This is a genomic window from Streptomyces mobaraensis, from assembly GCF_020099395.1.
Classification (GTDB): Bacteria; Actinomycetota; Actinomycetes; order Streptomycetales; family Streptomycetaceae; genus Streptomyces.
Genome location: NZ_CP083590.1, coordinates 6,563,277 through 6,790,322, shown reverse-complemented (window position 1 = coordinate 6,790,322; position 227,046 = coordinate 6,563,277). Strand labels below are relative to the sequence as shown.

Below are 227,046 nucleotides of genomic sequence, written 5' to 3'. Positions count from 1 at the left end.
GGTGTGCCTGTGGAGCGACAACAACTACATCAGAGGCAATCCGGGGGGCGGGACCGACTACGGGGCCGTGGGTTCGGACAGTGACGTCTCGGACATGGGCAAGTTCAAGTTCGAGAGCAAGCTCTGGCGTTGGAAGGGCATGCAGGACGAAGCCTCCTCGGTCGTGAACAACACCGGGAGCAGTATCTGCTTCTACGAGCACAACGGCTACAGCGGCCTGGAGTTCAAGATCGGCCCCGGGGAGAAGTGGGCCTCCGTCCCGTCGTGGATCAACGACAAGATCAGCTCCTTCAAGCACTGCTGACCCTGCCGACCGGAAAGAGGGAACTCATGTTCGCGAAAAGCAAGATGACGAGATTCGCCCTGGGCGCCGCCGCCGCGGCCGGGCTGCTCCTGGCCACGGCGCCCTCCGCGAGCGCCGCCACTGCCTTCAACATCGGCCACGGGGCCGGTTCGTGCCCGAGCGGTTACGTCTGCCTGTGGTCGGAAGGCAACTTCATCCAGGGCGGGTTCGTCTACGACCACAAGTTCGGCTCCTTCGCGTCGAACCAGAACATCGGCGACATGGGAAAGCTGGCGCGCACCGAATCCGGGGACAAGGGCATGCAGGACGTCGCGTCGTCGGTGGTGAACAACACGGGGAGCAGCATCTGCTTCTACGAGCACAACGGATACGGCGGCCTGCAGTTCAAAATCGGCCCCCACGAGCAGTGGCCCTCCGTCCCCTCCTGGATCAACGACAAGATCAGCTCGTTCAAGTACTGCTGACGTGACGGAGAACCCGGCGCGGCCGCTCGCGAGCGGCCGCCGCGGTCACCGGCCGGAGAAGGCCCCCTCGATTTCGCGGCGGGACGAGACCCCCAGCTTGGCGAAGACCTTGCGGAGGTGCCATTCGACCGTGCGGGGGCTGAGGAACAGCTGCGCGCCGATCTCCGCGTTCGGGTGCCCGGCGGCCGCGAGCCGGGCTATCCGGGACTCCTGCGGGGTCAGGACCGGTGTGCCGGGGGTCCGCTTGCGGACGGTCTCGCCCGTGGCGATCAGCTCCCGCCGGGCCCGCTCGGCGTACGCCTCCATGCCGATGGCGGAGGCCGCCTCGTGCGCCGCGCGCAGCTCGGTACGGGCCTCGGCCCGGCGGTTCCGGCGGCGCAGCCATTCGCCGAACAGCAGCCGGGCCCGGGCCTCCAGTACGTCGAGCCCGCCCCGGCCGAAGTGGTCGGCGGCCTCGCGGTAGCGGTCCTCGGCCCGCCCCGGGTCCCCGGCCAGGGCGTCGGCGACCGCCAGCGCGCCGAGGGCCCACGGCGTGCCGGCCCGGCCCCAGTCGGCCAGCCGCTCGCGCGCCCGGGCCGCCACGTCCGGCCGGCCGGCCCGGGTCGCGGCCTCGACCAGCTCGGCGCACGTCCAGTGGTGCACGACGAGGTCCTGGTACTCCCCGCCCCGGAGCGCCGCTTCCACGGCGAGCGGATAGTCGCCCAGGCCGTTGTGGAGCACGGCCCGCGCGCACGCCGCCATGCCGGTGAGCCGGCCCAGGCCGCGCCGTTCGCCCTCCCTTTCCATCGCCTCGATCAGTTCCAGGGCCGGCCGCTTCCGTCCCTGGTACGCGCCGAGCAGGGCCTTGGAGACCATGCTCGTCGCCGCGCCGACCGGTTCCTCGACGGCCTCGGCCTCGACCAGCAGGTCCCGGGCCTCGGCGAAGCGCCCCACGTAGACCAGCGAGGCCGCCCGGTAGGGCAGCGCCGTCGAGAGGACCGACAGCGTGCCCGTCGTCCGGGCGAAGCGGACCGCCCGGCCGGTGATGTCCAGCCAGGACCGGAGGTCGCCCAGCTCCACGGCCGCGTTGGCGGCCGGCCACAGGACGGCCAGGTCGGCGCCGTCGGTGAGGGAGCGCAACGCCCGTCCCAGCAGCGGGAAGGAGGCGGCCGGGCCGTCCGTGGTCCACGTGACCAGGGCCCGCAGGAAGACCCCCGCCGTCTCATCGCCGGGCGGCAGGCCGCGAGCCGCCTCGGCGGCGCGCCGCAGCCCGCTCCCGTCGTACCGGCCGGCCCAGATGGCCGCGCCGAACGCGGCGAGGTACGTCTCCCGCGCGGCGGCCGGGTCGAGGTCCCTGAGCCGGTCCGCCGCGTCGAGCAGCGGCTGCACCGAGCCGAACCCCGGGTTGGCCGCCGACGACGCCTTGGCCCGCAGCCGGCCGGCGTGGGCCGCCCGCAGCGCGTCCAGCGACCCCAGTTCGGCGGCGGCGAGCAGGTCGGGCACCCGGTGCGGTACGCCCGCGGCGAGGTGGGCCGCCGCGGCCGCCAGCGCGCGCCGCGCCCGCTGCTCCGGGTCGGGGCTGAGCGCGGCGGCGCGTTCCAGGAAGGACGCGGCGGCCGCCCGTCCGCCGCGCGCGAGGGCCCGGTCGGCGGAGCGCTCCAGCGCGGCGGCGACCTCCTCGTCCGGCCCGACCGCGGCGTGGGCCCGGTGCCAGGCCCGCCGGTCGGGGTCACGCCCGGCGTCGGTGGCCTCGGCCAGCGCTCCGTGCGCCGCACGCAGCGCGGCGGCGTCCGCGCCGCGCCAGACGGCCGAACGCACCAGCGGGTGGCGGAACCGCACCGGGGCTCCGAGGGCGATCAGGCCCGCCGCCTCGGCCGGCGCCGCGGCCTCGAACCCGATGCCGAGCAGGCGCAGCGCGTGCCACAACACCGCCGCGTCACCGACCGGTTCGACCGCCGCGACCAGCAACAGGGCGCGGGTGTCGGCCGGCAGCGCGTCGACGCGCCGTCGCAGGCCGTCCTCGACCCGGGTCGCCAGCGGGCCGGCACCGGGTCCTCCGAAGCCGAACGCCAGCTCGGCCGGTGACAGGTCCCGGGGCAACTCCAGGAGGGCGAGCGGGTTCCCGCCCGTCTCGGCGACGATCCGGTCCCGCACACGGGCGTCGACCGGCCCGGGGAGCACGCTGTCCAGCAGGGCCCGCGCGTCGGCGTCGGCCAGCCCGCGCAGGGCGAGGGCCGGCAGACCGGCGAGGGCCTCTTCCTTCTGCCCGTCGGTCTGCCCGCCGGTCTGCCCGCCGGTCTGCCCGTCGGTGATCCGCTCGGCGAACACCAGCGCCACCGATTCGGCGTCCAGCCGGCGCGCGACGAACGCCAGGATCCGCTGGGACATCAGGTCCAGGCACTGCGCGTCGTCGACGAGGCACACCAGCGGGGACTCCGCCGCGGCCTCGGCGAAGAGGCCGAGGACCGCGAGCCCGACCAGCAGCATCTCGGGCGGGTTCCCGGCGCTCAGGCCGAACGCGACGCGCAGCGCGTCCCGTTGGACCGGAGGCAGCCGGTCGAGGTGCGACAGCAGCGGGGCACAGAGGCGTTGCAGGGCCGAGTAGGCGAACTCGCTCTCGGCCTCGACGCCGGCCGCGTACACGGTCCGCAACGGCGCGGCCTGCTCGGCGAGGTGGTCGAGCAGCGCCGACTTGCCGACGCCGGCCTCGCCGCGCAGCACCAGGACCCGGCTGCGCCCGTCGCGAACGTCGCGCAGCAGGCGGTCCAGCGCCTCCAGCTCCGGCTTCCGCCCGAGCAGCCGGCGTTTCGCGTGGTGCGGCATATGACCTCCGGATGTGTCGCTCCCGGAGGAGTTTCCCCCATCCTACGAACATCCGACCGCGCTGACCTGCATGGATTCGGTCATCGACCGCCGGGCTCGGCGCCCGGCGCCCGGCCCTGGACCGGGGGCGGGCGTCAGACCCGCGCGGCCTCCTCGGACCGGCTCAGCGCGTCGCGCAGGGCCGCCCTGGTCGTGATGCCCAGCTTCGGGAAGGCGCGGTACAGGTGCGAGCCGACGGTACGCGGCGACAGGTGCATCCGCTCGCCGATCTCCTTGTTCGTCAGGCCGCTCGCGGCGAGGTCGGCGATGCGGCGTTCCTGCCAGGTGAGCGGGGGCGGGTCGGGTGTGGGGGTGGGGGTGAGCGTGAGGGTGGGTGTGGGGGGCGGGGTGCCGGCCGGGCGCGGTACGGGCCGGGCCCTCTCCGGACCGGCCGCCGCCGGACCGTTCCTCGCCGGACCGGCCGCCACCGGGTGCGCCGCCCCGGGTTCGCAGTTCCCCCGACGGAACCGCTCCAGCGCCCGCCGCGCGGCGCGGCGTTGGTCCGGTGTGGCCATCCGCACGACGGCGGCCCGCACCAACGGGTGCCGGAAGACGTAGTCGCCGCCGGCCACCCCCACGTCCAGCAGCCCGACGGCCACCGCCGCGTCGGCGTCGCGCATGACGTAGCGCGTGCCGGGGGTGGCGTCGGCGCCGTCGAGCGCGCCCATCAGCAGTTCGGCCCGCACCCGCGCGTCGAGGGCCTCGACGCGGGCGCCGAACAGCCGCCGCAGCCGCGGGGACAGCGGGACGCCATGCTGCCCGAAGAGCCGGTCGCCGCCTTCGCCACCCTCACCGCCTTCACCGCCGCCACCGACGTCCGCGGGCAGCTCCAGCAGGGCCAGCGGGTTGCCCCGGGCCTGCCGGAGGACGACGCGGCGGAGGCGTCGGTCCAGGTCCGGGTACGCGTGGTCCAGCAGGCGTGCCGCGTCCTCGTCGGCGAGGGCGGCGACCGGCAGTTCGGGCAGCGCGGCGGTGTCGAGCCGCGACCTGATGTCGCCGCGGACCGCGGCCAGCAGCTTCACGGGACTGCCGGCCAGACGTCGGCCCACGAAGCCGAGGACGTCGGCGCTGGCGTCGTCCAGCCACTGCCCGTCGTCGAGGGCCAGCAGGAGCGGCCGCCGGGGGAACGGCCGCGACAGCAGGCGGAGTACGGCGATGCCGAGCGCCATGACCGACGGCCGGTCGCCCCGCGTCCCGCCGAACACGGCGTCCAGCTCCGCCCGGGCCCCCTCGTCCGGGCACGCGCCGCCGCCGGCGAGCAGCGGATGGAGGAGCTGATGCAGCCCGGCGTAGGGCAGCGCGGACTCCGCCTCGACGCCGGCGGCCCGGACGACGACGTACCCCTCCCGCTCCGCCACCGCCGCGGCGTGGCCCAACAGCGCGCTCCTGCCGACTCCCGCCTCCCCCCGCAGGACGAGGGCCCGGCCCATGCCGGACTTCACGAACGCCCCGAGCTCCGCCTGTTCGCCCTCGCGGCCCACCATCGCCGTGGTGATCGGTCTCATGCCCGTCCTGTCTCTTCCCGGTATCGCTCTCGCGTGCCTCGCGTGCGTGGGGCGGCGCGAGGCCGGCGACGACGACAGCGGATGCGCGCCACGCGCCGGACGCCGCCCGGCGCCCGCCGTTCACGATCCCGGAACGAGGGCCTCCTCGAACCCGTGCCGAACCCTGGCCGACACCCGGGCCCGGGGCACCAGTGCCCGGCACCGCCCGGGAGCGGCCGGGGCGACGACCGCGAGAGCAGCAACCGTAAAAGGCGTTCAGGGGCGGATACCGGCTCCGAACCCCGTCCACCGCAGCTCGGCCGGAAGGTGGCCCATGTCGTTGTACAGCAGGACCGCCGGTGCCGTGCCGTCGCGGTACTCGATCACGGTGAGTGATGCGTTCCCGCAGTTCAGGCCGAGCCATCGCACCGGCGGCGCGTCCAGGGCGTCCCGGACCAGCCAGGCCACCTGGTAGGCGTGCGTGATGAGGACTTCGTGCGTCTCGGTCGCGGCGGGGCACGCGAACCTGGCGGTCAGGGCGTCGGCGCGGCGGCGCCCGTCCTCGGCTTCCTCGGCGGCGTAGCCGTCGAAGAACGCCGCCCACGACGGCGGTACGTCGGCCGGGACGTATGGGATGTGATCGACCAGTTCCGGTGCCTCCCGCACGACGGCGCCCGGCAGAGCGGCAGCCACGATCCGCGCGCAGTGCGCGGCCCTGGGCAGCGGTGAGTGCCGGACCGAGTCGATCGGAAGGCCGGCCAGACGCTCGCCGACCAGCTCCGACTGCCGTTTGCCGACGTCGGTCAGTGTGCCGAAGGGGTCGGCCGCCCCGTGTCGTACCAGGTACACGTGCCGGGTCGCCATGGTGGATCTCCTGTCGGGAGGGGGGTCGCTTCAGCGGTCGCGCAGGGCCCTGTGGGCCGCGTCGAGGCGTTGGGTCTCGTCGCGGGCGGCGGAGTGGTCGCCCGACGCGTCGTCGGCCCAGGCGAGCAGTCGGTGGACGTGTGCGTCGGCGGCGTCGGTGACGACGCGGGGGCTGCCGAGGGCCACGTCGCCGCTGGTCCCGTCCACGGTGATGAGCGTCCCCTCCGGGAGGGTGCGGCCGGCGGCCGTCACGGAGGCGCCGTCGACGGTGAGGCCGGGTACGCCCACGACGGCGGGCTTGCCCATGGCCCGGGCGACGACGGCGGCATGGCTGGCGGGCCCGCCGCGCGCGGTGACGATCCCGGTGGCGGCGGCGAGGCCGTGCATGTCGTTCGGGGAGGTCTCCGGGCGTACCAGGACGACCGGACCGGTGCGGGCCATGCGTACCGCGTCGTCCGCCGTGGTCGCGATGCGGCCGGTGGCGACACCGGGGCAGGCGCCGGTTCCCCGGGCGAGGACGTCGGCCTCCCCGGCGGACGCGATGCGCGGTGTGCGCACGTGCCGGAGATGGAGCGGTGACACCCTGAGCAGTGCTTCCTCCCGCCCGATGAGTCCCTGGTCGACGAGTTCGGTGGCCACGCGGACCGCGGCACCCCCCACGAACCGGCCGGGCCGGACCTGCAGGAGCCACAGTTCGCCGGACTGGTAGGTGAACTCGACGTAGCAGGCGTCGCGGTAGTGCCCTTCGATCCGGCGCAGGGCGTCGAGCAGCCCTGCCCACACCTCCGGCTCCCGCTCGGCGAGTTCGCGCAGGGGCCGGGTCGTCGACCTCCCGGAGACGACCTCTTCTCCCTGACGCCCGAACAGGACTTCGCCGAACGGGACGTTCTCGCCGGTGGCGGGGTCGCGGCTGAACGCGACTCCGGTGCCGCTGCGGGCGTCGCGGTTGCCGAACACCATGTGCTGGACGATCACGGCTGTGCCCAGGTCGTGCGGGATGCCGTTCACCTCGCGGTAGGTGCGCGCGCGGGGTGTGTCCCAGGACGAGAAGACGGCCTCGACGGCCTGTGTGAGCTGGTGGTTGGCGTCGTCCGGGACGGATCGGCCGCTTCGTCGCCGAACGAGTTTCTCGACCGCCTCGACCGACCGGATCAGGGAGGCCTCCTCGTTCTCGGTCCGCCGCCCGGGACGTTCCGCGGGGGCGGCCGGGGCGGTGTCCACGTTCGTGGTGGCGGAGGCGAAGCTCGTCAGGAAGTTCAGCCGGGAGGCGAGGGCGAACGGCCGGTCGGCGGTCTCGGCGGCCAGGCCCTCGGTGGCCGCCGCCGTGAGGCCGAGGTTGAGGATCGTACTCATCATGCCGGGCATGGACACACTGGCCCCGGAACGGACGGACACCGCCAGCGGCTTGTGCGGTCCCCCGAAGGCACGCCCGGTGGAGCGTTCGAGGTCCGCCATGGCCGTCGCGAGCTCGTCGCCGAGCCCTTCGGGAAGGCGCCCGTCCCGCAGGAAGGCGCGGCAGCCTTCCGTGGTGATGACGAACCCGGCCGGCACCGGCAGTGCGAGACGGTGCAGGACGACCAGGCCGAGCGCCTTGCCTCCCACGGTCTCCGCCGTCTCCTCGGACCGGGCGGAGAGCGCGCGAATCCACCTCATCGATGGAGTCCGAGTGTGGCCAGCAGGTCCTCGTGGAGTTCCGCCCACACGACGTGGTACGACGCGGTGCCGTCGGCCACGTACTCCGACCGGCCGGCGGCGGCGCGTTCGAGGGCCTCGGTGAGCCGGACGCGGTAGCGGCCGAACCGGGGCAGGGCCGCGGCCAGTTCGGCGCAGACGGCGTCGGCGCGGCGGTCCAGGTCGGCGAACCGGGCGAGCACCCGGGAGTCGTAACCGGGATCGCTGTGGTCGTTGACGCACATGACGCCGTCGACGGAGCGGAGTTGCCAGGCCGTGCAGAGGTCGAGCAGCTCGGGGTTGAGGACGAGGAACCGCTCGTACGCCGCCGTCACCCGCTCGCGGGCCCGGGCCGACTCCAGTTCGCGGGTGATCCGCTCGGCATCCGCCGCGCGGCCGGCGTCCGTGAGGCTCCACCCCGGTATCGCGCCGGAAAAGCGCGTGACCAGACCCTCGGCCCCGAGATCGATGAGCTCGGACTCGGCATCGGAGGCGTCGAGCCCCGTGATCGCGTGGAGCCGGGCGAGGGTGATGGTGCCGGCGCAGCGCAGGGCGTGCAGCACGAGCAGGCCGGTATCCGTCGCGCGGGCTTCGGGCCAGGTCATGGGGTGTTCCTCCCGGGTGTGTGGTGCGGGTGGTTGTGGAGGTGGACCGGTCCTCGGCCGGCTCGCGGGTACGCCGCTCGGACGCGACCGGCCTCACGCCTCGCCTCCGATGGTCACACATTCCAGATATCACCATCATCTGGATGCCGGGCGTATCATGACACACCAGAAGCCGAGGAAGGGGCACGATGGCGAGACTGACCCGCGCACAGCAACAGGAGCGGACCCGCGCGGCGGTGCTGGTCGCGGCACGGCAGGAGTTCGCCGAACGCGGCTTCGCCGAGGCCAGGATCGACCGCATCGCCGAGCGGGCCGAACTGACCAGGGGGGCGGTCTACTCCAACTTCACCGGCAAGCGCGCGCTCTACCTCGCGGTATTGGTCGACGCCGTCGAACGGGCCCGGGACGCCGCCGAACCCCCGGCCGCGTCCCCTGACTCCGTCGGACAGGCGCTCGGCTCGTTCGCCCGGGTATGGCTCGAAAGACTCCCCTTCCTCGGCGACACCCCGGGGAGCGGCCACCTCCAGCTGCGCTCGCTGTCCGGAGTGCTGGACACCGAGCCGGCCCGGGCCGCGCTCGCGGAACTCGTCCGGTTCGAGGCGCTGTTGCTCGCGCTGGCACTCGAGCCGCGTTCCGCCGTACGCGCCGGCACCGTGCGCCCCGCCGGACTGGCCCTGACCCTGCTCCACGGCGCGGCCGGCCTCGCGGAGAACGCCCCCGGCGTCGGCGACCCCTTCGACCTGGCGCGCGCGGCCGAACATCTCGGGGATATCGCCCTCGGCGACACCCCGGAGCCGCCGCACCTGCCCTACATCACTCCGGCGCGCTCGACCGCGACCCCATGGACGCCGCCGGGCGGCCTGCGCGACGAGATCACCGACGGGCCGGTCGACCTCGGCGCCGACGGAGTGGTCGCCGTGCTGGGCGTGGGGCGCCTGTCCGCGGCCGAGGACGTGATGCGCTCGGCGCGGCCGGACGACGAGGTGACGATCGTCGTCGTCACCAGCGACCCCGCCGAGACCGGCCGACTGGCCCGGCTCCGGATCGTGGACCTCGTCGGCTGCCTGCGCCGAGTGTTCCCGCCCGACCGGCTGCCCCGGGCCCGCGTCGTGCTCGACGACACCGGCACGGTCCCGGCAGCCCTCGGCCACCCCTCACCCGACGACCGCACCGAGCTCGCCGTCCGGATCCGCGACGGCCTGATCACCGGCCACGCCACCGGCCCCGGCGCGGGCCACGCCGCGGCCCGCCACCACTCCCCCGACCCCGGGCCGGGCTCGACGCGGAACTCTGCCCGGTGGCCGCGTCGGTGAGCACGTGGACTCCGACCGTCACGGCACAACGAGGGCCTCGAACGCATCCCCGGCCGGATCGTCAGGAGGCAGCGGCAAGACCAGTGCGCCGCTGTCAACAGCATCATGACCAGTGAGCCCATCGCTCGCGAAACGCCCCATAGCGCATGAAACCCTGTGGCCAATCCCCAGGTCGGATCTCAATCCGATGGCCGGCCCCGGCATCACGACGGTTTCATCAGGGGAGCAGTAATGCCTTGACAGCGCGCCGTTCATCCATGGCCTGATAGCCCTCGGCGACCTGGTCGAGGGGGAGGACGAGGTCGAACACCTTGCCCGGGTTGATGCGGCCGTCGAGGACCCGCTCGATCAGGTGAGGCAAGAAGCGGCGTACTGGGGCCGGGCCCCCGCGCAGGGCAACGTGTGAGTCGAACAATTCCCTGCCGTCGATCTGCACACCGTGCGGAACACCGACGAATGCGGCGTTCCCGCCGGGGCGAGTGGAACGAATGGCCTGCCGCATCGACTCGGCTGTGCCGACACACTCGAGCACCGCGTCGGCACCAACGCCCCCGGTGAGTCCCTTGATTTGTGCCACGCCCATGTCTCCGCGATCGGCCACCACATCGGTGGCGCCGAATGCGAGAGCCAGCCTCTGACGGGAGGCATGACGGCTCATGATGATGATCCGCTCGGCACCAAGCTCTCCGGCGGCGATCACAGCCGACTGGCCTACCGCACCATCACCCACAACGGCGACGGTGTCGCCGGGCTTGATCCGAGCGGCCACCGCTGCGTACCAGCCGGTGCCCATGACATCGGAGAGGGTGAGCAAGCTGGGGATATGTTCTTCGTCCGGCTGTCCGTCGAGCGCCACCAGGGTGCCATCGGCCAGCGGGACACGGACGTACTCCGCCTGACAGCCGCTGATGAACTCGCGATCGAGGCAGGACGACTGGTACCCCGCCCGGCAGTGAGGGCAGGTGTTGTCAGAAGCGAAGAACGATCCGATGACGAACTGGCCGGGCTTGACGCTGCTGACCTCACTGCCGGTTTCCTCGACGATGCCGACGTATTCGTGGCCGATCAAGCGCGGCTCGTCGACGGCACTGACGCCGCGGTACGCCCACAGGTCGGTTCCACACACGCACGTGGCGACGGTGCGGATCACCGCGTCGGTTCGCTTGAGGATTTTCGGATCGGGAAGCCTCTCCAGCCGGACGTCGCCGGAGGCATGGATGAGCGTGGCTCGCATAGGCGTCGTTCTCCTTGCACTGCGCGGTCAGGAGGAGGCTTTGCCGGACATCACCGGCGAGTCGATCGGCCTCGGTGACGAATTCGATCTGGCGGCACTGCCTGGCTGGCGTCGCACTGGGCTGATGGGCCCCCGGGCGGGCAAGGTCTCGTCAGCGCTCGTCATGGCCCACCCCCTTGGTCCCCGAAGCGATCGGGCTGATGGTGTCGCCGATGTCGCCCAGGACCAGGGTTGACTGATCGCCCGGTTCCACCGAGTAGAACTTCTCATTGAGAATTCCCGACACGTGGCCGACGTGGACTGTCAACGAAACGCCCCACTGTTCTGCGTATCGTGACAGCGCGAGTGCTCCCTCCGCAGTCGCGTGGCAGGTGAAAACGTCCACCACAGCGCCCGGCCGGGTGGCCAGATGCATCATCGCCATCAGGGTCGCCCCGCTGGCCACGACGCCATCGACGATCACCAGCCGGTCGCATCGAGCGGGGAGCCGGCGGTCGACTCCGACGACCAGACCGCCGGCCGTGGGCATGCGCTTGGCCTGTGGTGTCCACCCTTGGTGGTGGGTCAGCACGCCAAGCAGTTCGGCCAGGATCCGCCCCTCGCGCTCCGGTGCGATGACGACTGCTCCTGGTACGGAGGCGGCATCCCTCACCTGCGTGGGCAACATGTCGTAGATATCGAGCAGGGCACGGAGATAATTGCGGCGGTCCGCCTCTTGCCGCTCGGGAAGGTTGGCGATCTCCGTCACAACGGCCATCCGATCGATCACGGCAGGGTGCTCGTCAGAGGCCACACGCACGCTGCTCGGCAACTCGCCCGGCGCGTGCAGGGACTTCAGCGTGTGTGAGTCGAAATGCAGCAGATGACTGAAGCAAGCACCGTACTCCCGTTCGTACTTCTCCACAGTACGCCGAGTGTCAGGGGAGATAGCGTCTCGTAGCACTCTGCGGGCGCTTTTCATCGGCTGCCTCGATTCGGGAGGAACGTCAGCGGGAGCGAATCGAACCCCCATAGGAGATTCGAGCGCAGTCGGCGGACCGGGCCGGTGATCTCAGCCGTCCGGACCCGCCGCGTGAGTTCGTCGAACATGACGGTCAGTTCGAGCTTGGCGAGCGCAGAACCGATGCAGTAGTGGTTTCCCACGATGAAACCCAGGTGACGGTTCGGGGAGCGCAGGATGTCGAAGCGTTCCGGGTCGGTGAAGACCTCCTCGTCGCGATTGGCCGACGGCAGCCACGCCACGACATGATCACCCGCACGAATCGGCTGACCACCCAGGTCCACGTCCCTCCTGGCGGTGCGGAGAGCATGCATGACGGGGGAGGTGTACCGGATGATCTCCTGGATCGCGGAGGGCATCAGGCCGGGATCCTCCCGGAGCATGCGCCACTGGTCCGGATTGCCGACAAAGGCCAGCAACCCGCCCACGATGGCGTGCCGTGTCGTCTCGTTCCCGCCGGATATCAGGGCATCGCAGTTGTAGAAGATCTCTTGCTCGGTCAGGGGAGATCCGTCGATCTCACCGCACACCAAGGCACTCATGAGATCGTCCTGCGGACGCTTCCTCCGCTCCTCGGCCAACTCCTGGAAGTAGCAGAGAATCTCGGTGTGGGCCTGTACCTTTCCGGCCTCGTCCGTTTCGTCGAGTGCGGTGGAGCTCCAGGCGAAACGGGTACGTTCGACCATGAAGTCCCAGTCGGCCTCGGGGACCCCCATCATGTCGCAGATCACCGAAACCGGTAGCTTCTGTGCGACTCGAGTGAATTCGCACCGCTCCTCGGCCATCGCGTTCTCAATGGCCTTCGCGGCCGTCTTCCGCATGTTGGCTTCGAGCCGGTCGACCATTTTGGGCGTGAACGCCGAACTGATGACCTTCCGGATCTTGTCGTGCCGCGGCGGGTCGGTGACATTGAGCATCTTTCCCGCCGCCGCAGCCAGCACTTTCGGATTGGAGTCCAGCCTCATGCCGTTCTCGGAGCTGAACACTTGGGGATCCGTGAGCATGTCCGTGCAGAGGCGATGCGTCATCACGGCCCAGAAGTACTCACCGTTCGGTCGCTCGTTCCGGTACACCGGGTGCTCGGCGCGCAGTCGCGCCCACACCGGCTCCGGGTCCGATTCCTGGTACAGAAGTGGATCCGACAGATCGACGTTCATCCATCACTCCGGATATCGGTGTTCGGACAGTCGTCAGAAGCGCTGAGAAAACAGGGTCCATTCACCGGCCGTGCGGCAGTACGAACGAGCTCATGAATCACCCGCTCCTTCCTCGGCCCACCGTGTGACCGCGACGGCGAGACTCGCGATGGTCGGGTGCTCGAAGAGCACACGGACCGGAACGCTGACGTTCAACTGCGCGCGAATCCGGGAAATCAGACCAGCGGCAATCAGAGAGTGGCCCCCCAGTTGAAAGAAGTCGGCGTCCACACTGATCTTCCGCTGACCGAGAAGCTCTTCCCAGATGGCTGTCAGCGCCGTCTCGGCCGGCGTACGCGGAGCGATGTACGCGACGTCGGTTTCGGCGCCGGCCTCCCGAGACATGAGGGCGCCGCGGTCGATCTTCCCACTGGGCGTCACCGGCATTTCCGCAAGGAAGCGAACCCCTGCGGGAATCATATACCACGGTAGTTTTCGGCGAAGAAAGCCGAGCAACTCCTGGTCGGACAGGCCGGCGTGCTGGTTCACGACCGCATGAAGGCTTAGCGAGGGGTTGTCCGGGGTACTGTCGTCCAGCACGACGACGCATTGCCGGACGGCAGGGTGTTCGCCGGCCACCGCCTCGATCTCGCCCAACTCGATCCGGTATCCGCGGATTTTCACCTGGTGATCGCGGCGGCCGACGAACTCGATAAGGCCGTCAGCGCCCGTCCGCGCCAGGTCCCCGGTGCGGTACAAACGTTTTCCCCGCGCTGCCGAGAACGGATCGGCCACAAAGCTTTCCGCCGTCATTCCCGGTGCGTCGAGGTACCCGATGGCAACGCCTTCCCCTCCCAGGTACAACTCCCCCACCACGCCCGTCGGCACGGGAGTCATATCGTCGTCGAGCACATGGCACCGCACGTTCTCGATGGGATGCCCGATGGGAACGGAGGAGGACCGGTCCGAGTTCCAGTCGGCCCCCGGTTCGAAGACGGTCGATGTGATGGTCGCCTCGGTCGGCCCATAGACGTTGCACCAGCGGATCCGCTCGCCAATCCGCTTCTTCCAGGTCAGCAGAGCCTGGCGCGTCACCTTCTCCCCTGCCACGATCACCAGGCGGAGTGAGGATTCTGATGCCAGTCGGATCAAGCAGTCCTCCTCCCGTACCCAGCTGTGCCAGAAGGCGGTGGGGACACTCATAAAGGTCGTCCCGGTATCGATCACTTGCTGGGTGAGAGCGCGAAAGGTCTGCCGAAGCGGGTCGCTGCCGAGCACGAGGGCGGCGCCGTGCAGGAGAGGCGGGAAGATTTCCTCAGCAGCGGCGTCAAAACTGATCGGCCTGCACTGCAGCACCCGGTCACCCGGCCCGAACCGGAAATGACGGTTCACCGCGAAACTGTGATTCACCAGCGAGCGGTGCCCGACCAGGACGCCTTTCGGCCTTCCGGTGGAACCGGAGCTGTAGATGACGTAGGCGGTGTCCGCTCCGGATGCGAAGGGCATCGGTTCGACGGGTAAGGTGTCGATGTGTGCCTGGACTTCGTCGAGATCGACGATCTCACCCTGGTATGAGGGGAAGAGGGGACCGAGGCTCCTCTGCGTCAGCAGGACTTCCGCCCCGCTGTGCTCGAGCATGTACTGCAATCGCTCGACAGGATACTCAGGGTCGAGCGGGACGTAGGCGGCTCCAGCCTGCATAATGGCGAACAGGGCGGCGATCATTCTTGGGGACCGTTCCACACAGACCCCGATGTGAGCCCCTGCCCCGATCCCGCGTCGCGACAGAAACCGGGTGAGCCGCTGGGATCTCCTGTGCAGCTTGCGATAGGAGATGCACTGATCCTGCCAGATCAGAGCCGGCGCTTCCGGTGTGCGCGCCACCTGCTCGGCGAACAGCTGGTGGAGGCGCGCCCCGGCTTCACCCAGGGGCCCCCGAGGACGGATGTCCGTCCAATGTTCCGCCACGTAGTCGAGGCAATCCCGGCGGGTCGAGGCCGAGTATGCGACGCGCCAGCCCGGCGGGAGGCCGAGCCGGGCCGGCCATAACGAGTACTGCCCTGCGTCGTTGACGAGAACGGTCCTTGCCTCGTCCGCATCATGCATGGAATCGCTCACAGTTCCCCGTCTCCTGACCTACGGTGGATGCGGCGCTACGGCCGTTCATCTGCTGCCCGCACGATGTCGATCATCAAGCGCGTGTCCATCAGCGCTTCGTGCGCGCTGGTGAGGGGATGCAGTCCCGGCGAGGTGACGCAGTCGTGGAAATGCGCGAGCTGTGCTCTGAACGCCTCCTCGTAGGACCCCGTGATGACCTCTTCCAGAGCCGCTCCCCTCCCAGCACCCGTGTCCGCTGCCGGCTCGTCCCGCCAGATCCGCACGGTCGACGGTGCGTTGGGCAGGAAAGGGTTGGAGATGTCCAGCGTCACCGTACGGTCCGAGCCCCATACGGTGAGACTCTCCTCGAACCGGTGGATCGAGGTGGACGAACCCTGGAAGACGCACTGAAACCCGTCGGCGTACCGGAGTGAGGCGGTGAGCGTCTTGCCGTCCGGCGAGCAGTGCGCCTTTATGGAGTCGGGCATGGCGGGGTAAGCAGCTCGATAGACGTTCACGTCATGACTCCACACCCCGAACATGTCCATATAGGCTTCCAGTGCTCCGGACGAGGTGCTGCCGAACTCCAGGTCGACCCGGCGGCGTCGCTCATCCTGTCGTCCCGTGGGGGAAGAGCCATCGGCGCGCTTGATCCGGGTGAGTTCGGGGATGATCCAGTTTCCGTACTCGGGTCCTACCACGATGTGGATTCTCGCCATGGTGGGTCGCACGATCCGCGCGATTTCTTCGAGGCCGCGGCGGACACCGCTGTCGTACCGCTTCATGTAGCCCACCATGACCTTGGACCCCGTACGGTGGGCCGCGGCGATCACTTCCTCGATTTCCGCGATGGTGTGACCGAGGGGTTTCTCGGTGAACACGTGCTTGCCACGCTCCAGCGCGGCAAGCACCGGATCCCTGTGGTCGGGCGTGAGGACGACGACGGCATCCAACCCGGGTGTCTTCGCCAGCATGTCCTCGACGGCGGCGTAGACGTTCGGGACCCGGAAGTGTTCGGCCACCGACTGTGCCAGGTCGAATGAGCGGTCGCAGAGCGCCACGATGTCGAAGCGGTCGACCAATGCCCTCAGGTAAGGGAGGTGCACCAGCTGCGCGATCATCCCGCAGCCCACTACCCCCACACGGACACGGAACATGTCGTCCTCCTCAGACTGATCCTCGTACCGGCGGTTGGCGTCGCACCACGTGCCACAGGACGTCGATGACCCCCTCCAGGTCGCTCTTCGGGGAGACGTACCAGGCCGCGTCCCGCACGTACTGGGGCACAGCGGTGTCCGCCACGAATGCGCATCCGACGCCAGGTACCCCGGGGACCCAGTCGGCGAGCGAATTCCCCACCATGAGAGTTCTCTCCATCGGGTCGCGCGCGGCCAGTTCGGCCAGCGCCACGCGTTTGCCCAGCTCCACACGCGCATAGGGGTGAATTCCGGCATATGAGCCATCCGGACCGACGCCGACCGAGATATCGCAGTGGTTCTCGGCACACCACTCGGTCACGCGCTGCCGCACGTCGCGGATGAAATCGGGGGCGCCGAAGACGCTGGCGGACGCCCGGCGGTTCGCCCCGAAGGCCCACTCACGGCCGAACGGTGGCCGGCCCCCGAACTCGGGTGCCGCCACATCGCCGACTCGGGCCAGCCCGTGGGCGACGGCCGTTCTTGTCACTTCAGCGCGAAGGTCCGGCAATGCCGGGAATGGGGTGATGACACGCACCGCTCCGCCGACCGCGACCACGTTGCCGTTCTCGGCGATCACCGGGAACTCGGGTGCCGTGCCCAGGCCGATACGCACACCGAACTCCCAGAGCTGTTCGAGTGGCGAGTCCGAGCACAGGCCGACGGCGACGCCCAGCGACGTCAGTCGTCGCACGAGACCTCGGAAGCACCGCAGGGAGAAGGCTTCCGGAGGAACGCCTGGCTCGGAGGGCACCAAAGTGCCGTTGACGTCGAGGAACACCACGGCGAACGGCTCGTGGTCGCGCCCTGTCATAGGGGGGCCGACCCTGCCGGCGTGCCCATGCTCCGCTCCTCGAGCCCCGTGATCAAGCCGCACCAACCGTCCATCCGCGTCATGAGTTCCCGCAGAACCGAACGGACGGGCGCGCTGGGCTCCGTCATCTCCAGCGACAACAGCAGTCGGCGCACGTCAGGTTGCAGGTCGGCCACCCGGACAGTACGGCGCATCAATTGATCGACACGCGCGAAGAAGCGCACATTGGCCTCCAGCATGAGGATGGCGAAGTCCCGGTCGGACTCGGCGGGGCTGCCGAGTCGTTCCGAGGTTCTGACGAAAGGGAGCCAATAAGGCGCGCGGCCCCACGTTCCGTCCGGCAGCCGGACCACAAGTCCTGACAGACCGAACAGGAAGTTCCTCGGGTCGATCAGTTCCATGGTGGGTGTACCCCGCCCGTTCCCGGTGGCCCGGTATTGGAGCACGGGATTGACGGTGGCGCCCAGGATGCCGGACCGGGTCGAATCGCCCAGACGAATTCCGGGGATGACGCACCGGACTCGTCTTCCCGCGGTCTGGAGCAGGCGGATGACGTCGGTGACGGTTCCACCGGTTGCCATGTCGTCCTCGATGAGGGTGTAGCCCTGGCCGGCCGGGTCGCCGGGGAGCGAAGCGATCTGTTCGCAGATGGGAGCGGCACCGGGCCGTGGCACCAGCCCGACCTGCTTGCGGCCGCCGAGCAGGAACCCTCGGGACACACGCAACGGCCAGACCGCCCGTTCGATGAGTGGATCGAGGCTCACCAGCGGTCCGCGCGGGACCCGGCGGCGGACCGCCAGCTCAAGACAGCGCGCGTCGACCAGATGGAACAGGAGACCACCGGGGTGTGGCAGCACGTTCCGCAGTGCGTTTCTCATGTCACGCTGGAAGGCGCGGTAGATCTCCGCGATGGCGAGTTCCGAGCCACTCGGTGACAGCGAGCCACCCCTGGCCGGCGGGTGACTCATTCTCCGGACGCAGTAGAGGGTGTCGTCACGCATCACCACGACGAACGCGCCCGTGGCGGGAACATCGATGCAGGTCGTCCCATCGGCGGTCGGGTCGGGGCGTACGAGATGGTGATCGGAGGCGACGCGTATCAACGCGCGCTCCGGCCCCGGCCCAGGAACAGCCTGCCGCGGGTGATCTCCCGTTCCCCGTCGAGCACTACCTCGAGAGGCATGGGGTGGAGGTGGAACAGGGCCAGCGCCGCCTGCAGGCCGTAAGCGCCGACGTTCGGCACCGTCACCACGTCTCCGATGGCCACCTCAGGAAGTCGAGCATTCCTGGTCCAGACGTCCAGCGGGTGACAGAGCGGACCGGCGACGATGGTTTCTTCGGATCCGTCCCCGCCGGTGAGGGCGTGGGGCTCCTGATCGCACTGGAACTGCGGCTCGATCTGTGCTTCTTTACCGAGCCCTGACATCCCTCCGAGGTGATGGACGCCGGAGTCCAGGACAACGACGCGCCGCCCGTGGGAGTGCTTCACGTCCAGCACACTGGTCAGCAGCCGACCGCAACTCGCCGAAAGATACCGGCCCGACTCGAAAACGACCCGCCGCTCACCTTCCTGCCAGCCGGAAAGTTCTTCCTTGAGCAGAGCGTCGAGCCGGCTCTTCAGTGCGTCGAACCGCGGCAGCTCGCCATGGACGGCGTACGGTGCGCCGAAGCCTCCGCCGAGATCGACCATGTGGAGCCGACGACCGAGTGCCGTCTCGACCTGCCGCACGACATCGAGCCCGTAGCGGAACATCGCGAGCAGTGTTGTCACCTGGGTTAGGTTGCTGCCCATGTAGAGGTGCATGCCCATCAGATCCGCGTACTCCCGGCTCTCGAAGAGCCAGGGTCGTTCCAGTACCCAGGACAGATCGACGCCGAACTGGGAGGGACCGCCGGTCATCGCGAGCCCGGCCCCCGCCGGTGGAACGGGCGGGTTGACCCGTAACAGCGCACAGACACGCGTGCCTTCGGCCCGGCCCAGTCGGTCGAGCTGGTCCAGGGCATGCGGAGAATCGACGGAGAACTGCCTGACACCCGCCTTGAGAGCACGGATTACCGCCCCGTCGCTTTTGCCGGGGCCTGTGTAGAGGATGCCGTCGGCAGCGAAGCCGGCTTGGACGGCGGCCCGCAGTTCACCGGAGGAACTGACCTCGGCCTGACAGCCGAGCGCTGCCAGTTGGCCGAGAACGGCGGGATGTGCGTTGGCCTTGAGGGAGTAGAGCAGCCCGGCGGAGTCGGGCAGTGAACCCACGAGCCGGCGGTGGGCGTCCCTCACGGCGGCCAGGTCGTAAAGGTAGGCCGGTGTTTCCCATCGGGTTTCGGATAACGCCGGTTTCGTCACTGCTTCCCCGACCTCGACGTCCATAAACCATGGGCTCCTCACGAGTGGAGCGGGCGCATATTTTGACGTATTTCATGGGACACCTGCCGAGGTGGAAAGATCAAGGCCCATGGAGCGCCGGTAGGCGCTTTCGGTCACATCCGTGGCTACGGCGCAACCAAGGCTCTCATGATCGCATGACCACGGGTGAGCGCTACGGAACCACTGGCCAGAAGCGAGTACGGTGATCCACACATCCATCCTCCGGGACTGCACCGAAATCGGGCCGGCACGCAGCAGATTGGCTCGTTACCGGCGGGAGGGAAACCGACCCATTGCCACTGGTTGAAGGTTCGTCTAGAGTCTCTCCTCACCCGTTGTCCGATGATGTTCAATACCCTCGGATTCCGGTCACGCGAAACAAGCCATCGATAGTGTCTGACAGAACGGATCGGGGTGCGAAAATGCATGAGCACATCGAGCAGGTCGGCACAAAACTGGTTTACTCCGATGATCGCGTCAGGGTGTGGGTCCTGGAGTTGGAGGCAGGAGAGCAGACGATTGTCCACCAGCATCCCTGCGATTACGTCTACGTCGTCACGGAAAGCGGCCGGGCGGAGACGGTGAATCACGACGGCACCAGTTACGTCGGAGACGATAAAGTAGGCGACGCCGTCTACCACGAAGCGGGGCAGCCACATCTTCTGCGGAATATCGGGGACACTCACTACTCGAACATCATCGTAGAGCTACTGGCCACTGGCAAATAAGGCTTCCTCATGTCGGCTGTCACGGCATACGAGGCACTGGTCGGGGCGGGCGTGGAGATCGTTTACGCGGTACCCGACTCACTCCTGGCACCACTGTGCCGGGAGGCGTCGATGCGCCACGAGATCCGTTACATGCAGGTCAACGATGAGGCCACGGCGGTCGGTCTGGCGGCCGGCGCCCGGCTGGCCGGCGCTCGCCCGTTGGTGGTGATGGAGAACTCGGGGCTGCGCCGGGCATGCGAGACCCTGGCTCGCCTGACCATGAGCCATCGACTGCACACCGCACTGCTCATATCCCGGCGCGGGGCCTTCGGCGAACCTAACTGGTGGGGGATACCGCACGAGGAGACGATGCATCAGCACACGGCGATGCTGTCACTCGTGACAGCGGAAGTCGATTCGTGCGGTGAGCTGGCCGAGTGCCTTCGCAAGGCCTACGCCACACTCGATACAGGACAGCGGAGCGTGGCACTGGTGGCGAACGCCGGCTTGACTGCGGAATTGAGGAGTGCGTAATAGACACCGCAGAATTCCTCGAAGCCCTGTACGACAGGCTCCCCACGGACTCGGTGTCGGTCGCACCACTCGGCCGGACAAGCGAGGTGATGTATGCGCTTCGCCCCGCCGACACCCTCTTCACCGACACCATGGGCGATGTCACCGCCATTTCCCTGGGAATGGCCATGGCGGCGGCTCCACTGTCCGTGGTCGGCATCGATACGGACGGCAGCTTTCTGATGAATCTGTCCGTTCTCATGGCATTGGGCGACCAATTGCCGCGTCTTCCCAACTACACTCTGGCTATTGTCGACAACCGCCTGTACGAGTCCGGTGGTGGTTTGCCCAGCCGTAAGGCGGCGCTGGACTGGGGTTCACTCTTCGGCGCCGTCGGACTGAAGTCGATCCTCATCGAAACTCCGCACCGGATACCGGATGTGCTGCCACTTCCCGGCACGGTCCTCATCGCTGCGGTCCACAATCCGGCACCCGCACCGGACGCGCTGAAAACAATCGACGGAGTCGAGTCTTCGTACCAGGTGGAGAGAGTGCTGGCCGAACGTACCGGTGGAACGCCTAGGCGCCCTGCACTCAAACCGTGAATCTCACCGATCGAGTTGATGGAGCACCCGGTGAAATATCTCCTGCGCAGCAACGACGCGGCATGCTACTGCTTGGATTCCGCCGCCTCCCCGACTCGGGTCTTCGTCTGTTCGACCGCAGCGTCGCGTGACCTGCTCACCGACCCGGCCGTATCAGGCCACCGGTACCGTTCGCTGCTCGGCACCGCGGTCTCGACCGCGCTCGACCTGGTCGCGGAGACCGATCCGACGGTGGCCGAAGCCCTGGCATCCGATGCGGCGACGGTCGTCAACATCCTGCGCGGCGGGCTCAGTTTCGGAGTCGAGAACGCGCTGTCGCACCGCTTCGGCTCTCCCGCGGCGGTGAGCTTCGTCGGTACCGACAGAGGTGCCTGTCGCCCGCTCGACATCTCGTACGAGCGCTGGGAATTCGCGGAGCGACCGCTGTTGGTGCTCGGGGACATCATCGGCACCGGGGCGACGGTGGAGAAGGTACTCCGAGTGGCACGGGATACGGCGCGCGACCGCGGGGAGGAGATCAGCGGCTACCTGGTGCTGACCGTCGGGTCCCGGCAAGGCGTGACCCGTCTACGGAACTTCTTCGCCGAACTGTCCGCGCGGGGTGACCGATTCAGTGCGGCCGTCGTGGCCCTTGAGGCACTCTTCGAGCTGCCCGACCGCACCGGCCTCGGGCAGGCATTCCCTCAGCTGCCCTTCGACTTCCTGAGGTCTCCCCAGCGGTCGTCTCCGGATTTCGAACTACACCGTCTGGGTCGCCGGGACAGTCTCTTTGAGAAGTGCGCCATCTACGACGGAGGCGTGCGCGCCTATACGCCCGGTGAGCACCGGCTGTTCCGGACGGAGTGGTGGACGGAGATTCAACGGCGGGGGTCCGACGCCGGGCTCTCCCTGCTCGACCTGGGACGGACCACCGCCGGTCTCGATCAGTACGCCCGGCCCTTCGACGACTGGCTGGGGGAGATCGCCTGGGCGGCGCCGGAGAACGTGCGGCACCTCGGCGTCGACCACGCCGACCTCCATGCGCTGGGACGACAAGCACGCGAGTACGCGGAGACGACGCCCATCGGAGCTTACGCCGCCGCACGCCTGGGAAACGGAGAACCGCCGCGCTGAGGACGGTCGGCTTCCCCTCTCATCTCCCGCACTCACTTTTGAGAATTCGCCGGAGCTGACCCCGGCGGAGCCGGCGACAGAGTTCGCCGGACAGACCGAGAACGGAGAACACATGACGATCGCCGAGTGGCTCCAGGAAAACGTCACCACGGACAAGCGGGCTCTGGACTGGTACACAGAACCCGAGTGCGAGCCTCGCATCGTACGCGCCTACAAGGAGTTGCTGAGCGGCTACGAGGTCGATACATCAAAGATCCTCAAGACGACCGTCCTGGTCAAGGGTGACCACCAGGGCGTCGTCCGGGTACGCGACATCAACTACTACTCGATCTGCGCACACCATTTCCTGCCCTTCTACGGCAAGGTCGACATCACCTACGTCCCCGGAGACCGGATCCTGGGGCTGGGCAAGTTCCCGCGCCTGGTACAGGCATTCAGCAAGCGGTTCCAGATCCAGGAGCACCTGGTGAAGGACATAGCCGAGGAGATCATGTCCTCGGGCGGGGCACGTGCCGTGCGTGTGGAGTCGAGCGGACGGCACATGTGCATGTGCAGCCGCGGTCCGTCCGACCAGACCGTCATCACCGACACGACGTATGTGACCGGTGACACCGAGCTGTTGACGGCGTACGGTCAGCAGCGCTGACGCGTCGAGTGGTGGGAGGGTGCCGACGTCTTCCCCCCTCCCACCACACGACCAGCCAGCCGCCGTAGGCATACCTGTCGGCCGGTCCACTCCCGGGAGAGAGAACCATGCGCGAGAACACCGTTGCGTCCCGCGAAAGCGACGGTTCCCCGTGGCCGACTGTCATGATCACCTGGCTTTCAGGGGTCGTCGCCGCCTTCGGGCTGGGTGCCCTCTCCCCGCTCGGGTCCGAGATCCGACAGGACATGAACCTCTCCCTTGGCCAGTTCACTTGGGCGACCTCCAGCATCACCGCGGTGAGCGCCGTACTCGGGGTCCCCGCCGGTTGGTGGATCAGCCGACTCGACGCCCGAAAGGCCGTGGCCGGCGGTCTCGCCCTCACCGCACTGTCCGTGGTCGCGACGGCCTTCACGGCGAACTGGCCGCTGCTGCTGGGGGCACGCACCGCGCAGGGCCTCGGGTACCTCTTGGTTTTCGTAGGGGGGCCCATCATGCTGACGCGGTTGGCCGAAGGGCGGGTCCAGGCCACCGCTCTGGCGTTGTGGGGAACATGCGTCCCCACCGGACTCGCCCTGGCCACCGCGCTGGGAGGGGCAGTCAGCGGGGTGGTCGGCTGGCGCGGCTGGATCGGCGGGACCGCGCTCGTCCCGCTCGCACTGGCGGTCGCGGTTCGTGCCCTGCGTCCTGTCGCCACCCGCGCGCCGACGACGGCCGACGACGCCCCGGGAGGGCCGTCCCCCCTCACCACCTGGGTCCCCCCGGTCTTCTTCGCGCTGAGCTTCGCGTGCGTCTGCCTGGCCGGTGTCGCCATCGTTGTCTTGCTGCCCACCTTCCTGACGGAGGAACGCGGCGCCTCCACCGCCGCCGCCGGCAGCGTCGCCGCCGTCGTCTCCCTCGGCAGCGTGCTCGGCAGCGCGCTGAGCGGGTTGCTGCTGCGCCGGGGAATCGGGCTGCTCGCGATCGCACCGGTGCTGGTGGTGCTCCCTGTCTCGGCGCTACTGGTCTTCGCGTCGCACCTCCCCCTGGTGGCCGTCATGGTCCTGGCCTGCGTCGGTATGGTGTCCAACGGGGTGATGATCTCCGTAATGTTCGCCTCGGTGCCGCGCATCGCCGGCGCCCGCCGGCGGGCCGATATCACCAATGGCTTGGTGGCCCAGTTCGGCAGCCTCGGCACACTGGTCGGGCCGCCTGCTTTCAGCCTGGCCGTGGACCTCGCCGGGTGGCTCGGCGCCGGCCTGGCCGCGCTCGCCTTCACAGCAGTCGGCGCCGCCCTGCTACTTGCGCTGTCGTTGCCCGCTGTGCGCGATTCCGCCCGGCTTCAAAGGCGCTATGAGGAGGCGAATCCAGCCTCCAGCCGAGCGACTGTACCTCAAGGGCGGACCAGCGGAGGGGACCTCACGTCATGACGCGCGCGACGCCCACCATCCGCGAGCCCCGTGTGGTCCTCTTCGACCTGGACGACACCCTGGTCGTGACCGCGAAGGTCAAATGGGCCCATCACAAGGCGGTCGCCCGGCGGTTCTACGATATCGAGCTGACGGACGCCGAGTTGCGGCTGCACTGGGGCCGGCCGTTCGACGCGATGATCCGTGCCCTTTACCGTGACAGCGACACCCTGGAAAGGATGCGTGAGGCGAACCTCTCTCTGGAGGAGGACTTCCTCAAACAACCCCTCCCCGGTGCCGTCGACGTCATTCACGAGCTGTGGCGGAGGGGCATCGAAGTCGGTGTCGTCACGTCCACGAATCGGTCCTCGGCGCTCCGGGACATCGAGCGGATCGGGCTGCGGACAGACCGGCTCACCCTGTTGCAGGGAGCGGATGACAGTCGGTTCCACAAGCCGGACCCCCGAGTGTTCGACTCCGTGCTGGCGACGCTCGGCGAAAGGGGAGTCGGCGTCGACGACATCTGGTACGTGGGTGACGCTCTGATCGACCACACGGCGGCCACAGGGGCCAAGCTGCGCTTCGTCGGGGTCTCCACCGGCTTCTGTACCCGGGAGACCTTCGCGCGAGCCGGCGCCGAGCACATCCTCGACGACATACGGCAGCTTCCGACCCTGCTGCCCTGATCGGGCAGGGCAATTCATCCATTGTCGAGAAAGAGCACATGAACATCGAGACGCTGAGACCGGAGCCGGACACCTACGCGGAGTACTGCGTGCTGTGCCGAGGCGGCCCCGTCGAATGGATCACGGTCGGAGGCAGGAGAGAGGTCCGCTGTGCCGACTGTGGTGAGCGAAGTGCCCGGGCCATCGTCATCGATCCCGATATCTCCTGGTGGTCCGCCGACGACGGCGAGTACTGGCACGAGACCGCGGCGGTCTTCGTGCGCGACGCGTCGGACAGGTTCTTGCTTTTCCAACGAACGTCCTTCCCCTACGCGTTGACGGTCCCGGCCGGCCATGTGGCGCGGGGCGAGGACCCTGCCCACGCCGCGGCCCGCGAACTGCGGGAGGAAGTCGGCCTGATCGCCGGTGGCGGACTCCGGTTCGTCGCCAGGCTTCCGATCCCCGGGGACTCCTGCCGACGCGGCTCGGACGCACATGTCTGGCACGTGTACCTGCTGACGGCGCCGGACAGGGGCGGTATCACCGTCAACGAGGAAGGTGAGGCACCCCGTTGGCTGACGTCACGCGAAGCCCTGTCCGCCGACCTGACCTACGCCGTGCGGCAGGTCATCACCACGTATATGAAGGAACTGTGCGACGGCTGAGGGAGGATGAAGGCGGTATTCTCCTGGACCGGCCGAGTACAGGAGGACTGGCGCATGACAGCGGTCATCGACAAAGTGGCATGGGTGCACACCGAGAACGGCATGGTGCTGAGCACGCGCTCCCACGGCAAAGACGCGTACTACCTGCCCGGAGGAAAACGGGAACAGGGAGAGAGTGACCTCGACACGCTGTGCCGGGAGATCAGGGAGGAACTCTCCGTCGCCGTCGTGCGGAACTCGGCGGCCCTCCTGGGGGTCTTCGAAGCCCAGGCACACGGGCACCTGCCGGGCGTGGCCGTACGCATGACGTGCTATACCGCCGCGTACGAGGGAGTGCTCGCTCCGGCCAGCGAGATCGCCGAGATGGTGTGGCTCACCCACGGCGACAAGCACCGTACGTCCCCCGTAGACCAGATCATTTTTGACCGCCTGCTGGCCGACGGACTACTGCGCTGACCCGACGGGCGTACCTACCGCCTGCTCCAGGCGGTCGACCTCCTCACTCAGCTGACGCTGCAGACCCTCTAGTGGGGCGAGCAGGGCGCGATCTCCCACGAGGCACAGGTTCAACCGCCCGCATAGAGAGTGGGCCGCGATGAACAGGCCGACTCCATGGCAGACACTGCCCAGGGGGTAGATCGACTCGAGTCGGCATCCGGCGAAGTACATCGGCTGCGGGGAGCCGGTGATGTTCGACACCACGATGTTGTACGGGGGGCGTGTCGCGCCTGCCAGGCCCAGCGCGTTCTGCGCGACGAACGGCCAGGTGAACAGGGCTCCGTAGAGCCCGGTGGCGCCCCTCGCCAACTCGCCGAGCTCTCGCTTGGCGAGGGCGCTGGACCGAGCCACGGTTCGGAGCCGTTCCAGCGGGTCCTCGACATCGGTGCCGAGGCTCATGACCGTCATGGCGAAGGAGTTGGCGGTGGTCGTGTCGCCCGCCGCCCTCGTCGAGACAGGTGTCCCTGCGGTCAGGGAACGAACCGGAAGCGCCCGAGCCGCCGCCAGGCACCGCCGGAGGGCGCCACCGCACACGGACAGCAAGACATCGTTGATCGTCGCGTCGGCAGCCTTCGCCATCATCCGGAACCGGTCGAGGTCGTAGCTCCGGGTGATCACCAGGCGCTGTCGCCCGACAGCGGCGTTCAGCGGAGAGCGTGGGATCATGAACGGCACCGCCCGGGCATGGTCAGTCATGTCGCGGGCGCCTCGCACCATGGTGCCGGCGGCTTTGCCAATCCCTAGCGCGCTGACCGCCAGTCGCCGTACTGTCGTTCCGCTGGCCCCAGCGGTGCCGTCGACGGGACCCCCGCCGCTCCACAGCGGGTGCGGCTCCTCGTCCTGTGGATCGGTGCTGAGCATTCTCCGTAGGCGCTGTTGGACTCCGAGCCCGTCCATGAGCGCGTGATGCACCTTGAAGTACAGGGCGAATCGGTGGTTCGCCAAGCCCTCGATCACATAGCACTCCCATAGAGGGCGCGTGGGGTCGAGCGGGCGGGAGTGCAACCGTGAGACGAGGTCCGTCAGCTCGCGCTCGCCCCCGGGCGCGGGAAGCGCGGAGCGACGCAGGTGATACGTCCGGTCGACGTTCTCCGGAGCGAGTTCCTCCCAGGTGCCGTCAAAGGCCCACCGCCGCGCATGGCGTGACCGGAAGGTGAAGGGAGCCGCGACGGGAGCATCGTTGATCCGCTGGAACAGGCGCTGCGTGTACCGCCCGGGCTCGGCACCGGCGGGCAGTCCGAAGGTGGCCAGGAGCGCCACATGCTGGGGAGTGGTGGCGGACTCCAACGCGAGAAAGACCCGGTCGGACATCCTGATCCTGGCCACAGCACCCCACCTCTCCGTCCGGAAGCAGTTTGATGGTCGCGACACCGATGAACAAGTGAGCAAAGTCAGCCACACGCTCGTCGGTTTCCGCAGTTGCCGTGCCCTCGCTGCCGCAGCCGGCCGGCACGCACGGTGCGAGCCACCTCAGTCGGCTTCCGCCTGCTATCGCTCTTGGCTACCGTGCGTCTATTACGCTCAGTGACAAGCTGCGGGAACTGACGACCGATCAGCAGAGTCAGCACGAGGTCAGCATCAGTATCGTCACAGACCGCGGACAACCGCCAGGGTCCGTCAAGATCAACCACTCCTGTCACCACGCCTGGCCTGCGGAAATACAGGTCAGCGACCTCATCACCCGTCACCGGAGGAGCTCCCCGTGAAAATGCTGATCAACGTCCCCGAGTCCGTCGTCCCCGACGCCCTGCGGGGTATGGCCGCCGTGCATCCCGAACTGGTCGTGGATGTGGAGGGGCGGGTCGTGCGGCGGCGGGAGGCTCCGGTGGCGGGGAAGGTGGGGCTGGTGTCGGGGGGTGGGTCGGGGCATGAGCCGTTGCATGGGGGGTTCGTGGGGCTGGGGATGCTGGATGCCGCGTGCCCCGGGGAGATTTTCACGAGTCCCGTGCCTGACCAGATGGTGCGGGCGGCGGCTGCCGTGGACAGTGGGGCGGGCGTGCTGTTCGTCGTGAAGAACTACACCGGTGACGTCCTGAACTTCAACATGGCCGCCGAGCTCGCCGAGGACGAGGGGATCCAGGTGGCCAGCGTGCTCGTCAACGACGATGTCGCGGTGACCGACAGCACGCACACGGCCGGTCGCCGGGGGACGGGGGCCACGCTGTTCGTGGAGAGGATCGCGGGGGCGGTGGCGGAGGCGGGGGCGCCGCTGGCGCGGGTGGAGGCGGTCGCGCGGCGGGTGAACGAGGCGTCGCGGAGCTTCGGCGTCGCGCTGTCGGCCTGTTCGACGCCGAGCAAGGGCGGTCCCACCTTCGATCTGCCGGCCGGTGAGCTGGAGCTCGGGGTCGGCATCCACGGGGAGCCGGGCCGGGAGCGCCGGGCGATGATGACGTCCGGAGAGGTCGCGGACTACGCCGTGCACGCGGTGCTGGACGATCTCCATCCCACCGGTCCGGTGCTCGCGCTCGTCAATGGGGCCGGCGGGACGCCGCTGCTGGAGCTGTACGGCTTCGCGGCGGAGGTGCACCGCGTGCTGCGCGAGCGCGGGGTGCCCGTCGCCCGGACGCTGGTCGGGAACTACGTCACCTCCCTGGACATGGCCGGCGCCTCCGTGACGCTCTGCCAGGTCGACGACGAGATGCTGCGGTGGTGGGACGCGCCGGTGCGGACGCCCGCCCTGCGCTGGGGATGCTGATCCCCCCTCAGGTCAGGCGTCGGCGGCCGGTTCCGCTCCGTACCACACCGTGGTGACGTTGCAGAACTCGCGGATGCCCTGCCCCGACAGCTCACGGCCGTAGCCCGAGCGCTTGACGCCGCCGAAGGGGAAGGCCGGGTGGGAGGCGGTCATGCCGTTGAAGAAGACGCCGCCCGCCTCCAGGTCGCGGACGAAGCGCCGCTGTTCGCCCTCGTCCCGGGTCCAGACGTTGGAACTGAGGCCGAACGGCGAGTCGTTGGCCACCGTCACCGCCTCGTCGAGGTCCGCGACGCGGTAGACGGTGGCGACCGGGCCGAACGCCTCCTCGCGGTGGATGCGCATCTCCGGGGTGACGTCCGAGAGCACGGTCGGCTCGTAGAACCAGCCGCCGGCCAGCTTCCCGGGCAGGGCGGGCCGGCCGCCGCCGCACCGGGGCACCGCGCCCTGCCGCACCGCGTCGTCGACGAGTTCCTCGACGTCGGCGCGGCCCTGCTCGGTGGCGAGCGGGCCGACGTCGGTGGCCTCGTCCAGGGGGTCGCCGACGGTCAGACCGTCCATACGGGCGGTGAAGCGCTCCAGGAACGTCTCGTAGACGTCCGTGTGGACGATGAAGCGCTTGGCGGCGATGCAGGACTGGCCGTTGTTCTGGACGCGGGCCGTCACCGCCGTCCGGACGGCGCGGGCCAGGTCGGCGGAGGGCATCACCACGTACGGGTCGCTGCCGCCCAGTTCCAGGACCGTCTTCTTGATCTCGTCCCCGGCGACGGACGCGACCGAACGGCCCGCCGGCTCGCTGCCGGTGAGGGTGGCGGCGGCCACCCGGGGATCGCGCAGGACGGACTCGACGGCGCCGGAGCCGATGAGCAGCGTCTGGAAGCAGCCCTCGGGATAGCCGGCCCGGCGGAAGAGGTCCTCCAGGTACAGGGCCGTCTGCGGCACGTTGGACGCGTGCTTGAGCAGCCCGACGTTGCCGGCCATCAGCGCGGGGGCGGCGAACCGGACGACCTGCCACAGCGGGAAGTTCCACGGCATGACGGCCAGCACCGGGCCCAGCGGGCGGTGGTGGACGCGGACGGCCGACGCGCCCGAGTCGGCGACCGCGTCGGCCGGCGGGTGCTCATCCGCGAGCAGCGCCTCGGCGTGCTCGGCGTACCAGCGCATGGCCTTCACGCACTTGGCCGCCTCCGCGCGGGCGGCGGCGAGCGGCTTGCCCATTTCGAGGGTCATGGTGCGGGCGATGTCGTCCCCGTCCTCCTCCAGGAGGTCGGCGGCGCGGCGGAGCAGCCGGGCCCGCTCGGCGAAGTCCCGGGTCCGGTGGTGCCGGAACGCGGCGGCCGCGGCGGCCACCCGGCGCTCGATCCCGTCCGGGGCCAGGGCCTCGAACGTCTTGAGGGTCTCGCCGGTCGCGGGGTTCACCGTGGCGATGGGCATGGGCGTCCTTCCTCAGCGGCGGCTCGGTGACCCGGCGACGGCACCTGGCGCCTCGCGCGGCACGGGCCCGGCGGCCCGTCCCCGCCCGTCCGTACGCCGGGGCGGCACCGGCGCGGTGCCGGGTCTCCTCGTCTCGACCTTGCGGCGCTCCGCCTGCCCGCGCAAGGCGGCCGTACGCACGGGGCGGGCCGCTCACGGGCCGGACGGCCCGGCGTCGGGACCGGACCGCCCCGGCATCGGGACCGGGCGCGTTCCCGCCCCCTCCCCCCGGCCCCGCACGCCGGAACGGCCGCTCCGCCCCGGCCGCGCGAGGCGGGCGGGAGGAGCGGCCGTGCGGTACGACGCGTGGCGGGTGCCGACGGCGGTCCCCTGCGGGCCCCCGGGCCACGCGGGCCGGTAAGGGGCCCGTCCGGCACCGAGTCACCGCCGGCTGCCAAGCCGCCAAGCCGGCATCGCGGTCACCGCCGGCAGCCAAGCCGGCAAGCTGCCCAGCCGGCGGCCCCGCCTCACCGCCGGCGGCCAAGACGCCGCGGCGCCCGAGCGCCGCCGAGCGCCGCTCAGCGCGGCGGCTTCTCCCGCGCCTCGTCCGCCGCCCGGCCCGGGCCCGGCAGGCGGGTCCGGCCGAGGAAGCCCGCCTCCCAGCGGCCGACGCTCTCCGCCGTCGGCCCGGCCGGGCCGGAGCTCGCCTCCGCGGCCATCGCGCCGCTCCGCTCGGGCAGGCCGGACGGGATGACGGTGCCCTCCATCGCGGAGACCTCCGGGCGGTCCGGGAGGAGCCGGGTGCGGTAGAGGAGGGTGACGGCGAGGGCGGAGGAGAGGCCGAAGGCGACGCAGCCGATCCAAGGCAGCCACGGGCACTCGTACTGTTTGCCGATGTCCATCGTCCAGCCGACGACGGCGTTGCCGCCGGCGGCGGTCAGCCCGGCGAAGACGTAGAACAGCCCGAAGTAGGTGCCGGCGAGCGTCTCGCGGCCGAACCGGGGGATCATCTCCAGGACCGCCGGGTGGGCGACCATCGTGCCGACGAACAGCAGCAGCGAACCGATCAGCATGACGAGCATCCGCGGCACGACCTCCCGCAGCCCGTCGGGGGGTCCGTCGGCGCAGATCAGCAGTGGGGGGGACGAAGCCGAGGCCCATGAGGACGAGGCCGCCGCCGACCCACCGGCTGCCGCCGCCGTGCCGTTCCAGGGCGCGGGTGATGGGCATCTGGAAGAGGTTGACGGCGGCACCGGCCCCGAGCAGTACGCCGGCCGCGCCCTCCCAGCCGGACGCCTGTTTCGCCCCGGCGGGCAGCAGCAGGCAGAGCTGGTTCTCCACGGTGAACATGCCGGTGGTGGCGAGGGAGAACAGCAGGAAGCGGCGGTTGCCGAAGACCTCCAGCCAGTCGCCGAGGACGGTGCTCCGGTCGGCGGCGGGGGCCGGCCGCTCCGGGATGACCATGGCCTGCGCGACGGTGAGCAGCGCGTAGACGCCGGCGGCGGCGACGGCGCAGATCCGGAAGTCGGCGCGGATCAGCACGCTGCCGAGGAGCAGCCCGATCAGCGAGCCGATGGTCGCGTAGACGTTGAGCAGGGCGAACGCCTCCGCCTTGCGGTCCCCCGCCTCCAGGGCGACGTAGGCCCGGGCGGACGGGTAGAAGAGGCCGGCGGCCAGTCCGTTGAGCAGTGAGGCCCCGAGGACGACCGGCAGCGTGGTGCCGAAGGCGAAGAGGGAGAAGCCCAGGGTGCGCAGGGCGCATCCGGTGATGATGACGGCGCGCGGGCCCAGCCGGTCGGCGGCGGAGCCGCCGAGGAGGAACAGGCCCTGCTGGCCGAGGTTGCGCACGCCGAGCACCAGGCCGACGAGCGCGTCGGACATTCCGAGTTCCTGACCCAGATATGCCGCGAGAAATGGCACCAGGATATAGAACCCGATGTCGATGCCAAACTGGTTGATCAGTAGCAGTCGCAATGCGAGAGGAAACTCGCGAGTGACCCGAAAAGCTTTCATGCGCGTCCCTGCATTCAGCTCGAACAGGCGAGAAGAATCTCCCTGAAGCGAGGTGGGCATGGGGGCCCGGAGGGTTTTGACAGTGCGCAAAGCGATAGGGACGGCTGCCGTCCTGACCTCGTGCTTCGTCCTGATCCACCGTGGTGATCAGAGGCCGCGGCACCCCCGCCGTCCGGTTCGTCAGAATGCCCTTCCCGCGGGTTGTCACCCGGCGGGAAAAGCCGCACTCACTGACGTGGGATCGAGCGGTCGATCATATGCTTTTGCGGTGCATCCTCAACGACTCCCGACTGCGCTCGGAAGAATACGCACCCCACACGTTAGCAAAGCAAACGGATCCCGGATAGAGCGGATGCCGGGGACTTCAAGTGACACGCCCGAGGAGTGGCCGAATTTGTTTCCGCCTTTTCCTTCGAACGCTGGAACTCGCGTACTGTGAACTGGCTCCCGACGGCCGGGGCCTCAGGCGGCGGCGGGCCCGGGGGCCCGGCGGACGTCACACGACGGGGGCATTCAGATTCGCGGAACGCCGGGAGGGGTCCGGAGGAGGCGTGTCTCAGACGGATGCGGGTCGCCCGCCGGCGAGGCCGAGCCGGTCGCGGATCACCCGCACGGCGGCCTCCGCGTCGTCCACCGTGACCGTGAACGAGCGCCCGTCGCCCAGCCGGAGCACGAAGCCCTCGCCGCGGCGCACGACGACCGCCGTCCCCTGCTCCGGCCGCCAGCGGTAGCCCCAGCCGCCCCACTGGCGGGGGGTCACCCGGGGCGCGAACGCGGCGTCGACCACCTGGGCGAGGGGGATACGGGTCCGGGGCAGCCCGATGTGGCCGCAGCGGACCTCCAGTGTCTCCTTGTCGACCCGCACCGCCACGTGCACGAACGCGACCGTGCCGTAGAGCATCAGCAGTCCGGCGGCGACGCAGCCGACGACGGACATCACCAGCGGGATGATCCCGGAGGTCCAGGGGTGCGCGACGGCCAGGTCGATGCCCAGCGCCATGCAGGCGGCTCCGGCGGCGGCCAGCAGCCACTGCACGCGGTTGGTGGCGCGGCCCGTCCAGACGGCGGACTCGCTGTCGTCGTGCCCCTTCGGGGCCTCCGGCTGGTCCCTCATACCAGGCAGCGTACCGAGGTTCCGGCCCGGCGGCAGGGGTCTCCACGGGGACGGCCCGGACGCGTACCGGTCTCCGCCCCCTTCCGAGGTGCTCCCCGCCCTTACGGGCGTCCCGCCCCCACCGTCGTCAGGGAACGGGCCTCCGGGTAGCTCAGCGAGGCCGCGTCGAGGACCCCTTCGCGTCCCCCGAGCAGCACCGTCAGGCGGCCCGTCGGTTCCGCGTCCGGCGCCGGGGCGGCGCCGATCCGGCGCAGCGCCTGGGCGGCCACCGCGCCGGCCGAGTCGTACAGGACCAGCGGCGGTCCGGCGGGCGCCTGGACGGCGGCCCGGATGCGCTCGGCGACCAGCTCGTAGTGGGTGCAGCCGAGGACGACGGCGCGGACGTCGCGCGGGGTACGGGCCGCCGCCGAGGCGATGGCGGCGTCGATGGCGGCGTCGTCGGCCCACTGGATCGCGTCGGCGAGCCCGGGGCACGCCACCTCGGTGACCTCGACGCCGGCCGCGAACTCGCGGATGAGGCCGCGCTGGTAGGGGCTGCCGGTGGTGGCCGGGGTGGCCCAGATGGCGAACGGGCCGCCGCCCGCCGCGGCCGGCTTGATCGCGGGGACCGTGCCGATCACCGGAAGGCCCGGCTCCAGTTCGGCCCGGACGGCCGCCAGCGCGTGGACCGAGGCGGTGTTGCAGGCGATGATCAGGGCGTCCGGCCGCTGCGCCGCGGCGGCGCGTGCGCAGCCCAGGGCGCGTTCGGTGACGTCCTGCGGGGTGCGGGGACCCCAGGGCATGCTGCCGGGGTCCGAGGAGAGGACCAGATCGGCGTCGGGCCGCAACCGGTGCACGGCGGCCGCCGCCGCGAGGAGGCCGTTGCCGGAGTCCATGAGCGCGATCTTCACCCGGTCACTTTAATGGATGGGCCGCACACGGGTTAATGGGCGGACGGCGGAGAGGGCCGGGGAGCCCCGCTCGCCGCCCGTTTCGACCGGACTTTTCCCGTCCCTTCTCCGATCGCCCGCGCTCCGGGCGCCCCCGCCCCGGAGCGCGTCGGGCAGACTGCGGCGGGTGAACGCGCTGACATGGATCTCCGTCGGTTCCCTGGCCGCGTGGCTGTGGCTGCTGCTGGGCCAGGGCTTCTTCTGGCGCACGGACGTGCGCCTGCCACATCGCACACCGCCGGACCTCCGGCCGCCGGACGACTGGCCGTCCGTGGCGATCGTGGTGCCCGCCCGGGACGAGGCGGAGGTGCTCCCGGAGAGCCTGCCGTCGCTGCTGGCCCAGGACTACCCGGGCCGGGCCGAGGTGTTCCTGGTCGACGACGGCAGCACGGACGGCACCGGCGACCTGGCCCGGTCGCTGGCCGCCGAGCGCGGCGGACTGCCGCTGACCGTGGACTCCCCCGGCGAACCCGGGCCCGGGTGGACCGGCAAGCTGTGGGCGGTACGGCACGGCATGGCGCTGGCCCGCGCCCGTACCGACGCCGAGTACCTGCTGCTGACGGACGCCGACATCGCGCACGCGCCCGGCAGCCTGCGCGAACTCGTCGCGGCGGCCCGCGCGGCCGACCTCGACCTGGTATCGCAGATGGCCCGGCTGCGGGTGGTCACCCCGTGGGAGCGGCTGATCGTCCCGGCCTTCGTGTACTTCTTCTCGCAGCTCTACCCGTTCCGCTGGGTCAACCAGCCCGGCGGCCGGACCGCCGCCGCGGCCGGCGGCTGCGTCCTGCTGCGCCGGGAGGCGGCGGAGCGGGCGCGGATCCCGGACGCCATCCGCCACGCGGTCATCGACGACGTGACGCTGGCCCGCGCGGTCAAGCGCACCGGCGGCCGGATCTGGCTGGGCCTCGCCGAGCGGGTGGACAGCATCCGCCCCTACCCCCGGCTGGGGCAGTTGTGGCGGATGGTGTCCCGCAGCGCTTATGCGCAACTCCTGTACCAGCCGCTGCTGCTGCTCGCCACGGTGGCGGGCCTGGCCGTGGTCTACCTCGCCCCGCCGGCGGCCGTGGCGGCCGGCGCCGCCGCCGGGAACCTGCCGCTGCTGGCCTGCGGGGCGGCGGCGTGGGCGGTGATGACGGGCACGTACCTACCGATGCTGCGCTACTACCGGCAGCCGGTGTGGCTCGCGCCGCTGCTCCCGTTCACCGCCGCGCTGTACCTGCTGATGACGGTCGACTCGGCGGTCCAGCACTACCGGGGCCGGGGCGCGGCCTGGAAGGGGCGGACGTACGCCCGCCCCGAGGCCGCACCCTGAGGCCGCGCCCTGAGGCCGCGCCCTGAGTCCTCCCGGCGCCTCCGCGCCCGGCCGGCGTCACTTCCGTCCGGCCGGCGTCACTTCCGTCCGGGCGTCCAGTTCATCCCCCAGCCGTACGCGCGGTCCAGCGTGCGCTGCGGGCTGACGCCCCGGTCGGGGACCAGGTAACGGGCCTCGCGCTGAACGACGAGGTCGCCGCCGTTGTTGGTGATGAGGGCCAGCGCGCAGACGTTGGACGGCACGGTGCACTCGTCGAGCGAGAAGTCGATGGGCGCGCCGTGCTGCGGCTGGAGGGTGACCGTGGCATGGAGGCCCGCGAAGCTGCTGGCCCCCTGGTAGATCGTGACGAAGACGAGGATGCGCCGGAAGTCACGGCTGTGGTCGAGGTTGATGGTGAGGTTCTCGCCCTGCGCCGCGGCGCCGGTGCGGTCGTCGCCGTCGAGGTGGATGTAGGGCGGGCGCTGGAGCGAGCCGAAGGAGTTGCCGAGGGCCTGCACCACGCCCTTCGTCCCGTCGTTGAGCTCGAAGAGGCAGCCGAGGTCGAGGTCCAGGTCGCCCTGGAGCGCCCGGGTGAGACGGCGGCCCCAGCCACCGCCCTTCGCCGGTTCCTGCTGCCGCATCTGCCAGTTGAGGTTGACGCGCAGCGCGCCGGAGGTGCCGCCCTGCTTGGTGAGCGAGACGGACGGGGCCTGCTTGGTGAGCGTGACCTTGCTCAGGCTCACGGGCCGGGCGGCGGGGGTCGCGGGGGGCACCGGGGCCGCGGCGGGAGGAGCCGGAGCGGCCACCGGAGCCGGCGCCGCCGCGGGGGCCGGGGGCGCGACGGGAGCGGGCCCGGGATCGTCCACCGAGATGCCGAAGTCCGTCGCCAGGCCGGCGAGCCCTCTGTCGTACCCCTGGCCGACCGCCCGGAACTTCCACTCCCCCTGCCGCCGGTAGAGCTCGCCGAGCACGAAGGCCGTCTCGACCGTCGCGTCCTCGCTGTCGAAGCGCGCCAGCTCCGCGCCGCCCGCCGCGTCGAAGACCCGCACGTACAGCCCCGGCACCTGCCCGAACGTGCCGCCGTCGGCGGAGGCCGCGACCACCACGGTCTCCACCTCCGGCTCGACGGAGGCCAGGTCGACGGCCAGGGTGTCGGTCACCGCGCCGGCCGCCGGCACCTTGCCCTCGTGCCGTACCGCGCCGGAGGTGTGCACGGCCTGGTTGTAGAAGACGAAGTCCGCGTCGGAGCGGACCCGGCCCCCGGCGAGGAGCAGCGCGGAGGCGTCCACGTCCGGTACGCCGGGGCCGGTCCGCCAGCCCAGTTCTATCCGCACCGCCGGCGCCGGAATCCGGACGTTGGTGCCCTTCAGCATCCCCATCTGCCACCCCTGTAGAGCGATTCCCGGACGAGCCCCTGGTCAGGCCCTGAACGATCCGGTTGCTTACACGGGTCCAACGTACCGTGGCCCCCGAATTCTCCGTCTTCGCCCCGATTGGTCGTCGGCACCGCAGGGGCCTCCGGAACCAACCCGGGTACCTGACTCCCCAACCGGCACACCGTGGGCTTAACTTAAGGGCTATGACCTCCCCCCGCAGTGCCTACGGCAGCGGCTACTACTCCGCGTCGTCGTTCCCGGACACCCCCATCTACGACAGTCTCGTCGCCGAGCGGGGCACCCCGCAGATCGCCCCGATCCGGGTGTCGGCCCCCTTCGACGGCGGCAGCAATCTGCCCGCGCTGCCGTCCGGCCCCTCCGGCCACGGCCCGGGCCCGGCGCCGGCGGCGCACCCGGTGCAGTCGCTGCAGAGCGGGTACGCCCAGCAGCCCCCGCAGTACGGGCAGGGCGGCCCGCAGTCGGCCGGGCTCCAGCAGGCGCCCGCGCCGTACATCCCGCAGCAGGCGTCGGCGCCGCGCGGCTACCCCGGGCCGCAGCAGTACCAGCAGCCGCAGGCCGGGCCCGCCGGCCCGGCGGGGTACGACGCGATGCGCCCGGTGGCGCCCCGCCCGGCACCCGGCCCGTCCGGCCAGCCCGGCCAGCCCGGGGGGTATGAAGGTCCGTACCAGCGCCCGTACTCGGGCCCGGGGAGCTACTGACCGACGGCGACGGGTGACCGGGGGGCCGGGCGGCCGGATGACCGGATGGCCGGTGGCTGGATGGGGGGCCGGGGGCCGCACCCGCCCGAAACCCGCGGGTGCGCACCGGATCCGGCCGGGCAGGATGGCCCCATGGCTGCGCCTTCCGATCCTTCGGGTCCCTCCGGTTCGTCCGGTACTTCAGGTTCATCCGGTCCGTCGCCCTCGCTCCTGTCGCTCCACGTCCACCCGGTGAAGTCGATGGCGGGGGGCTCCCCCGGGTGGGCAGCCGTGGAGCCATGGGGGCTCGCCGGGGACCGGCGGTGGATGGTGACCGCGCCGGACGGCCGGTTCCTCACCCAACGGCAGCTCCCCCGGCTCGCGTTGGGGGCGGCACGCGGGCTGCCCGGGGGCGGGGTGCGGATCTCCGGCCCGGGGGCCGCACCCCTGGACGTACCGGTACCCGATCCCGGGCGGCGGGGCACGGTCACCGTGGAGGTGTTCCGGGACAAGGTCGAGGCGGTGCCCGCGGGCCCCGAGGCCGACGCCTGGCTGACCGCCTTCCTGGGCGTCGAGGCCCGGCTCGTGCACATGGACGACCCGGCGGTCCGGCGCCCGGTCGACCCCCGGTACGGACGCCCGGAGGACCGGGTCGGCTTCGCCGACGGCTTCCCGCTGCTGCTCACCTCCGCCGCGTCGCTCGCGGCGCTCAACTCGCTGATCGCCGGAGGCGAGCACCCGGACGAGGGCCCGCTGCCGATGGACCGCTTCCGCCCGAACGTGGTGGTCGGCGGCACCGGCGCGTGGGAGGAGGACGGCTGGCGCCGGGTACGGCTGGGCGACGTGACCTTCCGGGTCGTCAAACCCTGCGGGCGCTGCGTCGTCACCACCACCGACCAGCGCACGGCCGCGCGCGGCCGGGAGCCGCTGCACACCCTGGCCCGCCACCGGCGCGGTGCGACCGGGCTCGTCTTCGGGCAGAACCTCGTCCCGGAGCATCCCGGAGTGCTGCGGGTCGGGGATCCGTTCGAGGTCCTCGACCGCATTGCCTGATCGCCTGGTTCGTCCGGATCACCTGGTCACTTGATGCCGGGAACCGCCTTCATCACCACGGCTTCCATAAGGTCCGGTAGGAAGACCGGCCTGAAGGACCGTCCGGAAGACCGTTCCGCGCGCCGGCGCGCCCCCGTGCGCCCCGGCGCGTCAACGTGCGGCCCCCGGACCTCCACCGGGAGTGATTCCGCCCTCCGCGACGCCCTTTCCCGCATGCGCCGCCTCTTGTGAGGTAATGAGACGCAGGGGGGTGAGCTTCATGAACGCGACGTCCCGGATGCGGTCCTGGACCCTGCGGTCCGCCCGGCGGTCCGCCTGGCGCTGGCGGCGGAACCCGCTGCGCCGTCCCACCGATGTCCTGGAGAGCTGGGTCGGGCTGGCGGCGGTGGTCCTGATGCTCGTCGTCGGCCCGCTGGCGGGGCTGCTGGCGGGTTCGTCCGCCCACGCGGTGCTCCGGCAGACGGCCCGTGAACAGCAGTCGCACCGGCACCTGGTGAGCGCGGTCGCGCTCCGCCCGGAGCCGGTGCGCGCCGCCGCGGGCGACCGCGAGGGCTCGCCGGGGCGGGACGGCTACCACCGGATCCTGGCCCGCTGGCCGGGCCCGGACGGCGGGCCGCGCACCGGCCTCGTACCGCTCCGGGGCGCGGAGATACCCGGCCGGCGGTTCCCGCTCTGGACGGACGACCGGGGCCGGCTCGCGGGCCGCCCGCTGGACGGCACCACGGCGTCCCTCCACGCCGTGCTCGCCGGCGTCGGGGCCGGTGTGGCCGCGGCGGGCGCGGTGCACGGGCTGCGCCGCCTGGTCATGTGGCGGATCGTCCGGCGGCGGTACGAGCGGTGGGACCGCGCGTGGGAGCGGGCCGGGCACACCTGGGGCCGGGCCGGCGCGGGGAGCTGAGCGCCGGCGCGGGGAGGCGAGCTGTACCCCGCCGCGGAGCCGGGCGGTGCCACGGGACGAGCCGAGCGGTGCCGCGCGGACCCGGGCGGCGCCGTCAGGCGGTCAACTCCCGTGCCCGGCGCACGCTACGGTGGACCGGCCGGTACGCATCGGTCCCGGGCGGCTCATCCGTCCCGGGCGGCAGACGCACGAGGTGGGGGCGCGACAGCACCATGGCACAGGGCTCGGTCCAGGTGACGCACGGCGGCCCGTCGCGCTGGCGGCGGCGCACCGGGGAGTACGTATCGCTCGCGGCGGCCCTGGAGGCGGCGGCGGACGGGGACGTGCTGTCCGTCGCCCCCGGCACCTACCGGGAGAACCTGGTGGTCACCCGCGCGGTCACCCTCAGGGGCGCGGACGGGGTGCCCGGTTCGGTGCGGATCGCTCCGCCGGAGGGCGTGGCGCTCACCGTCCGGGCGGCGGCCGCGCTGCGGGACCTCCAGGTGGAGGGGCAGGACGCGGCGGTGCCCGCGCTGCTGGTGGACGGGGGCGCGCCGGAGCTCACCGGGCTGCGGGTGGTGACGCGTTCGTCGGTGGGCATCGAGGTGCGCGGGGGCGCGCGGCCGACCGTGCGCCACTGCACGGTCGACAACGCGGCGGGCGTCGGCGTGGCGGTGCTGGACCGGGCCGGCGGGGTCTTCGAGGAGTGCGAGGTGCTGGCGGCCGGGCAGTCGGGCGTCGCCGTGCACGACGGCGGCGGCCCGCGCCTGGAGCGCTGCCGCGTGCACCACGCGCGGGGCGCCGGGCTGTCGGTGACGGGCGAGGCCAGCACGCTGGAGGCGATCGGCTGCGAGGTGTACGAGATCCGGGGCGCCGGCGTGCGGATGGCGGAGCGGGCGGCCGGCCGGCTGTCCGACTGCCGGGTGCACCGGGTGGCGGGCGACGGGGTGACGCTGGACACCGGCGCCGTCCTGGCGGTCGACGACTGCGACATCCACGACGTTCCGGAGAACGCGGTGGATCTGCGGGCGCGTTCGGTGCTGACCATGGCCCGGTCGACGGTGCGCCGGTTCGGGCGGAACGGACTGTCGGTCTGGGACCCGGGCACCCGCGCGGAGGCCGTCGGGTGCGAGCTCCAGGACAGTACGGGCGACTATCCGGCGGTGTGGGTGAGCGACGGCGCCACGGCCGTCCTCGCCTCCTGCCGGGTGCACGACGTGCCGGACGCGCTGTTCGTGCTGGACCGCGGTTCGTGCGCGGAGGTCACCGACAGCGATCTGTCACGGATCCGCGGGACGGCGGTGTCGGTGAGCGGCGGGGCGACCGCGCGGCTCGACGACTGCCGGATCCGGGAGGCGACGACCGGCGCCTGGTTCCGCGACCACGGCAGCGGCGGCACGCTGACGGGCTGTGCCGTCGACGCGACGGCCACGGGGGTGATCGTCACCAAGGGCGCGGACCCCACCTTCGAGGACTGCGCGGTGAGTTCGCCGCTGGAGGCGGGGTTCTACGTGTCGGCCGAGGGCCGGGGCACGTTCCGGCACTGCCGGGTGACGGGCAGCGGCGGCTACGGCTTCCACGTCATCGACGGCTGCCGGGCGACGCTGACCCGCTGCCACACGGAGCGCTGCGCGCGCGGCGGTTACGAGTTCGCGGACGGCGGGGGCGGGCACGGGCACGCGGAGGGCGGCGGTCCGGGGCCGCTGAGCGAGGGCTGCACGAGCGACGAGCCGATGCCGGTCCGCGTCCCCGGCCCGACGGTCCCGGCGGTCCCGGCGGTCCCGGCGATGGCGGAACGCTCGCGGCCGGCACCCGCTTCCGTATCGCCCCCGGCCCCCCTTCCCGTACCGCGCCGGGAAGAAGAGGGCTCGGCGCGCCCGTCGGCGACGGTCCTCGGCGAACTGGACGCGCTGGTGGGCCTGGAGAGCGTCAAGAAGGAGGTCCGGGCGCTCACCGACATGATCGAGGTGGGCCGCCGCCGGCAGGAGGCGGGGCTCAAAGCCGCCTCCGTCCGCCGCCACCTGGTCTTCACCGGCTCCCCCGGCACCGGCAAGACGACGGTGGCGCGGCTGTACGGCGAGATCCTGGCCTCGCTCGGCGTCCTGGAGCGCGGCCACCTGGTGGAGGTCTCCCGGGTGGACCTGGTGGGCGAGCACATCGGCTCCACGGCCATCCGCACCCAGGAGGCGTTCGAACGCGCCCGGGGCGGCGTCCTGTTCATCGACGAGGCGTACGCGCTGGCCCCCGAGGACTCGGGCCGCGACTTCGGCCGGGAAGCCATCGACACGCTGGTGAAGCTGATGGAGGACCACCGGGAGGCGGTGGTGGTGATCGTCGCCGGCTACACGGCCGAGATGGAGCGCTTCCTCAGCGTCAACCCCGGGGTGGCGTCCCGCTTCTCCCGCACGATCACGTTCGGCGACTACGCCCCCGAGGAGCTGCTGCGGATCGTCGAACAGCAGGCGGAGGAGCACGAGTACCGCATCGGCGAGGGCGCGGCCGAGGCCCTGCTCCAGTACTTCCGCTCGGTCCCCCGCGGCCCGGCCTTCGGCAACGGCCGCACGGCCCGCCAGACTTTCGAGGCCATGGTCGAACGGCACGCGGGGCGGGTGGCCCAGCTGACGCATCCGAGCAAGGACGACTTGACGCTGCTGTACGCGGAGGATCTGCCGGGGGTGCCGTAGGCGCGGGGCGAACGGCGCCGCCGGAACGGCTGCGTCGGGGCGGCTGCGTCGGGGCGGCCCCGGTGGAACCGGCTGACCGGAACAGCCCGCCGGAACCGGCTCGGACGGCCCGCGCGAGCGGGCTCAGAAGAAGTCCGGTATCTCCACGCGGGTCAGGAAGCGGCCGGGCCAGGAGTACAGCGCGCCACCGAAGGTGAGGTTGCGGGTGTAGACGCCTTCCAGGAGGAGCGCCAGGCCGATGTCCAGGGCGTCGTGGGCGCCCTGGGCGTCGCCGGTGAGGGTGTGCGGGTACCGCCTCGCCACCCGTCCCGCGGAGGCGACGGTGACGACGGCGCCGTCCCGCCGCAGTTCGTGCCGACGGCCGCGGAGCGCCCGGTAGCGGTACGCGCGCCCGGCGACCTCGATCCGCAGGGCGCGGCCACCCGCCGAGACCGCGAAATGGCGGCGCCTCGACCGGGCCGCCCACCCGTCGGCGGTCAGCTCCATGCGCGCCAGGCGCGGGCGGCCCCGGAAGCCGACGCCGGTGAAGCTCATCGGAGGGATCCCCCGCCCCGACACCCAGGTGGTCAGGGTCTCCCGGGTGAGGTCCTCCTCCGCGGGGCAGACCAGCTCCACGGGACCGGAGCCGGGCACGGTCCCGGACCAGGTGTGGGAGGTCCGCTTCCGGAGGCGACCGCGGCCGGAACCCGCGTGGGCGAGCGTGAAACGGACGTCGTGCATGGGCGGGCCTTTCGGGCAATCGGGGCGTACGACACTACCTCTCAGCGGTTTCCGGCCCCGCTGTCACCCCTGCCCCCCTGCCCCTCTGCCCCCCTGCCACCCCTGTCGCCGCTCCCGCCGCTCCCGCCGCCGGAACGCCGTCGCCGGAACGCCTCCGCCGGAATCCCTTCGCCGTATGGACGGCGGACGCCCTACGCTGCGCCGCATGGGCACCGACATCTACGGCGGCATAGAGATCCGCAACCCGAACGCCGACGAGGACTGGTACACCAGGCCGCCCTGGGAGCGTGCCGTCGACCTGTACCCGCTCTACTCCGGGCGCGACTACGCGGCCTTCGGCTGCCTCTTCGGCGTCCGCGACCTGGTGGGCTGGGAGCCGGTCGCCGCCGGCAGGGGGCTGCCGCCGGACGTGTCGCCGGAGCTGAGGAAGGAGTTCGACGAGGCCGCCGGCCTCGATGCGGCGGTGCACGGCCCGACCTGGGTGACCTGGGCGGAGCTGGCGCGGATCGACCTGGACGCGGCCCCGGCGGACATCCGCGGCGCCCTCGTCCTCCGGGACGACCGCACGCCGGCACTGGAGGAACGCCGCTGGGTCACCGACGACTGGCCGCCGGACGTCCTGGACCGGCTGGGCCCCGGCCCGGCGGCGGACGGCCCCGCCGCCACGCCGTTCGGCGAGTGGCGGGCGGGCACGACGCGGGTGAGCTACCGGAGGTTCACCCGCCGGGACGCGATCGGCCCCGGGACCGGCTGGGAGCACGTCTTCGCCGTGATGGGGGCGCTCGCCGGCCGCTTCGGCGACGAGCACGTCCGGCTGGTCGTGTACTTCGACTGACGGCCGGACGACCCCCGGGCCCGGCCTCCGGGACGTCGGCCGGCGTCAGATCCGTGAACGACGCCAGACCCCCTGAACGACGTCAGACCTGTGAGCGGTCAAGACACAGCCCTCGGGCCCTTCGAAGGAGAACACCGGCTGGAAAGGACTGTCGTCGGCTGGGGTGAGGGCAGTCACCCCGGCCGGGGTGAGCTGCTCGTGCACGGCGTGCGCGTCGGGGGCGGAGAACCACAGGGCGGCGCCCGGGCCGAACCGCCCGGCATCCGGACCGGTGAGACGCTGAACGAGGATCAGCGCGACGGGTGTCCGTCTCCGAGACCACCCTCGGCGCCTTCGCTACGCGCGGCCGGGCGCAGGGCCCCTCACCCGGCCGGCTCGGCGGCGAAGGCGCGGCGGTAGGCGCGGGGGCTGACGCCCGTGGTGCGGCGGAAGCGGTCGCGGAAGGCCGTCGGCGAGCCGAACCCGACCTCGGCGCCGATGTGTTCGACGGGCCGGCGGGTGGTCTCCAGGAGCTGCTGGGCCCGGCGGATCCGGGCGCGGTGCAGCCACTGCAGCGGCGTCGTGCCGGTCTGCTCGCGGAAGCGGCGGGTGAGCGTGCGGGGGCTGACGCCGGCCCGGGCGGCGATGTCGTCCACGGTGAGCGGGCGGGCGAGGTTCTCGCCCAGCCAGCGGAGCAGCGGCTCCAGCGCGGAGCCGGCCGGAACGGGTATGTGGTCGTGGGCGATGAACTGCGCCTGGCCGCCCTCCCGTTCGAGGGGCGTCACGGAGAGCCGGGCGGCGTCGGCGGCCACCGCGGAGCCGTGGTCGCGGCGGACCATGTGCAGGCACATGTCCAGCCCGGCCGCCGCGCCGGCCGAGGTGAGGATCCGGCCGTTGTCGACGTAGAGGACGTCCGGGTCGACGTCGACCCGCGGGTGGTCGGCGGCGAGCCGTGCGGCGGCCAGCCAGTGGGTGGTCGCCCGCAGCCCGTCCAGCAGTCCGGCGGCGGCGAGGGCGAAGGCGCCGGAGCAGATCGACGCGATGCGCGGGCCGCCCTCGTCGGCGGCGGCCCGGCGCAGCGCGGCGCGGACGGCGGGAGTGAGGGGCGCGGCCGGGTCGGCGGTACCGGGTACGACGACGGTGTCCGCGCCGCGCAGCCCGTCCAGCCCCCAGGGCGCCCGCAGGGTGAAGGCCCCCGAGCCGACGTCGACTTCGTCCTGCTCGGCACAGACCCGGACCGCGTAACCGGGGCTCCCGTCGGACAGCCGGACGCGGCCGAAGGTGTCCACGGCGGTGGAGAGGTCGAACGGGATCACGCGCGGGAGGGCGAGGACGGCGACCGTGTGCATACACGGACGGTACCTCCGCTTTCCCCGGGTGCCGCGGCGGGGACGGCCACCGGGCGCGGGACGGGGGCGGGCCGCCGGACGGCGGGACGGGGACGGCTGCCGGACGGCGGGACGGGGACGGCTGCCCGGCGGCGGTATTCCGTCGGAACCTGTCGGCAATGCCCCTGTGGCCTGCCGGCCGGCCTTTCTACCGTGTGATCAGTACGGCCGGGGGCGGCGGCGATCCCCCGCGTCCGCCGTCCGCGGCCGTACCTCCCGCTCGCACCCCGCCCACCACGGAAGGCGCCCCATGCCCTACCTGCAATACATCGCGCCCGTCGGCATCGGCCTCCTCTACGCGCTGGCGATGTCCCTCGTCGGCGAGAAACACCGGCTGCGCCTCAACGCCGTGATGGTGGCCGGGGCGGGTGCGGCCTATCTCGGCGGTGGCGGGATGGGCGGCTGGGAGTTCGTGTTCACCGCGGTGGCCACGTACGTCGCGTACCGCGCCCTGGACTCCTGGACGTTCGTCGGCATCGGCTGGCTGCTGCACACCGCGTGGGACATCGTGCACCACCTCAAGGGCAGCCCCCTGCTGCCGTTCGCGCACGGCTCCTCGCTGGGGTGCGCGATATGCGACCCGGTCATCGCCCTGTGGTGCCTGCGCGGCGGCCCTTCCCCGCGCGAACTGCTGCGCGGCGGACGGCGCGGGACGCTCGGCGAACCGGCGGCGTGACGCGCACGGGAGGGGGAGGCCGCGGCGTCCGGGCTCCGACGTGGACCGCCGGGCTCCTGCGTGAACCGTCAGAACAGGCCCTCGGGCCCGTCCCGTTCCGGCGCGCGGACCGCCGCCGTGGTCCGCGCGCCGGGCGGCGCGGCCGCGAGCTCCCAGCCCGCCAGCCGCCGCGTGTCGACGAGCACGGGGCGGCCGTCCGTCGTCTCCAGGTACACGTCCGGCCCCGCCACGGCGACGACGTGCCCGACGACGGCGCACCCGGGTGCGAAATCGACGATGCCGTGGCGGGGGCCGACGCGGTCCAGGTGGAAGACGTCGTCGTGGTGGACGGGCGCGCAGGGCAGCACCTCCAGCGACTCCGGCAGGCCGGGGAGGGCGCGGGCGCGCTCGTGGAGCGCGGCGAGTTCGGCGGCCCGCTCGTCCCGCGGGGCCAGGGGATGGCGGGCGGCACGCTTGGCCGCGTAGGGAAAGCGGTCGGGGACGCCCAGCGCGGCACCGAGGACGGCCTCCGTCCGCCGGGCGGCCATCAGCGGGCCGCGGCCGAGCAAGGCGTAGGAGAGGGCGGCCTGTTCGAGGAGGCGGACGCCCTGGCGTCCGGTCGCCGTGATGCCGGCCTTGACCAGGCCGGGGGCGAACCAGGCCAGGTAGACGTCGTACGGGCGCGGGTCGTCGGCGATCGTGTCGGCCGCGACGGAGTGGGACCGGTCCAGCCGGGCGCACTCCGCGCACTGGGCGGACACCGCGCCGGCCGGCACCTCGGCACCGGCGGGACACGGGGTGTACCGCCCGGCGCGCCGGACGCCGACGCAGTGCCGCCGCTCACCGGCGACGAAGCCGAGCGGGCGGCCCGCGGGCAGCGGGGAGCGGCGTTCGCCGTGCCCGGGGTGGAGCCACAGCAGGGCCGGACCGTCCACGCTCCAGCGGGGGCCGGCGCAGAGCCAGCCGGGGGGTGCCATCGCTGTCGTCGTCCTTCGGGGGGTACGGGGATTCCGTCGTTCCACCCTGCCACGGCTGCGGGGCGTGGAGCGATTGAGGACAGCGCGCGCAGCGCGCTTCGGGGGTGCGGGGGCGGAGCCCCCGCAAGAAACGGTGAAAGGGCGGGACCGGGGCACCCCACCCACCCCCTCAGACGCGCCGCGTCCACCGCCGAGTAGCCCCACTGATCAGCGCCGACATCGCGGCCAACCCGGCGACAGTCGTCAGCGCCGCGGGCAACGAGAACCGATCCGCGAGAAGCCCGATGGCCGGCGGCCCCAGCAGCATGCCGCCGTACCCGAACGTCGACGCCGCGGCAACCCCGCCGGGCCCGGTCAGCTCCCCGGCCCGCCCGATGGCGACGGGGAAGATGTTGGCAAGCCCCAGCCCCGTCAGGGCGAAGCCGACGAAGACCGCCCACAGCGCCGGGGTGAGGGAGGCGAGAAGCATGCCGACGGCGGCCGTGGCGCCGCCGAAGACGAGGGTCCGGGTCTGGCCGAGCCGTTCGAGCATGGCGGTGCCGGACAGCCGCCCCACGGTCATGGCCAGCGCGAACACGGAGTAGCCGATGGCCGCGGTGCCCGCTCCGGCGCCGACGTCCTGCCGGAGGTGCAGAGCGCCCCAGTCGGCGAGCGCCCCCTCGCCGTACGAGGAGCACAGCGCGATCAGCCCGAAGACGACGACGAGCCCGCGCCCGCGCACGGGCGTCTTGGGACGCTGCGGCGCGCCACCGGAACCGGAAACGGAATTGGAAACGGAACTGGAACCGGAAGCGGAACCCGAAACGGACCCGGAAGCGGACCCGGAAACGACCGTCTCGGGCAGCCGAGGCGCCGGATGGGCGAGCAGCACCCGCCCGGCGACGACGGTGACGACGAGTCCCACGGCGGTCAGCATCAGGAGGTGATGGGTCACCGGAAGCCGTCCGGCGACCAGCCCCCCGAGACCGGCGCCGAGCATGCCGCCGACGCTGTAGGCGGCGTGGAAGCTGGGCATCACCGGCCGGCGCAGCGCCGTGACGAGGTCGACGGCCGCGCTGTTCATGGCGACGTTGATGCCGCCGTAGGCGGCGCCGAAGACGAGGAGGACGAGCCCTAGGGCGGGCGCGGAGCGGGCGAAGGGCGGCAGGGCGATGCCGAGGGCCAGCACGGCGGCCGTGGCCACGGTGACCGGGTGGCTGCCGAAGCGCCGGCACAGCCGTCCGGTGAGCATCATGACGGCGACGGCACCGGCCGAGACGCCCAGCAGGGCGAGGCCGAGCGCGCCGGCGGAGGCGCCGGTACGCTCCTTGATCGACGGGATGCGCACCACCCAGCCGGCGAAGAGGAAGCCGTCGAGGGCGAAGAAGACGGTGAGGGCGGTCCGGAGGCGGCTCAGCGACGGATCGGCCGGGGTGACACGCTGTTCCCCCCGAAGGGCCGTCCGTATTTTGTTTAGCGTCGGCACAAAGTCAGAATAGGGGTGTGACCCAGACTCGGACAACACGTTTGGAGCGCGGCCGGGCCGCCCTCGGCCCCGCCCTGGAGCTCGTCCACACCGGGCGCGCCCCCACCCGCGCCGTGCTCACCGCCGAACTCGGCGTGACCCGCGCGACCGCGGGCGCCGTCGCCGCGGAGCTGGAGGCGCTCGGACTGATCCGGGTGGACGCCCGCCCGACGGCGTCCACCGGGTCGCAGGGCCGCCCCTCGCACCGGCTGTCCGTCGCGCCCGACGGTCCCGTGGTCCTGGCGGCGCAGATCCACGCGGACGGCTTCCGGGCCGCGCTCGTCGGCCTCGGCGGCCGGATGGTCGCCACGGCGCCCGGCTGTATGACGGTCCCCGCCGACCCCGCGCACATCATCGACGCCGTCGTGGAGGCGGGCGCCGGGCTGCTGCGCGAGACGGGCCGGCACTGCCTGGGCGCGGGACTCGCCGTCCCGTCGGCGGTGGCCGAGCCGGAGGGCACCGCCCTCAACCCGCTGCACCTCTCCTGGCCCGCCGGGGCACCGGTCCGCACGCTGTTCGCCGAGGCCCTGGCCAAGGCGGGCGTCCTCGGCCCGGGCGGCGTCCCCGTCACCGGTATGGCCGGCAACGACGTCAACCTCGCCGCCCTGGCCGAACACCGCCACGGCGCCGGCCGCGGCGCCCGTCACCTGCTGTGCGTGGCCACCGGCCACCGCGGCGTCGGCGGCGCGCTGGTGCTCGACGGGCGCCTGCACAGCGGGAGTTCGGGACTGGCCCTGGAGGTCGGGCACCTGACGGTCAACCCGGCCGGGCTGCCCTGCCACTGCGGCAGCCGCGGCTGTCTGGACGTCGAGGCCGACCCGGCGGCCTTCCTCACCGCCGCCGGACGGACGCCGGGCCCGGACAGCTCCCTCCTCCACCAGGCCACCGAACTGCTCCGGACCGCGTACGACGACCCGTCCGTACGCGAGGCCGCCGAACTGATCGCCGACCGCCTCGGCCTGGGCCTCGCCGGCCTCGTCAACATCCTCAACCCCGACCGCATCGTCCTGGGCGGCCTCCACCGCGAACTCCTCGCCGCCGACCCCGACCGCCTCCGCGCCGTCGTCGCCGACCGCAGCCTGTGGGGCCGCAGCGGCAGCGTCCCCATCCTCCCCGTCACCCTCGACCACAGCAGCCTCATCGGCGCGGCGGAGGCGGCGTGGCAGCCGGTACTGGACGATCCGCTGGGAGTGCTGGGCTGAGACGGGCGGGGGCGCGGGCGCAGGGGGGGCGCTGAGCCTGGCGGGGCGCTGAGTTCGGCGGGGCGCTGGGTCCAGCAGGATGCTGAGTCCGGCGAGACGCTGAGTCCGGGGGACGCGACCGTTCCCGAGCGCACCGCGTCGCCCGCGAGGCCCTCCGGGAGGACGGGCAGCCGGCCGACGACGGCCGCGTGACGACGGCCGCGTGACAACGGCCGCGTGACAACGGCCGGGACGGTTCCGGGCCTGGTCGGTGCGCAAGCGGCGTTGGCGGCCGCGCTCATGGCGACGAGGGGTGCCCTCGTCCAGGGACGGTGCGGGGTGGGGGGCGCGGGGCCGGGCGTGTGCACCGCGGTCGGAGGATCTGGCGTGCCGCCTGTGCCAGCCGAGCGCGTCGCAGCGGCCACGGCTGGCTACGACAGGCGCGAACTCCCGCGCGGGACAGCACTGTCGGTCGCCGCCGCGCGGGATCGGGTGGGACCCGGCCGCCCTGGTGGGGTGCGGGCCGCCGAAGGGTTCACCGGGACACCGAGGGACGAGGCCGCCCAAGGGCCGAGCCCGTGGAGCGACCGGCTCGGTGCGGCCCCGTGGCCAGACGGCACCAGGCCGGGCAGGTTGCCGACGGCGAGCCCCGCGCGACGGCACGCGCACTCGCGCGCACCGCCGAGTCCGCGGACCGGGCCGGCAGACCGGACCGTGCGGGCGTGAACTACCGACCGCGCTCGGCGAGGTCGTCGACCGATCCTGCCGGGCGACCTTCCCCCGCTGACGAGCGACGGACGGAGGAGACCGGCCGCTGTCGTTCGTGCACGCGATCCGGCGCCGGTGAGGATGCCGTGGCCGTCGGCGCCGCCGGACGGTGCGCCGCGAACCCGCGTACGCGCTCCGTCCCGTACGACCGGGTCGGCCGCCCGGCCCCCCGGACCGGGCAAACAGGGCGGAGCGAGCCGGGCCGGGCGAGCTCGTCGGTGAGGGCCGGCCACCCGGCCGGGTACCGGGCCGGATGCCCGGCCCTCACCGCCCCCGGTCAGGACGTCTTCTGTAGCAGCCAAGCGTTCGGCGTAAAGGAGGAGTTGACGAAGACCACGCAGCCGCCGCTGTAGTACGTCTGGACCTTGGTCCAGCCCTTCGGCGGTTGCGCGGACGCGCAGGCGTTGACCTGGGTGCCGACGGGGAGCCCGTCCAGCTGCTTGATCATCTTGATGTTCGAGCCGCTCATCACGCGGCAGGAGGCGCTCGTGCCCCAGTTCACGTCGACCCAGCCGTCCGGGGTCATCGAGTCGGCGCACACCGTACGGGTCTCGCCCGGCGACGCCTGGGCGGGGCTCGCCGCGACGGAGGCGACGAGCATCGCGCCGAAAAATGCCAGACCCGCGGTGCGGAGGCGTCTCATGGGGTGTCTCCCAAGCGTGAAGAGTGCACTGATGAGCGATCAGTGTCGGTCACGGCATTCAATGGCCTGGTGAAGGGCTTGAGGAGAGCGTTTTCGGCCAGGAAAGGCACCGCGAAGAAGCCACTGTGCCGGACGGGCGCGGCCCCGCGCGGCACAGCGTCGGCCCCCGGCCGCGCGGTGCCCTGACGGGGCCGGTGCCGGGCGGGTGGGGCCCGGTGTTCAGTTCCCCGTCGGCGCCGGGGCGTCCGCCGGCCCGGCCGGAGGCTCGGGTTCGAGGACGAAGACCGGGATTACGCGGTCGGTCTTCTCCTGGTACTCGGCGTACGGCGGATACGCGGCGACCGCCCGCCGCCACCACTGGTCCTTCTCGTCCCCGGTGATCTCACGGGCCGTCATGCTCCGGAGTTCGGGACCGTCCTGGAGGTCCACCCGTGGGTCGGCCTTGAGGTTGAAGTACCAGACCGGATGGTGCGGGAAACCGCCCTTCGAGGCCACCGCCGCGTACCGCCCCTCGTGCTCCACGCGCATCAGCGGAACCTTGCGGATCTTGCCGCTCTTCGCGCCGCGCATCGTGACGATGACGACCGGCAGGCCCGTGTCCCAGAGCGTTGTGCCCTGGGTGCCTCCCGAGCTCTCGTACAGCTCGACCTGTTCGCGGATCCACTGCGCCGGACTCGGCTCGTACTCGCCCTCAAGAGGCATCGTATTCACCCCAGTGTCGTGCACGGATGGTGTCGGGACAGTCCACCAGAAGCCTCGCGCGAGGGGGAGACCGCCGACCGCCGACCGCCGTTCCCGCTCCGGCGACGGCCGCACGGGGGACGGCGGGGTTCCGGTGTCGCACCCGGCTTCGCGTCCCGCGGGCCAGGGCATCACCGCCCCTCCCCGGCGGCGGGTCGGAGGAGACGGGACACGGGCCGGCCGTGACCGGGCCCTTGACGGTTCCGCGGACGGCGGGCGGAGCGGGGCGCCCGTACGCGCGTGGGTGCTGTTCCTCGAAGCCCAGCTGTGCCATTCCTCGGAGCCCGGCTGTGTCATTCCCCGGAGTCCGGCTGTGCCGTTCCTCGGGGCCCGGCCGGGAAGCGCGCCCCGGAGCGCGCGGCCCAACGGATCCCGCCGGCCGCGCCCGCTCGCACCCGATCGCGCCGTTATTCCACCGACCGCACCGACCGCACCGTTACCCCGCCACCCGCACCCGCGCCCGACCCCGACCCCGACCCCGCGCGCCGATACGCCGGCTAATGCGCCCGCGCCACCGCCGGCACGGCCCCCGCGCCCGCCGGGTGCAGGGCCGCCGGCTCGGTGAAGGCCGCGGTGCCGAGGGAGGTAAGGGAGGCCGTGGCTCGTTCGAAGGTGACCGCCGGCTCGGCGCCGCGGTCGCGCCAGGGGTCGGCGCCGGCGGCGGAGGCCGGTACGAGCAGGGTGAACCACACGGCCTTCCCGCCGTCGTGGTGCGGCTGCACGCCCCAACCGGCGCTCAGCGCCGCGACCAGGGCGAGGCCGCGCCCGTGGGTGCTGGTCTCGTCCGGAGCGCCGACGCGGGGCAGCCGGGGGTCGTGGTCGCGCACGGAGACGGTGAGCCGGTCGAGCATGAGGGTGATCTCGACCGTGCACCGCTTGTCCGGTTCCGCGTGCTGGTGGACGTTGGTGAGGAGCTCGGTGACGCCGAGCGCGGCGGGATCGATGAGCGGATCGAGATGCCAGTAGCGCAACTGCGCAGAGACGATTCTGCGCACCTGCCGGATCCGCTGCGGCAGGGCCTGGAGCTCGACGGTGCAGTGCTTGTTCACTCGGCTGATCACGGCTGCGACTCCCTGAAGAAGTAGGGCTAGCCTGATGCAGATGCGTGGCGCGGTGCGCGCCCGTCCCGGTCCGGCGGGCGGGCCGGACCGCACGACGGAACCGATCCGGAACGCGACCGTCGATGAACCCTCAGTGATGCTGTACGCCTCAAGGGTCGACCTTCGCCGTCCCGGGCGCAACTCGTGCGCCCCCACCGTGCACCCGTGCCGCCCCCTGTTCGCGCGCTCACTCGGGCCCGTCGCCGCGCGCGGCCTCCACCGCCTCCAGGAACCGGCGGACCGCCGCCTCCGGGTCCTGGCCCGACTCCCCGAGGTCGAGCACGTACCGGTTGCCGTTGAGCGTGGCCCGGGCCCGGTCCCGGGCGGCGAACCAGGTTTTCCGGGCCTGGACGGCGTCCACCGGAGCGCTGTCGATCTCGACCCCGTAGCTGGTCAGGAGCTCCAGGCGACCGTTGTGGATCTTCACCTGTCCGGCGCGGGTGAGCGAGCGGAGCGATTTCTCGATCCGTACCCCTGTCGCCTTGAACTCCGGTTCCGCCACGGTGCACCGCCCCTCGGCCGATGGTTGTCTGCTGCGCAGTGTGCCCGCGAGCCGACGCCCGCACCAGGGGCCGATTTTCGTTCTCGTCCGCGAGCCCCGGGGCGCGCCCCGGGGCTCGCGGGCCGGGAGCGGACACCGGACGGACGACGCCCGGCCCCCCACCGCCGTACCACCTGCGCGAACCGCCCGACGAGCGACGCGGCACAGGGCGGACGCGCCCGGCGGCGCTCCGGCGGCTCCCGGCGCGGGGAACGGACCGCGCGGCCGGGCCCGTGCGACGAGCCGCCGGGGCCGCGCCCCACGACGCGCCGCAACCCGCACGCCCCCGGACCCCCCACCCGGCAATCGACTGCCACCCCCGGGACCCGACCGTCCGCGCCTCGGCCGCCCGCGCCCGAGCACCGCCCGCGCCTCAGGACCGTCCAGCCGGCAGCCGGTCCGCCGCGGAGACCAGCCGCCGCGCCACCGGATGCGTCCGGACGATCTCCGCGAGCGTGGTCGCGCCCTGGGTGACGCGGGCGAACGCGCGCCAGGCGGGCCCGAATCCGGTGACCGCCGCGTGGAAGACGCCCGGCTTGCGGGAGTACAGGGCGAGGATCCGGCGGCCGACGCCCATCTCGACGCCCAGCCCGGCCTTGACGGCGAACGCGTAGTTGAGCGCCTGGCGGCGGGCGTCGACGGCGTCCTGCGCCTCGGCGACGCGCACGGCCCACTCCCCCGCCAGCCGGCCGGAGCGCAGCGCGAAGGAGATGCCCTCGCGCGTCCAGGGCTCCAGCAGCCCGGCGGCGTCGCCGCAGACGACGACGCGGCCGCGGGAGAGCGGGGAGTCGTCGGAGCGGCAGCGGGTGAGGTGGCCGGACGAGATGCTCGGCTCGAAGCCGGACAGTCCGAGGCGGGCGATGAAGTCCTCCAGGTACCGCTTGGTGGCGGCGCCCTCGCCACGCGCGCAGATCACGCCCACCGTAAGGGTGTCTCCCTTGGGGAAGACCCAGCCGTAACTGCCGGGGACCGGGCCCCAGTCGAGCTGTACCCGGCCGGCCCAGTCCTCGGCGACCGACGGCGGGACGGGGATCTCGGCCTCCAGGCCGAGGTCGACCTGGTCGAGCTTCACCCCGACGTGTGCTCCTATGCGGCCGGCGCTGCCGTCGGCGCCGACGACCGCGCGGGCCAGGACGGTCGAGCCGTCACCGAGCACGACGGCGACGGTGCGCCGGTCGGGCACGGCGGGGCCGTGCTGCTCGACGCGGACGACGGTCACGCCGGTGCGCACCTCGGCGCCGGCCGCCTTCGCCGCCTCGACCAGGCCGGCGTCGAACTCGGCCCGGTTGACGAGCCCGAAGAGCATCTTCTTCGACCGGCGGGTGCGGGTGAGCTTGCCGTCGAGGGAGAAGGTGACGGCGTGCACGCGGTCGCGCAGCGGCAGTTCGAAGCCGGGCGGCAGCGCGTCGCGGGACGGGCCGATGATGCCACCGCCGCAGGTCTTGTAGCGGGGCAGCTCGGCCTTCTCCAGGAGCAGGACGCGGCGTCCCGCGCCGGCCGCCGCGTGCGCCGCCGAGGCTCCGGCGGGCCCGGCGCCGACCACGACGACGTCCCACACCGGCTCGGCGCCCGTGGACCCGCCGTCCGCGGCCACGTCCTCCGCGGGCCCGCCGTGCGCGTCCACGTCCTCCGCGGCCACGTCCGCCCCGGCCACGTCACCCGTGGACGCGTCGCCCGCCGCCACGTCGTCCGCATCCGCCGGCACGTCGTCGCGGCCCGTCTCCCGGGCTGTGTTGTCGCTGCTCACCTGTGCTTCCGCTCCCGCTCGTCCGCCGCCGCCGGCCGTGCCGGCCGTACCGCCCGCATCCTACGGCCCGGCCGCGGGCCGCCCCGCCCCGGGAAGCGCCCCCGGCCCACCCGAGAGGCCATCGAGACGCCATAAGGCGCCATGAAAGGATCGGGGCCGTCATTCCCCCCGTACACCACTCAACGTGGTGCTCCCGAGGAGCGTTCCATGGACACCGTTCCGGCCCCCCGGCCCGACTCCGCCGCGCTCGCCGCGACCGTCGCCTCCCTCCAGCCCCGCGCCCGCACCGAACTGGCCGAGCTGGTCGCCTTCCGGTCGGTCGCGGACGAGGCGCAGTTCCCGAAGAGCGAGTGCGAGGCGGCGGCGAACTGGGTGGCCGGGGCGCTGCGCGCCGAGGGCTTCGAGGACGTCGCGCTGCTGGACACCCCGGACGGCACCCAGTCCGTCTACGGCTACCTGCCGGGCCCGGAGGGCGCCCCGACCGTCCTCCTCTACGCGCACTACGACGTGCAGCCGCCGCTGGACGAGGACGCGTGGCTGTCCCCGCCGTTCGAGCTGACGGAGCGCGACGGCCGCTGGTACGGGCGCGGCGCGGCCGACTGCAAGGGCGGCTTCATCATGCACCTGTCGGCGCTGCGCGCCCTCAAGGAGCACGGCGGGGTGCCGGTGGGCGTCAAGATGATCGTCGAGGGCTCGGAGGAGCAGGGCACGGGCGGCCTCCAGCGGTACGCCGAGGCGCACCCGGAGCTGCTGGCCGCCGACACCATCGTCATCGGCGACGCCGGCAACTTCCGGCTCGGCCTGCCGACCGTGACCGCCACCCTGCGCGGCATGATGCTGGTGCGGGTGGAGGTGCAGACGCTGGGCGGCAACCTGCACTCCGGCATGTTCGGCGGCGCCGCCCCCGACGCCCTCGCCGCGCTGATCCGCACCCTCGACTCGCTGCGCGCGCCCGACGGTTCGACCGTCATCCACGGCCTGGAGCCGGAGGGCACCTGGGACGGCCTGCAGTACCCGGAGGAGGACTTCCGCGCCGACGCCAAGGTCCTGGACGGCGTCGACCTGATCGGCTCCGGCACGGTCGCGGACCGCCTGTGGGCCCGCCCCGCCGTCACCGTCCTCGGCATCGACTGCCCGCCCGTCGTCGGCGCCACCCCGTCCGTCCACGCCCGCGCGGCGGCCCTGATCAGCCTGCGCGTCCCTCCGGGCGTCAACGCCGCCGACACGGCCAAGCTCCTCCGCGCCCACCTGGAGTCCCAGGTCCCGTGGAACGCCCGGGTGACCACGGAACTGGTCGGCCAGGGCGAGCCGTTCGCCGCCGACACCGCCAGCCCGGCGTACGTGTCGATGGCCGAGGCGATGCGCGTCGCCTACCCGGGCCAGGAGATGCAGACCGCCGGCATGGGCGGCTCCATCCCCCTCTGCAACACCCTCGCCGCCCTCTACCCCGACACCGAGATCCTCCTCATCGGCCTCAGCGAGCCGGAGGCCCAGATCCACGCGGTGAACGAGAGCGTGTCCCCGGAGGAACTGGAGCGGATGTCCCTGACGGAGGCGCTGTTCCTGCTGAACTACGCGGAGTCGAAGCGGTAACGACTGCCGCAGCGCTCGACTGCAGCCGCCCCGGGGCCCCTACCCCCGGAGCGGCTCCTCCAGCAGACCGTCGGGATCCTCCCGCAGATCCGGCGGCATTTCCTCCCGACGGATCCCCCGAAGCCGCCCCAGGCTCCCGGGCCGCGCGCACGCCCTGGCCCCAGCTCGAAAAGACAGTGCAACCGCGCCTCAAGCACAGCCAAATCCGTCTCCGCGACCGCACATAGGACCAGGACGGCAACCAACGTCCGCCCGTCCTCCGCCGAGTACCCGCCCACCCAGTCGGCGGCCTGATCGGCCCCCTGTTGCCGCTGCCAGGCGTCCGGCGAACAGGTACACCGGATCATCTCCCCAAACCAACGACTTTCCAGGCCCATCCCGCTCCTCGTGAAGCCCGGCTACTCGTAACGCACAAAATCCGGCACTCCTTCGACCGCCCTCATGTCGTCGAATGCCCGAAAACTAACCCCTTCGGGCACGCGCGCTCGCGAAACCTTGATCCCCCGCAGACAGGCCCCGCACCAGAAGAGCACATACCCGATACGACTCTCGGGGTCAGCGACATACCGCACACTCAATCGCCTTCGACCGCAATCCGGACACGGCGTTTCACCGACGCCATCGCTTCCTTTAGCGTCGAACAGAGCCTTCAACCATACTTCTCGATCCGGCATAATTCGATCCCCCACATCCAATATCGATCCTGATGCAGGGCGCCTGACCCGGCTCGCACAAACGGACCGCCGGCATAGATGCCCCCACCTCGCTCCTGGCATCCGTGAAGGCATAGAGCCAGGAAAAGAGCGATGAGCCGGAAGCCGCATTCCTCAGTCGCCAGGGAGTTGGCCGCAGTGGGGCGGTATCTGGGGTACGAGCCAGGGCACATCGGGGACATACTCGATGATTACCGGCAGGTTACGCGGCGGGCTCGGGCCGTGATCGAGGACCGGTTTTGTGGGGGGGGTAGAGGGACCCCGAACCACCTACCGATTCGGTGTCCGCTAGCCCTGAAGTTCCCCGTGGTTACCGACGCCGGCACCGACAGGGGGCCGCAGAAACGGATCACCCCTCGCGCCCCTGACCATGGCAAAAATCCGGCACCTCCTGGGAGTTTGCGCTGCCGATGCACCGTGCCACTCGCGATCCCGCAACAGCAACGCGCCGAGATGGCACCACTTCTGACGCCGCCACCAGGCCACCTCCAGACATTGCCACTACAAGCGCCGGAGCTCCGATCACGAACTCCCGCTACATGACGGCTCATCAGCTCACCATCCCCAGAAACAAGCTACTGGACAGCAGAGATAGCGAAATGCAACTGGACTAAGCGCCAGCGCCTCCACCGACTCTAACCTGTGGCTGTGTCGTCCGAAAATGGGCTCTGGATCTCGCCCCACTGGAAGACGTACTTCCCCGCCGACTGGTCGAAGACTGCGCTCACCCCTAGGTCTGCGAGACCGAATTCCTCACGAAGCCATCCATCCATCGCCAGAGCTGCAACCTCAGATTGGTAGTCGCTGAGCGGGAAGGTCAAGGAGACGATCTGAATCGTCAAGCCGCCTGGATGCTCGGAAGACAGAGCAGGAGCATGCAGGGACAACGAAAAGGCCAGCCATGCCGCGTCCTTCCAGTTCACCCCCTCCCGTGGGAGCGACAGATGGACCGCCTTGTAGATCTGCAGTCCATACGAAGGGCGACTGCCCGAAACAACAGCGTCCGCTTCCAAATTGGCCGCGAGACCGCCAAATCCTGCTGCACACTTCCGGTACCTGAAGATTCTACTCATGGTTGGATCCTAGCTCACAAAATTGAGTAGATGGAAGACGGATTTATTGAAGTAATGCTCGCGCCCCAGTCCAGTGAAGCCTCTTATGTACTGGTAATCGTGCGGCTCGCCAGCACCGTAGAGACGGCTGTAGCGATCCATAAATGCCTCAGCGTCAGCCGGACTCATGTCCGTGACTATGGCTTTCTTCATGGAGTCGAGATCGTTTTTGTGCACTCGGAAGGTGAGGACTTCCACATCTCCCCCTCGGCTCCGTATTCGTTCCGCGTACCGTTCGGCCTCCTCTCTCGCCCCCCAGGAATAGACACCGGGGCCATACTGGCCTCTCGTGTCATCCATGGGCCATGGATTGCCATCACCTCGAAGACGTTGGGCGTCCGAGGGCCCCTGAACGGTATGGAGCGCGCGCCCAAGGTCGTGACGTAATCCACCGCCGCCTCACCGGGCCGGACCGCCACCCCGCACGCATCGGCCCGAGCCATCACGAACCGCGCCAACGCCGCCTCATCACAGAACGCATGGATCCACCCCATACCCTCGTACGACGCCGTCCACAATCCACCGTGCTCGTCAAGCGGCACGACGACCGCCGCCCGCCGGAAGGCCCCCACGACCTCCGCCGGCTCAACTTCACCCAAATACAACGCCGTTAATTCTTCACGCAATGTCAGCACACCAGTTCCTCCCGACGCAGGGCAATACCGTGTGTTCTCACGAGAGCACATGGAGTATCTCTTTCCCTTTGGCCCTTTGGCTGCAGGACATGTGCCATCGAGCCGGCGAGCCGACGAGCGTGTGAGCGGGCACACGTTCTCCGCGTCGCTGTCACATCCGTGCCGTGCGGCGCGTCAGTGTTCCGGTCGGGCAATCAGGCGGCGCGCGGGATGAGAGGGCGCCTCCGCGAGCAGAGCGGCGAGGAATGGACAGCGCGAACGACACCACGAAGGACACCGAGTTCCTGGCGCGGCGGTTCGAGGAGCACCGGTCGCATTTGCGGGCGGTCGCCTATCGGATGCTGGGGTCACTCGCCGAGGCCGACGACGCGGTGCAGGAAGCGTGGTTGCGGCTGAGCCGGGTGGACGCCGGCGAGGTGGCGAACCTCGGCGGGTGGCTGACGACGGTCGTCGGGCGCGTCTGCCTCGACATGCTGCGCAGCCGTACCGCGCGGCGCGAGGAGCCGATGGAGGAGCGGCTGCGGCTACCCGATCCGGTGGTCAGCGCGGCGGACGGGGTGGATCCGGAGCAGGAGGCGCTGCTCGCGGACTCGCTGGGGCTGGCCTTGCTGGTGGTGCTGGAGTCGTTGGCGCCGGCGGAGCGGCTCGCCTTCGTCCTGCACGACATGTTCGCCGTGCCCTTCGACGAGATCGGGCCGGTCGTCGGCCGTACCCCGGCCGCCGCGCGGCAGCTCGCCAGCCGCGCCCGCCGGCGGGTGCAGGGCTCGGCCCCCGCCCCGGACCCGGATCTCGGCCGGCAGCGCCGGGTCGTCGACGCGTTCCTGGCCGCCGCGCGCGGCGGCGACCTCGACGCGCTCGTGGACCTGCTGGACCCGGACGTCGTCGCCCGGTCGGACGGCGGCGCCGCGCGGACGTTCAACGTCGTACGCGGTGCGGAGGCCGTGGCCCGGCAGGCGTCGCGGTTCGCGCGGGTCGCCGAGGCGGCGCGCCCGGCGCTCGTCAACGGCGCGGCCGGGGTCGTCGCGACGGCGGGCGGGACGCCGTTCTCGGTCATGGCCTTCACCGTCGTGGCCGACCGGATCGTCGCCCTCGACATCCTCACCGACCCGGAGCGCCTGGCCGCGCTGGATCTCGCGGTGCTTGATCACTGAGGGCGAGCCGGGGTGCCGTCGTGCCCCCTCCGGCGCACGGGTCCGGCGGGTTCGCCCGGCGAGACGAGTCCCGTCTCGTACGCGAGGACGACGGCCTGGGCCCGGTCGCGCAGGGTGAGCTTGGCGAAGATGCGGGCCACATGGGTCTTCACCGTCGCCTCGCTGAGTGTCAGGGTCCGGGCCAGTTCGCCGTTGGACAGGCCCCGGCCCATGAGCGTCAGCACCTCGCGCTCCCGCTGCGTCAGCGCGGCCAGGTCGCGGTGGACGGCCGGGGTTCCGGGCGTCGGGGCTCCGGGCCCGGGGGTTCCGGGCCTCGGGGCTCCGGGCCTGAGGACGCCGGGCCCGGGCTGCTGGGGGTGCCTCTCGGGATCGTCGCGCACCGGCTGCTGGTGGACCACGTCGGACAGGTCGCGTTCCCGGAGTCCATGAAGGACGTGTGGCACGCGCCGCAGTTGGCCCTCCTGGTTCTGGCGGGGGTCGGGATCGCCGTCCTCGGCGCGCTGGTCCCGGCACGCTCGGCGGCACGGCTGACGATCGCCAAGGTGCTGCACAACGAGTAGGCGCGCCAGGGGCCCGAGCCGTCGGGGCGGCCGGCCGCCGTCGCCCTGGCGGGGGCCGCCACGGGCGCCGGTAGCCTGCGCGAATGAAACCTATGGGGTGGACGGAACGAGCTATCGCGGTGGTCGTCGGCTCGGCGGTGGGGGACGCGTTGGGCGGTCCCTTCGAGTTCGGGCCCCCGGGCGCGTTCTCCGCCCGGTTCCCGGAACCGGGGTGCGGGGGCGAGATGGCGGGCGGCGGTGGCTGGGAGCCGGGCGAGGCCACGGACGACACGCAAATGGCCGTTCTCGTTGGGGAGTCGCTGGTGCAGCGGGGCGGACTCGACCTGCCGGACATCTTCGCCCGCTTCCGGCGGTGGGCGGCGGCCGATCCCAAGGACATCGGGTTGCAGACCGAGGACGTCCTCACCAACGGCATGCCGTGGGATCTGGCCGCCGCGGCCCATTTCCGGGTCAACCTGCGGGCGGCCGGCAACGGTTCCCTGATGCGGGCCTCGACCTCCGCGGTCCACTTCGCCGCGGCCGGCCGGGCGGCCACGATGGACGCCGCCCGGCGCATCGCCGCGCTGACGCACGGAGACCGCGCCGCCTGGGAGGGCACGGCCGTGTTCCACGAACTCGTCCGCCTCGGCCTGGAGGGCGCCGATCCCCTCCGCGCCCTCCCCGACGTCCTGGACCTCGTCCACCCCGACCACCGCCCGCGGTACGCCGCGGTCCTCGCTCCCGACTGGCACCCTGACCGGGCGACCGAGTTCAACGGTGCCGTCTGGCCCTGCCTGGGCTCAGCGGTCTGGGCTCTCCGCACCACCGCGAGCTTCGAGGACGCCCTCCGCGCGGCGATCGACATCGGCGGTGACACGGACACCGTCGCCGCGGTCACCGGGGGACTCGCGGGCGCGTGGTACGGGCCGGACGCGATCCCCGAGCGCTGGACCGCGCCCTTGCACGTCCCCCTGCCGGGCTTCGGCGGACGGGTGCTGCGCCTGGCCGACCTGGTCGATCTGGCCCGGCGCCTCGTCGCCGGTGGAACGGACGCGAACGGGGGGGGCTCGTGGAGCGGACGGGGTGAGTGGGTGACGCTGCCGGGTAAGCCGAAGACCGGCCGCTGATGCCGCTGATCGAAGGAGGGACCACGGCTGCGTCAGGGAAGCCGCGGCCACCCGGTCACGCGTCCAGGTACCGGTATCCGGTGTCGGCCGGTGCGGTGTGGAGCCGGCCGTCGCGGACCTGCCATTCGGTCATGCCCTCGACCTCGTGGCTGACCAGGAACAGGCCCTGGACGAGGTCTCCGTCGTCGTCGGAGGCGGGGAGCCCGGCGATCTCTCCGATCTGGTCGGTGAACCAGCCCAGGGCCGACTCACGGATGTCGGCGCCGTAGAAGACGTAATGGGCCCAACTGCCGTGCTGACGACGAGGTGAGCCCCATCCGTGGCTGTAATGGTCGTCGTCGTAGGCGGCGATGATCTCCTGGACGGCGGCGCGTTGCGTCGCGTCGCACTCCAGCCACCCCCTTATCGATACGTAGATGCCCATGGGTGTCGCCTTCGTTCTCGGGGGCGGGGTCCAGGCACTGGGGAGTTCTCATGGTGGGGGCGGCGGAGCTGGCCGTGGTTCGCCCGGCCGCCCCGCCCACTCCGCCACGGCGTCGACCCCCGCCGCGCGCAGCCGCCTCGCCAGGAGTTCCGTCTCGGGGAGGGTCCCCGGCCAGTCACCGTCCCGTACGCGGCGCGACAGCGCCTTCGCGCCTGCCAGGTCGACGCCCAGCGTGGCCCGGAGGACCCGCATGATCACGGCGGGCGTCGGCGGCGGGGTGTGGACGCGCAGCGTCGCCGGCCCGTGCTCGGCGAGCATCCGGTCCCGTAGTTCGCCCGGCAACTCCCCGCCGCACGCGGCGAACGCCGATCCGCAGGCCGTGCAGGTCGATTCCACGTCCCACCGCAGGCGGCCGTCCGGCAGCAGTGTCTGGACGCCGTGGTGGTCCGTCGCCGCGCCGCAGTCGGGGCACGTCGCCGGGCAGGTGACGGTTTCCGAGACGGTGATCCGCTGTTCCGTCGGCGTTCCCGGCGGCGTGCGGCGTGCCCCGTCGCCGGGCCCGGCGGTCGTCATGGGCGCGCCGCCCGTCGGAGCGCGGAACGCACCGCACGCCCGCGCCCGCACCCGCACCCCGTCGCCGTCTCACCCAACCGGCACCCCCGCCTCCAGGTTGAGCGGGCATCCGCGTTCGCGGGCGCGGAGGGCCCAGCGGAGGCGGCGGTGGCGGACGGGGGGCAGGAGGGCACTCGCCTCGTCCTCGGTGACGAAGCGCCAGCCGCGCAGTTCGGCGCCCGGGAGCAGCAGGCGGCGGGCCTCGGCCTCGGTGAGCCGGCCGCCGTCGAAGAGGAAGCGGAGGCCGCCGAAGCCGGGGGGCCGGGGTGGTTCCCAGTCCACGACCAACAGCTTGGGGACGTCCGGCAGTTCGATGCCGATCTCCTCGGCGACCTCGCGCATGCCGGCCCGCGCCGGCGCCTCGCCCGGTTCGACGATGCCGCCGGGGAACTCCCAGCCGGGTTTGTAGGTGGGGTCGACGAGCAGCACGCGGTCGTGTTCGTCGAAGAGGAGCACCCCGGCGGCCAGTGTCTCGGCCTTCGGTTCGGGCGTCTCGACGATCTGGCACGGCCCGGCGGAGCCGTCGCGGACCGCCCGGGCGACGCGTTCGGCCGCCTCGCGCGGGGTGAGCCGTCCGGTGTCGACGACGAACGCGTCGTCCGACAGCCAGGTCAGCGCCTCCTGGTAGGCGTCGACGTGGTCCCGGGCCCACTGCCGGACGGACTCGCTGCCGGCCGGGTCGCCGGGGAACTCCACCCGGCCGTCGATCCGTTTGCGCAGTATCGTTTCATCACAGTCGAGCAGGATGTGCCGCACGGGTATCCGGCGGGCGGCGAGCGTCCCGAATATCTCGTCCCGGTACTCCTGCCGCAGCAGCGTCATGGGGACGACGAGCACCCCGCCCACCTCCGCGAGCAGCGCCGCCGCGGTGTCGGCGACCAGGCGGCGCCAGATGGGCAGGTCCTGGTAGTCGTCGACCTCGGCCAGCCGCTCCGGCGGCAGGAGATGCCGCAGTCCCCCGCCGACGATCTCGGGGTCGTAGAGGTGGCTTTCCGGCATGAGCCCGGTCAGTTCCCTCGCGGTGCTGGTCTTTCCCGTACTGAAAGCGCCGTTCAGCCAGACGATCACGGTTCCCCCTCCTCCGAGCGGCCCCCTTGCGATGCCCGGAACACCTTGCCACGGAAGGACGGACGAGCGGGATGGGGCCCTCGGTTCACCGGCGCACCCGTCGTACGGTTCATGCCGTCCGGGAACCCCATGGGCCTCATACGCTCCCAAGTCTCTCAGGGGTCCCGGGACTTTCCCGCCGTTCACGAGCAAGCGGACACCGGCCGCGAGAATCAGCAGCGAGCACCGAACCGTACGGCTTCCCACGCGGCCCCGGGCGAAACCCCCCGCCCCACCACTCCTACGACACCGGCTCCCCCGGCCGTCACCGCCTCATCCCCACACCCCCACCGCCTCCGCCGCGGCCGCCGCCGCGCCCACCACTCCCGCGTCGCCGCCGAGCAGGGCCGGTACGACCTCGACCCCGGCGGCGAAGGACAGCGTCGCGTACGCGCGCAGATGCCGGCGCAGCGGGGCGAACAGGACGTCCCCCGCGCCCGCGACGCCGCCGCCCACGACCGCGACCTCGATCTCCGTGAGAGTCGCCGTCGCGGCGATGCCGGCCGCGAGCGCCCGGGCGGCACGGTCGAACGACGCGACGGCGAGGGGGTCGCCGGCGCGGGCCGCCGCGGCGACGCCCGCCGCGCCCGCGTCCCCGTCCGGCCCGGGCCGCCAGCCGGACTCGGCGGCCCGGCGGGCGATGTTCGGCCCGCTGGCGATGCGTTCGACGCAGCCCCGGCCGCCGCACGGGCAGGGGTCGCCGTCCAGATCCACACTGATGTGACCGATGTGGCCGGCGTTGCCCGTCGGCCCAGGATGCAGCCGCCCGCCCAGCACCAGACCGCCCCCCACCCCCGTGGACACCACCATGCACAGGGCGTTCGCCCGGCCCCGCGCCGCGCCGCGCCAGTGTTCGGCGGCGGTCATCGCGACCCCGTCGCCGACGAGGACGACGGGCAGCCCGCCGACCCGCCGTCCCACCTCCGCCACCAGTGGAAATCCGCGCCAGCCCGGCACGTTGACCGGGCTGACCGTGCCGCGCGAGGCGTCCACGGGCCCGGCGCTGCCGATGCCCACCGCGCGCACCCGCCGCCAGTCGGCGGGCGCGGCGAGCTCGTCCAGCACCTCCGCCACCGCGCCCATCACCGCCGCCGCGTCGCCCTCGGCGGGGGTCCGGCGCCGGGAGCGGACGAGGAGCCGCCCCTCGGCGTCCACCAGCGCGCCCGCGATCTTGGTGCCGCCGATGTCGAGAGCGGCGACGAGCGCGCCCGGGGCGGTGGGCCTGGCGGACGACGAGGGTACGGCGGACGACGGCGTGGCGGACGGCATGGGGAACGGTCGCTCCTGCTCCACTCGCGGCGCGGCCGGCCCCGGGTGGCCGGCCGTCGCTTTCCCGCCAGTCTCGGCCACTGTTGACAACGTTGTCCAGGCCCTATGCTCGTTCGACGCACACACCGCGCACAGTACTTGACACCACCCGACAGCACGCGACAGCGCCCAACGGTCATGGAGGACACGCCAGGTGCCCCACACCGCCCACGACCCCCGCCCCCGCTACGGGACCCGGCCGACCATGAAGGACGTGGCGACGCGCGCCGGCGTGGGACTGAAGACGGTGTCCCGGGTGGTGAACGGCGAGCCGGGCGTGACCGCCGAGACCGAACGCCGCGTCAGGGACGCCATCACCGCCCTCGGTTTCCGCCGCAACGACAGCGCCCGCGTACTGCGCAAGGGCCGTACGTCGTCCGTCGGACTCGTCCTGGAGGACCTGGCGGACCCGTTCTACGCCCCGCTCAACCGCGCCGTCGAGGAGGTGGCCCGCGACCACGGCGCGCTGCTCATCAACGGCTCCAGCGCCGAGGACCCCGAGCGGGAGCGCGAACTCGCCCTCGCCCTCTGCGCCCGCCGCGTCGACGGCCTCGTCGTCATCCCGGCCGGCGACGACCACCGTTATCTGGAACCGGAGATGGCGGCGGGCGTGGCCACGGTCTTCGTCGACCGTCCCGCCGGGCTGATATCCGCCGACACCGTCCTCTCCGACCACGCGGGCGGCGCCCGCGAGGGCGTGGCGCACCTGATCGCCCACGGCCACCGCCGGATCGGCTTCATCGGCGACCAACCGCGCATCCACACCGCGACCGAGCGGCTGCGCGGATACCGGGCCGCGATGAACGCCGCCGCGCTGCCGGTGCACGACGGCTGGATCTCGCTCGGCCCGACGGCACCGGACCGGGTACGCGGCGAGGTGCTGCGCATGCTGTCCGGCCCGGCGCCGGTCACCGCCCTCTTCACCGGCAACAACCGGGTGACCGCCACCGCCGTCCGCGTGCTGTCCGAACTCCCGCGCGGCGTCGCCCTCGTCGGCTTCGACGACCTCGAACTGGCCGACCTGCTCTCCCCCGGCGTCACGGTCATCGCCCAGGACCCCGCCCGCCTCGGCCGCACCGCCGCCGAGCTCCTCTTCCAGCGCCTCGACGGCTACGCGGCGGACGCCCGCCGCGTCGAACTGCCGACGCGCCTGATCGCCCGCGGATCGGGCGAACTGCCGCCCGTAGACGGCTGACCAGGGTTCTCGGCCCCCGTGGCCGGGCCGTCCGGCCTCCTCGGGGCGTTTCCCTGATCCGGTGACGGAGAACGGAGAACGGAGAACAAGGGTGCTGTGGGGCTGCTGCGCCGGCCTCGTTGAGTACCGTGGTGGCCGCTTGAACCATTACGTATATCGAGAGGCCGACGCCATGCCCACCGCCAGATTCTTCTTCGACGCGGGATCAGGCGCGGTCCTGTGGGCGGCCCCGGAAGACCGGGAGGTGTGGGGGTACCCGATCGATCTGGACCGTCTGCCGATCGGTCACGAGCTCCGCGACAGCCTGAGCAGGCTGATAGCTCGCTACGATACGTCGTTGAACTGGGGTTACCCCCCGCACCCGGGGCCATGGCGGGAAGCGGAGTGCCACGAGTTCAACGAGGCGGTACGCCAAGCCCTTGGCCGCCTTCGCACCGAACTCGGCCCGGCATGGCGGATTCACGACGAGTTCCACGCACTGCACGAGGACCCGGACCTCGACCGCTACCTGGCCGACCCGGCCGGATTCGTCCGCTCCTGATCTCGCCGTCGCCGGCGGCGCGCTCGTCACGACGGCGTCGTCGGCCGCGTCCGCCGACGCTGTGCACGGCGAAACCGGCAGAAGGCGGTCACTGTGCAGAGGCGAACAGGGCGCTTGGTCACCGCGCCGTACGGTCCCTCCGGCCGGTCAGCGCCACCCCACCCCTTGTCCTGCCCCACCCCGCCCCGCCCCGCGCGGTGAACGTTCTCCGTCCGGCCGTGTGCTGCCGCACGGCGGCGCCCATGGTCCACGGGCGCTTCCCGGCGCGCCACAGGAGGCGCTAGCGGTTAGTCTTCCATAACGGTTTCACCTCCGTATTTGCTAGTGTGAGCGCATGACCGCGCCCCCCGGACGCCGTGAGCGCAAGAAGGCGGCGACCCGCCAGAAGATCGCCGACGCCGCCCTCCGGCTCTTCCTGGAGCGCGGGTACGACGCGGTGGGCATCCGGGACGTGGCCGCCGAGGCCGACGTGGCCGTCACCACCCTCTTCTCCCACTTCGCCTCGAAAGAGGCCCTGGTGTTCGAGCAGGACGCCGACTTCGAGCACCGCCTCGCGAGGGCGGTCACCGACCGGGCCCCGCACGAGCCGCTGATCCCCGCGCTGCGCCGGGAGATCCAGGCCCTGGTACGGCACTGCACGGCGGACAGCGCCGCTCCGGTCTGGCGCATGATCGACGCGTCGCCCGCCCTGCGGGAGTACGAGGAGTCGATGCGGCTCCGCCACGCGGAGTCGCTGGCGGCGGCCATCGCCGCCGAGCCCGGCCTGTCGCGGACCCCGACGGCCTGCCGGGCGGTCGCGAGGTTCGCGATCGACGCCTACTCGCTGGCCCGCGAGGCGGCCGATCCGGAGGCCGCGGTGGACGAGGTCTTCCGGATGATCGAGGCGGCCTGGGAGGCGGCACGTTTGGAGGACGGAATCGGCGCCGACGAAGAGACCGCGCGGCCCCGAGTGGCGGCGGAGGGCGCGTGACGGCCATCGGCCCACCCCGCTGAACCCCACGGGACCACCGGGACCGCCGGGATCACCGGGACCGCCAGGATCACCGGGACCGCCAGGATCAGTGCGGACACCCGGCCGCCTTGCCTCCCGGCCAGGACCAGCCCGGTGACGGCACACCCCGGCAGACGGAATCGACCGCCGGAACCGACGGACGAACCCCACCAACGGGCCCCGGCTCAACTCACCGGCCGGCTCCCCGCGCCCGTACCGCATCCGCATCCGCCGACGCAGGGTCCCCCGACGCCGCGTCCCCCGACGCCGCGTCCTCCGACACCAGCCGGTCGGCCAGCCGACCCCACGACAGCAGGCCCCCCACCGCGATCACCCCGGCGACCAGCGGCCAGGGAACGTGCCGCCCCGCCCCGTACTCCAGGGTGTCGACGTAGCGCCCCGCCGCGAAGAACCAGGCGAGGCTGCCGCCGACGACGAGCAGGTGGTTGTCCTTCTCGCGCAGCAGCCGCATGCCCGCCCACAGCAGCAGGGGCATGGCCAGGACCAGCCCCACGGCGAACGTGGCGAGCCACAGCTCCGTACCCGCCCAGGCGTAGTCCGGATCGGCATGCTCCTCGGCGCGCGCGGCGGCGAAACCGGTGGCGAGGAGGGTGTGGCAGGCCAGGACGGCGAGGGCGGTGACCGCGGCCCCCTTCAGGGGCCTGGCCCAGTGGAACGTGCGCATGGGCCCATGGTTTCCGCCGGGAACGCCGAACGCCTGAGTATCCGTACTCAGGCGTTCGGGGTCTCAAGCCCGCCGCGGCGGACGTCAGGCGACGGTGCCGCTCTCCTTGATGACGACGGCGGCCTTCAGGGCGCCGCTGTGGGAGCCCAGCGCCTCGATCTGCTTCACGAGCTCCTGCCCCTCGACGACCTCGCCGAAGACGACGTGCTTGCCGTCCAGCCACGGGGTGACGACGGTCGTCACGAAGAACTGGGAACCGTTGGTGTTCGGGCCGCGGTTGGCCATCGACAGCAGGAACGGCCGGTCGTGCTTGAGCGTGAAGTTCTCGTCGGCGAAGGACTTGCCGAAGATGCTCTTGCCGCCGGTGCCGTTGCCGTCGGTGAAGTCGCCGCCCTGGAGCATGAAGTCCGGGATGACGCGGTGGAAGGCCGAACCGGCGTAGCCGTAGCCGTTCTGGCCGGTGGCGAGCTCGCGGAAGTTGCGGGCGGTCTCCGGGACGACGTCGTCGAAGAGCCGGAAGACGATGCGGCCGGCGTCCTTGCCGTCAATGGTGATGTCGAAAAAAACATTGTGCATGGCCACATCCTCACATCCTTCGGCACGTCGCCCAATCCGGCCCCGGCGCGAGGGCCCGAGATGCACCGGGGTGAGGGGCGCGTCAGGCTGGAGGGAGGCCGGATCCCGGCCTGCCGGCACACCCCCGAGGCGTGTCGTCTCCATGGAGAGAAAGGTGACGTCATGGCGGTGCACGCAATGGTGCTCGAACGGGAACTCGCGCAAGAAGTGGATCTCGCACTGGACGTCGTCGAGGCGATGACTCCCACGGAGTCGCCCGTCGGAGACGCGCCGTCCTTCATGCCGATGTCCGCTCTGGGCCTCCTCCCCAAGCTTCTGGGGCCGGAGGAGCCGAAGGACCCGGCGTAGCGGGGAGGCCGTCATTCCCGCGAACGTTCCCGCGAGCGTCGACCTGTCCTCGGCCACGGACGAGCTGGCGGCAGCGGTCCGCCTGGCCCTGACAGACCACGGGCGGCAGCCACTGGCCTGGTTCCTGGCATCCGCTCCACGGACGGACACGGCCCTGGCGGCCGTCCGGGTGCTGGGGTGCGACGCCCTGGCACCCGCGCTGTCGCGCGGCACGCCGGTGGCGCCGGACGAGGGCGAGACGGTCCGCGAAGCCCTGCGGAGGCTTCCCGTGGACGGCCGGCAGCCCGTCGAGCTGCGCATGATCTCCGCCGCCGTGAACGATCTGACCTCGTCGGAGCCGGTGCCCTCCCGGGCCGCCCACGAGGCGCACGCGGAATGGGCACGGCGCGTCGACGGGAGCGACTGGCGCGCTCTGTCGCTCAGCGCGGCCTGGCTCGCCCCCATGGCGTGGCCCGCCACCAGTACGCTCCTGGCCCCCTGTGCCGCGCGGTGGGCCCAGGGCGTGGGCAGGGGGCTGACGCGGGCCCTGCTCCGGCGCGACTTCGCCTTCGCGGCCCGTCTGACCCGCTGGGCCGCTCTCGCCTGGCGGGAGGGCGGCGACGTAGGACTCGACCTGCCCGCCGCCGTCGAGTACGTGGAATGGTGCGGTGCCGGCGGACCGGTGACCGCGCTGCACACCGCCGTCTCCCGGCATCTGCTCTCGTCCGGGGAGGCCGCGTGAGTACGACGATGAGGCGTGTGGAGAGCGCGGGGCTGCTGGTGGACATGGCCGACGGTGCCATGACGTGGCTGCGGGAGAACCACGCGTACTGCGCCCTGCCTGCCGACGTCAGCCCGCACCTCGCCCACCACATGAGTGAGTACAAAGCGCTCGCCGAGATGGCCCTGGCCGCGCAGGTGACGTCCGAAGCCCTGCCCACGCCGCGGAACCGTGACCGCGCGCGCGACATCCTGGACCACTGCTGGCGGCAGTTGGGCCAGGGCGATCTGCTCTACGAACGCCAGTTGCGCCACTTGTCGCTCCCTGACCCGGTCGAGATCTACGCACACTTCGTCCAGGCCGGCTACCGCCACAGCGGGCTCGAACAGCTGCTGCGGCGCGTCCACCGGCTCACGGCCTTCCAGGCCGCCGAGCTGTACCCGAACCGCCGTCTCGCCGTCGCCAACGCGCAACGCCTGGCGGGGCTTCCGCACCCGCACCCCGGCGAGTGGGGCGAACCAGCCGCCCGCACCTGGCTGGGAAGCACCCCTGAGCCGTGGGCCATCGACTGGAACGACGCCTACTGCCTCACCCACACCGTCTACCACCTCGCCGACTGGGGCCGGCGCCCCCTCGCCCTCCCCCCGCACGTGATCGGCTACTTGACCAGGTGGCTGCCGGTCTGGCTCGACGTATGGTGCGAAGCGCAGGAGTGGGACCTGGTCGCGGAGCTCCTCTTCGTCGACGTCTGCGTTCCCGAGCCGGAACTTCCCGCCGCCCAGTGGGAGGCGCTGGCCGCCGCCCAGGAGGTCTCCGGCCGCGTGCCGCCCAGAGGAAAGAGGCCGGGCACCGGCATAACGCCCGGGCCCACGTCCGATCCGTCGGGAACCGGTCCCGCGGCGCCCGACGCGACGGCATCCGGCCTGGAGGGATCCGGCCCTGCGGCGCCCGACGCGACGGCATCCGGCCCGGCGGCGCCCGATCCGGCGGCATCCGGCCCGGTGGGGTCCGATCCGGCGGCATCCGGCCCGGTGGGATCCGATCCGACGGCCGACTTCCGCCGCCACCAGCACACCACCTGCGTCACGGCCATGGCCGCCGCCCGCGCCGCCCACGCCGCCCACGCCGCTCGTGCCACCCGGGCCGATGCGCCTGCCTGATCCGCTGCGCAAGGGTGGTGCGAACCCTGAGGATCCCGCGGCACTGCTGCGCGCCATCATCGGCGAAGCGGGCCGCAACATGGCAGCCGCGGTGGCGGTCGGCCGCGGCGGCTACGGCTACACCCTCTGCACCGGGTTCACGACCCTCACACCACGCGCTCCCCTCACTCAGGACGCACCGTTCGAGGTCGGTTCCGTCAGCAAGATGTTCACCGCGCTGCTGTTCGCCGTCCTGGTCGAAGAAGGGAGGCTGAGCCTGTACGAGCCCCTGGCCGGCCACGTCCCGCCCGGCGCCATGCCCCCGGGCCCCGCGGCCCGGCGGATCACCGCCCTGCACCTGGCCACCCACTCCTCCGGGCTGCCCCATCTGACCCCGCGCATGCTGCTCAAGGTACGGCCCAGTGACATCACCAACCCCTACCTCCGCTACCGCGACCGGGACCTCCTCACGGACCTGTCCCGGGCCCGCCTCAAGTTTCCCCCCGGCACCTCAAGGCACTATTCCAACTTCGGGTTCGCACTCCTGGGCCACATGCTGGAGCACGCCACCCGGCAGAGCTACGCCGACCTCATCGCCGAGAAGATCGCCGGCCCCCTGCGCCTCACGCACACCACCGCCCGCAGCGATCTCGAACAGACCGAGGGCTACTGGCACGGCCACCTCATGCCCCCGCTGCGCACCCCCGGCTTCTCAGGCGCCGGAGCCATCCGTTCCAGCGCCCGTGACCTCACCCGCTTCCTCACACACCACATCGCCCCCGACCCCGGCCTCCCCCCTCCCCTGTACCGCGCCCTGCGGGTCGTCACCCACACGGATTCCCCCCAGGCGACCACCCTCGGCTGGCTCAGCAGAACGACCGCTCTCGGAGATCTCTATTTCCAGCCCGGAAGCACCCGGGCGGCAACGGCCTTCATCGGTTTCAGCCCCTCGCGCCACACCACCGTCGCGGCCCTCGTCAGCAGCGGCTGGACCCTGCGCAACTCCCTGATCCAGAACGCCTACCTCCTCCTGCGCCACTACGCCGCCAACCCCCTCGCCCACGCCGCGCCCTCCTGATCGTCAGCGGCCCGGTCCGGCCGCCCCCGATCCGGCCGCCGCCACCTCGATTCCGTCGAGGAGGACGGCGAGGCCGGCCGCGAAGACGGCGTCGGTCTCGCGCTCCCAGGCGTCCGCCGGATCCCCGTCCTCCGCAGGCGTCTCCTGGGAGGAGGCGAGCCGCGTCGACAGCGGGAAGCGGTCGGCGAAGTCGGGGGCGAGCTCGTGCAGGAGCGTCACGCGGGTGCCCCACCAGTCCTGGTCCGGGACGCCGGTCACGGCCGCCGCCCGGCGCGCCTCCGCCGTCGTCCGCGCCGAGCCGTGCACGAAGTGAAACAGCGAACTCACCACCGCCCGCAGGGTTCCAGCCTCCAGCCCGGTCCCCGACAGGGCGCGGAGCAGCGCCTCCAGTACGGCCTGCTCGTGCGGGCCGAGCACCGGGCGCGCGTACGAGACCTGGAGCACCCACGGGTGCCGCAGGCAGAACGCCCTGAGGTCCGCAGCCCACACCGTCACCGCCGCCCGCCAATCCCCGTCCATCGCCCGATCGGTGGGGAACTCGGCGTGCACCCGGTCGTACATGAGGTCGAGCAGTTCCGCCTTGCCGGGCACGTAGGTGTACAGCGCCATCGACGAACACCCCAGCCGCTCCCCCACCGTGCGCATCGACAGCCCCGCCGCCGATGCCGCCTCGTCGGCCACCGCGATCGCCGCCTCCACGATGACGTCGACGCTCAGCCCGGGCTTGGGGCCCGGCGCTCTGCGCGCGGGCCGCTCGCCCGGCCGGCCGCCCCAGAGCAGCGTCATGGACGCGGTCGGGTCGCCCTGTCCCGCGATGATGCTCACCCTTGATCTCCTTACGCCTTACGCTATTGTCGCCCGCCGAACACCTTACGCCCTACGGAATCGGCCGCCACCGGCCGGAACAGGGAGACAGCCATGATCGAAGCGAGGCTCCACGACGGAAGCGCCCTCCCGGTGGAGGTCCACGGAACCGGGCCCGTGACCGTCCTGCTCCCCGTCGACCCGCGCCCCGCCGACGGCGCGCGCGCCGAGGAGCTGCGGCGCTGGGGCGTCGACCCGGACCTGGGCCCGTCCCTCGTACGCGGCCTCACCGACGCCGGGTTCCGCGTCGCCGCCTTCGCCTACGAGCACCACCTCATGGCCCACCCCAGGCCGGACGCCCTCACCCCGGACACCGTCACCGCCGACCTCCTGGCCGTCGCCGACGCGGCCGGCGCCGGCCGCTTCGCCTACTACGGCTACTCCTGGCTGGCGCTCAGCGGTCTCCAACTCGCCCTGCGCACCGAACGCCTCGCGGCCTTGGCCATGGGCGGCTTCCCGCCGCTCGGCGGCCCCTACGCCGAGATGCTGCGCGTCACGCGGGCCGCGCACGCGATGGCGGCTTCCGCCGCCGGGAGCCGGGAGACCCCGGGCGGTGCCACGGCCCCCGACGACTACGACTGGTCGTCCGTGGAAGTGTCCGCCACCGAGGCGCAGACGCGGCAGTTCGTGACGCTGTACGAGGCGCTGCGCGGCTTCGACGAACGAGCGGCGCTGGCACGGCTGCGCTGCCCGCGCCTGTGCTTCGCCGGCTCCGCCGACACGATTCCGTACGGCGAGGGGTGGGGTGGCGTCACCGTCGACATCGGCGGCGCGGTCGCGGCCGGCCGCGCGGAACTGGCGTCCGCCGGCTGGACGGTCCGCCTCCTCGACGGCCTCGACCACACGCAGGCGATGCAGCCGGCGCACGTCCTGCCGGTGCTGCTTCCCTGGCTCACGGCTTCACGCTCCACCCTGGACGGCGCCGCACGTCCACCGAGGTGAGGGCGTTTCGACGTCAACCGGCCGTCACTCGGCTTCTGTTTCCGCCTCGGACGTCCCACCCCGCCCCCTAAGCTCGGCCGCGCCACAGCTCACCGCCGGGGGTTCTCACCATGTCCGATCCGGAACGGCTCGACCCGTCTCGGGGCGTCATCGCGCGCTACGCGGCACGGTTGCGGGAGTTGCGCATCGAGCGCGGCTTGACCCGGGCGGAGGTCGCGGACCGGGTCTTCCTGTCGTACAGCGCGATCGCGAAGTTCGAGTCGGGCACTCGCTTTCCCCTTGAGGACGTGGCCCAGTTGCTGGACGAGGTCCTGGGCGCGGACGGGGCGCTGTTCGACTTGTGGGGCAGTGTCAGCGACACTCCGCATGCCCGCTGGGCTTCGCGGCTGGAGAAGCTGGAAGCGGGTTCTCGCGAGATCCGTCACCTCGCGGGCGGCGTCCCGGCACTGCTCCAGACTGAGGCGTACATCCGGTCGATCCTGGGCCGGGGCATGGAGCTTTTCGGCGGCAACCTGGAGGAAAAGGTCCAGTTCCGCCTGCGCAGATGCGATGTCCTGCACAGCGCAGACCCGCCCGCGCTGTCCACGGTGGTCTCGGAGGCGGCACTCCGTATGGTCGTCGAATCCCCCAGGGTCATGCGGGAGCAGTTGCGCCACCTGCTACGGATGTCCGAGCGACCGTACGTCAGCCTCCGCATCATCCCTTTCACCAGCCAGGTCTTTTCCTACATCGGTCAGGCGACCCTGTTGTTCCCCAGGGTCGGCAAACCGACGCTGTACACCGTCGCTTTCGAGCAAGGCGTCTTCTCTACGAAGCCGTCAGAGGTCGCATGGCATGCCTCGCTGTACGATCACATCTACAACGGCGCGCTTTCGGAAGAAACTTCAAGGGCCTTCATCTCCAAGGTGATCGAGGACGAATACCATGGCTGATCCGCGATCCGACCTGACCACCACCACGTGGCGCAAGAGCTCCTACAGCGGCGCCCAGGGCGAGATGTGCCTGGAGATCGCCGACCGGCACTCCGGCCTGATACCCGTCCGCGACAGCAAAACCCCCACCGGCCCCACCCTCACCCTCCCCGCCCCCGCCTGGTCCGCCTTCGTGACCGCGCTCACCGCCGAAGGCGGCCTCGTCCCCCGGTAGCGGGCGGGAGTCGGCCCCGCCCGCGCCTCACTTCCACTCGATCAAGACAGCACCGTCTCCGCCGTCATGACCGTGCTTGCCCTCGGCCCCGGGCAGTCCCGGTGCTCCCGGATCGCCGTACCACTTCGGCGATCCGCCGTTGCCTCCGTGCCCTCCGGCGCCGCCCGCCCCGCCCTCGCCTCCGCCGCCGCCCCGGCCGAAGGCGTGGCCACCATACTCAAGTGCCTCGCCGCCGACTCCTCCTCCACCCTGGTTGCGGGGGTAGTAATGAACCGCCCCACCACTGCCTCGCATGGAGCCGTTACTCGAAGAGCCCGCGTAGCCACTGGAGCCGACTTGCCCATCAGTGCCCGCACCACTGGCCAGGCCGTATCTCAGATAGATGTGGGCCGCCCCCGACTTGTCGGTGCAGGAGCCGTCCCTGACGCCGGACACGCCTCCGCCCCCCTTGCTGTGCGCCGGGCCCGCCGTACCCCCACGGCCTCCGTACCCACCGTTGTTCCCGTGTGAACCACCGATGCCACCGCCTGCAACGGCGTCGTTCGGAGACGCTCCCTTCCCTCCCCGGCCTCCGTAGACCTCGATGGGGCTGCCGAAAGCGATGAACCTGATCACGGTATTCTCGCCGGACTCACCCGGAGATCCCGGGTCGTTGCCGTGCCCGGCACCACCGCTGTAACCGCCACCGGCGCCCGCTGTCCCGGGCCGACCGAGAGGAGTGCCGGTGCCGCCCTCTCCGTGCTTTCCAACCTGGACAAAGAACTTGTCCCCCTTCTTCAGAGGGACGTGGCAACTGATCACGCCGCCACCGGCTCCTCCGCCACCACCCCCGCCACCACCACCGGCGCCTCCTGCACCACCCCCACCACCGGCGAGATCCGTGATACCGGGAATGTTCTGGCCGTTGTTGCCGCCCCCGCCACCACCTCCGCCCTGACCACCGGCGCCGCCGCCGCCACCTCCGCCGGCCCCCCAGGCGGTGATGGTCATGGACGTCACACCCTGCGGAACCGTCACCGTGACCGAACCCGGCGTCGTCAACAACTTGGGTTTGGGCACGGCGTTCGCCGGGCTCACCGGCAGTGCGGCGAGCCCCACCGAAGCGGCCAGCAACAACCCTGCCCGCGTACGGCTGTCCAACCTCATGTACGCCATCCCTCCCCGCGGTCTCGACCGCGAGAACAGAGCCAACGACTGTGGATCCCAGGGCGCCCGACGACGGGTCGCCCGAGGCCGTAAACGACTATCGCCCGCCTCTCCCGCTGGTCAAAACAGCCGACGGGAATCCGCCCGCCGGAATCGGCTGTCCCGCCGCACGCCGCACACCCGTCCGGCGCGACGAAGACGAAGAGCGCGGGACGAAGTGGCACATAGCTCCACCTCAAACACCAACTCATGCCCCGTGTAGGGCACATGCGCGACCTACTCGCCCGTCCGCCACCCGAACAGGCGCCACGTCAAAGCAATCGACGCGCACCACCCGACCGGAACGCCGCCGCCGGCGCGGGTGTTCTTCGGGCCGCTGCCGTCGCACCCGCTCGACTCCCGTGAGGCTCAGCCGAGTTCGTCGCCTGGCCCGGGACACATCGATCGCGCTCCCGAGCGGTCCGGTCACGCCCAGCGTCGTCAATGCCCGGGTCCGCACCGAAGTCGGCGGCGCGCAGGGCCGTCACCCGTCGCACCAGTCCTCGGTGACCCACGAGCAGCGACGTCGGCTCGGAGTCGAACAGAGAGCAGCCCGGCCGACGGCCCGCCCTGGCACGGGAGCACGCCCCGCAGGCTCCGGAACGGGCCACGATGTGGAAGCCCCCGTCGACCCACGAACGGGACCACTCACCCGACGGAGCATCCCACCCGTCCCCGCACCGCCCGTTCGCGCCGCTCCGGTTCTTCCGGCAGCCGGACGTGGACGGTATCCGCCGGTACGTCCGCGAGACCTCGGCGGTCGGTGGGAGCCGGCGGCGCCCCGCCACGCCGGAGGGCTCCGTTCGGCGCACTACCGCCGCACCCGGCCCGCGTCGCCGCGCCGTGATCGGCGCCGAACGGCACCCATGGCGGGCCCGGTCGGCGGCCCCTCGCCGGAACGCGAACGCCGACATGCGCCCGGGGCCGGCGCGGAGGCCGGCCGCCGGGTGGCCGGTTCGTGGGCGCCTACCGTGGCAGCATCCATGGGTGACCGATACCCAGTCGCGCACCCCCGTCGCGGCCGACGGCCGGCTGGGGGCGGCCCTGGCGCATCCGGGGTTCGCCGATCCGGCCTACCTGCGGCGCCGGCAGGCGATCGCCGCGCGCGCTCGCGACCACCGGGTCGGGGACCCGTCACCGCCGATGGCCTACACCCGGGCCGAGCACCGGACCTGGCGCAGGGTCCACCGTGCGGTGTGGGAGGCGCAGGCCGAGCACGCCTGCCGGGTGGCCCTGGAGGCCAGGGAGGAGGCCCCGATCCCGGCCGACGAGATCCCGCAGCACGCGGAGGTCGGCGCGCGGCTCCGGGCCCTGACGGGTTTCGACTTCACCCTGGCCGGCGGTGTGGTCGCCAACAAGCGGTTCCTCGGGTCGATGGCCCGCGGGTACTTCCACGCCGTGCAGTTCGTGCGTCACCCGGCGGTGCCGTTGTACACGCCGGAACCCGATGTCATCCACGACATCCTCGGCCACGGCATCCACCTCGCCCACCCGGGGTTCGCGGACCTCTACCGGCTGGTCGGGCAGGCGGCGACGCGGATCGAGAACCCGGACGTGCTGCAGATGATCAGTGACGTGTACTGGTTCACCCTGGAGTACGGCGTCCTGGAGGAGCGCGGCCGGCCCAGGGCCTACGGCGCGGCCCTGCTCTCCTCCTACGGCGAGATGCGGCAGCTCCACCGCTGCCTCGTCCGCCCGCTCGACATCGGCGCCGTGCTCGCCACCGGCTACACCATCACCGGTTACCAGCCGGTGCTCTTCAGCGCCCGCGGCCTGAACGAGGTCACCGAGACCCTGGCCGCCTTCCTGGACGGTCTCGACGACGACAGCGCACTGCTCGGCCGGTACCGTCCGCCTCGGGACTGCACCGGGGCTCCGCGTTCGGGTACGTTCCGGTGACGGAACCTGTCGGCAGGCAGCCGTCGCGGACAGCGGAAAGGTGAGCGGATGACCCAGCCCGCCCCGGTCGAAGCACTCACGGCGTGGAATGGCCACGCCCTCGGCGAGGAGGAGTGGCTGCTTCCGCTGCCGCCCGACTTCCCGCACGCGCCCGACGGTCACCCCAGCGACACGGGACCCGCGGAAGCAGCCCTGGCGGGTCTGGCCGCGCGGGTCACGCAACGCCTGCGTGCCGGGCGCGGGTTCGTCGTGATCCGCGGCTTTCCGGTGGCCGGCCGCACCGACCGGGAGCGCGCCGCGACGTGCCGGCGACTCGCGGCCTCCCTGGGCGCGGTGCGGCCGGAGGACCCCGGCGATCTCGTCACCGTGACCGGCGGCGCCGGGCTGGGCAAGACCGACCTCGCCCTGGCCCTGCACACCGACCGCACTCCGGCACCCCACCCCCCGAGGGTGCTGGGGCTGCTGTGCGTGCGCCCGGCGGCACACGGCGGGGAGACCCTGCTGGCCAGCGGGCACACCGTGCACAACAGGCTGCTCGCCGAGAGCCCTTGGGCTCTGCCCCGCCTCTACCAGGATTTCCACTTCGGCCGGGGAGCCGGCTTCGACCGGCACCGCCCGGTCTTCCGGCGGCATGGTGCCGACCTGCGCGTGCACTACAACCGGCGCGGAATCGAACGCGCCCACCACGCAGCGGGCGCGCCCCTGAGCCCCGACGACCGGGCGGCCCTCGACGCCGTCGACCGGATCCTGTCCGACCCGCGCACCGTCCTGCGCGTTCCCCTGCGCCGGGGAGACCTGCTCTGGCTGGACAACGCCGTCGTGCTGCACGGCCGTACCGCCTTCACCGACTCGCCCGACCCGCACGCCCGTAGGTGCCTGGTCCGCGTGTGGGTGGACTGCGACGCGCCTCCCGCCACGCCCGGGTCCGCTCCGACGCACTGAGCGCCGTCCCCGCCCCGGGCATCCGGTGCGACGCGGTCGGGTCCCCGCGGAAGACGCCCCGGAGGAGGTGCCTCCGGGAACCTCCCGCCGGCGAAACCACGGCGTAACGAAGGCCCCGTACCGTCGGAGGGGTGAGCGCACGAACGAACGACCACCAGGCGGACGGTCCGGACACCCGTATCCGGCCCGGTGTCGAGGACGACCTCGACGAGCTGACCCGGATCTACAACCACTACGTCGTCGAGACGCCGATCACCTTCGACATCGAGCCGTTCACCGTGGACCGGCGGCGGGCCTGGCTGCTGGAACACCCGGACTCCGGGCCGCACCGGCTGCTCGTGGCCGAGCAGGGCGGGAAGCTGCTCGGGTACGCCACCAGCAGCGCCTTCCGGGCGAAGCACGCCTACGCGACGTCCGTGGAGACCACGGTGTACGTGGCGCCGGAGCACGTGGGGCACGGTGTCGGCGGGCTGCTGTACTCCGCCCTCTTCGAGGTGCTGGAGCGGGAGGACGTGCACATGGCACTCGCGGGCATCACCGTGCCCAACGACGCGTCCCGCCGCCTCCACGAGCGCTTCGGCTTCCGTCCCGCCGGGGTGTACGAGCAGGTGGGCCGCAAGTTCGGCAAGTACTGGGACGTGGCCTGGTTCCAGCGGCGGGTTTCGCGGGAGGGGTGACCGCGGGAGGTCACTCCGCGCGGCCCGCCAGGGCGTCGAGTTCCGGGCGGGTGAGGCCCGTCAGCCGGGCGATCTCCGCCGGGTCGGCCGCGCCGCAGTCGACCGCGCGGAGGAGGTGGCCGGCGAGGGAGCGGGCCGTGGCGGGTTCGTCCAGGACGGCACCGCCGTCGGCCGTCCCGCCGCGCGCGTACGCGGCCAGCCGGGCCGCCGCCGTCTCCAGGCCCTCGCGGTAGAAGCCGTACACCGCCGCGTACCGCGTCGGCAGGTGGGCGGGGTGCATGTCCCAGCCCTGGTGGTAGGCACGGGCCAACGCCCGCCGGACCAGGGCGTGGTGGTGGCGCCAGGCCGCGTGCACCCGCTCGCGCGGGCCCACCGGGAGGACGTTCGTCGAGCCGTCGGAGAGGCGGACGCCCGTGCCCGCCACCGCGACCTGCATGACGGCCTTGGCGTGGTCGGCGGCCGGGTGGTCGGGGGCCTGGTGGGCGGGGGCGATCCCGCAGGCGGCGCTGTAGTCGAAGGTGCCGTAGTGCAGGGCGCTCACCCGGCCCTCCCCCGCGTCCAGCAGCCGCGCGACCGTCGCCCGGCCGTCCGGGCCCAGGACGGCCTGGGTGGTCTCGATCTGGACCTCGAAGCGGATCCGGCCCGCCTCCAGGCCGTGCGCTTTCTCGAACTCCCCCGCCACCTCCGCCATCGCCGTGACCTGCTCGGCGTGGCTGACCTTGGGGAGGGTGAGGACGAGCCCGGCGGGCAGCCCTCCCCTCGCCATGAGGCCCGTGAGGAAGACGTCGAGGGTGCGGACGCCCCGGTCCCGTACCGCCGCCTCCATGGACTTGGCGCGGATGCCGGTGAACGGCGGCGCGCTGCCGTCCGCGACCGACGCGGCCGTCAACTCGGCCGCCCGCGCCGCCGCTTCGTCCTCCTCGGCGTCGGAGCGGCGGCCGTAGCCGTCCTCGAAGTCGACGCGCAGGTCCTCCACCGGCTCCCGGGCCAGCTTGGCCCGGACGCGGTCGTGGACGGCGGTGGCGTCCGGTACGCCGAGCGCTTCCGCCAGCGCCTCCGCGTCCGGCGCGTGCGCGTCGAGGGCCGCCAGCGCGCGTTCGCCCCAGGTACGGACCGTGTCCGCCGCGAAGGCGTCCGCCGGGACGTAGACCGTGTGCACGGGCTGCCGGGTGCCCGGGTCGCCGGGGTAGCGGCGCGCGAGGTCCGCGTCCACGCCGGCGAGCCGGGCCGTGAGCCGGTCCGTCAGCGTGCTGTCGAAGGTCGTCGTCACGCTCCGGTGCACCGGGCCACCGTCCTTCGGAACGCAGGGAGTTCAACAGTTCGTTGAAGCTAGCCGTGTCCCCGTCCGGCGGTCAACACCCCGGGAAACGCGACGGGCCCCCGCACGCCGCCGCGCGCGGGAGCCCTGTCACGAACCCCGGGGGGATCAGCCCTTGCGGGCCTTGATCTCGTCCGTCAGCTGCGGGACGACCTCGAAGAGGTCGCCGACGACGCCGTAGTCGACCAGCTCGAAGATCGGCGCCTCCTCGTCCTTGTTGATGGCGACGATCGTCTTCGAGGTCTGCATGCCGGCCCGGTGCTGGATGGCACCGGAGATGCCCGCCGCGATGTAGAGCTGCGGGGAGACCGACTTGCCGGTCTGGCCGACCTGGTTGGTGTGCGGGTACCAGCCGGCGTCCACCGCGGCGCGGGAGGCGCCGACGGCGCCGCCGAGCGAGTCCGCCAGGGCCTCGATCAGCGGGAAGTTCTCGGCGCCGTTGACGCCGCGGCCGCCGGAGACCACGATCGCGGCCTCGGTCAGCTCGGGGCGGCCGGTCGACTCGCGCGGGGTGCGGGAGACGACCTTGGTGCCGGTGGCCAGCTCGCCGAAGGTGACGGAGAGCCGCTCGACCGTGCCCGCGGCCGGGGCGGCCTCGGGAGCGGCGGAGTTGGGCTTGACGGTGATGACCGGGGTGCCCTTGGTGACGCGGGACTTGGTGGAGTACGAGGCCGCGAAGACGGACTGCGTGGCCACCGGGCCCTCGTCGCCGGCCTCCAGGTCGACGGCGTCGGTGATGAGGCCGCCGCCGACGCGGAGCGCGAGGCGGGCCGCGATCTCCTTGCCCTCGGCGGAGGACGGGACGAGCACGGCGGCCGGGTTGACGGCCTCGTACGCGGCCTGGAGGGCGTCCACCTTGGGGACGACCAGGTAGTCGGCGAACTCGGCGGCGTCGGCGGTCAGCACCTTGACGGCGCCGTGCTCGCCGAGCACCTTCGCGGCCTCGTCGGCACCGGCGCCGAGGTGGACGGCGACGGGCTCGCCGATGCGGCGGGCGAGGGTGAGCAGTTCGAGGGTGGGCTTGCGGACGGCGCCGTCCACGTGGTCTACGTAGACGAGGACTTCAGCCATGGCGTTGCTCTCCTGCGGGAAGTGTGAGGGCGGTTGCGGGGTTCCGGGCTCGGACGGGCTGGTGGCCCGCTCAGACGAACTTCTGGCCCGCGAGGAACTCGGCGAGCTGCTTGCCGCCCTCGCCCTCGTCCTTGACGATCGTGCCGGCCGTGCGGGCCGGGCGCTCGGCGGCGCTGTCGACCGTGGTCCAGGCGCCGTCGAGGCCGACCTCGTCCGCCTCGATGCCCAGGTCGGACAGGTCCAGCGACTCCACCGGCTTCTTCTTCGCGGCCATGATGCCCTTGAAGGAGGGGTAACGCGCCTCGCCCGACTGGTCGGTGACGGAGACGACGGCCGGGAGGGCGGCCTCCAGCTGCTCGGTGGCGGCGTCGCCGTCGCGGCGGCCGGTCACCTTGCCGTCCTCGACCGCGACCTGGGAGAGCAGGGAGACCTGCGGGACGCCCAGGCGCTCGGCGAGGAGGGCCGGGAGGACGCCCATGCCGCCGTCGGTGGAGGCCATGCCGCAGACCACCAGGTCGTAGCCGACGTGCTCGACGGCCTTGGCGAGCACCAGCGAGGTGCCCATGACGTCGGTGCCGTGCAGGTCGTCGTCCTCGACGTGGACGGCCTTGTGCGCCCCCATGGACAGCGCCTTGCGCAGCGCGTCCTTGGCGTCCTCGGGGCCGACGGTGAGCACGGTGATCTCCGCGTCATCGGCCTCGTCGGCGATCTGCAGCGCCTGCTCGACCGCGTACTCGTCGAGCTCCGAGAGCAGGCCGTCCACGTCGTCGCGGTCGACGGTCAGGTCCTCGGCGAAGTGCCGGTCGCCGGTGGCGTCGGGCACGTACTTCACACAGACAACGATCCTCAAGCTCACGCCGGCTCTCCTACTGCATCGTCTCTTCAAAGCTGCCTTGGCAGGCAGCATAGGCGCCTCGGGGGGCGGACCCCGGGCGGGGCTGGTGATGCCCGCACCGGAATGTTACTCGTCAGTACATCGAGCGTATTACCCGAGCGCAAGGCCGTTGACCTGTGATGTGCCCAACGCGCGGGGCAGGGACGTCTCAGTCCCGCAAACCGTTGAAGCGTCCCTGGTGGTAGAGCAGGGGACGGCCCGTTCCGGCGGCCTCGCCCGTCACCGCCTCGGCGAGGACGAGGCAGTGGTCACCGGCGGGCACCCGGGCCACCACCCGGCACACCAGCCACGCCAGCACGCCCTCCAGAAGGGGCACCTCCTCCGGCCCGGCGCGCCACCGGGTGGGCGCGGCGAAGCGGTCGGCGCCGCTGCGGGCGAAGACGGCGGCCAGCTCCCGCTGGTGCTCGCCGAGTATGTGCACGCCGACGTGCTCGGCCTCGGCCAGGACGGGCCAGCTGGACGAGCCGGTGCCGACGCCGAACGAGACGATCGGGGGCTCGGCGGCCACGGAGGTGAGGGACGTCGCGGTGAATCCGACGGGGCGGTCGCCCTGTGCGGTGATCACGGCCACGCCGGCGGCGTGCCGGCGGAAGACCGAGCGCAGCAGCTCGGGGCCGGCGGCGCGGAGGGTGCTGAGGTCGGGCGAGACCGACATGGGCTGTCCCCTTCATGTCGAACAAGTCGAGCTGATCGAGCCGGAGTGGTGCGGTCGCGGATACTCACGGGCTCGGACAGCGCGCGCCGGCTGCCACCGGTACGTCCACGTACGTGTCTAACTGCGAGAGAAGTCCAGGCCACATGGCGTCACCTTGGCGAGGCGCGGCGAGCGGCGTCAAGGGCCGCCGGGCGGATGGGACTCGGATCACGATCATCCACGGAGGGGCGGCGCCGACGCGCGTCAGACGGATTCCACGGCCGCCCCGAGCGCCGCGATGACGTGCGCCCTGCGCGGTTCGCCCTCGGCGCGGCGCACGACGCGGCCGGCGGCGTCGAGGACGAGGACGGTCGGCGTCGCGGTGACGTCCAGGGATCTGACGAGCCCGAGCCGCGCCTCGGCGTCGATCTCGACGTGGGCGACACCCTCGACCATGCCCGCGACGTCGGCGAGGACCCGCCGGGTGGCCCGGCAGGGCTGGCAGAACGCGCTGGAGAACTGCACGAGGGTGGCCCGCTCGCCCAGCTCCGCGCCGAGCGCGGCGGCGTCCAGCCGCGGCGCGCCGGCCTCTTTCCGTTCCCGCACGTTCGTCCTTCCGTCTCACACCTGGCGCGGGTCCGGATACCCGCGTCGTCCCCTTCGACGCCGTCGCCCCGCGGCGGCGTTCCGTCCCTCCGTCCAGCACCGCCCGCGAGGGAGGAATTCCCGCCGGAATCCTCGCCACCTCTCCGCCCAATCCGGCAAATCGGGCGACGTGATGAGGATCTCCCGGCCGAGAACCGCCCCCGGCTGGCTTGCGGGCCGGACATTCGGGCACGATCTGCCGGAAGCCGCCACCCTACGGCTGCGTAACTTCAGCGGGAGCATCCTCCCCAGGCCCCCGAAGGACATGACCGATATGGCAGAGCTCGTGTACCCCCCGGTGATCGGCGTCGCCCGCACCCTGTTCAAGGCCGCCGACCTGCGCCTCGACGTCCAGGGCACCGAGCACGTGCCACAGCGCGGCGGGGCCGTGCTGGTGAGCAACCACATCGGCTACCTCGACTTCGTCTTCTGCGGGCTCGCCGCCCGCCCGGCGAAGCGGCTGGTGCGCTTCATGGCGAAGGAGGCGGTCTTCCGGCACAAGGTGTCGGGGCCGCTGATGCGGGCGATGAAGCACATCCCCGTCGACCGCTCGGCGGGGCTCGACGCCTACAAGCACGCGCTGTCGGCGCTGCGCTCGGGGGAGATCGTCGGGGTGTTCCCGGAGGCGACGATCTCCCCCTCGTTCACGTTGAAGAACTTCAAGTCGGGTGCGGCGCGGCTGGCGCAGGAGGCCGGTGTTCCGCTGCTGCCGATGGCCCTGTGGGGCACCCAGCGCCTGTGGACCAAGGGACGCAAGCGGAACCTGGGGCGCAGCCATATACCGGTGGCGATCCGGGTGGGGGCACCCGTCGAGGCGGCCCCGGACGAGCCGGCGGAGAAGGTCACCGAGCGGCTGCGGGCCCGGGTGCAGGAACTGCTGGAGGCGGCGCAGCGGGCGTACCCGGTGCGGCCGAAGGGGCCGGACGACACGTGGTGGGTGCCGGCGCACCTGGGCGGGACGGCGCCGACGCCGGCGCAGGTGGCGGCGCTGGAAGGCGTCTGACGGCGGGAGGGCTTGTCGTCGGACGCCGGGCTTGCCGACGATCACGGACTTGCTAAGGTAAGGCTTACCTTTCAGGGGCCTGCCCCTGGGGTGAGCCGTGCCGATCCGTCCGGTGAGGGGTGCCCTTGACGACCGCGACCGCTCCTCAGCGCGCAGTACCGGACACACACGACCCGCGGGGCCTCCACGAGGAGACCTACGCCGGACTGGCCGACGCCCTCGGACCGCTGCTCCGGCTGCGGGTCGCCCCCGCCGGCCCCGTCGACGGCCTGACCGCGGACCGGCTCGTACGGGACCCCGCCGCGCGCGAACACCTCCGCGAGCTGGCCGGCGCCCGGATGCGGGACGCCGGCGGCCGCGATCCCCGGCCCGACGTCGCCGCCATGGACGCGCTGCACCTGTACGCCTTCCACGCCGCCGTGGCCATGAGCGGCCCCTGGTTCCTGGAACGGCGGGTGCCCCTGTTCACGCCGGGCGGCATCGGCTGCGACCCGGCGGCGGCGACGCTGTCCGTCCTCCCCTCGGCACTCCTCTGCCTGCCGGACGACCCGGCGGCCGGGCGGCCCGGGGTCCGGGTCGTCTCGGACGAGGAACGGCTGGCCGCGGCGCTGCGCGAGGCGGTGGCCCGGCATCTCGCCCCGGTGCTGGAGGCGTTCCGTCCGCTGCTGCGCAGGGGCCCGCGCGCGGTCTGGGGCCTGGCGACCGACGAACTGGCGGAGAGCGTCTGGTACGTGGGCCGGGCCACCGGCGACGAGGGCCGGGCGGCGCGCGCGGCCGACGCGCTGCTGCCGGGGGGTACGCCGCCCTACGTGGGCGCCGCGGGCTTCCGCCCCTGCGGCGGCGACGCGGGGGCCGCGGCGGGGGCCGGCACGGACCACACGCGCACCCGGGTCAACTGCTGCCTCTGGTACACCGTCACCCCCGACCGGCTCTGCGGCACCTGCCCGCGCCGTACGGACGTCTGACGCCCCGCCCCGGCCGCCGCCGGGCGCTCCTCCCGCGGGGAACGCCCGGCTGACGAGCCGTCAGGCCCGCGCGGCGTCCACCCCGTACGTCCGGGCGACGTCGTCGAGGACCGCGTCGGCCCCGTAGACGCCGACGGCCATCATCCACGTCGTGTCGTCGACCTCGTGGACCTTCCCGCCGAGCCGCTTCCACAGCGGGTTGGCCTGGAACTTCTCCTTGCTCTTCACCGCCGCGCCCTTGGGGTCGGGGTAGGCGGTCACGAAGATGTCGTCGGCGTCGACCTTCTTGATCTGCTCCTCGGAGATGTCGGCGTTGAAGCCGGTGCCCTTGGCGTCCGCGGGCTTGCCGAAGCCGAGGTCCTTGACCACGCCGCCGATGTAGGTGTCCTCCTTGTACAGGCGCGTCGGCCCGTCCACGAACCGGACGACGGAGACCGACGGGTTGCTCCCCCGCTTCTTGCGGACCGCGTCGCCGATGGCCTTGGCGCGCTTCTCGTAGGCGGCGAGCCGCTCGTCCGCCCGCTTCTCCTGGCCGAGCGCCTTGCCCACCAGCCTGAGGTTGTCCTTCCACGTGGCGCCGGTGTCCTGGGTGAAGACGGTGGGCGCGATGCGCGAGAGCTGCTTGTACAGCTTCTCGTGGCGGACCTTGGCGGACAGGATCAGATCCGGCTTGAGCGCCATGATCTTCTCCAGGCTGGGCTCCTCCAGCGTGCCCACGGGCTTGGCGTCGCCCGCGTGGGCGGCGGCGTCCTTGCCGAAGTAGCCGGGCAGCTTCTCGTCGGGCGCGGAGAAGGTCGTGTAGCCCACGACGTCGCCGCCCAGGGCGAGCGTGGCGTCGACGAAGGTCATGTCGAGCGCGACGACGCGGCGCGGGGCCTTCTTCAGCTCGGTCTTCCCCATGGCGTGTTCGACGGTGCGCGGAAACGCGCCGGCCGAGGCGGCGGTGTCGGTGCCGCCCTTGTCGTCGTCCTTGTCGGAACCGCCGCAGGCGGTGGTGACGAGCAGGCCCGCGGCGACCGCGACGGCTCCCACGGTACGGGTGAAACGGCTGAGCCAACGGGCTCTCATCGGACGGGTGTCCCTTCTCTGTTCGGCACTTCTCTGTTCAGCGCTTCTTGTTCGGCACTGCGTTCGGCCTGGTGTGCCTCTAAGGATAGGCTCGCCTAAATGGCCGAAATTCGCCGTGGAGGGGAATGTGACAGAAGCGCCACCCGCGCCGCCCGGAAAACGAGGGGGACTACATCAGGTCGCGTCCGGCAAGGCGGCGCAACGGCGTTGGTGGACCTGCGCCCTCGTGGCGGCACTCGCCGTCGCCGTCCTGCTGAGCCTCGGACTGGGCGCCGAACCGCTCACGCCCGCCCAGGTCTGGCACGGGCTGTGGCACTCCTCCGGCACCGAAGGTGACGTGATCGTCCGTTCGTTGCGCCTGCCGCGCACCGTGACCGCGCTGGTCGCCGGCCTCGCCCTGGGAGCCGCCGGCGCCCTGATGCAGGGCCACACCCGCAACCCGATCGCCGACCCGGTGGTGCTGGGCATCAGCGCGGGTGCGGGCATGGGCGTCGTCTCGTCCCTCTTCGTCCTGGGCGTCACGAGCCTGTACGGGTACGTGTGGTTCGGCTTCCTCGGGGCCGCGCTCGCCGGTGCCTCGGTGTACGCGGCGGGGACCCTCGCCCGCGGCGGCGCCACTCCCGTCACCCTCGCCCTCGCCGGAGCCGCCACGCACGCGCTGTTCACCGCGCTCACCGCCGGGATGGTGCTCCTCGACCGGCAGGCCCTGGAGACCTACCGCTTCTGGACCGTCGGCTCGGTCAGCGGCCGGCCCCTCGAACTGACCGTGGAGGCACTGCCGTTCGTCGCGGCCGGCCTGCTGCTCGCCGCCCTGAACGCCTCGGGGCTCAACGCCCTCTCCCTGGGCGAGGACGTGGCCCGCATGCTCGGCGTACGGATCGGGCTGACCCGGGCCACCGGCATGGCGGCGATCACCCTGCTGACCGGCGCGGCGGTCGCCGTGTGCGGCCCGATCGGCTTCGTCGGCCTGGTCGGCACCCACGTCGCCCGGCGCCTCTCCGGCCCCGACTACCGCTGGATCATCGTCCAGGCGGCCCTCGTCGGCGCCGTCCTCATGCTCTCCGCCGACGTGCTCGGCCGGCTGGTCGCCCGGCCCGGGGAGCTCCAGGTGGGCATCATGCTGGCGCTCGTCGGCGCGCCCGTCTTCATCCACCTCGTGCGCGGCCGGAAGGCGGTGGGGACATGAGCGCCCCGGACACGGTACCCACACCGGCCGTCCCCGGCCGGACCCCGCTGCGCGCCGGCCCGGTCTCGGCGGTGTGGCGGCCCCGCACGGTGCTGGTGCCCCTGCTGATCCTCGCCGCCCTCTTCCTCGCGGTCCTGGTGGACTGCGGCCGGGGCGACATCGCCATCCCGGTGGACCGGGTGGCCGGGGTGCTGTTCGGCGGCGGCGACGAGGCCGACCGCATGGTGGTGACGGAGCTGCGGCTGCCGCGCGCGGTCACCGGCGCCCTGGCCGGCGCCTCACTGGCCCTGGCCGGCGCCATCCTGCAGGGCCTCGCCCGCAACCCGCTGGCCAGCCCCGACATCCTGGGCGTCACGGCCGGTTCGGGCGTGGGCGCCGTGGCCGTCATCGTCTTCGGCGGCTCCTACGGCGGCGTCGGCGGAACCATGGCGAGCGTGGGCATGCCCGCCGCCGCCATGGCGGGCGGCGTCCTCGCGGCGGCCGCCGTCTACCTGCTCGCCGTCCGCCGCGGCCTGACCGGACACCGGGTGCTGCTGGTGGGCGTCGGCATCGACGCCGTACTGACCAGCGCCCTGTCCTGGCTGCTGCTCAAGGCGGACATCGTGGACGCCGGACGGGCCCTGCTGTGGCTCAACGGCAGCCTCAACGGCGCCTCCTGGGACACCCTGCGGCCCACCCTGTGGACGCTCGCCGTCCTGCTGCCCGTGGCCCTGCTGCTCTCCTTCCCCTTCGGCGCGCTCGCCTTCGACGACGACACCGCGCGCGGCCTCGGCGTCCGGATGACCCCCACCCGGGTCGCCCTGCTGCTGACGGCCGTCCTGCTCACGGCCGGGGCGACCGCCGCCACCGGGCCCGTCGCCTTCGTGGCCCTGGCCTGCCCGCAGCTCGCCCTGCGGCTGCTGCGCACGGGCACGCCGCCGCTGCTCGCCTCCGCGCTGACCGGAGCGGCCGTGACCGTCTGGGCGGACGTCCTCGGCCGCACCGCGTTCGGGAGCGTGGAACTCCCGGTGGGCGTCCTCACCGCCGCGCTGGGCGCCCCCTACCTGCTGTACCTGCTGATCCGGAGCGGAAGGGCCCGCACGTCATGACCGAGACCACCCGCACCCCGTCCGGCCCACCCACAACGGCCGCCGCCGGCCCGGCGGTACGGCTGCGCGCCGAGGGCCTGACGCTCGCGTACGGCGACCGGCCGGTCGTCCGCGACCTCGACCTCGACATCCCCGAGGGCACGGTCACGGCCGTCGTCGGCCCCAACGGCTGCGGCAAGTCCACGCTGCTGCGGGCCTTCGGCCGGCTGATGAAGCCCGCGTCCGGGAGCGTGCTGCTGGACGGCCGGCCGATCCACCGCGTCCCGACGCGCGAGGTCGCCGGGCTGGTCGGGCTGCTCCCGCAGTCGCCGGTGGCACCGGAGGGGCTGAGCGTCGCCGACCTGGTGGCCCGCGGCCGGCATCCGCACCAGACCTGGTACCGGCGCTGGTCCTCGGACGACGAGGCCGCCGTCGAGGAGGCGCTGCGCGCCACCGGCACCTACGACCTGGCGGAGCGGACGCTGGACGAGCTGTCCGGCGGCCAGCGGCAGCGTGCCTGGATCGCGATGGCCCTGGCCCAGCGGACGGAGCTGCTGCTGCTCGACGAGCCGACCAACCACCTCGACCTGGCGCACCAGATCGAGGTCCTGGACCTGGTCCGCGACCTGCACCGGACGACGGGCCGCACGGTCGTCGTGGTGCTCCACGACCTGTCCCTCGCCGCCCGCTACGCGGACCGGCTGGTGGCCATGAAGGAGGGCCGGGTGGCCGCCCTGGGCACCCCGGCCGAGGTGCTCACCGAGGAACTGGTGGAGGACGTGTTCGGGGTCCGCGCCCGGGTCCGCCACGACGAGGAGGCCGGGGCACCCGTCGTGATCCCGCTGGGCCGCTACCGGCCGTCCGCCGCCGGGGAGTGAGAACGGCGGAGGCCCCGCACCGGCCCTCCGGGCCTTCGGTGCGGGGCCTCCGTCATGCGCGGGAGCGGCCGGGGGTCACCCCCGTGCCATCTCCTCCTTGACGAGCGCGACGAACGCGTCCACGTCGTCCTCCGTGGTGTCGAAGGCGCACATCCAGCGGACGTCGCCCGCCGCCTCGTCCCAGAAGTAGAAGCGGTACCGCTTCCGCAGCCGCTCGCTCACCTCGCGCGGCAGGCGCGCGAAGACCGCGTTCGACTCGACGGGGTGCAGCACCTCGACGCCGTCGACGGCCCGGACGCCCTCGGCGAGGCGGGCGGCCATCGCGTTGGCGTGCGACGCGCTCCGCAGCCAGAGGTCGCCGGCCAGCAGCGCCTCGAACTGCACCGAGACGAAGCGCATCTTGGAGGCGAGCTGCATCGACAGCTTGCGCAGGTGCTTCATCGCCTTGACCGCGCCCGGATTCAGCACGACGACGCACTCGCCGAACAGCAGGCCGTTCTTGGTGCCGCCGAAGGAGAGCAGGTCGACGCCGGCGTCCGTGGTGAAGGCGCGCAGCGGAACGCCCAGCGTGGCCGCGGCGTTGGCGGCGCGCGAGCCGTCCAGGTGGACCTTCATGCCCCGCTCGTGGGCGTGGTCGCAGATCTCCCGGATCTCCTCGGGGGTGTAGCAGGTCCCGAGTTCGGTGGTCTGGGCGATCGAGACGACCTGCGGCTGCGCGCGGTGCTCGTCGTCCCAGCCCCACGCCTCGCGGTCGATCAGCTCGGGCGTGAGCTTGCCGTGCGGGGAGGGCACGGTGAGCAGCTTCAGCCCGCCGACGCGCTCGGGCGCGCCGCACTCGTCGACGTTGATGTGGGCCGAGGCGGCGCAGATCACCGCGCCCCACCGCTCCGTCACCGCCTGGAGGGCGACGACGTTGGCGCCCGTGCCGTTGAAGACGGGGAACGCCTCGGCGGTGGGCCCGAAGTGGGAGCGGAACACCTCTTGGAGGTGCTCGGTGTACCGGTCCTCCCCGTACGCGATCTGGTGGCCGCCGTTGGCGAGGGCGAGGGCCGCGAGGACCTCCGGGTGCGCGCCGGCGTAGTTGTCACTGGCGAAGCCGCGGACCCGGGGGTCGTGCCGGCGTATCGCGTCGGTCTCGCTCACGTGCGGGTCGCTCACGTGTGGGGCGTCAGCCACAGACGGGTTCCGTTCACTTCCGAGGCGGGCTTCTCCCAGACGCCGACGATGGCCTCGGCGAGGTCCTTGACGTCGGTGAAGCCCGCGAACTTGGCGTTGGGGCGCTCGGCACGCATGGCGTCGTGCACCAGGGCCTTGATGATCACGATGGTGGCGGCGGCCGCCGGTCCGTCGTCCCCGCCCGCCTTGCGGAACGCGTCCCCGAGGGCGAGCGTCCACGCCTCGGCGGCGGACTTGGCGGCGGCGTACGCGGCGTTGCCCGCGGTGGGCTTGCTCGCCCCGGCCGCGCTGACCAGCACATACCGGCCGTTGCCGCTGCGGCTGAGGGCACCCTCGAAGGCCAGCGAGGTGTGCTGGACCGTACGGATGAGCAGCTTCTCCAGCAGCTCCCAGTCGGCGGGGTCGGTCTCGGCGAAGGTGGCCGAGCCGCGCCAGCCGCCCACCAGGTGGACCAGGCCGTCGACGCGCCCGAACTCCTTCTCCGTGCGGTCGGCCCAGGCGCGGGTGGCGTCCAGGTCGAGGAGGTCGACGGTGTCGCCGATGACGGTGGCGCCGCCGTGGGCGTAGCGGGCCGCGTCCACCGCCTCGGCGAGGCGGGCCGCGTCCGCGTCGGCGGCGACGACCGTCGCCCCCGCCTCGGCCAGCCGCAGCAGGGCCGCGCGGCCGGCCGGGCCGGCCGCTCCCGCCACCGCCACGACGGCGCCGTCCAGCCGGCCGTCGCCGTTGGTCGGAGTGCTCATGGTCTTCGCCTCCTCGTTCCCCGCGAGGTTCCCCGCGCTGTTCTCCGTGGTCCCCGCGCTGTTCCCGGTGCTCACGCGGCCACCTTCGCCACGCTCGCCGCGGTGATCCCCTTGGTCGAGGCGATCACGGTACGCAGCTTCTTGGCAAGGGCCTCGTAGAACATGCTGAGCGGGAACTCGTCCGGAAGCACGTCGTCCACGAGCTTGCGCGGCGGCAGGCTGAGGTCCAGGGCGTCGGGGCCCTTGGCCCAGGTGGAGCCGGGGTGCGGGGCCAGGTACGTGGAGACGAGCTCGTAGGCGGCGAGCCAGTGGACGAGCTTGGGGCGGTCGATGCCGTCGCGGTAGAGCTTCTCGATCTCGCCGCACAGCTGGTTCGTGACCCGGGAAGCGCGGTCCCAGTCGATGTGGAGGGTGTTGTCCGTCCAGCGTACGACGTCGTTCCGGTGCAGGTAGGCGAAGAGGAGCTGGCCGCCGAGGCCGTCGTAGTTGCGGACGCGCTCGCCGGTGACCGGGAAGCGGAACATCCGGTCGAAGAGCACGGCGTACTGCACGTCGCGGCCCTGGGCGTAGCCGTCGGCCTCCAGCTTCACGGCCTCCTTGAAGGCGGTGAGGTCGCAGCGCAGCTCCTCCAGGCCGTACATCCAGAACGGCTGCCGCTGCTTGATCATGAAGGGGTCGAACGGCAGGTCGCCGTGGCTGTGCGTCCGGTCGTGGATCATGTCCCAGAGGACGAACGCCTGCTGGCAGCGCTCCTGGTCGTCCAGCATGGCGGCGATGTCGTCCGGGAGCTCCAGGCCGAGGATGTCCACGGCCGCCTCGGTCACCCGGCGGAAGCGGGCGGCCTCGCGGTCGCAGAAGATGCCGCCCCAGGTGAAGCGGTCGGGGGCCTCGCGGACGGCGATGGTCTCCGGGAAGAGGACCGCGGAGTTGGTGTCGTAGCCCGCCGTGAAGTCCTCGAAGGTGATGCCGAGGAAGAGGGGGTTGTCGTAGCGGGTGCGCTCCAGCTCCGAGAGCCACTCGGGCCACACCAGGCGCAGGACGACGGCCTCCAGGTTGCGGTCCGGGTTGCCGTTCTGGGTGTACATGGGGAAGACGACCAGGTGCTGCCGGCCGTCGACGCGCCGCTCGGCGGGGCGGAAGGCGAGCAGCGCGTCCAGGAAGTCCGGCACGGCGAAGCCGGCGTCCGCCCATTTCCGCAGGTCGGAGACGAGGGCGGCGTGGTACTCGGCGTCGTGCGGGAGGAGCGGGGAGAGCTGCTCGACGGCGGCGACGACGCGCTCGACCTCGGCCCGTACGAGCTCGCCCGGCGGGGCGCCGTCGGCTTCCAGGTCGATCGAGCCGTCGGCGGACTGCCACGGCCTGATCGTCTCGACGGCGTCCTTGAGCTGTGACCAGGCGGGGTGCCCGGTGACGCTCTCCACGGACGCCTCGGACGATTCGTCGGCGGCTATCGCCCTCGACGCGAGAATTTCCGTCATGACAACCCCTTCCCTGGAGAACCTGGCGTTAAGACACCGTATCCATGCGTGGTTCTCCTCCTCAAGGGGTGCTGCTGCAAATTATCCTGCGGCCCCCGGGGGGCCGCCGTCGTTTTTCCTGTCGGAGGCTGCCGAAAGCGAGAGACATGCGAGAGCCGCCGGATGCGGAGCGTCCGCGTCCGGCAGCCGTCCGTCACGGAAGGCGTGCTACGGAAGTTCCTTCACCAGCAGCTCGAACTCCAGGTCCGCGCGGCGCGGTATGCCGAAGCGCTCGTCGCCGTACGGGAAGGGGACCATCTTCCCGGTCCGCCGGTAGCCCCGCCGCTCGTACCAGGCGATCAGCTCCTCGCGCTGCCGGATCACCGTCATGTGCATCTCGCGGACCCCCCACTCCGCCCGCGCCACCCGCTCGGCCTCGGCGAGCATCACCCTGCCGAGCCCCGCGCCCTGGAGGGCCGGCAGGACCGCGAACATGCCGAAGTAGGCGTGATCACCGCGGTGTTCGATGTGGCAGCAGGCGATGGGGCCCGCGGGGTTCTCGGCGCCTTCAGGATGCTCGGGACCCTCGGGGTGCTCGGCCAGCAGCACCCGGCTGCCCTCGGCGGTCAGCACGGCCGTGACGCCCTCCTCGTCGGTGCGCTGGCCGTCCAGGAGGTCCGCCTCCGTGGTCCAGCCCGCACGGCTGGCGTCACCGCGGTAGGCGGACTCGATCAGGGGGACGAGCGCGGGGGCGTCGGCCGCGGTCGCGGCGCGGATCACCGGCCGGTCCTGGCCGGGGCGGGCGGTCTCCATGGTCTCCATGGCGTTCCGGGGGTCCTTTCCTGGTTCCGGTGCGATCACTCCCGAGACTAACCGCAAGGCCGGTGCGTACAGTCGGACGGCATGGTGCACGTACTGAGCGGCAGGGTGTTGCTGAGGCCGACCGATCCGGAGCGCTCGCGGGCGTTCTACGGCGGAGCGCTGGGCCTCGCGGTCTACCGGGAGTTCGGCACGGGCGAGGAGCGCGGCACCGTCTACTTCCTGGGCGGCGGCTTCCTGGAGCTCTCCGGCCGCGCGGAGGCGCCGCCGGCGCCGGGGCTGGAGCTGTGGCTCCAGGTCGCCGACGTCGCGGCGGCGCACGACGAACTCCGGGAGCGCGGCGTGCGGATCCTGCGGCCGCCGGAGCGGATGCCCTGGGGACTGATCGAGATGTGGATCGCCGATCCCGACGGGGTGCGCATCGCGGTGGTGGAGGTGCCGGAGGGGCATCCGCTGCGGTACCGGCCGGGCATCTGACGCCCACCGCACCGGAGTTCGGCCGACCCGGCCTTCCGGCCCGGGGGCGCGCCGATACCCCCCGCGCCCCCACCCTGCGCCCGTGCGCTCCCGTACGACCCCCTCGGCGCGGGCATTCTGCCCAGGGGGAGCGCACGTCGGGGAGGTGTGGGGTGCACGGACCACCGCTGGTCGGGTGGCTGCTGGTGGTCGTGGGCACCACGGCGGGCGTGTACTGCCTGCACCGGGCCCGGTCCGGCGCGGCGGGGGAGCGCCGGGCCGCCCGGGGCGACGCGGTGATGGGGCTGGGCATGGCGGCCATGGCGGCCCCGGTGTCGGCGCCGACGGGCCGGCCGTGGGGGGCGGTGGCGTTCGCGGCGCTGTTCGCCGCGGCGGGGGTGCACGCGCTGGTGGCGGCCCGGCGCGGAGCCGACGCCCACCGACTGCACCACGCGGCAGGGGCGTTCGCGATGGTGTACATGGCGCTCGCCATGGCGGGGGCTCCGGCGGGCGATCACGGCGGCGGCCATGGCGACGGCCATCCTCCCGCCGGCACACCGCTGTTGACGGGGCTGCTCCTGGTCTACTTCGCGGTGTACGTGGTGCGGACGCTCGCCGCGATCGTCCCAGTACCGGCGGCGAGGGCGGCTCCGCCCGGCACGTCGCCGGGGATGACCGCGCCGCCGTTGGCGCGCGCCCGGCTGGAACTGACCGGCGTCTGCCGGGTTTCCATGGGAATAGGGATGTTGGCGATGCTGCTGACGATGTGAGTGATCCACGGGACGCTCGGGACGTCCGGATCAAGCCCTCGGCCAAAAGGCGTAGGTCCTGCCACTGCACGCGGACGTGTAGGTCCACTACTGTTCTGCTCCAGCACTGGACCCACAGGACTCCACGCCGCCGTGGACGAATCCGAGGGAAGGCACACCCATGCTCGTCCCGCTCGCGCTGTTGGCCCTCGGCGCGCTGCTCGCCTCGCTCGCCCCCCGTTTCCTCGCCCGCGCGGACTGGCCCGACCGCGAGCCGGTGCTGGCCCTGTGGGTGTGGCAGTGCGTGGTGGCCGCCGTCCTGCTGTGCTGCGCGCTCGCCATGGCCCTGAGCGCCGCGGCGGCCTGGGAGGCCGTGCGCGGCAATGTGTTCGCCCCCGCGCCGAGCGGTGTCGTCGAGGCGTACGCCCTGGGCGGCTACGGCTCGCTGGCCGCGCCCATGGCCGTCGTGCTCGCCTGCGGGGCGGTCTGGACGGCCGCCATGCTCACCCGCGAGATCCGCGGCGCCCGCGCCCGGCGCCGACGGCGCCGAGCCGACCTCCTCGTCCGCTCGCCGCGCCTGCCCGGCGAGGAGCCGGGCGGCGAGCGGCTGGTGCTGCTGGAGTCCGACCGGCCCGACGCGTGGCTGCTGCGCGGCGGTCCCGCCCCGCAGCTGGTCATCACCACCGGCGCGCTCCGCCGGCTCGACGACTCCCAGCTCGACGCGCTCCTCGCCCATGAGCAGGGCCACGTCCGGGCCCGCCACGACTGGCTGCTCCACTGCTCCTCCGCGCTCGCCAACGGCTTCCCCCAGGTACCCGTCTTCGCCGCCTTCCGCGACCGGGTCCACCACCTGGTGGAACTGGCCGCGGACGACGTCGCGTCGCGCCGGTTCGGGCGCCTGACGACGGCGCTCGCCCTCGTCGAACTCAACGAGGACCGGGGGGTGTTCGACCCCTGCTCGGCCCACACCGCCCAGGTGCCCCGCCGGGTGGACCGGCTACTGGCACCGGGGCCTCGGCTGAGCCCGGCTCACCGGCTTCGGCTGACCGCCACGGCGGCGCTCGTGCCGTTCGTGCCGGTGCTCGTCACCTTCGTGCCGGGGCTGCGGGCGCTGGGGTAGCGCCTGCGGCGGGCTGGTGCCCCGGCCCCTCCCTTTCACCGTTTCCCGCGGCGGCAAGCCCCCGCACCCCCGAAACCGCGCTCCGCGCGGTTGTCCTCAAACGCCGGACGGGCTGGTAGTCACCGGTCCGCTCCGGGGAAGCCGGTCACCATAAGACCGGTCACCATTCGATGAGAACGGCGCCGTCATGGCCGTCTTTGCCTTGGGTGCCAGCCTGGCCCGGAGAGCCCGCGTTGCCGTCCTCGACGTCCTGATTGTGCTTGGACTGGCCGCTGCCGCCATCGCCCCCGCTCCCTCCGTGGCCTCCGCGGCCGCCACTGCCGCCGTGCCCCCCGCTGCCGTAGCGCCGACCGTGTGCGCCGCCCCCGCCGCCGCCCCCGGCACCGCTCGAACCACCGGAGAACGCCGACCCTCCATAGCCGCCGTCCTTGCCGTTACCACCGAAAGTGCCCCGGCCCCCGGCCCTTCCGCCGCTTCCGCTCCCGCCGTCCACGACCTCGACGGGAAGGGCGGTCTTCCCCTGGGGGGTCTTGCAGACGAACCCCTCCTCCGCCTGGAACCGGCCGCCGGCCCCTCCCAGCCCGCCGACCGTCTCACTGCCGCCCTTGCCGGGGGAGCCGTTGCTGTACTCACCGTTGTAGCCGCCCTCACCGCCTCCCCCGCGGACACCGCCCTTGCCCGGCCCGCCGTCCGCCCCTGCCGGTGCGGAGGCGAGCACGTGCCGGTTCCCGTCCCGCACCAAGGACGTGAAGATGTCCACGACGTCGGAGGGGGCCCGGCCGTCGCCGCCGGCGCCACCGCTGCTCCCGTTGGTGCCGCCGCCGAAGGTACTGCCGCCTCCCCTCCCCGGCCCGCCGGCACTGCCACCCGTCCCTTCCCGACCACTGAAGCGGCCGTATCCCGGCCGGACGTACAGTTTCCTGCCGCCCTTCAGCCCGTCGAGGTGGCACTTGATGAAGCCGCCCGCGCTGCCGCCACCGCCGCCCCCGCCGCCCCCACCGCCGGCACCTCCTCCGCCGCCGCCTCCGCCGGACGTGGTTCCCGGCTTTCCGCCGCCGCCACCGCCACCGCCCCCACCGCCGCCGGCCCCACTGCCACCCGCGCCGCCACCGCCCCAGACCGAGATGGTGACCGCCGTGACGCCCTTGGGCACCGTCCAGGCCTCGGCGATGCCATATGCCTTGTCGAACAGCTTCCGGCCGTGCTGGGGGGCGGCGGCCCGGGCGGGAGTGGCGGCTTGACCGCCGAGGAGGCTGGTGGCGAGGAGGCCGGCGAGCAGGGCGCAGGCGTGCGCAACGGTCCGGGGGCGGGAGGCGGACGGGACGCGCCGGGCCCGTCCGTGCTCCCTTTCCCGGTGCTGGTCCAGGGGATTGTTCATGGTGACTCCTGTCGTGACCGGCGAGGACACCCCGCCGGGGCCACGAGAGGTACCGGTGTGATGAGCGGACGGTCAAAACGGCCGACCGGAATTCAGCGCCTCGCGCCCAAACTCCTGTCGCGCACCCGCACATCCGTCTCACCACGGTCGGCAGGAAGGCCCACGCCAGTCACCGGAAACCGCCGCGAAACCGCTCGCCGGCGTGAACTCCGTCCACCGGGGCTGACCACTTCCACTGATCGGCTGCCCGGCCGTCACCGCCTTGACCTTGGGGGCGCGGGGCTCAGCAGGCCGCCGTCAATTCCCCGATCCGCTCCGGGAAATCCGGCTGCGGCAGCGGCAGATCGACCTCCTCGACGAAGCCGAGCGCGTCCGGCACATACGCGATCACCGCCGTCGCCGCGGGCGAGAACCCCTCCCCCTCCCGCAGCCCGTCCAGCATCTGCAGCGCCATGTTGAGATCGTTGCGGTCGATCTCCTCCGGAGTCTCCGGCATCAGCGCCTCCAGCCCCGCCTGCCGACGCCAGAGCTCCGCCTCCCGCCGCTCACCGAGCGCCATGTGGTGCAGGTACAGGCAGCACGCGGCGCCGGTGTCGTCGGCGCCGGCGCCGAACTGCCACCAGAAGCGGGCGCTGTCCTCGCGGTCGGCGAGCTGGAGGACGCAGCCGAGGACGAGGGCGCCCTCGGGTTCGAGGAGGCGGTCGGCGAGGAGGGCGCCGAGCTTGTGGAGATCGTGGGCGACGACGGTCTTGCAGAGGCTGCGGAGCCGGCGGTAGAAGGCGCGGTGGGGCAGGTAGTTGCGGTGGGCGGCGCGGACGGCGGCGGTGCGCGCCGGTTCCATCTGGTCGTCGAAGTACAGGGCGCCGTGCCACATGCGCTCGGTGAGCCGGACGGCGAGCCGGGCCTCGGCACGGTCGACCTCCGCGCTCGGGTAGGGGCGCGGGTCGAGCCGGGCCTTGGCCAGCACGTGGTCGAGTGTTCCGGTCACCGGTGCTCCTCTTCTCTCTCCAGTCCGAGCGCGTCGTGCAGGCGGTGGCGGGCGTGCCGGGCGGTGGAGCGCACCCCGCCCTCGGTGATGCCCATGATGTCGGCGGTCTCCCGGACGCTGTAGCCGAGGCAGTAGTGCAGGACGATGACGTCGTGCTGGCGCGCCGGCAGGGCGCAGATCGCCTTGTAGACGGACAGGCTCTGCTCCAGTTCGCCGATGGGGTCGACGGCGTGCCGCAGGGCGCTGGTCTCGAAGGCCGCGGTGTCGATGACGGTGGGGCGGCGGCCGCGCGCGCGGGCGCAGTCGATGGTCCGGTGTCTGACCACGGCCCAGGCGTACGCGTTGGGGTTCTCGGTTCTGAGGACCTCGGCCCAGGTGAAGTACAGGTCCTCGAAGGCCTGGTCGACGGCCTCCTCCGCGTCGTGGCGGTTGCCGAGGTAGAGCTCGGCCCAGTGCACGTAGGCGGCGCGGTAGAGCTGGTGGAACGCCCGGTAGTCGGCGGGCAGTCCGGTCACGGGAAACGTACTCGCTCGGGAGGGTGCCGTCACCTCTCGCCTCCCCGCCGCCCGCGGGGGCCGCGGCGCAGTTCGCTGATGCCGATGCGGACACCGGCGGCGGCGGCGCGGCGCAGCAGGGCGAGGGCGTCACTGCCGAAGACGCGTGCGAAGACCGCCGCGTTCAACAGGTCGGCCGTGTGATGTGGGTTCACGGAACTGGTGGTCCCTCCGGTCGTTTTGATCATGTACCGGGCCCGGCGGGCCGCTGCCGAGTCCGCCGTGCCGCACGGGGAGGCGTCGCGGTGGCGCGCTCTCTTCCCCTTCGCCGGTAATGGCGTTCCACAGGGGGGGTTTCGTGCATCGGACCAACGTAAAGTCTTACGGAAGGTTTCGCTCCGGTTACCCTCCGCCAGCTGTCGGAGGTGACAAAAATCGAAAGTATGCGGGATTGGATCGTCCGGATGCCTCTCGGGAAGCGGCCGTCCTGAGTAGGGTGGGGTTCACGGCCGGTGAGCGTCCGACCACGCGCCGGGTCCGGATGCCGTCCGGCTCGGGCGAGTTGCGCGACTCCGGTGCGGTGCGGATCCGGTGCGGTGCGTCCCGGCGGGACGCGTCCCGATGGTGCGACAGGGTGGCAGGTGAGCATGGTCGCTGGCTCGTTCGAAGGTCGGTACGTATGGCATCCGGCCGCCGACGACCACGAGTTGGCCCAGGCGTGCGTCGAGGTGCAGGCGGGCCGGTACCACAGCGCCCACGCGGTCCTGCAGGACGTCCGGGACGACTTCGCGACGCGGGCGCACCGATCGCTCGTCCTCGCCTCCATGGCGGCCGACTCGGACTTCGCGGAGCGCTGGCTGGCCGAGGAACCGGGCCCGGACTCCGCCCTGTTGTGGGCCCGGGTGGCGATGTTGCGGGCGTTGCGGATGGCCGACATCCGGGACCGCAGGACCGCGTCCCTGCTCCGGATCGCCGAGGCGGCCTGCGACCAGGCCGCGCAGATGGCACCCAAGGACCCCACCCCCTGGGTGGCCCGGCTGGCGCTGGCCCGCACCGGGCGGGTCCGCGACCCCGCTCCCCCGGGGATGCTCACCGCGCCGTCCGGCCCGTGGTCGCTGTTCTCCCGGGCCCTGGCGCTGGACCCGTGGAACCGGGAGGCGCACCACCGCTTCCTCTCCTTCTACTTCGCCCGGCACGGCGGCTCGGCGAGCGCCCGCTGGGACGTGGCCGAGTTCCTGGCCAACCGCGCCCCCGCCAACTCCCCGCTGCGGCTGCTGCCGTTGGTGACGCTGGTGGAGGACTACGACCCGCGCGCCGACCCGTTCGCGGACCGCGCCTGGGGCCAGCACCGCTGGCGGACGCTCGCGCTGGAGGTCTACGCGCGGTGGCTGCCCGAGGTGCCCGGGTACCGGTTCACGCCCGTCCTCGACCTCGCCTACCTGGCGCACGCGCTCTCCATGGCGGGCTGCCTCGACGAGGCCCGCACGGTCTTCACCACCATGGGCCCGTACGCGTCCCGCATGCCGTGGAGCGTCTTCGGCAGCCCGGAGGAACAGCTCAGCAAGGCCCGCCGGCGGTGCGGACTGCCGGCGCCCGGCTCGCCCTGACGGGCTGCCGGGCCGCGATTTCGCGCCATCTCAGTACCGCCCGCACCGCCCGCACCATCGGACGTCGCGTGAGCCGCCCGGCGTCCGGCCCCGTCCCCCGTCCCCTCGCAGAAAGCCGCTGTCCGTGTCGGAGTCCCTCTCCCCCGCTCACGCCCGAGCCCACCGGCAGGCCGCCCACGTCGCGATGGACGACGACGCGACGCTGCACGCCATGGGCTACCCGCGCAAACTCACGCGCAGGTTCCGGGCGTTCGACAATTTCGCCATCTCCTTCACCATCATCAACATCCTCTCCGGGATCTTCTCCTCCTTCGGCTTCGGAATGAACGCCGGCGGCCCCCGGATCCTGGTCTTCGGCTGGATCGGCGTCTCGGTCATGGTGCTGTTCGTCGGCGCCTCGATGGCCGAGATCGCCTCCGCCTACCCGACCAGCGGCGCGCTCTACTTCTCCGCGGGCAAGCTCGCCAAGCGGCACAAGGGCGCCTGGTCCTGGTACACGGGCTGGCTCAACTTCATCGGGCAGGTCGGCGGCACCGCCGCCACCGACTTCGCCGCCGCCACCTTCATCCAGTCGTTCGTCGCCCTGCAATGGCCGTCGTACGAGCCGACGGCCCAGCAGACCGTCGGCATCACCGCCGTCATCCTGCTGATCCAGGCGCTGGCCAACACCTACACCGTGCGGCTGGTCGCCATCGTCAACCGGATCTCCGTGTGGTGGCTGCTGATCGGCCTGGTCGTCATCGTCACCTGCCTGATCACCGTGCCGTCCGAGCACCAGTCGGCCTCGTTCGCCACCCACTTCGTCAACAACACCGGCTTCTCCAACGCGGTCTACGCCGGAATGCTGGGCCTGCTGGTGACCAGTTGGACGTTCACCGGGTTCGACGGCAGCTTCCACATGTCGGAGGAGACCGTCCGGGCCACGGTGAACGCGCCCCGCGGCATCATCCGGGCCATCGCCTGCTCCGCCCTCACCGGCCTCGTCCTGGTGCTCGCCCTGGTGTACGCCGTCCGCGACTACGCCTCCGAGGCCGCCGCCTCCGCCCCGCCGGTGCAGATCCTCATCGACGCGCTCGGGCTGACCACGGCCAAGCTGCTCCTGCTGCTCGTCATCGGCGCGATGCTCTTCTGCGGGCTCGCCAACATGACCAGCAACACCCGGCAGATCTTCGCCTTCTCGCGCGACGGCGCGATGCCCGGCTCCCGGCTGTGGCACTCCGTCTCGGACCGCACCCGCACGCCCGTCAAGGCCGTGTGGCTGGCGGCGGCCTGCGCCCTGGTGCTCGTCATCCCCGGCTGGTGGTCGCACGTCGCGTTCACGGCCGTCGTCAGCGTCAACGTCGTGGGCCTCTTCCTCGCCTACGGCGTGCCCATCTTCCTGCGGCTGCGGCTGAAGGACTTCGAGCCCGGCCCGTGGCACCTCGGCCGGTTCGGACGGCCGGTGGCCTTCGTCGCCGTCGCCTGGATCGTGATCAGTAACCTGCTCTTCATGCTGCCGCAGGCGTCCCCGATCACCGCCGAGTCCTTCAACTACGCGCCGATCGCGCTGGGTGTGGTCCTGCTGATCGCCACGGTGTGGTGGTTCGCGTCCGCGCGGCGGCGCTTCAAGGGGCCGGTCAGCTACGGCAGTCCGGACGAGGTGGCGGCGATGGACCTCATCTGACGCCCGCACCACCCGACGCACACACCGGAAGGAACTCCAGCACCATGCACCCCATCGACGCAGCCGAACTCACCGTCACCACCGCCTCGGCCGAGGACTGGCGGCAGGTCGTGGCGTGGGCCACCGAGGAGGGGTGGAACCCCGGCCACGGCGACGCCGACCGCTTCCTCCCCACCGACCCGGAGGGCTTCTTCACCGGCCGGCTCGACGGACGGATCGTCACCGCCATATCGGTCGTCAACCACGGTCCGGACTACGCCTTCCTGGGCTTCTACCTGGTGGCCCCGGACCAGCGCGGCCGCGGTCTCGGCCTGGCCACCTGGCGCGCGGCCTTCCCGCACGCGGGCACCCGGACGGTAGGCCTCGACGCGGTGCCGGAGCAGGAGGAGACGTACAAGCGCTCCGGTTTCGTCCCCGCCTACCGCACCCTGCGCTGGACCGGCCGCCCGGCCAGGAGCGGCACCACGGCGGCCGGCGTCCACCCCGTCACCCCGGACCGCCTCGACGCCGTCGCCGCCTATGACCGGGGCTTCTTCCCCGCCGAGCGGCGCGCCTTCCTCGCCCGCTGGCTCGACGGCCCCGGCCGCGTCGCCCGGGTGCTGCTGCGCGACGGCCGGGTCACCGGCTACGGCCTGATCCGCCCCTCCCAGGACGGCCACCGCGTCGGCCCCCTCTTCGCCGACACCCGCGAGGACGCCGAGGCCCTCTTCGACGCCCTCACCGCGCACCTCGGCCCCGACGAGGAGGTCTGCCTCGACATGCCCGAACCGAACACGGTGGCCACCGCCCTCGCCGAGGGCCGCGGCCTGACCACGGACTGGCACTCCATCCGGATGTACGCGGGCCCGGTCCCGGGAACGCCGGCGGAGCGGGCGTTCGCGGTGACGAGCCTGGAGCTGGGGTAGGGCGCACGCGGAGGAACGGACCGGCCGGCCCTCCCGGGGGAGGGCCGGCCGGCACCCCGGGGATCAGTACCCGCGCTCCGCGGTGACGTCGACGGTGTGCGCCTTGCCCTTGACCTTCAGCAGCACCCGGATCTGATGGCCCGTGTAGTAGTTGGACTGGGCGTAGTGAGGCTTCCAGTCGCACGGCTGGAAGCCGCTGCCGGCCAGGACCTGGTTGAGCGTCATGTCCTTGATCTGGACCTGGGCCTTGCCACCGTCGCCGTTGTTCCAGCACTGGAGCTTGACCCGGGCCGTGTTGGCGGGCCGGGGCATGGTGTAGTTCTGCGACTGCCACTGCTTGCCGTGCGCGTTGAGGTAGTCGGCCGAGATCTTCGCCGGGCCCCAGACGTGCACAAAGGTGGTCTTCAGCGCCGCGTCCCCGTCGGCGCCGGCGGGCGCGGCCATGGACGGGGTCGCGGTGAGGACGCCGCCGAGGACGGCGGTCGCGGCCGTCAGGACGACGCGCTTGCGTACGTGGGTCATTCGGGTTCCTTCCCCCGTGGTGCGGGACGGCGACGCGGAGGGGTCCCGCACCGCCTGTTGACACCACCGACTCTGGCGGCCGGCCTCGCCGACCCGCCAGGGACTGCCGGGAAAGCGGGTGTTCATGGGACGTCCCAGCCCGTGACCTGCGCTGTCGCCGCGTCCCATGAGGCGGAAGTGGGACGGCGGAGTACACGCCGACGAGCCGCACTAACGTTCCGTCCATGGAATGGACGAGTCTTGCCGGAACGGCGCTGGGCGCGGTCATCGCGACCGCCTCGGGCGCCCTGTTGGAACGCCGGCGCTGGCGGCGCGAGCGCGGGGAGCGCGACGTGGCGGTGCGGCGCGCGCTGTACGCCGAGTACCTGGCGGGGCTGGCGGAGGCACGCTCCGCCGGGGCCGTCCTGGCGCGGAACACGGCCATGGACCCGGCGGACCGGTTCACCACCGCCCGGGAGGCGTTCGCGCCCTGCATCCGGCTGCGGTACCAGATGGCCATCACCGCCCCCTCCGACGTCGTCCGGGCGTCCGACGAGGCGTTCCGCCGCCTCCGCGACTTCCGGGACCGCGTCATCGAGGGCGCGGGCGAGACCGACTCCGCGTACGTGGACGGCAAATTCGCCTACAACGAGGCGTTGTCGGCGCTCCAGGAGCTGATGCGGCAGGATCTCGTCGACGAAGGCACCGGCCCGCGCCGGTGAGACATCCGCCGCCGCGAGCCGAGAGAGGTCGCCCGTGACAGCCGCCCCCGACAGCGAACCCGCCCTCTGGACCACGGCCCGCCGGTCCGCCGCCGCTCTGGACGCCGCCAACGGCACGGGTGCGCACGAGACCGCGCTGCGGCTGCTCAAGCTCGGCGAGGAGGTGGGCGAGGTGGTCCAGGCGTACCTCGGCATGACGGGCCAGAACCCGCGCAAGGGCGTCACCCACGACCGGTCGGACGTGGCCGCGGAACTCTGCGACGTCATCATCACCGCGGCCACCGCCCTCCACCTCTTCGCCGACGATCCGGCCGGCGCGCTGGAGGAACACGCGCGGCGGGTGGGGCGGCGGGTGGCGGAGTGGGCCCCGAGCAGCCCGTCCGAGGGAGCTTGAGGACGACCGCGGGGAGCGCGGTTCCGGGGGCGCCCCCGAGAATCGGTGAATCCCGGTCTCTGCGAGTTCGACAGCGCGGACGCGGAGACTGCCGTAGGCGGCCCACGCGATCCGGCGGTGCGGACTGGTGCCTCCCGTCCGGCCGGACGTTCCAGTCGTCGCGGCACACGGTGCACACGCCCGTGCGGAGGACGGTCGGGGCAGGTCCCTATACGGTGCTGGTGGCCTATGGTTCCAGACCGGATCCTTTCCACTCTACTTAGTCGAGTAGGTGCCGATATCTGGCGTTGCTCCGCTGCGCGGCGTGGCCCAGCTTCGCTGTCCACCGTCGGCACGTGACGTCCACGAAGATTGCTACGGACTTCGGGTCCGCGTTCCGCCAACTGGTGAACCCGTTGAGCCATTCCAGCGCGTCAGCCGGGGCGCATCCGGACTCCATGAGGCGTACGGCTGTACATGCCGGATCCACCCATGCGGGTCCTGCCACCGGCATGGCCCAGTCCACGACATAGGCGGCGCCGTCGTGGTCGGCGATAAGGATGTTGTGCGGGTTGGTGTCCGTGTGGAGCAAGGCGCTTCCAGTCAGCAATTCGGCCTCGCCAGGCAGCAGATACGACGCGAATCGGTCGGCCAGGGACGGTACGGGCACGGCGGAACCGCTGAACGCTTGCATGCGCTCCAGAGCGCGTGTCACTGCCGGTAGATCGCTCGTTCCCGGGCTCAGGTCGGCGTGCCGACCCGCAACGTACGTGAACGCCAGGCAGCCCCATCCCGCACTGCGGAAGGAGTGCTGGATCGCTGGACTGACACTCCGCACCGTTGAGTTGACGCGCGCTTCGCAGTCGAGTGCCGCGACGGCTTTGGCTTGGTCGTCGCGGACGCCCTTGAGGAACAGGTGTCCGCCGCGTTCCGTGGTGAGCACGAGCGCCACGGTGCAGTTGAGTCCGTCGGCAACGATCTCCGACGCAAGTACCCGCCCCGTGTGTGCTTCCACTGTGTTGTGCAGGGCGGCGGGGAGTGCGTCCCAGCCGACTCGTTCGATCACTGATTCTCCCTTGTGCGCGGGGAAGGGGCACCGCGTGGGCACCCCTTCCCACTCTCGGCGTTACTACTGTGTTGCGCCGCACTTACGGCAGCGCGTGGCGCCGCTCCACTGCACCCAATCGTGGTCGCAGTCGTCGTTGCGCAGCGTGTGCCACATGCGAACCTCCTGTGTGTCGATTCAGTGCACTTGCCGATCCGTCCGGCCGGTCTTGATCAGTGACGGCCGGCCGGGCGTGATGCCCCGCCTGCCGTGCCGGAAGGTGCCGTGGGGGAACACGATCGGATGTGTCGGCGTGGCAGACGGGAGTCTGAGAGGACTACACGTCCCAGGTCTGTCCGTGTTACTGAACCAGGTGCAGCGCGAGGAGAGCCCGTGTGGCGCCGATCATGTCCGGGTCGGCGGTGCAGGTGGCCAGCTCCCCGATGCGCTTTCACGCCTCGCAAGCGCCACATCCGGAGACGGACTCCGGCATCGGGGCGGACGGGGCCATCCACGGCGGAGCGGCCGGCGGGGGCGGTGCGGTCGTCTTGGGCGACTCCGGCGGTGTAGGAACGAGCCGATCGGATCGGGGCCCGGCCCAGTGCCGGAGGATCACGTACGGCACCGACCGGTGCCGCTTGCCGCTCACTTGGGTCCCCAGTGCGCCGTGTACTCGCGCAGCCCTCGGGCGACCCGCCACACCGATGCACGGTGGGCGGGGCGGCTGACGGACTGATGGTTTGAGGGCTGTCCGCCATGCTTCGGATGGCACGGTCGAAGGGAAAGGGGCGGGACCGGGGCACAGCCCGCCGCAGGCGCCCACCCGTTCACCCCGCCTCCGCCCGGAACGGCACACACCCCTTCGCCGACACCCCACCATGCGCGCCGAGAAACGCGAGCACGTCGCAGAACGACCGCCCCAGCACGTCGTCGTGGCCGGCGCCCGCGTACATCCGCTCGGTGACCGAAGGCGACCCGAGCGCACGGAGGTTCCGGGCGACCTGAGCCGTCCAGGCGGCGGGCACGTCCTGGTCGGCGCCGCCCTGGACCATCAGGACGGGGGCGTGGACGGCCGCCCGGTCGGGGTTGCCGTAGGCGGCCATCCTGCCGCCCACGACCGCCAGTTGGGCGCGGTCGAGCGGCAGCGCCCGCTCGGTGGTGGTCCGGGCGAGGGCGGGGTGCGGAGCGGTCAGGCACTCCTCGAAGACCTGGCGCGCGGTCCGGGTGGCGGACGGGCCGAGCAGCCGGGCCAGGTCGACGCCGGGGTCGGTCGCGCTCAGTCCGGCCAGCGAGTAGAGGGCGAATGCCAGACTGCCGGGCTGGTGGGCGGCGATGACGCCGGGCAGCATCGCGTCGAGATGGCTAGCCGGGGCGACGGCGACCGCGCCCCCGAACCGGGTCCCGGGCGCCCGCCCGGCCGCGCGGGCGGCGAAGAGGGCGGCCTGCCCGCCCTGGGAGTGCCCGACGGCGAACCACGTCGGCGCGAGGTCCGGGAGCAGCCGGTGCGCCGCGGTGACGCTGTCGACGACGGCGTTGCCCTCGTCCGGCCCGACCAGGTAGGTGTGCGGGCCGGGCGTCCCGAGCCCCGGGTAGTCCGTGGCCACCACCGCGTAGCCGGCGCGCAGGAAGGCGCCCGCCTCCTGGGCGTAGACGTTGAATCCGAGGTTCGCCGCCTGCGACGGCGCGCACGCGTCCGCGATGCCGGTGGTGCCGTGCGCCCAGGCGAGGACGGGCCGGCCGCCCGGCGGCGGGGCGCCCCCGGGGACGAGGAGGGTGCTGCTCACGGCGATGTCCTTGCCGTGGGCGTCGGTGGAGTGGTGGAGGACGGTCCAGCGTTCCGCCGCCCCGGTCCGGGGGTCCGGGCCGTGCCGGGTGGCGGCGACCGGGGTGCCGGGCGGGGCCGGGGGCAGGGGCTGCGGCACCCGGTAGGTGTGCCCGTCGACCCGGACCGCGGCCGGGGGCTCCCCGGCACCCGCGGCCCCGGCCGGAGCGGAGCCGTCCGCCGAGCAGCCCGCCGCGGCGAGGGCGACGGCGGTGGCGGTGGCGGTGGCGGTGGCGATGGCGGCCACCGCCGACGGCCAGGCGGGCCGGCGCCGCCGCGGGCGGCCGCCGCGCTCGGATATGCCCCCGGGGCTGGTCGTCCTCACGGCGTGCGCTCCCTCCACTTGGGCCACTTGGGCCACTTGGGCGACGGATCCGGGCCCGGCGTCCCCTCCGCCCGGGCGGCCCGCAGAAGGCGTCGTCCGGACGGACGGCCGCTCGGGCCTGACGGGCGCCCGCCGCTCCGGCCCGGGTGGGGCCTGGTGCGGCGGGCGGCGTACGCGTCGCGGTTGTCGGGGCGGTCGGGCCTCGGCTCCGGCTCCCGCCGCGGCCGGACTCCGCCGTCGATCGGCACGACCCGGCTCCGGCTGCTCAGTCCTCCTCCGGGGCGTTGATGCGGTCGGGCGTCATGCGGCCGCTTCCCCAGTTGTGCGAGGCGTGGGCCGGGTGGCTGGTGAACTTCGAGATGTGGACGAGGTCGTCCGCGAGCCGTGATGTCTCCGGGTTGCCCTTCAGCGCCTGGATGGTTTCCTTGGGGACGCTCGCGGCCGCGTCGATGGCGTCCGAGACGGGATCCGTAGCCATGATCAACTCCAGAGGGGGGTGGACAACGGTTCTCCCACCGTCCGGTACACCGCCCTCGTCCGCATGCAGGCTGCGCCGAACGGGTGACTCCGGTCCGGCCGGCCGGCCGGACCGGCGCCGTCCCGCCGAGACCTCGATGACACCCCCGGCAGGCGTGCCGGTCGACGGTGATCGGTCTCGACGGCCCTCTCCGCGCCGCGACCACGCGCGTTCTCGGGTCGCGCCCCGCCCGGGGCTTCCGAGCCCCCCGGCCGCCTGGCAGGCTGCCGCCATGACCGTGACGGGTGTGCTCTTCGACTTCTCCGGAACCCTCTTCCGCATCGAGTCCCCCACCGCCTGGCTGCGCCACGCCGCCGCCCGCCGCGGCCTGCCCCTGGACGACGGTGAGCTCACCCGCCTTGCCGCCGCCCTGGCCGCAGCCGGCGCCCAGCCCGGTGGCCCGCCGCCGGCGGCCGTTCCCCCGCACCTCACGGACGCATGGGCGCACCGCGACCGCTCCGCCGCCGAACACCGCACCGCCTACCTGGGGCTGGCGCGCGAAGTCGCGCTCCCGGACGAGGGGTTGTACGAGGCGCTGTACGCGCGCCACATGGAGCCCGACGCGTGGCTGCCGTACCCCGACGCGCCCGGCGTCCTCGCCTCGCTGCGGGAGCGCGGCATACCGGTCGCCGTCGTGAGCAACATCGGCTGGGACCCGCGGCCGGTGTTCCGCGCGCACGGCCTGCACGCGTACGTGGACGCGTACGTGCTCTCGTACGCGCACGGCGTGCAGAAGCCGGACGCCCGCCTCTTCCGCACCGCCTGCCGGGCGATCGGGCGGCGGCCCGAGGACGTCCTGATGGTCGGCGACAGCGCGGCGGCCGACGGCGGCGCGACGGCGATCGGCTGCGCGGTGCGGCTCGTCGAGCACCGGCCGGTGGCCGAACGCCCGGACGCCCTGCGGCGGGTGCTGGCCGAGGCCGCGGCCTGAGGGATCAGTCCGCGGCCTCTTCCTCCCGGCGCGCCCACGACCGCAGCGCCGCCCGGTCCGCGAACCGGGCGACGTTGCGGTCGATCCCGCCGGACGTGCCGTACTGGTGGAACGTCCACGGGAATTGCACGCCCGGCCGGCCCGCGGCGTGGTCGGGGTCGGCGATCCACAGCCCGTCCCCGGCGCGGCTGGTGGTGTCCCGGTGGAACCAGAAGTCCCGGTTGCAGTAGAGGACGACCCGGTGCCCCGGTGCCCGCGCGGCCACCCGGGCGAGCCAGCGGTCCTTATCCGCGCAGGAGACGCCGGACTCCTCCCAGTCGAGGGCGAGGACGTCCCCCGCTCTCAGCGCGATCTTGCCCAGGAACCGGTCCGCCTGCGCGGACATCGATCCCGGTGTGACGTAGTGGTAGTACCCCACCACCAGCCCGGCCGCCCGGGCGCGGTCCCGCTGCGCCACCCACTTGGGGTTGGTGTAGGACATGCCTTCGGTGACCTTGACGAAGGCGAAGTCCTGGCCGGCGACGGAGTAGTTCTCGCTCTGGTAGCTGCTGACGTCGACACCGTGGATCATGACGGGCTCCTAGCGTGACAAGTACACGTCACGTGAGTGCCCCGCCGGCCGCCCTGTCAACAGCACGGATCGGCCACGAACCGGTACCGGTTGGGACGGGCTGGCCTCAGACGGAACCGTACGCCTCAGGCGGCACCGCCCGTCTCAGGCCGCGGCGCCGAACCACCGGGACAGGCGCTCCCGCAGCTCCCGCAGGTCGTCGCCGGCCCAGGCGACATGGCCGTCCGGACGCAGCAGGACCGCCGGCGCGTCCAGCTCCTCGCTGACGTCGACGACGTGGTCGACGCGGTCCGCCCAGCCCTCCGCCGAGAGGAGGCCGGTCTGGTCGAGGAGGAGGCCGCGGCCGCCGCGCATCAGCTCGTAGAGGCGGCCGTTCTCCTTCAGGGGGATGTCGCGCAGCCGGCGGCCGAGCAGGTCGCGGCCCTCGCCGAGGTGCCCCTCGCCGACGTGGTCCTGGCCGAAGTCGTAGCGGACCCCGACCCCGGTGATCATCGCGGTCACGTGCCGGTTGACCTCCTCGAAGTCCAACAGTTCGGCGAAGAGTTCGCGCAGGGCGACGGCCCCCGGGCCGGTCCCGAGCAGGGTGATCTGCGCGCGGGTGTTGGCCACGACGCGGGCGCCCACCGGGTGCCGTTCGGCGTGGTAGGTGTCCAGCAGGCCCTCGGGCGCCCAGCCGGCGACCTCGGCGGCCAGCTTCCAGCCGAGGTTGAACGCGTCCTGCACACCGAGGTTGAGGCCCTGGCCACCGGTCGGCGGGTGGATGTGCGCGGCGTCGCCGGCCAGCAGCACCCGGCCCGCCCGGTAGCGCTCGGCCTGCCGGGTGGCGTCGCCGAAGCGGGAGAGCCAGCGCGGCGAGTGCACGCCGAAGTCGGTGCCCGCGACCTCCCGCAGCCGCTCCTTGAACTCCTCCAGCGTCGGCGGCTGGATCCGCTCCTCCGACACGCTCGCGGCGGGCACGATGACGCGGAACGTCCCATCCCCGTTGGGGACCGTCCCGAACCGCAGCTGCGTCTTCCGGACCTCCGCGACGACGGCGGCGACCTGCTCGGGGTCGTCGGCGATCTCCATGTCGCCCAGCATCGTCTCGACCGTCGCGGGCTCGCCGGGGAAACCGATGCCGGCCAGCTTGCGCACGGTGCTGCGGCCGCCGTCGCAGCCGACGAGGTAGCGGGAGCGCAGCCGGGTTCCGTCGGCGAGTTCGACGGTCACCCCGTCCTCGTCCTGCTCCAATCCGACGACCTCCTGGCCTCGCCGGATCTCGGTGCCGAGCTCCCGCGCGTGCTCCTCCAGCAGCCGCTCGGTGACCGGCTGCAGGGTCGAGAGGCCGTACGGGTGGCCCGTGTCCAGGCCCTTGGGCCACGGCTTGGCGATGCCGCCGAAGAGGCCGCCGACCTGAAACTTCTCACTGACCGTCAGAAACCGCTCCAGCAGGCCGCGCTGATCCATCAGCTCGACGCTGCGCGTGTGCAGGCCGCGCCCCCGGGACTCCTTGGTCGGCTCGGCCAGCCGCTCCAGCACGACCACGTCCACACCGTGCAGCCGCAGCTCGCCGGCCAGCATCAGACCGGTCGGACCGCCACCGACCACGATTACGTCGAACATCCCCACGCCCACTTCCACGAGATCACTGTGCACCCGGCCACGGAAGGACGTGATTCCGCCGTTTCCGCAGCTCTTCGGGGTTCGGCTGGAGATTCTGCGGTGTGACCGGGGCCTTGCCGCAAGGCCCCCTGTGCGCTATAAGTTGAGAGTGGCGAGGAGAGGTCTCCTCGCCTTCGTCATTCCGCGGCCTGCCTCAGGTGACGGCTCACATCGCCGGCCAGGTGGATACGGACCCGGCGCTCCGCGAAGCGCCACCGCCCGTCATGCCGCTCGAAGCGGTCGTGGTACCGGCCGGCGGCGATGGGCCGCAACGGCAGGCCGGGCGGCGCCTGCAGCACGGTGACATACGAGCGCGCGACCGCCGTGCCCGCCCGCTCGTCGACCTCGACGGCGATGTTGGTGACGGCGTGCTGGGTGCGCGGCGTTCCGTCGGCGTGGACGATCACCGTGTCCCGGAACATCCTCTCGATGGCTTCCCGGCCGCTGACCGGCTCACCGCTGCCGAGGAAGACCGCGTCGGCGAGGAGGTGGCCGAGCCCCGCGAAATCCCCGTCGTCGACGAGCTCGGCGTACCGTGCGATCAGGTTCTCGACGGCCCGGTGGCTCGGTACCGGATCGGCGGGCCCGAGGGTGGACGCGGTGGACATGGATCTCCTCCTCCGATGGACAGCGGGGCGTCCCGTAGCCTGCCACGCCCGGTGGAGGCGAACGCGCGGCGGGCGAACGGACGGCGGGGCGAACGGACGGGCTATCCAGCGGGCGCGTCCTCGGGGAGGCTGGCAACCGTGCACGCCGAGGCGCCGCCGTCAGCGAAGGAGAGTCACCGTGACCCGCACGCCCGCAGCCGCACGCGGCGCCGCCGCCTGGCGCCGGTCCAGTCACAGCGATCCCGGCCGGGGCGAGTGCGTCGAGGCGTCCGACCGTTTCGCCGACAGGGTGCTCATCCGGGACAGCAAGAACCCGGGCCGGGCGATCCTGATCTTCCCTCTCGCCTGCTGGCGCGCCTTCACCGCGGCCCTGTCCCGGCCCGAACACCTCCGGGACGACGGGGAGTTCCCGTGGACGGATGACAACTGACGCCCGCCACAGGGGCTCAAACCGCCGCCGGGCAGGCGTCCTTGAGCACCGGGAAGGTCTCCGCGAAGGTCTCCCGGACGGCTTCCAGCGCGGCGAGGCGGTCGGCGTCGGTCATATGGGCCGGCCCGTAGGTGACGACGGGCGGCAGCACCTCGTAGCCGACGAACTCCAGCATCCCGCGCCGGATGTGGTACAGGAAATCGTCCATCGCCCCGAACGAGCCACCCCGGGCGAAGGACTCCGCCGTGCCGCCGGTGGTCACGAGGACCATGGCGCGCTTGCCGCGCAGGGCGCCCCGGTCGAAGACGCCGTGGTCGCCGCCGAACACGGCCCCCATGGCGAAGACGCGGTCGATCCAGCCCTTGAGGATCGCGGGCACCGAGAACCACCACAGCGGGAACGACAGCACCAGCAGATCGGCGTCGAGCACCGCGTCCAGATGGGCCCGCACCTCGACGGGCAGGGTCCCCTCCCGGACAGCCTTCCGCTGCTCGGCCTGCGGCTTGAAGTGCCCCTCGACCGGCCCGAACTCATGCCGGTCGAGAACCGGAGCCCACCCGTCGGCGTAGAGGTCCACCACCCGCACGGAGTGGCCGGAGCGCCGCAACTCCTCGGCGGCGACCCGCATTTGGGACGTACTGAAGGAGCCGGGCTCGGGGTGGGCGTGCACGATGAGGGCGGACTTGCTCGGTGTCGTCGCATCCATAGAGCTGATCGTATCGCAATATCCCGATACGTCGATAGGTTTGATCGACCCTCAACCCACCTCTGACGCGCTCAGATCTGCTCACCGATCGCATCCGCCAACCGCCGCAACCGCCCCTCGTCCCGCCGGTAGTGCGTCCACTTGCCCACCCGAGTGGAACGCACCAGCCCCGCCCGCTCCAGGGCGGCCATGTAGGAGGAGACGGTCGACTGCGCCAGCCCGCTCTTGGCCTGGATATGGCTGACACACACGCCGACGACCTGCCGGTCCGCGATCGGCTCGTACTCCGCGAACTCCCGGTCGGGATCCCTCAGCCACCGCATGATCTGCAACCGCACAGGATTGGCCAGCGCCTTGAACGCCTCCACCATCTCCTCACCCCGCCCCGCCGCCTCATCACCCACGAACAGCCTCCCTTCCTTCGACTTTCCACCCATTCTCGGCACACCACGCTATCCCGGCGCCCGCCGGGCTCCGCCGCCTCCACCGCACCCGCGACCGACGGACCCTTGCGAACGAAAGCTAATGACATTAGCTTCATGGCTAACGATATAAGCGAGCACGGGGGAACCATGACCGACTACCTGACCCTCCACGGCAAACGGATCGCCTACGACGTCACCGGCGAAGGACCGCTCGTCGTGCTCGCGCACGGGATGGGCGACAGCCGTCACGCGTACCGCGCCATGGCCGACGGGCTGGTCGAGGCGGGGTATCGGGTCGCGCGGGTGGATCTGCGGGGGCACGGGGAGTCGGATGCCGGGTGGGGGGCCTGGTCGCGGACGGCGGTGGCGGGGGATCTGGTGGCGCTGGTGCGGCGGTTGGGGGGTCCCGCCGTCGTCGTGGGGCACTCGTTCGCCGGCGGGGCCGCCGTGATCGCCGCGGCCGGGGAGCCCGGGCTCGTCCGTGCCGTCGTGGGCATCGGGCCGTTCACCCGCGCCCAGCCGGTCGACGTCGGCGCGCTGGTCCGTGACGCCCGACACCGGAAGGGGCTCGCCCTGCTCCTGGGCGCCGCGGTGTTCCGCAGCGTCGGGCTGTGGAAGCGGTACCTCCGGCACGCCCATCCCACCGCCGTCGGACCCGCCCGGCTCGCCGCCCTGGAGGCGGAGTTGCGCAGGCCGGGGCGGATGGCCGCGGTGGCCCGGATGGGCATGTCCGCGCCCACCGACGCCGGGGCCCGGCTCGCCGACGTCCGGTGCCCGGTGCTGATCGTCCAGGGCGCCCTGGATCCGGACTGGCCCGACCCGCGGGCCGAGGGGGAGGGCATCGTGGCCGAACTCCCGCCCGGTCTCGGGCGGTTGGAGATGATCGAGGGCGCCGGGCACTATCCGCACGTCGAGTGCCCCGACCGCGTCACCGCCGCCGTGCTGGCCTTCCTCGGCCTCGGGGAGGGCGTCCGTGCCTAGGGCCGCCCTGTCCCCCGACGCCGTCGTCGACCTCGCCCTGGCGCTCGTCGACGAGGGCTCCCCCGCCGCCCTGACGCTGTCCGCCGTCGCGGGCCGAGCCGGTGTCGCCACCCCGTCGCTCTACAAGCACGTCCGCAACCTCGCCGAGCTGCGCGACCTGATGTCGGCGCGGATCCTGGACGACCTCACGGACGAGGTCGGCCGGGCCGTGCTCGGCCGCTCGGCGGATGACGCGATCCGGGCGCTGATGCTCGCCTGGCGGGACTGGGCGCTGCGCCACCCGCACCGGTACGCGGTGCTCGTACAGCGCCCCGAGCCCCGGACGGCCGAGGCCGGGGAGCGCCTGCTCGGCATCGTGTTCGCGGCGCTCCGCGCCTACGGCATGGCGGAGTCGGCGGCCGTGCACGCGACCCGCTGCCTGCGGGCCGCGCTCCACGGCTTCGCCGTACTGGAGGCGGAGGGCGCGTTCGGGCTCCCGGAGCGGCTGGAGGAGAGCTTCGACCTGCTGATCCATATGGTGATCAGCGGGTTGCGGACTCCTCGGTGAGGCCGGGGGGAGCCGCCCGGTCGACGGCCGCGGCCACCGCACGGCGCCGCGCCCGTCACCGTCCGCGCGGCAGCGCCCGCCAGGCGCCGATGCGGGGCGCCCACGTGGGCGGCGCCCCGGACCCGTCCGCGCGCTGAACCTCCACCCCGGCGCCCCCGCGGGCTCCTAGCCGGCGCCGGGCCCGTCTTCCGTCCCCCCGCGCTCCCCCCGGAACACTCCCAGGATCCGCTCCGCCGCAAGTGTCGCCGTCAACGTGCCGTCGCGCAGCCCCCGTTCGACGTCCGGCGTCACCGCGCGCACCCCCGGGTGCGCGTGCAGTTCGCCCAGCAGCTGGTCGCGGACCATGCCCCAGGCCCACTCCACCTGCTGCTCACTCCGCCGCCGGGCCAGCTCGCCCGTCGCCTCCAGCACACGCCGGTGCTGCTCCAGGCGGTCCCAGAGCACGTCCAGGCCGGTGTTCTCGCGGGCGCTGCAGGTGAGGACGGGCGGGTTCCAGGCGGCGTCGGGGGAGCGCAACAGCCGGAGCGCACCGGCGAGTTCCCGGGCGGCGGACTTCGCGTCGCGCTCGTGCGGGCCGTCGGCCTTGTTGACGGCGACGAGGTCGGCCAGTTCGAGGACGCCCTTCTTGATGCCCTGGAGCTGGTCGCCGGTGCGGGCGAGGGTGAGCATCAGGAAGGTGTCGACCATGCCGGCGACGGCCGTCTCGGACTGGCCGACGCCGACGGTCTCGACGAGCACCACGTCGTAGCCGGCCGCCTCCATCACCACGATGGTCTCGCGGGTCGCCTTGGCGACACCGCCGAGCGTGCCCGCCGTCGGCGACGGCCGGACGAACGCGGCCGGGTCGACGGCCAGCCGCTCCATGCGCGTCTTGTCGCCGAGGATGCTGCCGCCCGTGCGCGTCGACGACGGGTCGACGGCGAGCACGGCGACCCGGTGGCCCAGGCCCGTGAGCATGGTGCCCAGGGCGTCGATGAACGTCGACTTGCCGACCCCGGGCACGCCCGTGACGCCGATCCGCCGCGCCGCGCCCGCGTGCGGGAGCAGCTGCACCAGCATCCGCTGGGCGAGTTCCCGGTGGTCGGCCCGGGTGGACTCGACGAGGGTGACGGCGCGGGCGATCGCCGCCCGCTTCCCGTCGAGGACGCCCTTGACGACCGCGTCCAGGTCGATCGCGCGCGCCATCAGCCGGCCGCCCGGCTCACAGCGCGTGGCCGAGGGCCCCGGCGAGGGTCCCCAGCAGGTCGTAAGCGGCGTCGGGGATGACCGTGCCGGGCGGGAAGACGGCGGTCGCGCCCATCTCCAGCAGCGTCGGCACGTCCTGCGGGGGGATCACCCCGCCGACGACGATCATGATGTCCTCGCGCCCCTCCTCGGCCAGGCACTCCCGCAGCGCCGGCACCAGCGTGAGGTGCCCCGCGGCCAGCGACGAGACGCCGACGACGTGCACGTCCGCCTCCACCGCCTGCCGGGCGACCTCCGCCGGGGTCTGGAACAGCGGGCCGACGTCCACGTCGAAGCCCAGGTCGGCGAAGGCGGTCGCGATCACCTTCTGGCCGCGGTCGTGCCCGTCCTGGCCCATCTTGGCGACCAGGATGCGGGGCCGGCGGCCCTCCTCCCGCTCGAACGCCTCGACGAGCGCGCGGGTGCGCTCCACGCCGGACGACGGTCCGGCCTCCTGCCTGTACACACCGGAGATGGTACGGATGCGGCCGGCGTGGCGTCCGTACACCTTCTCCAGGGCGTCGGAGATCTCGCCGACGGTGGCCTTGGCGCGGGCGGCGTCCACGGCGAGTTCCAGCAGGTTGCCGTCGCCGCCGGCGGCGCGGGTGAGCGCGTCCAGGGCGTCCTGGCAGGCGCGTTCGTCCCGCTCCTCGCGCAGCCGCCGCAGCTTCTCGATCTGCTGGGCGCGGACGGAGGAGTTGTCGACCTTGAGCACCTCGATCTGCTCGTCGCTGTCCACGCGGTACTTGTTGACGCCGATGACCGGCTGCCGGCCGGAGTCGATGCGGGCCTGGGTGCGGGCCGCCGCCTCCTCGACGCGCAGCTTGGGGATGCCGGCGTCGATGGCCTGGGCCATGCCGCCCGCCGCCTCGACCTCCTGGATGTGCTGCCAGGCCCGGCGCGCGAGGTCGTGCGTCAGCCGCTCGACGTACGCGCTGCCGCCCCACGGGTCGATCACCCGGCAGGTACCGGACTCCTGTTGCAGCAGGAGCTGGGTGTTGCGGGCGATGCGCGCGGAGAAGTCCGTCGGGAGAGCGAGGGCCTCGTCCAGGGCGTTGGTGTGCAGCGACTGGGTGTGCCCCTGGGTGGCGGCCATCGCCTCGACGCAGGTGCGCGTGACGTTGTTGAAGACGTCCTGCGCGGTCAGCGACCAGCCCGAGGTCTGCGAATGGGTGCGCAGGGACAGCGACTTGGGGCTCTTGGGGTCGAACTGCCGCACCAGCTTCGCCCAGAGCAGCCGCGCCGCCCGCATCTTGGCGATCTCCATGAAGAAGTTCATGCCGATCGCCCAGAAGAACGAGAGCCGGGGCGCGAACGCGTCGACGTCCAGCCCGGCGCCCATCCCGGCCCGCAGGTACTCGACGCCGTCGGCGAGGGTGTAGGCGAGCTCCAGGTCGGCCGTCGCGCCCGCTTCCTGGATGTGGTAGCCGGAGATGGAGATGGAGTTGTACCGCGGCATCCGCTGCGAGGTGTACGCGAAGATGTCGGAGATGATCCGCATCGACGGCTTCGGCGGATAGATGTAGGTGTTGCGGACCATGAACTCCTTGAGGATGTCGTTCTGGATGGTCCCGGCCAGCTTCTCGGGCGGTACGCCCTGCTCCTCCGCGGCGACGATGTAGAGCGCGAGGACGGGCAGCACGGCGCCGTTCATCGTCATCGACACGCTCATCCTGTCGAGCGGGATGCCGTCGAACAGCTGCCGCATGTCGTAGATCGAGTCGATGGCGACGCCCGCCATGCCGACGTCGCCGGTGACGCGCGGGTGGTCGCTGTCATAGCCGCGGTGGGTGGGCAGGTCGAAGGCGACCGACAGCCCCTTCTGGCCGGCCGCGAGGTTGCGGCGGTAGAAGGCGTTGGACTCCTCGGCGGTGGAGAAGCCGGCGTACTGCCGGATCGTCCACGGCTGGTTGACGTACATCGTCGGGTACGGGCCGCGCAGGTAGGGCGCGATGCCGGGGTACGTCCCGAGGAAGTCCAGGCCCTGGAGGTCGTCGGCGGTGTAGAGGGGCTTGACGCCGATGCCCTCCGGGGTCTCCCAGAGCAGGTCGTCGGCACTGCGGCCGGTGCTCTCCTTCAGGGCCGCCCGCCACTGCCCGGCGTCGGCGGGGGCCTGCGCCCCCGGCCCGTCCTCCGGTGCGAGGTCGATGCGGGAGAAGTCGGGGATGCTCATCACGCCACTCCGAGGTGGTCGAGGACGGAGGAGAGGAGGGCGACCGCGTCGCCGCCGGCGGAGACGTAGGCGTCGACGCCCGCGCGCCGCCAGTCGTCGCGCCGGTCGCCCGGGCGGCCGGCGAGGAACACCCGGGTCGCGCCGGCCGACTTGAGGGCGCGGGCGACGTCCTCGGCCTGCTCGGCGTAGAGCGCGTCGGAGGAGCAGAGGCAGGCGACGGCCGCGCCGCTGCGGCGGAACGCGTCGGCGGCGGTGTCCGCGTCGACGGTGACGGGGTCGTGGACGGGCTCGATACCGCCCGCCTGGAAGAGGTTGGCCGCGAAGCCGGCCCGCGCGGTGTGCGCGGCGGCCGGGCCGAGGGCGGCGAGGAAGACGCGCGGGCGGGCGCCGGTCGCGGCGGCGTGGGCGTCGGAGCGGGCCCGCAGCACCTCGAACGCCTCATCGCGGCGGACGCGCGGGAGGCCGCCGGCGGGCCGGGCGGGCGCGGGCCGGCGCTCGACGGGCCGCTCGTCCAGGTGCGGGAACTCGCTGACGCCGGTGACCGGTTCGCGCCGGGTGGCGAGGCGGCGGGAGCGGTCCGCCCAGGTCGCGGCGAGGCGCTCGCCGATCATCCCCGAGCGCAGGGCGCCCTCCTGGCCGCCCGCCCGCTCGATCTCCTGGAACCAGGCCCAGGCCGCGTGCGCGAGCTCGTCCGTCAGCCGCTCCACGTACCAGGAGCCGCCCGCCGGGTCCACGACCCGGGCCAGGTGCGACTCCTCCAGCAGGATCGACGAGGTGTTGCGGGCGATCCGGCGGGCGAACGCGTCGGGCAGGCCGAGGGCGCTGTCGAACGGCAGGACGGTGACGGCGTCCGCGCCGCCGACGCCCGCGCCGAGGCAGGCGACGGTGGTGCGCAGCATGTTCACCCACGGGTCGCGACGGGTCATCATCACCGGTGAGGTGACGGCGTGCTGGCGCTGCGCGCGGGCGGCGGGGGACGCGCCGCAGACCTCGGCGACGCGGGCCCAGAGCCGGCGGGCGGCGCGCAGGGCGGCGACGGTGAGGAACTGGTCGGCGGTGGCGGAGAGGCGGAACTCCAGCTGACCGCACGCCGCGTCGACGTCCAGGCCGGCGGCGGTGAGGGTGCGGAGGTAGGCGACGCCGGTGGCCAGGGCGCAGCCGAGTTCCTGCGCGGTGGAGGCGCCGGCCTCGTGGTACGGCAGGGCGTCGACGACGAGGGCGCGCAGGCCGGGGAACTCCCGGGCGCAGCGCACCGCGAGGGCGGTGCCGGGGCCTTCGCCACCGGTACGGGCGAGGGTGCCCAGCGGGTCGAGGCCGAGGTTGCCGGGGACCGTGCCGGGCCGGACGCCCCGCTCCTCGTACAGCCGCAGCAGCGCCCGCCCCGCGGCCTCCGCGTCGGCTCCGGCGTCCAGGACGACGGGCGCGAGGTCGAGGTAGACGCCGTCCAGGGCGGCGGCGAGGCCGACGACGGGGATGCCGGCGGGGCCGACGGTGAGCCAGAGGGAGGTGACGCCGTTCTCCAGGTCGGCCAGGACGGCCTCATTGGCCAGGCGGGGGTCGGGCTCGGCGTGGAGCTGGCGTACGTCCCAGCCGGAGACCGCCGTTCCCTCGGGGCGCCCGCCGCGGACGAACGGCGGGAAGCCGGGGAGGCCGGGGTCCGGGGCCGGGTCGTCGGCCGTGTAGAGCGGACGGGTGCTCAGCCCGTCCTGGAGGGCGGTGGCCAGCGCGTCCTCCGCCGCCGAACCCTCGGCTTCCGTCCCCGCCTTGCGCAGTACGCCCTCGACGAGGCGCTGCCACTGCTCGCGGGTCGCGTCCGGGAATTCGGCGGCCAGGGAGAAGCCTTCTTCGGGCAGGACCGTCATGGGGGGAAGGCTAGGGGGTAGGGCGCGCTGTGCAGCAGGGGACAAGGCTGTGACCTTGGCCTCTTCGCGGGCGTGGGCGAGGCCCGCGGGTGTGCCGGTCGTACGCGGGCGCGCACCGGCACCGGCCGGGCCGGGAGCGGCCCGTGGGACGGTCGGGGCCGGTGCGGTCCCTGGAACTCGACGGGCGGCGGCCGGGGGCCGTGGCCGAGGACCGCGTCGGCGTGGCCGCGGACCTGGACCCGGCGTTCCGGGCGGCCCGCCTCACCGGGCACCCGAACGGTGTCGTCGGCCTCGTCGACGTCACGCTCCGCGCGGAGGGCCGGGCCCTGGTGTTCGGCCTCGACGGGGCCTCGCTGACCCTGGTGCCCGGTTCCACCCTCGGCACACTGCTGCCCGGCGAACGGGCGCCGGTGCCGCCGGCGCTCGTCGCGTACACGGTCGCCGTCGACGACCCGGGCGTGCCACGGGAGTTGCCGGCGGGCAACGGGCTCCCGGGGCGGCGTCCGGCCTCCGGCGACCTCTTCGTACCGGCCGCCGCCGCGCTCGGCGCCGCCGTCGTCTTCCGGCGGGCGGATCAGCCCCCGGTGGGCCGGCCGTCCTCGCCCGCGGGGACGGTCAGTCCGACGCCCTCCGCCACCACCGCGACCGCGTAGTCGAAGAACGCCGCCTCGTCCCGGACGCTGTCGTGGGTGCGGCTGAAGACCTGGAAGGACAGCAGGCCGATCAGGCCGCTCCAGAGGACGATCCCGCGCTCGATGAGGTCCGCGAACGGCTCGCCGGGGGTCTCGCCGAACACCGCCACCGCCTCCGGCCGGATGAGGGGCGGCCCGGGCACGGCCCGCCGCGGCGGGGTCAGTTCCCCGGCCTCCAGCGCGGCCCGCAGGACACCGGCCAGCACGGCGGGGGTGCGCGCGGCGGGCGGGACGGTCTCCGGCGGGGCGTGGTAGCCGGGCACGGGCGATCCGTAGAGCAGGGCGAACTCGGCGGGGTGGGCGAGGGACCAGGCCCGCGCCGCCCGGGCGACGGCCAGCAGCCGCGCGCCGGCCGGCGCCCCGGCCTCGCGGGCCCGCCCGTCCGCTTCCTCCAGCGCGGCGGCGGAGGCGTCGTAGGCGTCGATCAGCAGGGCGGTCAGCAGCGCGTCCCGGTGCGGGAAGACGCCCGTGACCTCGGCGGTGGGCAGGCCGCCGGCCCGCGCCACGGCGTCGGGCGTGAGCGCGGCCGGCCCTGTGGTGGCGAGAAGTTGACGGGCCGTCACTATGACGGCCGGCTGAGGGGTGGCTCCCCCGGAAGTGTCCATGGCGGCACGCTACCCGCCGTCCGGCGGGCACGGTCCCGGCGGCCCTACGGACTCCGCCGCTCCGGCGTCCCGGAGCCCTCCCCGGACGCCGGCCCCAGGTCGAACTCGCACCACACCGACTTGCCGCTCCCCCGCGACTCCACGCCCCACACGTCCGCGAGCCGGTCCACGAGCAGCAGGCCGCGTCCGGAGACGCCCGACTCGCCCGGTTCGCGGCGGCGGGGCAGGGCGCTGGAGCGGTCCTCGACCTCGACGCGCAGCCGGCGGCCGGCGCCGGGGAGCATGCGGATGGTGACCACGGCCGCGCCGTCCGTGTGCAGCAGGGCGTTGGTGGCCAGTTCGTCGGCGGCGAGCTCGATGTCGTCGGCCCGGTCCCGTACGCCCCAGGCCCGGACCGCGGTGCGGATCATGTGCCGGGCGGCGGACAGCGCCTCGGGGTCGGCGGGGGCGATGTGCTGCTGGAGGCGTCCGCCCGGGCGGGCGACGGTGCCCTGGCGGCGCAGCAGGAGGATGGCCATGTCGTCCTCGCCGACGCGCTCCTCGACGACGTCGCACAGCCGGTCGGCGAGGTCGTGCAGGTCGTCGGGGCCCTCCTGGACGAGTCCGGCGAGCAGCCGGATGCCCTCGTCGAGGTCGGAACCGGGCTGTTCGACCAGGCCGTCGGTGAACATCATCAGCGTCTCGCCGGGTTCGATCTCCACCGTGGTCACGGGGTAGTCGAGCCGCCCGAACTCGGCGGACAGGCCCAGGGGGAGGCCGCCGGCGACGGGCAGCCGGCGGGAGGTGCCGTCGGCGTGCCGCAGCAGCGGGTCTATGTGCCCGGCGCGGACGAGCTGGACGGACCCGGTGGCCAGGTCGGCCTCGGCGTAGGAGCAGGTGGCGAAGCGGTCGGTGTCCAGTTCGTGGAGGAAGGCGGAGGCGCGGGCCATGACCGTGCCCGGGGAGTGCCCCTCGGCCGCGTAGGCGCGCAGGACGATGCGGAGCTGGCCCATGACGGCGGAGGCGTGGGTGTCGTGGCCCTGGACGTCGCCGATGACGGCGGCGACCCGGCCGCCGGGCAGCGGGACCACGTCGTACCAGTCGCCGCCGATGTCGCGGCCCATCCGGGCCGAGCGGTAGCGGACGGCGATCTGGGCGCCGGGCACCTCGGGGATCCGGCGCGGCAGCATGGCCTGCTGGAGGCCCTCGGCCAGGTCGTGCTCCTGGTCGAAGAGCATGGCGCGGGCGATGCTCTGGGCGAGGCTGCTGCTGAGGGCGATGAAGAGGTCGCGCTCCTGCCGGGTGAAGCCGCGGGCCTCGCGGTAGAGGAGGCCGAGCGCGCCGATGGGCCGGGCCTGGGCGATCAGCGGCAGGTAGGCGGCCGAGGAGATGCCGATGCCCTTGATCCGTTCCCACAGCCAGGGGTAGCAGCGGGCCCACTCCTCGCGGGACTCGATGAAGCGCGGGGTCATGGTGCGGATGACCTCGCTCATCGGGAAGTCGTCGTCGATCCGGGTGTAGCGGGTGCCGGGGATGAAGTGCTCGGACGGGCCCTCGGCGACGAGGTGGACGCGCCCGGACTCGACCAGCCCGAGGACGAGGAGGTCGGAGCCGAGGTGTTCGACGGCGCGGGCGTCCTTGAAGAAGTCGATGACGTCCTGGACGGTCCTGGCGTGGGCGAGGGCCGCGGTGGTGGTCTCGACGACGGTGGTCGTGTGGCGGCGGTCGCCGTTCTGCTCCCCCGGCCGGTCCGGCAGCCGCAGCTCCTCGTTCGCCTCGCGGAGGATGCCGAGGATCCGGCGGGGCCGGCCGGCGGCGTCCCGCTCGATGCGGCCCTGGGTGTAGGCCCAGCGGAGGCCGTCGGGGCAGCGCACCCGGTGGTAGGCGCCGTAGCTCTCGCTGCCGTCCTTCAGCGCTCGCGACACCAGGGCGTCCAGCCGGGCGCCGTCGGCGCGCGGCACCCGGGCGGCGAGGTCGGTGACGCTGCCGTGGAACTCGCCGGGCGGCACGCCGAGGATGTCGAGGGCGATGGGGTCGAGGTGGAGCCGTCCGCTGAGGAGGTCCCAGTCGAAGGTGCCGACGTGGTTGAGGGCGAGGCAGCGCTCCGGACGGGCGGGCCAGTCGTCCGGCAGCGCTCCGGAGGCAGGCGTGGCTCCCCGATCAACCATGGATTCACTCTGCCACCTTTTGTCCGTTTCTTCGATGTGACTGCGCGGTCGACGGGGGCGTGCGGGGTACTCGGAGGGGCATGGAGTGGTTCACGGCCTCCGGGTACGGGCTGAGCCGGCTGGTCTTCCAGCGCGGGCTGGCCGTCCTCTACCTGGTCGCCTTCGCCTCGGCGGCGCTGCAGTTCCGGGCGCTGATCGGGGAGCGCGGCATGCTGCCCGTACCGCGCTACCTGGCGTACGTCCCCGCGCGCCGGATCCCGACCCTCTTCCGGTGGCACTACTCGGACCGCTTCTTCGCGGGCTGCGCCTGGGCCGGGGCGCTGCTGGCCGCCGCGGTGGCGGCGGGCGCCGCCGACCTGGTGCCGCTGTGGGCGGCGATGCTGATGTGGCTGGTGCTGTGGGGGCTGTACCTGTCGATCGTCAACGTCGGCCAGACGTGGTACGGCTTCGGGTGGGAGTCGCTGCTGCTGGAGACCGGGTTCCTGGCCGTGTTCCTGGGGAACGCGCGGACGGATCCGCCGGTGCTGGTGCTGTTCCTGCTGCGCTGGCTCCTCTTCCGGGTGGAGTTCGGCGCCGGGCTGATCAAGATCCGCGGCGACCGCTGCTGGCGCGACCTGACCTGCTTGTACTACCACCACGAGACGCAGCCGATGCCCGGCCCGCTGAGCTGGTTCTTCCACCGGCTCCCCCGGCCGCTGCACCGGGTGGAGACCGCCGCCAACCACGTCGCCCAGCTGGTGGTGCCCTTCGGCCTCTTCGCGCCGCAGCCGGTGGCGAGCGTCGCGGCGGGGCTGGTGATCGTCACCCAGCTCTGGCTGGTCGCCTCGGGCAACTTCGCCTGGCTCAACTGGGTGACCATCGTGCTGGCCTTCGCGGCGGTGGACGGCGACGCGATGGCGGACCTGTTCTCGGTGACCGGCCCCTCCCCCGCCCCCTCGGCGCCGGTCTGGTACGAGGTCCTGGTGGTGGCGGTGACCGTGCTGGTCGCCGTGCTGAGCTGGTGGCCGGTGCGCAACCTGCTCTCGCGGGGGCAGCGCATGAACATGTCCTTCAACGCGTACCACCTGGTCAACACGTACGGCGCCTTCGGCAGCGTCAACCGGAGCCGGTACGAGGTGGTGGTCGAGGGGACGTCGGACACGGCCCTGGGCCCGGAAACCGCGTGGCGGGAGTACGGCTTCAAGGGAAAACCGGGCGATCCGCGCCGCCTGCCCCGGCAGTTCGCACCGTGGCACCTGCGGCTCGACTGGCTGATGTGGTTCGCGGGCATCTCCCCGGCTTACGCCCGGGACTGGTTCGGACCCTTCATCGAACGGCTGCTCGACAACGACCGGGACACCCTGCGCCTCCTCCGCCACAACCCGTTCCCCGACGCGCCGCCCACACACGTCCGCGCCCGGCTCTACCTCTACCGCTTCACCACCTGGCGCGAGCTGCGCACCACCGGCGCGTGGTGGCACCGCGAGCTGGTGCGCGAGTTCCTGCCACCGGCGGCGCTGCGGCGGCCGTGATGCCGGAGAGAGGAGACAACCGGATGGACCCCGTGGAGGCACTCGAACGGATCGCCTTCCTGCTGGAGCGCGACGGGGCGCCGACCTACCGCGTCCAGGCGTTCCGGACGGCGGCCGGCGTGGTCGCCGCGATGCCCGCCGAGGACGTCCGCCGCCGTGCGGAGGCCGGGTCGCTCACCGACCGCAAGGGCATCGGGCCGAAGACCGCGGCCGTCGTCGCCGAGGCGCTGCGCGGCGAGACGCCCGCCTACCTGGCCCGCCTGGAGCAGGAGGCGGACCGGCCGCTCACCGAGGGCGGCGCGGCGCTGCGGGCGGCCCTGCGCGGCGACTGCCATCTGCACTCGGACTGGTCGGACGGCGGCAGCCCCATCGACGTCATGGCCCGCGCGGCCCGCGACCTCGGCCACGAGTGGGCCGTACTCACCGACCACTCCCCCCGCCTGACCATCGCCCGCGGCCTGTCCGCCGAGCGGCTGCGGCAGCAGCTCGACGTGGTCGCCGAGGTCAACGAGGGGCTCGGGGACGGCTTCCGGCTGCTCACCGGCATCGAGTGCGACATCCTCCCCGACGGCTCCCTCGACCAGGAGGACGAACTCCTGGACCGGCTCGACATCGTCGTCGCCTCCGTCCACTCCAAGCTGCGCATGGACGCCGAGAGCATGACCCGCCGCCTCGTCACCGCCGTCGCCAACCCCCTCGTCGACGTCCTCGGCCACTGCACCGGCCGCCTCGTCGGCGGCAAACGCCCCGAGTCCGCCTTCGACGCCGAACTCGTCTTCACCGCCTGCGAACGCTTCGGCACCGCCGTCGAGATCAACAGCCGGCCCGACCGGCTGGACCCACCACGGCGGCTGCTGCGGCTGGCGCTGGAGACCGGGGCGCTGTTCGCGATCGACAGCGACGCGCACGCGCCGGGGCAGCTGGACTGGCAGGTGCTGGGGTGTGCGCGGGCGGAGGAGTGCGGGGTGCCGGCGGAGCGGGTGGTCACGACGTGGGGGCGGGAGGAGTTGCTCGCGTGGGCGCGGGGGAGGTAGCCCCGGTCCCTCCCCCAGAGGGGGTACCCCCACCTTCGCCGCTTCCTGGGGCTGCGCCCCAGACCCCCTTGTCCTCAAACTCCCCCAGAGGGGGTGCCCCCAACGGGCTGAATAGTCAGCCCGTTGGGGGCACCCCCTCTGGGGGAGTTTGAGGACAACCGCGCGCAGCGCGGTTTCGGGGGCTCGGGGGCCTGCCCCCGCAAGAAACTGGGGGCACCTCCCAGCGGTAGCTGGGGGAGAAAGGGCGGGTCCGGGGCACCCCACCTCACGGCAGCGAAGCCCGCACCGCATCCCCCACCACCGGCCCTAACAGATCCCCGAACTCCCCCACCCGCCCCACCACCCCCTCCAACCCGAACCCCAAATCCCCGGGCTCCCGACAGGAGCCCACCTCATCCCACGTCACCGGCGCCGCCACCCCCTCCCGCTCCCCCCGCACCCGCACCGTGTACGGCGCGGCCGTCGTCTTGGCGCTCGCGTTCTGGGACCAGTCGATCAGGACCTTCCCCCGCCGCTCCAGCTTCGCCATGGAGACGACGACCAGCCCGGGGTGCTCGTTCATCAGCCGGGTGGCGAGTCCCTTGGCGTAGGCGCTGACGGCACGCCCGGGGGCGGGGTGGATGGGGGCGTACAGGTGGAGGCCCTTGGAGCCGGAGACGACCGGGAAGGCGGTGAGGCCGTCCTCGTCAAGGAGCTGACGCAGCCGTTCGGCGACGCGGCAGCAGACGACGAGGTCGGTGCCGGGGCCGGGGTCCAGGTCGAGGACGACGCGGTCGTGGGCGTCGCGCCCGGCCGCGGCCGTCCACTGCGGTACGTGCACCTCGTACGCGCCGAGGTTGACCATGGCGACCAGCGCGGCGACCGAGTCGATCACCACCTGCTGAGTGGTGCCGTCCCGGTGCCGGACCGTGGCCCGCGGCACCCAGTCCGGCGCGCCGGGCGGCGGGTTCTTGGCGACCCAGCTCTCGCCCGCCGCGCCTTCCGGGGCCCGGACGAAGGACGCGGGGCGCCCGCTGATGTGCGGCAGCATCGCCGGGGCGATCCGCGCGTAGTAGTGCAGGACGTGGGCCTTGGTCTGGCCGGTGGCGGGGAACAGGACCCGTTCGAGGTGGGAGAGGGAGAGCCGGTGGCCCTCGATCTCCACTGTCTGGCGGCCGGGTGCGGCGGGCACGGGGGCGCCCGTTCCCTCAGGACGCCCGCTTCTTGCGCCGGCCGCCGCCGGACGGCTCGGGGGCGTGGGCCGTCAGGGCCTTCACCAGTTCCTCGCGGCTCATCGAGGAGCGGCCGGGGATCCCGGCGTCGGTGGCCCGCTGGTAGAGCTCCGTCTTGCTCAGCCCCTCCAGCTCCGCGGCGGCGGACTTCTTCGTCTCCTTCCCGGCCGCCTGCCGGGTGCGGCGCTTCTCCGCGGCGTCCTTGAGCTGTACGGGTGGCCGGAGCTCCGCTTCCTCCTTCGCCGTGCCGCCGCCGGTCTTCGCCTTCTCGATGCTGGCCTGCAGGGCGCCCATCAGGTCGATGACGTTGGTCGAGCGCGGTGCCGGCTCGCTCTTCTCCACCGTGCCGCCGGCCCGCTTGGCCTGGACGAGTTCGAGCACCTTCTCCTGGTAGGTGTCGTGGTACGTCTCGGGGTCCCAGTCGACGCTCAGCGCCTCCACCAGCTGTACGGCTGTGGCCAGTTCGCGCTCGGCGACCTTGGCGCGCTCGGGGAGCGTGCCGATCTCGGTGCGGGGGTCGCGGATCTCGTCGGCCCAGTGCAGGGTGTGCAGGGTGAGGATGTCGCCCTCGGCCTTCACCGCGACCAGGTACTCGCGGTTGCGCATCACGAACGTGGCGATCCCGGCCCGGTTCGACCGGCTCAGCGCCTCGTGGAGCAGCGCGTAGACCTTGGCGTACTCCTTGCTCTTGGGGCCCAGGTAGTACGTCTTGTCGAAGTAGATGGGGTCGATGGTGTCCAGGTCCACGAACCCGCTGATCTCCAGCGCCTTGGAGCGGCCCGGGGCGATCTCCTCCAGCTCCCCGGGTTCGACGACGACGTAGTCGTCCCCCATGTCGTACCCCTTGACGATCTCCGCGAGGGGGACTTCCTCGCCGGTGCGCTCGTTGACGCGCTTGTTGCGGACGCGGTCGGAGGTGCCGCGCTGGAGCTGGTTGAAGCGGATGGTGTGGGTTTCGGTGGCCGAGAACATCTGGACCGGCAGGGCTACCAGTCCGAAGGTGAGGGCTCCGCTCCACACCGCGTGTGCCATGACGTCCTCCGCGTCGGGGGTTTCCTCCATGGCACCCCGGTGCGGCGGAGATCGCATGTTGGAGTGCCCCAGACCCCCTGGTCCTCAAACGCCGGACGGGCTGATAAATCAGCCCGTCCGGCGTTTGAGGACCACCGCGCGGAGCGCGGTTTCGGGGTCTGGGGCGCAGCCCCCCAGGAAGCGGCGAAGGGGAGGGACCGGGGCTCACCCCACCCCGACTTCGGCCAGCTCCGCGCGAGCCGCCCCCGCCACCCCCTCCGCCCCGCACTCCTCCGCGATCCGCAACCCCTCCCGGAGCCGCTCCGCCGCCTCCTCGCCCCGCCCGACGCGCCGCAGGGCCGTGCCCAGGTCGACCAGCCCGCAGGCCCGCTCGTACCGGCACGGAGATGCGTCCAGATGCCGGACCGCCTGCTCCAGGCGGGGGACGGCCTCCTCGGGCGCGTCGGGTCCGGCGAGGGACGCGACCCGGCGCAGTGCCTCGCCGATCGCCGTCTCGGTGCCGAACCGGTTCGCGTATTTCAGGGAGCGGTCGGCGAGCTCGCGGGCCCGCTCGGGCTCCTCCGGGGCGACGGCGGTGGCCAGGTCGAGGGACCAGGGGGCCCAGAGGACGTTGTGCCTGCCGCGTTCGTCCAGCCTCCGGCCCGCCGCCTCCAGTTCGGTGACGGCTTCCTTGGTGCGGCCGAGGGCGAGGAGCAGCCTGCCGAGGACGCAGGCGGCGTCGGGCATGACCATGGCGGGCGGGTAGGGCGGGCCGAAGGAGTACTTCTCGGCGACGGCCTGGGCTTCGGCGACCTCGCCCTTGGCGAGCAGGGTGTCGATCAGCAGGCAGCTGCCGTCCCACTGGATGGGGACGCCGGGGCCCAGCCGGTCGGCGAGCCGCAGCCCCTCGCGGAGGAGGGCTTCGGCCTTCCGCAGGTCGCCGCGGCGGCGGTGGACGAGGCCGAGGAACTCGTGGGCGAAGGCGAGGTGTCCGCCGCGCCAGCCGGAGATCTCGAACTCCCGGATCGCCTCCTCGAACAGCTCCTCGGCCTTGTCCAGCCGGTCACAGAAGGCGTAGGTGATGCCGATGATGCTGGGGAGTTCGAAGCCCCACTCGGTGTTGGTCCAGCCCATGCCGTCGGCGAGGCGTCCGTCGACCAGGGCGCGGTCGGCGAGCTCGACGACCTGGAGGACGTCCTCGCCCTGGATCATGGCGTCGAAGGCCCGCAGGGCGAGCAGGGCCCGTTCGGCGTTGTCCCGGCCGCTGAGGCGTTCGGCCAGGTCGGCGATCTCCTGGGAGCGGGCGTGCGCGCCCTCTTCCTCCAGCTGGATGCCCTTCCAGAGGAAGTGGGCGGCCTGGAGGCGCATCCGGCCGGGGCCGTCGGGGGCCTGCCCGGCGTGCTCGGCGACTACTTCGGCGGCCTCGGCGAGCTGGCTGTTGTGGGCGTACGCCTGGGAGAGCCGGTAGGTGGCGTCGACGCGCAGGTTCTTGGGCAGCCCGGACAGGGCCAGCGCCGAGCGCAGGTGGTTGATGGTGGTGGGCGGCGAGGTGAGCAGGGCGGAGCAGCCCAGTTCGAAGAGGACCTCGGCGCGGTCCTCCTCCGGGGGCGGCTCGGCCAGCGCGCGCTCCAGACACCGCTGGGCCGCCTCGGGCGCGCCGACGGCCAGGTGTTCGCGGGCGGCCTCGCGCAGCTGCCGGACGAGGTCGGGGTCGCCGTCGGGGTGGACCTACAGCAGGTGCCGGGAGGCGGCGGCCGGGCCGTGGCCGGCGTTGGTGACCGCCCAGGCGGCGAGGCCGTGCATGGCGGTGCGGGCGGCGGGCGGGATGGCCCGGTAGACGGCGGTGGCGATCAGCGGGTGGACGAACTCCAGCTCGGCGGCGCCGGTGAGGATGCGGGCCTCGCGCAGCCGGTCGGCGCAGACCGCGCCCTCGGCCGGGCTCATGCCGGCGAGCATGGCCGCCACCCGTACCTGGATCTCGGTGCCGAGCACCGACGCGCCCCAGGCGAACCGGGTGGTGGCGTTGCCCAGCCGCTCCAGCCGGGCGACCAGGCCGCTGCCGCGGGCGGCGGCGCCGAGTTCGCGCAGCAGGGCGGCGGACTCCTCCATGGGCCGCAGGCTGCGGTCCCGGGCCTTGGCGACGAGCTCGACGGCCTCGTAGGGGTTGCCGCCGGTGACGGCCCAGACCTCGCGGCAGAACGGGTCGTCGGCCTCCCGGCCCATGGCGGTGCGCACCAGCTCGGCGACCGCGCCGGGGGTGAGCGGGTGCAGGGTGACCGGCCGGTTGCCGCGGCCGTTCACCAGGTCCGCGAAGGCCGGTGAGTGCTTGGGGAGTTCGTCGGGCCGGTAGGCGACGGCGAGCAGGACCGGCAGTTCCGTCAGCCGGACGGTGAAGGACGTCAGCCAGGCGAGCGACGCCGCGTCGGCCCAGTGCGCGTCGTCGACGACGAGGACGAGCCGCTCCTTCGTACAGGCCAACCGCGTGACGAGCCAGTCGAGTCCGTCGCGCACGCCCTGCGGGTCGGCCTGCGGGCCCACCGGTGGCGCGATGCCGAGGGCGGGGCCCGCGATGTCGTACCAGTCGCCCAGGATCTCCCGGCGCTGCCGCTCCTCCATCGGCGCCAGGGCGGGCTGGAGCAACTGCCGTACGACATGGAAGGGGACGGACTGCGCCTGCTCGCCGCCGCGGGCGGCGAGGACCGTGCAGCCGCCGCGCTCGGTGGCCAGCCTGCGCATCTCCCCGAGCAGGGCGGTCTTGCCGACGCCCGCGTCGCCGTTGAAGAGGAGGAGTCCGCCGGACGGCCGGCCGGTTCCGTCCGCGCCGCCGCACAGGGCCTCCACGGCCCGCTCCGCGGCGGCCACCTCCTGTTCGCGCTCGAACAGGGCGGTGTACGGGCGCCGTTCGTGCTCTTGCCGCGTCATGACGTGTCTCCCGTATGAGTGTGGTGGAGCGAGCCTAGCCGGACGTCCGGACGCCGGGGGGAGGGTTCGTCGGACTGACCGCCCGGGGAGACCCCGGAACCTCCCGGCGGTACGGCGCGCCGATCGCCCGGAGCACGGCCCACCGATCTCCCGAACGCATTTTCAGGCCATTCAAAAATGTTTTCGAGAATCCGTTCCCGGGGCCATTGTGACGCCTTTCGAATTGCCTCGTCAGCCCTTTCCGCGAATATGACAACTTCGCGCCGGACGACCGCGCGACAGGCTACGCTCCATTCCCGCAGCGGTCGTGGCGACTACGGCTCGCTGCCGCCGACCGCCGCGCCGACGCGACCGGAGAACCCCGGCGAACCCCGGCGAACCCGGGGAGATCCCGGGGAATCCGGGAACCTCGGCCTCTGCTCACACCCGTTCGCACCGTCCGCAATCCCCTGTCGGGCGCCGGCGGCGACGCCTCCCCCGTGGTCCCACGTCGCCCCCCGACACATTCCCCCAAGCCCCCGAGGAACTCGATGGTTGGTACTGGATCGTCACCTCAAGTCAGGCGGCCCGCCTCGTCCCTCATATGGCTGGTCCCTCCTGTGGTGCTGGCGGTCTGCACCGCCACCGCTGCCCTGCTGGCCCCCCTGGACGTCCGCACCCCGACGGCCTGGTGCGGGGCCGCCGCCACCGTGGCGGTCGCCCTGACCTCGTCGGAGGCCGCCCGTCGGGGCCGGGTCATCAACTCCCTGCGGCGCCGGTGCGCCGAACAGGAGGCCGCCCTCCGCCACCAGCTGGCCCAACAGGACGCCGCTACCGCCCGGTTGGCGAGCGAACTGCTCCCCAAGGCCGTGGAGATGCTCCAGCGCGGCGCCTTCGCCGACGAGGTGGTCCGCGCCGTCGCGCCGTCCCCCTCGGACAGCTCCCCGTACGCCGCCGAGCACCGCAAGGTCATCCGGTTCGTGGTCGAGGCGGTCCAGGCCGAGGAGGGCCTGCGCGACTCGGCCCACCGGGCGTTCGTCAACATCGCGCGCCGCGTCCAGGCGATCGTCCACCAACAGGCCACCGACCTCCGGGAGATGGAGGACCGGCACGGCAACACCCCCGAGGTCTTCAGCGATCTGCTCCACCTCGACCACGGCACCGCGCTGATCGGCCGGCTCGCGGACAGCATCGCCGTCCTCGGTGGCTCCCGCCCCGGCCGCCAGTGGAAGAACCCGGTGCCGCTGTACAACGTCCTGCGCGGCGCGATGTCCCGGATCATGGACTACCGCCGGGTCGACCTGCACTCGGTCGCCGACGTCGCCATCACCGGACCGGGCGTCGAGCCCGTCATCCACGCCGCGGCCGAACTGCTCGACAACGCCACCCGGTACTCCCCGCCCGAGACGCGGGTGCACCTGACGGCCGTCGAGATCCAGTCCGGCGTCGCCATCGAGATCGAGGACGCGGGCGTCGGCCTCACCGACGAGCACCGCCGCCGCACCGACCGGGTGCTGGAGATGGCCGACCGCGGCTTCGACCTCGACGACCTCGGCGAGACCCCGCGGCTGGGCCTGGCCGTGGTCAGCCGGCTGGCCAAGAACTACGACTTCCGGGTGTCCCTGCGGCCCTCGGCGTACGGCGGGGTGCGCGCCGTCCTGATCGTCCCGAGCGAACTGGTCACCGCCAGCGCCACCCCGGGCGGCGAGATCGCCCGCGCCGCCACGCTGCCGCCCCCCAAGGTCCGCAAGAAGCCCGGCCGTCCGCTCCCCGACCCGCCGCCCGCGATGGAGACCCCCGCCGTGGGCACCCACACCGCCAACGGCCTTCCGCAGCGCCGCCGGCGCGCCCTCGGCATGGCCGCCCGCGCGGCGGCGGTCGCTCCGGCCACCGCCGAGAACGCGCCGCGTACGGAGCCGGAGACCGAGCCCACCCAGCCGGGCCTGTGGCTGGCCGCGTTCACCAGCGCCCTCAAGGGCGACGCCCCGGAGGGCGACCGGGGCCCGACCAGTGATGACCCGTCAGACGAGAAAGAGTAGCCAAGTGACGCAGCAGCGGTTCAACATGGACTGGATGCTCAAGGATCTGGCATCCAGCGTGCCCCAGATCCGGCACGTGATCGTGCTGTCCTCGGACGGCCTGCGCATGGCTCAGCACGGCACGGACACCGACGCCGCGGACCGGCTGGCCGCCGCGTGCGCGGGACTGCAGAGCCTGTCCACGGCGGTGGCCGCCGAGTTCCCGCACGGCGACGGGCAGATGCGGCTGGTGGTGATCGAGGTGGACGGCGGTTTCTTCTACCTCATGGCCGCCGGTGCCGGCGCGTTCCTGGCGGTGCTCGCCGACGACGACGTCGACGCCGGGCTGATGGGACACCGGATGCGCGACCTGGTCGCCAGGATCGGCGAGCACCTCACCAGTCCCCCGCGGGTCACCGGGCCGGTGGCATGAGCAAACCCGAAAGGGCATGGGATCCCGGCAATCCGGACCGGCTGTACATCGTCACCAAGGGCTGCGGCGAGTCGAAGCAGGGCACCACCAGGCTGGACCTGGTGACCCTGATCGTCGCCCGTACGGAGACCGACCCCGGTCTCCAGCCCGAGCACGGGACGATCGTGCGCATGTGCGACTACCCGCTGTCCGTCGCCGAGATATCCGCTTACCTCACGCTGCCCGTCAGCACGGTGACCGTCCTCCTCACCGACCTCCTCACCCGGGGTCATGTGGAAGCCAGACCCCCGGTCCCCGTCGCTGCCCTTCCTGACGTAAGCCTCCTGGAGGCGGTGATGCATGGACTACAAAACCTCTGACCCCCACACCGGTCCCAGGAGGGAGGACATCCTCCCGGCCACCGCCGCGGCGGCGGTGAAGGTCGTGATCGTGGGCGGCTTCGGGGTCGGCAAGACCACCCTCGTCGGCACGGTGAGCGAGATCAGACCGCTCACCACCGAGGAGACGATGACCCAGGCCGGCGTCGGCGTGGACGACATCGCGGGGATCGAGCAGAAGATCGAGACCACCGTGGCCATGGACTTCGGCCGCATCAGCATCAACGAGCAACTGGTGCTGTACCTGTTCGGGACCCCCGGGCAGGAGCGGTTCTGGTTCCTCTGGGACGGCCTCTTCGAGGGCGCCCTGGGCGCGGTGGTGCTGCTCGACACCCGCCGCCTGGAGGTCAGTTACGAGGTCGTGGGCATCCTGGAGGAGCGCGGCGTGCCCTTCGTGGTCGCCGTCAACGCCTTCCCCGGCGCCCCCGTCCACCCGGTCTCCGAGCTGCGGGCGGCGATGGATCTTCCCGAGTCCGTGCCGATCTTCGCGTGCGACGCCCGCGACCGCGCCTCCTGCCGCGACGCCCTGATGACCCTCATGCGGTACCTGTACAGCCTCGCTCACACCACCCCGGAGCCACAGTGACCCCTCCCGACGAGCACTCCCGTGCCGACGCCGCGCAGGCGGCCCCCCCCGCCGCAGTGCCCGGCCCACGCCTACGGGGACGGCGGCGTGGCCCGGCTGTACGGGCCGGCCGCCGAGGACGACCCGATGGGCCTGTACGAGCAGCTCCGCGAGCGGCACGGGGCGGTGGCGCCGGTCCTGCTCAGCGGGGACGTCCCGGCCTGGCTGGTGCTGGGCTACCGGGAGAACCTGGACGTGACCCGGACGCCGTCGCGGTTCTCCCGCGACTCGCGGATCTGGCGGGCCATGCGCGAGGGGCGGATCGGCCCGGAGCACCCGCTGGCGCCCATCGCCACCTGGCAGCCCATCTGCTCGATGGCCGACGGGCAGGCGCACGAGCGGTGGCGCGGCGCCATCAACGACTCCATCGCCCGGTTCGACCGGCGGGGCGTACGGCGGCACATCACCCGGTTCGCCAACGAGCTGATCGACGAGTTCTGCGCGACGGGCACCGCCGACCTGGTGCACGCGTTCGCGGAACCGCTGCCCATGATGGTGATGACCCAACTTCTCGGCATGCACGAGGAGTACAGCCCGGAACTGGTGCAGGCCGCCCGGGACATGATCAAGGGCACCGAGACCGCCGTCCGCAGCAACGCGTTCGTCCAGGCGGCGCTGCGCCGGACGGTGGAGCGCAAGCACCGCGAGCCGGGCCCGGACTTCACCAGCTGGCTGCTGGAGCACGAGTCCAAGCTGTCGGACGAGGAGGTGCAGCAGCACCTGCGGCTGGTGCTGATCGCGGCCTTCGAGACCACGGCCAACCTGATCGCGAACACCCTGCGGATGGTGCTCACCGATCCCCGCTGCCGGGCCAACCTGGCGGGCGGCCATATGACGCTGCCGGACGCGGTCGAGCAGACGCTGTGGGACGAGCCGCCGTTCATCACCATCCTCGGCCGCTGGGCGACCCAGGACACCGAGCTGGCCGGGCACCGGATCAAGGCCGGGGACGCCCTGGTGCTGGGGCTGGCCGCGGCCAACGTGGACACGGCGATCCGGCCGGACCCCACCACGCCGGTGCACGGCAACCGCTCGCACCTGGCGTTCAGCGGCGGCGCCCACGAGTGCCCCGGCCAGGACATCGGCCGGGCCATCGCGGACACCGGCATCGACGCGCTGATCACCCGGCTGCCGGACGTCCGGCTGGCGGTGTCCGAGACCGAGCTGCGCTGGTCGTCGTCACTGATGTCCCGTCATCTCGTCGCGCTGCCCGCGCAGTTCACGGCGGCGGCGCCGCTGCCGCCGGCTCCTCCCGAGCCGACGGCCGAGTCCCTGGCACGGGAGGAGGACGGCGGCTCCGGCGGTCAGACCTCGGCCGGCGACCGTGCGACGCGCGTCCCGGCGCCGCCCGCCGACGCCCCCTCGTCCGCGGGCCGGTCGCGCGGCGCGTGGTGGAGGTCGTTCGTCCGCTGGTTCCGGGGTGAGTGATCCGCCGCGTGGGACAGCGCGTCGAGCTGGTCCCACCACCAGGCGGCGGAGGGGATGGGCAGCGGTCCGGTCGCCGGGTCGCTGGGCGTGTCCCGCCAGGTAATGCCGTAGGTGGCCCCCGGCACCGGAAGGTCGTACCGGTTCCGGGGGCTGGCGTAGCGGGGGGCCGCGTTCATCCACCGGATGCAGCCGGCGATGTAGTGGCCCAGCGCTTCGAGATAGCGGGTGAGGTCGGGGCCCGCGTCCCGGGCGATCCGGTCGCGCAGCCGCAGGAACAGGGTCATGGCCCGGTCCCTTATGGCGAGGGCTTCCGTGAGCGCCCGGTCGGCGGAGGTGCCGTTGTGGTGGACGAGGACGTTGACGATGTTCTGGTCGGTGGTCTCGTGGTCGTCCTCCTTGGCGTAGGAGAACAGGTCGTTGTCGCAGCTGACGATGAACCCGGCGGCCTCGGTGAGCGCCTGGACGGGGGCGGAGGCCAGCTCGGGGGCGGGCACCTCGATGCCGTTGGCGATCTCGCTCCAGGCGAGGGAGAAGCGGGTGCCGTTGATCGAGGGGCGCAGCGCCACGTAGTCGGAGAGCGTGGGCATCACCCGGCGTTCGATGTTGCTGACCTGCCAGGAGGCGCCGAACAGCCAGTCGCGCATGCCTTCGGCGACCCGGCGGAGCTGGACCGGGGTGGCCACGGCCCGGGTCCTGGCGGCGAGGTCCTCCAGCGCCCGGTCGAACGGGGAGTCGCCGAGCATGGCGGAGCCGGGCGCCTCCAGGCAGCGGGAGATCCGGGCGTTGAGGTCGACGATGTGGGCGGTGTTGACGTCGGCGGCGCCGGTGTCGTGCCAGATGTCGTCGAGGGCGAACGCCCAGTGGTTCCACTCGATGAAGAGGAGCAGGGGTTCGTCGCGGCCGTGGGGGATCATCCGGCAGCTGAAGTCGGTGCTGTGGGTGGCGATGCTCCAGGCGCGGTCGGTGGCGTCGCGGAAGATGCCGGTGGCGTCCAGCCAGGCGACGGCCCGTTTCTCCAGTGCGTCGCGGCGGGGGTGGACGGCGTCGGGGATCGGGCAGTAGAAGGGGGGCAGCCGCCAGCCGATGGCGCTGGCGCGCGGCGGGGGACCGTAGGGGACGACCATGCTCAGTTGCCCTCCATCCGGAAGAGCAGCAGGCGGGTCTCGACGGCGTGATCGCGCCAGGCGCGGAAGAGCTTGCCGTGGGTGAGGGCGGATTCGTGCAGCCGCTCCACGGTGATGGGGGACGGTTCGTCCTGCGTCCGCTGCACCCGGTCGAGTTCGGCGGTGGTCCAGGCCATGGACTGGACCCAGAACTCGGCGACGCGGTCGGTGATGTCCTCGTCCTGTTCGAGTTCGAAGCCGGCCGCGCGGGCGGCGGAGATGTACTCGGCGAGGGTGCCGAGGCGGGTCTTGTAGTAGCCGTCGATGAAGGTGGTCCACTCGGGCCGGCAGAGGAAGTGCTCCTGGATGCCGAACCAGCCGCCGGGGCGCAGGGACTTGGCGACGACCCGGAAGAGGCGTTCGCGGTCCATGTAGCCGGAGCTCTCGATGGCGACGGCCGCGTCGTAGCTGGCCTCCTCGCAGAGGTCGTGGATGTCGCCGAGGACCGGGGTGACGAGGTCCTCGACGCCGGCCTCGCGGACGAGGTCGGCCATCACCGGGACGTGCTTGGCGGTGACGGTGATGGCGGTGACGGAACTGCCGTACTCCTGGGCCCAGTAGATGGAGCCGCCGCCGATGCCGCAGCCGATGTCGAAGAGCTGGTGCGGCGGGTTGTCCGGTACGCCCCAGAGGCGGGCGGCGTGGTCGAGGACCGTTTCCTGTGAGGCGCGCAGCCGGTTGCGCAGGACGCGCTGCGAGACGGTGGTGTTGGGGTGGACGCCGGGCTCGAACATGCCCACGTGAAAGTGGATCCGGGGGCCGGGGCCGTACTTGTGGAGGATCTCGGCGGTCTTCCTGGAGTAGTACGACGGCACCTGGGCCTCATCACACGCCGCATCAGAAGCTGCGGTCACCTCGGCGACAAGGTTGTCCATGGGATCCCTCCGGGACGTCAACGATCGGTGGACGGATGGAAGGGGAGTCAGGCCGCGGGTGGTTCCCGTGCCCGGCGGCGACGGGATTGCCGTTCGATCACATGCGCGAGTCACGCCGCCCCCCAGCAACAAGCGACCAGCATTCCTGTCCAGTTTTGCCCGGTACCTGCCCAGGGCGGCTCGTCGATAACCCGTGATACGTACCGGCGTACGCCTTTCTGACGCCGCGGGCCAGGATCGTTTCGTTTCACTTTGGACCGCATAGCACCGTTTCCCCGCCTCGTTGAGATGAGAAAGGCTGAAACTTGCACGCTGTTGTCGGGGTTTTGGCCTCGCCAAGGACCGATATCCGGACGCCCGGCAGATGGCCGGATCCCGATCGTGCGTATGGTGTGCGGACGAACGTAGGGGGCGCTCCCACTTGTGAAGGTGCGCCCTTTCACGGCGTCCCCCTGTTTCCGGGACGACGCGGTGCGTCGCAGCCGCCTCACGGCCGGTCCCGCCGCGCGCCGCGCACACTGGACCTCAGGCCGGGGACCCGGCCCCGACGAGGGAGAACGTGATGAGGGTGAGGTTCCCGGCGCGGACGTCCGGGAGGTCCGCGGCGCCGGCGTCCGGGCCGTCCCCCGCCGGGGGGCGGTGGCGCGTGCCCGGCGCGGTCGTCGCGGGCGCCTTCCCGGCCCTCGCCTTCCCCGCGCCGTCCCTGTGGTGGCTGGCCTACGCGGCCCTCGTCCCCTGGCTGCTGCTGGTCCGCTCGGCCGGCTCGCCGCGCCGGGCCGCGCGGGAGGCGTGGCTGGGCGGCGCCGGCTTCCTGCTCGCCGTCCATCATTGGCTGCTGCCCAGTCTCCATGTCTTCATCCTGGTGCTGGCGGCGCTGCTGGGACTGCTGTGGGTGCCCTGGGGCCTGCTGGTCCACCGGCTGCTGGGCGGCCGCCCGGGGCCCGGCCGGGTGGCGGCGGCCCTGGTCCTGGTGCCCGCGGGCTGGCTGCTGGCCGAACTCGTCCGCTCCTGGGAGTACCTGGGCGGCCCCTGGGGGCTGCTGGGCGCGAGCCAGTGGCAGGTACCGCCGGCGCTGCGGCTGGCGTCCGTCGGCGGTGTCTGGCTCGTCGGCCTGCTGCTGGTGGCCGTCAACACCGCGCTCGCCGCGGTGCTCGCGCTGCCGCGCGCCCGGCTCGCCGGCCTGGCCGGGCTGACCGGCTGCGCCGCGGTCACCGCCGGGGTGTGGTGGTGGGCGCCGCAGCCGCGGCCGGCCGGGACGGCGCGGATCGCGATCGTCCAGCCCGGCGTGATCGACGGTCCGGACCGGCGCCTGGAGCGCGAAGCGGCGCTCACCCGGACACTGACCGGCCGTGGTGTGGATCTGGTGGTGTGGGGCGAGAGCAGTGTCGGCACCGACCTCGGCGCCGACCCCGCGCTGCGCGCCCGGCTCGCGGCGCTGTCCCGTACGGTCGGCGCCGACCTGCTCGTCAACGTGGACGCGCGCCGCTCGGACCGGCCCGGCATCTTCAAGAGCTCGGTGCCGGTCGGCCCGGACGGCCCCACCGGCGACCGCTACGACAAGATGCGGCTGGTGCCCTTCGGCGAGTACGTGCCCGCCCGCTCGCTGCTGGGCTGGGCCACCTCGGTGGGCAAGGCGGCGACCGAGGACCGCCGGCGCGGCGACCGGCAGGTCGTCATGACGCTGCCGTCGGGACACGGCGCGGGCCTGCGGATCGGCCCGCTGGTGTGCTTCGAGACGGCGTTCCCCGACATGAGCCGCCACCTGGCCGCCGACGGCGCCCGGGTGCTCGTCGCCCAGTCCTCGACCTCGTCGTTCCAGCACGGCTGGGCGCCGGCCCAGCACGCTTCACTGGCCGCGCTGCGGGCCGCCGAGACCTGGCGGCCGATGGTCCACGCCACGCTGACCGGGGTGAGCGCGGTGGCCGACGCGCAGGGCCGCCCGGTCGGCCGCCGGCTGGGCACCGGCACCTCGGCGGCGGCCGTGTACGACGTCCCGCTGGCGAGCGGCACCAGTTTCTATGTACGCGCCGGGGACTGGGCGGTGTACGCGGCCCTGGCCGCGCTGGCGCTGTACGGCGGCGTGGCGGGCGTACGGGCCCGCGTCAGGCGCTCCGCTTCTCCCTGGCGGTCTTCTCCGTGGCGTTCCTCTCCACGGCGTTGACGATCCGCTCGCACAACTCATGGGTGCGCAGGGCGTCCTCGGAGTCCGGGGTCCTTCCCTCGCGGACCGCGTCGAGGAACGCCGTGACGCACTGCTCGATGCCGCGCTGCCGGGCCACCGGCGTCCAGTCGCCGCGCCGTCGGACCGTCCGCGCCCCGTCGTGGTCGACGACCTCGGCGAGGTCGCGGACCTCCCGCTTCCGGTCCTGCCCGGAGACCTCCAGGATCTCCTCGACGGATCCGCCGCGGCGGTTCATGACCCCGAGCGCCGTGAACCCGTCGCCGGCGAGCGTGAGCACCAGGTGCTCCAGCAGGCCGTCGACGACCCTGGCCCGCACGTCCACGTCCGTCACCGGGCCGGGGGCCAGGAAGCGGAGCGTGTCCGCGACGTGAATGAAGTCGTCGTAGACCATCGACCGGGCGTCCTCGGCCAGGCCCACCCGGTTCTTCTGCAGCACGATCAGGTCGCGGGGATGGTCGAGGCAGGCCGCGTAGCCGGGCGCGTACCGGCGGTTGAAACCGACGGTGAGCGGCACACCGCGGTCCCGGGCCAGGCCGACCAGCCGCTCGCAGTCGGCGAGTTCGCGGGCGAGCGGCTTGTCCACGAAGACCGGTACGCCCGCCTCCAGGAGCCGGCCGACGATCTCCGGGTGGACGGCGGTGGGGGCGTGCACGAGCACGGCGTCCGGGCGGGCGGCGAGCAGCGCGTCCAGATCGGCGTGGCGATGCGCCTCCGGTATCCGGTGGGCGTCCCCGACGCGGGCCAGGGTGGCGGGGGTTCTGGTCTGCAGGTGCAGTTCCAGTCCGGGCAGGGCGCCGAGCACCGGCAGGTACGCCTTCCGCGCGATGTCCCCGAGTCCGACACAGCCGACCTTCACAGATCCTCCTCGATGCGTGGATCCGTGCAGCATACGGGGAGGGAGCCCCGGGAGCCCCGACGGCCGCCGGGACGCGGGCTTCCCCGGAAAAGGGTGTGCCGGGTTCCGTGTCCCGGGGCAGGATGACCGCCATGACCGAACCCCAGCGGCGCAAGCCGCCCCACATCGCCGACGAGACCACGTCCCTGGAGGCGTTCCTCGACTTCCAGCGGGCGACCCTGGAGCACAAGTGCGCGGGCCTGGACGACGCGGGGCTGCGCACCGCCTCCGTACCGCCGTCCCCGCTGACGCTGCTGGGGCTCGTCCGGCACATGGCGGACGTCGAACGGCACTGGTACCGCCGGGTGTTCGCGGGCGAGGACGCCCCGCCGCGGTTCTACAGCGACGAGAACGAGGACGGCGACTTCGCGTTCCCGGCGGACGCCACCTGGGAGGAGGCCCTCACCGCCTGGCGGGAGGAGGTGGCGGCGGCCCGCGCGGCGGTACGCGGCCGCTCCCTGGAGGAGACGAGCGTGGGCCGGCACCACAAGACGGGACAGCCGATCGGTCTGCGGTGGATCCACCTGCACATGATCGAGGAGTACGCGCGCCACAACGGACACGCGGACCTCATCCGGGAGCGCGTCGACGGAGCGACCGGCTCGTGACGCCCGCCGGGGGCGCGCGGACCCGGTGACGGCCCGGCGTCACCCCTGAGGGGAATCCCCAACCCTCGCCCGCTCGGGCATGGTTGGGCGGATGTCCAGGATCCCCATGACCGCCGTTCTGATGGTGGCCGCGCTGTCGGCCACCTCCGGCTGCGTCTCCCTGTCCGGCCACCACGCGCCCCGTCCCGGCCCCGCCCGGGCCGGCTGGGACCTCCGGCAGGAGCGCGACCGCGAGTCGCTGGCCAGGACCGGGCCGGAGCCGCGGGGGACGGACGGGCCCGGGGCGCCGGGCGTGCCGGGAACGGGGACGCCGGGCGTGCCGGGAACGGGGACGCCGGGCGTGCCCGGGGTGCCCGGGGTACCTGGGTTACCGACGCTGCCGGGGCTCCCCGGCCTCCCGGGGGCGGCCCTTCCGGGATCGGGCTTTCCAGGATCGGGCCTTCCGGGATCCGACGTGCTCGGCCCGCCGTTCGCACCGTCCGCCGTCCCTCCGGCCGGGGCGGGCACGGCGCGGCGCGACGGGCCGTCGGCGCCGTACCGCGGCGGGCCGGACACCCGGGGGCCCGCCGCTCCCCCGCCGTCCACCGGCGGCGCCGCCACCCCCGAGCGCCGGCGCTCCTCGCCGAGCGCGAACGGCCGGGCGGACGACGACCACTCCGAGGCGCCCCCGCCGCCGGCCGCCCCACCGCCGTCCGAACACCACGCCCCGCCGCCCCCACCCCGGGCGGCCCCTCCCCCGGCCCGCCCCCAGCCCCGCCCCGAGCCGGAACGCCCCCACCCGGCACCCGCGCCGGCACCCGAACAGCCGCACCCCGCGCCACCGCCCCGGGGCCGCATGGGCACGTGCGCGATGGGCGAGCAGTACGGCCGGTGGCAGCCGGGCAGCGACGCGTCGCGTATCTGTCACCAGGTGTACGGCCTCGGGGAACATCGGAACAGCCGTTACCGGTGAGGATGATGCTGGCCGTCCACCACAGCGATCCACTTCGTCACTGGGGTTCGGTGCATCGCCTCGGGCCTGATCCGGGGCCGACTACGGTCCGGCTCGTGCCAAGATCGACCGGAGGGACAAGGTCTGGTCTGTCGAGAAGCTCGCCGCTTACGTAGAGCGTCACTTCACTCAGGCAGACGGGTCACGGAGCCCGACGAGCCTCCCGGCTCGGCGGCCGCCCGGCCCGGCCTTCCTCGACCCGTCGCGTCGACCGTGCGGTCGGCCGCCTTTCGGCCCGCCGACCGTCCGCCCGGGCCGGTCCCCCGGCCCCGGCGGCGACGCGACGCGGCGGACCCGCCCGACGACGCTCGACGACGCCCGACGGTCGCGCGGACGCGGCCACAGCCGCGCGGCCCGTCGGCCGCCCGCTTGGACGGCCCGGCTCCCGAGGCCCCGCCTCAGCCCCCGGCGGCGTACCGCGCGGCGAGGGCCGTCGCCGCCGCGGCGACCGCCGCGCGCAGTTCGGGCGGTGCCAGCACCTCGGCCTCGGCGCCGAGGCCTAGCAGGTCGCAGACCGCGACCGGCAGGGATTCGACCGGGAGCGTGACCTCCGCCCACCCGTCCGCGTCCGCGGCCCCCGCCTCCGCCGCGGCCCGGGACCCGGCGGCGCCGAACTTCGCCGGCAGCAGCCGGAGGACGCCCGGTGAGACCCGCAGCCGGGCCTCGCCCTGGTAGCGCATCCCCTCCAGGCGGCGGGAGGTCTCCGTCCAGACGGCCGCCAGGTCGAAGCCGGCCGGGCGCTCGAAGCGGCCGGGCAGTGGCTCGACGGCGAGGACTCGCGAGACACGGTAGGTGCGGGGGGTGTGCGTCTCCGCATCGTCCGCCCCCTCAGCCGTCACCGCGCGGGCGACCAGGTACCAGATGCCGCCCTTGAGGACGAGGCCCAACGGGTGCAGTTCCCGGCGCACTTCGCCCTTCCAGCGCCGGTAGTGCACGCGCAGGGCGCGCTGCCGCCACACCGCGTCGGCGACGGCCGCGAGGTGTGGCACGGGCTCGGCGTCGCGGAACCAGCCGGGCGCGTCCAGGTGGAAGCGCTCCGCGACGCGCCGCGCCCGCTCCCCCATGCCGGTGGGGAGGGCGGCCTCCAGCTTGAGCCGGGCCGCGGCGAGGTCGGCGCCCAGGCCGAGTTCGGCGGCGGCGCCGGGCACGGCGGCGAGGGCGAGGGAGCCCGCCTCGTCCTCGGTGAGGCCGGTGAGGCGGGTGCGGTAACCGTCGAGCAGCCGGTAGCCGCCCGCCGGGCCGCGGTCGGCGAGGACCGGGACACCGGAGGCGCTCAGCGCCTCGATGTCCCGGTAGACGGTGCGGACCGAGACCTCCAGCTCCGCCGCCAGTTCGGGGGCGGTCATCCGGCCCCGGTTCTGGAGCAGGAGGAGCAGCGAGAGAAGGCGATCGGCGCGCATGCCCGCATCGTCCCACCTCCGGTTTCCCTACCTGACAAGAGGCAGCGCTCGTTCGGGACCTGTGGTGACTCCAGGTCTCGCCGAGCTACACCGCGCCCAAGGAAGGGCCGACGCCGATGGTTCAGCTGACTTCTGAGTACCTGTCCTCGTTTTTTACAGGGCCGGGCCGGCACCAGCAGCCCCGGATCCAGGCCGTTTAGCTACCAGCAAGACCGTGTGCTGCTATTGGTGGTACCAGCGCTGGTTCGCGCCGCCTGTACAGTCCCACATCCAGACGAGCGCACCGACTTCATCCCTGGAATACATAACGTCCAGGCATTTTCCGTTCATTCGGCTGCGTATCTGCTGGCCGTCCCAGTACCACTTCTGGTTGATGCCACCGTCACAATTCCAGGTGTTCACGGCAGCACCATTGTCGTTGCGGAAGGCGTAGATTTCCAGGCACTTCCCGTTGAGCGAGGTGCGCAGCTGCTCGCCGTCCCAGTACCACTGTTGTTGCGGACCGCCGTTGCAGTCCCACATGAGGACCGTGGCGCCGTCTTCTTGGTGGAAAGCGTATACATCCAGGCACTTGTTGTTCATGGCCGATCTCAGGAGCGGGCTTGCGAGGGGCTTGTCGACCAGGGACGGATGCCTCGGTGCCGCAGAAGACCATGGGGCAGCGAAAACACTACCCACCATGAGGACAATGGCCGCCAGCAGTGGAGCAGATCTTCGCGCTCTGGACATGATTCTCCTTGAACGGACTCGGCGTTCACTGATGGGATCTGTCGCGAGCATGGATCAGAAAGTCGCGTACATGTCATCAGGTGCGCCGGAAGGGCCGACAGCCACATTCGGGCCAACTTCCGGAAAGCACCCGGAAAGAACATGCAGCCGACAGACAGCGACCCTCTTGAGCCCAGCGTCGAATCGATCTCGAGACCGACAGCGATCCTCGCTCGGCGGCACGTGGTCTGCGATCTCCTCGGCGGCCCGTGCCGCTTGGCAGGGGACCGTGGCGGTCGTCCCGGGGCCTGCGTCCGCCCTCCGGCTGGGGCTGTCGTCGCTCCTCTCCCGCAACGGCACCGCTCTGCGCGGGGACACCGCTCCTCCGTGTGAGCACTCCAGGCACGCCCGATCCGAGCAACCCCCTGGCGGACGATGGGGAGTCCGCCTCAGTACGGAGGTGGACTCTCTGTGGACTTTGATCGTGCTGTTGCCTCTCGATCGCCCAGGAGAACCGGGCTGCCCCCTTCACCACGAACCTGACAAGAGGTGTCAGGTAAGGGCGGGATCCTGTACGGGAGCCGCCCGGGCCGTACGGGCGGCAACCCGATCCGGGAGGAACCGCCGTATGACCGCGCACACCGACTCCACGTTCACCTTCCTCGACTGGGACGAGCACGAGCTCGGCCGGACGGAGGGCGGCACCCGACTTGCCCGGGCGACCGTCCGCAACACGTACACCGGCGCCATCGAGGCGGCGGGCACCCACTGCGCGTACACCATCGCCTACGCCCCGGACGGGACCGGCACCTTCTCCGGCTACCAGCTCTTCGAGGGCGCGGTCGCGGGGCGGAAGGGCGGCTTCGCGGTGCGCGAGGAGGGCACCTTCGACGAACGGGGCACGGTGCGCTGCTCGTTCGAGGTGGTGCCCGGCTCGGGGAGCGGCGAACTGGCCGGCCTGACGGGCCGCGGCTCGTACACGGCGGAGCACGGCGTCAAGGCCGTGCCCTACCGGTTCGAGCACTCCGCCCGCTGACCGATTCCGACCAGGCCGGGGGCGGTGTAGGTTCCGCGCTTGCGAGAGCGGTTCCGCGTGATCATGAGCACGGATCGAGCAATTCCTTCGGCGCCGCCTTCGCCGCCTTCAGCAGGTTCGGCAGCTCGTCGGCGAGGTCCGCGATGGCGAAACCGGACGTCACCGGGCGCCGGGCGATGACCGCCGGTACCGTCAGATCGCTCAGCCGTGCGGTGCGTACGGTCTCCCGGTACGCGGTCCCCCACTGCCCCAGTTCCTCCGCGTCCACGACCGTGGCCAGCGCGTCCACCAGCAGTTGCTCCAGGTCGGTCAGGGCCCGGCTGCCCTGCGCCTCCGCGCCGTGCAACGCGACCCCGAACAACAGGTTGCCGTACTCCTCCGCCGTGACCGCCGCCCACGTCCGCAGGCTCGAACTCTGCCCTGTGAGCAGGGCCTTCAGCCGCTCGATCCGGTCCTGCGACGACTGCGTTTCCGCGCTCATCAACCGCCCTCTCTCTCGACGTCCGGTACGTCTCGCGCACCGGTCAACGCAGTCACCCAGCTTGATCAATAGCGGCTCGCCTCGGGAGGGAAACCGGGTAAACGCGCAGGAGTAGGCGCGAATGGGGCGCGAGGAACGGAAAAGGCGGGGTTGCGCACGCGTTGCTACCCCCTATAGCAGCGGATCCCCGGTTGGCGAAACCGGGGGTCCTCCGGCTCATTGTCCTTCCACCGCCCCCCCCCGTTCAGTCCGTGGAAGGCCCCCCTCGTGCCCCAAACCACCCGCCACACGGTTCCGCTGCCGACGCCCTCACGCCCGACCGGAGGTGAACACAGGACCATCGCTACGCAGAGCGACCCTCGATGGCTCCCCGTTCAGGCGTTCTGCTCATGATCCGCATCCTCGCGCAGTGCTCGTCTCCTGCGGAATCCACTATCGCCGCAGGACCCAGTGCTCACGAAGCTTCGGTCCCTACAGGCGGCCCCGTTCGGATCTACAGGACCGCCCAGGTCTCCGGATCCGCTCAGATCTCCGGATCCGCTCAGACCTCCAGGTCCGGGATCTGCCAGTCGATCGGCTCATGCCCCTGGGCCGCGATGGCCTCGTTGATCTGGGTGAAGGGGCGGCTGCCGAAGAACCGCTTGGCCGACAGCGGCGAGGGGTGGGCGCCCTTGACGACGGCGTGCCGCGACTCGTCGATCAACGGGAGCTTCTTCTGGGCGTAGTTGCCCCACAGCACGAAGACCGCCGGGTCGGGCCGCGAGACGACGGCGCGGATCACGGCGTCGGTGAACTTCTCCCAGCCCTTGCCCTTGTGGGAGTTGGGCTCGCCGCCGCGCACCGTCAGCACCGCGTTGAGCAGCAGGACGCCCTGCCGGGCCCAGGGCATGAGGTAGCCGTTGTCGGGCACGTCGTAGCCGAGCTCCTCGCGCATCTCCTTGTAGATGTTGCGCAGGGAGGGCGGCGTCTTGACGCCGGGGCGCACGGAGAAGCACAGGCCGTGGCCCTGGCCGGCGCCGTGGTAGGGGTCCTGGCCCAGGATGAGGACCTTGACCCGGTCGTAGGGGGTGGCGTCCAGGGCGGCGAAGACCTCGCCGCGCGGCGGGTACACCGGCGCCTTCGCCCGCTCGTCCTCGACGAAGTCGGTCAGCTCCTTGAAGTAGGGCTTCTCCAGCTCCTCGCCGAGGACTGCGCGCCAGGACTCGGGCAGTACGTCGGTGACCGTCACTTCAGCAACCTCCGGGGTCGGTTCTCGATGGGGTCCGGGTACTCCTGGACCTCGCCCGAGAACTTACCGGTGACCACTGACAACGCCCTCCGCGCGGTCTCCGGGGCCCTCGCGGACCCCGGTCCCCACCGCTCAGACCCCGGCGTTGAGGAACAGCCCCCCGTCGAGGACGAGCGTCTGCCCGGTGATCCAGGCCGCCGCGTCGGACAGCAGGAACGCCACCGCGCCCGCCACGTCCTCGGGGGCGCCGAGCCGGCCGAGCGGGTAGCCGGCGGTGGCCTCCTCCTCGCGCCCCTCGTACAGGGCGGCGGCGAACTTCGTCTTCACCACGGCGGGCGCGACGGTGTTGACGCGGACGCCGGGGGCCATCTCGTGGGCGAGCTGGAGGGTGAGGTTGGCCAGGGCGGCCTTGCTCATGCCGTAGGCGCCGACGAAGGGGGAGGCGGAGAGCCCGGCGATGGAACCGACGTTGACGATCGCCCCGCCGTTCTCCTTCTGCCACGCCCGCCACGTCTGCTGGGCGAAGCCGAGGGCGGAGACGACGTTGGTCTCGTAGACCTTGCGGGCGACGCCGAGGCCGGTCTCGGTGATCGGCCCGAACACCGGGTTGGTTCCGGCGTTGTTGACGAGGTGGTCGACGCGGCCGAAGGTCTCCATGGCGCGTGCGACGGCGGCGGCCTGGTGGGCCTCGTCGTGCGCCTTGCCGGGCACGCCGAGCGCCCGGTCCTCGCCCAGCCGGCCGACGGCCTCCGCGAGGGCGGTGGCGTCGCGGCCGGTGATGACGACGCGGTCGCCGCGGGCGACCAGGGCCTCGGCGATGGCGTACCCGATGCCGCGGCTCGCCCCGGTGACGAGCGTCACCTTCCCGTCGGCGGGGCCGCGGGTGTCCTCGGTGGTCATGGCTGCGCGTCCCCTTCCAGTCGAGTTCAGTCGAGCGGCCCGCCGGCCACGTACAGCACCTGGCCGGAGACGAAGCCGGCGTTCTCGCCGGTGAAGAAGGCGATGGCGTGGGCGACGTCGTCCGGCTGCCCCACCCGTCCGACGGGGATCTCGCCGGCCGCCGCGGCCTGGAGGTCCTCGAACCCGATGCCGATCCGGGCGGCGGTGCCGGCCGTCATGTCGGTGGCGATGAACCCGGGGGCGACGGCGTTGACGGTGACGCCGAACTTGCCGAGCTCCTTGGCCAGGGTCTTGGTGAAGCCCTGCAGACCGGCCTTGGCCGCCGAGTAGTTGGCCTGGCCCCGGTTGCCGAGGGCGGAGCTGCTGGAGAGGTTGACGATCCGGCCCCAGCCGGCGTCGACCATGTGCTTCTGGCAGGCGCGCGCCATCAGGAACGCGCCCCGCAGGTGCACGTTCATGACGGTGTCCCAGTCGTTCTCGCTCATCTTGAACAGCAGGTTGTCGCGGAGCACCCCGGCGTTGTTGACGAGCACGGTCGGCGCGCCCAGTTCGGCGGCCACGCGGGTGACGGCGGCCGCGACCCGGTCCGCGTCGGAGACGTCGCAGCCGACGGCGAGGGCCTCGCCGCCGGCCCGGGTGATCTGCTCGACGGTGTCCGCGCAGGCCGCCTCGTCGAGGTCGAGGACGGCGACCGCGCGGCCTTCCACGGCGAGGCGCAGGGCTGTCGCGGCGCCGATGCCACGGGCGGCGCCCGTGACGACGGCCACCCGCCGTTCGCTGGTCAACATGGGGACTCTCCTCACCTCGGGCGGCGTCCCCGGCCGGTGCGAGCGGGCCGGGCGGCCCCTCGGACGGTGGGTGAGCAACCGCTCAGTAGCTTCGGCCGATCAGACGCTAGAAGCCCCGCCACCCGCTGTCAACGCCCCGCCGGGCGGCCCCGGCTCACCGGACCAGCAGGTCGAGCAGCCGCTCCGGCTCCCCACTCGGGTCGAGCGTCAGCCCGGTGTGCACCGGGCCCGGCTGGACGACCGTGCTGCGCGGCGCGATCAGCCAGCGGAAGCGGCGTCCGGCGTCGTCGCAGGCGGCCTGCCCGGCCCGCTCGCCGCCGGCGCAGACGCCCTCGACGGCGCGGAGCGCGGCCCGCACCCCGGCGACGTCCACCGCGGGGTCGAGCGCGAGCAGCCGGGCCTCGTCGAGGTGGACGCGGGCCTCGACGAACGACCGCGCCTGGCAGTAGACGACGACGCCCGCGTTGATCTGCTCCCCGCGCTCGACGCGCGGCACGACCCGCAGCAGCGCGTACTCGAAGACGTCCCGCTCCTTGACGTCCTTCGGCCTGACGCCCTTCGTCCTGACGTCCTTCATACGGTCCGTCACTTCCCGGCCTTCCTGTGGTCCAGCCTGACCCGCACCCACTCGGGCGCCTGCGAGGGCTTGTCGGCGCTGCGTTCGCCGAGCGTGATCCGGTCGCCGATGCCGGCCGCCCGGGCGAGCAGCACCTCGACGTAGGCCCGGCGCACCGCGTCCGGCCCGCCGAAGCCCGGCTCGTCCTCCAGCCAGACGTCGGGGACGGCGGCGACGACCTCGGTCAGCAGCTCCTCGGTGACGCGCGGGGCGAGTTCGGCCGTCGCGGCGGCGAGGTCGGGGGCGAAGGTGGCCAGAACGTGGTCCGAGGCGTCGTACCCCTTCTCCGCGGCGGCGCCGGCGGAGGGCCAGTTGTGGTGCCAGATCATGGTGGCGCCGTGGTCGATCAGCCACAGGGCGCCGTGCCAGACCAGCAGGTTGGGGTTGCGCCAGGACCGGTCGACGTTGCCCACCAGGGCGTCGAACCACACCACGCGCCCGGCCTCGGCGGCGTCCGTCTCGAACGCCAGCGGGTCGAAGCCGAGCGCTCCGGGCAGGAAGTCCATCCCCAGGTTGAGGCCGCCGCTCGACTTCAGCAGCGCCTGCACCTCCTGGTCCGGCTCCCCCCGCCCGATCACCGGGTCGATCCGCACACCGACCAGATCGGGCACCCGCAGCCCGAGCGCCCGGGCGAGCCGCCCGCACACCACCTCGGCCACGAGCGTCTTGCGCCCCTGCCCCGCCCCGGTGAACTTGACGACGTACGTCCCGAGATCGTCTGCCTCGACGACCCCGGGCAACGACCCGCCCTCCCGCAGAGGCGTGACATAGCGGGTGGCGGTGACCTCAGGCAGCATCACCCCAGGCCCCACAGCTCTCTCGGCTCGCACCACATGACCCTCTCCCGACGGGCGCTCCGGGCAACCGGCCGCGACCACCTCGGGCGCCGGCTTCCGGTATGAAGTGAGCATAGTAACCGAGCGTGACCGGCGGTGGGGAGCGGCGCGGTCCCGGTCCGGGCCCTCCCTCCGCGATCGGGCACACGGCCCGGCCGACAGTGGAAGGATGCGCTGGGCAGGCGGCGGGTGCCGCGGCGGCGACCGCATGGCGGGGGTCGTCGCCGACGCCCGTGGCGGACCCACGATGGAGGGGACAACCATGGCTCAGGACGCCGACACCGTGCCCGGCGAGGCTCTCCTGTACACGGACGACCTGACCGAGGCGGACGTCATCGCGCTGACGGAGTTCCTCGGCCGGCGGCTGGAGGAGGTGGCCGGCCGTCACGCCGAAGGCAGCGACGAGCACGCGGCCGCCGTCGGGTTCTCCCGGCTCGTCGCCATGGACGGCCTGCAGCTCCGCGACTACGTCAACGCGTGGCGGGACGTCGAGCACCGGCACGAGTACCCCGTGGCGGAACACGTGCTCCGGCAGGAGATCCACTTCGGTTGGATCCACCTGTGCCAGGCCGTCGCCGGGTGGAGCGGCCACGCCGGTTTCAACGCCGCGCGCTGGCGGGTCCTGCGGTACTCCTGCCCGCAGCACCAGGAGTTCGTCGAAGCGGCCCGGGCCGGCGAGTGGACGTCCGCCGAACCCTCCGGCCCGTATGAGCCCGAGGAATCCGCCAAGGGGACGTGGCGCCCCACGGCACACCCGTGACCGACCGCCGGCGCACGGCCGCGCGGCCGCCGCGGCCGCGCGCTCAGTCGGTGTCGGTGGCGGCCAGCACGGCGATCCGGCGGCCGTCGGGGGACAGTGCCGCGATGCCGTAGTCGTTGCCTATCTCGTTGTGGAACCACTCGGAGTCGGCCTCGAAGCGGAGCCAGGTGCAGGCCGCCGCCTGCCGCTCGACCTCCGCCGGCCCGGCCTCGGGTCCCGCGCCGGCCAGTCCGGCGAGCGACCACCAGGCGGACAGGCGGCCGTAGGCGCCCAGGACCCCCGGGCCGTACATCGCGGTGTGGGAGGCGGTCTCGTACAGCAGGTGCCAGACCTCCTTGAGGGTGCAGGGGGCGAAGACGAAGCGGTCGTCCTCACCCAGGCCCTCCAGGCAGTCCATCGGCAGCGAGGCGACGACCCCGGGGAACGCCTCCGGCGTGACGGGCCGCTCGGTGGTGAAGACCCCGACGTCGTGAGCGCCCCAGTTGCCCTGTTCCGGAGGCCCTGTGATCAGCTCGGCGAGCCGCGGGGTGGTGGCGACGGTCATGGGGTGCCCGGCTCCGGCGCGGCGGGCGGCGGCGTCGAGGGAGACCGGCGAGCGCAGGCTCGAACACCCCGGGCTCGCGGCGCCGTTGTAGTGGCGGCTGGGGAAAGCGGCGCCGTGTTCCATCTCCGCGAGCGTGTCCGGGAGCCAGGACAGGCCGTTCCAGGGCTCGCAGAAGTGCGTACCGCCCGTCACGCGGTGGATCTCGTCGGCCCGCACACCGCGCAGCAGCAGTTCGTGGAACAGGCAGCCGCGCAGATCCTCGAAGACGTTCTCGCTCGTGTAACACAGGGCGGGCTCCAGGTCTTCCACGCTCTGGGCCTCGGCGAGCAGGGAGGCCAGGAACCGCGCCCCGGACGGCGTGCCGGCGTCCGTGGACTGGGCGGTGCGGTAGACGTGCAGCAGCTGCTCGACGAACTGCCGTCCCGGGGTCAGCGCCAGGGCCCGCAGGACCTGTGCGAGGCGGTGGTCGAGGTCACGGAGGCGTTTGTGCGCTGCCGCGCGTTCTCGCGCCAGAGCTTCGCCGAGCGCGGTGAGCCGCTCCACGTCACGTGCCTGTCCCCAGATGATGGCCGCGTCCCACGGCAACTCGTCCATCTCTGCCACATCCATGGTCCGTCCTCACTGCGCGCGGGATTCCGTACGACTCCATGATCCGTCAGGGGGATCCGCCGGCGGGCATGAGGTGGGGGCGAGCTCCCGTCCGGCCGCGCGCAGCGCGTCGACCGTGGCGCGGACGGACGGCCGCGCGCCCGCGTCGGCGCGCCAGACCGCGAACACATGACGGCACATCGCCTCCCGCACCGGCACCATGCGCACCCCGGCGGGGAGTGGACCGCGGCCCAGGCGCGGGGAGACGACGACGCCGAGGCCGGCGGCGACGAGGACGAGCTGGGTGTGGTGCTCGTCGGCCATGTGCGCGATGCGGGGCTCGACGCCCTGGGCGCGCAGGGTGCCCAGCAGCCAGTCGTGGCAGAACTCGCCCTTGGGCCAGGAGACCCACTCGTCGTCGGCGAAGTCCTCCAGGAGGACGTCCGGGCGGTCGGCGAGCGGGTGCCCGGCGGGCACGGCGACGTCCACGGGGTCGTCCAGGACCATGGCCTTGGACAGCCCGGCGGGCAGGGGCATCGGCCGGTTGGTCCAGTCGAGGACGACCGCGACGTCGAGGTCGCCGCGTTCGATCCGCCGCACGGCCTCCTCAGGGCGCATCTCCTCGGTGGCGACCGTGAGGTGGGGGTGGTCGGCGCGAAGCCTGGTCAGGGCGGCCGGGAGCACTCCGCGGACGGCGGTGGGGAAGGCGCCGAGCAACAGCCGGCCGACGGCCCGGCCCCGCTGCGCCTCCAGGTCCGACCGGGCGAGGGCGACCTGCGCCAGGATGCGCTCCGCGTGGGCGGCGAGCAGCCGGCCGGCGTCGGTGAGGCGGATGCCGCGGCCCTGCCGGGCCAGCAGCCGCTCGCCCGTCTCGCGTTCCAGCTTGGCCAGTTGCTGGGAGACGGCGGAGGTCGTCACCCGCAGTTCCGCGGCGGCGGCGCTGACGGATCCGTACCGGGCGACGGCGTCCAGGGTGCGCAAACGCTCCAGATTCAACATCTCAGCGATGCTACGTGAATGTGCGTACGATAATTTGCTTGTTCTAAGAGGTCCGGTCGGACATCTTGAGCCGCATGAGCACCGTCACCCCACGTCCCCCCACGGCCGCCCCAGCCGCCCCCTCCCTCTCTCCCTCTCCCTCACGCGTCTCCGCCCTCTCCGCCCTCTCCGCCGTCGACTGGCGCGTCCGGTTCGGCGCGCTGGCCCTCGTCTGGGGCTTCAGCTTCCTGTTCATCCGGCTGGGGACCGACGGGTACGCCCCGCTCTTCGTCTCCCTGGGCCGCATGCTGTTCGGTACGGCGGTGCTCGCCGCGGCCCTGCTCGTCAAACGGGCCCGGCTGCCCCGCGCGGCGCGGACCTGGGCGCATCTGACGGTGGCGGCGTTCCTCCTCAACGTGCTGCCCTTCTCCCTGTTCGCCTACTCCGAGCTGCGCATCCCCTCCTCCCTGGCGGGCATCTGCAACGCCACCACGCCCCTGTGGGGCATGGTGTTCTCCCTGGTCGCGCTGTCGGAGGACCGTCCGACCCGGCGCCGGTTCGCGGGGCTGCTCCTCGGCTTCGCGGGGGTGCTCGTGGTACTCGGCGCCTGGAACGGCTTCTCCGGACAGGACCCGTGGGGCACCGTCATGGCGCTGACGGCCTCGGCCAGTTACGCGATCGGCTGGATCTACGTGCGGCGCACGCTGTCCGGCACAGGCGACTCGCACCTGTCCCTGTCCACCGGCCAGTTGCTGGTGGGCACCGCGCAACTCGCCGTCGTCGCCCCGCTGGCCGCGCCCCTGCCGTCCGCCTTCCACCCGGTGTCACTGCTGGCGATCGCCGCGCTCGGGGCGCTGGGGACCGGCATCGCCATGCTCGTCCAGTACGGGCTGGTGGCCGAGGTGGGCCCGACGACGGCGGCGCTGAGCACCTACTTCATCCCCGTCGTCGCGACGGCCGCCGGGGCCGCGCTGCTCGGCGAGAACCTGACCTGGAACACACCGGTCGGCGCCCTGATCGTCCTGGCGGGCGCGGCCTTGACCCAGGCCCGAGGCACCTCGCGGGCCGGAAACGCCAGCAGCGCCTCGGCAGCCGCGCGAGACCGCGACGGCGCGTAGCGGACCGGCCGTGACGCGGCGGCGGCTCGCGCATGCCGCCGCGCGCCAGGGCTTACGGCGCGGAGACCCGCAGGCGCCTACAGTCACGCGGAACCGCGACGACACGTAGCGACGACGGCAGCTCGCGTGTTGCCGCCGCGCCCCAGAGGCGTACGCGCGCACACCCGCAGGCGCCCCAACAGCCACGCCGGACGCGACGACACGTACAAGTGCCGGCACATCGCGGCGCCGGGCGGGCGCGCGACGGTGTCGGCTCGCGCGTGCCGTCGCGCGCCAAGGGCGTACGACGCGCACACCCGCAGGCGCCCCAACAGCCGCACGGGGCCGCGACGCTACGTAACGACGCTGGGCGATGCGCGCGACGATGGCAGCTCACGTGTTGCCGCCGCGCGTCGGAGGCGTATGGCGCGGACATCTGCAAGCGCCTCAGCAGCCGCACGGACCGCGACGACACGTAGCGGCGCCGGGCGAGCGCGCCGCCGCCTTGGCTACGGCACCGGCGCCGTAGGCGCGGCGGCCGACGCGCCCTGCTGCCGGCGCCGGCCGGGCCGGCCCGGCCACAGTGCCCCGCGAACTCGCCCACACCGCGCGCACCGCGCGCACCGCGCGCACCCGCACCACACTGCGGCCCGGCCCGACCGAGCGTCAACACCCCGCAGCCCTCACCCCCCTCCGCTCTCCCCTCCCGTCCCCTCGCCCCCCCTCTCAGCCGTGACGCCCCGTCACGGCCGGCCCGATAGCGGCCGCCAGCGCGTCCGCGACCGGCTCGACATCCTCCGGCCCCAGGGCGGACACCGTGATCCGCACCCCGGGCGGCGAGGCGAGCCGGAAGCGGGCACCGGGCGCCACCGCGTAGCCGGCGCGCATCAGCCGGGCCACGGCCCCCGTCTCGTCCGGCACCGGCAGCCAGACGTTCATCCCGCTGCGTCCGCGCGCCGCCAGCCCCCGCTCCCGCAGGGCGCGGACGAGCGCGTCGCGCCGGCGGCCGTACGCGGCGGCCGTCGCGACCGGGTCGACGGCCCCCGTCCGCCACAGGTGGAGCACCGCGTCCTGGAGGACGTGGCTCACCCAGCCGGGCCCGAGGCGCTGCCGCCCCCGCACCCGGTCCACGGTCACGGCGTCGCCGGTGAGCACGGCGAGCCGCAGGTCGGGGCCGTACGCCTTGGCGACGGAGCGGACGAAGGCCCAGTGCTCGGTGACGCCGCCGAGCGGGTGCGCGGGCGCGTCGACGATGCCGTGCCCGTGGTCGTCCTCGACGAGCAGCACGCCGGGGTGGGCGGCGAGGACGGTCCGCAACTCCCGGGCGCGGTCCGCGCCGACGAGCGCGCCGGTGGGGTTCTGCGCGCGGCAGGTCACGACCAGGGCACGGGCGCCGCCCTCCAGGGCGCGGGCGACCGCCTCCGGCTCCGGCCCGTCGTCGTCCACCGCGACGGGGACGGGCCGCAGACCGAGGGCGGGGACGAGGTCGAGGAGGCTGCCCCAGCCCGGGTCCTCGACCGCGACGGCGTCGCCCGGGCGCAGATGGGCCGCCAGCACCCGTTCCAGCCCGTCGAGGGCGCCGGAGACCACCGCGACCGGCCCGTCGGGCACGCCGTCCGCGTCGAAGGCGACGCGCGCCATCCGCTCCAGCTCGGTGCCGACCGGCGGTTCGCCGTACAGCACCGGGGTCCGGGCCGACCGCTCGGCCGCCGCGGCGAGCGCGGCGCCGAGCGGCGGCAGCAGCGCGGGATCGGGGTTGCCCGTCGCCGCGTCGCGCACCCCGTCCGGCACCTCCACCGCGATGAGCTCGCGGGGCGTGCTGGCCGGGCGGGGCCGCACCCGGCTCCCGCGCCGGCCGGCCGTCTCGATCACCCCCCGGTCGCGCAGGATCCGGTAGGCGGACGCCACCGTGTTGTGGTTGACGCCCAGCTCGACGGCCAACTCCCGCAGCGGCGGCAGCAGTTCCCCCGGAGGGAGGCGGCCGTCGCCGACGGCGCGTTCCACACTCTCCGAGATCTCCGCTGCGCGGCGGCCCGTGATCCGATACTCTCCTAGCACAAACTCGATTATGCACTAGTGCAATGGAGTCCGCAATGTCTTCCCCGCTCCCGGCCTCGGTCCCGGCTCCGTCCTCATCGCCGTCCCCGGCTCCCTCCCCGTCTCCGTCCCCGACCTCGCCCCAGGTCCCCTCCCCCGGCGGAACGTACGAGCGCACCGCCCGTACCACCCCCACCCGCTACCGCGACCGCGCCTCCTACGACCGCGAACTGGTCCACGCCATCCTCGACGACGGCTACCTGTGCCACCTCGGTTTCGTCCGCGACGGCGCGCCGGTCGTCCTGCCGACGCTCTACGGACGCGTCGGCGAGCGGCTGTACGTGCACGGCTCCACTGGCTCCGCCCCGCTGCGCGCCGCCGGGGAGGCCGCCGAGGGCATACCCGTCTGCGTCACCGTCACCCACGTCGACGGCCTGGTGCTGGCCCGCAGCGCCTTCAACCACTCCGTCAACTACCGCTGTGTCGTGGTCCACGGCACCGCCCGCCGCGTGACCGACCCGGAGGAGCTGACGACCGCGCTCGACGCCCTGGTGGACCAGGCGGTGCCCGGCCGGGCGGCGGACTCCCGGCCGGGGTCGCCCAAGGAGCTGGCCGCCACGGCGGTGCTGCGCGTCGACCTGGCGGAGGTCTCCGCCAAGGTCCGTACCGGCGGCCCCGGGGACGATCCGGAGGACCTCGCCCTGCCGTACTGGACGGGCGTCATCCCCGTGACCACCGTGCGCGGGACGCCGGTCCCGGCGGACGACCTCGCCCCCGGCACCCCGCTCCCCGGCTACCTCACGCCCCGCTGACCGGCCCGGCGGCCGCCCCGGCCTCCGGCCCCCCGGCCGGCTCACCGACTGACCCGCCGACCGGCTCACCAGCCGGAACGGCCGCCCCGGACCGGGCGGTTCGCCCCGCCCCGCGCGTCTCCACCAGGGCCAGCCCCGCCACCGCGGCCATCAGCACCACCGTGCCCAGGACGGTCGCGGCCGTCACCCGCTCCCCCAGCACCGTCACGGCGATGACCGCGGCGGTGACCGGCTCCAGCAGGGTGATCACGGTGGCCGTGGTGGCGCGCACCGCCTGCAGCCCGGTGAAGAACAGCGCGTAGGCCAGCGCCGTCGGCACGGTCACCAGGTAGCCCATCAGCACCAGCGTGCGCCCCAGCCCCTCGGCGCTCGGCAGCACCCCGCCCGCCAGCGCGAACGGCAGCAGGAGCACGGTGCAGACGCCGAACGAGGTCAGGGTGGTGGTGAAGGGGTCCGTCGCCCGGCCCGCCCGGCCGAGGTGCCGGGCGTGGACGGCGAACAGCGCGTACCCGGCCGCCGACAGCAGCGCCAGCGCCACCCCGGCCGGCCGTACGGTGGCCGAGCCGCCGCCGAGCACCAGCACGGCCAGGCCGGCGAGGGCTCCGGCGACGGCCAGCCGGCCGCCCGCGCCGAGCCGTTCGCCCATCAGCAGCCGGCCGCCGAGCGCCGCCAGCACGGGCGCGGCCCCCAGGGTGACGACGGTGCCGACCGCCGTCCCCGTGGCGTCCACCGCCGCGAAGAAGGCCGCGTTGAACACGGTGAGCCCGACCCCGTTGACCAGGGCGGCCGTCACCCTGCCCCGCCGCGGCCCGGCCGGCCGCGGACGCCCGGCCGCGCGCCGCGAGGGCACCAGGAACCGTACGGCCAGCAGCAGCGCGAAGCCGCCGGCGCAGCGCCAGAAGGTGAGCGCGACGGGGTCGAGGCCGCTGCTGTCGATCGCCAGGGTCGCGGTGGCCCCGGTGGTCCCCCAGGTGAGGGCGGTGAAAGTGACGTAGAGCAGGCCGCGCCCGGCGGACGGGATCCGCGGGCCGCCGGGGCGCACGGAAGGAAGGCCGGAACGAAGGCCGGAACGAAGATCGGTAGGAAGGGAAGACGACACGGAAGTGTCGGACATGGCTGTTCTCCCGCTGAAGACGTGAAAGGTCGCGTGGTCTTCGAACGCGGGCAGCGGCCGACACCCGGGCGCGTCATCGCGCACCGGGCCGGTCACCCGGAAGAGGTCCGGGAAACCCCCAGGGACCGGATCACAGGTGATCGGGTGGGAGGGGGGGGAAGGAAGGGCCGCCCGCGCTAGGCGGCGGGAGGCGGAAGAACAGCACTCGTAGGCATGATCACATCTTAGGACCGCGGCGCGCCGCCGGACAACTCCCTCCCGCCGGGCCCGCCTTCCGCCTCCCGAAGGCCACCCGGAACACCGTCCACGAGACCGTCCCGGAGGCCGTCCACGAGACCGTCCGGGAGGCCCTCCACGAGACCCTCCCGGAGCCCGCCTGCCCCGTCACCCCCACCACCCCGTACCCCACCCTCCCGCGGCGCCGAGCGCTGGGCGACGAAGGCCCCGAGCAGCACGACCGCGCCGCCCACCAACTGCGGGACGGACAGCCGCTCGCCCAGCAGCACCCAGGCCAGCACGGTCGCGACCACCGCCTCCAGACAGGCCACGACCCCCGCCACCTGCGGGGACAGCAGCCGCACCGACACCACCCCGGTCAGGTAGGCGGCCACGGTGGCGATCAGCACCAGCCAGATCAGCAGGACGACGGCCGGGACGTCCCCGCCGTGCAGTTCCGCGCTCCCGGCGAGCACCCGCGCGTCCATGCCCCAGGGCCGCGCCACCACCGTGAGGAGGAGGGCGCCGAAGAGGAAGCCGTAGGCGATGACGCCGATGGGGTCGGCGGACTCGGCGTCGCCATCCCCGTGGTCGGACAGGACGAAGTAGCCGACCTGGCAGACGGCCCCGCCGAGGGCGAGCAGCAACCCCAGGGCGTCGAACCGCAGCCCGGACCACACCTCGACCACGCAGGCCAGCCCGCCCACCGCCAGCACCACGCCGGCCGCCGCCGCCCGCGACACCGCCCGCCGCCGGACGAACCGCACCCAGCACAGCACCAGGGCTGGGGCCAGGTACTCGACGAGCAGGGCGACACCGACCGGGATCCGCGAGATGGCCGCGAAGTAGCAGGCCTGGACTCCCGCGACGGCCAGCAGACCGAAACCCGCGAGCAGCGCGGGACGGCGCGTCACAAGCGCACGGTGCCGCCACGCGACGGGCAGCAGCACCAGGGCCGCGCCGGCGGACCGCAGCCAGACCACGTGGAGCGGGTCGAGCCCCGCCTCGATCAACGGTTTGGCCGCGACCCCCGAACCACCGAACGCGAGCGCGGAGATGAGGGCGAGGGCAAGCCCCGTCCCCCTTCCGCCGGACGACACGCCGGAGAAGACACCGGACAGCACGCCGGACCGCAGCCCGGACCGCAGTTCCTTCCGCATCGACGCATCATGTCAGGCTCCGACAGGACCGTCACCGGTGTGGCTCCTGACCCATCGGCCGGCGGCCGGCCGGAAGCGCAGCCCCTCCGCGTCGATCCCGGCGTGTTCCAGCACCTCCACGGCACGGCAGCGGGGGTCGAGGGCGAGCGCGGCCAGCAGGTCGAGCCCCTCGACCGGGCCCGGACCGCGGACGGCGGCCCGCGCGTACGCCTCGCCCATGGCGATGGCCGCGGCGGGCGACCAGCCGGGAACCCCGCCTTCCGGCAGCAGCGGCAGCGCCAGGGAGTCCTCGACGGAGCCGCGCCAGCGCAGGCCGTAGCCGATGCTGCGCTGCACGAGGTAGCCGAGCAGCCGTACGACCCGGTCCGGGCCGCCGGGCAGCGCGAGCCGGGTCTCGGGGTCGGCCTCCAGCAGGGAGTGCAGCAGGTGGGCGGTGTCGATCTGCCGGTCACCGTCGCGCAGGGCGCGCCGACGGGCACCGGCGACCGCCGCCGCCACCTCCGTGCTCAGCGGCACCTCGTCCGCCCCGCCGATGTCAGGTGTACGGCTTTGCACCCTCCCACCCCATCAGTCCAGGGCGCCGGAGGCATCCCCGGGCGGAAGCATTCGCGCGTCCCCCTCCGGTTGGGCGCGGACACCCGTGCGCTCCTCCTTGAGGAGGAGACGCACGGGTGGTGTCCCCCAAGGGACCGACGACGGGTCAGTCGCCCTCGGCGAGGATCAGATAGAGCTTGCGGCGCGTCTCGTTGACGACGGCGAGCGCCTGCTCCCGCTGCTCCGCGCTGCCGGTGCGCCAGACCTGCCCGAACGCCTCCATCAGCGCGAAGCCGGCCTGCCTGACCTCCTGCGCGGTCTCGCGATCGGCACCCCCGGCGACCTGCTCCCAGGGGGCCGGGGAGCCCGCGTCGGCCTCCGCGCGGCCGTCCTCGGTGAGCGCGAACAGCTTCTTGCCACCCTCGCTCGCACTGCTGATCAGCCCCTCGTCCTCCAGCAGTTGCAGGGTGGGGTACACCGACCCGGGGCTGGGCCGCCACGCACCGCCGCTGCGCTCCGCGATCTCGCGGATCATCTCGTAACCGTGCATCGGCCGGTCCTTGAGCAGCGCCAGGATCGACGCCCGCACATCACCGCGCCGCGCCCGGCCGCCCGGCCCACCGCGCCCCCGCCCCCCGAACGGGGGCCCGCCGAAGGGCGGCCCGAACGGCCCGAACGACCCGAAGGCCCGCCGCCCGCGCTCACCCCTTTCACCCCTTTCACCAAGTCCGCCACCACCACGCCGACCGAAGCCGGGGTGCTCGTGACCATGGGAGTACCGCATATCGCTCCTCCAGTTCATCGATCGTTCGCGATGCTTCGACGATATATCGGTAACGCTCGCACGACAAGCCCCCGCCGGTCGCGGACCGGCCCCTTCCTTGGCTCTTCGGACGCTGTCCGCGCGGTCGGCATGTGTACGGTTGCCCCCGGACCGACGAGCAGACCGCTCCCGACGGGGTGGGGCTCGTGCCCCCAGCGGCGGGCCGTCGCACGCCGACCGCCCCGGGGCCCCGGCGGCCCGTACCCCACCGGGCCGAACGAGGCCACCTCCCGGCGATTGGCCGTGTCGGGAGCCGTCCCCGCGCCCTACGGTCCTGCCATGCGAATCCGAATCGTCGACGCGTTCACCGACCGCCCCTTCGCCGGCAACCCGGCCGGCGTCATGCTCTTCGACGGCCCCTTCCCCGACGACGACCGGCTCCAGGCCGTCGCCGCCGAGGTCAACCTCTCCGAAACGGCGTTCGCCCGGCCGCTGGACGGCACGGGCGAGCGGGACGAGGGAGAAGCGGACTGGGCGCTGCGCTGGTTCACCCCGTCCACCGAGGTCGACATGTGCGGCCACGCCACCCTGGCCGCCGCACACGTCCTGCACACCACCGGAGCCGCCACCGGAACCGTGCGCTTCGCCGCCCGGTGTGGTGTGCTCACCACGACGGCGCACGACGACGGTTCCCTGACGCTGGACTTCCCGACGTCCTCGCTCACCCCGCTGGCCGTCCCCGACGGGCTGGCCGAGGCGCTCGGCGCCGCGCCGCTGAGCGTGCACGACACCAGCGGCCACATCGGCGACCTGCTCGTCGAGCTGTCCGACGAGCGGACCGTCCACGCCCTGACCCCCGACTGGCGCGCGCTGGCGGGCCGGTCCCGCCGGGGGATCATCGTCACCGCGCCCGCCGCCGACCCCGCCCTCGGCTACGACTACGTCTCCCGCGGCTTCTTCCCCAACGTCGGCATCGACGAGGACCCGGTCACCGGCAGCGCGCACACCGCGCTGGCCCCCTTCTGGGCGGCCCGCCTCGGCCGCACCGAGCTGACGGGCCTGCAGGGCGGCGCCCGGCGGGGACGGGTCCGCACCGCGTTGCGCGGCGACCGCACGCTGCTGACGGGCCGCGCCGTGACGGTGATCGACGGCGAGTTCCTGGTCTGACGGGGGCCGGGCCGCTCACGCCGTCGGCAGCCACCCCACCTTCCCCGCGAGCAGCGCGTACCCGGCGAACGCCACGATGTCGATCAGCGCGTGCGCCGCCACCAGCGGCCCCACCCGCCCCCACCGCCGGTAGAGGAGGACGAAGAGGACGCCCATCGCCACGTTCCCGAGGAACCCCCCGACGCCCTGGTACAGGTGGTAGGACCCGCGCAGCACCGCGCTCGCGGCCAGGGCGGCCAGGGGCCCCCAGCCCGTCTGGCCCAGCCTGCGCAGCAGGTAGCCGACGACCACGACCTCCTCCAGCACCGCGTTCTGCACGGCGGAGGCGATCAGCACCGGGAACTTCCACCACACGTCCGGCAGCGACTCGGGCACCACCGTCAGGTTGGACCCGGCGGCCCGCGCGCCCAGGTAGAGCAGCAGCCCCGTGCCGCCCACGACCGCGGCGACGGCGGTGCCGCGCGCGAGGTCGGAACCGGGGCGGCGGCGGTCGAAGCCGATCGACCGCAGCCCGGCGCCCTCGCGCGACAGCAGATGGGCGACGAGGAGGACGGGCACCAGCGCGGTCGCGATGCCGAACAGCTGCCAGGCCAGGTCGAGCCAGGGCCGGCCGGGCGCGTGGGAGGTGTTGAGCCGGGCGGCCTGGTCCTTGAGCCCGCCCGGCCGGGTGAGCGCGCCGATAAAGCTGATCAGCGCCGAGACCCCGCTGGCACCCAGGGAGAGGGCCAGCACGAGAACGGTCTCGGTACGCAGCGTCCGCCGCGACGGTACGGCGGCGGGGACGGGGACGGCGGCCGACCCGGCCGGGACGCCCGGACGCTCCCCCGCGTCATGTTCTGCCGCGTCGTGCCCCTCCGCGTCACGGGCGCCCTGTCGCGTCGCTCTGTTCACTCGTGGTCCACTCCTGCCTGCGCCCCTCGCCGTACCGCCCGCGCGTCGTCGCGTACGGCTCCGCGGCGGTACCGCCACCGCGTCGTCCCAGCTTGCCCGACGGCCGCGGGCCCCGACCACAGAGGGGCTCGTCTCGCGAGGTCGCGAGGTCGCGAGGTCACGAAGTCGCGAGCTCACAAAGTCGCGAGCTCACGAGGTCGCGAGGTCACGAAGTCGCGAGCTCACGAGGTCGCGAGGTCGCGAGGTCAGGCGATCCCCACCGGCCAGGTGTGCACCGGCTCCCCGGTCGCCATCAGCTCGCAGTAGCGCCGCGTGGTGGCGGCCAGCGCGGCGTGCCGGTCCAGGCCGCGGTCGCGCGCCGCGTGGTAGGTGGCGGCCTGCCAGGACGCGCCGTTGGCGCGCCGGCGGCAGCGGCCCTCGATGACGCCGAGGTAGCGGTCGCGGTCGGCGGGTTCGACGCCCCAGGCGTCGAGGCCGGCGGCGGCGAGCGGCAGCAGTTCGTCGCGGACCAGCCGGACGGCGGGCACCTGGGCGACGCCTCCGTTGCGTCCTTTGGGCCAGCGCAGCACGGCGTCGATGCCGTGCCGGCAGGCGGCATCGAAGTTGTCGGCCGCGGCGGCGAACGGCAGCCGCGTCCACACCGGGCGCGGTTCCTCCGCGAGGGCCCGGACGAGCCCGTAGTAGAACGCCGTGTTGGCCAGCACGTCGGTGACGGTCGGTCCTGCGGGCAGGACGCGGTTCTCGACCCGCAGGTGGGGGACGCCGTCGGCGATGCCGTAGACGGGCCGGTTCCAGCGGTAGACGGTGCCGTTGTGCAGGACGAGTTCGTCCAGTCGCGGCACCCCGCCCGCGTCCAGCACCCGCAGGGGGTCCTCGTCACCGCTGATGGGGAGCAGCGGGGGGAAGAAGCGGAGGTTCTCCTCGAAGAGTTCGTACGCCGAGTCGATCCACCGCTCCCCGAACCAGGTGCGCGGCCGTACGCCCTGCGCCTGCAGTTCGGGCGGGCGGGTGTCGGTGGACTGGACGAACAGCGGCGGCCGGCTCTCGCGCCACAGCTCGCGGCCGAAGAGGAACGGGGAGTTGGCGCCCACCGCGATCTGCGCGGCGGCCACCGCCTGGGCCGCGTTCCAGACGGCGGCGAACCGGCCGGGGGTGACCTGGAGGTGCAGTTGCACCGAAGTGCAGGCGGCCTCGGGACAGATGGACCGCGCGGTGCAGGTCAGCCGTTCGACGCCGGCGATGTCGATGCGGACGTCCTCGCCGCGGGCGGCCATCACCTGCTCGTTGAGAAGCGCGTAACGGTCGGCGGCGGAGAAGTTGTCGGGTACGAGGTCGGACTGGCCGAGGGTCGGCAGAATGCCGATCATCACTATTCGGGAGCCCACTTCCCGGGCTTTCCGGTCGGCATAGGAGAGGCCGGTGCGCAGCTCTTCGGCGAGTTGGTCGAGAACGCGTCCCGACAACCGGTGCGGGACAATGTTCACTTCCAGGTTGAATTGACCGAGTTCGGTCTGGAAATCATGGCTCGCGATACGCTCCAGCACCTTGGCATTCATCATGCTCGGCATACCGTCGGAGCCCGCCAGATTCAACTCGATCTCCAGCCCCATAAGGTTCCGGGGCCGGTCGAAACGCTTCTCCTCCAGTAACCTCCCCAGCCCTTCCAGGCACTGCCGGAGCTTGTCCCGGTGCCGCTGCCGGTCGTCCAGGCCGAACTCCACGGCGGCGACCTTCTCACCCATGGACGCGTCCTCCTCCAGCGGTCGCCCTCGGCGCCGGCCCGTTCCCGTCACGGTCGATGATGCCCAGACGAGGCGATCGAAACGCCTCACCCCGTCCCCGTATAACCGGTAGGCTGGCAGCCAAGCGCACTCCGGCACATTCCGATGGCATGACGGCAGCTCATGGCATGTCGCATTGCGCTGGTGATAAACACCGACGAGTTTCGGCCGACCGTTCCCGGGAAAGAAACCGAGGTCAGGTGTGCGCGACCGGGAACGAAAACACCGAAAACGACCCCGCAGGCGGCCCTGATTTCCCCTTGCCGGAAATACCGGCGACAGCTAGCCGAAACACCCTGTGAACATGTGTCGTATAAACTCGGAGTGAGGCAGAGAGTAGGCGCCCCGGCAGTCGGTCCCGGCCCCCCTCTGACCCCGCACACCGACAGCGTCGTCACCTGCCAGCACCTGCGTGTCTCCGAAGTGAGAGGCGACCCATCATGCCGCTGCACATCCCCCCTGCCCCCGCGCCTGCCCTCCGTAGCGTCCGCACCGCCCTCGGCTCCCCCACCGCGGTCCGGGAGACCCGCACCCCGTCCCTGAAGGCCGCCCAGGGAGCGCTCAGCTGCGAACTCCCGCTCCCCGTCCACGTGCTGGAACAGCACTCCCCGGCCGGCGCCGCGCCCCGCACCCGGCTCACCGGCTGGCGCTTCCTGATCAAGGAGGACGAGCGCGCCATCGCCGCGGGCGAGGCCCGGCCGACCGCCGACGGCTGGACGTTCTCGCACTTCTTCGAGGGACCGTACGTCGTCTCCACCGAACTCGCCCTGCGGCAGGCGGAGTCGCTGTCGACGCCGTACCAGCCGCGCCTGCTGACCGTGCCCGGCCTCTACATGCTGACCTTGTGGCTGCACGGCGACATCACGGCCGACGCGGAGTCCGGCCTGCCCGCCCCCGGCGACCTCCTGGTGCCGCTCGCCCCCGCGCCGCCCGGTATCGCCGCCCACCGTCCGCACCGCTTCGCCGACCTGCTGCCGGTCCTCACCCTCCGGCTGACCCCGCCCCCTCTCACGGCACCGATGCTGAAGACCGCCTGACACGTACCGACGGCGCCCCGCGACCCCTCCGGCCGCGGGGCGCCGCGCCGTTCCCGCCCCTCCCGCCCCCGTGCACCCCCCTGCCACTCCATGTCACCCACACGGCCCAGCGCGCGGAGGTCGACCCGAACCGACCGAAGGAGCAGACTTGTTGACAGCAACCGTCCGCATGGGTGACGCGTCTTCCCCCACAGCGGACCGCTGCTACGAAATCCCTGCGGAATCACGCCCGTAGGGCAACACTGGGACCGACAGACCACATCGTCACGGGGGGCGGCATGACCACCGCATCGAGCCGCAGCACAGCGACAGCAGCAGAGACATCCCAGCGAAAGAACCCTCCCATGTGCCAGCACCATCCCGCGTGCCCGTCAGCCGATTCCGCCGACCGGGAAGCCGCCCACCTCGTGGCGCACTTCCCCCAGCAGGGCTGGAGCCTGCTGTGCAACGGCGTCCTCTGCTTCGAGGACACCGGCGAACTGCTGCCGGACGGACAGATCATCGCCCCGCACCGGCCGCTCGGCGCCGAGCATGTGGTGACGGCGGCCTGACGCACCACGCACCACCCGCACCACGTACGACGCGACGAAAGGGCCGGCCCGGCGTTCCCGCCGGACCGGCCCTCCGCTTGTGCCGGGATCAGCCCTCGTACTCATCCAGCGGCGGGCACGAGCAGACGAGGTTGCGGTCACCGAACGCACCGTCGACCCGGCGCACCGGCGGCCAGTACTTGTCGGCCGCGGAGACACCGCCCGGGAAGACCGCCGTCTCCCGGTCGTACGGGCGCTCCCACGCACCGGCGATCGACGCGGCGGTGTGCGGGGCGTTGCGCAGCGGGTTGTCGTCCTTGTCCCACTCGCCGGAGCCGACCTTCTCGATCTCCGCGCGGATCGCGATCATCGCCTCGCAGAACCGGTCGAGTTCGCCCAGGTCCTCGCTCTCGGTGGGCTCGATCATCAGCGTGCCGGCCACCGGGAACGACATCGTCGGCGCGTGGAAGCCGTAGTCGATCAGGCGCTTGGCGACGTCGTCGACGGTGACGCCGGTCGCCTTGGTGAGCGGCCGGAGGTCCACGATGCACTCGTGGGCGACGAGGCCGTTGGGACCGGTGTAGAGCACCGGGTAGTGCGGCTCCAGGCGCTTGGCGATGTAGTTGGCGCTCAGCACCGCGACCTGGGTCGCGGCCTTGAGGCCCTCGCCGCCCATCAGCCGGACGTAGGCCCAGGAGATCGGCAGGATGCCGGCCGAGCCCCACGGCGCGGCCGAGATCGGGCCTACCCCGGTCTCCGGGCCCGCGGCGGGCTGGAGCGGGTGGTTGGGCAGGTACGGCGCGAGGTGGGAGCGGACGGCCACGGGGCCGACGCCCGGGCCGCCGCCGCCGTGCGGGATGCAGAAGGTCTTGTGCAGGTTCAGGTGCGAGACGTCGCCCCCGAACTCGCCCGGCTTCGCCACCCCCACCAGGGCGTTGAGGTTGGCGCCGTCCACGTACACCTGGCCGCCCGCCTCGTGCACGAGACCGCAGATCTCGCTGATGTGCTCCTCGAACACGCCGTGCGTGGACGGGTAGGTGACCATGAGGACGGCCAGCTCGTCGCGGTGCTTCTCGATCTTTGCGCGCAGGTCGTCGGCGTCGACCTCGCCGTCCTCGCCCGTCTTCACCACGACGACGCGCATGCCGGCCATCACGGCGCTGGCCGCGTTGGTGCCGTGCGCGGAGGACGGGATGAGGCACACGGTCCGCTGCTCGTCGCCGTTGGCGCGGTGGTAGGCGCGGACGGCCAGCAGACCGGCCAGCTCGCCCTGCGAACCGGCGTTGGGCTGGAGCGAGACCTTGTCGTAGCCGGTGACCTCGGCCAGCCGCTCCTCCAGCTCGCGGATGAGCGTGAGGTAGCCCTCGGCCTGCTCCGCCGGGGCGAACGGGTGCAGCGCGCCGAACTCCGGCCAGGTGACCGGCTCCATCTCGGTCGTCGCGTTGAGCTTCATGGTGCACGAGCCCAGCGGGATCATGCCCCGGTCCAGCGCGTAGTCCCGGTCGGCGAGGCGGCGCAGGTAGCGCAGCATCGCGGTCTCGGAGCGGTGCTGGTGGAAGACCGGGTGGGTAAGGAAGTCGGAGCCGCGCAGCAGCCCCTCGGGGAGCGCGTCGGCGGTGCCGGCGTCCAGCGCCTCCACGTCGGCGTCCACCCCGAACGCGGCCCATACGGCGGCCAGGTGCTCACGGGTGGTGGTCTCGTCGCAGGCGATGCCGACGGTGTCGGCGTCCGTACGACGCAGGTTGACGCCCCGCTCCAGGGCGGCGGCGACGATCTCGTCCGCCCGGCCCGGCACCCGCGCGGTGACGGTGTCGAAGTACGCGCCGTGCACGACCTCGACGCCGCCGGCCCGCAGGCCCTCGGCGAGCAGCGTGGCGTACCGGTGCACGCGGCGGGCGATGCCGGTGAGCCCGTCGGGCCCGTGGTAGACGGCGTACATCCCGGCCATGACCGCCAGCAGCACCTGCGCGGTGCAGATGTTGCTGGTGGCCTTCTCGCGGCGGATGTGCTGCTCGCGGGTCTGGAGGGCCAGGCGGTACGCCTTGTCGCCGTCCGCGTCGACGGAGACGCCGACGAGACGGCCGGGCAGGCTGCGCGCGTACTGCTCGCGGACGGCCATGTAGCCGGCGTGCGGACCGCCGAAGCCCATCGGGACTCCGAACCGCTGGCTGGTGCCCACGGCGATGTCCGCGCCCAGCTCGCCGGGCGGGGTGAGCAGCGTCAGCGCCAGCAGGTCGGCGGCGACGGTGACGATGGCGCCCAGCTCGTGCGCCCGCTCGATGACCGGCCGCAGGTCGCGGATGGCACCGGAGGCACCCGGGTACTGGAGCAGCACGCCGAAGACGCCGCGCTCGGCGATCTCGTCCGGGATGCCGGCGGAGAGGTCGGCGACGACGACCTCGACGCCGGTCGGCTCGGCGCGCGTCTCGATGACGGCCACGGTCTGCGGCAGGGCGTCGGCGTCGACGAGGAACACCCCGCCCTTGACCTTGCCCACGCGCCGCGCGAGCGCCATCGCCTCGGCGGCGGCGGTGCCCTCGTCGAGCAGGGACGCGCCGGAGGTCGGCAGCCCGGTGAGGTCGGCGACGACGGTCTGGAAGTTGAGCAGGGCCTCCAGGCGGCCCTGGGAGATCTCCGGCTGGTACGGGGTGTACGCCGTGTACCAGGCGGGGTTCTCCATGACGTTACGGAGGATCACCGGCGGGGTGAACGTGCCGTGGTAGCCGAGCCCGATCATGGGCACGAGCACCTGGTTGCGGTCCGCGAGACCGCGCAGCTCGGCGATCACCTCGGCCTCGCCGCGGGGCGCGGGGAGCCGGAGCGCCTCGGCGCTCTTGATCACGTCCGGCACGGCGGCGGCGGTGAGTTCGTCCAGCGAGCCGAAGCCGACATGGGCGAGCATCTTCGCCTGCGCCCCGCTGTCGGGGCCTATGTGGCGGCCGGCGAAGGGAGTGCCGCGCTCCAGGTCGGAGAGGGCGATGCGGTGGGCGGTCATCTGCGGGGGCCTCCTGGTCATTGCGACCTGCGAGGGGTACCACGGCGCGGGTACCCGGACGGCCTCCCCCTCTGTCATCTCGACCTGAGAGCTTCACCGGGGCGACGTCAGACGCGACCCGGCTTTCACCGTCGGTGAGGAGGGGCTCGGCATGGTGCCCGGTCCGGTGCCCGCCCTGCTTTCCAGAGTGACCTCGTCCGCGCGGTACGGGTGCCTGAGAGATTCCGGGGAGGATTTGCTCCTTCGGCGCCCCCGTTGGACCCGCCGAGGCCGATGCCTCTCCGGCTCCTGGAGGACTCTCCCGCGCGGGGTCCACAGCCAATCGCCAGCCTACCAGCGGCGATGCCGACGACGGATCTCCCGGCCGGTGCTTTTCCGCGGGCTCCCCCATTACTCCTGATTGGCGGCTTATCTCGCCTCCCGAGGGTTTTCCCGGGCTTTGCGAGAGGTCTCCCGGGGGAACCAGGGGACAGAGAGGGGACGGAAGTGACTCCCGGGAGGACAGATGCAGTCGGATATCGATCCTCGGACCCTGATCGGCCGCAAGGCCTACGACCGCGACGGCGCGAAGATCGGCACGGTGGACGAGGTCTACCTCGACGACGCCACCGGCGAACCCGAATGGGCGGCCGTCCGCACCGGCCTCTTCGGCCGCGACGCCTTCGTCCCCCTGGAACCGAGCGAGGTCGTCGACGAGTCCCTGCGCATCCCCTACGACCGCACCCTCATCAGAACCGCCCCGGACCTGGGCGTAGGCCGCCACCTCTCCCCCGAACAGGAACTCCGCCTCTACCACCACTACCGCATGCCCTTGCCGACCCCGGACACACCGGCGCCCGGGACGGGCGGGAGGGAGCGGACCGGGCACGAATCGCAACGCCCCACCGACCCCGGGCAGGAACCAGGCCACAGTGCCTGAACCGCGCCCGCCCGGCCGCGGCAGGGGCCTGGCGGGCCGCCACGGCCCGTCCGGCCCGAGGACGCGCGCCGCAGGTGCGCTGGGGGGGGCGCGGGGGGCTGCCCCCGCAGGAAACGGTGAAAGGGCGGGGCTGGGGCACCCACCCGCGTCAGCGCACCCTCACCGCCCCGCTCCGGCGGCCACGCCACCGACAGGCGGCGGCGTCACCCCCTCCCCCACCACCGGCCGTATCAACGGCACCGGTTCCCCCGGCTCCAAATCCGGATCGTCGACGGAGAACGTCCGCACCCGCCCCGGCCCCTCCGACCACGGCTCCTCGAACCGCACGGTGACCCGCCCGAGCCCGCTCCCCTGCACCCACCCCCGCCCGAGCTCCCGATGCACCACGTCCAGCCCCGGCAACCACCGCCGGGCGGGCGACGCGCCGTCGTCGGCCCGCGCCTCAGGCGCCCCCTCGGCATCCGGAAGTCCGCCGTCACCCGCGGCCGCCTCCGCGGCCAACGCCTGGGCGAACAGATCCTCCTGCGTGTAATCGGCGAGCCCGCTCACCCCCACCCCCAACAACCGCACCCCCGCCGTCGTATCGACCCCCTCCAGCAACCGAGCGGCCGCCTCCCGGACCACCGCCGGGTCGTCCGTCGGCCCCCGGAGCGTCTCGGAGCGCGTCAGCGTCGAGAAGTCGTACCGTCGCACCTTGATGACGACCGTCCGCCCCGACCGTCCGGCCGCGCGCAGCCGCCGGACGCAGCGGTCGGCGAGGCGCGCGAGCTCCAGCTGCACCCGCGTCCGGTCGGTCAGGTCCTCGGCGAAGGTGTCCTCGACGGAGACGGACTTCGCGTCCCGCTCGGCCACGACGGGCCGGTCGTCATGGCCGGTCGCCAGGGCGTGGAGCCCGGCTCCGTGCGCCTTGCCCAGCAGCCGCACCAGCTCCGCCTCGCCCGCCTCGGCCGTCTCGGCCACCGTGTGGATGCCCGCGCGCCGCAGCGTCTCGGCGGTGGCGGGCCCGACGCCCGGGATCGTCCGTACCGGCATGGGCCCCAGCAGCTCCAGCTCCGTGCCCGGCTCGATGACGACCAGCCCGTCCGGCTTCGCCTGCTCGGAGGCGATCTTGGCGAGCATCTTGGACCCGGCGAGCCCCACCGACCCGCTGACCCCCGTCGCCGCCAGGATGTCCCTGCGCAGCCGCTCCCCCACCGCCCGTACGGCCGCCGAGTCCGGCTCGACGCCGCCCGCCTCCAGGTCGACGAACGCCTCGTCGAGGCTGAGCGGCTCCACCAGCGGCGACAGCTCGCCCAGCAGCCCCATGACCACGCCGCTCACCTGCTGGTACAGGCTGAAGCGCGGGGTCAGATAGGCCGCGTTGGGGCACAGCCGGCGGGCCTGGGCCGTGGCCATGGCCGAGTGCACCCCGAAGACCCGCGCCTCGTACGACGCGGTGGCCACCACACCGCGCGGGCCGATGCCGCCCACGACGACCGGCTTTCCGCGCAGGCTGGGCTTGGCCGCCTGCTCCACCGAGGCGTAGAAGGCGTCCATGTCGAGATGCAGGATCGTCGGTGAACCTCTCACACCACGAATGGTCCCGCATACCACTGACAATCGCGCTGACGTGCGACGACGAGCCCGTCCGTGCCACGCCACGCCCACGTCCCGCCCACGCGAAAGTGGGCCCGGGGAGGAACCCCGAGCCCGCTTCCTACCGCCTGGAGCCGCTCTCAGCCCGCCCGGTTGCGCCGCCGCGCCAGCTCGTCCTCCGGGTTGTGGCCGATCAGCGTCTCGCCGGTGTCCACCCGCTCCCCGTGGAGCTGGGCGAGCGCGCTCTCGACGTCCCGCCAGACCACCCCGACGGCGATCCCGAAGACGCCCTGGCCCCCCTGGAGGAGCCCCACGACCTCGTCGGGGGACGCGCACTCGTAGACCGTCGCGCCGTCGCTCATCAGCGTCATCTGCGCGAGGTCGGCCATGCCACGGGAGCGCAGGTGCCGGACGGCGGTGCGGATGTTCTGCAGCGAGACACCGGTGTCCAGCAGCCGCTTGACGATCTTGAGGACGACGACGTCCCGGAAGCTGTACAGCCGCTGGCTGCCGGACCCGTACGCGGGCCGGACGCTCGGCTCCACGAGCCCCGTGCGCGCCCAGTAGTCGAGCTGCCGGTAGGTGATGCCAGCCGCCGCGCAGGCGGTGGGCCCGCGGTAGCCGATGGTCTCCGTGGCGGGCGCCGCGCCGCCCTCACCGTCCGCGTCTCTCGAACCGCCGGCCCGGGGCCCCCGCTGGGCGGTGACCGCCGCGGCGGGGACGGGGGTGCTTCCCACGGTCCCCACGCTTCCCACGCCGCTCAGGCCGTGGGCGGGGGTACCGCCCGCACCGTTCAGGCTATGAGGGAGGGTCACCGGTTCGACCGATCCCCCGCGCAGCGGATACGGACTGCCGACCGCTGTACCGTCGCCCGTGCTTCTCACGCCGACCTCCGTCCTTGACCTGCCTTCTCGACGGTAGGCAGTCGCTCGGGGTGCGTCAACGATCGCCACACTCGGCACGCCGAGTGATAATCACCCTGAGAGTGGTTTTACGTGTCCCCGCAGGGGAAAGGCTACTCGAATACCCTGCCGCGGCCCCGGGCACGCCCTGGTGAGCCTGCCGAAAGGGGCTCGCCGGCCGCCTCACTGGCTGTTGGTACCGAAGTCCTCCGGCGAGATCTGGTCGAGGAACTCGCGGAACTTCTCCACCTCGTCCTCCTGCTCGTCCGGGATGGCGATCCCCGCGTCGTCCAGCACCCCGTCACTGCCGTAGATCGGCGTTCCGGTGCGCAGGGCCAGCGCTATGGCGTCGGACGGCCTGGCGCTCACCTCGACTCCGCTGGCGAAGACCAGCTCCGCGTAGAACACGCCTTCGCGCAGGTCCGTGATGCGGACCTCCGCGAGCTGCTGCCCCACCGCCTCCAGCACGTCCTTGAACAGGTCGTGGGTCAGCGGTCGGGCCGGAGCCATCCCCTGCTGGGCGAAGGCGATCGCCGTCGCCTCCCCCGGTCCGATCCAGATGGGGAGGTAGCGGTCGCCTCCCACTTCGCGCAGGAGCACGATCGGTTGGTTGGAGGGCATTTCCACCCGGACACCCACGACATCGAGCTCGTTCACACAGCAACCCTAGGACGTGCTCGGCCGGTTTGGGTAGTCGGGGCCGCCCTCGGTCACTGTCCGCACCGCCCCGGCGGTCACTGCCCGCGCGACTGGAGCGCGGAGCGCACCAGCGCCGCGTGCAGCCGGACGGACAGCCCGGCGAGCTCCCGGGCGGTGGCCTCGGCGTGCGCCCTGGTCTGCGGGTTGCGGTGCCTGCGCAGGGGTGCGACCACCTGTTCGACCAGGCCCGCCTCGCGGTCCGCCGCGGCCTTCACGGCCCGGAGGTGCCGCGGCTCCAGCCCGAATCGTCCCAGGTCCGCGACGAGGCGGGCGACGGCCACGGAGTCGGCGCCGAATCCGCCGTCCGGGTGGGGGACGACCAGCCCGTACGACTCCCACTCCACGAGCTCACCCTCGGTGACCCCGGTGAGCTCCAGCAGCTCGGCGCGGCCGATCCGCCCGCCGGGCCCCACGGGAACGGGCTCGGGTGCGGCCTCCACCGGGTCCTCGGGCCCTTCGACGAGCTCCCCGAGGTCGAGGCCGTCCCGGGGCTGTCCGGGGGCGGGCAGCGGGATCCGCTCGCCGCGGGCCAGCGCGTCCAGGTGCTCGCGGATGACCTTCAACGGCAGGTAGTGGTCGCGCTGCATCCGCAGCACCTGGGCGAGCCGCTCCACGTCCGCCGTGCTGAACTTGCGGTAACCGGACGGCGTGCGCTGCGGTTCGACCAGGCCCTCCGCCTCCAGGAAACGGATCTTGGAGATGGTGACCTCGGGGAACTCCTCGCGCAGCAGGTTGAGCACCGTTCCGATGCTCACCAGCCGGCCCTCCGCACCGGCGGTGCCGGAGGAGCCGGCACCGCCCGACGGTGTCTGAAGCATGGCTCTTCCCTTGCTGTCCTCCGGGGCGGCTGTCTCCCGGGCGGCTGTCCTCCCGGACCACGTCCGGGAGGGGTCAGATGGCCCGCTGGCTGCCGAAGAAGACCAGGCGGTACTTGCCGATCTGCACCTCGTCGCCGTTCGACAGCACCACCGAGTCGATCTGCTCCCGGTTCACGTACGTGCCGTTGAGGCTGCCGACGTCCGTGACGCTGAAGCCGCCGTCCTGCCCCCGCCGGAACTCCACGTGGCGGCGCGAGACCGTGACGTCGTCGAGGAAGATGTCGCTCTGCGGGTGGCGGCCCGCCGTGGTCACCTCGCCGTCCAGCAGGAAGCGGCTGCCCGAGTTGGGACCGCGCCGGACGACCAGCAGCGCCGAACCCATCGGCAGCGCCTCCACGGCGGCCTGGGCCTCCGGGGAGAGCGACGGGATGGCCGTCTGGCCGGTGGTCTCGGAGTCGTACGCCTCCAGACCGGAGATGGAGATCGTGGACGTGGTCTCCGAGGCGCGCTCGGCGACGGCACCCGGCCGCAGCGGCGCACCGCAGTTGGAGCAGAACCGGCTGTTCTCGCCGTTCCGATGACCACACCTCGTACAGACCGGCAACGCAGCCCCTTCCCCCGCACCCGACATCGGCGTACCGAGACCTATGCGCGCGGTCGCCGTGGGGTCGCCGGGAGGAACTCCCTGGCCCCCCGGGGCGCCGCCGTGGACACCCGCCTGGTCGCGGAAGAGGGGACGACCCTCCTGGCCCCGCTCATCGCCTTCCACCGGGGCCTGGGCCCGGTGGCGCGCGGAACCGCCGCCGCTCTGGCGGGAGCTCTTGCCGAACAACTTCGCAAACAACTTCACGGGCGATTCCCCTTGACCGAAACAGACCCGCCCGTGGGGCAGGACAAAACCTCGCTGCACACACCGTCCGACCTGGACATCCTTACAACGTCCAAGGCCGATGGACAGTTTCCATCACGCACCCCCGTCTTGGTGCGCCGACCCCCCGCAACTTCCCGCCCTCCCCGCAGAACCCCTGCGTTCGCCCGCCTCACCGCGATGACGACCGAGCGTAGTCAGGCCGCTTCGCCGGACGCAAGGCGTCGACAACGATCTTCTCAGACCGGGAGATGTCCACCCCGGCCTGCTCCTTCTGCAGAGTCTGCACCACACCACCGGGGATGTTGAGAGCGGGCTTCAGATCGTCGGGCTTGCCGATGACCTTGAACTTGTAAGGCTGCGACACCTTCTTGCCGTCGATCTCCACCTTCCCCGCGCCACCGGAGAAATATGTGTCGGCGGCCACCCGGACATCGTTGAGCTGGATCGCCTCAGCGCCGGCCGCCCGCAACTCCTGGACGGCGTCCAGCAGCATGTCGGGCTCCACGGCCCCCTTGCCGTCGCTCACCGTGAGGACGATGCCGGGCCCCTGGGCGGCCACCGTGCCCGCCAGGATGCCGAGCTGCTGCTCCTTCTGCGCCGTCTGCTTACGGGCCTCGGCGGCCTGGTTGGAGCTGCTCTCCAGCTCCGTCCGCTGGCCCTCCAGCTTCCGCTTCTCGTCCTCGAGCCGCTTGGTGCGGTTGTCGAGTTCGTCCAGGATCCGCACCAGGTCCTCCTGGCGCGCACCGCGCAGCACGCTGCTCTCGCTGTTCGACCGCACCTGGATCGCCAGACCCAGGCCCAGCACGCACAGCAGCAGGGCGACGGTCAGCTGGGCCCGGGTGAACCGGGGCGGCCACAGGCCCTTCACCAGCCGCTGACGGCCCGTCAGGGGCGGTTCCCCGGGCGGCTCCGGCGCGGGGGACGGACGCGTCCCGCCGGCGTCCTCCGGGCCTTCCGCTTCCCCGGCCGGCCGCGCCTCGGGGCCGTCCGGCGCGGTCGCCTTCCGCTCCTGCTCTCCCCGGCCGGGCTTCTCCTCCGGCCGCTCGGGCGTGTCGTCGTCGCTCATCGGCCTCACGCCCGGAACACATGCCGCCGGATGGCGGCGGCGTTGGAGAAGATGCGGATGCCCAGGACGACCACCACACCGGTGGACAACTGCGCCCCGACGCCCAGTTTGTCGCCCAGGAAGACGATGAGGGCCGCGACGACCACGTTCGACAGGAACGACACCACGAAGACCTTGTCGTCGAAGATGCCGTCCAACATCGCCCGGAGCCCGCCGAACACCGCGTCCAGGGCCGCGACGACGGCGATGGGGAGGTAGGGCTCGACCGCCGTCGGCACCACGGGGCGGACGACCAGTCCGACCACGACTCCCACGATGAGGCCCAATACGGCGATCACGATGTGCCCTTCCCTGTGTCGGCGGCGCGGCCGGCCGCGCCACCCCCCTGCGGCCGTGCGGTTCGTACGGTCAGACTCGGCGCGGGCGACAGCCGGATGTCGTCCTCGACGGAGATGCTGGCCCTGACCCCGTAGTTCTGCTGGAGGACGTGCAGGTACTGGCCGTCGACGCTGTCCTGGAACGAGGTGCTCATCCGCCGGCCGTCGCCGATCGCCAGCACCGTGTACGGCGGCGCCAGCGGCTTGTTGTCCACCAGTATGGCGTCCCCGGCCGCCCTGATCGCCGACAACGAGGTCAGGCGCTGGTCATTGATCGCGACGGCCTCCGCACCGGCCTGCCACAGGCCGTTGACGACGCGTTGCATATCGCGGTCGCGCACCCGGCCGGTGTCGGAGAAGCCGCTGCTCTCGCGAGGGCCACCGCCCCCGCTCTTCGCCTGCTTGGCGTCATCGACGACCACCTTGACCCCGGGGCCGTGCACCGGCGTGGCCCCGGCGAGCAGGGACACCAACTCGGCCTTGTCGCCGCCGTGTTCCTCCAGCGCCTCGCGCTGCCGGTCCCCGACGGTCTCCCGCAGCCCGTTGACGTTCTTCTGCAGCGCGTCCGCCGCCGCCGTCTCCTTCTCGATGCGGCCGATGAGCTGCTCGCGCTCCTTGGCCAGCGTCGGTGCCGATATGCGCGCCTGCGCGGCACCCAGCGTCACCACCACGGCGGCCAGCAGCAGCGCCGCGGCCAGCCCCAGCTTCGCCCGGAGCTTGCCCGGCAGCCCCTGGCCGCCCTCGGCCCGCCGGGCCGCCGCCTCCGCGTAGCCGTCGTCCAGGCTGTGGTCCATCACATTGGTCAGCAGCGACATGGAGGCGTCGGGGCGCGGAGGCGGTGCGGGGGTCCTCCGAACGGGGGGCTGCTGCGACATGCCGCACATCGTCGCACGTCGGGGGCGTCGTCTCCCAATGGCCCCACCGGCGTGCCGGAACGGGACCGGGAAGACGACGCCCTCGCGTGCCGTCCGGGGCCGCTAGCGGCCCGCGCCGTCCACCACGGCGGACCACTCGTCCAGCAGCGCCTGGGCGGACGCGTCGTCAGGCCCCTCGGCCCACAGGTGCGTCACGGCCTCGGCCGGGTCGGGGAGCACCATCACCCACCGCCCGTCGGCCTCGACCACCCGGACGCCGTCGGTCGTGTCGACCGAGCGGTCCCCGGCCGCCTCGACCACCTGACGCATCACCAGGCCCTTGACCGCCCACGGCGTGGCCAGGTCGCGCCGCAGGACGTGCGCCCGGGGGATCCGGGCGTCGATCTGGCTGAGCGTGAGCTGCGTCCGCGCCACCAGGCCGACCAGCCGGACGAACGCCGCCGTGCCGTCGAACACGCTGCTGGACTCCGGCACGATGAAGCCGCCGCGCCCGTCGCCGCCGAAGATGGTCGAGTCCGCCCGGCCGACCCGGGTCAGGTCGTCCGGCGAGGTCGTCGTCCACTCCACCTGCGTACCGTGGTAGGCGGCCACCTGCTCGGCGATCCGGGTCGTGGTGACCGGCAGCGCCACCCGTCCGGACCGCCGCTCGGCGGCGACCAGGTCGAGCATGACCAGCAGCGCGCGGTCGTCCTCGACGATCCGCCCCCGCTCGTCCACCAGCGAGATCCGCTCGCCCACGGGGTCGAACCGCACGCCGAACGCGGCCCGCGCGGAGGCGACGATCTCCCCGAGCCGGACCAGGCCGGACCGCCGGGCGTCGGCGGTCTCGGTGGGCCGCGCCTCGTCCAGTCCGGAGTTGATGGTCAGCGCCTCCACGCCGAGCCGGCCGAGGAGGCTGGGGAGAACGAGTCCGGCGCTGCCGTTGGAGGCGTCCACGACGACCTTCAGCCCGGCCTCGGCGACGCCCGTGGTGTCGACGGACCGCAGCAGCGAGCCCGTGTACGAGTCGTAGACGCTCGACGGGAAGGACAGGTCGCCGATCTCGCCCGGGAACGCGCGCCGGTACTCCTGGCGGGCGAAGACGCGGTCCAGCTTCCGCTGCCCGGCCTGCGAGAGGTCGGCGCCGCGCTCGTCGAAGAACATGATGTCGACGGAGTCCGGCACCCCCGGCGTGGTGCGGATCATGATGCCGCCGGCGCTGCCCCGCGCGGTCTGCTGCCGCGCCACGGGCAGCGGGACGTTCTCCAGGTCCCGTACCTCGATGGCGCTGGCCTGGAGGGCCGAGATGACGGCCCGTTTGAGGGCGCGGGCGCCGCGGGAGTGGTCGCGGGCCGTGGTGACGGTGGCGCCCTTCTTGAGCGTCGTGGCGTACGCGCCGGCCAGCCGGACGGCCAGCTCCGGGGTGATCTCGACGTTGAGGATGCCGGACACCCCGCGCGCCCCGAACAGGTGCGCCTGGCCGCGGGACTCCCAGATGACCGAGGTGTTGACGAACGCGCCGGCCTCGATCGTCTTGAAGGGGTAGACGCGGACGTTCCCCTGGATGATCGATTCCTCGCCGACGAGGCACTCGTCGCCGATGACGGCGCCGTCCTCGATCCGGGAGGCGCGCATGATGTCGGTGTTCTTGCCGACGACGCAGCCGCGCAGGTTGCTCTGCTGGCCGATGTAGACGTTGTCGTGGACGACGGCCTTGTGCAGGAACGCGCCGCTCTTGACGACGACGTTGGAGCCGACGACGGTGTGCTCGCGGATCTCGGCGCCGGCCTCGACCTTGGCGTAGTCGCCGATGTAGAGGGGGCCGCGGAGTTCGGCGTCGGGGTGGACCTCGGCGCCCTCGGCGACCCAGACGCCGGGCGAGATCTCGAAGCCGTCTATGTCGACGTCCACCTTGCGCTCGAGGACGTCGGCCTGGGCCTTGACGTAGCTCTCGTGGGTGCCGACGTCCTCCCAGTAGCCCTCGGCGACGTAGCCGTAGATGGGCTTGCCTTCCTTCATCAGCTGGGGGAAGACGTCACCCGACCAGTCGACCGGGACGTCGGGCGCCACGTAGTCGAAGACCTCGGGCTCCATGACGTAGATGCCCGTGTTCACGGTGTCGGAGAAGACCTGGCCCCAGGTCGGCTTCTCCAGGAAGCGCTCGACCTTTCCGGCATCGTCCACGATGGTGATGCCGAATTCGAGCGGGTTGGGCACCCGGGTGAGGCAGACCGTGACGAGGGCGCCCTTTTCCTTGTGGAAGCGGATGAGATCCGTCAGGTCGAAATCGGTGAGGGCGTCGCCCGAGATGACGAGGAAGGTGTCGTCCTTGAGGGCCTCTTCCGCATTCTTGACGCTGCCCGCCGTGCCGAGTGGCTTTTCCTCGTTGGCGTAGGTGAGCTCCATGCCGAGCTCCTCGCCGTCACCGAAGTAGTTCTTCACCAGTGAGGCGAGGAACTGGACGGTGACCACCGTCTCCGTGAGCCCGTGCCGCTTGAGGAGCCGGAGTACGTGCTCCATGATCGGGCGGTTGGCCACCGGCAGAAGCGGCTTGGGCATGCTTGAGGTCATGGGGCGAAGACGAGTGCCTTCGCCACCGGCCATCACGACGGCCTTCATGTCGGAAGCGTCCTCCTTGAGAGATGACGGACCACCGACCAATTCCCCTCGATCGCCTCCGTTGTACGTACGCGTGAACGTACGGCTACGACAGGATCAGTCGGCTGTGGTATCCGCCTTGACCAGTCGGCGGACTTGAACCACATAGAGGATCCCTGCCCACCAATAGAGGGTTGTACCCCATCCGGCGAACGCCCATCCGAAAATAGTGGCGGGCAGCTGGACCCAGCTGTCATTGTCACTGAGAAGCAGCAGCGGGAACGCGTACATCAAGTTGAAGGTCGCGGCCTTGCCCAGGAAGTTCACCTGGGGCGGCGGGTATCCGTGCCGTCGCAGGATCCCCACCATGACCAGCAGCATCGCCTCACGGGCCAGGAGGGCCGCGGTGAGCCACAGCGGCAGGATCTCCCGCCAGGTCAATCCGACCAGGGTGGAGAGGATGTACAGCCGGTCGGCGGCGGGGTCGAGCAGCCGGCCAAGGCTGCTGATCTGGTTCCAGCGCCGTGCGAGCTTCCCGTCGAGATAGTCGCTGACGCCGCTCAGCGCCAGCACCAGCAGCGCCCATCCGTCGCACTTCGGCCCGTCGAAGACGGGCTGGAGGATCAGCCACAGGAAGAGGGGGACGCCGACGAGGCGAGCCATGCTGAGGATGTTGGGGATGGTGAGGACGCGGTCGGTCTGTACGCGCGTCTCCTGGACCTCCACCCGGGGGCCTCCTGTGGGACGGTTCCTGTTGATTTCTTCTTGACCTTACCGGTAGCCGGCGACCTCGTCGGCAGCCGGGGTACGGTCGGTAAACGCAAGTAAGCCCTGGCAGGGAGCGATGCTCCCCACCAGGGCTTACTATCAAATTTTGCTCGGCGGCGTCCTACTCTCCCACACGGTCCCCCATGCAGTACCATCGGCGCTGAAAGGCTTAGCTTCCGGGTTCGGAATGTAACCGGGCGTTTCCCTAACGCTATGACCACCGAAACACTATGAAACAATTTCAAACAACCGGCACTTTGGTTGTTCGTGGTTTCAGAACCAACACAGTGGACGCGAGCAACTGAGGACAAGCCCTCGGCCTATTAGTACCAGTCAGCTCCAACCGTTACCGGTCTTCCACACCTGGCCTATCAACCCAGTCGTCTACTGGGAGCCTTACCCCATCAAGTGGGTGGGAGTCCTCATCTCGAAGCAGGCTTCCCGCTTAGATGCTTTCAGCGGTTATCCCTCCCGAACGTAGCCAACCAGCCATGCCCTTGGCAGAACAACTGGCACACCAGAGGTTCGTCCGTCCCGGTCCTCTCGTACTAGGGACAGCCCTTCTCAAGACTCCTACGCGCACAGCGGATAGGGACCGAACTGTCTCACGACGTTCTAAACCCAGCTCGCGTACCGCTTTAATGGGCGAACAGCCCAACCCTTGGGACCGACTCCAGCCCCAGGATGCGACGAGCCGACATCGAGGTGCCAAACCATCCCGTCGATATGGACTCTTGGGGAAGATCAGCCTGTTATCCCCGGGGTACCTTTTATCCGTTGAGCGACGGCGCTTCCACAAGCCACCGCCGGATCACTAGTCCCGACTTTCGTCCCTGCTCGACCCGTCGGTCTCACAGTCAAGCTCCCTTGTGCACTTACACTCAACACCTGATTGCCAACCAGGCTGAGGGAACCTTTGGGCGCCTCCGTTACCCTTTAGGAGGCAACCGCCCCAGTTAAACTACCCACCAGACACTGTCCCTGATCCGGATCACGGACCCAGGTTAGACATCCAGCACGACCAGAGTGGTATTTCAACGACGACTCCACACACACTGGCGTGCATGCTTCACAGTCTCCCACCTATCCTACACAAGCCGAACCGAACACCAATATCAAGCTATAGTAAAGGTCCCGGGGTCTTTCCGTCCTGCTGCGCGAAACGAGCATCTTTACTCGTAGTGCAATTTCACCGGGCCTATGGTTGAGACAGTCGAGAAGTCGTTACGCCATTCGTGCAGGTCGGAACTTACCCGACAAGGAATTTCGCTACCTTAGGATGGTTATAGTTACCACCGCCGTTTACTGGCGCTTAAGTTCTCAGCTTCGCCTGGACGAATCCAAGCTAACCGGTCCCCTTAACGTTCCAGCACCGGGCAGGCGTCAGTCCGTATACATCGCCTTACGGCTTCGCACGGACCTGTGTTTTTAGTAAACAGTCGCTTCTCGCTGGTCTCTGCGGCCACACCCAGCTCAGAGTGCAAGACTCATCACCGAACATGGCCCCCCTTCTCCCGAAGTTACGGGGGCATTTTGCCGAGTTCCTTAACCATAGTTCACCCGAACGCCTCGGTATTCTCTACCTGACCACCTGAGTCGGTTTAGGGTACGGGCCGCCATGAAACTCGCTAGAGGCTTTTCTCGACAGCATAGGATCATCCACTTCACCACAATCGGCTCGGCATCAGGTCTCAGCCTTAACGTGTGACGGATTTGCCTACCACACGGCCTACACCCTTACCCCGGGACAACCACCGCCCGGGCTGGACTACCTTCCTGCGTCACCCCATCGCTTACCTACTACAAGTCTGGATCGTCGGCTCCACCACTTTCCATTCCCCGAAGGGTCCGGAACGGCTTCACGGACTTAGCATCGCCTGATTCGATATTGGGCGTTTCAAAGCGGGTACCGGAATATCAACCGGTTGTCCATCGACTACGCCTGTCGGCCTCGCCTTAGGTCCCGACTTACCCTGGGCAGATCAGCTTGACCCAGGAACCCTTAGTCAATCGGCGCACACGTTTCCCACGTGTGTATCGCTACTCATGCCTGCATTCTCACTCGTGAACCGTCCACAACTCGCTTCCGCGGCTGCTTCACCCGGCACACGACGCTCCCCTACCCATCACAGCGGGCGTTGGCCCTCATGCTGCAATGACACGACTTCGGCGGTACGCTTGAGCCCCGCTACATTGTCGGCGCGGAATCACTTGACCAGTGAGCTATTACGCACTCTTTCAAGGGTGGCTGCTTCTAAGCCAACCTCCTGGTTGTCTCTGCGACTCCACATCCTTTCCCACTTAGCGTACGCTTAGGGGCCTTAGTCGATGCTCTGGGCTGTTTCCCTCTCGACCATGGAGCTTATCCCCCACAGTCTCACTGCCGCGCTCTCACTTACCGGCATTCGGAGTTTGGCTAAGGTCAGTAACCCGGTAGGGCCCATCGCCTATCCAGTGCTCTACCTCCGGCAAGAAACACACGACGCTGCACCTAAATGCATTTCGGGGAGAACCAGCTATCACGGAGTTTGATTGGCCTTTCACCCCTAACCACAGGTCATCCCCCAGGTTTTCAACCCTGGTGGGTTCGGTCCTCCACGAAGTCTTACCTCCGCTTCAACCTGCCCATGGCTAGATCACTCCGCTTCGGGTCTTGGGCGCGCTACTCATTCGCCCTATTCGGACTCGCTTTCGCTACGGCTTCCCCACACGGGTTAACCTCGCAACACACCGCAAACTCGCAGGCTCATTCTTCAAAAGGCACGCAGTCACGACACAAGAAGCAAGCTCCCTGTGCGACGCTCCCACGGCTTGTAGGCACACGGTTTCAGGTACTATTTCACTCCGCTCCCGCGGTACTTTTCACCATTCCCTCACGGTACTATCCGCTATCGGTCACCAGGGAATATTTAGGCTTAGCGGGTGGTCCCGCCAGATTCACACGGGATTTCTCGGGCCCCGTGCTACTTGGGTGTCTCTCAAACGAGCCGCAATGATTTCAGCTACGGGGGTCTTACCCTCTACGCCGGACCTTTCGCATGTCCTTCGCCTATCACTACGGTTTCTGACTCGTCTCACAGCCGGCAGACTATGAAAGAGAGATCCCACAACCCCGCCTGCGCAACCCCTGCCGGGTATCACACACAAACGGTTTGGCCTCATCCGGTTTCGCTCGCCACTACTCCCGGAATCACGGTTGTTTTCTCTTCCTGCGGGTACTGAGATGTTTCACTTCCCCGCGTTCCCTCCACACTGCCTATGTGTTCAGCAGCGGGTGACAGCCCATGACGACTGCCGGGTTTCCCCATTCGGACACCCCCGGATCACAGCTTGGTTGACAGCTCCCCGGGGCCTATCGTGGCCTCCCACGTCCTTCATCGGTTCCTGGTGCCAAGGCATCCACCGTGCGCCCTTAAAAACTTGGCCACAGATGCTCGCGTCCACTGTGCAGTTCTCAAACAACGACCAGCCACCCACCACCCCGACACCGAAGCATCGAGTTCACTGGGGCCGGACCGAAGGCAACAAGCTCACGCTCGTACCCTCAGACACCCAACAGCGTGCCCGGCCCAGCCTCTCCAGATCCTGTGTTCCACGCCGAAGCAGTACTAACAAGTCCCTCAAGACTGTGCCGAATAGTCAACGTTCCACCCATGAGCAACCGTACGAGTCATTCGCTCGTAGTCGGCTATGTGCTCCTTAGAAAGGAGGTGATCCAGCCGCACCTTCCGGTACGGCTACCTTGTTACGACTTCGTCCCAATCGCCAGTCCCACCTTCGACGGCTCCCTCCACAAGGGTTGGGCCACCGGCTTCGGGTGTTACCGACTTTCGTGACGTGACGGGCGGTGTGTACAAGGCCCGGGAACGTATTCACCGCAGCAATGCTGATCTGCGATTACTAGCAACTCCAACTTCATGGGGTCGAGTTGCAGACCCCAATCCGAACTGAGACCGGCTTTTTGAGATTCGCTCCACCTCACGGTATCGCAGCTCATTGTACCGGCCATTGTAGCACGTGTGCAGCCCAAGACATAAGGGGCATGATGACTTGACGTCGTCCCCACCTTCCTCCGAGTTGACCCCGGCAGTCTCCTGTGAGTCCCCATCACCCCGAAAGGCATGCTGGCAACACAGAACAAGGGTTGCGCTCGTTGCGGGACTTAACCCAACATCTCACGACACGAGCTGACGACAGCCATGCACCACCTGTACACCGACCACAAGGGGGGGCACTATCTCTAGCGCTTTCCGGTGTATGTCAAGCCTTGGTAAGGTTCTTCGCGTTGCGTCGAATTAAGCCACATGCTCCGCTGCTTGTGCGGGCCCCCGTCAATTCCTTTGAGTTTTAGCCTTGCGGCCGTACTCCCCAGGCGGGGAACTTAATGCGTTAGCTGCGGCACGGACGACGTGGAATGTCGCCCACACCTAGTTCCCAACGTTTACGGCGTGGACTACCAGGGTATCTAATCCTGTTCGCTCCCCACGCTTTCGCTCCTCAGCGTCAGTATCGGCCCAGAGATCCGCCTTCGCCACCGGTGTTCCTCCTGATATCTGCGCATTTCACCGCTACACCAGGAATTCCGATCTCCCCTACCGAACTCTAGCCTGCCCGTATCGAATGCAGACCCGGGGTTAAGCCCCGGGCTTTCACATCCGACGCGACAAGCCGCCTACGAGCTCTTTACGCCCAATAATTCCGGACAACGCTTGCGCCCTACGTATTACCGCGGCTGCTGGCACGTAGTTAGCCGGCGCTTCTTCTGCAGGTACCGTCACTCTCGCTTCTTCCCTGCTGAAAGAGGTTTACAACCCGAAGGCCGTCATCCCTCACGCGGCGTCGCTGCATCAGGCTTTCGCCCATTGTGCAATATTCCCCACTGCTGCCTCCCGTAGGAGTCTGGGCCGTGTCTCAGTCCCAGTGTGGCCGGTCGCCCTCTCAGGCCGGCTACCCGTCGTCGCCTTGGTAGGCCATCACCCCACCAACAAGCTGATAGGCCGCGGGCTCATCCTGCACCGCCGGAGCTTTCCACCACCAACCATGCGGTCAGTAGTCGTATCCGGTATTAGACCCCGTTTCCAGGGCTTGTCCCAGAGTGCAGGGCAGATTGCCCACGTGTTACTCACCCGTTCGCCACTAATCCCCTCCCGAAAGAGGTTCATCGTTCGACTTGCATGTGTTAAGCACGCCGCCAGCGTTCGTCCTGAGCCAGGATCAAACTCTCCGTGAATGTTTACCGGTCATCCGGTGCAACACTCGCGTTGAGCGGAACAACCAGGCGGAATAAGCCCGGTCGTTCACAGCGTCCTCGCTGTGTTTTTCAAAGGAACCTCATCCAGGACCACAAGGATCCGTGGACGGGGTTGTTTTATAGTCTGGCGTTGACTTTTGGCACGCTGTTGAGTTCTCAAGGAACGGACGCTTCCTTTGTACTCACCCGAGAGACTCTCTCAGGCTTTCCTCCGGGCGCTTCCCTTCGGTGTTCCACCACTCTATCAGGCGTTTTCCGCCTCTCTCACCACCCGCCTTTCCGTATGCACTGACGCATACGGGCAGACAAAAGCGGTCCCGAGAAAGGATCACATCTGAATGGAGTGCCACCCCCGTTACCGTGCTCGTCGGCTTTCGCCGCGGGCTCCGGTCGTGGGCAGGGATCCGACAGTACAGGCCTCCGGTCGGGAGAGGCAAATCGGTTACGGAGCGCACTGGCCGGGCGGGGGTGCGCTCGTGCGGAACCGTCAGTTCCTATGACTTAGGCTCTGATCAGTGCACCGTCCGGGACAGGTAGTGACGGTGCGTGATGAATCTCCACCCCTGGGAGGCTTCCCATGACCACCGTGTCGTCCCCGATCGCCGGACGCGCCATCGGACTCGCGGCAGTGCCCGATCCGGTCTTCTCCGGCGCGATGGTGGGACCCGGTACCGCCGTCGACCCCGTGCGTGAGCCCTCCGAGGCCGTCGCGCCCGTCGACGGTGTCGTCGTCTCGCTCCACCCCCACGCGTTCGTCGTCGTCGACTCCGAGGGGCACGGCGTCCTGACGCACCTCGGCATCGACACCGTCCAGCTCAACGGCGAGGGCTTCGAGCTGCTCGTCAACAAGGGCGACACCGTCCGGCGCGGCCAGTCCGTCATCCGCTGGAACCCGTCCGCCGTCGAGGCGGCGGGCAAGTCGCCGATCTCCCCGGTGATCGCACTGGAGGCCACCGCCGACGCGCTCGGCGACGTGCGCGAGGACGGCGACGTCAAGGCCGGCGACCAGCTGTTCAGCTGGCAGTAAGAGCGCAGCAGGGCTGCCGGGGCACCGGCGGAAACGGTTCAGCTGAACGCAACAGGGACGCGTTCCCCCACCGGCCGCGGCCGGTGGTCCCCTTCGAGAGGACATGATGGAAGCAACGCTGCGAGGCGTCGGCGTCAGCCACGGTGTGGCGATCGGCGAGGTCCGGCACATGGGCACGGCGGTGCTGGAGCCGCCGGCCAAGCAGATCCCGACGGACGAGGCACCGCGCGAACAGGGGCGCGCGCGCCAGGCCGTCGAGGCTGTGGCCGCCGATCTGATCGCCCGGGGCAACCTCGCCGGCGGCGAGGCCCAGCACGTGCTCGAGGCCCAGGCCATGATGGCGCAGGACCCCGAGCTGATGGCGGACGTCGAGCGGCGCATCGCCGTCGGCAGCACCGCCGAGCGCGCGGTCTACGACGCCTTCGCCGCCTACCGGGCGCTGCTGGCCGGAGCCGGCGAGTACCTGGCCGGCCGCGTCGCGGACCTGGACGACGTGCGCAACCGCATCGTCGCCCGCCTGCTGGGCGTGCCGATGCCGGGCGTGCCCGACAGCGACGAGCCGTATGTGCTGATCGCCCGGGACCTGGCGCCCGCCGACACCGCGCTGCTCGACCCGACGCTGGTGCTCGGTTTCGTGACCGAGGAGGGCGGGCCGACCAGCCACAGCGCCATCCTCGCCCGTGCGCTGGGCGTGCCGGCGGTCGTGGCGCTGCCGGGCGCCGGTGAGCTGGCCGAGGGCACGGTCGTGGCCGTGGACGGCAGCACCGGTGAGATCTTCGTCGACCCGAGCGAGGAGAAGCGCGCGGAGCTGACGAAGGCGGCCGAGGCGCGCAGGGCGGCGCTGGCCGCTTCCTCCGGTCCGGGTGCGACCTCCGACGGGCACAAGGTGCCGCTGCTCGCCAACGTCGGCGGTCCGGCGGACGTGCCGGCGGCGGTCGAGGCGGGTGCCGAGGGCGTCGGCCTGTTCCGTACCGAGTTCCTGTTCCTGGACGACAGCGCCAAGGCGCCGTCCGAGGAGAAGCAGGTCGAGGCGTATCGCAAGGTGCTGGAGGCGTTCCCGGAGGGCCGGGTCGTCGTGCGCGTGCTGGACGCGGGCGCGGACAAGCCGCTGGACTTCCTCACCCCGGCGGACGAGCCCAACCCGGCGCTGGGCGTGCGCGGCCTGCGGACGCTGCTGGACCACCCGGAGGTGCTGCGCACCCAGCTGACCGCGCTGGCCAAGGCCGCCGAGGGGCTGCCGGTCTACCTCGAGGTCATGGCCCCGATGGTGGCGGACCGCACGGACGCCAAGGCGTTCGCGGACGCGTGCCGCGAGGCCGGGCTGCGGGCGAAGTTCGGCGCGATGGTGGAGATCCCGTCCGCCGCGCTGCGGGCGCGCTCCATCCTGCAGGAGGTCGAGTTCCTGTCGCTGGGGACCAACGACCTCGCGCAGTACACCTTCGCCGCCGACCGTCAGGTCGGTGCCGTCTCCCGGCTCCAGGACCCGTGGCAGCCGGCGCTGCTCGACCTGATCGCTCTGTCCGCCGAGGCGGCCAAGGCCGAGGGCAAGAGCTGCGGCGTCTGTGGTGAGGCGGCGTCGGACCCGCTGCTCGCCTGTGTGCTGACCGGTCTCGGGGTGACGAGCCTGTCCATGGGCGCCGCCTCGATCCCGTACGTGCGGGCCACGCTGGCCAAGCACACGCTCGCCCAGTGCGAGCGTGCCGCCGCCGCGGCCCGTGCGACGGACTCGGCCGAGGAGGCCCGGCTCGCGGCGCAGGCGGTGCTGTCCGGCGAGTGAGCGGCGCCCGCGGGAGCGGGTGACCGTGGAGTGAGTGGGGTGAGGGGTGCCTGCCGGATGGCAGGCGCCCCTCACTCTCTTTTATGTCGTCTCCTCCAGTTCGATGCCGGCCTCGTACTTCACGCCGTGCTCCGGCGGGACGGGTTCGCCGGTGGCGGGGTCGGTGCAGTAGGCGGAGAAGACCTCGGCCTCGTCGAGCGGCCGGGGCCAGCCGGCGCGGAGGGTCCAGCCGCGGACGGTGGGCGGCCGGCCGAGGGCGGTGGTGCGGGCGACGATGCCGCCGGGGCGGTCGGTGGCGATGCCCGCGGCCAGGACGGTGCAGAAGACCAGGGCCGAGGGCTCGTCGAGCCGGAGCCGTCCGTCGGTGCCGCAGTCGGCCTGGAGGAGGGCGACGAGCGGGGCGTCCCCGTCGGCGGGGATGCTGCACACGAGGTGGTGGCCGCCCGGGCCGAGGGCCTCGACGATGCGGCGCAGGATGAGGGAGGCGCGGGCGAAGGCCGTCCGGCCGGTGTCGTCGCCGCAGCGTTCGCAGCCGTCCCGGGTGAGCAGTCCGGTGGCGTACTCCCAGGTGGCCTGCTGTTCGGCGGCGGCGATGAGGCCGGGGAGCAACCGGGTGACGGGGCGTCCGTCGTAGGCGACCGTGGTGCCGGCGGCGGCGACCTCGGCCGTGTAGCGGGTACGGCTGCCGGCGCTGTCCGGGTCGAGGCGGAGGTCCGCGCAGTAGGCGGCGTAGTCGGCCGGGTCGAACAGGGCGACGGTGGTGTAGGTGCCCTGGGCGGCCAGGGCGCGGAGCAGGCCGTCCACGTGCCGTAGGTATCCGGGGTGGTCGTCGAAGCCGAAGCTGGTGTAGCGCCGCATGGCGGCGAAGTCGCGTTCGTCCGCCAGGACGGCGATGGTGCCGGGTACTTCTCTGCGCAGCCGTCGGCGTGCGCTCCGTCGGGTACGGATGTCGTCGGTGTGTGCCGCGTCGTACCCCGTCTTGTGCGCCATGTTTCCCACTCCCCCTCAGCGCGGTGATCAATGCTCACTCAGAGTAGTCGGGGGCACTGACAACGCGCCGAGGGCGGGTGAAAGGGCTGGTCAGGCGCGGCGGCGCCGGCCGAGGTCCGCGTAGAAGGAGAGCAGCGCGGGGTTGTCGACGGATCCGGGGTTGACGGCCTGTTCGAGGGGGGTGCCCTGGAGGAGGCGCTTGACCGGGACCTCGATGCGCTTCCCGGTGAGCGTGTGGGGGACGGCCTCGACGGCTATGACCTCGTCCGGGACGTGCCGCGGGGAGAGTTGCTCGCGGATGGTGCGCTTGATGCGGTCGAGGAGCGCGTCGTCCAGGGTGGCGCCGGGGGCGAGGTGGACGAAGAGGGGCATCCAGTAGCCGCCGTCGGGTTCCTCGACGCCGATGACGAGGGATTCCCGGATCTCGGGGAGCCGTTCGACGGCCTCGTAGATGTCGGCGGAGCCCATGCGGACGCCCTGCCGGTTGAGGGTGGAGTCGGAGCGGCCGTGGACGACGACGGTGCCGCGGGAGGTGAGGGTGATCCAGTCGCCGTGCCGCCAGGCGCCGGGGTAGGTCTCGAAGTAGCTCTCGCGGTAGCGGCGGCCGTCGGGGTCGTTCCAGAAGCGGAGGGGCATGGACGGCAGGGGCGCGGCGACGACGAGTTCGCCGACCTCGTCGACGACGGGTTTGCCCTGTTCGTCCCAGGCCTGGAGGTCGGTGCCGAGGCAGGGGGCCTGGAGCTCGCCGACGTACACCGGGAGGGTGGGGACGGCGCCGGCGAAGCAGCTGCAGACGTCGGTGCCGCCGCTGACGGAGGCGATCCACATGTGCTCCGCGACCTCGTCGTGGATCCACCGGAAGCCGTCCGGCGGCAGCGGCGAGCCCGTCGTGGCGACGCAGCGGACGCGGGAGAGGTCGAGGTCGCGGCCCGGGTGGAGGCCGGCCTTCCGGCAGGCCATCACATAGGCGGCGGAGGTGCCGAAGAGGGTGGCGCCGGTGCGTTCGGCGACCCGCCACTGGGCGGCGGTGTCGGGGTGGCCGGGGCTGCCGTCGTAGAGCACGACGGTGGCGCCGACGAGGAGGCCGGAGACGAGGAAGTTCCACATCATCCAGCCGGTGGAGGTGTACCAGAAGAAGCGGTCGCCGGGGCCGAGGTCGCAGTGCAGGGAGAGCTGTTTGAGGTGTTCGAGGAGGATGCCGCCCTGGGACTGGACGATGGCCTTGGGCAGCCCGGTGGTGCCGGAGGAGTAGAGGACCCACAGCGGGTGATCGAAGGACACCTGTTCGAAGACCGGCTCGACGTCGCCCGAGGTCAGCGCGTCCCACTCCAGGGCGCCCTCGGGGGCGGGGGTGCCGAGCAGCGGGATGTGGACGACGGCGCGCAGGGTGGGCAGGCCTGCGCGGAGTTCGGCGACGGTGTCGGCGCGTTCGTGGCGCTTGCCGCCGTAGTGGTAGCCGTCGACGGTGAACAGGACCACCGGTTCGACCTGTTGGAAGCGGTCGAGGACGCTGCGGGCGCCGAAGTCGGGGGCGCAGGACGTCCAGACGGCGCCGACGGCCGCGGTGGCGAGGAAGGCGACGACGGCCTCGGGGATGTTGGGCAGGTAGCCGCTGATCCGGTCGCCGGGGCGGACGCCGAGGAGGCGGAGTTCGGCGGCCAGGGAGCCCACGCGCGCCCGGAGTTCGGCCCAGGTGACGGGGTGCGGGTCGAGGGTCTCGTCGGTGTGCAGCAGGGCCGGTTCGCCGGCGCGGGCGGGGTCCTCGGCGGTGCGCAGGGCGTGCTCGGCGTAGTTGAGGGTGGCGCCGGGGAACCAGACGGCGCCGGGCATGGACGCGTCGGCGAGCACCCGCTCGTAGGGGTGGGTGAACCGTACGTCGCACCACTCGGCGACGGCCTGCCAGAAGGGCTCGGGGGCGGCGACGGACCAGCGGTGCAGGGCGGCGTAGCTCGCCTCGGGGTCGCCGGGGACGGGCGCGGGGGCGCCGTGCCGTTCGGCGGCGCGCGCGTGGAAGCGGGTGACCTGGGCACGGGCGACGCGGTCGGCGTCCGGCCGCCAGAGGGGCGTCGGCTGGTCGGCGTGGTGCGGTGCGGTGGTCATCGTGGCTGCTCCCGGCTGTACGCGTCGTGGGCGTGGCCGCCGTGCGGCGGCGCGTTATTGCCGAACCAGCCCGGGGTGTGGGCCGGCGCGCGCGGCTGACGAGGACGATGCCATGTGATCGTCTTCCGCACCAGGGGTGCCGGGCCGTGCCGCCGCGAGGCGTCGGTCACCGCCGGGTGAACGGGTGGCGAACCCGCTCCGCCGGGTGGGGTGCCGGTGGCAGGGTGAACGCCATGGATGCGCATGACCTGGGACGGTCGGTCAAATGGGTGACGTCGTTCAGGACGGTGGGGGCGGCGCGGGTGCTGCGGTCGGTGCGGGCCGCGTGGTGGCGGCGGCGGGTGGACGCCGCGGAGATGCGGGGGGCGGTGGCCGAGCGGGCGCGGGTGCCGGGCCCGGCCCTGGGGGCGGATCCCGAGCCGGGCGGCGGGGTGGTGCGGTTCGCCCGGTCGTCGCTGCGGGTGCGGGTGGCGGCCGGGGGCGCGGTGTTCTGCGGGTGGGACGGCGCGGCGCCCGGGCCGTCGTACGCCCTGGCGGGGCCGGTGCCGGAGGCGGACGAGCGGGCGGTGCTGGAGCCGGACACGGACGGCGGCTGGCGGGTGGTGTCGGAGCGGCTGCTGGTGGTGGTGTCGCGGCATGGGGCGGTGGAGGTGCGGACGCCGGGCGGGGTGATGCTGCGGCGTGACCAGCCGCCGCGCTGGTGGGATCCGGTGGATCCGGCGGACGCCCGGGCGGGCTCGCGGTGGACGCAGCGGTCGGAGGTGCCGGCGGACGCCCGGTTCTTCGGGCTGGGCGGCCGGTCGGCGGGGCCGCGGCTGCGCGAGGGCGCGTACCGGCTGTGGAACACCGACCCCGGGGGCTCGTTCGAGCCGGGGGACGATCCGCTGTACGTCACCATGCCGGTGCAGCTGGTGGTGGCGGACGCGGGGACGCACCTGGTGTTCCACGACAACTCCTGGGACGGACGGGTGCTGTTGTGGGAGGGCGAGGAGGGGGCCGGTTCGGGGCACGACCGGCCGGGCCGCTGCGAGACGCGGATGTCCGGGGGGCCGCTGCGGTACTGGGTGATCGCGGGCACCCCGGCGCGGGTGCTGCGCGGCTGGGCGGGGCTGACCGGGGGCGCGGCGGTGCCGCCGGCCTGGGCTCTGGGGCACCACCACGCGCGGTGGGGGTTCGGTACCGAGGCGGAGGTGCGGCGGGTGGTGGCCGGGTACCGGGAGCGCGGGCTGCCGCTGTCCGCCGTGCACCTGGACATCGACCACTACCGGGGCCACCGGGTGTTCACCGTGGACCGGGAGCGGTTCCCGGACCTGCCCGGGCTGGCCGCCGAGCTCCGGAAGGACGGCGTCCGGCTGGTGTCCATCGTCGACCCGGGGGTGAAGGCCGAGCCGGGCTGGGAGGTGTACGAGGCGGGTGTGGCGGCCGGCGCTTTCGTCCGGGACGGGCGGGGGCGGCCGGTGCGCGGCGAGGTGTGGGCCGGGACGTCGGTCTTCCCGGACTTCACCGATCCGGCGGTGCGCCGCTGGTGGGGCGGGCTGTACGCGGAGCGGCTCGCGGAGGGGTTCTCCGGCTTCTGGCACGACATGAACGAGCCGGCGGCGTTCTCGGCGTTCGGCGAGCACACCCTGCCGCGGTCGGCGCGGCACGCGCTGGAGGGCCGGGGCGGCGACCACCGGGAGGCGCACAACGTGTACGCGCTGGGCATGGCCCGGGCCGGCTACGAGGCGCTGCGCGAACTGCGGCCGGACGAGCGGCCGTTCCTGTTCTCGCGGTCGGGCTGGGCGGGAATGCAGCGGTACGGGGGGACGTGGTCGGGTGATGTGACGACGGGCTGGCCGGGGCTGCGGGCGTCGTTGTCGCTGGTGCTGGGGCTGGGGCTGTGCGGGGTGCCGTTCTCGGGGCCTGACGTGGGCGGGTTCACGGGGTCGCCGTCGCCGGAGCTGTACCTGCGGTGGTTCCAACTGGGCGCGTACCTCCCGCTGTTCCGCACCCACGCGGCGATCTCGGCGGGGCGCCGGGAGCCGTGGGAGTTCGGCCCCGAGGTGCTGGAGCACGCGGGAGCCGCGCTGCGGGAACGGGCGCGGCTGCTCCCGTACTTCGTCACGCTGGCCCACCGGGCGCGGGTGACGGGCGCGCCGTACGTCCGACCGGCGTGGTGGCGCACGCCGGAGGACCGGGCGCTGCGGGACTGCGAGGACGCGTTCCTGCTGGGGGACGCGCTGCTGGTGGCGCCGGTGCTGGAGCCGGGGGCCGACCGGCGGGCGGTGCGGCTGCCGCGCGGCCGGTGGTACGACACGGCGACGGGCCGGGCGCACGACGGCCCGGGCCAGGTGCTGCTCGACGCACCCCTCGCCCGGATCCCGGTCCTCGCGCGGGCTGGAGCGGTTCTTCCGGTGGCGGGCGCGGACGGCGGGGTGGAACTGGAGGTCTGGGCTCCGGCGGCGGGAGGGACGGGCGGCGGGGTGCTGGTCGTCGAGGACGGCGGCGAGCCGGCGGAAGTGGTGCGGTTCACGACCGCCTGGCGGGACGGCGCGGTGGCGGTGGAGCGGGAGGGGGCGGCGGAGGTGGGGTTTCCGGTGCGGGTGCGGGGGGTTTAGGGGGCGGGGGACGTGCGGCGGGCGGGGGCCCGGGGAACGTACGCCGTATCGGGCCGTCCTCCGGCCGCGGGACGTCCTCCGGCGGGACGTGCTCCGGCGGGAGGTGCGGTGGGGGCCGGCTGCCGGATACCCGTGCGCCGGGCCGTGCCCCGGGCCCTCCGCCGGGAGCGTCGCGGGCCGCCCACGGACGGGGGCGTGCGGCGCGGACGGGCACCCCGGGCCGTACGCCGTACCGGGTCATCCGCTGACGGGATCGCGGTGGTGACCGGCCATCAGGCCGGAGCCAGGCCAGGAGCTTTGCGGGCCGCCCGCAGGCGCCGCATGCGACGCGAGCGGGCGTCCCCGGGCCGTACTCCGTACCGGACCATCCGCCGGCGGAGCCGCGGTCCGGCCGGCTGCCGGGAGCCGGAGCCTGGGGTACCGCCGGGGCCCCACCGGGGCCGCCGCGGGCCGTCTGCGGGCGGGGCCCGCCTTGAGGCAATCGGCCGTTCCCGGGGCCGTCTCCGTCACGGACCGCGTACGCGCGCGGCCGCGCTCACAGCGTGCGCAAGCCGTTGATCACCAGGCGGAGGATGCTCTCGTCGGGTGGTTCCGCCGGGGGGATCGGGCGGTCGACGCGGACGATGCCCGCTTCGAAGAGGTCGCCGACGAGGACGCGGACGACGCCGGAGGGGAGGCCGAGGCGGTCGGTGAGTTCGGCGACGGAGCGGGGGTCCTCGGCCGTGAGTTCCGCGATGCGGAGGTGTTCGGGGCCGAGCCGGTCGTCGGTGCCGTCGGGGGGCCGCACGGCGATGACGAACGCCGTGCGGTCGAGCCGGTGCTCCCCGGCGCCCCGGGTGCGTCCACGGGTCATGGCGTACGGGCGGACCACCGGGCCCGCCGCGTCGTCGTACCAGTGCTGTGGCTCGCCGGTCCTGTCAGGGGTCCCGCCGTCTCCGGCCCTCCGTCCGGTCATCCGCCGGCGGCCTCGCCGGTGCGCGGGGAGCTGGCCAGGTGGGCGCCGACGCGCTTGACGAGCAGGGTCATCTCGTAGGCGATCAGGCCGATGTCGGAGTCCGCGTCGGCGAGGACGGCGAGGGCGCTGCCCTGTCCGGCGGCGGTGACGAAGAGGAACGCGTCGTCCAGTTCGACGACGGTCTGGCGCACCTGTCCGGCGTCGAAGCGGCGGCCCACGCCCTTGGCGAGGCTGTGGAAGCCGGAGGCGACGGCGGCGAGGTGTTCGCCGTCCTCGCGGGTGAGGTCGGCGGAGGAGCCGACGGCGAGGCCGTCACCGGAGAGGACGAGGGCCTTGCGGATGGTGCCGACGCGTTCGACGAGGTCGTCGAGGAGCCAGTTGAGCTTGCCGTTTCCCGCGGGCTGTGCCGTGGCGGTGTCTGCCGACGCGTTGCGTATGGCGGTCATCGACCGTCCCTTTCGTTGGTGGTTCGTGTGCTGTCGTGCTCGGTGGGGTGCGGGGCGTCCGCCCGGCCGCGCTGCCATCCCCGTTGCAGGGACGTCATCCGGGCGCGGACCTCCTCGGGGTCGCGCGCCGTCTCGTGGCCGGCCGGCTCGGCGGCGGCCCGGCGGGACTCCTCGGCGAGGTTCTCCCTGACGAGGGGGGCGAGGCCGGCCTGGCGGACGCGGCGGGGCAGTCCGGTGGGCGGGGTGGGTTCGTCCAGGAGGTCCGGGAAGCCGGCCTGGCGCGGGGGGTCCGGATGCTCGGCGCGGTCGCGGCGGTCGGCGCGGTCGCGGCGGTCGGCGCGGTCGCGGCGGCCCGGGGGGTCGGCCACCGGGCGGCCGTGGTCCGAGACCAGTACCGGGGGCCGGGGGCGCCGGGGCAGGCCGCCGGGCGTTCCCCGGCCCGCCGTTCCCCGGCCGCCCGGGGTGCCGTGGGTGCCGGAGCCGGGCCCCCGGTCGGGGTCGCGGGAGCCGGACGCCGGGGCGGGGGCCGCGGGGCGGCGGGCGGGGGACTGGTCGGCGGGGTGGTCGTGGACCGGTACGTCGAGCGGAATCCTGGGTTTCCAGGGCTCCCGTGTGGCGCGTGTGTCGAGGGGACGGCGTGTGTCCCGCGGGCCGCGGGGTGCGAACGGGTCCTCCGTGCCCGACGGGTCCGGATCCGACGGGCCCGCGTCCCGTACGTCGGCCTTTTCGAGGGGCGAGAGCGGCGGCTCCAGCTCGACCGGTCCGTCCTTGCGGGCCCCCTTCCGGGCCCGCGCTCCCGGAACGGCGTCCTTCGGCGGCGCCTCGTCGATGAGCGCGGCGGGGATCAGGACGACCGCGGTGGTGCCGCCGTAGGGCGAGGGCTGGAGCGAGACGCGGACGCCCTGGCGGCGGGCGAGCCGGCTGACGACGAACAGGCCGAGCCGGTCGGTGTCGGAGAGGTCGAACTCGGGCGCCTCCGCGAGGCCGAGGTTGGCCTCCAGCAGGGCGTCCGGGCTCATGCCGAGGCCGCGGTCGTGGATTTCGAGGGTGAAGCCGTTGGGCACCCGCTCGCCGAGGACCTGGACGGCGGTGTGCGGCGGGGAGAAGACGGTGGCGTTCTCCAGGAGTTCCGCCAGCAGATGTGTCAGGTCGGCGACGGCCGGGCCCTGGACGGCCAGCGGCGGCAGCCGGCGCAGCTCGATCCGCTCGTACGCCTCGACCTCGGAGACGGCGGCGCGGACGACGTCCATGAGCTGGACGGGCTTGCGCCACTGGCGGGACGGGGTGGCACCGGAGAGGATCACCAGGCCCTCGGCGTGCCGGCGCATGCGCGTGGTGAGGTGGTCGAGGCGGAAGAGGTCGGCGAGTTCGTCGGCGTCCTCGGTGCGGCGCTCCATGGTGTCGAGCAGCGCGAGCTGACGGTGCAGCAGCACCTGGGAGCGGCGGGCGATGTTGACGAAGACGTCCGACACGCCCCGGCGCATTTCGGCCTGTTTCACGGCGGCCTCGACGGCGGCCCGCTGGAGGGAGTTGAGGGCGCGTCCGACCTGGCCGAGTTCGTCGGTCGGGTACTCCAGGCGCGGTGCCTCGGTCTCGACGTCGACCTGCTCGCCGGCGGCGAGGCGGCGCAGGACGGCCGGCAGGCGGACGCCGGAGACCTCGTGCGCCTCGCGGCGCAGCTGCCGGAGGTCCCTGATGAGACCGCGGCCGACGCGCCAGGAGACGACGACCGAGCAGACCAGGGCGGCGAGGCCGAGCACACCGGCGACGGCGGCTTTGGTGAGCACCCAGGTGGCGACGGGTTCCAGCCGGTCCTCGTGGCGTTCCTGCGCGTCGCGGTCGAGGCGGGCGAGGTCGTCGAGGACGGCGCCGGCGGCGGCCTGCCAGCGTGGGGTGTCGACGGCGCGGAGGGCCTTGGCGGGTCCGCCGGCGACGACCGCCTCCTCGATGCCCTCCAGGGCCCGGGCGTTGGTGCCCCGCCAGTAGTCGTCGAAGCTCTTCTGGTCCCGGACGGGCAGGACGGCGAGGTTGGTCTCGTAGAGGATCTTGCGCTCGGCCATGTGGTCGGCGAGGAAACGCAGTTCGCGGGCGGTGAGCGTGCGTGCGGTGAGCGCGGAGGCGAGCAGGGCGTCCTCGCGGGACAGGGACTCCCGGGAGTAGGTGAGGCCCACCAGGGCGCGGCGCTGCTGTTCGAGGTCGGCGTCCTGGACGGACCCGAGGAGGCTGAGGAAGTCGAGGTGGGGGTCGATGATCTCGTTGTACGCGAAGAAGGCGGCGTCGCGGCCGACGGTGGCGCCGGCGACCTTGGCGCGCAGGGCGCCCAGCCCTGCGAGGCGGCGTTCCATGGCGCGGAACCAGTCGGCCGCGGTGGAGCTCATGTCCTCGCGCACGTCGCCGGAGGCGCCGGCGCGGAGGGCGGCGGCGGCCTTGTCGGTGGCGCGCTGGCGGGCCCGGAGTTCGGTGAGGGCGGCGGTACGGGCGCGGGCGGCCCCGGCGCTCCGGGAGCGGGGGCCGGCGAGGACGACGAGGGCCTGGCGGCGCTCCTTCTGGAGGGCGTCGACGACGTCCTCCGTCGGGTGGCCGATGCCGCGGGTGACCTCGGCGGCGGAGAGCAGGCGGTCCGCCTCCATACCGGTGATCACCGTGGCGAACACCCACAGGACGGTCAGGGACACCAATGGCACCAGCAACAGTGCCACGATCTTCCGGCGGATCGATTTCCCGCGAAAGCGCATGGACTCCCCCACTGCACCCCGCGGCGCGACGGGGGTGGTGCTCCGACAGTGATGCGGCGTGAGCCTACTACTGCGGGGATTACGCCTCGAAGGGCTGTACGGCCGCCCCGGCGTGGGGGGGTTGGCCATGTCGTCCCGAGATCTCCCGTGTTCAGAGGACTTCTCCCGGGGCCTGACGGGCCGGAACAGGCCCGGGGGCCCGGCGGAGCCCGCTGTGCGATCAAGCCGGAGTGGCCGGAAGTCGCCCTCTGCCGGGGCGATCCTCGGCCATGCGGCACGGCGCGCCCCGGCGCCCGCGCCCCGGCACACGTCCCGTGGTCCGGGTTACTTTTGACATTCCTGCGGGAAAAGCCCCGAGCAGGGGCAGCCACTGGGGGAGGTGAGCCGCCATGGACAGGGTTCGCGACGGACGACGGCCGGACGGACGCCCACGGGAGCGCGCGCCGTTGTGGACCGAGGAGCCGGTCCACCGGCCGCGGATGCCCGACCCGGTGCGGGCCGCGGCGGTACGCGCCGTCCTTCTCGTCGCGCTGACGACGACGGTCGCCATGGCGGCGGTGCTGCTGACTCTGGCAGGGTCGTGGCTGGCCTTCCCGGTGCTGGTCGCCACGGTGGCCGGCACGGTGGCGACGACGTGGGGCGTCCTCGACGTGTGGGTCACGCGTCAGGTGTGGCGCCAGCGGCACGGGGTGGTGTCGGTGCCGAGCAGTACGGCACGGGAGATGCGGCGGGTGCGTCGGCCCAGGTATCCGTGACGGGCTGGCCATCCAGCCCGTCCGGCGCTTGAGGACAACCGCGCGGAGCGCGGTTTCGGGGGGGGCCGGGGGCTTGCCCCCAGGAATCGGCGAAGTGGGGGTGCCCCCTCTGGGGGAGGGACTGGGGCACAGCCCGCCGCAGGCGCCCCCCTCAGCGCCCGGCCGGCACAGGCACCGCCCCTTCCTCCGGCCGCCGGAACATCCGCGTAGCCGTGATCTCCCCGTGCACCGGCTCCGACTCCGGGTCGATCTGCGGCAGCCCGGGCCGCAGATGCTCCTCGACGCTGATGTACTTCAGCCCCGCCCGCAGGTCCGCGTCGTTGCGCAACCGGATGACCAGCGGGAACTCGGCGAGCGCCGTCGTGTCGAACAGCCCGGTGGTGTACAGCAGCTGGACGCCCAGCGCGTCCGCGACGGCCCGCTGGAGCTCCAGCAGATACGTGGCGTTGGCGCGCCCGATCGGGTTGTCGAGGAACAGCGTGCCCGCGTGCTTCTGCCGGTCCCGGCCGCGGTCGTTGCTGCGCAGCGCGGCCATCGTGCAGTACAGGGCGATGGCGGCGGTCAGCAGCTGACCGCCGGAGAACACGTCGCCCATCTGCCCGACGGGCACCCGCTCGGCGCGCAGCACCGCGTCCGGCTTGAGGATCTCGACCGCGACGCCGCGCGGCAGCAGGGCCGCCCGGACGCCGCGCAGCAGCAGCGACATGCCGTCGCGCCGCAGGTCGGAGTTCTTCTTGACGGCGGACCGGGTGGCTTCGTCGATGACCTCACCGAGGCGTTCGGTGAGGGTGCTCTGGTCGGGGTCCTCGAAGCGGATGCGCAGGAACTCCTGGCCCGACCACTCCCCCAGCCCCTCGGGCAGCCGGGAGAGCCGCTGGGCGGAGCGGAGCGTGGTGAGCGAGGACTCGACGAGGCCGCGCAGCCGGTCGACGATGCTGTCGCGGTTGCGTTCCAGCTGGTTCAGCTCGTCGGTCAGCACCCGCAGCCGGGGCGCGAAGGCGTCGGCCCAGGCGGCGGCGTGCTCGGGCAGCGCGGAGGCGGGGAGTTCGCGGATCTGCTGGCGGGCCGGGGTGCGGACCTGCTCGTAGCGGGTGGAGTTGGCGTGCCGGACGAGGATGTCGCTGGCCTCGCGGACGGCCGCCTCGGCCGTCGAGAGGTCGCCGGCGCAGCCGCGCAGCGAGCGCCGGGCCTCGGCGGCGGCCTGCCGGGCCTCCTCCAGGGTGCCGGCGTACGGCTCGGGGGCCGTCTCCTCGTCGTCGGGGGCGTTGTCGCGGAGCAGGTCGCGCAGGAGGGCGGCGGTGTCGTCGAAGCCGCCGGCGGCGTCTTCGGCGGCGCGGTGCGCGCGGAGCAGGCTCGCGTGGGCGGTCCTGGCCTCCTCCAGCGCGTCGGTGCGCGCGGTGAGTTCGGCGGTGGCGGTGCGCAGCAGTTCCTTGGCCTGGTCGGCGTCGGCGGGCACCCGCTCGTCGGGGAGTTCGGTGTGGGCCTCGCCGTCGGCGGGGGCGAGGCGTTCGGCCTCGCCGCGGAGCCGGCCGAGCTGCTCGCTGGCGGCGGAGGCCCGGCCCTCCAGCAGCTGGACGAGGGCCTCGGCGCGGGCGGCGGCGGCCTGGCGGGACGGGCCGTCGGCGCCGTCGGTGCCCTCCAGCAGCTGGGCGGCGCGGGTGCGGACCTTGTTGGTGAGGCGGTCGAGTTCGGCGCGGGCGGCGCTCTCGTCGCTCTCGGCGCGGGCCTGTTCGGCGCGCAGGTCGGCGCCGACGCCGACCTTCTCGTACACCTGGGACGCGGCCCGGTAGGCCTCGCGGAGGGCGGGCAGCGAGTCGGTGGACGCCTCGGTGTCGCCGGTGACGTCGTCCGGGGCGCCGGCGATCTCGGCGCGCTCGGCGCGCAGGGCGCGGGCGGTGCGGTGGGCGTCGTCGGCGGCGCGCTGGGCGGCGCGGCGGTCCTCGTCGGCGGCGCGGGCGCGGTCGACGCAGGCGGCGGCGCGCTCCTCGTACTCGGCGGCCTCCTCGGCGAGTTCGCGGAGCCGGGTCTGCCAGTGGGCGCGCTCGCGGAGCCGGTGGGCGAGGCCGGCCAGGGCGTCGGCGACCCGGCGGGCGCGCTGGGCGGCCTCCTGGCGCTCGTCGCGGACCAAGGCGGTCTCGGCGGCGATCTCGTCGGCCTCGGTGCGCGCGGCCCGGGCGGCGGTCAGCTCCTCCTGGGCTTCCTCGGCGGCGGCGCGGCAGCGCTCGGCCTCGGCGGCGAGCTCGGCGAGCCGGCCCTCGGGGCAGCCGGACCGCCAGGAGGCGAGCCGGGCGGCGAGGGCGCGGTCGCCGGCGAGCCGGGCGGCGACGGCGCGGATCTCCTCGTCGCGGGCGGCGGCACGCTCGCGGAGGGCGTGCCGCTCCTCGTCGGCGGCCCGCTCGTCGTGCATGGCGGGGTTCGGCGGCACGAGAAAGACGCCGCTGTCGGCGTCGGATTCCGGCACGGGGGCGAGGAGGGCGGCGGCGGTGCCGACGGCGACGGCGGAGCGCGGCAGCAGCGAGGCGTCGGCGAGCGCCTCGCGGGCGCGGCCGTGGGCGTCCGGGTCGGTGATGACGACGCCGTCGACGAGCTCGGGGCGGGCGGCCAGGACCCGGGCGTGGTCGGCGGGGTCGACGGCCTGGGCGAGGTAGCGCCAGCCGGGGAGGGCGGGGATGCCGTGCTCGCCGAGGTACTCGACGGTGGCGAGGACGTCGGGCCCGGCCGGCAGCAGGCCGCCGTCGCCGAGGGCGCCGAGGATGCGGGAGTCGTCGGCGGCGGCGGTGCGCAGGTCGAACAGCTGCCGTTCGGCGGTGGCGACGGTGTCGTCGAGGAGTTCGCGGAGGGCGTCCGCGTTGCGGTCCAGCTCCTCGGCGGTGAGCGGGCCCGCCGTCTCCCGGTCGACAGGCGTGCCGCGCTGGGCCGGGACCTGGCCGGCGGCGGGCTGCGGCAGGCCGAGGAGTTCGGCGAGCCGCGGTTCGGCGCCGAGGGACTCGGCGAGGCGGCGCTCGGCGTCGTACGCGCTCGCGGCGGCGGCGGCCGCGTCGGCGGAGCGGGCGGCGGCGAGTTCGGCGCGGGACTCGGCGGCGGCGGTCTCCCGGGCCCGCTCGGCGGCGGTCCTGGCGGTCTCCTTGGCGGCCTCGTACGTGGCGGTGGCCGTGCGCTCGGCGTCGCTGGCGGCGAGGGCGGCGCGGGCCGGGTCGGCGTCGGGGGCGCTGTCGTCGAGCCAGCCGGCGCGGACCGCGTCGGCGGTTTCCTGCTCGACCTCGGCGAGCCGCTGCCGCAGGTGGCCGGCCTCGCTGCGGGCGCGCTGGGCCTCGGTGGCGGCGGCGGTGGCGTCGCGGTGGGCGGCCTCGCCGGTTTCCTGGAGGACGGCGGAGCGCTCCTCCTGCTCGTCGGCGAGCCGTTCGCCCTGCTCGGCGGCGGCGTTGAGGGCGCGGACGAGGGCGGCGGCGGCCTTGGTGCGGGCGGCGAGGGCGGGTGCGGCGTCGCGTTCGGCTTCCTGGATGGCGGAGGCGACGCGGGCGGAGCGGTCGGCGGCGGCCCGGTGCCGCAGCACGGTCTCGGCGGCCTGCCAGGCGGAGTGCAGGGTCCGGGCGTCGTTGAGCTCGCGGCGCTGGGCGGCGGCGGACTTCTCGGCGGCGGCGAGCGCCAGCGAGGCGTGCCGGTAGGCGAGTTCGGCGGCGATCCGGGAGCCGTGTTCGCGGGCGGTCTCGGCGTCGGTGACGCGGTGCGCGGCGGCGGCCACCTGCTCGGCGAGCTCGCCGGCGCGGCCGCGCTCCTCGGCGGCGCGGGCGGAGAGCCTGCGGGCGAGGACGCGGGTGCGGCGCTCGGCACCGGCGTGCACGCCGCGCGCCTGGTCGCGGCGGGCGCCGGACTCGACGATGCGGGAGAGCAGGTCCAGGGAGCCGGCGGTGAAGTCGCGCTCGGCGGTGAGCTCGGCGCGGCGGCCGAGCTTGTGGGCGAAGCCGTGGACGAGGTCGGCGAGGCCGTCGGTGTCGCGGGTGTCGGTGACGGCGCGCAGCAGCAGGTCGGTGAAGTCGGAGTCGTTCTTGACCGCGAAGAGGCCGGCGGCCTCGCCCTCGTCGGCGTTCATCTCCCGCTGGTAGCGGAAGAGTTCGGGGTCGAGGCCGAGCTCGCCGAGGTGCTCGTTCCAGCGCTCGTGGATCTCCTCCCAGACCACGTCCAGGTTGGGGTACGCCTTGCCGGCCTCGGTGAGGGCGTCGCGGAACCCCTTCATGGTGCGGCGGCGGCCGCGCGCGGTGGAGGCGCCCTCGGCGCGGGGGCGCATGGCGGACGACTCCGCGACCGGCAGCGCGTCCAGGCTCATCCCCGGGCCGGGGCGGAACGAGTACCACGCCTCGGCGAACTTCCGCGGGTCGTTGGAGACCTGCCGGCCGCGCCACTCGCTGACCTTGCCGACGACGACCGTCTCACCGGTGAGGACGTGCTGCCACTCCAGGGCGACGTGGCCGCAGTCGTCGGCGAGCAGGAACTTGCGGAGGACGCCGGAGCTGGCGCCGCCGAGGGTGTTGCGGTGGCCCGGCAGCATCACCGAGAAGATCAGCTTGAGCAGGACGGACTTGCCGCCGCCGTTCTCCAGGAAAAGCACGCCCGCGGGTGCGGGGCGGCGCGGCGGGCCGACGGGCTCCTCCTCGAAGAAATCCGCCTGCGCGGGCGCGGGCGACGGCACGGGCGCGCCCACCCCCCGCAGGTCCAGCACGGTGTCGGCGTAGCGCGCACCGGCGGGCCCGATGGAGTAGAGGCGGACCCGGGACAGCTCGTACATGGCGGACTCTCGTTTGTCTTCGTCGCAGATCGGCGGATCGGTGGGCGGGAACGGTCAGGAGTGGAACGGCAGGCCGGCGTCGGCGACCAAGTCCAGGTCCTCGGCGTCGTCCGGCGGCAGCAGCGTGGCGGTGCCGTCGCCGACCGGTACGACGCCCAGCTCCAGCAGCTCGGCCATGGCGGCGCTGCCGGCCATGTCGCGGACCTGGAGCTGGTAGCGCGGCGTGGTGCGGTAGGCGCCGCCGGCGTCGTCGCCGGTGCGCTGGAGGAAGCCGGAATCGACGAGGAACGCGACGGCCTTGGCGATGATGCCCGTGGTGGAACCGGCCAGGCGGCGGGCGTCCTTGGTGGCGCCGGTGGCGCTGCGCCGCGCGTAGACCCGCCAGGCGGCCTCCAGGCCGGGGGCCTCGGTGACGGGGTCGGTGTTCTCCCCGGTCTCCGCCGCCCGCTCCTCCAGCCGGCGGCACGCCTGCCGGACGAACGCGTCGACGCCGTTGACGGTGATCCGGCCGATGTATCCGTCGTCGGCCAGGTCCTCGGGGCGGGGGAACGCCATCGCGGCGACGGCGAGGTGGGCGAGGCCGTGCAGGAAGCGGTCGCCGGAGTCGGCGGTGGCCCGGCGGGCGTAGTCGCTTATCCGGACGGCGAAGACCGAGTCCTCGGCGGCGGTCACGGCCATACCGGCCCGCGTCGACACCTCAAGCACCACCAGCCCCAGCCCGGCGGCGATGGCGTCGGCCAGCCGGGCGAAGGCGGGGTCGTCGCGGTGGCGGCGCAGGAGTTCGGCGTAGTCCGCGTCGCGGGCGGGCTGGAGCTTGGGCTGGAGCCCGAACGCGACAAGCCTCGCGGCGTCGGCGGCGTCGGCGGGGGTCAACGGCGCGTTGACCGGGCGCTCCGGCTCCGCGGCGGGCGCTTCCGGGTACGCCGTCTCGTCGGGTTCGTAGTCGGTCACGGTCGGTGCTCCTGTGCGTTGTGGCTGGTCTTGGGGGAGGGGTGCCCCGGTCCCACCCCTTCGCCGATTCCTGGGGCAAGCCCCAGACCCCCTGAAACCGCGCTCCGCGCGGTTGTCCTCAAACGCCGGACGGGCTGAAGTGCGGGCTCAGGCCGAATCCAGCCTGTCCGACGCTTGAGGACGAGCGGCGAAGCCGCGATAACGGGGTCTGGGGCGGAGCCCCAGGAAACGGTGAAAGGGAGGGCCTGGGGCACACTCACGACGCCTCCGACCGATCCGCCGCCATCCCGGCCGCGTCGAGCAACGCCGTCCCCACAATCAAATCCGCCCCGCCGAACTCCGGATCGTCCAGCACCGTCCCGTCGTCCACGGCGAACAGCAGCGACCGCTCGCCCTGCCGATAGGCCGTACCGACAGCGGGGCTGGCCGCATGGACGGCCAGCAGTGCGACGAGGTACGGCAGTTCGCGGTCGCGCCGGCGCGCGTCCTCGAGGAGCCCGGACAGCCGCCGCGGCGCATCCGGCGGCAACGTCAGCAACTCCATGGCCTGAGCCAGCTGCTCCTCACTGAAGCGGCTGTCATCAGGCGTCGCGATCAGATCCGGCTCCGGCATCTCCGCGCCGAGATGCTCCCGCTCCGCGGGCGGCGTCAGCAGCAGGTCGACGAGGTCGCCGACGCGGACGGACGCCGGGGTGCGCAGGCCCGTGCCGCGGGTGAAGAAGGCGTCGGTGACGCGCCCCGCCTGTTCGAGCGGGAGCGGCAGGAGGGGGGCGAGGAGCTGTCCGTAGAGGTCGAGGCCGGCGCCGGCGGACGGGGTGGCGAACGCCTGCCGGTCCTGCTCGGCGCGGAACAGCGGGCCGGCCTCCAGCAGCCGTGACTGGAGCTGGGTGTGGCGGCGGATGCAGTCCTTGACGATGTCGACGAGCTCGGCGGCGCGCCGCTTGTGCTCGGGGTCGACGCCGGTGGACGCCTCGTCGCGGACCTTGCGGATGTTGGTGAGGATCGCGTTCTCATGCCGGTAGCGCTCGGCGACGTGCTCCAGAGCCTCGTCGATCATGTCCGGGACGGTCCGCAGCCAGTCCACCGCGCGGACGTTGCGCCGGGTGGCGTCGAGGGTCTTGCGGAGCGTCTCGGCGTACTGGACGGTGCGGTAGCGGGCCTGTTCGGCGGCGAGCTGGGCGTCGGCGAGCCGGCCCCGGCTGACGAGCACCTCCAGCTTGACCTCGGCGGCGATCTGCGCGCTGGTGACGTCCGTGTCGAGGGCGCCGACGAGGACGTTGACGGCCTCGTCGGTGGTGCGCAGGAAGACCGTGCCGCCGGGGCCCGGGACCTCCTCGATCAGCTTGAAGTCGTAGTCGCGGCGCACGTAGGCGCCGTCCGTGCCGAACGTGCCGTAGACGGCGCGGAAGCCGCGGTCGACGCTACCGACGTTGACGAGGTTCTCCAGGACCCACCGGGCGACGCGCTCGTGCTCGGCCGTAGGGCGCTCGGGCGCCTGGGCGGCGACGCGCGGCAGCAGCCGGGCCACTATCTGCTCGTGGTCGGCGCCGGTGTCGAAGTCCATGGTGAGGGTGACGAGGTCGATGGCGGCCAGGGCCACCTCGGCCATCGCGTAGACGCCGTACTCGCCCACGAGGTTGGCCTTGCGGACGTCGAGGTCGTGCAGCGGCGCCGTGCAGGCGAGCGCGCGCAGGCGGCGGGCCAGCCCCTCGTCGGCGGCCGGGCCCGGGGCGACGGGGCCCCCGGCTCGGGCAGGGCCGGGTGCTCGGGTGGGCGCGGGCCCGTTGAGCTGGGGCGGAACGGCCGCCGGGGCTGGAGAAGTCACGTCGCACAGCGTAGGCGGTCGGTCTGACATCGGGCGAAACGGCACGGGGGTAGGGGCCCGTGCGCGGCCGGGCCCCCGCCTCCTTCACACCGCGAATAGGTACATGATGGTCATATTGCACCCGAGCAGGATGAATGCCGTGGGCAGTTGGGCCTTGATGGGGCCGTACTGGTCCGTCAGTTCGAGCAGGGCCGCCGGCACCAGGTTGTAGTTGGCGGCCATCGGCGTCACGAGGGTGCCGCAGAAGCCGGCCAGCATCCCGACGGCGAGCACGGCCGGGGCGTTCCCGTGCGCCTGCTCGACGAGGACCGGCCAGCCGACGGCGGCGGTCATCACCGGGAACGCGGCGAAGCCGTTGCCCATGACGACGGTGAAGAGGAACATCCCCGCGCAGTAGACGACGACCGCGAGCAGCACGGAGCCCTCGGGAAGCACCGCCGTGGTGATGCGGCGGACCTGTTCGCCGACCCCGGCGACGGAGAAGATCGCGCCGAGGGTGGCGAGCAGCTGCGGCAGCAGCAGCGCCGAACCCATCGATTCGAGCATCGAACGCCCGGCGGCCACCGGCTCGGCGGGCCGCCGCTCGCGGACCAGGACCATGCCGACGACGAGCGCGACGACGGCGCCGATGCCGAGCCCGAGGATGGTCTCGCTGCCCTTCTGGAGCAGCGGCCGGCCGTCCCAGTGCACCTTCTTGAGGCCGACGGCGCACACCAGGGCGACGGCCGGGATGGTCAGGGCGGGGAGGAACAGCCACCCGCCGAACCGGTCGGCGCTCTTCCGGCGCCGCGCGGCCTCCGCTTCGGCCTCTTCGGCGGACCGGACGCCCCGGCCGGTCCGGCCGAAGCCCGCCAGGCAGATCATGACGAGGACGGCGGCGCCGAGCGGTTCGGGGGGCGCGCTGCCGTCCGCCACCCAGGTCGCGTAGACGAACCCGAGGCCGAGCAGGCCCCAGAAGGCGGCGCTGCCTCGGCGCTTGGGGTTGGTGGGGTCGCCGAGCATCTGGGCGGCCATCAGCAGGAACAGGCCGCCGACGAGCCAGAAGAACCATTCCGTCTTGATCATCGTCCGGCCTCCCGGGTGGCGCCGGGACGGGTCCCGGGGCGGGCCCCGGAGCGGTCCGGCGGCGGCGCGTCGGCGACGGCCGGGGCCGGGGCCGGGGCCACGAGCAGCGTCCGGTCCAGCCGCAGCAGCCGCCAGCCGTGCACGGCCAGGGCGCAGACGGCCGTCGGGATCGCCCAGAGCGCGAGGTCCAGCGGCTCCAGCCGGGTGTGGTACGTCGTGTTGACGAAGCCGGTGATGAGCAGGATCGACCCGACGGCCAGGAAGACGTCCTCGCCGAAGAAGAAGCCGACGTTGTCGGCGCTCGCGGCGAAGGACCGTATCCGCTCCCGGACTTTCGCGGGCAGCGGCCCGCCCTGCCGGCGCTCGGCGGCCCCTTCGGCCATCGGCGCGGCCAGCGGGAGCACGGTCTGCGCGTGCCCGAAGGCGCCGGCCAGGCCGATCGCGGCGGTGAGCTGGCGGAGCAGCAGGTAGAGCGCGAGGAAGCGGCCGGTGGTGAGCCCGGCGAAGCGGGCGATCAGCCGGCGGGCCTGGATCTGCAGGCCGTGGCGTTCCAGGAGTCCGATGACCGGCAGGGTCACCGCGAAGATCGTGACGCCCCGGCTGGAGGCGAAGCCGGTGCCGAAGGCCGCCAGCACCTCGCGCGGCGAGAGGTGGCCGAGCAGGCCGGTGACGATGCCGGCGACGCCGACCACCAGCAGAGGGTTGCGCCGGGTGGCGAATCCGGCCACGACCACGAGGACGCCCAGGAGTACGAGCATGGGCCCCGCCTTCCGTTCGCTGCGCGCGTCTGCCGCGCGGATGTCGTTTCGCAGGGGTCGAGCCCCGCCGGTCCCCGTCCGAGGGTCCGAGGGGAGCTCAACGGGAGAAAGCGTGAACCGACTTGCCGAGGAGGCTAAGATGTTGTTCAACAATCCTCAAGGGTTCTCGCGCGGCCTCCGCACTTTCCTCACCGGGCCGCGCCGCTCCCCTCCCACGAGCACACGCCGGTCACCCTCTCCCCGGGAGAAGTCATGGCCCGTTCCACCGCGCAGCGCGTCTCCACCGTGCTCCGCGACCGCATCGAGGGCGGCGTCCTGCCGCCCGGCACCCAGCTCTCGGAAGAGGCCCTCGGCCAGGACCTGGGCGTCTCGCGCAACACCCTGCGCGAGGCGTTCCGCCTCCTCGTCCACGACAACCTCGTCGAACACCAGCTGAACCGGGGGGTGTTCGTCCGCTCCCCCGGCCCGGCGGACGTGGCCGACATCTACCGGCTGCGCGCCGCCCTGGAACTCGCCGGAGTACGCGCCGCCGGCGAGGCCCCGCGCGCGCTGCGCGAGGCCGTCACGGCCGCCGTGGCGGAGGCCGAGTGGGCGGCCGACGACGGCGACTGGCCCGCGGTCGCCTCCGCCGACCTGCGCTTCCACCGCGCCCTGGCCGGACTCAGCGGCAGCCCGCGGATCGACACCACGATGGACCGGCTGCTCGCCGAACTCCGGCTCGCCTTCCACGCGATGCCGTCGCCGCGGGGCTTCCACCAGCCGTTCCTGATCCGCAACCGCACCATCGAGCGGTTCCTGGCCCAGGGACGGCCGGACCGCGCCGAAGCCGAACTGACCGCCTATCTGGACGACGCCCGGCAGCTCATCGTCGACACGATGCTGGAGAACCGCGCATGACGCACCCGGCCCTTCCTCTCGACCTCAACGCCGACCTCGGCGAGGGCTTCGGCCGCTGGCACCTGACCGACGACGACGCCCTGCTCTCCGTCGTCACCAGCGCCAACGTCGCCTGCGGCTTCCACGCCGGCGACCCCTCCACCATGCGGCGCGTCTGCGAACAGGCCGTCGCCCGCGGCGTCCGGATCGGGGCCCAGGTCTCGTACCGGGACCTGGCCGGCTTCGGCCGCCGCGCCATGGACGTACCGCCGGACGAGCTCGCCGACGAGATCACCTATCAGGTCGGCGCGCTGCGGGTGTTCGCCCGCGCGGCCGGCGGCGACGTCGCCTATGTGAAACCGCACGGCGCCCTCTACAACCGCGCGGTCACCGACGCGGACCAGGCGGCCGCCGTGGTGGCGGGCGTCCTGCGGGCCGGCGGGCGGCTGCCCGTCCTCGGTCTGCCCGGGTCCCGGCTGCTCGCGGCGGCGGAGGAGGCCGGACTCCCCGCCGTCACCGAGGCGTTCGCCGACCGCGCGTACACCGCCGCCGGCACGCTCGTCCCGCGCCGGGAGCAGGGCGCGGTCGTCACCGACGAGGAGGCCGTCGTCGCCCGGTCCGTCCGGCTGGCCCGGGACGCCGCCGTCACCGCGCTCACCGGCGAGGAGGTCGCCGTCCGGGCCCGCTCGCTCTGCCTGCACGGCGACACGCCCGGCGCGGCGGCGCTGGCCCGCAGAGTGCGGGCGGCGCTGGAGGCCGCGGGCGTCCGGCTGGAGGCGTTCGCGTGAGCACGCTCCGGGATGACGCGCCGCGTCCCCTGCGCGTCGGGCGGCACGCGCTGCTCGTCGAGGTCGCCGACACCGCCGCCGCTCAGGCCCTGCACGCCGAACTCCTGCGCCGCCGCGCGGCCGGGACCCTGCCGCCGGTCACCGAGATCGTCCCCGCCGCGCGCACGGTCCTGCTCGACGGCCTGGACGACCCGGGTGCCCTCGCCGCCGACCTCGCCCGCTGGACCGTGCCGCCGCTGCCGCCCGCCGAGGGCGAGCCCGTCGTGATCCCGGTGCGGTACGACGGCGAGGACCTCGCCGAAGTGGCCGCCCTCTGGAACGTCCCGGAGTCGGAGGTGCCACGCGTCCACTCCGCCCTCGACTTCCGCGTCGCCTTCTGCGGCTTCGCCCCCGGATTCGGCTATCTGACCGGCCTGCCACCGGAGTTGCACGTGCCACGCCGGGCCACCCCGCGCACCGCCGTCCCCGCCGGCTCGGTCGCGCTGGCCGGCCCGTACACCGGCGTCTACCCGCGCTCCTCCCCCGGCGGCTGGCTGCTCGTCGGCCGGACGGACGCGGTGATGTGGGACGCGGCCCGCGAACCGGCCGCGCTGCTCGCCCCCGGCACCCGGGTCCGCTTCGAGGTGCTCCGATGACCGCCCTCACGGTCGTCCGCCCCGGGGCGCTGACCACCGTCCAGGACCTCGGCCGGCCGGGCCACGCCCACCTCGGAGTCCCCCGCTCCGGAGCCCTCGACACCGCCGCCCACCGGCTCGCCGGCCGGCTCGTCGGCAACCCCGAGACGTACGCGACGCTGGAGACGACGGTCGACGGCTGCGCCGTGCGCGTCGACGCGGCCGTCACGTTCGCGGTCACCGGAGCGCCGTGCGCGGTACGGGCGGACGGCCGGCCGGTCGCCTGGGGCGCCCCGGTACGGGTCCCGGCGGGCACGGTCGTCGAGGTGGGCCGGGCGTGCGCCGGCCTGCGCTCCTACCTCGCCTTCGCCGGCGGCGTGGACGTCCCCCCGGTCCTGGGCAGCCGCTCCCGCGACCTGCTCTCCGGCCTCGGCCCCGAGCCGCTGACGGAGGGCGCGGTGCTCCCGCTCGGCGCCCCCTGCGGCCCGCCCGCCGCCGTGGACGCGGCGCCCTGCCCGGCGCCCCCCGCCGACGCGCTGGTCCTGCCCCTCGTCCCCGGCCCGCGCGCCGACTGGTTCGCCCCGACGGCCCTGGACGCCCTGGCCCACGGCGCCTACCGGGTCTCCCCCGCGAGCAACCGCATCGGCCTGCGCACCGAGGGCCCCGCCCTGGAACGCTCCGTCCCCGGCGAACTCCCCTCCGAGGGCATGGTCCTGGGCGCCGTCCAGGTCCCCCCGGACGGCCGCCCGGTCGTCTTCCTCACCGACCACCCGACGACGGGCGGCTACCCGGTCATCGGCGTCGTCCCCGAACCCGCCCTGACGGCGGCGGCCCAGGCGGTACCGGGCACGCGGGTCCGCTTCACGGTGACGCGAGTGTGACCCGGCTTCGGCGGCGGTGAACCCAGCCGGTCCGGCGCTTGAGGACACCGCGCGGAGCACGGTCGCGGCCAGCCCGTCCGGCGTCTGAGGACCTCGCGGCGCAGCCGCGATGCGGGGACCTCGCGCGCTATGGAAGGCAGCGCGAGACCGATCCAGCCCGTCCGGCGTTCGAGGACAACCGCGCGGAGCGCGGCTCCGGGGCCCGGGGCGCAGCCCCGGAAGAAACGGTGAATGGGGGTGCCCCTCTGGGGGAGGGGCCGGGGCACGACACCCCCCGTAACCGCCCCGCATGCCCCCTCGCGCCCCGCACGCAAGGAGCGGCGGAGCCGGGAAGCAGCTCCCCGCCGCTCCCGGACGGACCGGAGCACCGGACGCGGCCGGCCGCCCATCGAACCGGAGCCGCGACGACGGCCGCCTCACCCACCCGCCCGCACCCAAGCCCCCCGCCCCACCACCTCCCCGTAGTGCCCGAGGAGTTCACCGACGGCGACCGGCCAGGTCCGGGCAAGAACGGAGGCCCGCGCGGCAAGACCGTAGTCGGCGCGCTGACGACGCCGGGTCTGCAGCGTCACGACCGCTTCGACCAGGGCGAGGGCATCGTCGGGGCGGACGAGGAGTCCGGTACGGGCGTGCCGGACGAGGTCCAGCGGGCTGCCGGCGGCGGGCGCGACGACGGGGACGCCGCTGGCCAGCGCCTCGTGGACGGTGTGGCAGAACGTCTCCCCGCGTCCGGGGTGCACGAAGACGTCGAGGGAGGCCAGGATCCGGGCCAGGTCACCGCCCCGGCGGCAGCCGAGGAAACGGGCGCGGGGCAGGGCCGTCCGCAGGGCGGCGGCGGACGGCCCGTCGCCGGCCACCACCAGCCGTACCCCGGGCAGCGCGCTGACCGGGGCCAGCAGGTCCAGCCGCTTGGCGGGCACGAGCCGGCCGGCGTAGCCGACGAGCAACTCCCCGCCGGGCGCCAGCGCGTGGCGCAGTTCGAGGTCGCGGCGGTCGGGGTGGAAGCGCTCGGTGTCGACGCCGGGCGGCCAGAGGAGTGCGCCGGGCACGCCGTGGCCGGCCAGGGCGCGGACGGCTTCCGCCGAGGGCGCGAGGGTGCGGTCGGCGGCGTGGTACAGGGCGCGGGCGCGCCGCCAGGCGGCGGCTTCGGCGGCGGCGGGCCGGAGTGCGCGCCGGCCGGGGGCGTCGGCCAGGTGGACGGTGACCGCGGGGACGCCGAGCCGGACGGCCGCCGCGAGGCCGCGCGCGCCGAGCCGGCCCGCCGCGGCCAAATGGACGACGTGGGGCCGGTGGGCGGCGAGCGCCCGGGCCAGTCGTCCGCCGGGCAGCGGGGGGCGCCGGGCGGGGTGTCCCGGCAGCGGCAGCGTGGGCAGGCGGACCACGGGCGCGCGGCATCCGTCGAGGGAATCGGGCGTCTCGCCCGTGCACCCGGCGGACGGCCGGGCGGGGGCGACGACCAGCGGCTCGTGGCCGCTGAGCGCCAGCTGCCGGGCGGTCTCCCAGGTCTGGTGGGCGATGCCGTTGACGTCCGGGGGGAACGACGCGGTGACGATGGCGACGCGCATACCGCTGTTGTCGGTGGCCGGGGCGTGCCGCGGGTCACGGGGATCTTTCCTGACGGGGAACGTCCCGTGAGCGTTGTCCTCGCGGAGTGGGGGGGGTGCGGGCGGAAGTGACGAGTGCGGACGGGTGCGGACGGGTGCGGACGGGTTCGCCCGCGCCGGCGGGCCCGTGGCCGGGTCCGCCGGTGGTCGTCAGTCCGTGCCGCGGATGATGTGCGGCTCGGGATCCTCCTCGTCGCCCGTCGCGTCGTACTCGCCGCGCGGTGCGGCGCGCCGGGCGGGCGGGCCGGTGGGCGCGGGGCCCGTCGGCGTGTCGAGGACCGTGTCGAGGACCGGTATGCGCGGCTGGACCCGCTCTTCCTGCCCTGTGGGGTTGTCCATGGGTGGTACCTCCCCCTGAGGTGCCGTGCGATGGGCCGGGGGCACCGGCCCCGGAAGGCAATGCCTTCCCCGTACACGCGTCCGGTACGCGCGGGCGGGTTCCCGTCACCGGAACGGACCATTGACCACTTCCCCGACACACAACCCTTTTCGGGTGAAGTTGCACACAATCCGGTTAAACTACAAGAAGGTCCGAATCCTCGTTTGGGAAGGAAGGTGGCTGACGTGACCGCCCATACGTCACCCCGGATCGACCAGCACCCGGACATCATGGCGCTCCGCGCCCACTCCGAGGAGACGACGGCGATGCCCGCCGCCCAGGCCGTGGAGGCCCTCGCCCTGCTGTGCGGCGTCTACCTGGCCGCCTCACCCTGGATCGTCGGCTTCAACGGCTTCTCCACCCTGACCGCCAACAACCTGATCACTGGTGTCGCCTTCGCCCTCCTGGTCGGCGGCTTCGGATCCGCCTACGAACGCACCCACGGCATGAGCTGGGCCGCCCTGGCCATCGGCGCCTGGACGATCATCTCGCCCTGGGTCGTGTCCGGGCACGCGTTCACGACCGGCGCCAACGTCAGCAACGTCATCGTGGGTGCCGTCTGCTGCGTGGTCGCCCTCGCCCTCGCGGGCATGGGCGTGAGCCGGGCCCGCGCCCGACGCTGACCGGCGCTGACGCCGCCGCCGACCGGCCGCGCCGGGCGATCGCGCCGCTTAACACCAAGGTGCTGGCCCGGCGTTGACGGTCCGACACCCGCCCGCGGCGGCGCGGGCGGGACGACCGGGCCCGCGTGACCGTGCACGAGAGACGGCCACGCGGGCCCGTACGCGTCTGTCCCGCGCGGGCTCGCACGACGTCCGCCGGCCCGGGCCCATACGACGCCCTTCCCCCGCGGACCCGCGCGACGCCCGGCCCCGCACGACGTACGCCCGCCCAGGCCGCACGACGTCCCGCCGGCCCGGGCCCCTACGACGCCTGTCCCGCGCGACGCCCGGCCCACCCGGGCCCGTACGGCGTACATCAGCCCCAGGCCCGTACGACGCCCGTCCGCCGGCGAGCGGCGGCGGGCGCCCGCCGCGCCGCGCGCAGGGTCAGCGCGTCAGCACCTCCGCGGGCCCGGCACCCTCACTCAGGACGGGCCCTCCCCGGGCCCCCGCTTCCGCTCCCCCGGCTGCCAGGGGCGCGGCCGCGCCCGGCGGGGGCGGGCCGGTCTCCGCGGACCAGCCGGCCCGGTCCGCCCCCTCGCCGAGCGCCCGCCGCGCGCGCTTGCGCAGCTGTGTGTCCATGTCACGGCGGATCCGTCCGATGATCTCATCCATGTCGGGCATGCGGGCGACAGTAGATCATCAGACTTCGGTACCGCATGGGTTCACGGGTATTCACCCGGGCGGATGAACGAATCCCCGGCGGGCGACCCCGTCGACGACCCCGGCGGTCCGGCTCAGCCGCCCTGCGCCCCGGCCAGGGCCTCCTCGCCCGTCCGCGCGTACCAGCGGTCGCCGCGCCGCTCCGCCAGGCCGTGGCCGGCCAGTCCGGCGACGTGCTTGAGGATGGTGCGCGGCTGGTAGCCGACGGACGCGCAGAGGTCGTCGACGGACGCGCCGTCCGCGCCGCGGGAGCGCAGCCCGTCCCAGGTGCGCGCCTCGTGCCGGCCCAGCCCGGGGACGGCCGCCGGGCGGGCGCGCGGGCCCGCGGGTGACGGGACGTCCGCACCGGCAGCGGCCGGAGCCCCCGCCCCGGCCTCGGACCGGGGCTCCACCAGAGCCTCCACCCGCGCGTCCGCCCCGCCTACCCCGCGAGCCTCAGCCTGAGCCTCCACCCGGCCCTCCCCGCGAGCCTCCACCCGCGCGTCCGCCCGCGCCTCCACCCCGCCCTCCTGCCGGCTCTCCGCCCTGCCCTCCTGCCGAGCCCCCCAGCGGGCCTTCGGGCGCGACGAGCCGCCGCCGACCGGCCGCGGTGTCCGGTTGACCCGGCGGTGCCTGCGGCCCTTCTGGCGCTTGCTCATGAACCACTCTCCGTCCTGTCACGAGGGGCCCGCCGTGCGGGCCCGGGGTGGGGCGGCGGCCCGCGGGACCGCGTGCCGCCGAGGGGTCAACCAGTGCCGCGCCGGGCCGGTTACGCCGGCGGAGCGAAAGCCCGCCCCGGGGACGGACCCCCGAGCCTGAGCCACCCTGGGCGACCCGATCATGACGCAGGGCTACCACGGAGCGCCGGAGAGCAGTCCTCCTTGTCGGATATGTGACGCTGGTGGCGTGCACATAACGAATGTCGAGGATGGGACGGGAGTCACCGGATTGCGAAGGAACCGTGCGCCCTCCCGCGTTTCCCGCGACCGGGGCCGATCATCATGACGGGTGTGAGCGTGGAACCGGTACGCGTGGCGGACGGCGGCGGCGAGGTGCCCGCCGCGGCGTCGGCCGTGCGCGGACGGCGGCGCCGGTACGAGGCGGTGCTGCTCTGCCTCGCCGTCGCGGTCAGCGTCCTCGGCTACCTCTACGCGGGGCTGGCCACCACCGGAAGCGTTCCGGACGGCCTGCCGGGCTTCGCCGGCGCGATGGTCTGCCTGGCCCTGGTGCCGCACCTGGTGCTGCGCCGCTGGGCCCGCCACGCGGACCCGCTGATCCTGCCGCTGGCCACCCTGCTGTCCGGCCTCGGCCTGGTGCTGCTGTTCCGGCTCGACCACGCCTACGCGGCCCGCTACCACTCCCCCGGCACCGCCCCCGGCCAGCTGCTCTGGACGGTCATCGGCGTCGCCGTCTGCGTCGGCGTCCTCGTGGTGCTGCGGGACCACCGGTGGCTCCAGCGGTACATCTACCTGACCATGGTCGTGGCGCTGGTGCTGCTGATGGCGCCGGCCGCGTTCCCCGGCGACACCTACGGCGCCAAGCGGTGGATCTTCCTGGGGCCGCTGTCGTTCCAGCCCGGCGAGTTCGTGAAGACCATGATCGCGATCTTCTTCGCGGGCTATCTGGTCGCCCACCGCGACGCCCTCGCGCTGACCGGCCGCAAGGTCCTCGGCTTCCGCCTGCCGCCCGGCCGGCAGCTCGCGCCGATCCTCGCGGTGTGGGTGCTGAGCCTGCTGGTCCTGGTGCTCGAACGGGACCTCGGCACCTCGCTGATCTTCTTCGGGCTGTTCGTGGTGATGCTCTACGCGGCCACCGAACGCACCAGCTGGGTGCTGTGCGGGCTGCTGATGGCCGTGGTCGGGGCCGCCGCCGTCGGCTCCACCGAGCAGCACGTCAAAGGCCGCATCGTCGCCTGGCTGCACCCCTTCGACATCTACCTGCCCAAGGCGCAGCGGCCGCCGGGGCTGATCTCCGACCAGGCCGCGCAGGCCCTGTTCTCGTTCGGCAGCGGCGGCCTCTCCGGGACCGGGCTGGGCCGGGGCCATCCGGAGCTCATCGGGTTCGCCGGCCGCAGCGACTTCATCCTCACCACGGTCGGCGAGGAGCTGGGCCTGGCCGGGCTGATGGCGGTGCTGCTCGTCTACGCGCTGCTGGTGCAGCGCGGGCTGAGCACGGCGCTGCGCTCCCGCGACCCGTTCGGCAAGCTGCTGGCCGTGGGGCTGGCGGCGGCGCTGGCACTCCAGGTGTTCGTGGTGGCCGGCGGCGTCATGGGGCTGATCCCGCTGACCGGCAAGGCCCTGCCGTTCCTCGCCAAGGGCGGCTCCTCCCTGGTCGCCAACTGGCTGATGATCGCGCTGCTGCTGCGGATCAGCGACGCGGCCGGGCGGGAGCGGGAGGCGGCGCGGCCGGGGTAGCCCGGGACAGCGCGGCGGGGGTGGCACGCTCGGCCGTTCGCGCCGTCCGACGGCGCGTCAGCGTGCCGTGTGGTCCACGGTGAACGGGCAGTATCCCGGGGAGTCCCGCGCACCTGCCGAGGCTCGCACGACCGGGTGCCGCCTCCACCGAAGGAGCGTCAGCATGCCCCACCCTCTCCCCGCCGGCCGTCCCCTGCCCGGCCACCGCCGCGCCGCCCTGCGCGCCGGTCTCGCCGCCGCCCTCCTCGCCTGCGCGACCGCCCTCGCCCCCGCGCCGGCCACCGCGGCGCCCCACCGCGCCGACCCCGTCGTCCACACCGCGCAGGGGGCCCTCCGGGGGCGCGCGCACGGGGCGTACGAGACGTTCCGGGGCGTCCCGTACGCCCGGCCGCCCATCGGGGACCTGCGCTGGCGCGCCCCCGTGCCCGTCCGCCCGTGGCGGGGCGTGCGCGACGCGGGGGCGTCCGGGCCGCGCTGCGCGCAGGCGGACCTGAGGACCGGCAAGCCCGTCGGCTCCGAGGACTGCCTCCGGCTCGACGTCACGCGGCCCGCCGGCCGGGCGCCGGCCCGGGGCCGGCCGGTCATGGTCTGGCTGCACGGCGGCGCCTTCGTCAGCGGCTCGGCCGCCGACTACCCGGCCGGGCGGCTGGCGACGCGCGGGGACGCGGTGGTGGTGACGGTCGAGTACCGGCTGGGCGTCTTCGGCCTGTTCGGCCACCCCGGGCTGGGCGGCGCGCCGGACTTCACCCTCGCCGACCAGCGGGCCGCCCTGCGCTGGGTCCGGGACAACGCCCGCCGCCTCGGCGGCGACCCCGGGCGGGTGACCCTCTTCGGCGAGTCGGCGGGCGCCCTGAGCACCTGCGCGCACCTCGTCTCGCCGGGGTCCGCCGGGCTGTTCCACAGAGCGGTGCTGCAGAGCGGGTCGTGTCTGACGAGCATGCCGAAGGGGGCCGTGGTGCCGGGCGCGCCCGCGTGGTCCCCCTGGGCGCGGGAGCGCGACACCCGCGCGGCCGGCGAGGCGGCGGCGCGCCGGCTGGGCTGCGGGCGCGCGGCGGACGCCCTGCGCTGCCTGCGGGCGCTGCCGGCCGCCAAACTCGCGACACCGGAGCTGATGCGGGCGTTCTCCCTCGTCTCCTACGGCAACCGGCTGCTGCCCGAGGAGCCGGGCCGGGCCCTGCGGGCGGGCCGCTTCCGGCGGGTGCCGGTGGTTCAGGGCACCAACCGCGACGAGATGCGGTACTTCGTGGCCGACTCCTTCGCCACGTACCCCGTCCGCGACGAGAAGGACTACCGGGCCCGGCTGCGCGACTCCTTCGGGGACGCGGCGGCCGCCGTCGAGCGGCGCTACCCGGCCCGCGCCTTCCCCACCCCCGCCCTCGCCTGGGCCGCCGTCCTCACCGACCGCTCGTGGACGTGCACCACGCTGCGGGCGGACCGGCTGCTGGCGGCGTGGGTGCCGGTGTACGGGTACGAGTTCGCCGACCGGTCGGCGCCCAACGCCTTCGGCCTGCCCACCGTCCCCGAGGTCCCGTATGGGGCGGCGCACGGCTTCGAGCTGCCGTACCTGTTCGACGTCCGGGTGCCGTTCACGGCCGGGCAGCGGGCGCTGTCGGCGCGGATGGCGGACGCGTGGACGCGGTTCGCCCGGACGTCCGTCCCTGGCCCGGAGTGGCCGGGGTTCGGCGGCCCGGCGCCGCGGGTGCTGTCGCTGGCCCCGGGGGCGGGCGGGGTCCGGCCGGTGGACGCGGCGGCGGTCCACCGGTGCGCGTTCTGGGAGCGGCACGGCGCCTGACCCCGGCCTGCGGCCCGGCGGCCCCCGGTGCACGATGGGGACATGCTGCTGGCCGAGCTCGCCCGGGTGTCCGCCGAGGTGGCGGCGGTCCGCGCGCGATCCGCGAAGGTGGCGCTGCTGGCCGGGCTGTTCCGGGACGCGGAGCCGGACGAGGGCCCGCTCGTGGTGCCGTACCTGGCGGGCCGGCTGCCGCAGCGCAGGACCGGCCTCGGCTGGAGCACCCTGCGGAACCCGCCCGCCCCGGCCGCCGCGCCCTCGCTGACCGTCGCCGAGGTGGACGCCGCGCTTACCGCCATCGCGGCCGTGGCGGGCAAGGGGGCGCAGGCCGAACGGAAGCGGCGGGTGGACGCCCTGCTGGCGCGGGCCACCGAGGAGGAACAGCGTTTCCTGCTCCGGCTGATCGGCGGCGAGCTGCGGCAGGGCGCCTTGGACGCGCTGGCCGCCGAGGGCCTGGCGGCGGCGACGGGCGCGACGCCGGACGCGGTGCGGCGGGCGGTGATGCTCGGCGGCTCGCTGGGCACCGTGGCCCGGGCCCTGCTGGCGGACGGCCCGGCGGCGCTGGAGGCGTTCCGGCTCCGGGTGGGGCGCCCGGTGCAGCCGATGCTCGCGCAGACCGCCAAGGACGTCGACGACGGGCTGGACCGGCTCGGGCCGTGCGCGGTCGAGGAGAAGCTGGACGGCATCCGCGTCCAGGTGCACCGGGACGGCGCCGAGGTCCGCGTCTGGACCCGCACGCTGGACGACATCACCGACCGCCTCCCCGAACTCACCTCCATCGCAGGCGAGTTGCCGGTGACGTCGGTGGTCCTGGACGGCGAGGTGATCGCCCTGGACGCGGCCGGCCGGCCACACCCCTTCCAGGACGTCGCCGGCCGGGTCGGCACCCGGTCCGCCGCGCCGGGCGGACTGCCCCTGTCGCCGGTCTTCTTCGACGCGCTCGCGGTGGACGGCCGCGACCTGCTGGGGCTGTCCACGGCGGACCGGCACGCCGAGCTGGCCCGGGTGGTGCCCGAGCCGCTGCGAGTCCGCCGGCTGGTGGCCGCCGACCCGTCCGACGCCGGAACCCGCGCGGCGGCCCGGGAGTTCGCGGCGGGGGTGCTGCGGCGCGGCCACGAGGGCGTCGTCCTCAAGGCCCTGGACGCGCCGTACACGGCGGGCCGGCGCGGCGCCTCCTGGCTGAAGGTGAAGCCCGTGCACACGCTGGACCTGGTCGTCCTGGCCGCCGAGCGCGGCCACGGCCGGCGCACCGGCACGCTCTCCAACCTGCACCTGGGGGCGCGGCGGCCGGACGGCTCGTTCGCCATGCTGGGCAAGACGTTCAAGGGCCTGACGGACGCGATGCTGAAGTGGCAGACGAGGCGCCTGGGCGAGCTGGCGGTGCACGACGACGGGTGGGTGGTGACGGTCCGCCCGGAACTGGTCGTCGAGATCGCCTACGACGGGCTCCAGCGCTCCACCCGCTACCCGGCGGGCGTGGCCCTGCGCTTCGCCCGCGTCGTCCGCTACCGCGAGGACAAGCGGGCGGAGGACGCGGACACGGTGGAGGCGGTCCTGGCGTCGGACGCGGGCGCCCGTATCCGCCCCGCGGACGGGGAGCCGCCCGCCTGACGACGGCATCGGGACGTTTCCCTTCCCCGGCCCGGGAGGCGCGACGGCGGCGGTCCGTACCGGCGCGTTCCCGAGGGCGCGGACGAGCGGTGGGGCGAACGCGAGACCCGTCCGGCGCCACCCCGCGTGATCCGCGACGGAGCGGCCCCTCACGGCGGCTCCGCTCCTGTCACCCGTTCGGGGTAGACCAGCGCGGCGGAGAGTCTCGGCCTGGGACACCGTGAGGAAGGCGGACGCGGCCGGCAGGCGTCCGTCGCACGGGGCCGAGCAGGTGAGGAGGAGGCAGTGACGGACATCCGCACCGCACGCGCCGTGCCCGGCATGTCACGGGCCGAGGAGGACTGCCGTGTTCTCCAGGAGCGGGGCTACGCCTCCTACGGCCCGCAGGACTTGGAACCGGACGCGTACGGCGGCTCGTGGCGCGAGGACCTCGCACGGCTCACCCGGGCGTATGACGACCTGCCCCACGATCCGTACGCCTCCCCCACGGAAAACCGGTTCCGCCGCTACTCCCGTGCCGTCCACCTGCCCTGGGACCAGACCATCTCCTGGATCCCCGGCGAGCCCGACGCCGAGTACGGCACGGTCGCGGAGTTCGTACAGAACCGCCACCCCGACCACCGCGGCGGACGGACGCTGCCCGCCATCCCGCCGGAGGTCCGCCACAACGCCCTGCTGACGCACGTGCTGCGCTTCGACGCGCGGCGCACTCAGTGGCGCCGGGAGTACCGGCGCAACCCCCTGTACTTCGAGGTCCACCTGATGAAGTTCGCCCCGGGCACGGCACAGGACGTCGCGGTCGCCTCACCCGACCGCATCCACCAGGACGGTGACGACACCTTCGTCTTCGCCCACCTGATCAGCCGCACGAACATCGTCGGCGGCGAGAACCTCATCGCCCGCCCGCAGTGCGCCGGCCGCCGGCCCGACGACATCGCGCCCGACGACGTCCTCGCCACCTTCACGCTCGACCGGCCCCTGGAGTCCTACGGCCTCTACGACCCCCACGTCAGCCACTACGTCGCCCCCATGCGACGCGGCACCGCCCCCGGCCCCGGCGCGCGCTGCCTGCTTCTCATCGGCGTGGGGGTCTATGGCTCCCGGCTGCGAGGCTGACCGCGGCGCCCTGCGTTCCCGCGGTCCGCCGGCGGGGACGGCCGGCGGGGAACCCGGGCCGGAAGCGGATAGGCCGTTTGCGGGGCCGGTGTGACAGGGCGGGGCGGAGAGCCGAGTCTGGCCTGGTGGAAGGCAACGGCGGAGCATACGGAACCGGCGCGGCACACGGAACGGATTCTCGGCTTCCGGCACCGGGAGACGTGGGGGACGGCGGCGGGGTGCCGACGGTGGGGGTGGAGGAGGAGTATTTCCTGGTGCGCGCCGACACCCGTGCCGTGGCGCCGGCCGGGCCGCGGGTGGCGGACCGGGCCGCCCGGGCCCTGGGGGACTCGGTGGCCGGCGAGTTCACGGACTTTCAGGTCGAGGTGCGGACACCGCCGTGTGCCACGATGGACGAACTGCACGCGCACGTGGTGCGGCTGCGTCGGAGCGTGGCCGCGTACGCGGCCGAGGAGGGCCTGCGGATCTGCCCGTCCGGGACACCGGTGATCGGAGGCGGCGGCAGGGTGCCCGTGGGCGATCACCTCCGGTATCGGGCCGGAGTGGACCTGTTCCGGTCGCTGATGGACGACTTCGCCGTCTGCTCGCTGCACGTCCATGTGTCCCTGCCCGACCGGGAAGTGGCGGCCCTGGTGGGCAATCACCTTCGCGCGTGGTTGCCGATGCTGGTGGAGATGAGCGCGAACTCGCCGTTCTACGACGGCCGGGACACCGGCTACGCGAGTTGGCGTTCGGTGATCCGCCTGCGCTTTCCGGGGCAGGGGCCGCAGCCGTATGTCGAGTCCTTCGACGACTACCGGCGCATCGCCTCGGCCATGGCCGAGGCGGGGGCGATGTCCTTCGCCGAACTCCCGTTCTGGGACGTCCGGCCGCACCCGCGCCTGCCGACCCTGGAGGTCCGCTGCATGGACGTCCCCGCCGAGCCCGCCGACTCGGCGGCGGTGGCGGCCGTCGTGCGCGGCCTGGTGGTGACCTGCGCCCGCCTGGTGGAGAACGGCGACAACGGGCCGCGGCTGCGCGGTGAACTGTTGCGCGGGATCTACTGGCGCAGCGCGCGCGACGGCTGGCCGGGACAGGGCCTGGACCCCGTGCCCGGACGCGTGCTGCCCGCGCCCGAACGCGCCAGGGGGCTTGTGGACCACATCCGTGCGGCACTGGAGGAACTGGGGGACCTGGAAAGGGTCACCGCCTTCCTCGACCGGCTGGCCGTCCACGGGACGGGCGCGCACCGTCAGCGTGCCGCGTACCGTGCGGGGGGCCTGTCCGCGGTCGTGGACGACCTGACGAGGGCTACGACGTCCCCGGGCTCCGGCCCCGCGCCGGACGCCGCCGGTCCCGCGCCCGACGCCGCCGGTCCCGGGCCGGCACCGGGCGGTGCGGGCGGACCCGCCGCGTAGCGCCACTCCCCCCGGGGCCCGCCCGCCATGTGTAGAGGGCGCCCGCAGAGGGGCTGCGACCCGCCCCGCGTCCTCGGACACAGGGCCGCGTGGGCCGCCTGCCGCCGCCTGCCCGCTCACGGGCCGGGGACCGGAAACACCTACGAGCGACCCCCGCGTCCCCGCCCCCGCCGCCGTGTGCATGATGTGGATCATGACGATCTCGGTGACGCCCCCGGCCAGGACCGGGGAGGAACCGCTGTCCGACGGCAGGGTGCTGGGCTGGGCGGAGTGGGGTCCTCCGGACGGTACGCCGGTGCTGTTCTCCCCCGGCGCGGGCACGAGCCGGCGGCTCGGCTTCGCCGCCGGGGCGGTGGCGGGCGAGGGCGTCCGGCTGATCGCCCTGGACCGGCCCGGGCTGGGCGCCTCCTCCCCCGCCCCCGGGCGGACGTTCGCGGACTTCGCCGAGGACGTCGGCGAGTTCACCGCCCGCCGGGGCCTCGGCCGGCCCGCCATGGCGGGCCACTCCCAGGGGGCGCCCTTCGCCCTGGCCTGCGCCGCCGCCGGGGTGACCGGAGCGCTGGCCGTGGTCGCCGGGGCGGACGAGGTGGCGGAACCCCGCTTCGCGGACGCCCTGCCGCCGGAGCTCCGGTCCCTCGTGGACCTCTCGGTGCGCGAACCGGAGGCAGCGGAGCGGGTCTTCGCCGGCTTCGGCCCGGGGAACCTGTGGGGCCTGGTCATGGCGCACAGTCCCGCCTGCGACCTGGCCGTCTACCAGGAGGCGGGGTTCGCCGCCGCGTACCGCGAGGCGCTGGACGAGGGCTTCCGGCAGGGCGCCGCGGGCTACGCCCGGGACACCGTCCTCGCGATGGGGCGCTGGGGGATCGACCTGGCGTCCGTCGCCGTCCGGGTGGACGTCTGGTACGGCGCGGAGGACACCGGCCACTCCCCCGACCTCGGCCGCGGCCTGACCGCGCGGATCCCCGGAGCCGTCCGGCACGTCGTGCCGGGCATCGGCGGCGCCGTCCTGTGGACGGAGGCGCGGGAGATCCTCCGGACCCTGACGGCACACGCGGGCCGGCCGAACTGACAGGCCACGCGGGCCGGCC

General features: G+C 72.8%; 199 protein-coding genes, 3 rRNA genes, 6 pseudogenes and 1 riboswitch (1 of these 209 cut by a window edge). Of the genes and pseudogenes, 89 read left to right on the top strand and 119 right to left on the bottom strand.

The features are described 5' to 3' along the window. Positions 1-304: the 3' portion of a peptidase inhibitor family I36 protein gene (locus K7I03_RS30225; protein WP_185940899.1), read on the top strand. It extends 140 nt beyond the left edge of the window; only the last 304 of its 444 coding nucleotides appear in the window; its start codon lies off the left edge, out of view; the stop codon is at positions 302-304. Positions 305-330: 26 nt separating this feature from the next. Continuing rightward, a complete protein-coding gene (locus K7I03_RS30220) occupies positions 331-768 on the top strand; it encodes a peptidase inhibitor family I36 protein (RefSeq protein WP_185940898.1) in 438 nt (145 codons plus the stop codon). 45 nt (positions 769-813) lie between these two features. Here the strand turns inward: K7I03_RS30220 and K7I03_RS30215 are convergent, their stop codons facing one another. From K7I03_RS30215 to K7I03_RS30195, 6 genes and pseudogenes are all read right to left on the bottom strand, one after another. Further along, positions 814-3,570: an AAA family ATPase gene (locus tag K7I03_RS30215; RefSeq protein ID WP_185940897.1), complete on the bottom strand. Its 2,757-nt coding sequence runs from the start codon at positions 3,568-3,570 to the stop codon at positions 814-816. A gap of 134 nt (positions 3,571-3,704) precedes the next feature. Next, a pseudogene (locus K7I03_RS34545) lies at positions 3,705-3,899 on the bottom strand (response regulator transcription factor); the annotation flags it as partial. A gap of 744 nt (positions 3,900-4,643) precedes the next feature. After that, positions 4,644-5,093 (bottom strand): annotated as a pseudogene (locus K7I03_RS34540) (ATP-binding protein); the annotation flags it as partial. Between the two features lie 276 nt (positions 5,094-5,369). Further along, entirely contained in the window at positions 5,370-5,957 is a 588-nt protein-coding gene (locus K7I03_RS30205; RefSeq protein ID WP_185940896.1) for a histidine phosphatase family protein, read from the bottom strand. 30 nt (positions 5,958-5,987) lie between these two features. Beyond that, positions 5,988-7,610 carry a pyruvate, phosphate dikinase gene (locus K7I03_RS30200; protein WP_185940895.1) on the bottom strand — a complete coding sequence of 541 codons (1,623 nt, stop codon included), beginning with the start codon at positions 7,608-7,610 and terminating at the stop codon, positions 5,988-5,990. Then, the gene (locus K7I03_RS30195) at positions 7,607-8,233 is read right to left on the bottom strand and encodes a transcriptional regulator (protein ID WP_185940894.1); all 627 of its coding nucleotides are present in this window, start codon (positions 8,231-8,233) and stop codon (positions 7,607-7,609) included. Before K7I03_RS30195 ends, K7I03_RS30200 begins: the two co-directional genes overlap by 4 nt. 188 nt (positions 8,234-8,421) lie before the next feature. On the opposite strand from K7I03_RS30195, the gene K7I03_RS30190 reads away from it, so the two are divergent. After that, the gene (locus K7I03_RS30190; RefSeq protein ID WP_185940893.1) at positions 8,422-9,546 is read left to right on the top strand and encodes a TetR/AcrR family transcriptional regulator; all 1,125 of its coding nucleotides are present in this window, start codon (positions 8,422-8,424) and stop codon (positions 9,544-9,546) included. Positions 9,547-9,763: 217 nt separating this feature from the next. On the opposite strand, the gene K7I03_RS30185 is transcribed toward K7I03_RS30190, so the two are convergent. The 8 genes from K7I03_RS30185 to K7I03_RS30150 all read right to left on the bottom strand — a co-directional run bounded on the left by K7I03_RS30185 (position 9,764) and on the right by K7I03_RS30150 (position 19,388). Continuing rightward, positions 9,764-10,780, bottom strand: coding sequence for a zinc-dependent alcohol dehydrogenase family protein (locus K7I03_RS30185; protein ID WP_185940892.1), 1,017 nt, complete (start codon positions 10,778-10,780; stop codon positions 9,764-9,766). 151 nt (positions 10,781-10,931) lie between these two features. Then, positions 10,932-11,684: a type I phosphoribosyltransferase gene (locus tag K7I03_RS30180; protein WP_185940891.1), complete on the bottom strand. Its 753-nt coding sequence runs from the start codon at positions 11,682-11,684 to the stop codon at positions 10,932-10,934. 53 nt (positions 11,685-11,737) lie between these two features. Next, complete coding sequence (locus tag K7I03_RS30175) at positions 11,738-12,937, bottom strand: cytochrome P450 (protein ID WP_185940890.1); 1,200 nt, start codon at positions 12,935-12,937, stop codon at positions 11,738-11,740. A gap of 90 nt (positions 12,938-13,027) precedes the next feature. Then, positions 13,028-15,034, bottom strand: a complete 2,007-nt coding sequence (locus tag K7I03_RS30170) for an amino acid adenylation domain-containing protein (protein WP_224347285.1) — start codon at positions 15,032-15,034, stop codon at positions 13,028-13,030. Between the two features lie 35 nt (positions 15,035-15,069). Continuing rightward, entirely contained in the window at positions 15,070-16,170 is a 1,101-nt protein-coding gene (locus K7I03_RS30165; RefSeq protein ID WP_185940889.1) for a Gfo/Idh/MocA family protein, read from the bottom strand. A gap of 10 nt (positions 16,171-16,180) precedes the next feature. After that, positions 16,181-17,023: an HAD family hydrolase gene (locus K7I03_RS30160; protein WP_185940888.1), complete on the bottom strand. Its 843-nt coding sequence runs from the start codon at positions 17,021-17,023 to the stop codon at positions 16,181-16,183. Beyond that, positions 17,020-18,126: a type I phosphoribosyltransferase gene (locus K7I03_RS30155; protein ID WP_185940887.1), complete on the bottom strand. Its 1,107-nt coding sequence runs from the start codon at positions 18,124-18,126 to the stop codon at positions 17,020-17,022. Before K7I03_RS30155 ends, K7I03_RS30160 begins: the two co-directional genes overlap by 4 nt. Beyond that, the gene (locus K7I03_RS30150; protein ID WP_185940886.1) at positions 18,123-19,388 is read right to left on the bottom strand and encodes a type III PLP-dependent enzyme domain-containing protein; all 1,266 of its coding nucleotides are present in this window, start codon (positions 19,386-19,388) and stop codon (positions 18,123-18,125) included. The genes K7I03_RS30155 and K7I03_RS30150 overlap by 4 nt, the downstream gene beginning before the upstream one ends. 419 nt (positions 19,389-19,807) lie before the next feature. Between K7I03_RS30150 and K7I03_RS30145 the strand changes: the two genes are divergently transcribed. From K7I03_RS30145 to K7I03_RS30105, 9 genes are all read left to right on the top strand, one after another. After that, complete coding sequence (locus tag K7I03_RS30145; protein ID WP_221902534.1) at positions 19,808-20,113, top strand: cupin domain-containing protein; 306 nt, start codon at positions 19,808-19,810, stop codon at positions 20,111-20,113. Positions 20,114-20,122: 9 nt separating this feature from the next. Beyond that, a complete protein-coding gene (locus K7I03_RS30140; RefSeq protein ID WP_185940885.1) occupies positions 20,123-20,629 on the top strand; it encodes a thiamine pyrophosphate-binding protein in 507 nt (168 codons plus the stop codon). A gap of 89 nt (positions 20,630-20,718) precedes the next feature. After that, positions 20,719-21,213 (top strand): thiamine pyrophosphate-dependent enzyme, encoded by a 495-nt coding sequence (locus tag K7I03_RS30135; protein ID WP_221902533.1) that lies wholly within the window; start codon positions 20,719-20,721, stop codon positions 21,211-21,213. A gap of 30 nt (positions 21,214-21,243) precedes the next feature. Next, positions 21,244-22,326: a hypothetical protein gene (locus K7I03_RS30130; RefSeq protein ID WP_185940884.1), complete on the top strand. Its 1,083-nt coding sequence runs from the start codon at positions 21,244-21,246 to the stop codon at positions 22,324-22,326. Positions 22,327-22,438: 112 nt separating this feature from the next. Continuing rightward, entirely contained in the window at positions 22,439-22,972 is a 534-nt protein-coding gene (gene folE / locus K7I03_RS30125) for a GTP cyclohydrolase I (RefSeq protein ID WP_185940883.1), read from the top strand. Between the two features lie 107 nt (positions 22,973-23,079). Beyond that, positions 23,080-24,378: an MFS transporter gene (locus K7I03_RS30120; protein ID WP_185940882.1), complete on the top strand. Its 1,299-nt coding sequence runs from the start codon at positions 23,080-23,082 to the stop codon at positions 24,376-24,378. Continuing rightward, positions 24,375-25,043, top strand: coding sequence for an HAD family hydrolase (locus K7I03_RS30115; protein ID WP_224347284.1), 669 nt, complete (start codon positions 24,375-24,377; stop codon positions 25,041-25,043). The genes K7I03_RS30120 and K7I03_RS30115 overlap by 4 nt, the downstream gene beginning before the upstream one ends. 38 nt (positions 25,044-25,081) lie before the next feature. Then, a complete protein-coding gene (locus K7I03_RS30110) occupies positions 25,082-25,687 on the top strand; it encodes an NUDIX hydrolase (protein ID WP_185940880.1) in 606 nt (201 codons plus the stop codon). A 54-nt stretch (positions 25,688-25,741) separates the two neighbouring features. Then, complete coding sequence (locus tag K7I03_RS30105; RefSeq protein WP_185940879.1) at positions 25,742-26,143, top strand: NUDIX hydrolase; 402 nt, start codon at positions 25,742-25,744, stop codon at positions 26,141-26,143. On the opposite strand, the gene K7I03_RS30100 is transcribed toward K7I03_RS30105, so the two are convergent. Next, positions 26,132-27,511: a wax ester/triacylglycerol synthase family O-acyltransferase gene (locus K7I03_RS30100; RefSeq protein ID WP_185940878.1), complete on the bottom strand. Its 1,380-nt coding sequence runs from the start codon at positions 27,509-27,511 to the stop codon at positions 26,132-26,134. The genes K7I03_RS30105 and K7I03_RS30100 overlap by 12 nt on opposite strands. Positions 27,512-27,887: 376 nt before the next feature. Here K7I03_RS30100 and dhaK point away from each other — a divergent pair, with 376 nt between their 5' ends. Continuing rightward, positions 27,888-28,880 carry a dihydroxyacetone kinase subunit DhaK gene (gene dhaK / locus K7I03_RS30095; RefSeq protein WP_185940877.1) on the top strand — a complete coding sequence of 331 codons (993 nt, stop codon included), beginning with the start codon at positions 27,888-27,890 and terminating at the stop codon, positions 28,878-28,880. Between the two features lie 12 nt (positions 28,881-28,892). On the opposite strand, the gene K7I03_RS30090 is transcribed toward dhaK, so the two are convergent. From K7I03_RS30090 to K7I03_RS30075, 5 genes and pseudogenes are all read right to left on the bottom strand, one after another. Continuing rightward, positions 28,893-30,311 carry an NADP-dependent succinic semialdehyde dehydrogenase gene (locus K7I03_RS30090; RefSeq protein WP_185940876.1) on the bottom strand — a complete coding sequence of 473 codons (1,419 nt, stop codon included), beginning with the start codon at positions 30,309-30,311 and terminating at the stop codon, positions 28,893-28,895. Positions 30,312-30,868: 557 nt separating this feature from the next. After that, positions 30,869-31,372, bottom strand: a complete 504-nt coding sequence (locus K7I03_RS34145; protein ID WP_317988293.1) for an MFS transporter — start codon at positions 31,370-31,372, stop codon at positions 30,869-30,871. 124 nt (positions 31,373-31,496) lie between these two features. Next, positions 31,497-32,303: pseudogene (locus K7I03_RS30085) on the bottom strand (MFS transporter); the annotation flags it as partial. A gap of 556 nt (positions 32,304-32,859) precedes the next feature. Further along, complete coding sequence (locus K7I03_RS30080; protein WP_185940874.1) at positions 32,860-33,417, bottom strand: hypothetical protein; 558 nt, start codon at positions 33,415-33,417, stop codon at positions 32,860-32,862. A gap of 101 nt (positions 33,418-33,518) precedes the next feature. Next, the gene (locus K7I03_RS30075) at positions 33,519-34,307 is read right to left on the bottom strand and encodes a glutamate racemase (protein WP_185940873.1); all 789 of its coding nucleotides are present in this window, start codon (positions 34,305-34,307) and stop codon (positions 33,519-33,521) included. Between the two features lie 175 nt (positions 34,308-34,482). Between K7I03_RS30075 and K7I03_RS30070 the strand changes: the two genes are divergently transcribed. Next, complete coding sequence (locus tag K7I03_RS30070) at positions 34,483-35,658, top strand: glycosyltransferase (protein ID WP_221902565.1); 1,176 nt, start codon at positions 34,483-34,485, stop codon at positions 35,656-35,658. Between the two features lie 77 nt (positions 35,659-35,735). Here K7I03_RS30070 and K7I03_RS30065 read toward each other — a convergent pair whose 3' ends face one another. Further along, the gene (locus K7I03_RS30065; protein ID WP_224347738.1) at positions 35,736-37,010 is read right to left on the bottom strand and encodes a TerD family protein; all 1,275 of its coding nucleotides are present in this window, start codon (positions 37,008-37,010) and stop codon (positions 35,736-35,738) included. A 206-nt stretch (positions 37,011-37,216) separates the two neighbouring features. Between K7I03_RS30065 and K7I03_RS30060 the strand changes: the two genes are divergently transcribed. The 4 genes from K7I03_RS30060 to K7I03_RS30045 all read left to right on the top strand — a co-directional run bounded on the left by K7I03_RS30060 (position 37,217) and on the right by K7I03_RS30045 (position 42,325). Beyond that, complete coding sequence (locus K7I03_RS30060; RefSeq protein WP_185940870.1) at positions 37,217-37,732, top strand: DUF6643 family protein; 516 nt, start codon at positions 37,217-37,219, stop codon at positions 37,730-37,732. A 210-nt stretch (positions 37,733-37,942) separates the two neighbouring features. Further along, complete coding sequence (locus tag K7I03_RS30055) at positions 37,943-38,764, top strand: MOSC domain-containing protein (RefSeq protein WP_185941053.1); 822 nt, start codon at positions 37,943-37,945, stop codon at positions 38,762-38,764. A 259-nt stretch (positions 38,765-39,023) separates the two neighbouring features. After that, positions 39,024-39,662: an Rv1733c family protein gene (locus K7I03_RS30050; RefSeq protein ID WP_224347283.1), complete on the top strand. Its 639-nt coding sequence runs from the start codon at positions 39,024-39,026 to the stop codon at positions 39,660-39,662. Positions 39,663-39,874: 212 nt separating this feature from the next. Then, a complete protein-coding gene (locus tag K7I03_RS30045) occupies positions 39,875-42,325 on the top strand; it encodes a right-handed parallel beta-helix repeat-containing protein (RefSeq protein WP_185940869.1) in 2,451 nt (816 codons plus the stop codon). A 123-nt stretch (positions 42,326-42,448) separates the two neighbouring features. On the opposite strand, the gene K7I03_RS30040 is transcribed toward K7I03_RS30045, so the two are convergent. Next, positions 42,449-43,045 (bottom strand): hypothetical protein, encoded by a 597-nt coding sequence (locus tag K7I03_RS30040; protein ID WP_185940868.1) that lies wholly within the window; start codon positions 43,043-43,045, stop codon positions 42,449-42,451. Between the two features lie 205 nt (positions 43,046-43,250). Here K7I03_RS30040 and K7I03_RS30035 point away from each other — a divergent pair, with 205 nt between their 5' ends. Beyond that, positions 43,251-43,880, top strand: coding sequence for a hypothetical protein (locus tag K7I03_RS30035; protein WP_185940867.1), 630 nt, complete (start codon positions 43,251-43,253; stop codon positions 43,878-43,880). Positions 43,881-44,242: 362 nt separating this feature from the next. Here K7I03_RS30035 and K7I03_RS30030 read toward each other — a convergent pair whose 3' ends face one another. Then, positions 44,243-45,208 (bottom strand): GlxA family transcriptional regulator, encoded by a 966-nt coding sequence (locus K7I03_RS30030; protein ID WP_185940866.1) that lies wholly within the window; start codon positions 45,206-45,208, stop codon positions 44,243-44,245. A 289-nt stretch (positions 45,209-45,497) separates the two neighbouring features. Between K7I03_RS30030 and K7I03_RS30025 the strand changes: the two genes are divergently transcribed. Continuing rightward, a complete protein-coding gene (locus K7I03_RS30025) occupies positions 45,498-45,923 on the top strand; it encodes a DUF6010 family protein (RefSeq protein WP_398858222.1) in 426 nt (141 codons plus the stop codon). Between the two features lie 68 nt (positions 45,924-45,991). Here K7I03_RS30025 and K7I03_RS30020 read toward each other — a convergent pair whose 3' ends face one another. Next, positions 45,992-46,879 carry a DUF2797 domain-containing protein gene (locus tag K7I03_RS30020; protein WP_185940865.1) on the bottom strand — a complete coding sequence of 296 codons (888 nt, stop codon included), beginning with the start codon at positions 46,877-46,879 and terminating at the stop codon, positions 45,992-45,994. Positions 46,880-47,048: 169 nt separating this feature from the next. Beyond that, on the bottom strand, positions 47,049-48,344 hold the full coding sequence (locus K7I03_RS30015) for an MFS transporter (RefSeq protein ID WP_185940864.1): 1,296 nt from the start codon (positions 48,342-48,344) through the stop codon (positions 47,049-47,051). 17 nt (positions 48,345-48,361) lie between these two features. Here K7I03_RS30015 and K7I03_RS30010 point away from each other — a divergent pair, with 17 nt between their 5' ends. After that, entirely contained in the window at positions 48,362-49,585 is a 1,224-nt protein-coding gene (locus K7I03_RS30010) for an ROK family protein (RefSeq protein WP_185940863.1), read from the top strand. Between the two features lie 1,024 nt (positions 49,586-50,609). On the opposite strand, the gene K7I03_RS30005 is transcribed toward K7I03_RS30010, so the two are convergent. The 5 genes from K7I03_RS30005 to K7I03_RS29985 all read right to left on the bottom strand — a co-directional run bounded on the left by K7I03_RS30005 (position 50,610) and on the right by K7I03_RS29985 (position 55,104). Next, the gene (locus K7I03_RS30005; RefSeq protein ID WP_185940862.1) at positions 50,610-50,975 is read right to left on the bottom strand and encodes a hypothetical protein; all 366 of its coding nucleotides are present in this window, start codon (positions 50,973-50,975) and stop codon (positions 50,610-50,612) included. Positions 50,976-51,194: 219 nt separating this feature from the next. Then, complete coding sequence (locus K7I03_RS30000; RefSeq protein ID WP_185940861.1) at positions 51,195-51,677, bottom strand: nitroreductase family deazaflavin-dependent oxidoreductase; 483 nt, start codon at positions 51,675-51,677, stop codon at positions 51,195-51,197. Between the two features lie 536 nt (positions 51,678-52,213). Further along, positions 52,214-52,777 carry an ATP-binding protein gene (locus K7I03_RS29995; protein WP_185940860.1) on the bottom strand — a complete coding sequence of 188 codons (564 nt, stop codon included), beginning with the start codon at positions 52,775-52,777 and terminating at the stop codon, positions 52,214-52,216. A gap of 226 nt (positions 52,778-53,003) precedes the next feature. Further along, a complete protein-coding gene (locus K7I03_RS29990) occupies positions 53,004-53,318 on the bottom strand; it encodes a hypothetical protein (RefSeq protein WP_185940859.1) in 315 nt (104 codons plus the stop codon). 412 nt (positions 53,319-53,730) lie between these two features. Further along, positions 53,731-55,104, bottom strand: coding sequence for a geranylgeranyl reductase family protein (locus tag K7I03_RS29985; RefSeq protein ID WP_398858217.1), 1,374 nt, complete (start codon positions 55,102-55,104; stop codon positions 53,731-53,733). A gap of 207 nt (positions 55,105-55,311) precedes the next feature. Here K7I03_RS29985 and K7I03_RS29980 point away from each other — a divergent pair, with 207 nt between their 5' ends. Next, positions 55,312-56,697, top strand: coding sequence for a dipeptidase (locus K7I03_RS29980; RefSeq protein WP_185940858.1), 1,386 nt, complete (start codon positions 55,312-55,314; stop codon positions 56,695-56,697). Between the two features lie 1,348 nt (positions 56,698-58,045). On the opposite strand, the gene K7I03_RS29975 is transcribed toward K7I03_RS29980, so the two are convergent. Then, positions 58,046-58,483 carry a hypothetical protein gene (locus K7I03_RS29975; RefSeq protein ID WP_185940857.1) on the bottom strand — a complete coding sequence of 146 codons (438 nt, stop codon included), beginning with the start codon at positions 58,481-58,483 and terminating at the stop codon, positions 58,046-58,048. Positions 58,484-58,492: 9 nt separating this feature from the next. Beyond that, positions 58,493-58,720, bottom strand: coding sequence for a hypothetical protein (locus K7I03_RS29970; RefSeq protein WP_185940856.1), 228 nt, complete (start codon positions 58,718-58,720; stop codon positions 58,493-58,495). 682 nt (positions 58,721-59,402) lie between these two features. Here K7I03_RS29970 and sigJ point away from each other — a divergent pair. Beyond that, complete coding sequence (gene sigJ / locus K7I03_RS29965; RefSeq protein ID WP_185940855.1) at positions 59,403-60,308, top strand: RNA polymerase sigma factor SigJ; 906 nt, start codon at positions 59,403-59,405, stop codon at positions 60,306-60,308. Here the strand turns inward: sigJ and K7I03_RS29960 are convergent. Further along, positions 60,302-60,586, bottom strand: a pseudogene (locus K7I03_RS29960) (response regulator transcription factor); the annotation flags it as partial. The gene sigJ and the pseudogene K7I03_RS29960 sit on opposite strands and share 7 nt — an antisense overlap. A gap of 78 nt (positions 60,587-60,664) precedes the next feature. Here K7I03_RS29960 and K7I03_RS29955 point away from each other — a divergent pair. Both K7I03_RS29955 and K7I03_RS29950 read left to right on the top strand, forming a co-directional pair. Beyond that, complete coding sequence (locus tag K7I03_RS29955) at positions 60,665-60,868, top strand: ABC transporter permease family protein (RefSeq protein ID WP_185940854.1); 204 nt, start codon at positions 60,665-60,667, stop codon at positions 60,866-60,868. A 92-nt stretch (positions 60,869-60,960) separates the two neighbouring features. Further along, entirely contained in the window at positions 60,961-61,974 is a 1,014-nt protein-coding gene (locus tag K7I03_RS29950) for an ADP-ribosylglycohydrolase family protein (protein ID WP_185941049.1), read from the top strand. A gap of 55 nt (positions 61,975-62,029) precedes the next feature. Here the strand turns inward: K7I03_RS29950 and K7I03_RS29945 are convergent, their stop codons facing one another. The 4 genes from K7I03_RS29945 to K7I03_RS29930 all read right to left on the bottom strand — a co-directional run bounded on the left by K7I03_RS29945 (position 62,030) and on the right by K7I03_RS29930 (position 65,386). Beyond that, positions 62,030-62,398, bottom strand: a complete 369-nt coding sequence (locus K7I03_RS29945; RefSeq protein ID WP_185940853.1) for a hypothetical protein — start codon at positions 62,396-62,398, stop codon at positions 62,030-62,032. 48 nt (positions 62,399-62,446) lie between these two features. After that, positions 62,447-62,971, bottom strand: a complete 525-nt coding sequence (locus K7I03_RS29940; protein WP_185940852.1) for a hypothetical protein — start codon at positions 62,969-62,971, stop codon at positions 62,447-62,449. A 69-nt stretch (positions 62,972-63,040) separates the two neighbouring features. Continuing rightward, positions 63,041-64,078, bottom strand: a complete 1,038-nt coding sequence (locus K7I03_RS29935; protein ID WP_185940851.1) for an NUDIX hydrolase — start codon at positions 64,076-64,078, stop codon at positions 63,041-63,043. 312 nt (positions 64,079-64,390) lie between these two features. Beyond that, positions 64,391-65,386, bottom strand: coding sequence for an ROK family protein (locus K7I03_RS29930; protein ID WP_221902532.1), 996 nt, complete (start codon positions 65,384-65,386; stop codon positions 64,391-64,393). A gap of 244 nt (positions 65,387-65,630) precedes the next feature. Between K7I03_RS29930 and K7I03_RS29925 the strand changes: the two genes are divergently transcribed. The 3 genes from K7I03_RS29925 (at position 65,631) to K7I03_RS29915 (ending at position 68,131) form a co-directional block, all read left to right on the top strand. After that, a complete protein-coding gene (locus K7I03_RS29925) occupies positions 65,631-66,620 on the top strand; it encodes a LacI family DNA-binding transcriptional regulator (RefSeq protein WP_221902559.1) in 990 nt (329 codons plus the stop codon). A 172-nt stretch (positions 66,621-66,792) separates the two neighbouring features. Next, entirely contained in the window at positions 66,793-67,161 is a 369-nt protein-coding gene (locus K7I03_RS29920) for a hypothetical protein (RefSeq protein WP_185940849.1), read from the top strand. A 334-nt stretch (positions 67,162-67,495) separates the two neighbouring features. Beyond that, a complete protein-coding gene (locus K7I03_RS29915) occupies positions 67,496-68,131 on the top strand; it encodes a TetR/AcrR family transcriptional regulator (RefSeq protein ID WP_185940848.1) in 636 nt (211 codons plus the stop codon). A 211-nt stretch (positions 68,132-68,342) separates the two neighbouring features. On the opposite strand, the gene K7I03_RS29910 is transcribed toward K7I03_RS29915, so the two are convergent. Together K7I03_RS29910 and K7I03_RS29905 are read right to left on the bottom strand one after the other, a co-directional pair. Then, the gene (locus tag K7I03_RS29910; protein WP_185940847.1) at positions 68,343-68,837 is read right to left on the bottom strand and encodes a hypothetical protein; all 495 of its coding nucleotides are present in this window, start codon (positions 68,835-68,837) and stop codon (positions 68,343-68,345) included. An 84-nt stretch (positions 68,838-68,921) separates the two neighbouring features. Next, on the bottom strand, positions 68,922-69,413 hold the full coding sequence (locus K7I03_RS29905) for a peptidylprolyl isomerase (protein ID WP_185940846.1): 492 nt from the start codon (positions 69,411-69,413) through the stop codon (positions 68,922-68,924). A gap of 162 nt (positions 69,414-69,575) precedes the next feature. Here K7I03_RS29905 and K7I03_RS29900 point away from each other — a divergent pair, with 162 nt between their 5' ends. The 4 genes from K7I03_RS29900 (at position 69,576) to K7I03_RS29885 (ending at position 72,678) form a co-directional block, all read left to right on the top strand. Continuing rightward, a complete protein-coding gene (locus tag K7I03_RS29900) occupies positions 69,576-69,761 on the top strand; it encodes a hypothetical protein (protein WP_185940845.1) in 186 nt (61 codons plus the stop codon). A 169-nt stretch (positions 69,762-69,930) separates the two neighbouring features. Then, positions 69,931-70,482 carry a hypothetical protein gene (locus tag K7I03_RS29895; RefSeq protein ID WP_185940844.1) on the top strand — a complete coding sequence of 184 codons (552 nt, stop codon included), beginning with the start codon at positions 69,931-69,933 and terminating at the stop codon, positions 70,480-70,482. Continuing rightward, positions 70,479-71,621, top strand: coding sequence for a DUF6895 family protein (locus K7I03_RS29890; protein WP_185940843.1), 1,143 nt, complete (start codon positions 70,479-70,481; stop codon positions 71,619-71,621). The genes K7I03_RS29895 and K7I03_RS29890 overlap by 4 nt, the downstream gene beginning before the upstream one ends. Further along, on the top strand, positions 71,608-72,678 hold the full coding sequence (locus K7I03_RS29885) for a serine hydrolase domain-containing protein (protein ID WP_185940842.1): 1,071 nt from the start codon (positions 71,608-71,610) through the stop codon (positions 72,676-72,678). Before K7I03_RS29890 ends, K7I03_RS29885 begins: the two co-directional genes overlap by 14 nt. A 3-nt stretch (positions 72,679-72,681) precedes the next feature. Here the strand turns inward: K7I03_RS29885 and K7I03_RS29880 are convergent, their stop codons facing one another. Continuing rightward, positions 72,682-73,503 (bottom strand): TetR/AcrR family transcriptional regulator C-terminal domain-containing protein, encoded by an 822-nt coding sequence (locus K7I03_RS29880; protein ID WP_185940841.1) that lies wholly within the window; start codon positions 73,501-73,503, stop codon positions 72,682-72,684. Between the two features lie 93 nt (positions 73,504-73,596). Between K7I03_RS29880 and K7I03_RS29875 the strand changes: the two genes are divergently transcribed. The 6 genes from K7I03_RS29875 to K7I03_RS29850 all read left to right on the top strand — a co-directional run bounded on the left by K7I03_RS29875 (position 73,597) and on the right by K7I03_RS29850 (position 80,333). Continuing rightward, entirely contained in the window at positions 73,597-74,484 is an 888-nt protein-coding gene (locus tag K7I03_RS29875) for an alpha/beta hydrolase (RefSeq protein WP_185940840.1), read from the top strand. 110 nt (positions 74,485-74,594) lie between these two features. Next, complete coding sequence (locus K7I03_RS29870) at positions 74,595-75,416, top strand: helix-turn-helix domain-containing protein (RefSeq protein ID WP_185940839.1); 822 nt, start codon at positions 74,595-74,597, stop codon at positions 75,414-75,416. Continuing rightward, entirely contained in the window at positions 75,409-75,630 is a 222-nt protein-coding gene (locus K7I03_RS29865; protein ID WP_185940838.1) for a DUF397 domain-containing protein, read from the top strand. The genes K7I03_RS29870 and K7I03_RS29865 overlap by 8 nt, the downstream gene beginning before the upstream one ends. Positions 75,631-77,802: 2,172 nt before the next feature. Further along, on the top strand, positions 77,803-78,714 hold the full coding sequence (locus K7I03_RS29860; protein ID WP_224347282.1) for a phenylalanine 4-monooxygenase: 912 nt from the start codon (positions 77,803-77,805) through the stop codon (positions 78,712-78,714). Positions 78,715-78,762: 48 nt separating this feature from the next. After that, positions 78,763-79,656, top strand: a complete 894-nt coding sequence (locus K7I03_RS29855; RefSeq protein WP_185940836.1) for a TauD/TfdA family dioxygenase — start codon at positions 78,763-78,765, stop codon at positions 79,654-79,656. 131 nt (positions 79,657-79,787) lie between these two features. Further along, a complete protein-coding gene (locus K7I03_RS29850) occupies positions 79,788-80,333 on the top strand; it encodes a GNAT family N-acetyltransferase (protein ID WP_185940835.1) in 546 nt (181 codons plus the stop codon). A 10-nt stretch (positions 80,334-80,343) separates the two neighbouring features. Here K7I03_RS29850 and K7I03_RS29845 read toward each other — a convergent pair whose 3' ends face one another. The 5 genes from K7I03_RS29845 to K7I03_RS29825 all read right to left on the bottom strand — a co-directional run bounded on the left by K7I03_RS29845 (position 80,344) and on the right by K7I03_RS29825 (position 84,857). Beyond that, positions 80,344-81,615: a DUF6986 family protein gene (locus K7I03_RS29845; RefSeq protein WP_185940834.1), complete on the bottom strand. Its 1,272-nt coding sequence runs from the start codon at positions 81,613-81,615 to the stop codon at positions 80,344-80,346. Positions 81,616-81,759: 144 nt separating this feature from the next. Then, positions 81,760-82,722 (bottom strand): electron transfer flavoprotein subunit alpha/FixB family protein, encoded by a 963-nt coding sequence (locus tag K7I03_RS29840; protein WP_185940833.1) that lies wholly within the window; start codon positions 82,720-82,722, stop codon positions 81,760-81,762. Between the two features lie 70 nt (positions 82,723-82,792). Next, positions 82,793-83,578, bottom strand: coding sequence for an electron transfer flavoprotein subunit beta/FixA family protein (locus tag K7I03_RS29835; protein WP_185940832.1), 786 nt, complete (start codon positions 83,576-83,578; stop codon positions 82,793-82,795). A 187-nt stretch (positions 83,579-83,765) separates the two neighbouring features. Then, positions 83,766-84,272, bottom strand: a complete 507-nt coding sequence (locus K7I03_RS29830) for a flavin reductase family protein (RefSeq protein WP_185940831.1) — start codon at positions 84,270-84,272, stop codon at positions 83,766-83,768. 243 nt (positions 84,273-84,515) lie between these two features. After that, the gene (locus K7I03_RS29825; RefSeq protein WP_185940830.1) at positions 84,516-84,857 is read right to left on the bottom strand and encodes a TlpA family protein disulfide reductase; all 342 of its coding nucleotides are present in this window, start codon (positions 84,855-84,857) and stop codon (positions 84,516-84,518) included. Between the two features lie 313 nt (positions 84,858-85,170). On the opposite strand from K7I03_RS29825, the gene K7I03_RS29820 reads away from it, so the two are divergent. Both K7I03_RS29820 and K7I03_RS29815 read left to right on the top strand, forming a co-directional pair. Next, positions 85,171-85,899, top strand: a complete 729-nt coding sequence (locus K7I03_RS29820; protein WP_185940829.1) for a lysophospholipid acyltransferase family protein — start codon at positions 85,171-85,173, stop codon at positions 85,897-85,899. Between the two features lie 125 nt (positions 85,900-86,024). Continuing rightward, positions 86,025-86,864 carry a (2Fe-2S)-binding protein gene (locus K7I03_RS29815; RefSeq protein ID WP_185940828.1) on the top strand — a complete coding sequence of 280 codons (840 nt, stop codon included), beginning with the start codon at positions 86,025-86,027 and terminating at the stop codon, positions 86,862-86,864. A gap of 60 nt (positions 86,865-86,924) precedes the next feature. Here K7I03_RS29815 and K7I03_RS29810 read toward each other — a convergent pair whose 3' ends face one another. Further along, positions 86,925-87,932: an ABC transporter substrate-binding protein gene (locus tag K7I03_RS29810; RefSeq protein WP_185940827.1), complete on the bottom strand. Its 1,008-nt coding sequence runs from the start codon at positions 87,930-87,932 to the stop codon at positions 86,925-86,927. A gap of 127 nt (positions 87,933-88,059) precedes the next feature. On the opposite strand from K7I03_RS29810, the gene K7I03_RS29805 reads away from it, so the two are divergent. The 3 genes from K7I03_RS29805 to K7I03_RS29795 are packed head-to-tail and all read left to right on the top strand — an operon-like array spanning position 88,060 to position 91,063. Beyond that, positions 88,060-89,118 carry a FecCD family ABC transporter permease gene (locus tag K7I03_RS29805; protein ID WP_185940826.1) on the top strand — a complete coding sequence of 353 codons (1,059 nt, stop codon included), beginning with the start codon at positions 88,060-88,062 and terminating at the stop codon, positions 89,116-89,118. Then, entirely contained in the window at positions 89,115-90,206 is a 1,092-nt protein-coding gene (locus K7I03_RS29800) for a FecCD family ABC transporter permease (RefSeq protein ID WP_185940825.1), read from the top strand. The genes K7I03_RS29805 and K7I03_RS29800 overlap by 4 nt, the downstream gene beginning before the upstream one ends. Next, positions 90,203-91,063, top strand: a complete 861-nt coding sequence (locus K7I03_RS29795) for an ABC transporter ATP-binding protein (RefSeq protein ID WP_185940824.1) — start codon at positions 90,203-90,205, stop codon at positions 91,061-91,063. Before K7I03_RS29800 ends, K7I03_RS29795 begins: the two co-directional genes overlap by 4 nt. A 75-nt stretch (positions 91,064-91,138) precedes the next feature. Here K7I03_RS29795 and K7I03_RS29790 read toward each other — a convergent pair whose 3' ends face one another. The 4 genes from K7I03_RS29790 to K7I03_RS29775 all read right to left on the bottom strand — a co-directional run bounded on the left by K7I03_RS29790 (position 91,139) and on the right by K7I03_RS29775 (position 95,249). Further along, positions 91,139-92,221: a threonine aldolase family protein gene (locus K7I03_RS29790; RefSeq protein ID WP_185940823.1), complete on the bottom strand. Its 1,083-nt coding sequence runs from the start codon at positions 92,219-92,221 to the stop codon at positions 91,139-91,141. Continuing rightward, positions 92,218-92,979 carry an SDR family NAD(P)-dependent oxidoreductase gene (locus tag K7I03_RS29785; protein WP_185941047.1) on the bottom strand — a complete coding sequence of 254 codons (762 nt, stop codon included), beginning with the start codon at positions 92,977-92,979 and terminating at the stop codon, positions 92,218-92,220. Before K7I03_RS29785 ends, K7I03_RS29790 begins: the two co-directional genes overlap by 4 nt. Before the next feature lie 71 nt (positions 92,980-93,050). After that, positions 93,051-94,457, bottom strand: coding sequence for a DUF6421 family protein (locus tag K7I03_RS29780; RefSeq protein WP_185940822.1), 1,407 nt, complete (start codon positions 94,455-94,457; stop codon positions 93,051-93,053). A 207-nt stretch (positions 94,458-94,664) separates the two neighbouring features. Continuing rightward, on the bottom strand, positions 94,665-95,249 hold the full coding sequence (locus tag K7I03_RS29775) for a GNAT family N-acetyltransferase (RefSeq protein WP_185941046.1): 585 nt from the start codon (positions 95,247-95,249) through the stop codon (positions 94,665-94,667). Between the two features lie 90 nt (positions 95,250-95,339). Here K7I03_RS29775 and K7I03_RS29770 point away from each other — a divergent pair, with 90 nt between their 5' ends. From K7I03_RS29770 to K7I03_RS29760, 3 genes are all read left to right on the top strand, one after another. Further along, positions 95,340-95,732: a VOC family protein gene (locus tag K7I03_RS29770; protein ID WP_185940821.1), complete on the top strand. Its 393-nt coding sequence runs from the start codon at positions 95,340-95,342 to the stop codon at positions 95,730-95,732. 152 nt (positions 95,733-95,884) lie between these two features. After that, positions 95,885-96,481: a DUF5134 domain-containing protein gene (locus K7I03_RS29765; protein WP_185940820.1), complete on the top strand. Its 597-nt coding sequence runs from the start codon at positions 95,885-95,887 to the stop codon at positions 96,479-96,481. A gap of 160 nt (positions 96,482-96,641) precedes the next feature. Beyond that, positions 96,642-97,580 carry a M56 family metallopeptidase gene (locus K7I03_RS29760; protein WP_185940819.1) on the top strand — a complete coding sequence of 313 codons (939 nt, stop codon included), beginning with the start codon at positions 96,642-96,644 and terminating at the stop codon, positions 97,578-97,580. A 160-nt stretch (positions 97,581-97,740) separates the two neighbouring features. Here the strand turns inward: K7I03_RS29760 and K7I03_RS29755 are convergent, their stop codons facing one another. The 4 genes from K7I03_RS29755 to K7I03_RS29740 all read right to left on the bottom strand — a co-directional run bounded on the left by K7I03_RS29755 (position 97,741) and on the right by K7I03_RS29740 (position 100,655). Beyond that, a complete protein-coding gene (locus K7I03_RS29755) occupies positions 97,741-98,958 on the bottom strand; it encodes a hypothetical protein (protein ID WP_185940818.1) in 1,218 nt (405 codons plus the stop codon). Positions 98,959-99,241: 283 nt separating this feature from the next. Next, positions 99,242-99,946: a hypothetical protein gene (locus tag K7I03_RS29750; RefSeq protein ID WP_185940817.1), complete on the bottom strand. Its 705-nt coding sequence runs from the start codon at positions 99,944-99,946 to the stop codon at positions 99,242-99,244. After that, positions 99,943-100,461 (bottom strand): RNA polymerase sigma factor, encoded by a 519-nt coding sequence (locus K7I03_RS29745; protein WP_185940816.1) that lies wholly within the window; start codon positions 100,459-100,461, stop codon positions 99,943-99,945. Before K7I03_RS29745 ends, K7I03_RS29750 begins: the two co-directional genes overlap by 4 nt. 29 nt (positions 100,462-100,490) lie before the next feature. Next, positions 100,491-100,655: a hypothetical protein gene (locus tag K7I03_RS29740; RefSeq protein WP_185940815.1), complete on the bottom strand. Its 165-nt coding sequence runs from the start codon at positions 100,653-100,655 to the stop codon at positions 100,491-100,493. Positions 100,656-101,087: 432 nt separating this feature from the next. On the opposite strand from K7I03_RS29740, the gene K7I03_RS29735 reads away from it, so the two are divergent. The 3 genes from K7I03_RS29735 (at position 101,088) to K7I03_RS29725 (ending at position 104,615) form a co-directional block, all read left to right on the top strand. Beyond that, on the top strand, positions 101,088-102,047 hold the full coding sequence (locus K7I03_RS29735; RefSeq protein ID WP_185941045.1) for a serine/threonine-protein kinase: 960 nt from the start codon (positions 101,088-101,090) through the stop codon (positions 102,045-102,047). A 211-nt stretch (positions 102,048-102,258) separates the two neighbouring features. Further along, complete coding sequence (locus tag K7I03_RS29730; protein WP_185941044.1) at positions 102,259-103,710, top strand: amino acid permease; 1,452 nt, start codon at positions 102,259-102,261, stop codon at positions 103,708-103,710. Positions 103,711-103,754: 44 nt separating this feature from the next. Beyond that, entirely contained in the window at positions 103,755-104,615 is an 861-nt protein-coding gene (locus tag K7I03_RS29725) for a GNAT family N-acetyltransferase (protein ID WP_185940814.1), read from the top strand. 63 nt (positions 104,616-104,678) lie between these two features. Here K7I03_RS29725 and K7I03_RS29720 read toward each other — a convergent pair whose 3' ends face one another. Then, positions 104,679-105,137: a hypothetical protein gene (locus K7I03_RS29720; protein WP_185940813.1), complete on the bottom strand. Its 459-nt coding sequence runs from the start codon at positions 105,135-105,137 to the stop codon at positions 104,679-104,681. 224 nt (positions 105,138-105,361) lie between these two features. Between K7I03_RS29720 and K7I03_RS29715 the strand changes: the two genes are divergently transcribed. Further along, positions 105,362-105,838, top strand: a complete 477-nt coding sequence (locus K7I03_RS29715) for a hypothetical protein (protein WP_185940812.1) — start codon at positions 105,362-105,364, stop codon at positions 105,836-105,838. 34 nt (positions 105,839-105,872) lie between these two features. Beyond that, on the top strand, positions 105,873-106,232 hold the full coding sequence (locus K7I03_RS29710) for a MazG-like family protein (RefSeq protein ID WP_185940811.1): 360 nt from the start codon (positions 105,873-105,875) through the stop codon (positions 106,230-106,232). Between the two features lie 259 nt (positions 106,233-106,491). On the opposite strand, the gene K7I03_RS29705 is transcribed toward K7I03_RS29710, so the two are convergent. From K7I03_RS29705 to K7I03_RS29695, 3 genes are all read right to left on the bottom strand, one after another. Next, positions 106,492-107,277 carry a phosphotransferase gene (locus K7I03_RS29705; RefSeq protein ID WP_185940810.1) on the bottom strand — a complete coding sequence of 262 codons (786 nt, stop codon included), beginning with the start codon at positions 107,275-107,277 and terminating at the stop codon, positions 106,492-106,494. Positions 107,278-108,083: 806 nt separating this feature from the next. Further along, positions 108,084-109,403 (bottom strand): alpha/beta fold hydrolase, encoded by a 1,320-nt coding sequence (locus K7I03_RS29700; RefSeq protein ID WP_224347280.1) that lies wholly within the window; start codon positions 109,401-109,403, stop codon positions 108,084-108,086. Between the two features lie 265 nt (positions 109,404-109,668). After that, entirely contained in the window at positions 109,669-109,881 is a 213-nt protein-coding gene (locus K7I03_RS29695) for a hypothetical protein (RefSeq protein WP_185940809.1), read from the bottom strand. A 271-nt stretch (positions 109,882-110,152) separates the two neighbouring features. Here K7I03_RS29695 and K7I03_RS29690 point away from each other — a divergent pair, with 271 nt between their 5' ends. Further along, complete coding sequence (locus tag K7I03_RS29690; protein ID WP_185940808.1) at positions 110,153-110,851, top strand: HAD family hydrolase; 699 nt, start codon at positions 110,153-110,155, stop codon at positions 110,849-110,851. Positions 110,852-110,855: 4 nt separating this feature from the next. On the opposite strand, the gene K7I03_RS29685 is transcribed toward K7I03_RS29690, so the two are convergent. From K7I03_RS29685 to K7I03_RS29675, 3 genes are all read right to left on the bottom strand, one after another. After that, positions 110,856-111,422: a glycoside hydrolase family 25 protein gene (locus tag K7I03_RS29685; protein ID WP_185940807.1), complete on the bottom strand. Its 567-nt coding sequence runs from the start codon at positions 111,420-111,422 to the stop codon at positions 110,856-110,858. Positions 111,423-111,566: 144 nt separating this feature from the next. Next, on the bottom strand, positions 111,567-113,024 hold the full coding sequence (gene rox / locus K7I03_RS29680; protein WP_185940806.1) for a rifampin monooxygenase: 1,458 nt from the start codon (positions 113,022-113,024) through the stop codon (positions 111,567-111,569). Positions 113,025-113,200: 176 nt separating this feature from the next. Next, entirely contained in the window at positions 113,201-113,671 is a 471-nt protein-coding gene (locus tag K7I03_RS29675; RefSeq protein WP_185940805.1) for a nuclear transport factor 2 family protein, read from the bottom strand. 178 nt (positions 113,672-113,849) lie between these two features. Here K7I03_RS29675 and K7I03_RS29670 point away from each other — a divergent pair, with 178 nt between their 5' ends. After that, positions 113,850-114,101 carry a DUF397 domain-containing protein gene (locus K7I03_RS29670; protein WP_224347279.1) on the top strand — a complete coding sequence of 84 codons (252 nt, stop codon included), beginning with the start codon at positions 113,850-113,852 and terminating at the stop codon, positions 114,099-114,101. 16 nt (positions 114,102-114,117) lie between these two features. On the opposite strand, the gene K7I03_RS29665 is transcribed toward K7I03_RS29670, so the two are convergent. Together K7I03_RS29665 and K7I03_RS29660 are read right to left on the bottom strand one after the other, a co-directional pair. Further along, positions 114,118-114,807, bottom strand: a complete 690-nt coding sequence (locus tag K7I03_RS29665) for an NAD(P)H-dependent oxidoreductase (protein WP_185940803.1) — start codon at positions 114,805-114,807, stop codon at positions 114,118-114,120. A 71-nt stretch (positions 114,808-114,878) separates the two neighbouring features. Further along, positions 114,879-115,178, bottom strand: a complete 300-nt coding sequence (locus tag K7I03_RS29660; RefSeq protein ID WP_185941042.1) for an ArsR/SmtB family transcription factor — start codon at positions 115,176-115,178, stop codon at positions 114,879-114,881. 201 nt (positions 115,179-115,379) lie between these two features. On the opposite strand from K7I03_RS29660, the gene K7I03_RS29655 reads away from it, so the two are divergent. Both K7I03_RS29655 and K7I03_RS29650 read left to right on the top strand, forming a co-directional pair. After that, positions 115,380-116,213: an alpha/beta fold hydrolase gene (locus K7I03_RS29655; RefSeq protein ID WP_185941041.1), complete on the top strand. Its 834-nt coding sequence runs from the start codon at positions 115,380-115,382 to the stop codon at positions 116,211-116,213. Continuing rightward, positions 116,206-116,760, top strand: a complete 555-nt coding sequence (locus tag K7I03_RS29650; RefSeq protein ID WP_185940802.1) for a TetR/AcrR family transcriptional regulator — start codon at positions 116,206-116,208, stop codon at positions 116,758-116,760. Before K7I03_RS29655 ends, K7I03_RS29650 begins: the two co-directional genes overlap by 8 nt. A gap of 165 nt (positions 116,761-116,925) precedes the next feature. Here the strand turns inward: K7I03_RS29650 and meaB are convergent, their stop codons facing one another. From meaB to mutA, 3 genes are read right to left on the bottom strand one after another with little or no spacing between them, the layout of a single operon-like run. Continuing rightward, complete coding sequence (meaB, locus tag K7I03_RS29645; protein ID WP_185940801.1) at positions 116,926-117,945, bottom strand: methylmalonyl Co-A mutase-associated GTPase MeaB; 1,020 nt, start codon at positions 117,943-117,945, stop codon at positions 116,926-116,928. Between the two features lie 16 nt (positions 117,946-117,961). Continuing rightward, positions 117,962-120,157, bottom strand: coding sequence for a methylmalonyl-CoA mutase (gene scpA, locus K7I03_RS29640; RefSeq protein ID WP_185940800.1), 2,196 nt, complete (start codon positions 120,155-120,157; stop codon positions 117,962-117,964). After that, entirely contained in the window at positions 120,157-122,019 is a 1,863-nt protein-coding gene (mutA, locus tag K7I03_RS29635; protein ID WP_185940799.1) for a methylmalonyl-CoA mutase small subunit, read from the bottom strand. The genes scpA and mutA overlap by 1 nt, the downstream gene beginning before the upstream one ends. 143 nt (positions 122,020-122,162) lie before the next feature. On the opposite strand from mutA, the gene K7I03_RS29630 reads away from it, so the two are divergent. Further along, positions 122,163-122,672 carry a hypothetical protein gene (locus K7I03_RS29630; RefSeq protein WP_185940798.1) on the top strand — a complete coding sequence of 170 codons (510 nt, stop codon included), beginning with the start codon at positions 122,163-122,165 and terminating at the stop codon, positions 122,670-122,672. On the opposite strand, the gene K7I03_RS29625 is transcribed toward K7I03_RS29630, so the two are convergent. Continuing rightward, positions 122,594-123,316 (bottom strand): TetR-like C-terminal domain-containing protein, encoded by a 723-nt coding sequence (locus K7I03_RS29625; protein WP_185940797.1) that lies wholly within the window; start codon positions 123,314-123,316, stop codon positions 122,594-122,596. The two genes, K7I03_RS29630 and K7I03_RS29625, sit on opposite strands and share 79 nt — an antisense overlap. Positions 123,317-123,360: 44 nt before the next feature. Continuing rightward, on the bottom strand, positions 123,361-125,463 hold the full coding sequence (locus K7I03_RS29620; RefSeq protein ID WP_185940796.1) for a SpoIIE family protein phosphatase: 2,103 nt from the start codon (positions 125,461-125,463) through the stop codon (positions 123,361-123,363). A gap of 80 nt (positions 125,464-125,543) precedes the next feature. Here K7I03_RS29620 and K7I03_RS29615 point away from each other — a divergent pair, with 80 nt between their 5' ends. Both K7I03_RS29615 and K7I03_RS29610 read left to right on the top strand, forming a co-directional pair. Further along, entirely contained in the window at positions 125,544-126,974 is a 1,431-nt protein-coding gene (locus K7I03_RS29615; protein WP_185940795.1) for a lipase maturation factor family protein, read from the top strand. A 23-nt stretch (positions 126,975-126,997) separates the two neighbouring features. Continuing rightward, on the top strand, positions 126,998-128,008 hold the full coding sequence (locus K7I03_RS29610; protein WP_185940794.1) for a PHP domain-containing protein: 1,011 nt from the start codon (positions 126,998-127,000) through the stop codon (positions 128,006-128,008). A 265-nt stretch (positions 128,009-128,273) separates the two neighbouring features. On the opposite strand, the gene ligD is transcribed toward K7I03_RS29610, so the two are convergent. The 3 genes and pseudogenes from ligD to K7I03_RS29595 form a co-directional block, all read right to left on the bottom strand. Then, positions 128,274-129,179, bottom strand: a complete 906-nt coding sequence (ligD, locus tag K7I03_RS29605; RefSeq protein WP_185940793.1) for a non-homologous end-joining DNA ligase — start codon at positions 129,177-129,179, stop codon at positions 128,274-128,276. Positions 129,180-129,195: 16 nt separating this feature from the next. Next, positions 129,196-130,281 (bottom strand): non-homologous end joining protein Ku, encoded by a 1,086-nt coding sequence (gene ku / locus K7I03_RS29600; RefSeq protein ID WP_224347278.1) that lies wholly within the window; start codon positions 130,279-130,281, stop codon positions 129,196-129,198. Between the two features lie 174 nt (positions 130,282-130,455). Further along, a pseudogene (locus tag K7I03_RS29595) lies at positions 130,456-133,152 on the bottom strand (ATP-binding protein). 530 nt (positions 133,153-133,682) lie between these two features. On the opposite strand from K7I03_RS29595, the gene K7I03_RS29590 reads away from it, so the two are divergent. The 5 genes from K7I03_RS29590 (at position 133,683) to K7I03_RS29570 (ending at position 138,012) form a co-directional block, all read left to right on the top strand. Continuing rightward, positions 133,683-135,170, top strand: a complete 1,488-nt coding sequence (locus K7I03_RS29590; protein WP_221902529.1) for a sensor histidine kinase — start codon at positions 133,683-133,685, stop codon at positions 135,168-135,170. 4 nt (positions 135,171-135,174) lie between these two features. Further along, positions 135,175-135,582 carry a roadblock/LC7 domain-containing protein gene (locus K7I03_RS29585; protein WP_004954301.1) on the top strand — a complete coding sequence of 136 codons (408 nt, stop codon included), beginning with the start codon at positions 135,175-135,177 and terminating at the stop codon, positions 135,580-135,582. Next, positions 135,579-135,941, top strand: coding sequence for a DUF742 domain-containing protein (locus tag K7I03_RS29580; protein WP_185940792.1), 363 nt, complete (start codon positions 135,579-135,581; stop codon positions 135,939-135,941). Before K7I03_RS29585 ends, K7I03_RS29580 begins: the two co-directional genes overlap by 4 nt. Continuing rightward, on the top strand, positions 135,922-136,545 hold the full coding sequence (locus K7I03_RS29575) for a GTP-binding protein (RefSeq protein ID WP_185940791.1): 624 nt from the start codon (positions 135,922-135,924) through the stop codon (positions 136,543-136,545). The genes K7I03_RS29580 and K7I03_RS29575 overlap by 20 nt, the downstream gene beginning before the upstream one ends. Before the next feature lie 87 nt (positions 136,546-136,632). Continuing rightward, on the top strand, positions 136,633-138,012 hold the full coding sequence (locus tag K7I03_RS29570; protein ID WP_398858190.1) for a cytochrome P450: 1,380 nt from the start codon (positions 136,633-136,635) through the stop codon (positions 138,010-138,012). Between the two features lie 293 nt (positions 138,013-138,305). Here K7I03_RS29570 and K7I03_RS29565 read toward each other — a convergent pair. After that, positions 138,306-138,926 (bottom strand): annotated as a pseudogene (locus K7I03_RS29565) (terpene synthase family protein); the annotation flags it as partial. Between the two features lie 212 nt (positions 138,927-139,138). Beyond that, positions 139,139-140,050 (bottom strand): methyltransferase domain-containing protein, encoded by a 912-nt coding sequence (locus K7I03_RS29560; protein WP_185940789.1) that lies wholly within the window; start codon positions 140,048-140,050, stop codon positions 139,139-139,141. 562 nt (positions 140,051-140,612) lie between these two features. Between K7I03_RS29560 and lnt the strand changes: the two genes are divergently transcribed. Then, complete coding sequence (lnt, locus tag K7I03_RS29555; RefSeq protein WP_185940788.1) at positions 140,613-142,211, top strand: apolipoprotein N-acyltransferase; 1,599 nt, start codon at positions 140,613-140,615, stop codon at positions 142,209-142,211. On the opposite strand, the gene K7I03_RS29550 is transcribed toward lnt, so the two are convergent. Continuing rightward, positions 142,153-143,088, bottom strand: coding sequence for a Gfo/Idh/MocA family protein (locus tag K7I03_RS29550; protein ID WP_185940787.1), 936 nt, complete (start codon positions 143,086-143,088; stop codon positions 142,153-142,155). The genes lnt and K7I03_RS29550 overlap by 59 nt on opposite strands. A 131-nt stretch (positions 143,089-143,219) precedes the next feature. Here K7I03_RS29550 and K7I03_RS29545 point away from each other — a divergent pair, with 131 nt between their 5' ends. Together K7I03_RS29545 and K7I03_RS29540 are read left to right on the top strand one after the other, a co-directional pair. Further along, positions 143,220-143,735 carry a DinB family protein gene (locus K7I03_RS29545; RefSeq protein WP_185940786.1) on the top strand — a complete coding sequence of 172 codons (516 nt, stop codon included), beginning with the start codon at positions 143,220-143,222 and terminating at the stop codon, positions 143,733-143,735. A 91-nt stretch (positions 143,736-143,826) separates the two neighbouring features. Further along, positions 143,827-144,687 (top strand): hypothetical protein, encoded by an 861-nt coding sequence (locus K7I03_RS29540; protein ID WP_224347277.1) that lies wholly within the window; start codon positions 143,827-143,829, stop codon positions 144,685-144,687. Positions 144,688-145,124: 437 nt separating this feature from the next. Here K7I03_RS29540 and K7I03_RS29535 read toward each other — a convergent pair whose 3' ends face one another. Next, a complete protein-coding gene (locus K7I03_RS29535) occupies positions 145,125-146,126 on the bottom strand; it encodes a helix-turn-helix transcriptional regulator (protein ID WP_185940785.1) in 1,002 nt (333 codons plus the stop codon). Positions 146,127-146,348: 222 nt separating this feature from the next. After that, positions 146,349-146,708 carry an RICIN domain-containing protein gene (locus K7I03_RS29530; RefSeq protein ID WP_185940784.1) on the bottom strand — a complete coding sequence of 120 codons (360 nt, stop codon included), beginning with the start codon at positions 146,706-146,708 and terminating at the stop codon, positions 146,349-146,351. Between the two features lie 754 nt (positions 146,709-147,462). Here K7I03_RS29530 and K7I03_RS29525 point away from each other — a divergent pair. After that, complete coding sequence (locus tag K7I03_RS29525; protein ID WP_185940783.1) at positions 147,463-147,870, top strand: DUF3224 domain-containing protein; 408 nt, start codon at positions 147,463-147,465, stop codon at positions 147,868-147,870. A 61-nt stretch (positions 147,871-147,931) separates the two neighbouring features. Here the strand turns inward: K7I03_RS29525 and K7I03_RS29520 are convergent, their stop codons facing one another. The 6 genes from K7I03_RS29520 to K7I03_RS29495 all read right to left on the bottom strand — a co-directional run bounded on the left by K7I03_RS29520 (position 147,932) and on the right by K7I03_RS29495 (position 152,680). Further along, positions 147,932-148,351 carry a hypothetical protein gene (locus K7I03_RS29520; protein WP_185940782.1) on the bottom strand — a complete coding sequence of 140 codons (420 nt, stop codon included), beginning with the start codon at positions 148,349-148,351 and terminating at the stop codon, positions 147,932-147,934. 541 nt (positions 148,352-148,892) lie between these two features. After that, positions 148,893-149,579: a uracil-DNA glycosylase gene (locus K7I03_RS29515; protein WP_185940781.1), complete on the bottom strand. Its 687-nt coding sequence runs from the start codon at positions 149,577-149,579 to the stop codon at positions 148,893-148,895. Between the two features lie 132 nt (positions 149,580-149,711). Next, on the bottom strand, positions 149,712-150,479 hold the full coding sequence (locus tag K7I03_RS29510) for an SDR family oxidoreductase (RefSeq protein WP_185940780.1): 768 nt from the start codon (positions 150,477-150,479) through the stop codon (positions 149,712-149,714). Between the two features lie 26 nt (positions 150,480-150,505). Beyond that, positions 150,506-151,267: a 3-oxoacyl-ACP reductase FabG gene (gene fabG / locus K7I03_RS29505; protein ID WP_185940779.1), complete on the bottom strand. Its 762-nt coding sequence runs from the start codon at positions 151,265-151,267 to the stop codon at positions 150,506-150,508. Positions 151,268-151,421: 154 nt separating this feature from the next. Continuing rightward, complete coding sequence (locus K7I03_RS29500; protein WP_185941037.1) at positions 151,422-151,844, bottom strand: DUF3037 domain-containing protein; 423 nt, start codon at positions 151,842-151,844, stop codon at positions 151,422-151,424. 8 nt (positions 151,845-151,852) lie between these two features. After that, positions 151,853-152,680 (bottom strand): HipA family kinase, encoded by an 828-nt coding sequence (locus K7I03_RS29495; RefSeq protein ID WP_185941036.1) that lies wholly within the window; start codon positions 152,678-152,680, stop codon positions 151,853-151,855. 208 nt (positions 152,681-152,888) lie between these two features. On the opposite strand from K7I03_RS29495, the gene K7I03_RS29490 reads away from it, so the two are divergent. Further along, positions 152,889-153,479 carry a hypothetical protein gene (locus K7I03_RS29490; protein WP_185940778.1) on the top strand — a complete coding sequence of 197 codons (591 nt, stop codon included), beginning with the start codon at positions 152,889-152,891 and terminating at the stop codon, positions 153,477-153,479. Positions 153,480-153,522: 43 nt separating this feature from the next. Here K7I03_RS29490 and K7I03_RS29485 read toward each other — a convergent pair whose 3' ends face one another. Together K7I03_RS29485 and K7I03_RS29480 are read right to left on the bottom strand one after the other, a co-directional pair. Beyond that, the gene (locus K7I03_RS29485; RefSeq protein ID WP_185940777.1) at positions 153,523-154,632 is read right to left on the bottom strand and encodes a DUF6183 family protein; all 1,110 of its coding nucleotides are present in this window, start codon (positions 154,630-154,632) and stop codon (positions 153,523-153,525) included. Between the two features lie 9 nt (positions 154,633-154,641). Beyond that, positions 154,642-155,610, bottom strand: a complete 969-nt coding sequence (locus tag K7I03_RS29480) for a LysR family transcriptional regulator (protein ID WP_185940776.1) — start codon at positions 155,608-155,610, stop codon at positions 154,642-154,644. A 74-nt stretch (positions 155,611-155,684) separates the two neighbouring features. On the opposite strand from K7I03_RS29480, the gene K7I03_RS29475 reads away from it, so the two are divergent. Next, positions 155,685-156,707, top strand: coding sequence for a DMT family transporter (locus K7I03_RS29475; protein ID WP_185940775.1), 1,023 nt, complete (start codon positions 155,685-155,687; stop codon positions 156,705-156,707). 705 nt (positions 156,708-157,412) lie between these two features. Here the strand turns inward: K7I03_RS29475 and K7I03_RS29470 are convergent. Continuing rightward, a complete protein-coding gene (locus K7I03_RS29470; protein WP_185940774.1) occupies positions 157,413-158,744 on the bottom strand; it encodes an aminotransferase class I/II-fold pyridoxal phosphate-dependent enzyme in 1,332 nt (443 codons plus the stop codon). A 35-nt stretch (positions 158,745-158,779) separates the two neighbouring features. Between K7I03_RS29470 and K7I03_RS29465 the strand changes: the two genes are divergently transcribed. Further along, positions 158,780-159,535 carry a pyridoxamine 5'-phosphate oxidase family protein gene (locus K7I03_RS29465; RefSeq protein ID WP_185940773.1) on the top strand — a complete coding sequence of 252 codons (756 nt, stop codon included), beginning with the start codon at positions 158,780-158,782 and terminating at the stop codon, positions 159,533-159,535. On the opposite strand, the gene K7I03_RS29460 is transcribed toward K7I03_RS29465, so the two are convergent. The 4 genes from K7I03_RS29460 to K7I03_RS29445 all read right to left on the bottom strand — a co-directional run bounded on the left by K7I03_RS29460 (position 159,522) and on the right by K7I03_RS29445 (position 163,343). Further along, a complete protein-coding gene (locus K7I03_RS29460) occupies positions 159,522-160,649 on the bottom strand; it encodes a DMT family transporter (protein ID WP_224347276.1) in 1,128 nt (375 codons plus the stop codon). The two genes, K7I03_RS29465 and K7I03_RS29460, sit on opposite strands and share 14 nt — an antisense overlap. Before the next feature lie 224 nt (positions 160,650-160,873). Beyond that, positions 160,874-162,025, bottom strand: coding sequence for an EamA family transporter (locus K7I03_RS29455; RefSeq protein WP_224347275.1), 1,152 nt, complete (start codon positions 162,023-162,025; stop codon positions 160,874-160,876). 12 nt (positions 162,026-162,037) lie between these two features. Then, positions 162,038-162,580, bottom strand: a complete 543-nt coding sequence (locus K7I03_RS29450) for a Clp protease N-terminal domain-containing protein (RefSeq protein ID WP_224347274.1) — start codon at positions 162,578-162,580, stop codon at positions 162,038-162,040. Positions 162,581-162,725: 145 nt separating this feature from the next. Continuing rightward, on the bottom strand, positions 162,726-163,343 hold the full coding sequence (locus K7I03_RS29445; protein ID WP_185940772.1) for a PadR family transcriptional regulator: 618 nt from the start codon (positions 163,341-163,343) through the stop codon (positions 162,726-162,728). A 318-nt stretch (positions 163,344-163,661) separates the two neighbouring features. On the opposite strand from K7I03_RS29445, the gene K7I03_RS29440 reads away from it, so the two are divergent. Then, a complete protein-coding gene (locus K7I03_RS29440; RefSeq protein ID WP_185940771.1) occupies positions 163,662-164,489 on the top strand; it encodes a PhzF family phenazine biosynthesis protein in 828 nt (275 codons plus the stop codon). A 15-nt stretch (positions 164,490-164,504) separates the two neighbouring features. On the opposite strand, the gene K7I03_RS29435 is transcribed toward K7I03_RS29440, so the two are convergent. Continuing rightward, complete coding sequence (locus K7I03_RS29435) at positions 164,505-165,242, bottom strand: CPBP family intramembrane glutamic endopeptidase (protein ID WP_185941033.1); 738 nt, start codon at positions 165,240-165,242, stop codon at positions 164,505-164,507. A gap of 383 nt (positions 165,243-165,625) precedes the next feature. After that, complete coding sequence (locus K7I03_RS29430) at positions 165,626-167,122, bottom strand: glutamate-cysteine ligase family protein (protein WP_185940770.1); 1,497 nt, start codon at positions 167,120-167,122, stop codon at positions 165,626-165,628. Between the two features lie 479 nt (positions 167,123-167,601). Between K7I03_RS29430 and K7I03_RS29425 the strand changes: the two genes are divergently transcribed. Together K7I03_RS29425 and K7I03_RS29420 are read left to right on the top strand one after the other, a co-directional pair. Further along, positions 167,602-168,198, top strand: coding sequence for a hypothetical protein (locus K7I03_RS29425; RefSeq protein WP_185940769.1), 597 nt, complete (start codon positions 167,602-167,604; stop codon positions 168,196-168,198). 344 nt (positions 168,199-168,542) lie between these two features. Then, a complete protein-coding gene (locus tag K7I03_RS29420; RefSeq protein WP_004947198.1) occupies positions 168,543-168,749 on the top strand; it encodes a DUF5999 family protein in 207 nt (68 codons plus the stop codon). A gap of 88 nt (positions 168,750-168,837) precedes the next feature. Here K7I03_RS29420 and gcvP read toward each other — a convergent pair whose 3' ends face one another. Next, the gene (gcvP, locus tag K7I03_RS29415) at positions 168,838-171,723 is read right to left on the bottom strand and encodes an aminomethyl-transferring glycine dehydrogenase (protein ID WP_185940768.1); all 2,886 of its coding nucleotides are present in this window, start codon (positions 171,721-171,723) and stop codon (positions 168,838-168,840) included. A 192-nt stretch (positions 171,724-171,915) separates the two neighbouring features. Next, positions 171,916-172,037, bottom strand: a riboswitch (glycine riboswitch). Between the two features lie 191 nt (positions 172,038-172,228). Here gcvP and K7I03_RS29410 point away from each other — a divergent pair. Beyond that, the gene (locus K7I03_RS29410) at positions 172,229-172,642 is read left to right on the top strand and encodes a PRC-barrel domain-containing protein (protein ID WP_185940767.1); all 414 of its coding nucleotides are present in this window, start codon (positions 172,229-172,231) and stop codon (positions 172,640-172,642) included. A gap of 159 nt (positions 172,643-172,801) precedes the next feature. Here K7I03_RS29410 and K7I03_RS29405 read toward each other — a convergent pair whose 3' ends face one another. The 13 genes from K7I03_RS29405 to K7I03_RS29340 all read right to left on the bottom strand — a co-directional run bounded on the left by K7I03_RS29405 (position 172,802) and on the right by K7I03_RS29340 (position 188,400). After that, positions 172,802-174,211, bottom strand: a complete 1,410-nt coding sequence (locus K7I03_RS29405; RefSeq protein ID WP_185940766.1) for a DNA polymerase IV — start codon at positions 174,209-174,211, stop codon at positions 172,802-172,804. Between the two features lie 146 nt (positions 174,212-174,357). Beyond that, a complete protein-coding gene (locus tag K7I03_RS29400) occupies positions 174,358-175,101 on the bottom strand; it encodes a MerR family transcriptional regulator (RefSeq protein ID WP_185940765.1) in 744 nt (247 codons plus the stop codon). 201 nt (positions 175,102-175,302) lie between these two features. Continuing rightward, a complete protein-coding gene (locus K7I03_RS29395) occupies positions 175,303-175,776 on the bottom strand; it encodes a bifunctional nuclease family protein (protein ID WP_004947186.1) in 474 nt (157 codons plus the stop codon). 77 nt (positions 175,777-175,853) lie between these two features. Next, positions 175,854-176,636, bottom strand: coding sequence for a transcriptional regulator FtsR (ftsR, locus tag K7I03_RS29390; protein ID WP_185940764.1), 783 nt, complete (start codon positions 176,634-176,636; stop codon positions 175,854-175,856). Between the two features lie 73 nt (positions 176,637-176,709). Continuing rightward, a complete protein-coding gene (locus K7I03_RS34430; RefSeq protein ID WP_398858175.1) occupies positions 176,710-177,546 on the bottom strand; it encodes an FHA domain-containing protein in 837 nt (278 codons plus the stop codon). 130 nt (positions 177,547-177,676) lie between these two features. Continuing rightward, positions 177,677-178,573, bottom strand: a complete 897-nt coding sequence (locus tag K7I03_RS29375) for a DUF881 domain-containing protein (RefSeq protein WP_185940763.1) — start codon at positions 178,571-178,573, stop codon at positions 177,677-177,679. A gap of 5 nt (positions 178,574-178,578) precedes the next feature. Further along, positions 178,579-178,911 carry a small basic family protein gene (locus tag K7I03_RS29370; protein WP_004947174.1) on the bottom strand — a complete coding sequence of 111 codons (333 nt, stop codon included), beginning with the start codon at positions 178,909-178,911 and terminating at the stop codon, positions 178,579-178,581. Continuing rightward, entirely contained in the window at positions 178,908-179,825 is a 918-nt protein-coding gene (locus K7I03_RS29365; RefSeq protein WP_185940762.1) for a DUF881 domain-containing protein, read from the bottom strand. The genes K7I03_RS29370 and K7I03_RS29365 overlap by 4 nt, the downstream gene beginning before the upstream one ends. Positions 179,826-179,927: 102 nt before the next feature. Beyond that, entirely contained in the window at positions 179,928-182,423 is a 2,496-nt protein-coding gene (locus K7I03_RS29360; protein WP_185940761.1) for a mannose-1-phosphate guanyltransferase, read from the bottom strand. A 96-nt stretch (positions 182,424-182,519) separates the two neighbouring features. Next, positions 182,520-183,128, bottom strand: coding sequence for a CDP-alcohol phosphatidyltransferase family protein (locus tag K7I03_RS29355; RefSeq protein WP_185940760.1), 609 nt, complete (start codon positions 183,126-183,128; stop codon positions 182,520-182,522). Positions 183,129-183,278: 150 nt separating this feature from the next. Then, positions 183,279-183,395, bottom strand: a 5S ribosomal RNA gene (gene rrf, locus K7I03_RS29350). A gap of 78 nt (positions 183,396-183,473) precedes the next feature. Next, positions 183,474-186,596: ribosomal RNA gene (locus K7I03_RS29345) — 23S ribosomal RNA — on the bottom strand. A gap of 277 nt (positions 186,597-186,873) precedes the next feature. Then, positions 186,874-188,400 (bottom strand): 16S ribosomal RNA (locus tag K7I03_RS29340). Together the 16S, 23S and 5S rRNA genes form the textbook arrangement of a ribosomal RNA operon. Positions 188,401-188,998: 598 nt before the next feature. On the opposite strand from K7I03_RS29340, the gene K7I03_RS29335 reads away from it, so the two are divergent. After that, the gene (locus tag K7I03_RS29335; RefSeq protein WP_185946032.1) at positions 188,999-189,448 is read left to right on the top strand and encodes a PTS sugar transporter subunit IIA; all 450 of its coding nucleotides are present in this window, start codon (positions 188,999-189,001) and stop codon (positions 189,446-189,448) included. Positions 189,449-189,554: 106 nt separating this feature from the next. Further along, positions 189,555-191,225: a phosphoenolpyruvate--protein phosphotransferase gene (gene ptsP / locus K7I03_RS29330; RefSeq protein WP_185946037.1), complete on the top strand. Its 1,671-nt coding sequence runs from the start codon at positions 189,555-189,557 to the stop codon at positions 191,223-191,225. Positions 191,226-191,306: 81 nt separating this feature from the next. Here the strand turns inward: ptsP and K7I03_RS29325 are convergent, their stop codons facing one another. Together K7I03_RS29325 and K7I03_RS29320 are read right to left on the bottom strand one after the other, a co-directional pair. Continuing rightward, complete coding sequence (locus K7I03_RS29325) at positions 191,307-192,215, bottom strand: hypothetical protein (RefSeq protein ID WP_185946031.1); 909 nt, start codon at positions 192,213-192,215, stop codon at positions 191,307-191,309. Positions 192,216-192,305: 90 nt separating this feature from the next. After that, positions 192,306-194,315, bottom strand: coding sequence for an acetoacetate--CoA ligase (locus K7I03_RS29320; RefSeq protein ID WP_185946030.1), 2,010 nt, complete (start codon positions 194,313-194,315; stop codon positions 192,306-192,308). Between the two features lie 233 nt (positions 194,316-194,548). Here K7I03_RS29320 and K7I03_RS29315 point away from each other — a divergent pair, with 233 nt between their 5' ends. Then, on the top strand, positions 194,549-196,912 hold the full coding sequence (locus tag K7I03_RS29315; RefSeq protein ID WP_185946029.1) for a glycoside hydrolase family 31 protein: 2,364 nt from the start codon (positions 194,549-194,551) through the stop codon (positions 196,910-196,912). 535 nt (positions 196,913-197,447) lie between these two features. On the opposite strand, the gene K7I03_RS29310 is transcribed toward K7I03_RS29315, so the two are convergent. Genes K7I03_RS29310 through K7I03_RS29300 form a run of 3 tightly spaced genes read right to left on the bottom strand, consistent with a single transcriptional unit; the run spans position 197,448 to position 201,048 of the window. Then, positions 197,448-197,867, bottom strand: coding sequence for a DUF742 domain-containing protein (locus K7I03_RS29310; protein ID WP_185946028.1), 420 nt, complete (start codon positions 197,865-197,867; stop codon positions 197,448-197,450). After that, positions 197,864-198,313: a roadblock/LC7 domain-containing protein gene (locus K7I03_RS29305; RefSeq protein WP_185946027.1), complete on the bottom strand. Its 450-nt coding sequence runs from the start codon at positions 198,311-198,313 to the stop codon at positions 197,864-197,866. Before K7I03_RS29305 ends, K7I03_RS29310 begins: the two co-directional genes overlap by 4 nt. Then, a complete protein-coding gene (locus tag K7I03_RS29300) occupies positions 198,310-201,048 on the bottom strand; it encodes a sensor histidine kinase (RefSeq protein ID WP_185946026.1) in 2,739 nt (912 codons plus the stop codon). The genes K7I03_RS29305 and K7I03_RS29300 overlap by 4 nt, the downstream gene beginning before the upstream one ends. A 389-nt stretch (positions 201,049-201,437) precedes the next feature. Here K7I03_RS29300 and K7I03_RS29295 point away from each other — a divergent pair, with 389 nt between their 5' ends. Beyond that, a complete protein-coding gene (locus K7I03_RS29295; protein ID WP_185946025.1) occupies positions 201,438-201,803 on the top strand; it encodes a hypothetical protein in 366 nt (121 codons plus the stop codon). A gap of 151 nt (positions 201,804-201,954) precedes the next feature. On the opposite strand, the gene K7I03_RS29290 is transcribed toward K7I03_RS29295, so the two are convergent. The 5 genes from K7I03_RS29290 to K7I03_RS29270 all read right to left on the bottom strand — a co-directional run bounded on the left by K7I03_RS29290 (position 201,955) and on the right by K7I03_RS29270 (position 211,185). Further along, positions 201,955-206,586: a helix-turn-helix domain-containing protein gene (locus K7I03_RS29290; protein ID WP_185946024.1), complete on the bottom strand. Its 4,632-nt coding sequence runs from the start codon at positions 206,584-206,586 to the stop codon at positions 201,955-201,957. Between the two features lie 54 nt (positions 206,587-206,640). Beyond that, positions 206,641-207,537, bottom strand: coding sequence for a hypothetical protein (locus K7I03_RS29285; RefSeq protein WP_398858169.1), 897 nt, complete (start codon positions 207,535-207,537; stop codon positions 206,641-206,643). 256 nt (positions 207,538-207,793) lie between these two features. Then, positions 207,794-209,362 carry a hypothetical protein gene (locus K7I03_RS29280; RefSeq protein WP_185946023.1) on the bottom strand — a complete coding sequence of 523 codons (1,569 nt, stop codon included), beginning with the start codon at positions 209,360-209,362 and terminating at the stop codon, positions 207,794-207,796. A gap of 84 nt (positions 209,363-209,446) precedes the next feature. Then, positions 209,447-210,427 carry a DUF979 domain-containing protein gene (locus tag K7I03_RS29275; RefSeq protein WP_185946022.1) on the bottom strand — a complete coding sequence of 327 codons (981 nt, stop codon included), beginning with the start codon at positions 210,425-210,427 and terminating at the stop codon, positions 209,447-209,449. Then, the gene (locus tag K7I03_RS29270; protein WP_224347273.1) at positions 210,424-211,185 is read right to left on the bottom strand and encodes a DUF969 domain-containing protein; all 762 of its coding nucleotides are present in this window, start codon (positions 211,183-211,185) and stop codon (positions 210,424-210,426) included. Before K7I03_RS29270 ends, K7I03_RS29275 begins: the two co-directional genes overlap by 4 nt. Before the next feature lie 252 nt (positions 211,186-211,437). Here K7I03_RS29270 and K7I03_RS29265 point away from each other — a divergent pair, with 252 nt between their 5' ends. The 4 genes from K7I03_RS29265 to K7I03_RS29250 are packed head-to-tail and all read left to right on the top strand — an operon-like array spanning position 211,438 to position 214,344. Continuing rightward, complete coding sequence (locus K7I03_RS29265; protein ID WP_185946021.1) at positions 211,438-212,082, top strand: GntR family transcriptional regulator; 645 nt, start codon at positions 211,438-211,440, stop codon at positions 212,080-212,082. After that, positions 212,079-212,849 (top strand): LamB/YcsF family protein, encoded by a 771-nt coding sequence (locus tag K7I03_RS29260; RefSeq protein WP_185946020.1) that lies wholly within the window; start codon positions 212,079-212,081, stop codon positions 212,847-212,849. Before K7I03_RS29265 ends, K7I03_RS29260 begins: the two co-directional genes overlap by 4 nt. Further along, positions 212,846-213,484, top strand: coding sequence for a 5-oxoprolinase subunit B family protein (locus K7I03_RS29255; protein WP_185946019.1), 639 nt, complete (start codon positions 212,846-212,848; stop codon positions 213,482-213,484). Before K7I03_RS29260 ends, K7I03_RS29255 begins: the two co-directional genes overlap by 4 nt. After that, complete coding sequence (locus K7I03_RS29250) at positions 213,481-214,344, top strand: 5-oxoprolinase subunit C family protein (protein WP_185946018.1); 864 nt, start codon at positions 213,481-213,483, stop codon at positions 214,342-214,344. The genes K7I03_RS29255 and K7I03_RS29250 overlap by 4 nt, the downstream gene beginning before the upstream one ends. Before the next feature lie 416 nt (positions 214,345-214,760). Here K7I03_RS29250 and K7I03_RS29245 read toward each other — a convergent pair whose 3' ends face one another. Together K7I03_RS29245 and K7I03_RS29240 are read right to left on the bottom strand one after the other, a co-directional pair. After that, positions 214,761-215,909, bottom strand: a complete 1,149-nt coding sequence (locus tag K7I03_RS29245) for a glycosyltransferase (protein ID WP_185946017.1) — start codon at positions 215,907-215,909, stop codon at positions 214,761-214,763. Positions 215,910-216,098: 189 nt separating this feature from the next. Next, complete coding sequence (locus K7I03_RS29240) at positions 216,099-216,287, bottom strand: hypothetical protein (protein WP_185946016.1); 189 nt, start codon at positions 216,285-216,287, stop codon at positions 216,099-216,101. Between the two features lie 225 nt (positions 216,288-216,512). On the opposite strand from K7I03_RS29240, the gene K7I03_RS29235 reads away from it, so the two are divergent. Continuing rightward, entirely contained in the window at positions 216,513-216,950 is a 438-nt protein-coding gene (locus K7I03_RS29235; RefSeq protein ID WP_185946015.1) for an SPW repeat protein, read from the top strand. A gap of 426 nt (positions 216,951-217,376) precedes the next feature. Here K7I03_RS29235 and K7I03_RS29230 read toward each other — a convergent pair whose 3' ends face one another. Together K7I03_RS29230 and K7I03_RS29225 are read right to left on the bottom strand one after the other, a co-directional pair. Beyond that, on the bottom strand, positions 217,377-217,613 hold the full coding sequence (locus K7I03_RS29230; RefSeq protein ID WP_185946014.1) for a hypothetical protein: 237 nt from the start codon (positions 217,611-217,613) through the stop codon (positions 217,377-217,379). Between the two features lie 113 nt (positions 217,614-217,726). Then, entirely contained in the window at positions 217,727-218,290 is a 564-nt protein-coding gene (locus tag K7I03_RS29225) for a hypothetical protein (protein WP_185946013.1), read from the bottom strand. 342 nt (positions 218,291-218,632) lie between these two features. On the opposite strand from K7I03_RS29225, the gene K7I03_RS29220 reads away from it, so the two are divergent. The 6 genes from K7I03_RS29220 to K7I03_RS29195 all read left to right on the top strand — a co-directional run bounded on the left by K7I03_RS29220 (position 218,633) and on the right by K7I03_RS29195 (position 227,027). Further along, a complete protein-coding gene (locus tag K7I03_RS29220) occupies positions 218,633-220,045 on the top strand; it encodes an FtsW/RodA/SpoVE family cell cycle protein (RefSeq protein WP_398858163.1) in 1,413 nt (470 codons plus the stop codon). Between the two features lie 163 nt (positions 220,046-220,208). Continuing rightward, a complete protein-coding gene (locus K7I03_RS29215; RefSeq protein ID WP_224347272.1) occupies positions 220,209-221,837 on the top strand; it encodes a carboxylesterase/lipase family protein in 1,629 nt (542 codons plus the stop codon). Positions 221,838-221,879: 42 nt separating this feature from the next. Further along, on the top strand, positions 221,880-223,445 hold the full coding sequence (locus K7I03_RS29210) for an ATP-dependent DNA ligase (protein WP_185946012.1): 1,566 nt from the start codon (positions 221,880-221,882) through the stop codon (positions 223,443-223,445). 285 nt (positions 223,446-223,730) lie between these two features. Continuing rightward, positions 223,731-224,561: a 2OG-Fe dioxygenase family protein gene (locus K7I03_RS29205; protein WP_224347271.1), complete on the top strand. Its 831-nt coding sequence runs from the start codon at positions 223,731-223,733 to the stop codon at positions 224,559-224,561. 200 nt (positions 224,562-224,761) lie between these two features. After that, entirely contained in the window at positions 224,762-225,958 is a 1,197-nt protein-coding gene (locus K7I03_RS29200) for a carboxylate-amine ligase (protein WP_185946010.1), read from the top strand. A gap of 193 nt (positions 225,959-226,151) precedes the next feature. Further along, a complete protein-coding gene (locus K7I03_RS29195; RefSeq protein WP_221903684.1) occupies positions 226,152-227,027 on the top strand; it encodes an alpha/beta fold hydrolase in 876 nt (291 codons plus the stop codon). Positions 227,028-227,046 lie beyond the last annotated feature (19 nt).

Excerpts from the sequence above, each read along its gene's own strand:
- K7I03_RS30220 (WP_185940898.1), top strand. The coding sequence starts at position 331 with ATGTTCGCGAAAAGCAAGATGACGAGATTCGCCCTGGGCGCCGCCGCC.
- K7I03_RS30215 (WP_185940897.1), bottom strand. The coding sequence starts at position 3,570 with ATGCCGCACCACGCGAAACGCCGGCTGCTCGGGCGGAAGCCGGAGCTG.
- K7I03_RS30205 (WP_185940896.1), bottom strand. The coding sequence starts at position 5,957 with ATGGCGACCCGGCACGTGTACCTGGTACGACACGGGGCGGCCGACCCC.
- K7I03_RS30200 (WP_185940895.1), bottom strand. The coding sequence starts at position 7,610 with ATGAGGTGGATTCGCGCGCTCTCCGCCCGGTCCGAGGAGACGGCGGAG.
- K7I03_RS30195 (WP_185940894.1), bottom strand. The coding sequence starts at position 8,233 with ATGACCTGGCCCGAAGCCCGCGCGACGGATACCGGCCTGCTCGTGCTG.
- K7I03_RS30190 (WP_185940893.1), top strand. The coding sequence starts at position 8,422 with ATGGCGAGACTGACCCGCGCACAGCAACAGGAGCGGACCCGCGCGGCG.
- K7I03_RS30185 (WP_185940892.1), bottom strand. The coding sequence starts at position 10,780 with ATGCGAGCCACGCTCATCCATGCCTCCGGCGACGTCCGGCTGGAGAGG.
- K7I03_RS30175 (WP_185940890.1), bottom strand. The coding sequence starts at position 12,937 with ATGAACGTCGATCTGTCGGATCCACTTCTGTACCAGGAATCGGACCCG.
- K7I03_RS30165 (WP_185940889.1), bottom strand. The coding sequence starts at position 16,170 with ATGTTCCGTGTCCGTGTGGGGGTAGTGGGCTGCGGGATGATCGCGCAG.
- K7I03_RS30160 (WP_185940888.1), bottom strand. The coding sequence starts at position 17,023 with ATGACAGGGCGCGACCACGAGCCGTTCGCCGTGGTGTTCCTCGACGTC.
- K7I03_RS30150 (WP_185940886.1), bottom strand. The coding sequence starts at position 19,388 with ATGGACGTCGAGGTCGGGGAAGCAGTGACGAAACCGGCGTTATCCGAA.
- K7I03_RS30145 (WP_221902534.1), top strand. The coding sequence starts at position 19,808 with ATGCATGAGCACATCGAGCAGGTCGGCACAAAACTGGTTTACTCCGAT.
- K7I03_RS30140 (WP_185940885.1), top strand. The coding sequence starts at position 20,123 with ATGTCGGCTGTCACGGCATACGAGGCACTGGTCGGGGCGGGCGTGGAG.
- K7I03_RS30135 (WP_221902533.1), top strand. The coding sequence starts at position 20,719 with ATGTATGCGCTTCGCCCCGCCGACACCCTCTTCACCGACACCATGGGC.
- folE (WP_185940883.1), top strand. The coding sequence starts at position 22,439 with ATGACGATCGCCGAGTGGCTCCAGGAAAACGTCACCACGGACAAGCGG.
- K7I03_RS30120 (WP_185940882.1), top strand. The coding sequence starts at position 23,080 with ATGCGCGAGAACACCGTTGCGTCCCGCGAAAGCGACGGTTCCCCGTGG.
- K7I03_RS30115 (WP_224347284.1), top strand. The coding sequence starts at position 24,375 with ATGACGCGCGCGACGCCCACCATCCGCGAGCCCCGTGTGGTCCTCTTC.
- K7I03_RS30110 (WP_185940880.1), top strand. The coding sequence starts at position 25,082 with ATGAACATCGAGACGCTGAGACCGGAGCCGGACACCTACGCGGAGTAC.
- K7I03_RS30105 (WP_185940879.1), top strand. The coding sequence starts at position 25,742 with ATGACAGCGGTCATCGACAAAGTGGCATGGGTGCACACCGAGAACGGC.
- K7I03_RS30090 (WP_185940876.1), bottom strand. The coding sequence starts at position 30,311 with ATGCCCATCGCCACGGTGAACCCCGCGACCGGCGAGACCCTCAAGACG.
- K7I03_RS34145 (WP_317988293.1), bottom strand. The coding sequence starts at position 31,372 with ATGCTCGTCATGCTGATCGGTTCGCTGCTGCTGTTCGTCGGCACGATG.
- K7I03_RS30080 (WP_185940874.1), bottom strand. The coding sequence starts at position 33,417 with ATGAGGGACCAGCCGGAGGCCCCGAAGGGGCACGACGACAGCGAGTCC.
- K7I03_RS30065 (WP_224347738.1), bottom strand. The coding sequence starts at position 37,010 with ATGCTGAAGGGCACCAACGTCCGGATTCCGGCGCCGGCGGTGCGGATA.
- K7I03_RS30060 (WP_185940870.1), top strand. The coding sequence starts at position 37,217 with ATGACCTCCCCCCGCAGTGCCTACGGCAGCGGCTACTACTCCGCGTCG.
- K7I03_RS30050 (WP_224347283.1), top strand. The coding sequence starts at position 39,024 with ATGAACGCGACGTCCCGGATGCGGTCCTGGACCCTGCGGTCCGCCCGG.
- K7I03_RS30045 (WP_185940869.1), top strand. The coding sequence starts at position 39,875 with ATGGCACAGGGCTCGGTCCAGGTGACGCACGGCGGCCCGTCGCGCTGG.
- K7I03_RS30040 (WP_185940868.1), bottom strand. The coding sequence starts at position 43,045 with ATGCACGACGTCCGTTTCACGCTCGCCCACGCGGGTTCCGGCCGCGGT.
- K7I03_RS30035 (WP_185940867.1), top strand. The coding sequence starts at position 43,251 with ATGGGCACCGACATCTACGGCGGCATAGAGATCCGCAACCCGAACGCC.
- K7I03_RS30030 (WP_185940866.1), bottom strand. The coding sequence starts at position 45,208 with ATGCACACGGTCGCCGTCCTCGCCCTCCCGCGCGTGATCCCGTTCGAC.
- K7I03_RS30025 (WP_398858222.1), top strand. The coding sequence starts at position 45,498 with ATGCCCTACCTGCAATACATCGCGCCCGTCGGCATCGGCCTCCTCTAC.
- K7I03_RS30020 (WP_185940865.1), bottom strand. The coding sequence starts at position 46,879 with ATGGCACCCCCCGGCTGGCTCTGCGCCGGCCCCCGCTGGAGCGTGGAC.
- K7I03_RS30005 (WP_185940862.1), bottom strand. The coding sequence starts at position 50,975 with ATGAGACGCCTCCGCACCGCGGGTCTGGCATTTTTCGGCGCGATGCTC.
- K7I03_RS30000 (WP_185940861.1), bottom strand. The coding sequence starts at position 51,677 with ATGCCTCTTGAGGGCGAGTACGAGCCGAGTCCGGCGCAGTGGATCCGC.
- K7I03_RS29980 (WP_185940858.1), top strand. The coding sequence starts at position 55,312 with ATGGACACCGTTCCGGCCCCCCGGCCCGACTCCGCCGCGCTCGCCGCG.
- K7I03_RS29975 (WP_185940857.1), bottom strand. The coding sequence starts at position 58,483 with ATGAGTAGAATCTTCAGGTACCGGAAGTGTGCAGCAGGATTTGGCGGT.
- sigJ (WP_185940855.1), top strand. The coding sequence starts at position 59,403 with ATGGACAGCGCGAACGACACCACGAAGGACACCGAGTTCCTGGCGCGG.
- K7I03_RS29950 (WP_185941049.1), top strand. The coding sequence starts at position 60,961 with ATGGGGTGGACGGAACGAGCTATCGCGGTGGTCGTCGGCTCGGCGGTG.
- K7I03_RS29945 (WP_185940853.1), bottom strand. The coding sequence starts at position 62,398 with ATGGGCATCTACGTATCGATAAGGGGGTGGCTGGAGTGCGACGCGACG.
- K7I03_RS29940 (WP_185940852.1), bottom strand. The coding sequence starts at position 62,971 with ATGACGACCGCCGGGCCCGGCGACGGGGCACGCCGCACGCCGCCGGGA.
- K7I03_RS29930 (WP_221902532.1), bottom strand. The coding sequence starts at position 65,386 with ATGCCGTCCGCCACGCCGTCGTCCGCCGTACCCTCGTCGTCCGCCAGG.
- K7I03_RS29925 (WP_221902559.1), top strand. The coding sequence starts at position 65,631 with ATGAAGGACGTGGCGACGCGCGCCGGCGTGGGACTGAAGACGGTGTCC.
- K7I03_RS29920 (WP_185940849.1), top strand. The coding sequence starts at position 66,793 with ATGCCCACCGCCAGATTCTTCTTCGACGCGGGATCAGGCGCGGTCCTG.
- K7I03_RS29915 (WP_185940848.1), top strand. The coding sequence starts at position 67,496 with ATGACCGCGCCCCCCGGACGCCGTGAGCGCAAGAAGGCGGCGACCCGC.
- K7I03_RS29910 (WP_185940847.1), bottom strand. The coding sequence starts at position 68,837 with ATGCGCACGTTCCACTGGGCCAGGCCCCTGAAGGGGGCCGCGGTCACC.
- K7I03_RS29905 (WP_185940846.1), bottom strand. The coding sequence starts at position 69,413 with ATGCACAATGTTTTTTTCGACATCACCATTGACGGCAAGGACGCCGGC.
- K7I03_RS29900 (WP_185940845.1), top strand. The coding sequence starts at position 69,576 with ATGGCGGTGCACGCAATGGTGCTCGAACGGGAACTCGCGCAAGAAGTG.
- K7I03_RS29885 (WP_185940842.1), top strand. The coding sequence starts at position 71,608 with ATGCGCCTGCCTGATCCGCTGCGCAAGGGTGGTGCGAACCCTGAGGAT.
- K7I03_RS29875 (WP_185940840.1), top strand. The coding sequence starts at position 73,597 with ATGATCGAAGCGAGGCTCCACGACGGAAGCGCCCTCCCGGTGGAGGTC.
- K7I03_RS29870 (WP_185940839.1), top strand. The coding sequence starts at position 74,595 with ATGTCCGATCCGGAACGGCTCGACCCGTCTCGGGGCGTCATCGCGCGC.
- K7I03_RS29865 (WP_185940838.1), top strand. The coding sequence starts at position 75,409 with ATGGCTGATCCGCGATCCGACCTGACCACCACCACGTGGCGCAAGAGC.
- K7I03_RS29855 (WP_185940836.1), top strand. The coding sequence starts at position 78,763 with ATGACCCAGCCCGCCCCGGTCGAAGCACTCACGGCGTGGAATGGCCAC.
- K7I03_RS29840 (WP_185940833.1), bottom strand. The coding sequence starts at position 82,722 with ATGGCTGAAGTCCTCGTCTACGTAGACCACGTGGACGGCGCCGTCCGC.
- K7I03_RS29830 (WP_185940831.1), bottom strand. The coding sequence starts at position 84,272 with ATGTCGGTCTCGCCCGACCTCAGCACCCTCCGCGCCGCCGGCCCCGAG.
- K7I03_RS29820 (WP_185940829.1), top strand. The coding sequence starts at position 85,171 with ATGGCAGAGCTCGTGTACCCCCCGGTGATCGGCGTCGCCCGCACCCTG.
- K7I03_RS29810 (WP_185940827.1), bottom strand. The coding sequence starts at position 87,932 with ATGAGAGCCCGTTGGCTCAGCCGTTTCACCCGTACCGTGGGAGCCGTC.
- K7I03_RS29800 (WP_185940825.1), top strand. The coding sequence starts at position 89,115 with ATGAGCGCCCCGGACACGGTACCCACACCGGCCGTCCCCGGCCGGACC.
- K7I03_RS29795 (WP_185940824.1), top strand. The coding sequence starts at position 90,203 with ATGACCGAGACCACCCGCACCCCGTCCGGCCCACCCACAACGGCCGCC.
- K7I03_RS29785 (WP_185941047.1), bottom strand. The coding sequence starts at position 92,979 with ATGAGCACTCCGACCAACGGCGACGGCCGGCTGGACGGCGCCGTCGTG.
- K7I03_RS29780 (WP_185940822.1), bottom strand. The coding sequence starts at position 94,457 with ATGACGGAAATTCTCGCGTCGAGGGCGATAGCCGCCGACGAATCGTCC.
- K7I03_RS29775 (WP_185941046.1), bottom strand. The coding sequence starts at position 95,249 with ATGGAGACCGCCCGCCCCGGCCAGGACCGGCCGGTGATCCGCGCCGCG.
- K7I03_RS29770 (WP_185940821.1), top strand. The coding sequence starts at position 95,340 with ATGGTGCACGTACTGAGCGGCAGGGTGTTGCTGAGGCCGACCGATCCG.
- K7I03_RS29760 (WP_185940819.1), top strand. The coding sequence starts at position 96,642 with ATGCTCGTCCCGCTCGCGCTGTTGGCCCTCGGCGCGCTGCTCGCCTCG.
- K7I03_RS29755 (WP_185940818.1), bottom strand. The coding sequence starts at position 98,958 with ATGAACAATCCCCTGGACCAGCACCGGGAAAGGGAGCACGGACGGGCC.
- K7I03_RS29735 (WP_185941045.1), top strand. The coding sequence starts at position 101,088 with ATGGTCGCTGGCTCGTTCGAAGGTCGGTACGTATGGCATCCGGCCGCC.
- K7I03_RS29730 (WP_185941044.1), top strand. The coding sequence starts at position 102,259 with ATGGGCTACCCGCGCAAACTCACGCGCAGGTTCCGGGCGTTCGACAAT.
- K7I03_RS29725 (WP_185940814.1), top strand. The coding sequence starts at position 103,755 with ATGCACCCCATCGACGCAGCCGAACTCACCGTCACCACCGCCTCGGCC.
- K7I03_RS29720 (WP_185940813.1), bottom strand. The coding sequence starts at position 105,137 with ATGACCCACGTACGCAAGCGCGTCGTCCTGACGGCCGCGACCGCCGTC.
- K7I03_RS29715 (WP_185940812.1), top strand. The coding sequence starts at position 105,362 with ATGGAATGGACGAGTCTTGCCGGAACGGCGCTGGGCGCGGTCATCGCG.
- K7I03_RS29695 (WP_185940809.1), bottom strand. The coding sequence starts at position 109,881 with ATGGCTACGGATCCCGTCTCGGACGCCATCGACGCGGCCGCGAGCGTC.
- K7I03_RS29690 (WP_185940808.1), top strand. The coding sequence starts at position 110,153 with ATGACCGTGACGGGTGTGCTCTTCGACTTCTCCGGAACCCTCTTCCGC.
- K7I03_RS29685 (WP_185940807.1), bottom strand. The coding sequence starts at position 111,422 with ATGATCCACGGTGTCGACGTCAGCAGCTACCAGAGCGAGAACTACTCC.
- rox (WP_185940806.1), bottom strand. The coding sequence starts at position 113,024 with ATGTTCGACGTAATCGTGGTCGGTGGCGGTCCGACCGGTCTGATGCTG.
- K7I03_RS29675 (WP_185940805.1), bottom strand. The coding sequence starts at position 113,671 with ATGTCCACCGCGTCCACCCTCGGGCCCGCCGATCCGGTACCGAGCCAC.
- K7I03_RS29665 (WP_185940803.1), bottom strand. The coding sequence starts at position 114,807 with ATGGATGCGACGACACCGAGCAAGTCCGCCCTCATCGTGCACGCCCAC.
- K7I03_RS29660 (WP_185941042.1), bottom strand. The coding sequence starts at position 115,178 with ATGGTGGAGGCGTTCAAGGCGCTGGCCAATCCTGTGCGGTTGCAGATC.
- K7I03_RS29655 (WP_185941041.1), top strand. The coding sequence starts at position 115,380 with ATGACCGACTACCTGACCCTCCACGGCAAACGGATCGCCTACGACGTC.
- meaB (WP_185940801.1), bottom strand. The coding sequence starts at position 117,945 with ATGGCGCGCGCGATCGACCTGGACGCGGTCGTCAAGGGCGTCCTCGAC.
- scpA (WP_185940800.1), bottom strand. The coding sequence starts at position 120,157 with ATGAGCATCCCCGACTTCTCCCGCATCGACCTCGCACCGGAGGACGGG.
- mutA (WP_185940799.1), bottom strand. The coding sequence starts at position 122,019 with ATGACGGTCCTGCCCGAAGAAGGCTTCTCCCTGGCCGCCGAATTCCCG.
- K7I03_RS29625 (WP_185940797.1), bottom strand. The coding sequence starts at position 123,316 with ATGGACACTTCCGGGGGAGCCACCCCTCAGCCGGCCGTCATAGTGACG.
- K7I03_RS29620 (WP_185940796.1), bottom strand. The coding sequence starts at position 125,463 with ATGGTTGATCGGGGAGCCACGCCTGCCTCCGGAGCGCTGCCGGACGAC.
- K7I03_RS29615 (WP_185940795.1), top strand. The coding sequence starts at position 125,544 with ATGGAGTGGTTCACGGCCTCCGGGTACGGGCTGAGCCGGCTGGTCTTC.
- K7I03_RS29610 (WP_185940794.1), top strand. The coding sequence starts at position 126,998 with ATGGACCCCGTGGAGGCACTCGAACGGATCGCCTTCCTGCTGGAGCGC.
- ku (WP_224347278.1), bottom strand. The coding sequence starts at position 130,281 with ATGGAGGAAACCCCCGACGCGGAGGACGTCATGGCACACGCGGTGTGG.
- K7I03_RS29590 (WP_221902529.1), top strand. The coding sequence starts at position 133,683 with ATGGTTGGTACTGGATCGTCACCTCAAGTCAGGCGGCCCGCCTCGTCC.
- K7I03_RS29580 (WP_185940792.1), top strand. The coding sequence starts at position 135,579 with ATGAGCAAACCCGAAAGGGCATGGGATCCCGGCAATCCGGACCGGCTG.
- K7I03_RS29575 (WP_185940791.1), top strand. The coding sequence starts at position 135,922 with ATGGACTACAAAACCTCTGACCCCCACACCGGTCCCAGGAGGGAGGAC.
- K7I03_RS29560 (WP_185940789.1), bottom strand. The coding sequence starts at position 140,050 with ATGGACAACCTTGTCGCCGAGGTGACCGCAGCTTCTGATGCGGCGTGT.
- lnt (WP_185940788.1), top strand. The coding sequence starts at position 140,613 with ATGAGGGTGAGGTTCCCGGCGCGGACGTCCGGGAGGTCCGCGGCGCCG.
- K7I03_RS29545 (WP_185940786.1), top strand. The coding sequence starts at position 143,220 with ATGACCGAACCCCAGCGGCGCAAGCCGCCCCACATCGCCGACGAGACC.
- K7I03_RS29540 (WP_224347277.1), top strand. The coding sequence starts at position 143,827 with ATGTCCAGGATCCCCATGACCGCCGTTCTGATGGTGGCCGCGCTGTCG.
- K7I03_RS29535 (WP_185940785.1), bottom strand. The coding sequence starts at position 146,126 with ATGCGCGCCGATCGCCTTCTCTCGCTGCTCCTCCTGCTCCAGAACCGG.
- K7I03_RS29530 (WP_185940784.1), bottom strand. The coding sequence starts at position 146,708 with ATGAACAACAAGTGCCTGGATGTATACGCTTTCCACCAAGAAGACGGC.
- K7I03_RS29525 (WP_185940783.1), top strand. The coding sequence starts at position 147,463 with ATGACCGCGCACACCGACTCCACGTTCACCTTCCTCGACTGGGACGAG.
- K7I03_RS29520 (WP_185940782.1), bottom strand. The coding sequence starts at position 148,351 with ATGAGCGCGGAAACGCAGTCGTCGCAGGACCGGATCGAGCGGCTGAAG.
- K7I03_RS29510 (WP_185940780.1), bottom strand. The coding sequence starts at position 150,479 with ATGACCACCGAGGACACCCGCGGCCCCGCCGACGGGAAGGTGACGCTC.
- fabG (WP_185940779.1), bottom strand. The coding sequence starts at position 151,267 with ATGTTGACCAGCGAACGGCGGGTGGCCGTCGTCACGGGCGCCGCCCGT.
- K7I03_RS29500 (WP_185941037.1), bottom strand. The coding sequence starts at position 151,844 with ATGAAGGACGTCAGGACGAAGGGCGTCAGGCCGAAGGACGTCAAGGAG.
- K7I03_RS29495 (WP_185941036.1), bottom strand. The coding sequence starts at position 152,680 with ATGCTGCCTGAGGTCACCGCCACCCGCTATGTCACGCCTCTGCGGGAG.
- K7I03_RS29490 (WP_185940778.1), top strand. The coding sequence starts at position 152,889 with ATGCGCTGGGCAGGCGGCGGGTGCCGCGGCGGCGACCGCATGGCGGGG.
- K7I03_RS29485 (WP_185940777.1), bottom strand. The coding sequence starts at position 154,632 with ATGGATGTGGCAGAGATGGACGAGTTGCCGTGGGACGCGGCCATCATC.
- K7I03_RS29480 (WP_185940776.1), bottom strand. The coding sequence starts at position 155,610 with ATGTTGAATCTGGAGCGTTTGCGCACCCTGGACGCCGTCGCCCGGTAC.
- K7I03_RS29475 (WP_185940775.1), top strand. The coding sequence starts at position 155,685 with ATGAGCACCGTCACCCCACGTCCCCCCACGGCCGCCCCAGCCGCCCCC.
- K7I03_RS29465 (WP_185940773.1), top strand. The coding sequence starts at position 158,780 with ATGTCTTCCCCGCTCCCGGCCTCGGTCCCGGCTCCGTCCTCATCGCCG.
- K7I03_RS29460 (WP_224347276.1), bottom strand. The coding sequence starts at position 160,649 with ATGTCCGACACTTCCGTGTCGTCTTCCCTTCCTACCGATCTTCGTTCC.
- K7I03_RS29455 (WP_224347275.1), bottom strand. The coding sequence starts at position 162,025 with ATGCGGAAGGAACTGCGGTCCGGGCTGCGGTCCGGCGTGCTGTCCGGT.
- K7I03_RS29445 (WP_185940772.1), bottom strand. The coding sequence starts at position 163,343 with ATGCGGTACTCCCATGGTCACGAGCACCCCGGCTTCGGTCGGCGTGGT.
- K7I03_RS29440 (WP_185940771.1), top strand. The coding sequence starts at position 163,662 with ATGCGAATCCGAATCGTCGACGCGTTCACCGACCGCCCCTTCGCCGGC.
- K7I03_RS29430 (WP_185940770.1), bottom strand. The coding sequence starts at position 167,122 with ATGGGTGAGAAGGTCGCCGCCGTGGAGTTCGGCCTGGACGACCGGCAG.
- K7I03_RS29425 (WP_185940769.1), top strand. The coding sequence starts at position 167,602 with ATGCCGCTGCACATCCCCCCTGCCCCCGCGCCTGCCCTCCGTAGCGTC.
- K7I03_RS29420 (WP_004947198.1), top strand. The coding sequence starts at position 168,543 with ATGTGCCAGCACCATCCCGCGTGCCCGTCAGCCGATTCCGCCGACCGG.
- gcvP (WP_185940768.1), bottom strand. The coding sequence starts at position 171,723 with ATGACCGCCCACCGCATCGCCCTCTCCGACCTGGAGCGCGGCACTCCC.
- K7I03_RS29410 (WP_185940767.1), top strand. The coding sequence starts at position 172,229 with ATGCAGTCGGATATCGATCCTCGGACCCTGATCGGCCGCAAGGCCTAC.
- ftsR (WP_185940764.1), bottom strand. The coding sequence starts at position 176,636 with ATGCTTCAGACACCGTCGGGCGGTGCCGGCTCCTCCGGCACCGCCGGT.
- K7I03_RS29375 (WP_185940763.1), bottom strand. The coding sequence starts at position 178,573 with ATGAGCGACGACGACACGCCCGAGCGGCCGGAGGAGAAGCCCGGCCGG.
- K7I03_RS29365 (WP_185940762.1), bottom strand. The coding sequence starts at position 179,825 with ATGTCGCAGCAGCCCCCCGTTCGGAGGACCCCCGCACCGCCTCCGCGC.
- K7I03_RS29360 (WP_185940761.1), bottom strand. The coding sequence starts at position 182,423 with ATGAAGGCCGTCGTGATGGCCGGTGGCGAAGGCACTCGTCTTCGCCCC.
- K7I03_RS29335 (WP_185946032.1), top strand. The coding sequence starts at position 188,999 with ATGACCACCGTGTCGTCCCCGATCGCCGGACGCGCCATCGGACTCGCG.
- ptsP (WP_185946037.1), top strand. The coding sequence starts at position 189,555 with ATGGAAGCAACGCTGCGAGGCGTCGGCGTCAGCCACGGTGTGGCGATC.
- K7I03_RS29325 (WP_185946031.1), bottom strand. The coding sequence starts at position 192,215 with ATGGCGCACAAGACGGGGTACGACGCGGCACACACCGACGACATCCGT.
- K7I03_RS29320 (WP_185946030.1), bottom strand. The coding sequence starts at position 194,315 with ATGACCACCGCACCGCACCACGCCGACCAGCCGACGCCCCTCTGGCGG.
- K7I03_RS29315 (WP_185946029.1), top strand. The coding sequence starts at position 194,549 with ATGGATGCGCATGACCTGGGACGGTCGGTCAAATGGGTGACGTCGTTC.
- K7I03_RS29310 (WP_185946028.1), bottom strand. The coding sequence starts at position 197,867 with ATGACCGGACGGAGGGCCGGAGACGGCGGGACCCCTGACAGGACCGGC.
- K7I03_RS29305 (WP_185946027.1), bottom strand. The coding sequence starts at position 198,313 with ATGACCGCCATACGCAACGCGTCGGCAGACACCGCCACGGCACAGCCC.
- K7I03_RS29300 (WP_185946026.1), bottom strand. The coding sequence starts at position 201,048 with ATGCGCTTTCGCGGGAAATCGATCCGCCGGAAGATCGTGGCACTGTTG.
- K7I03_RS29295 (WP_185946025.1), top strand. The coding sequence starts at position 201,438 with ATGGACAGGGTTCGCGACGGACGACGGCCGGACGGACGCCCACGGGAG.
- K7I03_RS29290 (WP_185946024.1), bottom strand. The coding sequence starts at position 206,586 with ATGTACGAGCTGTCCCGGGTCCGCCTCTACTCCATCGGGCCCGCCGGT.
- K7I03_RS29275 (WP_185946022.1), bottom strand. The coding sequence starts at position 210,427 with ATGATCAAGACGGAATGGTTCTTCTGGCTCGTCGGCGGCCTGTTCCTG.
- K7I03_RS29270 (WP_224347273.1), bottom strand. The coding sequence starts at position 211,185 with ATGCTCGTACTCCTGGGCGTCCTCGTGGTCGTGGCCGGATTCGCCACC.
- K7I03_RS29265 (WP_185946021.1), top strand. The coding sequence starts at position 211,438 with ATGGCCCGTTCCACCGCGCAGCGCGTCTCCACCGTGCTCCGCGACCGC.
- K7I03_RS29260 (WP_185946020.1), top strand. The coding sequence starts at position 212,079 with ATGACGCACCCGGCCCTTCCTCTCGACCTCAACGCCGACCTCGGCGAG.
- K7I03_RS29250 (WP_185946018.1), top strand. The coding sequence starts at position 213,481 with ATGACCGCCCTCACGGTCGTCCGCCCCGGGGCGCTGACCACCGTCCAG.
- K7I03_RS29245 (WP_185946017.1), bottom strand. The coding sequence starts at position 215,909 with ATGCGCGTCGCCATCGTCACCGCGTCGTTCCCCCCGGACGTCAACGGC.
- K7I03_RS29240 (WP_185946016.1), bottom strand. The coding sequence starts at position 216,287 with ATGGACAACCCCACAGGGCAGGAAGAGCGGGTCCAGCCGCGCATACCG.
- K7I03_RS29230 (WP_185946014.1), bottom strand. The coding sequence starts at position 217,613 with ATGCCCGACATGGATGAGATCATCGGACGGATCCGCCGTGACATGGAC.
- K7I03_RS29225 (WP_185946013.1), bottom strand. The coding sequence starts at position 218,290 with ATGAGCAAGCGCCAGAAGGGCCGCAGGCACCGCCGGGTCAACCGGACA.
- K7I03_RS29220 (WP_398858163.1), top strand. The coding sequence starts at position 218,633 with ATGACGGGTGTGAGCGTGGAACCGGTACGCGTGGCGGACGGCGGCGGC.
- K7I03_RS29215 (WP_224347272.1), top strand. The coding sequence starts at position 220,209 with ATGCCCCACCCTCTCCCCGCCGGCCGTCCCCTGCCCGGCCACCGCCGC.
- K7I03_RS29210 (WP_185946012.1), top strand. The coding sequence starts at position 221,880 with ATGCTGCTGGCCGAGCTCGCCCGGGTGTCCGCCGAGGTGGCGGCGGTC.
- K7I03_RS29195 (WP_221903684.1), top strand. The coding sequence starts at position 226,152 with ATGACGATCTCGGTGACGCCCCCGGCCAGGACCGGGGAGGAACCGCTG.